The organism is Pseudoxanthomonas composti, from assembly GCF_004122095.1.
Classification (GTDB): Bacteria; Pseudomonadota; Gammaproteobacteria; order Xanthomonadales; family Xanthomonadaceae; genus Pseudoxanthomonas_A; species Pseudoxanthomonas_A composti.
Genome location: NZ_SAWZ01000001.1, coordinates 630448 through 803374 on the forward strand (window position 1 = coordinate 630448; position 172927 = coordinate 803374).

Annotated in this window: 133 protein-coding genes, 1 tRNA gene, 1 rRNA gene and 1 riboswitch (1 of these 136 cut by a window edge); of the genes, 76 read left to right on the top strand and 59 right to left on the bottom strand. The window is 68.3% G+C overall.

The window, feature by feature from the left end; all coding sequences use genetic code 11:
- The 3 genes from EPA99_RS02615 to EPA99_RS02625 form a co-directional block, all read left to right on the top strand.
- Window positions 1-167, top strand: partial view of a hypothetical protein gene (locus EPA99_RS02615; RefSeq protein ID WP_129469617.1) — the 3' portion only. The gene continues 94 nt to the left of window position 1, outside the view; the window shows 167 of its 261 coding nt (coding positions 95-261); its start codon lies off the left edge, out of view; its stop codon occupies window positions 165-167.
- Window positions 168-216: 49 nt separating this feature from the next.
- Window positions 217-2118, top strand: coding sequence for an ATP-binding cassette domain-containing protein (locus EPA99_RS02620; protein WP_129469618.1), 1902 nt, complete (start codon window positions 217-219; stop codon window positions 2116-2118).
- A gap of 215 nt (window positions 2119-2333) precedes the next feature.
- Entirely contained in the window at window positions 2334-3164 is an 831-nt protein-coding gene (locus EPA99_RS02625; protein ID WP_129469619.1) for an aldo/keto reductase, read from the top strand.
- Window positions 3165-3264: 100 nt separating this feature from the next.
- Here EPA99_RS02625 and ppc read toward each other — a convergent pair whose 3' ends face one another.
- A complete protein-coding gene (ppc, locus tag EPA99_RS02630; RefSeq protein WP_129469620.1) occupies window positions 3265-5997 on the bottom strand; it encodes a phosphoenolpyruvate carboxylase in 2733 nt (910 codons plus the stop codon).
- A 100-nt stretch (window positions 5998-6097) separates the two neighbouring features.
- Window positions 6098-6189, top strand: a riboswitch (S-adenosyl-L-homocysteine riboswitch).
- A 37-nt stretch (window positions 6190-6226) separates the two neighbouring features.
- On the opposite strand from ppc, the gene ahcY reads away from it, so the two are divergent.
- Complete coding sequence (ahcY, locus tag EPA99_RS02635) at window positions 6227-7669, top strand: adenosylhomocysteinase (protein WP_129469621.1); 1443 nt, start codon at window positions 6227-6229, stop codon at window positions 7667-7669.
- Between the two features lie 163 nt (window positions 7670-7832).
- Here the strand turns inward: ahcY and EPA99_RS02640 are convergent, their stop codons facing one another.
- Both EPA99_RS02640 and EPA99_RS02645 read right to left on the bottom strand, forming a co-directional pair.
- Complete coding sequence (locus EPA99_RS02640) at window positions 7833-8402, bottom strand: DUF3228 family protein (RefSeq protein WP_129469622.1); 570 nt, start codon at window positions 8400-8402, stop codon at window positions 7833-7835.
- Window positions 8399-9319 carry a M14 family metallopeptidase gene (locus tag EPA99_RS02645; protein WP_129469623.1) on the bottom strand — a complete coding sequence of 307 codons (921 nt, stop codon included), beginning with the start codon at window positions 9317-9319 and terminating at the stop codon, window positions 8399-8401. Before EPA99_RS02645 ends, EPA99_RS02640 begins: the two co-directional genes overlap by 4 nt.
- A 386-nt stretch (window positions 9320-9705) precedes the next feature.
- Here EPA99_RS02645 and metF point away from each other — a divergent pair, with 386 nt between their 5' ends.
- Window positions 9706-10530, top strand: a complete 825-nt coding sequence (gene metF / locus EPA99_RS02650) for a methylenetetrahydrofolate reductase [NAD(P)H] (protein ID WP_129469624.1) — start codon at window positions 9706-9708, stop codon at window positions 10528-10530.
- Window positions 10531-10580: 50 nt separating this feature from the next.
- Window positions 10581-11168 carry a hypothetical protein gene (locus EPA99_RS02655; RefSeq protein ID WP_241688230.1) on the top strand — a complete coding sequence of 196 codons (588 nt, stop codon included), beginning with the start codon at window positions 10581-10583 and terminating at the stop codon, window positions 11166-11168.
- A 9-nt stretch (window positions 11169-11177) separates the two neighbouring features.
- Here the strand turns inward: EPA99_RS02655 and EPA99_RS02660 are convergent, their stop codons facing one another.
- The 5 genes from EPA99_RS02660 to EPA99_RS02680 all read right to left on the bottom strand — a co-directional run bounded on the left by EPA99_RS02660 (window position 11178) and on the right by EPA99_RS02680 (window position 16467).
- Window positions 11178-12521 (bottom strand): sensor histidine kinase, encoded by a 1344-nt coding sequence (locus EPA99_RS02660; RefSeq protein ID WP_129469625.1) that lies wholly within the window; start codon window positions 12519-12521, stop codon window positions 11178-11180.
- Window positions 12514-13191 carry a response regulator transcription factor gene (locus EPA99_RS02665; protein WP_129469626.1) on the bottom strand — a complete coding sequence of 226 codons (678 nt, stop codon included), beginning with the start codon at window positions 13189-13191 and terminating at the stop codon, window positions 12514-12516. The genes EPA99_RS02660 and EPA99_RS02665 overlap by 8 nt, the downstream gene beginning before the upstream one ends.
- Before the next feature lie 143 nt (window positions 13192-13334).
- Complete coding sequence (gene rimK / locus EPA99_RS02670; protein WP_129469627.1) at window positions 13335-14276, bottom strand: 30S ribosomal protein S6--L-glutamate ligase; 942 nt, start codon at window positions 14274-14276, stop codon at window positions 13335-13337.
- A gap of 65 nt (window positions 14277-14341) precedes the next feature.
- Window positions 14342-14415 (bottom strand) — tRNA-Gly (locus EPA99_RS02675).
- A gap of 264 nt (window positions 14416-14679) precedes the next feature.
- Window positions 14680-16467 (bottom strand): autotransporter outer membrane beta-barrel domain-containing protein, encoded by a 1788-nt coding sequence (locus EPA99_RS02680; RefSeq protein ID WP_206733681.1) that lies wholly within the window; start codon window positions 16465-16467, stop codon window positions 14680-14682.
- Window positions 16468-16684: 217 nt separating this feature from the next.
- Between EPA99_RS02680 and thiS the strand changes: the two genes are divergently transcribed.
- From thiS to EPA99_RS02700, 4 genes are all read left to right on the top strand, one after another.
- Complete coding sequence (thiS, locus tag EPA99_RS02685) at window positions 16685-16885, top strand: sulfur carrier protein ThiS (protein WP_129469629.1); 201 nt, start codon at window positions 16685-16687, stop codon at window positions 16883-16885.
- Window positions 16886-17079: 194 nt separating this feature from the next.
- The gene (trmB, locus tag EPA99_RS02690) at window positions 17080-17838 is read left to right on the top strand and encodes a tRNA (guanosine(46)-N7)-methyltransferase TrmB (RefSeq protein ID WP_129469630.1); all 759 of its coding nucleotides are present in this window, start codon (window positions 17080-17082) and stop codon (window positions 17836-17838) included.
- Between the two features lie 141 nt (window positions 17839-17979).
- Window positions 17980-19836: an SLC13 family permease gene (locus tag EPA99_RS02695; protein ID WP_129469631.1), complete on the top strand. Its 1857-nt coding sequence runs from the start codon at window positions 17980-17982 to the stop codon at window positions 19834-19836.
- On the top strand, window positions 19833-20213 hold the full coding sequence (locus EPA99_RS02700) for an ACT domain-containing protein (RefSeq protein WP_129469632.1): 381 nt from the start codon (window positions 19833-19835) through the stop codon (window positions 20211-20213). The genes EPA99_RS02695 and EPA99_RS02700 overlap by 4 nt, the downstream gene beginning before the upstream one ends.
- Before the next feature lie 51 nt (window positions 20214-20264).
- On the opposite strand, the gene EPA99_RS02705 is transcribed toward EPA99_RS02700, so the two are convergent.
- Window positions 20265-20588, bottom strand: coding sequence for a Rieske (2Fe-2S) protein (locus EPA99_RS02705; protein ID WP_129469633.1), 324 nt, complete (start codon window positions 20586-20588; stop codon window positions 20265-20267).
- A 93-nt stretch (window positions 20589-20681) separates the two neighbouring features.
- Between EPA99_RS02705 and EPA99_RS02710 the strand changes: the two genes are divergently transcribed.
- From EPA99_RS02710 to EPA99_RS02725, 4 genes are all read left to right on the top strand, one after another.
- Window positions 20682-20978 carry a hypothetical protein gene (locus EPA99_RS02710; protein ID WP_129469634.1) on the top strand — a complete coding sequence of 99 codons (297 nt, stop codon included), beginning with the start codon at window positions 20682-20684 and terminating at the stop codon, window positions 20976-20978.
- Window positions 20979-21062: 84 nt separating this feature from the next.
- Window positions 21063-21773 carry a fumarylacetoacetate hydrolase family protein gene (locus EPA99_RS02715; RefSeq protein WP_129469635.1) on the top strand — a complete coding sequence of 237 codons (711 nt, stop codon included), beginning with the start codon at window positions 21063-21065 and terminating at the stop codon, window positions 21771-21773.
- A gap of 189 nt (window positions 21774-21962) precedes the next feature.
- Window positions 21963-22403, top strand: a complete 441-nt coding sequence (mscL, locus tag EPA99_RS02720; RefSeq protein WP_164978532.1) for a large-conductance mechanosensitive channel protein MscL — start codon at window positions 21963-21965, stop codon at window positions 22401-22403.
- Window positions 22404-22528: 125 nt separating this feature from the next.
- Window positions 22529-23959 carry a M28 family peptidase gene (locus tag EPA99_RS02725; RefSeq protein ID WP_129469636.1) on the top strand — a complete coding sequence of 477 codons (1431 nt, stop codon included), beginning with the start codon at window positions 22529-22531 and terminating at the stop codon, window positions 23957-23959.
- A 494-nt stretch (window positions 23960-24453) separates the two neighbouring features.
- Here the strand turns inward: EPA99_RS02725 and EPA99_RS02730 are convergent, their stop codons facing one another.
- The 8 genes from EPA99_RS02730 to EPA99_RS02765 form a co-directional block, all read right to left on the bottom strand.
- Window positions 24454-25311 carry a TrmH family RNA methyltransferase gene (locus EPA99_RS02730; RefSeq protein WP_129469637.1) on the bottom strand — a complete coding sequence of 286 codons (858 nt, stop codon included), beginning with the start codon at window positions 25309-25311 and terminating at the stop codon, window positions 24454-24456.
- Entirely contained in the window at window positions 25312-26742 is a 1431-nt protein-coding gene (locus EPA99_RS02735; protein ID WP_425479152.1) for an alanine/glycine:cation symporter family protein, read from the bottom strand. It abuts the gene before it with no gap.
- A gap of 342 nt (window positions 26743-27084) precedes the next feature.
- A complete protein-coding gene (locus EPA99_RS02740; RefSeq protein WP_129469639.1) occupies window positions 27085-29760 on the bottom strand; it encodes a M1 family metallopeptidase in 2676 nt (891 codons plus the stop codon).
- Between the two features lie 314 nt (window positions 29761-30074).
- On the bottom strand, window positions 30075-33200 hold the full coding sequence (locus EPA99_RS02745; RefSeq protein WP_129469640.1) for an efflux RND transporter permease subunit: 3126 nt from the start codon (window positions 33198-33200) through the stop codon (window positions 30075-30077).
- On the bottom strand, window positions 33197-34279 hold the full coding sequence (locus EPA99_RS02750; protein ID WP_129469641.1) for an efflux RND transporter periplasmic adaptor subunit: 1083 nt from the start codon (window positions 34277-34279) through the stop codon (window positions 33197-33199). The genes EPA99_RS02745 and EPA99_RS02750 overlap by 4 nt, the downstream gene beginning before the upstream one ends.
- A 350-nt stretch (window positions 34280-34629) precedes the next feature.
- Window positions 34630-36609 (bottom strand): sulfate adenylyltransferase subunit CysN, encoded by a 1980-nt coding sequence (gene cysN, locus EPA99_RS02755; protein WP_129469642.1) that lies wholly within the window; start codon window positions 36607-36609, stop codon window positions 34630-34632.
- A complete protein-coding gene (gene cysD / locus EPA99_RS02760; protein WP_129469775.1) occupies window positions 36609-37547 on the bottom strand; it encodes a sulfate adenylyltransferase subunit CysD in 939 nt (312 codons plus the stop codon). The genes cysN and cysD overlap by 1 nt, the downstream gene beginning before the upstream one ends.
- An 80-nt stretch (window positions 37548-37627) precedes the next feature.
- On the bottom strand, window positions 37628-38380 hold the full coding sequence (locus EPA99_RS02765; RefSeq protein ID WP_129469643.1) for a sulfite exporter TauE/SafE family protein: 753 nt from the start codon (window positions 38378-38380) through the stop codon (window positions 37628-37630).
- A 171-nt stretch (window positions 38381-38551) separates the two neighbouring features.
- Between EPA99_RS02765 and EPA99_RS02770 the strand changes: the two genes are divergently transcribed.
- The 3 genes from EPA99_RS02770 to EPA99_RS02780 all read left to right on the top strand — a co-directional run bounded on the left by EPA99_RS02770 (window position 38552) and on the right by EPA99_RS02780 (window position 43006).
- Window positions 38552-40399 carry an assimilatory sulfite reductase (NADPH) flavoprotein subunit gene (locus tag EPA99_RS02770; RefSeq protein WP_129469644.1) on the top strand — a complete coding sequence of 616 codons (1848 nt, stop codon included), beginning with the start codon at window positions 38552-38554 and terminating at the stop codon, window positions 40397-40399.
- A 175-nt stretch (window positions 40400-40574) separates the two neighbouring features.
- The gene (cysI, locus tag EPA99_RS02775; RefSeq protein ID WP_129469645.1) at window positions 40575-42290 is read left to right on the top strand and encodes an assimilatory sulfite reductase (NADPH) hemoprotein subunit; all 1716 of its coding nucleotides are present in this window, start codon (window positions 40575-40577) and stop codon (window positions 42288-42290) included.
- Complete coding sequence (locus EPA99_RS02780) at window positions 42287-43006, top strand: phosphoadenylyl-sulfate reductase (RefSeq protein ID WP_129469646.1); 720 nt, start codon at window positions 42287-42289, stop codon at window positions 43004-43006. The genes cysI and EPA99_RS02780 overlap by 4 nt, the downstream gene beginning before the upstream one ends.
- 612 nt (window positions 43007-43618) lie before the next feature.
- Here EPA99_RS02780 and EPA99_RS02785 read toward each other — a convergent pair.
- Window positions 43619-44005, bottom strand: a complete 387-nt coding sequence (locus tag EPA99_RS02785; protein ID WP_129469647.1) for a hypothetical protein — start codon at window positions 44003-44005, stop codon at window positions 43619-43621.
- A 375-nt stretch (window positions 44006-44380) separates the two neighbouring features.
- Here EPA99_RS02785 and EPA99_RS02790 point away from each other — a divergent pair, with 375 nt between their 5' ends.
- The 5 genes from EPA99_RS02790 (at window position 44381) to EPA99_RS02810 (ending at window position 51314) form a co-directional block, all read left to right on the top strand.
- Window positions 44381-45493: a helix-turn-helix transcriptional regulator gene (locus EPA99_RS02790; RefSeq protein ID WP_129469648.1), complete on the top strand. Its 1113-nt coding sequence runs from the start codon at window positions 44381-44383 to the stop codon at window positions 45491-45493.
- A gap of 93 nt (window positions 45494-45586) precedes the next feature.
- Window positions 45587-46765 carry a helix-turn-helix transcriptional regulator gene (locus tag EPA99_RS02795; protein WP_164978533.1) on the top strand — a complete coding sequence of 393 codons (1179 nt, stop codon included), beginning with the start codon at window positions 45587-45589 and terminating at the stop codon, window positions 46763-46765.
- A gap of 47 nt (window positions 46766-46812) precedes the next feature.
- Entirely contained in the window at window positions 46813-48072 is a 1260-nt protein-coding gene (locus EPA99_RS02800) for an MFS transporter (protein WP_164978534.1), read from the top strand.
- A 141-nt stretch (window positions 48073-48213) separates the two neighbouring features.
- Entirely contained in the window at window positions 48214-49605 is a 1392-nt protein-coding gene (locus tag EPA99_RS02805) for an APC family permease (protein WP_129469651.1), read from the top strand.
- Window positions 49606-49682: 77 nt separating this feature from the next.
- Window positions 49683-51314: an AMP-binding protein gene (locus EPA99_RS02810; protein WP_129469652.1), complete on the top strand. Its 1632-nt coding sequence runs from the start codon at window positions 49683-49685 to the stop codon at window positions 51312-51314.
- 174 nt (window positions 51315-51488) lie between these two features.
- Here EPA99_RS02810 and EPA99_RS02815 read toward each other — a convergent pair whose 3' ends face one another.
- The 5 genes from EPA99_RS02815 to EPA99_RS02835 form a co-directional block, all read right to left on the bottom strand.
- Window positions 51489-51866, bottom strand: coding sequence for a hypothetical protein (locus EPA99_RS02815; protein ID WP_129469653.1), 378 nt, complete (start codon window positions 51864-51866; stop codon window positions 51489-51491).
- 82 nt (window positions 51867-51948) lie between these two features.
- Entirely contained in the window at window positions 51949-52347 is a 399-nt protein-coding gene (locus tag EPA99_RS02820) for a copper chaperone PCu(A)C (RefSeq protein ID WP_241688251.1), read from the bottom strand.
- 79 nt (window positions 52348-52426) lie between these two features.
- Window positions 52427-53878: a PepSY-associated TM helix domain-containing protein gene (locus tag EPA99_RS02825; protein ID WP_129469655.1), complete on the bottom strand. Its 1452-nt coding sequence runs from the start codon at window positions 53876-53878 to the stop codon at window positions 52427-52429.
- Window positions 53879-53930: 52 nt separating this feature from the next.
- Window positions 53931-56042, bottom strand: coding sequence for a TonB-dependent copper receptor (locus tag EPA99_RS02830; RefSeq protein WP_129469656.1), 2112 nt, complete (start codon window positions 56040-56042; stop codon window positions 53931-53933).
- Between the two features lie 58 nt (window positions 56043-56100).
- Window positions 56101-56571 (bottom strand): DUF2946 family protein, encoded by a 471-nt coding sequence (locus tag EPA99_RS02835; RefSeq protein WP_241688231.1) that lies wholly within the window; start codon window positions 56569-56571, stop codon window positions 56101-56103.
- 167 nt (window positions 56572-56738) lie between these two features.
- On the opposite strand from EPA99_RS02835, the gene EPA99_RS19050 reads away from it, so the two are divergent.
- Window positions 56739-58700, top strand: coding sequence for a methyl-accepting chemotaxis protein (locus tag EPA99_RS19050; RefSeq protein WP_129469657.1), 1962 nt, complete (start codon window positions 56739-56741; stop codon window positions 58698-58700).
- Between the two features lie 68 nt (window positions 58701-58768).
- Here the strand turns inward: EPA99_RS19050 and EPA99_RS02845 are convergent, their stop codons facing one another.
- Window positions 58769-59101: a DUF3175 domain-containing protein gene (locus EPA99_RS02845; protein ID WP_129469658.1), complete on the bottom strand. Its 333-nt coding sequence runs from the start codon at window positions 59099-59101 to the stop codon at window positions 58769-58771.
- A 455-nt stretch (window positions 59102-59556) separates the two neighbouring features.
- Between EPA99_RS02845 and EPA99_RS02850 the strand changes: the two genes are divergently transcribed.
- Window positions 59557-60816, top strand: coding sequence for a GAF domain-containing sensor histidine kinase (locus tag EPA99_RS02850; protein WP_425479148.1), 1260 nt, complete (start codon window positions 59557-59559; stop codon window positions 60814-60816).
- 15 nt (window positions 60817-60831) lie between these two features.
- Here the strand turns inward: EPA99_RS02850 and EPA99_RS02855 are convergent, their stop codons facing one another.
- Both EPA99_RS02855 and EPA99_RS02860 read right to left on the bottom strand, forming a co-directional pair.
- Window positions 60832-61188: a TfoX/Sxy family protein gene (locus EPA99_RS02855; protein WP_129469660.1), complete on the bottom strand. Its 357-nt coding sequence runs from the start codon at window positions 61186-61188 to the stop codon at window positions 60832-60834.
- A gap of 10 nt (window positions 61189-61198) precedes the next feature.
- Complete coding sequence (locus EPA99_RS02860) at window positions 61199-62182, bottom strand: LysR family transcriptional regulator (RefSeq protein WP_129469661.1); 984 nt, start codon at window positions 62180-62182, stop codon at window positions 61199-61201.
- A gap of 290 nt (window positions 62183-62472) precedes the next feature.
- On the opposite strand from EPA99_RS02860, the gene cysG reads away from it, so the two are divergent.
- Together cysG and cysK are read left to right on the top strand one after the other, a co-directional pair.
- Window positions 62473-63927, top strand: coding sequence for a siroheme synthase CysG (gene cysG, locus EPA99_RS02865; RefSeq protein ID WP_129469777.1), 1455 nt, complete (start codon window positions 62473-62475; stop codon window positions 63925-63927).
- A 45-nt stretch (window positions 63928-63972) separates the two neighbouring features.
- Window positions 63973-64932, top strand: a complete 960-nt coding sequence (cysK, locus tag EPA99_RS02870) for a cysteine synthase A (protein WP_129469662.1) — start codon at window positions 63973-63975, stop codon at window positions 64930-64932.
- Window positions 64933-65001: 69 nt separating this feature from the next.
- Here the strand turns inward: cysK and EPA99_RS02875 are convergent, their stop codons facing one another.
- Together EPA99_RS02875 and EPA99_RS02880 are read right to left on the bottom strand one after the other, a co-directional pair.
- Entirely contained in the window at window positions 65002-65445 is a 444-nt protein-coding gene (locus EPA99_RS02875) for a hypothetical protein (RefSeq protein WP_129469663.1), read from the bottom strand.
- An 88-nt stretch (window positions 65446-65533) separates the two neighbouring features.
- Entirely contained in the window at window positions 65534-67117 is a 1584-nt protein-coding gene (locus EPA99_RS02880; RefSeq protein ID WP_129469778.1) for an adenosine deaminase family protein, read from the bottom strand.
- A 164-nt stretch (window positions 67118-67281) separates the two neighbouring features.
- On the opposite strand from EPA99_RS02880, the gene EPA99_RS02885 reads away from it, so the two are divergent.
- The 4 genes from EPA99_RS02885 to dgcA all read left to right on the top strand — a co-directional run bounded on the left by EPA99_RS02885 (window position 67282) and on the right by dgcA (window position 71203).
- Window positions 67282-67776: a methyltransferase family protein gene (locus tag EPA99_RS02885; RefSeq protein WP_129469664.1), complete on the top strand. Its 495-nt coding sequence runs from the start codon at window positions 67282-67284 to the stop codon at window positions 67774-67776.
- A gap of 260 nt (window positions 67777-68036) precedes the next feature.
- A complete protein-coding gene (locus tag EPA99_RS02890) occupies window positions 68037-69155 on the top strand; it encodes a serine hydrolase domain-containing protein (protein WP_164978536.1) in 1119 nt (372 codons plus the stop codon).
- Window positions 69156-69185: 30 nt separating this feature from the next.
- Complete coding sequence (locus EPA99_RS02895) at window positions 69186-70214, top strand: N-acetyltransferase DgcN family protein (RefSeq protein ID WP_241688233.1); 1029 nt, start codon at window positions 69186-69188, stop codon at window positions 70212-70214.
- Between the two features lie 2 nt (window positions 70215-70216).
- Window positions 70217-71203, top strand: a complete 987-nt coding sequence (gene dgcA / locus EPA99_RS02900) for an N-acetyl-D-Glu racemase DgcA (RefSeq protein ID WP_129469666.1) — start codon at window positions 70217-70219, stop codon at window positions 71201-71203.
- A 91-nt stretch (window positions 71204-71294) separates the two neighbouring features.
- Here the strand turns inward: dgcA and EPA99_RS02905 are convergent, their stop codons facing one another.
- The gene (locus EPA99_RS02905; protein WP_206733669.1) at window positions 71295-72815 is read right to left on the bottom strand and encodes an aminotransferase-like domain-containing protein; all 1521 of its coding nucleotides are present in this window, start codon (window positions 72813-72815) and stop codon (window positions 71295-71297) included.
- Window positions 72816-72877: 62 nt separating this feature from the next.
- On the opposite strand from EPA99_RS02905, the gene EPA99_RS02910 reads away from it, so the two are divergent.
- The 5 genes from EPA99_RS02910 to EPA99_RS02935 all read left to right on the top strand — a co-directional run bounded on the left by EPA99_RS02910 (window position 72878) and on the right by EPA99_RS02935 (window position 76798).
- Window positions 72878-73663 carry an arylamine N-acetyltransferase family protein gene (locus tag EPA99_RS02910; protein ID WP_129469667.1) on the top strand — a complete coding sequence of 262 codons (786 nt, stop codon included), beginning with the start codon at window positions 72878-72880 and terminating at the stop codon, window positions 73661-73663.
- 425 nt (window positions 73664-74088) lie between these two features.
- Window positions 74089-74814, top strand: coding sequence for an IclR family transcriptional regulator (locus EPA99_RS02920; RefSeq protein WP_241688234.1), 726 nt, complete (start codon window positions 74089-74091; stop codon window positions 74812-74814).
- An 82-nt stretch (window positions 74815-74896) separates the two neighbouring features.
- A complete protein-coding gene (locus EPA99_RS02925; RefSeq protein ID WP_129469668.1) occupies window positions 74897-75301 on the top strand; it encodes a GlcG/HbpS family heme-binding protein in 405 nt (134 codons plus the stop codon).
- Window positions 75298-76503 (top strand): MFS transporter, encoded by a 1206-nt coding sequence (locus EPA99_RS02930; RefSeq protein WP_129469669.1) that lies wholly within the window; start codon window positions 75298-75300, stop codon window positions 76501-76503. Before EPA99_RS02925 ends, EPA99_RS02930 begins: the two co-directional genes overlap by 4 nt.
- 1 nt (window position 76504) lies before the next feature.
- On the top strand, window positions 76505-76798 hold the full coding sequence (locus EPA99_RS02935) for a putative quinol monooxygenase (protein WP_164978537.1): 294 nt from the start codon (window positions 76505-76507) through the stop codon (window positions 76796-76798).
- Window positions 76799-77173: 375 nt separating this feature from the next.
- On the opposite strand, the gene EPA99_RS02940 is transcribed toward EPA99_RS02935, so the two are convergent.
- The 6 genes from EPA99_RS02940 to EPA99_RS02965 all read right to left on the bottom strand — a co-directional run bounded on the left by EPA99_RS02940 (window position 77174) and on the right by EPA99_RS02965 (window position 84681).
- Entirely contained in the window at window positions 77174-78178 is a 1005-nt protein-coding gene (locus EPA99_RS02940) for a class I fructose-bisphosphate aldolase (protein WP_129469671.1), read from the bottom strand.
- Between the two features lie 95 nt (window positions 78179-78273).
- Entirely contained in the window at window positions 78274-79602 is a 1329-nt protein-coding gene (locus EPA99_RS02945) for an HD domain-containing phosphohydrolase (RefSeq protein WP_129469672.1), read from the bottom strand.
- Between the two features lie 113 nt (window positions 79603-79715).
- Complete coding sequence (gene pyk / locus EPA99_RS02950; RefSeq protein WP_129469673.1) at window positions 79716-81185, bottom strand: pyruvate kinase; 1470 nt, start codon at window positions 81183-81185, stop codon at window positions 79716-79718.
- A 224-nt stretch (window positions 81186-81409) separates the two neighbouring features.
- Window positions 81410-82063, bottom strand: coding sequence for an HAD-IA family hydrolase (locus EPA99_RS02955; RefSeq protein WP_129469674.1), 654 nt, complete (start codon window positions 82061-82063; stop codon window positions 81410-81412).
- 97 nt (window positions 82064-82160) lie between these two features.
- Complete coding sequence (locus tag EPA99_RS02960; RefSeq protein WP_129469675.1) at window positions 82161-83333, bottom strand: phosphoglycerate kinase; 1173 nt, start codon at window positions 83331-83333, stop codon at window positions 82161-82163.
- Between the two features lie 382 nt (window positions 83334-83715).
- The gene (locus EPA99_RS02965; protein ID WP_129469676.1) at window positions 83716-84681 is read right to left on the bottom strand and encodes a helix-turn-helix transcriptional regulator; all 966 of its coding nucleotides are present in this window, start codon (window positions 84679-84681) and stop codon (window positions 83716-83718) included.
- 99 nt (window positions 84682-84780) lie between these two features.
- On the opposite strand from EPA99_RS02965, the gene EPA99_RS18800 reads away from it, so the two are divergent.
- From EPA99_RS18800 to EPA99_RS02980, 3 genes are all read left to right on the top strand, one after another.
- Window positions 84781-85476 carry a hypothetical protein gene (locus tag EPA99_RS18800; RefSeq protein ID WP_206733670.1) on the top strand — a complete coding sequence of 232 codons (696 nt, stop codon included), beginning with the start codon at window positions 84781-84783 and terminating at the stop codon, window positions 85474-85476.
- Window positions 85477-85771: 295 nt separating this feature from the next.
- A complete protein-coding gene (locus tag EPA99_RS02975) occupies window positions 85772-86515 on the top strand; it encodes a DUF481 domain-containing protein (protein ID WP_425479154.1) in 744 nt (247 codons plus the stop codon).
- Window positions 86516-86615: 100 nt separating this feature from the next.
- A complete protein-coding gene (locus tag EPA99_RS02980; RefSeq protein WP_129469678.1) occupies window positions 86616-87353 on the top strand; it encodes a DUF481 domain-containing protein in 738 nt (245 codons plus the stop codon).
- Window positions 87354-87697: 344 nt separating this feature from the next.
- Here the strand turns inward: EPA99_RS02980 and hemC are convergent, their stop codons facing one another.
- The 6 genes from hemC to EPA99_RS03010 form a co-directional block, all read right to left on the bottom strand.
- Window positions 87698-88618 carry a hydroxymethylbilane synthase gene (hemC, locus tag EPA99_RS02985; protein WP_129469679.1) on the bottom strand — a complete coding sequence of 307 codons (921 nt, stop codon included), beginning with the start codon at window positions 88616-88618 and terminating at the stop codon, window positions 87698-87700.
- Between the two features lie 38 nt (window positions 88619-88656).
- On the bottom strand, window positions 88657-89391 hold the full coding sequence (locus EPA99_RS02990) for a LytR/AlgR family response regulator transcription factor (protein WP_129469680.1): 735 nt from the start codon (window positions 89389-89391) through the stop codon (window positions 88657-88659).
- A gap of 101 nt (window positions 89392-89492) precedes the next feature.
- Window positions 89493-90167, bottom strand: a complete 675-nt coding sequence (locus EPA99_RS02995; RefSeq protein WP_129469681.1) for an alpha/beta hydrolase — start codon at window positions 90165-90167, stop codon at window positions 89493-89495.
- A 42-nt stretch (window positions 90168-90209) separates the two neighbouring features.
- A complete protein-coding gene (locus EPA99_RS03000) occupies window positions 90210-90401 on the bottom strand; it encodes a rubredoxin (protein WP_129469682.1) in 192 nt (63 codons plus the stop codon).
- Between the two features lie 427 nt (window positions 90402-90828).
- Window positions 90829-92088, bottom strand: coding sequence for a dipeptidase (locus EPA99_RS03005; RefSeq protein WP_129469683.1), 1260 nt, complete (start codon window positions 92086-92088; stop codon window positions 90829-90831).
- Between the two features lie 130 nt (window positions 92089-92218).
- The gene (locus EPA99_RS03010; protein ID WP_129469684.1) at window positions 92219-95422 is read right to left on the bottom strand and encodes a TonB-dependent receptor; all 3204 of its coding nucleotides are present in this window, start codon (window positions 95420-95422) and stop codon (window positions 92219-92221) included.
- A gap of 379 nt (window positions 95423-95801) precedes the next feature.
- On the opposite strand from EPA99_RS03010, the gene hemL reads away from it, so the two are divergent.
- A complete protein-coding gene (hemL, locus tag EPA99_RS03015; RefSeq protein ID WP_129469685.1) occupies window positions 95802-97097 on the top strand; it encodes a glutamate-1-semialdehyde 2,1-aminomutase in 1296 nt (431 codons plus the stop codon).
- A 218-nt stretch (window positions 97098-97315) separates the two neighbouring features.
- A complete protein-coding gene (locus tag EPA99_RS03020; protein WP_129469686.1) occupies window positions 97316-100063 on the top strand; it encodes a winged helix-turn-helix domain-containing protein in 2748 nt (915 codons plus the stop codon).
- 432 nt (window positions 100064-100495) lie between these two features.
- On the opposite strand, the gene azu is transcribed toward EPA99_RS03020, so the two are convergent.
- The 6 genes from azu to EPA99_RS03050 all read right to left on the bottom strand — a co-directional run bounded on the left by azu (window position 100496) and on the right by EPA99_RS03050 (window position 107835).
- Window positions 100496-100927 carry an azurin gene (gene azu / locus EPA99_RS03025; RefSeq protein WP_277751638.1) on the bottom strand — a complete coding sequence of 144 codons (432 nt, stop codon included), beginning with the start codon at window positions 100925-100927 and terminating at the stop codon, window positions 100496-100498.
- A gap of 68 nt (window positions 100928-100995) precedes the next feature.
- Window positions 100996-102204, bottom strand: a complete 1209-nt coding sequence (locus tag EPA99_RS03030; RefSeq protein WP_129469687.1) for a pyridoxal phosphate-dependent aminotransferase — start codon at window positions 102202-102204, stop codon at window positions 100996-100998.
- Between the two features lie 27 nt (window positions 102205-102231).
- Window positions 102232-102735: a RidA family protein gene (locus tag EPA99_RS03035; protein WP_129469688.1), complete on the bottom strand. Its 504-nt coding sequence runs from the start codon at window positions 102733-102735 to the stop codon at window positions 102232-102234.
- Window positions 102736-102801: 66 nt separating this feature from the next.
- Entirely contained in the window at window positions 102802-103272 is a 471-nt protein-coding gene (locus tag EPA99_RS03040) for a c-type cytochrome (protein WP_129469689.1), read from the bottom strand.
- Window positions 103269-104879, bottom strand: coding sequence for a flavin monoamine oxidase family protein (locus EPA99_RS03045; RefSeq protein ID WP_129469690.1), 1611 nt, complete (start codon window positions 104877-104879; stop codon window positions 103269-103271). Before EPA99_RS03045 ends, EPA99_RS03040 begins: the two co-directional genes overlap by 4 nt.
- A 226-nt stretch (window positions 104880-105105) precedes the next feature.
- On the bottom strand, window positions 105106-107835 hold the full coding sequence (locus EPA99_RS03050) for a TonB-dependent receptor plug domain-containing protein (RefSeq protein WP_129469691.1): 2730 nt from the start codon (window positions 107833-107835) through the stop codon (window positions 105106-105108).
- A gap of 1052 nt (window positions 107836-108887) precedes the next feature.
- Between EPA99_RS03050 and EPA99_RS18635 the strand changes: the two genes are divergently transcribed.
- Window positions 108888-109034 carry a hypothetical protein gene (locus EPA99_RS18635; protein WP_164978538.1) on the top strand — a complete coding sequence of 49 codons (147 nt, stop codon included), beginning with the start codon at window positions 108888-108890 and terminating at the stop codon, window positions 109032-109034.
- On the opposite strand, the gene EPA99_RS03055 is transcribed toward EPA99_RS18635, so the two are convergent.
- The 5 genes from EPA99_RS03055 to EPA99_RS03075 all read right to left on the bottom strand — a co-directional run bounded on the left by EPA99_RS03055 (window position 109019) and on the right by EPA99_RS03075 (window position 112718).
- Entirely contained in the window at window positions 109019-110242 is a 1224-nt protein-coding gene (locus EPA99_RS03055; protein ID WP_129469692.1) for an acetylornithine transaminase, read from the bottom strand. The two genes, EPA99_RS18635 and EPA99_RS03055, sit on opposite strands and share 16 nt — an antisense overlap.
- 93 nt (window positions 110243-110335) lie before the next feature.
- Window positions 110336-110770: a VOC family protein gene (locus EPA99_RS03060; protein ID WP_129469693.1), complete on the bottom strand. Its 435-nt coding sequence runs from the start codon at window positions 110768-110770 to the stop codon at window positions 110336-110338.
- A 95-nt stretch (window positions 110771-110865) separates the two neighbouring features.
- Complete coding sequence (locus EPA99_RS03065; protein ID WP_129469694.1) at window positions 110866-111684, bottom strand: SDR family oxidoreductase; 819 nt, start codon at window positions 111682-111684, stop codon at window positions 110866-110868.
- 45 nt (window positions 111685-111729) lie between these two features.
- Complete coding sequence (locus EPA99_RS03070; RefSeq protein WP_129469695.1) at window positions 111730-112020, bottom strand: hypothetical protein; 291 nt, start codon at window positions 112018-112020, stop codon at window positions 111730-111732.
- A gap of 41 nt (window positions 112021-112061) precedes the next feature.
- On the bottom strand, window positions 112062-112718 hold the full coding sequence (locus EPA99_RS03075; RefSeq protein WP_129469783.1) for a protein kinase family protein: 657 nt from the start codon (window positions 112716-112718) through the stop codon (window positions 112062-112064).
- An 87-nt stretch (window positions 112719-112805) separates the two neighbouring features.
- On the opposite strand from EPA99_RS03075, the gene EPA99_RS03080 reads away from it, so the two are divergent.
- Window positions 112806-114800, top strand: a complete 1995-nt coding sequence (locus EPA99_RS03080) for a bifunctional DedA family/phosphatase PAP2 family protein (RefSeq protein ID WP_129469696.1) — start codon at window positions 112806-112808, stop codon at window positions 114798-114800.
- 72 nt (window positions 114801-114872) lie between these two features.
- Here EPA99_RS03080 and EPA99_RS03085 read toward each other — a convergent pair whose 3' ends face one another.
- Together EPA99_RS03085 and mpl are read right to left on the bottom strand one after the other, a co-directional pair.
- Entirely contained in the window at window positions 114873-115451 is a 579-nt protein-coding gene (locus EPA99_RS03085; protein WP_129469697.1) for an LON peptidase substrate-binding domain-containing protein, read from the bottom strand.
- 93 nt (window positions 115452-115544) lie between these two features.
- Window positions 115545-116909, bottom strand: a complete 1365-nt coding sequence (gene mpl / locus EPA99_RS03090) for a UDP-N-acetylmuramate:L-alanyl-gamma-D-glutamyl-meso-diaminopimelate ligase (RefSeq protein ID WP_129469698.1) — start codon at window positions 116907-116909, stop codon at window positions 115545-115547.
- Window positions 116910-117270: 361 nt separating this feature from the next.
- On the opposite strand from mpl, the gene EPA99_RS03095 reads away from it, so the two are divergent.
- Both EPA99_RS03095 and EPA99_RS03100 read left to right on the top strand, forming a co-directional pair.
- Entirely contained in the window at window positions 117271-122619 is a 5349-nt protein-coding gene (locus EPA99_RS03095) for a GLUG motif-containing protein (RefSeq protein ID WP_129469699.1), read from the top strand.
- A 1-nt stretch (window position 122620) separates the two neighbouring features.
- Window positions 122621-124276: a ShlB/FhaC/HecB family hemolysin secretion/activation protein gene (locus tag EPA99_RS03100; RefSeq protein WP_129469700.1), complete on the top strand. Its 1656-nt coding sequence runs from the start codon at window positions 122621-122623 to the stop codon at window positions 124274-124276.
- Window positions 124277-124538: 262 nt separating this feature from the next.
- Here the strand turns inward: EPA99_RS03100 and EPA99_RS03105 are convergent, their stop codons facing one another.
- Window positions 124539-125102: an adenylate kinase gene (locus EPA99_RS03105; RefSeq protein WP_129469701.1), complete on the bottom strand. Its 564-nt coding sequence runs from the start codon at window positions 125100-125102 to the stop codon at window positions 124539-124541.
- A gap of 134 nt (window positions 125103-125236) precedes the next feature.
- Here EPA99_RS03105 and EPA99_RS03110 point away from each other — a divergent pair, with 134 nt between their 5' ends.
- Window positions 125237-126493 carry a 6-phosphofructokinase gene (locus EPA99_RS03110; protein WP_129469702.1) on the top strand — a complete coding sequence of 419 codons (1257 nt, stop codon included), beginning with the start codon at window positions 125237-125239 and terminating at the stop codon, window positions 126491-126493.
- A 156-nt stretch (window positions 126494-126649) separates the two neighbouring features.
- Here EPA99_RS03110 and EPA99_RS03115 read toward each other — a convergent pair whose 3' ends face one another.
- A complete protein-coding gene (locus EPA99_RS03115; RefSeq protein WP_164978539.1) occupies window positions 126650-127168 on the bottom strand; it encodes a hypothetical protein in 519 nt (172 codons plus the stop codon).
- A 450-nt stretch (window positions 127169-127618) separates the two neighbouring features.
- Here EPA99_RS03115 and EPA99_RS03120 point away from each other — a divergent pair, with 450 nt between their 5' ends.
- Together EPA99_RS03120 and ppa are read left to right on the top strand one after the other, a co-directional pair.
- On the top strand, window positions 127619-129661 hold the full coding sequence (locus EPA99_RS03120; RefSeq protein WP_129469703.1) for a sodium-translocating pyrophosphatase: 2043 nt from the start codon (window positions 127619-127621) through the stop codon (window positions 129659-129661).
- Between the two features lie 108 nt (window positions 129662-129769).
- A complete protein-coding gene (gene ppa, locus EPA99_RS03125; RefSeq protein WP_129469704.1) occupies window positions 129770-130303 on the top strand; it encodes an inorganic diphosphatase in 534 nt (177 codons plus the stop codon).
- Between the two features lie 517 nt (window positions 130304-130820).
- Here the strand turns inward: ppa and EPA99_RS03130 are convergent.
- A complete protein-coding gene (locus EPA99_RS03130) occupies window positions 130821-131513 on the bottom strand; it encodes an ion channel (RefSeq protein WP_129469705.1) in 693 nt (230 codons plus the stop codon).
- A 157-nt stretch (window positions 131514-131670) separates the two neighbouring features.
- On the opposite strand from EPA99_RS03130, the gene EPA99_RS03135 reads away from it, so the two are divergent.
- The 4 genes from EPA99_RS03135 (at window position 131671) to EPA99_RS03150 (ending at window position 140132) form a co-directional block, all read left to right on the top strand.
- Window positions 131671-132780, top strand: a complete 1110-nt coding sequence (locus EPA99_RS03135; RefSeq protein WP_129469706.1) for an HDOD domain-containing protein — start codon at window positions 131671-131673, stop codon at window positions 132778-132780.
- A 352-nt stretch (window positions 132781-133132) separates the two neighbouring features.
- The gene (locus EPA99_RS03140; RefSeq protein WP_241688235.1) at window positions 133133-136126 is read left to right on the top strand and encodes a TonB-dependent receptor; all 2994 of its coding nucleotides are present in this window, start codon (window positions 133133-133135) and stop codon (window positions 136124-136126) included.
- Window positions 136127-136393: 267 nt separating this feature from the next.
- On the top strand, window positions 136394-138334 hold the full coding sequence (locus tag EPA99_RS03145; protein WP_241688236.1) for an alpha/beta hydrolase family protein: 1941 nt from the start codon (window positions 136394-136396) through the stop codon (window positions 138332-138334).
- A 217-nt stretch (window positions 138335-138551) separates the two neighbouring features.
- Complete coding sequence (locus tag EPA99_RS03150) at window positions 138552-140132, top strand: BCCT family transporter (RefSeq protein WP_129469708.1); 1581 nt, start codon at window positions 138552-138554, stop codon at window positions 140130-140132.
- Here the strand turns inward: EPA99_RS03150 and EPA99_RS03155 are convergent.
- The gene (locus EPA99_RS03155; RefSeq protein ID WP_129469709.1) at window positions 140114-141874 is read right to left on the bottom strand and encodes a methyl-accepting chemotaxis protein; all 1761 of its coding nucleotides are present in this window, start codon (window positions 141872-141874) and stop codon (window positions 140114-140116) included. The genes EPA99_RS03150 and EPA99_RS03155 overlap by 19 nt on opposite strands.
- A gap of 929 nt (window positions 141875-142803) precedes the next feature.
- Here EPA99_RS03155 and ilvC point away from each other — a divergent pair.
- The 25 genes from ilvC to EPA99_RS03280 all read left to right on the top strand — a co-directional run bounded on the left by ilvC (window position 142804) and on the right by EPA99_RS03280 (window position 172096).
- Window positions 142804-143814 (top strand): ketol-acid reductoisomerase, encoded by a 1011-nt coding sequence (gene ilvC / locus EPA99_RS03160; protein ID WP_129469710.1) that lies wholly within the window; start codon window positions 142804-142806, stop codon window positions 143812-143814.
- Complete coding sequence (gene ilvG, locus EPA99_RS03165) at window positions 143811-145535, top strand: acetolactate synthase 2 catalytic subunit (protein ID WP_129469711.1); 1725 nt, start codon at window positions 143811-143813, stop codon at window positions 145533-145535. The genes ilvC and ilvG overlap by 4 nt, the downstream gene beginning before the upstream one ends.
- Window positions 145519-145773, top strand: a complete 255-nt coding sequence (locus tag EPA99_RS03170; RefSeq protein ID WP_129469712.1) for an ACT domain-containing protein — start codon at window positions 145519-145521, stop codon at window positions 145771-145773. Before ilvG ends, EPA99_RS03170 begins: the two co-directional genes overlap by 17 nt.
- Window positions 145774-145830: 57 nt before the next feature.
- Window positions 145831-146262, top strand: coding sequence for a hypothetical protein (locus tag EPA99_RS03175; protein ID WP_129469713.1), 432 nt, complete (start codon window positions 145831-145833; stop codon window positions 146260-146262).
- Window positions 146259-147824 carry a 2-isopropylmalate synthase gene (locus EPA99_RS03180; protein WP_129469714.1) on the top strand — a complete coding sequence of 522 codons (1566 nt, stop codon included), beginning with the start codon at window positions 146259-146261 and terminating at the stop codon, window positions 147822-147824. The genes EPA99_RS03175 and EPA99_RS03180 overlap by 4 nt, the downstream gene beginning before the upstream one ends.
- A 4-nt stretch (window positions 147825-147828) precedes the next feature.
- Entirely contained in the window at window positions 147829-148632 is an 804-nt protein-coding gene (locus tag EPA99_RS03185; protein WP_129469715.1) for a class I SAM-dependent methyltransferase, read from the top strand.
- Window positions 148629-150059 (top strand): 3-isopropylmalate dehydratase large subunit, encoded by a 1431-nt coding sequence (gene leuC, locus EPA99_RS03190; protein WP_129469716.1) that lies wholly within the window; start codon window positions 148629-148631, stop codon window positions 150057-150059. The genes EPA99_RS03185 and leuC overlap by 4 nt, the downstream gene beginning before the upstream one ends.
- On the top strand, window positions 150059-150256 hold the full coding sequence (locus tag EPA99_RS03195) for a hypothetical protein (protein ID WP_129469717.1): 198 nt from the start codon (window positions 150059-150061) through the stop codon (window positions 150254-150256). Before leuC ends, EPA99_RS03195 begins: the two co-directional genes overlap by 1 nt.
- Window positions 150256-150837, top strand: a complete 582-nt coding sequence (gene leuD, locus EPA99_RS03200; protein ID WP_129469718.1) for a 3-isopropylmalate dehydratase small subunit — start codon at window positions 150256-150258, stop codon at window positions 150835-150837. The genes EPA99_RS03195 and leuD overlap by 1 nt, the downstream gene beginning before the upstream one ends.
- The gene (gene leuB / locus EPA99_RS03205; RefSeq protein WP_129469719.1) at window positions 150827-151897 is read left to right on the top strand and encodes a 3-isopropylmalate dehydrogenase; all 1071 of its coding nucleotides are present in this window, start codon (window positions 150827-150829) and stop codon (window positions 151895-151897) included. Before leuD ends, leuB begins: the two co-directional genes overlap by 11 nt.
- 167 nt (window positions 151898-152064) lie before the next feature.
- Complete coding sequence (locus EPA99_RS03210; protein WP_129469720.1) at window positions 152065-154146, top strand: PhoX family protein; 2082 nt, start codon at window positions 152065-152067, stop codon at window positions 154144-154146.
- Between the two features lie 85 nt (window positions 154147-154231).
- Window positions 154232-154549 (top strand): hypothetical protein, encoded by a 318-nt coding sequence (locus EPA99_RS03215; protein ID WP_129469721.1) that lies wholly within the window; start codon window positions 154232-154234, stop codon window positions 154547-154549.
- Between the two features lie 61 nt (window positions 154550-154610).
- A complete protein-coding gene (locus EPA99_RS03220; protein ID WP_129469722.1) occupies window positions 154611-155099 on the top strand; it encodes a GNAT family N-acetyltransferase in 489 nt (162 codons plus the stop codon).
- A gap of 213 nt (window positions 155100-155312) precedes the next feature.
- Window positions 155313-155981, top strand: a complete 669-nt coding sequence (locus EPA99_RS03225; protein WP_129469723.1) for a TetR/AcrR family transcriptional regulator — start codon at window positions 155313-155315, stop codon at window positions 155979-155981.
- Between the two features lie 144 nt (window positions 155982-156125).
- Entirely contained in the window at window positions 156126-156782 is a 657-nt protein-coding gene (locus EPA99_RS03230; protein WP_129469724.1) for a protein-L-isoaspartate O-methyltransferase family protein, read from the top strand.
- 22 nt (window positions 156783-156804) lie between these two features.
- Window positions 156805-158241: a TolC family outer membrane protein gene (locus EPA99_RS03235; protein WP_129469725.1), complete on the top strand. Its 1437-nt coding sequence runs from the start codon at window positions 156805-156807 to the stop codon at window positions 158239-158241.
- A 178-nt stretch (window positions 158242-158419) separates the two neighbouring features.
- Entirely contained in the window at window positions 158420-160045 is a 1626-nt protein-coding gene (locus tag EPA99_RS03240; protein ID WP_164978546.1) for a TldD/PmbA family protein, read from the top strand.
- A gap of 1035 nt (window positions 160046-161080) precedes the next feature.
- On the top strand, window positions 161081-162715 hold the full coding sequence (locus EPA99_RS03245; RefSeq protein WP_164978540.1) for a TldD/PmbA family protein: 1635 nt from the start codon (window positions 161081-161083) through the stop codon (window positions 162713-162715).
- Window positions 162716-162735: 20 nt separating this feature from the next.
- Complete coding sequence (locus EPA99_RS03250; protein WP_129469726.1) at window positions 162736-164070, top strand: TldD/PmbA family protein; 1335 nt, start codon at window positions 162736-162738, stop codon at window positions 164068-164070.
- 132 nt (window positions 164071-164202) lie between these two features.
- Window positions 164203-164919, top strand: coding sequence for a DUF4159 domain-containing protein (locus tag EPA99_RS03255; protein ID WP_241688237.1), 717 nt, complete (start codon window positions 164203-164205; stop codon window positions 164917-164919).
- A gap of 58 nt (window positions 164920-164977) precedes the next feature.
- Window positions 164978-165970, top strand: coding sequence for an AAA family ATPase (locus EPA99_RS03260; protein WP_129469727.1), 993 nt, complete (start codon window positions 164978-164980; stop codon window positions 165968-165970).
- 16 nt (window positions 165971-165986) lie between these two features.
- Window positions 165987-166886, top strand: coding sequence for a DUF58 domain-containing protein (locus tag EPA99_RS03265; protein WP_129469728.1), 900 nt, complete (start codon window positions 165987-165989; stop codon window positions 166884-166886).
- Between the two features lie 61 nt (window positions 166887-166947).
- Window positions 166948-168111 (top strand): BatA domain-containing protein, encoded by a 1164-nt coding sequence (locus tag EPA99_RS03270; RefSeq protein WP_129469729.1) that lies wholly within the window; start codon window positions 166948-166950, stop codon window positions 168109-168111.
- A complete protein-coding gene (locus tag EPA99_RS03275; RefSeq protein ID WP_129469730.1) occupies window positions 168108-170321 on the top strand; it encodes a hypothetical protein in 2214 nt (737 codons plus the stop codon). Before EPA99_RS03270 ends, EPA99_RS03275 begins: the two co-directional genes overlap by 4 nt.
- Window positions 170318-172096 carry a carboxypeptidase regulatory-like domain-containing protein gene (locus EPA99_RS03280; RefSeq protein ID WP_129469731.1) on the top strand — a complete coding sequence of 593 codons (1779 nt, stop codon included), beginning with the start codon at window positions 170318-170320 and terminating at the stop codon, window positions 172094-172096. The genes EPA99_RS03275 and EPA99_RS03280 overlap by 4 nt, the downstream gene beginning before the upstream one ends.
- Window positions 172097-172837: 741 nt before the next feature.
- Here EPA99_RS03280 and rrf read toward each other — a convergent pair.
- A 5S ribosomal RNA gene (gene rrf / locus EPA99_RS03285) occupies window positions 172838-172927 on the bottom strand; the annotation flags it as partial.

Sequence of the window (172927 nt, forward strand, 5' to 3'; positions counted from 1 at the left end):
AGACCACCTTGCAGCTGGCCCTGGTGTGGCTGCTGCCGGTGCTGGGGGCGGTGCTGTGCCTGGCTTTCGCCGCCTCTGTGGCCAGCGAGGAAGCCCGCACCCGCCAGCGCGATCGTCCCGAAGCGCCGGGCGATGAATTCCGCACGCCTGGCGATTCGGCCCCCTGACAGCCAACGCGGCGCCCGGCCGACGCGGCCGGCCGGCTACAATGGCCGCATGTCTCTCCTCCAGATCCAGCGCGTCGACTACAGCGTCGGCGGACCGCTGCTGCTCGAACACGTCGATCTTTCGATCGAATCCAACGAACGCGTGTGCATCGTCGGCCGCAACGGCGCCGGCAAGTCCACCCTGATGAAGCTGATCGCCGGCGAGCTGCAGGCCGACGACGGCGAGATCCGCGTGCAATCGGGCATCGTCATCGCGCGCATGGCCCAGGAAGTGCCGCCGGACACCAGCGGCAGCATCTTCGACGTGGTCGCCCAGGGGCTGGGCGCGCTGGGCAAGCTGCTGGCCGATTACCACCATGCGCTCAACGCTGGCGACATGGACGCCATGGGCCGTGCGCAGAGCGAGATCGAAGCCAACCACGCCTGGGACCTGGACCGACGCGTGCAGGCCACGCTGGACCGGCTGGAACTGGATGGCGAGTCGGATTTCGCCGGCCTGTCCGGCGGCATGAAGCGCCGGGTGCTGCTGGCCCAGGCGCTGGTGCGCAAGCCGGACATCCTGCTGCTGGACGAGCCGACCAACCACCTGGACATCGAGGCCATCGACTGGCTCGAAGGGTTCCTCAAGTCCTTCGAAGGCAGCCTGATCTTCGTCACCCACGACCGCAGCTTCCTGCGCAACCTGGCCACGCGCATCGTCGAGATCGACCGCGGCCAGGTCACCAGCTGGCCGGGCGACTACGACAACTACCTGCGCCGGCGCGAGGAGCGCCTGCATGCGCAGGCGCAGGAGAATGCGCGCTTCGACAAGCTGCTGGCACAGGAAGAAGTGTGGATTCGGCAGGGCATCAAGGCCCGGCGCACCCGCAACGAAGGCCGCGTCACCGCGCTCAAGGCTATGCGCCGCGAGCGCGCCGCGCGCCGCGAGCTGACCGGCAACGTGCGCATGGAGACCTCCAATGCACAGGCCTCTGGCAAGAAGGTCATCAGTGCCGAGCACATCACGCAGGCCTACGCCGGGCGCACCCTGCTGGACGATGTCAGCGTCAACATCATGCGCGGCGACCGCGTCGGCATCATCGGCCCCAACGGGTCGGGCAAGTCGACCCTGCTGAAGATCCTGCTGGGCGAGTTGGTGCCGCAGCAGGGCACGGTGGAGCTGGGCACCAGTCTGCAGATCGCCTATTTCGACCAGCACCGCAGCCAGCTGGACGAGTCGCGCAACGCGCTGGAGAACGTCGCCCAGGGCACGGACTTCGTGGAGATCAACGGCAGCCGCAAGCACATCATCGGCTACCTGCAGGATTTCCTGTTCTCGCCCGAACGCGCGCGCGCGCCGATCACGCGCCTGTCCGGCGGCGAGCGCAACCGCCTGCTGTTGGCCAAGCTGTTCGCCCAGCCCTCCAACCTGCTGGTGATGGACGAACCGACCAACGACCTGGACGTGGAGACGCTGGAGCTGCTGGAAGAGCTGCTGGCCGACTACAAGGGCACGCTGCTGCTGGTCAGCCACGACCGCGACTTCATCGACAACGTGGTCACCAGCACCCTGGTGCTGGAAGGCGAGGGCCGCGTGGGCGACTACGTGGGCGGCTACAACGACTGGCTGCGCCAGCGCCCGCGCGGCAAGGCCGGCTTCGACAGCCAGGCCCGGCAGACCGACCGTACCGTGACCGAACAGGTCATCGCTGCCAACTCCGCGGCGGCGGCGGCCCCGCCCGCGGCGGCTGCAAAGAAGAAGCTCAGCTTCAAGGACCAGCGCGAGCTGGAACAGCTGCCGGGCAGGATCGAGCAGCTGGAGACCGACATCGCCAAGCGCACCGCGGCGATGGGCGAGCCGGCCTTCTTCCAGCAGGACGCCGCGGCGATCGTGGCGGCCAACGAAGCGCTGGCGGCGTTGAACGTGCAGCTGGAGGCGGCCTACGCCCGCTGGAGCGAGCTGGACGGCTGATCCTCGGCCAGGCCGCCACGGGACCTCGCCACGCGCGCGTCCCGCGGCGCTTCGAGCGCCTGGACAGGCTCGCTGCCCGGCCAACGGCATCGCGCCAGGCCTGGCCCATGCGCGCAACATTGTGTTGCAGCCGCACCCGTGGCGTTTGGCGCGATCCGAACGCGTCAGGGCGTAGGCTGCCTGCCTGTTTTCCTGTCGCACCGAGGACCTACCGCATGTCATCCATTCCTACCCTTCCCCTCCTCGACGGCCGTCGCATCCCGCAGTTCGGGCTGGGCGTCTGGCAGACCCCGGCGGAGGAAACCGCGCGCGTGGTCGGCGAGGCCTTCAAGCTGGGCTATCGACACATCGATACCGCCGCGATCTACCAGAACGAGGAAGGCGTCGGCCGCGCCATCGCCGAGTCGGGCCTGGCGCGCGATGAGCTGTTCATCACCACCAAGCTGTGGAACGCCGACCAGGGCCACGACAGCACGCTCAAGGCGCTGGACCGCAGCCTGTCCAAGCTGCAGCTGGACTACGTGGACCTGTACCTGATCCACTGGCCCTGCCCGGAAGACGGCAAGTTCGTCGACACCTGGAAGGCGATGATCCAGGCCCAGGCCGAGGGCAAGGTGCGCAGCATCGGCGTGTCCAACTTCCGCGTCGCCGACATCGAGCACCTGCTGGCCGAGACCGGGGTGATGCCGGTGGTCAACCAGATCGAGCTGCACCCGCTGCTGCAGCAGTCCGCGCTGCGCGACTACCACCACCAGCACGGCATCCTCACCGAATCCTGGAGCCCGCTGGCGCAGGGCGGCGACCTGCTCAAGGACCCCGGCCTGCAGGCCATCGGCCAGGCCCACGGCAAGAGCGCCGCCCAGGTCATCCTGCGCTGGCACGTGCAGCTGGGCCTGGTGGTGTTCCCCAAATCGGTGACGCCCGCGCGCATCAAGGAAAACGCCGAGATCTTCGACTTCGAACTCAGCGCCGAGGAGATGGCGCAGATCGGCAAGCTCGACGCCGGCACGCGGCTGGGGCCGGATCCTTCGACGCTACGCATTTGAGGGCGAGGAACGAGTGGAGAGGAACGAGGAACGAGTGGGCTGCCAGGATCCGTAGGCTCTCACTCGTTTCTCGTTCCTCGCTTCTCGTTTCTCGCCCCACTCACCCCGTATTCTGCACGCCCTGCGACACCCCGTTCACGCTGGCCACGAGCGCCCGCAGCAGCGCATCGTCCTCGCGTTCGGCGGCGCGCCAACGCTTGAGCAGGTCCACCTGCAGCAGGCTCATCGGGTCGATGTAGGGGTTGCGCAGGCGGATGGACAGCGCCAGGCGCTGGTCGTGCTGCAGCAGGGTCTCATTTCCCGACAGGGCCAGCAGCCAGCGTTGGGTTAGGGCGTGCTCGGCCTGGATGCGCGGAAAGAACCGCGCGTGCAGGTCCGGGCCGGCCAGCTGCGAGAACAGCTCGGCGATGTCCAGGTCGCCCTTGGCCAGCACCATGGCGATGTCGTCCCAGAAGGTGCGCACGAACGGCCAGTCCCGGCCCATCTCGCGCACCGCCTCGATGCCGAAGGCGTCCACCGCCGCGGCCAGGCCACTGCCCACGCCGTACCAACCCGGGATGGTCGAGCGCGCCTGGCTCCAGGCGAACACCCACGGGATGGCGCGCAGGTTGCTCAGCGCCGCGTCCTGCCCCAGGCGACGCGAGGGCCGCGAGCCCAGGGTCATGCGTTCGATCACGTCGATCGGCGTGGCCGCGCGGAAGTAGTCCATGAAGCCATCGGCGCCGACGAAATCCAGGTAGGCGCGGTTGCTGGCCTTGGACACGGTCTCCATGATCCGGCGCCACTGCGCCTCGCGCGGCTCGGCCGGGCGCGGGCGGATGCTGGAGACCATCACCGCCCCCAGCGACTGCTCCAGCGAGCGCACCGCCAGCGCGCGGATGCCGTACTTGCGGTGGATCACCTCGCCCTGCTCGGTCACGCGCAGGCGGCCGTCCACGCTGCCGCGCGGCGAGGCATCGACCGCGCGCGTGGTCTTGGTGCCGCCGCGACTGATCGAGCCGCCGCGGCCATGGAAGAAGGTCAGCTTGATGCCGAGCTGCTGGGCCGCCTCCAGCAGTTCCACCTGGCCGCGCTGCAGGCCCCAGCGCGAGGCGGTGGTGCCACCATCCTTGCCGCTGTCCGAATAGCCCAGCATCACCATCTGGGTATCGCCACGCGCGGCCAGGTGCTGGCGGTAGACCGGATCGGCGGCCAGGTCGCGCAGCACCTCCGGCCCGTGGCGCAGGTCATCGACCGTCTCGAACAGCGGGGCGATGTCCAGCGGCACCTGGCCCTTCTCGTCCACCAGGCCGCCCCGGCGCGCCAGGGCGAGCACGGTCAGCACGTCGGCACGGCTGTGGGCCATGGAGATGATGTAGCTGCCCAGCGCGTCGGCACCGTGGCGCGCGCGCGCATCGGCCAGCGCGGCGAACACCGCATCCAGGCGCGCATTGACCTCCTCCTCCGAGCTGGGCAGGACCTGCTCGCCCGAGGCATAGGGCTGCAGTGCGCTGGCGCGTTCGGCCGCCTCCTGCTGCGCCGGCTCGGCCTGGCCCAGCGCCTGGGCCACGGCGCCCGCATGCACGCTCGACTCCTGGCGCACGTCCAGCCGCGCCAGGTGGAAGCCGAAGGTGCGCAGGCGCCACAGCAGGCGCCGCACCGCGAACCAGCCCGCGTGCTGGCCCTTGTTGGCCGCCAGGCTGTCCAGGATCAGCTGCAGGTCCTGGGCGAACTCCTCCGGCGATGCGTAGCTGCCCGGCGCGTCCTCCAGCGTGGCGCGCAGGCGCGCGCGCATCAGGTCGTTGAGCAGGCGGTAGGGCATGTCGCCATGGCGCGGGCGCGAACGCTTGGCCGCTTCGGGCAGCTCGGCCTGGTACTGCTGCAGGCGCGCCAGCAAGGCATCGCTGACGCTCACCAGCGTGGTGGACTGGCTGAGCAGGCTGGCCAGCTGCCACAGCTCCTTGAGGTAGCGCTCCAGCACCGCGCGACGTTGCGCGTCCAGGGTGGCCTTGATGGTGCTGGCATCGACATTGGGGTTGCCGTCCATGTCCCCGCCCACCCAGGTGCCGAAGCGCAGCACGCGCGGCAGCTCCGGTGCGCTGCCGTAGACCTCCACGAAGGCGTGCTCGAGCGACTCGTAGAACACCGGCACCACGCGGTAGAGCACCTCGGTGAGATAGAAGCCCACGTGCTCGCGCTCGTCGGCCACGGTCGGGCGCACCGGCGAGGAATCAGCGGTCTGCCAGGCCGCGGTCAGCGCCATCCTGAAGCGCGCCGCGTCGGTAGCCGCCTCGCCCGGCGTGCGCCCGCCGTCCAGGCCATTGACTAGGCTGGCGACCATCATGTGTTCCTTCTCCAGCAACGCGCGCCGCACCGCTTCGGTCGGATGCGCGGTGAACACCGGCTCCAGGTCAATGCGCGAGAGCCACTGGGTCGCCTCGTCCAGTCCCACGCCCTGCTCCTTGAGCTTGAGCAGGCTGGCCTGCAGGCCTTCGGGCTGGGGCGCATCGCCCTGGCGCTGGTAGTCGCGACGGCGGCGGATGCGGTGGACCCGCTCGGCGATGTTGACCACCTGGAAGTAGGCGCTGAAGGCGCGGATCAGCGCCTCGGCCTCTTCCGGCGGCATCCCCGCCAGGGTCCGCGCCAGGTTTTCGGTGGTCTGGCCCTGCTGCCGGCGGGCGATGGCGGCGGTGCGGATCGTCTCGATCTGCGCCAGGAAGGTCTCGGACACCTGCTCGGCCAGCATGTCGCCGACCAGCGCGCCCAGCCGGCGCACGTCGTCGCGCAGCGGCAGGTCCGGGGTGGCGAATTCAGAGATCGGCGAAGATGCCGACACAGTTGCAGATGAACTCATCTTCAGCGCCACACTTTGCCGTTTGCGAGGGGACGCCAAGCCTACTGCAAAGGCAGGCGTGTTCATCGCTCGACTTTGGTGGCGGCGATATACTGCGCGCTTCGCCGAGGGGCGCTGCGACCCGAACCGTGCCATGGCATGGGTGCCGGGCCAGGCTCGGCGATGTCTTCTTCGCAACGGCGCCCGGCAACCGCGAGCTTCCACGCCCGCCCTTGACCGGAGCATCCGCATGAATGCGCAACTGAAAACCTTCTCCACCGAAGGCGACTACAAAGTCGCCGACATCTCCCTGGCCGACTGGGGCCGCAAAGAGCTGGACATCGCCGAGCACGAGATGCCCGGCCTGATGTCGATCCGCCGCAAGTACCAGGCCTCCGCGCCGCTCAAGGGCGTGCGCGTGACCGGCTCGCTGCACATGACCATCCAGACCGCAGTGCTGATCGAGACGCTGAAGGACATCGGCGCCGACGTGCGCTGGGCCTCGTGCAACATCTTCTCCACCCAGGACCACGCCGCCGCCGCGATTGCCGCCAGCGGCACGCCGGTGTTCGCCTGGAAGGGCGAGACGCTGGAGGAGTACTGGGACTGCACACTGGACGCACTGACCTTCACCCTGCCCGACGGCACCCTGACCGGCCCGGAGCTGGTGGTGGACGACGGCGGCGATGTCACCCTGCTGATTCACAAGGGCTACGAGCTGGAAAACGGCAGCAAGTGGGTCGATGAGCCGGCCAGCTCGCACGAGGAAGGCGTGATCAAGGCCCTGCTCAAGCGCGTGGCCGTCGAGCGCCCCGGCTACTGGACGCGCGTGGTCGCCGACTGGAAGGGCGTGTCCGAGGAGACCACCACCGGCGTGCACCGCCTTTACCAGATCGCCGAGGCCGGCAAGCTGCTGGTGCCGGCGATCAACGTCAACGACTCGGTCACCAAGTCCAAGTTCGACAACCTCTACGGCTGCCGCGAGTCGCTGGCCGATGGCCTCAAGCGCGCCATGGACGTGATGCTGGCCGGCAAGGTCGCGGTGGTCTGCGGCTACGGCGATGTCGGCAAGGGTTCGGCGCATTCGCTGCGCGCCTATGGCGCCCGCGTGATCGTCACCGAGATCGACCCGATCTGCGCGCTGCAGGCGGCGATGGAGGGCTTTGAGGTCAACACCGTCGAGGACAGCCTGGGCCAGGCCGACATCTACGTCACCACCACCGGCAACAAGGACATCATCACCCTTGACCACATGAAGGCCATGAAGGACCAGGCCATCGTGTGCAACATCGGCCACTTCGACAACGAGATCCAGGTCGATGCGCTGTATGCCTCCGGCGCCGAGCGCATCAACATCAAGCCGCAGGTGGACAAGTTCGTGTTCCCCAACGGCAACGCGATCTTCCTGCTGGCCGAAGGCCGCCTGGTCAACCTCGGCTGCGCCACCGGCCACCCGAGCTTCGTGATGTCCAACTCCTTCGCCAACCAGACCCTGGCGCAGATCGACCTGTGGGCCAACAAGGACGTCTACGAGAAGACCGTCTATCGCCTGCCTAAGCAGCTGGACGAAGAGGTCGCCCGCCTGCACCTGGAGAAGATCGGCGTGAAGCTGACCAAGCTCACCACCCAGCAGGCCGATTACCTGGGCGTGCCGGTGGAAGGCCCGTACAAGCCGGACCACTACCGCTACTGATCGATCGGCAGTTCATCGCCATGCTGCAAGGAAACGGGCGCCGAAGGGCGCCCGTTTCTTTTCATGTCCTGCATTCGCGCAAACCTGTCAGTCCATACACTGCCGACAGCGCTGGCGGACAAGGGCATCATGAGTAACGCCCAGAGCGTGAGGCGCACGCGTTTTACGGCCGCCAGTTGGCGTTGGCGTCCCAGAAAGCCACCGCGCGTCGATACGCCTGCCGATCCAGCGCCACGCCCGAGCCGCCCTCCTCCACGCCCAGCGCGTTACGCAGCATGGTGATGGGCGCCATCGGGATTTCCTCGGGCTCGGCGGTGTACAGACAGCCCACCACGCCCCAGTCGGCCTCGATGGGCTCACCCTCTTTTTCCAGCTGCGCGCGGCTGTAGAGGATGGGCAGCAGGTAGTTGGCCACCGGCGCCTGCACGCCTTCGAACCAGCGCACCAGCACCGGCAGCTCGGCCGAACTGCGCGCCTCGTAGGCCGAGCGCAGCTGCTGGCGGTTGTCCGCGGTGATCGGCACGGTCAGGCAGCGCGTGGTGGTCCAGTTGCGGTGCACGTGCAACTTGCAGAACGGCGCGTAGCCATCGAGCACCTTCAACGGCGCGTGCTCGTTGAGGTGGCGTTCGAACTGTTCGGCCGTGCAGTCCTGGATGGTGTTACCGCGCGGCGTGCGCGGGAACAGGCGCGTGCGCGCGAAGGGCGTCAGCACGATCGAGGGTTGCTGGCTCATCCGTGGGCCAGGGCATAGTCGAGGGCCGCGCACACCGCCGCCACCTGCGCATCGTTGCACTGCTGCGGCGTGGCCCTGGGGCTGTCCGGATAGACCTCGGTCGTGGTCACGAAGCGTGACGCGGTGATCCCCGCGCACAGGCCCAGGCGCTTGACCGGATACTCGATCACTCCCGGAGCGACCACGGGCGAGCCGATGATCATCCCGTCCGCATCGGCCGGGGCGATGTGCGTCACCTCGGCCACGGCGGCGATGATGGCCTGCTGGAAGGCTGGCTGCGGGTTCTCGCTGTCGTCCACCAGATAGAAGCCATCGGGAATGCCATCGGGCTCGAACGGCTTGCCGTCGCGCGCACACAGCGCCGGGCGGAACTCGGACTCGTCGCTGTCGGTGGTTTCGTGCAGGTCGACATGCACCAGGCAGCGCTGGCGCAGCGGCTCGGTCAGCGCCCACAGCGCCGCCGATTCGCCCGCCGGGCTGTCCGCGCGGAAGGATCGGTTGGGATCGATGGCATCGGGATTCCAGCGATGGATGCGCTCGTAGCCCCACGGACTCACGCACGGCACCACCAGCAGGTTCACGCGCCCAGCGTAGTCCAGCGCGCGGGTGTGAAGGAACTGCAGCGCACCATGCACCCCGCTGGTCTCGTAGCCATGCACGCCGCCGGTCACCAGCGCGGTGGGCAGCGCGTCATCCCAGCCGCGGCTGCGCAGCGCATGCAGCGGATACCGCTCCTGCCCGTAGCTCAGCAGCCCGTACTGGCTGACATCGAAGTGCGCGCGCAGGCGATCGATCTCGCTCACCACCTGGTCCGCATAGCTGCGCTGGCGCGTCTGCCGCGCCAGCCACTGCGCCTTTTCCTGCACGCCCCAGGGCTGGCCGGGGGTACCGATGGGATAGAAGGGTTCCAGCGTCATCTGCTCACCTAGCGCGAGTCTTGAAAGGACACATTCTAAGAACCCGTCCACGACCTGTCGCAAACGTAGTCGGATGGCGTGCGTGCGGTGCAAACCCTCGGAGGATGTTCTTTTGTGGGAGCTGCTCTTGAGGGCTGCTTTTGGGAGCTGCTTTTTTGGGGGAGCGGCTTTAGCCGCGAAGAGGCTTTACCGGGAAAGCCCCTTCGCGGCTAAAGCCGCCCCCACAAGAATCGCTCCCATGTTGGCGAGCACGACCGAAAACCCGCCATCCACACATTCGCCGCCATCAACTTCGCTCGGGCCGGACCACTCGATGGCAGACGCATCCATATGCATCCATCGCGATGAAGCGATAGAATGCATCGCCAGCCACCGCCCAAGCCGTCATGACGTCCATCAGTTTCGAGTTCTATCCGCCCAAGACCGATGAGCAGCGCGCGCAGTTGGACCGTGCCGCGGACAAGCTGAAGAAGTACGCGCCGGAGTACGTGTCTTGCACCTTCGGCGCGGGCGGCTCCACGCTGAGCTACACCTCCGAGACCGTGCGCCATCTCAAGCAGCACCACGGTTTCGAGGCCGCCCCGCACCTGTCCTGCGTGGGCGGCAGCCGCGAGGAAATCCGCGAGCTGCTCAAGCTGTACCGCGCCATCGGCTGCCGGCGCATCGTCGCCCTGCGCGGCGACCTGCCCTCGGGCATGGGCCACCCCGGCGACCTGCGCTATGCCTCGGAGCTGATCAGCTTCATCCGCGCCGAGCACGGCGACGCCTTCCACCTGGAAGTGGGCGCCTACCCCGAGACCCATCCGCAGGCCAGCGACGCGCTCAGCGACTTGAAGCACTTCAAGGCCAAGGTCGATGCCGGGGCCAATGCCGCCATCACCCAGTACTTCTACAACCCCGATGCCTATTTCGGCTTCGTCGATGCGGTGCGCAAGCTGGGCGTGGAGATCCCGATCGTCCCCGGCATCATGCCGATCTCCAACTTCAGCCAGCTGCGGCGTTTTTCCGAGCAGTGCGGCGCGGAGATTCCGCGCTGGATCGCCAAGCGCATGACCGCCTACGGGGACGACGCCGCGGCCATCCGCGACTTCGGCGCCGACGTGGTGGCGCAGCTGTGCCAGCGGCTGATCGAAGGCGGCGCGCCGTCGCTGCACTTCTACACGCTCAACCTGGCCAAGCCGACCCAGCTGGTGCTCTCGCGCCTGGGTTGAACCGGATCGCCATGACGCGCGGCGGCACGCGGCTGCGCTAGGCTGCGCCCATGCGATTGCTCGTGTCGGCCGCCCTGCTCGGCGCTCCCCTGCTCATGCCTGCGTGCGCCGATGCGCAGACCGCGGGCGTGCAGCGCTGCATCACGCCCTCGGGGCAGACGGTGTACTCGGACAAGCGCTGCGAGGACCTCGGCGCGGTACAGCGCGTGCCGGACACCACGCGCCCGGACGCGCAGGCCGGGTCCTACTATCGCCGCGGCTGCTCGCGCACGCTCAGCGACCTGGTCTACCAGATCACCGCCGCCATCGATGCCCGGGACGTGAACCGGTTGGCGGGCCTGTACCTGTGGAACGGGGTCTCCGATGCCAGCGCCAACCGCATCCTGGACCGCATGGAGGCCATTGTGGAGCGGCCGCTGGTGGATATCCGCCCCATGCACCCGGCACCACCGCCGTTGACCAACCCCGATGGCAGCATCGCCGATGCCAACACCGATGGTTACTACCCACAGACCGCGCCGCCCGGCACGCGCCCGATCGGGCTGCGGCTGGAGCAGACCCTGCGCAACGGCAGCACGCCGGCCTCCACCGTGCTGGGGCTGCGCCGCAGCTACAACTGCTTCTGGATCACGCTCTAGCGCAGGGCCCTAGGGGCTGGCGGGATGGAACCGCAAGGTGGCCACCACCCCGCGCTCGACCCCAGGCCGCACGCCCACCTGCCAGCCATACAGCTCGCACAGGCGGCTGACGATGGACAGGCCGATGCCGCCGCCCTGCGAATGCCCGGCGTGGGTGCCGCGGTAGCCGCGCTGGAACAGCTTGGCCGCGTCCTCCTCGCTCAGTCCGGGGCCGGAATCGACCACCTCCACCGCATCGTCCAGCAGGCGCACCACCACCTTGCCTTCCTGCGTGTACTTGACCGCGTTGCCGATCAGATTGCCCAGCGCCACCGACAGCGCTGAATCGGGCGCATCGATCACCAGCCCGCGCTCGCCCTCCAGCACCAGCTCCAGTGGCTTGCCGCCGATCTGGGCGCGGTGCGAATCCAGCAGCTGCTCGGCGACCTTGGCCACATCGCTGGTGCCCTGCCCGCGCTCGTTGCGCGACAGCAGCAGCAGGGCGCCGATCAGGTCCGAGCACTGCTGCTCGGCACGCTGGATGCGCAGCAGGCGCTGGTGCACCTTTTCGTCCAGGTTGGGCCGGGTCAGCAGCAGCTCGGTGGCGCCGCGGATGACCGCCAGCGGCGTGCGCAGCTCGTGGCTGACGTCGGCATTGAACTCGCGGTCGCGCTGGACCACGTCGGTCAGGCGCATGGAATAGTCGTCCAGCGCCTTGGCCAGCTCACCGACCTCGTCCTCCGGGAACATCGGCGCCAGCTGCGTCGGGTTGCTGGAGCCGCGATAGGCACGCAGGCGCCCGGCCAGGTCCGACACCGGCCGCATCACCCGCGAGGCCGCCCACCAGCCCACCAGCAGCGACACCAGCGTGAACACCACCACCGTGGTGTAGACCGTGCGCTTGAACTGCACCTCGCCGCGTGCGACCTGGCTCATGTCATAGGCGATGTAGAACCACGCGTTGGGCGTCTTGCGCACGCCCAGCTTGTAGGAATACGGCTCCCCGTTATCGTCCACGCCGGACAGAGGATGGATGCCGTCTTCCAGCGCATACCAGTCCGGGCGTTCCTGCCGCAGCCGCTCGAAGTTCTCCGGCACGTACAGGAAGGCGCGCATCTGCTGGACCTGCACGTCCAGGTTGCCCTTGCCCGCGGTGGCCACATAGCTACGCCAGGACGCGTCGAGGTTCTTGTTCATCACATCCTCGACCAGCTGGCTCTCCACGCGCTGGCGCGCGGCGATCGAGGCATAAGCGAACAGTACCGTCAGGCACACGCCCAACAGTGCGAAGGAGGCGATGATGCGGGTCCGCAGGCGACGGCGGAAGCGTCGCCCCTTGGAAGACGCCCGCTGCGCGGGCGCCGCTTCAGGCATCGGGTGCGGCGATCCGGTAACCGATGCCGTGACGGGTCTGGATCAGCGGATTGCCGAAGGGCTTGTCCACCACCGAGCGCAGGCCATGGATGTGCACGCGCAGGGAATCCGAATCGGGCAGCTCCTCGCCCCACACCCGCGTCTCCAGCTCCTGGCGGGTGACCACGGCCGGGGCGGCCTCCATCAGCGCCTGGAGGATCTTCAGCGCGGTCGGGTTGAGCTGCAGCAGCTTGCCTTCGCGACGGACCTCGAGCGTATCCAGGTTGTATTCCAGATCGCCGACCTCCAGCACCCGCGTCTGCACGCCCTTGCCGCGACGCGACAGCGCGTTGAGGCGCACTTCCACTTCCTGCAGGGCGAACGGCTTGATCAGGTAGTCGTCGGCACCGGAATCGAAGCCGGCCAGCTTGTTGTCCAGGCTGTCGCGCGCGGTCAGCATCAGCACCGGCGTCTGCTTGCGCGCCTCGTTGCGCAGCTTGCGGCAGACTTCCAGACCGTCCATGCCGGGCAGGTTGAGATCAAGCACGATGGCATCGAAGTCGTGCACCACCGCCAGATGCAGGCCGGTCACGCCGTCGGCGGCGAAGTCCACGGTATGCCCGCGATCCTCGAGGTAGTCGCCAAGGTTGGCGGCGATGTCGCTGTTGTCTTCGATGACGAGAATTCGCATGAGGCTCCGATGACTTGCTTCATGCATCGGTCGCGCCTTGCGCGCAACGCCCGATGCCGGGATGGGAGGACGCTGGAATGACCCTGCATCTCGCAAGACGGCGGGGCATTCCAAGCCACTCCCCCCATGATGCCGGTCACAGCTTAACGGCAGGATTCTGGCACATGGTCGTGTGAATTCTTGCGAAGGCGCCTTGCGGCCGCGCCGGGCGCTGGGACCTTGGAAAGCAGCAGCGACATCATCGCATCGGCCACGTTGACCCCCGACACCGCCTCCACCCCCTCCAGCCCCGGGGTCGAATTGACTTCCAGCACCAGCGGGCCGCGGGAGGCACGGATCAGGTCCACCCCGGCAATGCCCAGGCCCAGCTGCCGGGCCGAGCGCACGGCCACGGCCTCCTCCTCTTCGGTCACCTGGCAGGGCGCGGCGGTGCCGCCGCGGTGCAGGTTGGAGCGGAAATCGCCCTCCGGCGCGGTCCGACGCATGGCCGCGACCACCCGGTCGCCGACCACCAGGCAGCGGATGTCCGAGCCCTGGGCTTCGCCGATGAACTCCTGGATCAGGAAGTTGGCGTAGAGCCCACGCAGCGCCTCCACCGCCCCGCGTGAGGCCGCCGGCTTCTCGGTCAGCAGCACGCCCGCCCCCTGCGCGCCTTCGGTTAGCTTGATTACGTGCGGGGTCGGCCCCAGCAGCGACAGCAGGTCGCTGGTGTCGTCGGGGTTGTCGCCAAACACCGTCACCGGCAGACCGATCCCGGCCGCGGCCAGCAGCTGGTGTGCGTGCAGCTTGTCGCGGGCGCGCAGGATCGCCTCGGACGGGTTCGGCGTGTAGGCCCCCATCAGCTCGAACTGGCGCAGCACCGCGGTGCCGTAGCGCGTGATCGAGGCGCCGATGCGCGGGATCACCGCATCGAAGCCGCTCAGCGGGCGGCCGCGGTAGTGCAGGGCGAAGCCGGTATTGTCGATGCGCATGTAGCAGCGCAGCGGGTCCAGCACGCGCACGGTCATGCCGCGGGCCCGTCCCGCCTCGACCAGGCGACGCGTGGAGTACAGCTTGCTGTTGCGCGAGAGGATGGCCAGCTTCATGCAGACGGGACCGCAGGTCCGGGGTGGCCGAAAGCGGCCATTGGACATCGGCCGTATGACAGGAATGGAGCGGGTGAAGGGAATCGAACCCTCGTCAGTAGCTTGGGAAGCTACAGCTCTACCATTGAGCTACACCCGCGAAGCTCGCGCAGTCTATGCGCCGGGCCGGTGGTTGCGCAAGAAAGCGGGGCGGCCAACTAGAGCATGCCGCGCTCGGCCGGTGCATCGCGCGCCGAGTAGACCGCCCGCATCATGAGATTCGAATAGCGGAAGGGGCCTCGCCCCCGACGCACCTCAACCGAAGCGCCGGGGCCGAGACTCCTCCCGCGACGCACATGCAACTCACTGGCTTGCAATACAGCCGCCCTGCCCGGCTGCAGCCGGGCAAGGATGGATCAGCCGCTCAGAAGCTGCCGCCAAAGTTCACGAACAGCGAGGTGTCGTGCGCACGCGACTGGCCGCTGGTGGTGGCGATGCCCAGGTTGCTGTCCAGGCCCCAGGCCTTGACCCGCGCGCCCAGCACCACCGAGGCGTAGTTGCGGTCGAAGTCGATGCCCGGCACGGCGTACTCGCCCAGCTCGGACATGGTCTGCAGCCACGCGGTGGCTTCCTGGTTCTTCTTGAACTCGTGGTCGTAGGTGGCCTGCAGGTACGGCTTGACCGCGCCGGCATCGATGCTGGCCTTCCAGCCAATGCGGCCGACCATCGACTCGACGTCGCGGTCGCTGAAGCCCAGCGCGCTGGAGTTGGGGTTGCTCTCGGTGTAGCCATCCAGCTTGACCTTCTGCCAGATCGCCGCGGCCACCGGGCCGTGCCTGAAGCTGCCCTGGCCGAACTCGTAGCCGCCCTGCAGTGCCGCGGTCAGGTTGCTGCCGTCCGGCGAGCCGGTGTGCTCGATGGTGGCCGGGCCAAGGTTGACCTTGCGGGTGACGTCGTAGCTCAGCCAGCTGTAGCTGACCTGGGCATTGATCCAGGCCTGCTCGCCATACCAGCCCGCGAATCCGCCCAGGGTGGAATCGTCCTGGCTGTAGTCGCCGCCGCGGTTGCCGAAGTCGGCGTCGGTGCGACCAAAGCCGCCAAAGCCGCCGAACACCCAGTCGCCCTGCGACCAGTCCACGCCGAACAGGCCGGCCGGGGCCAGGCCGTCGTACAGGTCGCCGTGCTGGTAGCGCTGCATGTCGCCACGCAGGTTGCCCCACCAGCGCACGCCTTCGGCGTCCGGGCGGCCATCGACGTGCCAGGCGACCTGGTCGGCGCGCGAGCGGCCGACCATCTGCGCCGAATGGGTCAGGATCTGCTGGGTGCGCGGCCCCTCCAGGATCGACAAGGTGTACTGCGCCAGCAGCTCGTGGGTGCGACCGGTGGGGTGCACGCCATCGGCGAAGACATAGGTGTCGGCCGCATCGGGGCTGACGTAGCTGGTCGGGTTGCAGGTCAGCGACTGCGCGGTGATCTGCGGCTGGCAGGCGGTGCCGCTAACGTTGGTGAAGCCATAGGTCCCCGGATTGGCCACCACTTCCTGCAGCAGGTGGAAGGTATCGACCGGGATCACCCGCAGCCCGGCGCTCTGCAGGCCGGAGAACAGCGCGGTGTTGTAGGCCGTGGCCAGGGCGGTGCCCTGGGCCATCGCCGCCGCGCCACCGGCGCGGAAGCGCGGGGTGATGCCGACGTCGGGCAGGTTGCTGACCATCACGTAGCGCGCGCCAGCGTTCTGCAGGCTGGCGACGATGCCCACTTCGGCAGCCACGGCACTGCCGATGGTGGTCTGCACCGGCGCACCGGCGGCGATGGCGAACAGGTCGTTGGCCCCGCCCCACACCGAGTACAGCGCATTCGGGTCGGCCTTGCCGCCGTTGGCCGCCAGGTAGTTGCTCGTCTGGGTGGCCAGCGAGGGCGCCACGCCCAGGGCGCTGGGATTGGCCACGCCGACACGGGCGTTGCCGGCGGCATAGTTGTCGCCCACCTGGCCATTGCCGTTGGCGGCGGCGTTGGTACCGTAGTAGTCGGCCACGTACTGCGCCCACACCCAGTCCGGGTTGGTGGTGAACTGGCCGGTCACCGCCTGCACCGAGGCCGGCAGCAGCGGACGGTAATAACCGGCGTCGGTGAGGCTGTCGCCGAAGAACACGGTGCGGCTGAAGGTGGACTGCGCCGTGGCCGAACCGGCGGCCAGGGACAGCGCCAGGCTCAGGGCCGACAGGGCGAAACGCGAGGGACGTTGCATGGTGACTCCAGGAGGAAGACAGAAAGCGGAGACAAGGCCGTGGCCTCGGGAACATTGACCCGGGCGACGGTGGAACCAGCCATACGCAGCCGGACGGTGGATATGGTTTCACCCGCGCCGGGGCGGGCTCACGCTGCGCTGCATCATGACGGATCGTGGATGCGCCGTGTCGCAGGATGCGGCCATGGACATCACACTCAACGGCGAATCCCGGACCCTGCCCGGCCCCTGCACCGTGGCCGAACTGCTCGCCCAGGAGCACATCGCCGGGCACCGCGTCGCGGTGGAGGTCAACGGTGAGGTGGTGACCGAAGCGCAGTGCGCCTCGCGCGCCCTCGCTCCAGGCGATGAAGTCGAGGTCATCCACGCCCTGGGGGGTCCGTAGCACGGTGTCGAGCGTGCCGCCTGGGCACCGCTTTGGGTGATAATCCTGTTCATGGCATCCCCCGCACCACAAGGCCCGCTGCACCGCGCGGGCGCACCCGCATCGTCCTGCCCGTTTCGTGGCGCTTTCCCTTTCTGGTCGTCACCGGCCCCCGGCCTCCCTGGCCAGGCAGGTATGGCCCACGGGTGTGTCCAATGACCGACCCCTTCTCCAGCCCCGGCGCCAAGACGCCGCCCAAGCCCTTCACCGTCACCGAAGGGCGCCGCGAGATCCGCAGCTTCGTCCTGCGCCAGGGCCGCTTTACCGAAGCCCAGCAACGCGCCTTCGACGTGCAGTGGCCCAAGTTTGGACTGGACTACAGCGGCCAGCCGCGCGACTTCGATGCGGTCTTCGGCCGCACCGCGCCGCTGGTGCTGGAGATCGGCACGGGTAATGGCGAAGCCCTGTGCCATGCCGCCCGGCAGGATCCCGCGCGCAACTACATCGGGATCGAAGTCCATGCCCCGGGCGTGGGCCGGCTGCTCAATGCGCTCGATAGCGAGGGCAGCGCGCATGTGCGCGTCTACCACCACGATGCGGTGGAAGTGCTGCGCAACGAGGTCGCCGATGGTGCGTTGGACGAGGTCCGCATCTACTTCCCCGACCCCTGGCACAAGAAGCGCCACAACAAGCGACGCCTGATCCAGCCGGACTTCGCCGCCCTGCTGGTGCGCAAGCTGCGCCCCGGTGGCCGCCTGCACTGCGCCACCGACTGGGAGGCCTACGCCGAGCACATGTGGGACGTGCTGGATGCCACGCCCGGCCTGCGCAACCGCGCCGGTGCGCGCGGCAGCGTGCCGCGTCCGGACTGGCGTCCGCAGACCCATTTCGAGACCCGCGGGCAGAAGCTGGGCCATGGGGTGTGGGATCTGCTGTATGACAAGACGGGATTGGGGAGTAGGGATTCGGGATGAAAAGCGAGTACACCGCCCTGAGGACGGCGCGTTTCGATGACGGCTCAGCGCGGCGGGCAGCACTGAAGGCCGCTGTCGGCTGATCCCCAATCCCGAATCCCGAATCCCGACTTCCGAATCCCGAATCCCCAATCCCGCCCCATGGACTCCGCCCTCACGCTGACCAACGACATGAAGCTCGTGCTCGGGCTGGTCGGCTTCACCATGGCGATGTTCCTGTTCGAGCGCATCCGCGCCGACGTGGTGGCGATGATCGTGCTGGTGGCCCTGGGCATCACCGGGCTGATCGCGCCGGAGGAGATCTTCGGCGGCTTCTCTGGCAACGCGGTGATGAGCATCATCGCCACCACCATCCTCGGCGCCGGCCTGGACCGCACCGGTGCGCTGAACCGCCTGGCGTTCTGGCTGCTGCGGCGCGGCCACGGCATCGAGCAGCGCCTGCTGCTGATGACCACCGGCATCGCCGGCCTCAACTCGTCCTTCATGCAGAACCCGTCGGTCATGGCGTTGTACATGCCGGTGGCCTCGCGCCTGGCCTCGCGCAGCGGCCTGACCCTGCCGCGGCTGCTGCTGCCCATCGCCTCGGCCATCGTGATGGGTGGCGCGCTGACCATGGTCGGCAACTCGCCGCTGATCCTGCTCAACGACCTGTTGATCTCGGCCAACAACAACCTGCCTTCGGGCATGGCCACGCTGGAGCCGCTGCGGATGTTCGCGCCGCTGCCGGTGGGCGTGGCGCTGCTGATCGCCTCGCTGCTGTACTTCCGCTACTACGGCAGCAAGGCGCTCAAGCAGGAGACCGAGACCAGCACCGCGCCGGCGCGCACCGAGAGCTACTTCGCCAACACCTACGGCATCGAGGGCGAGGTCTACGAGCTGACCGTCACCGCCGACAGCCCGCTGGTGGGCATGTCCATGGGCGATGCCGAGAGCCTGCACGATGCGCCGCTGATCCTGGCGCTGCAGACCGGCAACGACACCCGGCTGGCGCCGCCGGCGGACATGCGCATCTGGGTGGGCAGCGTGCTCGGGGTAATGGGCAAGCGCCCGGACGTGCAGGACTTCGCGCAGAACCGCTTCCTCAAGCTGTCCTCGCGCCTGCGTCGCTTCGGCGACCTGTTCAACCCCAGCCGCGCCGGCATCTCCGAAGCCGTGGTGCCGCCGACCTCCGGCTTCATCGGCAAGACCGCCGCCGAGCTGCGCCTGCGCCAGCAGTCGGGCATCAGCCTGCTGGCGATCAACCGCGACAAGAAGGTGATGCGCGAGGACGTGCGCAAGGTGTCGCTGCGCGCCGGGGACATGCTGGTGTTCCACAGCATCTGGCAGGACCTGGCCCAGGCCGCCAAGGGCCGCGATTTCGTGGTCGTCACCGACTATCCCAAGGGCGAGCAGCGCCCGCACAAGTTCAAGGTGGCGATGGGCATCTTCGCCGCCACGATCGTCATTGCCCTGACCTCGCGCCTGCCCGTGGCCCTGACCCTGTGGACCGGGGTGGCGGGCATGCTGGTCACCGGCGTGCTGCGCATGGACGAGGCCTATGCCTCGATCAGCTGGAAGACGGTGTTCATGATGGCCGGGCTGATTCCGCTGGGCTGGGCCATGGACAGCAGCGGCGCGGCGGCGTGGGTGGCAGGGCACACGGTGGAACAGTTGCCCGAAGGCATTCCGGTGTGGGTGCTGCAGATCGCCCTGGCGCTGCTGACGACCGGCTTTTCGCTGGTGATCAGCCATGTCGGCGCCACCATCGTCACCGTGCCCATCGCCATCAACCTGGCGCTGGCCGCCGGTGGCAACCCCACAGCGTTCGCGCTGATCGTGGCGCTGTCGGCCTCCAACAACCTGATGACCGCCTCCAACCCGGTCATCTCCATGGTGGTCGGCCCGGCCAACTACACCTCCAAGCAGCTCTGGCGCGTGGGCGGGCCGATGTCGCTGATCTATACGCTGGTGGTGGTGGCCAGCGTCAACCTGATGTTCTGGCTGGAGGCGCGCTTTTGAGCCTGAGCCTGCGACTCGTCCAGGGCGATTACGCCATCGCCCGGCTCGCGGCCGATGCGGCGTTTCCCGGCTGGCTGCCTGCGCACGGCTTCTGTTCGGTCACCCGCAGCAGCGATGAGCTGTCGGTGGTCTGCCTGCAGGAGGCGGTGCCGGCCGAGGTCCGCAGCGACGGCGGGTGGCGGATGCTCAGCCTGCTCGGGCCGTTTGCCTTCGATATGACCGGCATCCTGCTGCAGGTGCTGGCACCGCTGGCGGCGGCGGACATCGGCATCTTCGCCCTGTCCACCTTCGATACCGACCATGTCCTGGTCAAGGCGGTGCACCTGGACGCAGCGATCGCCGCGCTGCGCGCGCACGGGCATCACGTGCAGGCCTGAGCGGTGGCCGGGATGGGACTGGCATCCTCGACGAACGCGAGTGCCTCGATCTCAGACCAGCACGACCTCGCCATCGCGCACTTCCACCGCCACCGCCAGCAGCGTTTGGCCGCGGCACGGACCGCCGGTGCATGCGCCATCGTCCAGCCGGAACGTGGCGCCATGCACGGCGCACACCAGTTGCTGGTCGCGCGTGAGCAGGAACTGGCCGGGCGCGTAGTCCATGCGCCGACCGGCGTGCGGACACACGTTCATCCACGCCTGGACCTCACCGTCGCGGCGGAACAGAATCAGCGATTCGACATCACCGCCAAGGTTGCATTCGACTTCCACGGGCTGTTGCTCAGGCAATGAATCCAGGGCGATCAACGGCATAGGGTTTAACGAAGTCCTCACACAGTCACAGAGTTGTCATCGGATACTGCGCGCACCGATCACCCCGGCATCTTCACACGAGCTCCCCCTGCCATGGTCAATCGTCCTTTCTCCGGCCGCGCGTTCCGCTTCGATTTCACCCGCCTGCGTGCGGTGACCTCGCCGCGCAAGCCGCGCAATCCGCTGCTGCGCGTAGCCTGTGGCCTGGTCGGCGTGGCATTGCTGGCGGTGATGGTGTTCTTCGGCTTGTTTGTGGGTGCGGCGATGATCGCCGGCGGCATGGTGTTCAAGCTGATGAGCCAGCGCGGCAAGCCCGCCGCTGCGCGCCAGCGTGTGGTGGAAGGCGAGTACCACGTGGTGCGCAAGCCCGTGCTGCCGATGGGCTCCTGAGCACACCCTCGATGACTTACCGCCATGCCCGCCCGCGGCATGGCGCGTAAACTGGCCTGCGATTCCCCCCAGGACGCAACGCCGATGACCGATCTAGTTCCTCCACCCCAGCCGGTGCGCATTCCTGTGCGCGGCGGTGGCACGTTCCCCGTGCGTCGGGTGTATTGCGTAGGCCGCAACTTCGCCGACCACGCCCGCGAGATGGGCGCCAGCGCCCCTGCATCCAAGGCCGACCGCGGCCAGCCCACCTTCTTTCACAAGCCGGCCGATGCGCTGGTGGTCGGCGGCGGCGATGTGCCGTACCCGCCTGGAACCTCCGATCTGCATCACGAGGTGGAACTGGTGGTCGCGCTTGGCCAGGATGCCCCCGCAGGCGAACTGCCGCGCGAGGCGGCGATGCCGCTGGTGCTGGCCTACGGCATTGGCCTGGACCTGACGCGCCGCGACCTGCAGGCAGCGGCCAAGGCCAAGGGCCTGCCGTGGGATACGGCCAAGGGTTTCGATCATTCCGCGCCGGTCAGCGAGCTGGTGCCAGCTTCGGACCTGGGCACGCCGCTAAAGCAGCTCACGCTGACGCTGAAGGTCAATGATGCGCAGCGCCAGCACGGCGCGCTGACCGACCTGATCTGGGACGTGCCGGACATCCTGCACGAGCTGTCCAAGCTGTATGCGCTGAAGGCGGGTGACCTGATCTACATGGGCACACCGGCGGGCGTGGCCGCGCTGCAGCGGGGCGATCGTTTCCTGGCCTCGCTGGATGGCGTGGTGCAGCTGCAGGGCACCATCAGCGGCTGAGGCTTAGCGCGAGTAACCTGTTTCTGCTGCAGCGTAGCCGGATGCAGGTTGCCCATGTGGAAGCAGAGCAGTTCGAAGTTGGTCGGCAGCTACACACGGTCGCCGGGCTCATCCGCGTTTGACGTTCGCCTGCGTAGCGTATGCACTGCGACCTGCGCACCATTCCCCGTAAATCAGAAGGAACCTCACATGGGCATGATCTCCGAGTTCAAGAAGTTCGCCATGCGCGGCAACGTCATCGATCTGGCCGTGGGTGTGGTGATCGGCGCGGCCTTCGGCAAGATCGTCACCTCGCTGGTGGCCGACATCATCATGCCGCCGATCGGGCTGCTGATTGGCAACGTGGATTTTTCGGACCTGGCCATCACCTTGCGCGAGGCGAGCGTGGATGCGTCAGGCGCCGAGGTCCCGGCCGTGGTGATCGCCTATGGCAACTTTATCAACGTGGTCATCCAGTTTCTGATCGTGGCGTTCGCGATCTTCATGCTGGTGCGTGCCATCAATCGCCTGGCACCGAAGAAGGAAGAAGAAGCCAAGGGTCCGTCGGAGGATGTGCTGCTGCTGCGCGAGATCCGCGACACCTTGAAGGCCAACAAGGCCGAGACCGGCAGCAGCCTGCCGCCGGCCTGAATCAGGGCCACCGGCGATGCGACGCCGGACATGCGACATGTCGCACGGGCATGACCTCTGCAAGGGGTCATGGGCGCGGCGGGCTGATACGCTCGCCGTTCCCCTCGCTTTGATGGACGCCCTGCATGCATCGCCTTGCCCTCGCGCTTTCCACCGTGCTGTTCGCCACCGCTTCTGCCGGCGCGGCCGAGACCCGGATCCCGGACAAGGCGATCGCGCAAGCCACGATGCTGCGCGAGCAGGCCTTGGCTGACGACACCGGCTGGAAGGTCACCGAGTCGCTGACCACCGAGGTCGGCCCCCGCATCGCCGGCAGCGAGGCCGATGCCCGCGCCGTGGCCTGGGCGCGGGCCAAGTTCAAGGCGCTGGGCTTTGACAAGGTTTACACCGAGCCGGTGCAGTTCCCGAAGTGGGAACGCCGCAGCGAATCGGCCCAGGTGCTGGGCGAGCATGCGCAGCCGCTGACCATCACCGCGTTGGGCGGGAGCCCGGGCGGCACGGTGGAAGGCGAAGTCGTGCGCTTTCCGACGCTGGAGGCCCTGCAGGCCGCACCAGCCGGATCGCTGGCCGGCAAGATCGCCTTCGTCGACTACCAGATGACCAAGGCCCGCGATGGCAGCGATTACCGCAACGGCGGCGCGGTGCGCAGCAAGGCGCCGTCGGAGGCCATTCGCAAGGGCGCGGTGGGCTTTGTCATGCGCTCGGCCGGGACCGACTCACACCGCGTGCCGCATACCGGGATCACGCGCTTCGATGAGGGGCTCACGCCGATTCCCGCCGCTGCGCTGTCGGTGCCCGATGCCAACCAGCTCGCACGCCTGACCGCACTGGGCAGCACCCGCCTGCGGCTGCGCCTGGACTGCGGTTGGGACGGCAAGGCGACCTCCTACAACGTGATTGGTGAGATCACCGGGCGCAGTCTGCCCAAGGAAGTGGTGGTGATCGGCGGGCACCTGGATTCGTGGGATCTGGGCACCGGGGCGATCGACGACGGCGCCGGGGTGGGCATCACCATGGCCGCTGGACACCTGATCGGCCAGCTCAAGCAGGCGCCCAAGCGCACCATCCGGGTGGTGGCCTTCGCCAACGAGGAGCAAGGCCTGTACGGCGGGCAAGCGTATGCGCAGGCACATGGCCGCAATGCCGCGGACATGAAGCTGCACCAGATCGGCGCGGAGAGCGACTTCGGCGCCGGCCGCATCTACGCCTTCAACACCGGCTCGGCCAACCCGGCCGGCTCGCGCGCGGCCACCGCACAGATCGCCAAGGTGCTCGAGCCGCTGGGCATCAGCTACACGCCCTCGCAGGATGGCGCCGGGCTGGAAGGCCCGGGCCCTGACATCGGCCCCATTGCCGCCAAGGGCGCGGCATGGGCCGGGCTGTCGCAGGACGGCACCGACTACTTCGACCTGCACCACACCGCCGACGACACGCTGGACAAGATCGATCCCAAGGCGCTGGCGCAGAACGTGGCGGCGTACACGGTGTTCGCCTATCTGGCCGCCGAGGCCGATGGCGACTTCGGCAGCGCGTACGCGCCAAAGGCTGCGGAGTGATGAGGCCTTGTTGTCCGCTTCAATGGAGTAGCGGCAAAGCATTCTGTGGGAGCGGCTTCCGTCGCGAAGGGCTTTCACGGTAAGGCTTCTTCGCGGCTGATGGCCCTAGGCCACCTAGAGCCGCTTCCACAGGGGAACAGGCATTGGCACGGTTCTCGGCGCCTGCAGAAGCGGAAGCGCTTCGATCCGAAGCCGGTGGGCCTGACGCGCGCGGCAGCGGCCCGGCGGGCGGTGGCTGCGGCCAGCGAGGCAGGAAGCCGAGCGCGCGAGTCAGGGCAGGATGCCCTGACCGAGCGAGAAGCGGCGACCGCCCGCCGGGTCGCTGCCCAACCGAAGCGGCGATGCGCCCGGCTGTCTTCGAATCAAGGCAAAAAAACCCACAAGCCTGCCCGGCAGTGACATGCATCCACAGCGGGGGTCACTGACCAAACCTTCGATCACCGCCTACAAAACGCAGCAAGGTGGGTTGCCCTGAACCCGCAACCGCTCTCGCCTCAGCGACCGCGCCATCGCGACAGGAAGACCGCGGTGGCGGCAGAGACGTTGAGGCTTTCCACCGCGCCGGTACCGGGAATGGACAGCCGCAGATCGCAGGCCTCAGCCAGGGCCGGGGCCATCCCCTCGCCTTCGGCACCCATGACGTAGATCAAGCGCTGCGGCAGGCTCGTGGCGAACAGGTCCTGGCCATCGCGCACGACGGTCGCCGCCAGGGTGAAGCCGGCCGCGTGCAACTGCGCCACGGCGTTGTCGTCGGCACCCAGGCGCACCAGCGGGACCGCTTCGGCGCCGCCCTCGGCCACGCGTGCGGCCGCGCCGGAGAGCGCGAGCTGGGACTGCTTGGGCAGCAGGATCGCCGAGACGCCGAAATGCGCGGCCGAGCGCAGGATCGCGCCGAAGTTGTGCGGGTTGCCCACACCATCCAGCCACAGCGCCAGCTGCGGGCCGGCGGGCAGTGCCTGCAGCCAGTCCGACAGGCGCTGCGGCTCGACCCGCAGCACCTCGGCCACCACGCCCTCGTGGTGCTCGCTGCCGGCGAGCTTCTGCAGGTCGGCGTCTTCCACCACGCGATAGCCCACGCGCTGCTTCACGCACCAGGCCAGCAGCGGCTTGAGCGCAGTCAGGCGCGACTCGGTCAGGTACAGCTTGCGGATCGCTTCGGGCCGGGCCTTGAACACCGCATGCACGGCGTTGAGGCCGTACAGGCGTTGCTCGCTGCCGCGCCGGTTGGGCGGTGCGGGCGCAGCAGCGCCTTCATCGGCCGGGGACGCCTGCGAGGCGTGCGAAGGACGCGCGCCATACGGCGAGGGCGGACGCCCGTCGCGCGGCGGACGCGATTTCCAGGGACCGCTCATTCAGGGCTGCTTCCAGATTTCGGCGTTGCGGATGCCCAGCGCATCCGGGTCGAAGGTCGGGTCCTTGCCTGCCTTCTTCTGCGTCTCGTAATCGCGCAGGGCCAGCATCGCCGGCTTCTGCAGGATCAGGATGGCGATAATGTTGAGCCAGGCCATGATGCCTACGCCCAGGTCGCCCAGCGTCCAGGCCATCTTGGCGTCGTGGAAGGCGCCGAAGATCACCATGCCGACGATGCCAAGCCGCAGCAGCAGCAGCGTCCAGGGACGGCGCTTGTCGCCATTGAAGTAGGCCAGGTTGGTCTCGGCCATGTAGTAATAGGCCATGATGGTGGTGAAGGCGAAGAAGAACAGCGCCGTGGCCACGAAACCCGCACCCCAGCCCGGCAGCACAGACTCCACCGCGGCCTGCGCATAACCCGGGCCTTCGGCCACGCCGGCCAGCCCGGAGTACAGCGCGGCGCCATCGGCGGCGAACACGTTGTAGTTGCCGGTGGCCAGGATGAGGAAGGCCGTGGCGGTGCAGATCATCATCGTGTCGAAGTAGATGGCGAAGGCCTGCACATAGCCCTGCTTGGCCGGATGCGAGACCTCGGCGGCGGCCGCGGCGTGCGGGCCGGTGCCCTGGCCGGCCTCGTTGGCATAGATGCCGCGCTTGACGCCCCACTCCACCGCCAGGCCCATCATCGCGCCGAAGGCGGCATGCGCGCCGAAGGCGCTCTTGAAGATCAGCACGAACATGTCCGGCACGCGCTCGTGGTTGATGGCCATCACCACCACCGCCATCAGGATGTAGCCCAGCGCCATGAACGGCACCACGATCTCGGCGAAGTTGGCGATGCGCTTGACGCCGCCGAAGATGATCACCGCCAGCACCAGCGCCACGGCGATACCGATGCACAGCTTCAGGCCGTCCACCGCAGGCATGCCCAGCAGCTGCCCTTCCAGGCTGCCGCACAGGTTGGTGGCGCGGCAGGCGTTGATGGCGCTGTCGGCGATCGCGTTGGCCTGCACGCCCGGCATCAGGAAGCCGGTGGCGATGATGGTGGCCACGGCGAAGGCCAGCGCGTACCACTTCAGGCCCATGGCCTTCTCGATGTAGTACGCCGGACCGCCGCGATAGCGGCCCTCGGCGTCCTTGACCTTGTAGATCTGCGCCAGGGTGGACTCGACGTAAGAGGTGGATGCGCCGAGGAAGCCCATGACCCACATCCAGAAGATCGCGCCCGGCCCGCCGAAGGCGATGGCCGTGGCGATGCCGGCGATGTTGCCGATGCCGATGCGGCCGGCCATGGACATGGCCAGGGCCTGGAAGGAAGACACGCCGGCATCGGATTTCTGCCCGCCCACGGTCAGGCGGAACATCTCGACCAACCCACGGACCTGCATGAACCGGGTGCGGAAGGAAAAATACAGGCCGGCGCCCAGGCACATGAAGATCAGCGCCTTGCTCCAGATGATGCTGTTGAGTGCGGTAACGAGCTGTTCCACGGCGGGGGTCTCTCCGTCGGTCGTTGGCGATTGGGAAGCACGCGACGACGCCGCGGCATCCCGATTGTCCACGATTCGGCCGCGCGTGTATGCGGGCAGGAGCTAACCCAGGCGACCTGTCCGTGCCGCGACCAAGGCGAGTGCACATTGCCCTGTGGGAGCGGCGACAGGGCAGCTGCGCGAAGCGCCGCCGGTCATCCAGTATCGCGCCTGCGCAATTAAGAACACCGTGGGCGCTGCCGCCCACGGTGTCCGGTTCCGCCAAGACCGCTGGTGCTGCCGAGATCAGCGCCCGATCGGCGCGTCCTGCTGCTTGGCCTTCAGCGCCGCGCACAGGCGGATGCCCTCGCCGGTCTGGGCCAGGCCGCGGTCGGCGCCGCTGAGCTGGGCCAGGCGCGGCTTGAAGAACGCATCCAGACGGTCGGCCTCTTCCACGCTGCAACCGCCGGAGGCGGCCAGCGCCGGCAGGCGGCCGCCGGTGAAGGCGCCGGTGCGCTTGACGATGGCATCGAAGTTGCTGGTGAACCACACCCACATCGAGGCGTGGGTGCTGGCGTTGGCGTGGCCAGGCATCAGCACGTTGCTCATCTCGCCGACCTTGATCGCGTCGGTCAGGGCCAGGTCGCGCGCCTGCTGCAGCAGCACGCCGTCGGTGGTCGCGCCAATGGCCGAGATCATCGCATTGCGCTGCGAGGCGTCGCCATTGGTCTTGATCGCGGCGATCAGGGCATCCACGGCCGGCTTTCCGCGCGTCTGCACCGCCACCGACAGCGCATCGTCCAGCAGGTCCGGGTTGGCCGCGGCGAAGTTCAGCGCGCCGCCACCAGCCAGCACCGCATCGCCCTGCGCCAGCAGCGCATTGCGCACCTCAGGCACACCCAGGGTGTCGCCCAGGAAGCCGGCCAGGGTGGAGCGCAGGATCACCGCGTCCGGGGACTCGCCCTCGCGACGCTGGTACCCCAGCGCCTGCAGCTTGGGCAGGAAGGCCTTGCTGGCCGCCGCGCGCAGCGCATCGCGCTGGACCTCGGTGGTGGCCAGGTGGCGCCAGATCCAGCCCACCCGCCCGATCAGGGCGGTGGACACGTCGGGCAGCTCGGACGCCGACAGCGCCTGCATCGCGGTCAGCACGTCGTTGACGTCGGCATCGCCACGGCGGAAGGCCGCGTCGATGGCATCGGCATAGGCCAGCTGCTCGCCGTCATCCAGCGCCGCCACGTGCTTGCCCAGGGCCAGCAGCTGTTGCTGCGGCAAGCTGAATCGGTAGTAGCCCGCGCCCTTGGCGTTGGGGAACACCCACGGCTTGCGCGCCGCATCGGCCAGCACGATCCGGCCCTCGCTGCCGGTGACCAGCTCGCAGGCGGTCTTGCTGCCCTTGCGTGCCTCGTACTTCACGCACACCGGGATGCCCCAGGTCTGGGCGGCATCGCCCTTGGAGCCCAGTGGCAGGTAGCGCTGCTGCCTGACCTTGAGCACCGTCTCGCCACCCTCGCGGGCCAGCTCGGTCTGCAGGTAGGGCACGCCCGGCTGGTTGAGGAAGCTGCGGAAGGCGTTCTTGAAGGTCTCGTCCTTGCCCGCGGCCTTGGCGATGGCACCGACCAGGTCGTCGGCCGTGGCGTTGGCGAACTTGTGCGAGGCGATGTAGTCGCGCATGCCGGCCTGGAAGGTCTCCTCGCCGACAAAGGCCTCGAACATGCCCAGCACCGCCGCGCCCTTCTGGTAGGTGATGCCGTCGAAGGCGGTTTCGATGTCGCCGTTGCCGGTGATGGGCTGGCGCATCTTGCGGGCGCTGACCAGCGCATCGTTGTCCATCGCGTGCTGGGCGCCGCTGATGCGATCCAGGTCGGCGTGGTACTCGGGGTGGAACTTCATCGTCACCTTCTGCTGCATCCAGGTGGCGAAGGACTCGTTGAGCCACAGGTCGTCCCACCAGGCCATGGTGACGATGTCGCCGGTCCACATGTGCGCCAGCTCATGGGCGGTGACGTTGAACGAACCGCGCACGTTGCGCGCCGGTGAATTCTTGTCCAGCAGCAGCAGCCAGTCGCGGAAGGTCACAAAGCCCGGGTTCTCCATCGCGCCGGCGGAGAAATCCGGCGCGGCCACCAGATCCAGCTTGTCGAAGGGATAGCCGAAGGCGTAGTAGTCCTCAAGGAAATGGATCATCTGCGGGGTCTGCGCCAAGGCGCGCTCCATGCGCGCGCCCTGGCCCTTGGCGGCCACGCCGCGCAACTTGGTGGCCTGCGGGCGATGCGCGCCGGCGGCGATGTCCGGGCCGGCGACCACGTCCCACGGGCCGATGCCATAGGCCAGCAGATAGGTCGGCAGCGGCAGGGTGGTGGCGAAGGTCGTGGTCTTCCAGCCCTTGCCGGCCGGCTTGGTGCCGGTCTCGGCGGTGTTGGCCAGGGCCTTGTCGCCCTCGGGCACGGTGATGCTCAGATCGTAGGGCGTCTTGAAGATCGGCTCGTCGAAGCCCGGGAACGCGTAGCGCGCGCTCACCGGCTCCATCTGCGTGATCGCATAATTCTCGCCCTGGTACTTGACCTGGTACAGGCCCTGCAGCTGCTGGTTGAACGGCGCGGTGTAGCTGATGTCCAGGGTCAGCTGCTGCGGCGAGAGCTCGCGGCCGAAATCGATGCGCACCACGCCGGCCTGCTCATCGGCGCTCACGTAGCGGGCGATGGCGCGCTTGCCCTTGGCATCGGTCACGAACGTGCGCGAGACCTTCAGCTCCTTGCCGTGCAGCCAGACGTGATCCGAAGCCTCCTTCAGGTCCACCTTGATCTGCGCCCGGCCAGTGAAGGTCGGCTGGTCCGGATCGACCTTCAGCGACAGCGTGTAATGCGTCGGCGTGGCCCAGCCCGGCAGGTGGCCGGTGGGCACGTCATCCTTGGACGCGGCGAAGGCAGCGCTGCTGCACAGCGCCAGGGCAGAAAACAGCAGGGAACGGGCCGGAAGACGCATCGGGTGTCCTTGGAACGGGAAACCGGGTACTTCAGCACAGGGCGGTGCTGGGCGGCATGTGACGAAAGTGACAGGAACGAGTGATGAGGAACGAGGAACGAGTGAAAAAACGGGGCTGCCGCATTTCGCCTTGACTCGTTTCTCGTTCCTCTCAACTCGTTCCTCGCCTCAAGCGTGCCCCCCACCGACGGGGTGCTGCGCGGCATGTGATGAAAGTGAAAGGAACGACTGAAGAGGAACGAGGAAAGAGTGGAAAAACGGGGTTACGCCTTCGCTCTCACTCGTTTCTCGTTCCTCTCAACTCGTTCCTCGCCTCAAGCGTGCCCACCCACCGACGGCGTCTGCGCATCCAGCGCCTTCAGCTCATTGGCCACCGACTCGGGCGACTTGGTGTACGGGGCGATCAGGGTGTAGAAGGCCGGCACCACGTACAGCGACAGCAGCGTGGACAGCGAGACGCCGAAGATCACCACGACACCGATCGTGGCGCGGCTGGCCGAGCCGGGGCCGCCGGCCAGCACCAGCGGCACGGCGCCGACCACCGTGGCAATGGAGGTCATGAGGATCGGGCGCAGGCGCACGCTGGCCGATTCGACGATGGCCTGGTGCACGCTGCGGCCTTCATCGCGCAGCTGGTTGGCGAACTCCACGATGAGGATGCCGTTTTTGGCCGCCAGGCCTACCAGCATTACGATGCCGATCTGGCTGAACAGGTTGAGCGTACCGCCGGTGGCCCACAGCCCGACCAGCGCGCCCAGCACCGCCAGCGGCACGGTCAGCATGATCACCAGCGGGTGGGCGAAGCTTTCGAACTGCGCGGCCAGCACCAGGTACACCACCAACAGCGCCATGCCGAAGGTCAGCAGCACCGCGGCGCCGGACTTCTGGTACTCGCGCGACTCGCCCTTCCAGTCCACCTGCGCGTAGTCAGGCAGCTCTTCGCGCGCGACCTGTTCCACCCAGGCGATGGCATCGCCCAGGGCGTAGCCCGGCGCCAGGCCAGCGCTGATGGTCACCGCGCGCAGGCGATTGAAGCGGTTGAGGGTGCCGGCCTCGGCCACCTCGGTCAGCTCCACCAGGTTGGACAGCGGGATCAGCTGGCCGCTGCTGGAACGCACGCGGATCGATTCCAGGTCCGCCGGCGAGGTGCGTCCCTCGCGGCCGGCCTGCACCATCACGTCGTATTCCTCGCCATTGTCGACGAAGGTGGTCGCGCGCACCGAGCCCATCAAGGTCTCCAGCGCGCCACCGATCTCGGTCACCGACACGCCCAGGTCCGCCGCACGCTGGCGGTTGATGTTGACCCGCATCTGCGGCCGGGTTTCCTTGTAGTCCGAATCCGGGCCGACGATGCCGGGGTTGGATTCCATGCGCTTGAGCACCGCATCGCGCCACTGCGCCAGCTCGCCGTAATCCGGCCCGCCCAGCACCAGCTGGAACGGCTGGCCGCGCGAGCGCACCAATCCACCCTGCACCTGCGTGCGGGCGCGCACGCCGGTCAGCACGCCCAGCTTGCGCTGGATCTCGGCGGCCACCTCGGTGGTGGGGCGTTCGCGCTTGTCCCAGTCCTGCAGGAACACGCTGACCCGGCCGGTGTGCATTTCCTCGCTGGCACCGAAGCTGCCGGGCACGCGCGGGTTGGCGCGCGCGATCGGCTTGCCCTCGCCCACCATCGGCATCACCAGCTTCTCCAGCTGGTGCATCTGCGCCACGGTGTAGTCGTAGCCGGCGCCTTCGGGACCATCGATCATGATCTGGAAGCTGCCGCGGTCCTCGGCGGGCGCCAGCTCAGCGGGAATGCACTTGATCAACACAGCGCTTGCGCCCAGGGCGGCCAGCAGCAGCAGCGCGAAGATCCAGGTCTTGCCGACGCTGCGCTCCAGCGAGCGCCCATAGGCGGCACTGACGCGCTCCATGCGCGTGTTGAACCAGTGGTGGAAGCCGCGCGACTTGCCGGCGCCGTGGGCCTTGAGCAGCTTGGAGGACATCATCGGCGTGAGCGTCAGCGCCACGAAGGCCGAGATGGCCACCGCCGCGGCCAGGGCCACGGCCAGCTCGCGGAACAGGCGCCCCGTGCTGCCTTCCAGGAAGCCGACCGGCAGGAACACCGCCACCAGCACCGCGGTGGTGGCGATCACCGCGAAGGCCACCTGGGACGTGCCGCGCTGGGCGGCCACCAGCGCCGGTTCGCCCAGGTCGATGCGGCGTTGCACGTTTTCCACCACCACGATGGCGTCGTCCACCACCAGGCCGATGGCCAGGATCAAGGCCAGCAGGGTCAGCAGGTTGATCGAGAAGCCGAAGGCGTACATGGCGATGAAGGCGGCGATCAGGCATACCGGGACGGTCACCGCCGGGATCAGCGCGGCGCGGAAGCTGCCGAGGAAGATCCAGATCACCACCAGCACCAGGATCACCGCCTCGATCAGGGTGTGGTAGACGCGCTCGATGGAGGCATCGATGAAGGTGGTGGTGTCGAAGGCGACGAAGATGTTCGTGCCGGCCGGCAGGTTCTTCTGGATCTCTGCGGCCTCGGCACGCGCCACGCGGGCCACGTCCAGGGCGTTGGCGGTGGAGTTGCGCACGATGCCCAGGCCCACGTTGGGCACGCCGTTGCTCTGGAAATAGGCGCGGCGCTCGGCCGAGCCCAGCTCCACCTGGGCCACATCGCCCAGGCGCACCACGTAGCCGTCCGGGCCCTTGCCCAGCGGGATGCGGGCGAAGTCCTCGGGCTTGAGGTAGGTGCGCTCCACGCGCAGGGTGAAGTCGCGCTGGGCCGATTCGATGCTGCCGGCCGGCAGTTCCACGTTTTCCCGATTCAGTGAGTTGCGCACGTCGGTCACGGTGAAGCCGCGCGCGGCCAGCTGGTCGCGGTCCAGCCAGATGCGCATGGCATAGCGCTGGCGTCCGCCGATGCGCACCTGCGCCACGCCGTCCAGGCTGGAGAAGCGGTCCACCACGTAGCGCTCGGCGTAGTCGGACAGCTGCAGGGTGTCCATCACCGAGGAGCTCATGTTGAGCCACAGGATCGGGTCGGCATCGGCCTCCACCTTGGAGATCTGCGGCGGGCGCGCCTGGTCGGGCATGCGGTCGGACACCCGGCTGACCGCATCACGCACGTCGTTGGCCGCGGCCTCCACGTCGCGGCGCGGCGCGAACTCGATGCTGATCTCCGAGCCGCCGTTGCGGCTGCGCGCCTCGATGGTCTCGATGCCCTCGATGCCCGCCAGCGCGTCCTCCAGCACCTGGGTGATGCGGCTTTCCACCACCGCCGCCGAGGCGCCGGTGTATTCGACCTGCACCGAGACGATGGGCGGATCGATCGCCGGCAGCTCGCGCAAGGTCAGGCGGGTGAAGGACATCACGCCCAGCACTACCAGCAGCAGGCTCATGACCACGGCCAGCACCGGGCGCGTGATGGACAGGTCGGAGAGCTTCACTTGGGCTGGCCCGCGCTGGCGGCGGCCGGTGTGCCCGGTGCCGGCAGGCTACCGTCGCGCACCTTCAGGCCCGCGCGCAGCTTGCCCACACCATCGACGACGATGCGCTCGCCCACCACGACGCCTTCCAGGATCTCGGCCTTGCCGTCATGGCGCTCGCCCACGCGCACGTCGGCGCGCTCGACGGTGTCATCGTCCTTGACCCGGTAGACGAAGGACTCGCGACCGACCTGGACCACGGCGATCTCCGGCACCACCAGCGCCTGCCGCGCCGGCTGGTACAGCCGCACGTCCATCAGCATGCCGGGCTTGAGCTGGCGGTCGCCGTTGTCGAAGCTGGCGCGCACGGTGATGGCGCGGGTGGCCTCGTCCACGCGCGCATCCACGGCCGAGACCGTGCCATCGAAATCCTCGCCCGGCCAGGCGGCCACCGTGCCGGAGACCTGGCGCCCCAGCTGCACCTGCGCCAGCTGCGCCTCGGGCACCTGGAAGTCCACGAATACGCTGGAGATATCGTCCAGCGTGGCGATGACCGTCTGCGAGGTCACCAGCGTGCCGGGGCTGACCTGGCGGATGCCCAGCACGCCGGAGAACGGCGCGCGCACCTGGCGGTCGCTGATGGCCGCGCGCATCTGCGCCACGCGCGCCTGCGCGCCGTCACGAATCGCCCGCTGGGTATCGATGGTGGACTTGGCCACCAGCTGCTGGGCCACCAGCTGCTGCTGGCGGCGATACAGCTGGTCGGCTTCGACGAAGCTGGCCTCGGCGCCCAGCAGGGCCGCATCCTGGGCATTGCCGCGCAGGGTCAGCAACAGCTGGCCGGCGCGCACTTCATCGCCGCTTTCGAAATGAACGCGCTCGACCACATCGCTGACCGCGGCGGTCAGGGCCACCGATTCGCGTGCGCGCACCGTGGCGATGGACTGCACCGTGGAATTCCATGAACTCAGCGACAGCGTCTGGATCGTCACCGGCACCGGTGCGGACGGCGGGGCCTTGGGGGCCTCCTTCTGACAGGCTGACAGGCATGCGAAGACGGCGAACAGGCCGGCCACACTGGCACGGGAACGCAAGGACATGCAGGGGGTTCCACCACGGATCGGGATCACCGTGAGTGTAACGAGCGCGAGCGCGATTGGTTGACCCACGCGCCGCTTTTTCAAGCATGACCTACGACACGTGCCGTTTGCGGAGACCGCGCTCGCCGTTTCAGGCGATACCGTTCGGCGCGCCTGGACAGCCACGCATGGGCGCGCGATCGAGACATCTGAACAATCTGTCCCCGCGCGATCAAGCTCACTGCGTGTCGCTCCGTGGGAGCGACTCCGGGTGGCCTAGGGCCATTAGCCGCGAAGGGGCCTTACTGGTAACGCCCCTTCGCGGCTGAAGCCGCTCCCACAGGGCTTCGGACGGCTGGTCGAGCTTGCCTTTAGGCCTGCTCCAGATACTCCAGCACCTGCGCAGCCAGGACCTCGGCGCTGTCGCTGCCGCCCTGCAGGTGCAGCTCCGGCGCCTCCGGCCGCTCATAGGGCGAGTCGATGCCGGTGAAGTTGGGAATCCTGCCGGCGCGCGCCTTGGCGTACAGGCCCTTGACGTCGCGTGCCTCGGCGATGGCCAGCGGGGTATCGACGAAGACCTCGATGAATTCGCCCGGCGCGAAGCGCTCGCGCGCCATCTGCCGCTCGGCGCGGAACGGGGAGATGAAGCTGACCAGGACGATCAGGCCGGCATCGGCCATCAGCCGCGCCACCTCGGCCACGCGGCGGATGTTCTCCACGCGATCTTCGTCGGTGAAGCCCAGGTCCCGGTTCAGGCCGTGGCGCACGTTGTCGCCATCGAGGATGAAGGTGTGATGGCCCAGGGCATGCAGGCGCTTTTCCACCAGGTTGGCGATGGCCGACTTGCCGGCGCCGGACAGCCCGGTGAACCACAGCACGCGCGGGGTCTGGCCCTTGATGCGCGCGCGCGCGGCCTTGTCCACGTCCAGGTGCTGCCAGTGCACGTTGCCGGCGCGGCGCAGGGCGAAATCCAGCGTGCCGGCGCCCACGGTGGCATTGCTCTGCCGGTCGATGAGGATGAAGCCACCCAGCGCGCGGTTCTCGGCATAGGGCGCAAAGGCGATGGGCTCGTCCAGCGCCAGGTTGCACACGCCCACCTCGTTGAGCTGCAGGCGCTTGGCCGCCAAGGGCTCCTGCGTATTCACGTCCACCCGGTGCTTGATCTCGCTGACGCTGGCCGACACGGTGCGCGCGCCCAGCTTGAGCCAGTACGGGCGACCGGGGAGCAGCGCGGCATCGTCCATCCACAGCACGTGCGCGGCGAACTGGTCGGCCACCTCCGGCGGATCGCCGGCTGCGGCGATGACATCGCCCCGGCTGATGTCCACCTCCTCGGCCAGGGTCAGCGTCACCGCCTGCCCGGCGCGGGCGCGGTCGATGGCGCCATCCACGCCCAGCACCTGCGCCACCGTGGAGCGGCGGCCGGACGGCAGCACCACCACCGGGTCGCCGGGGCGCACCTCGCCGGCGGCAATCGTGCCGGCAAAGCCGCGGAAATTCTGGTGCGGGCGGTTGACGTACTGCACCGGCAGACGCAGGCCCGCCTGGGACTGGGCGTCGTCCAGCGTGATCGATTCCAGGTGTTCCAGCAGCGCCGGGCCGTCGTACCACGGCGTGCGCGTCGACCGCGCCGAGAGGTTGTCGCCCTCCAGCGCCGACAGCGGGATGCACTGCACGTGGGCGATGCCCAGCTGCGCGGCCAGCGCGCGGTAGCCGGTGACGATGTCCTCGAACAGCTTCTGGTTGAAGTCCACCAGGTCCATCTTGTTCACCGCCAGCACCACGTGGCCGATGCCCAGCAGCGAGACGATGTAGCTGTGGCGGCGGGTCTGGGTCATCAGGCCCTTGCGCGCATCCACCAGCACCACCGCCGCGTCGGCGGTGGACGCGCCGGTGGCCATGTTGCGGGTGTACTGCTCATGGCCCGGGCAGTCGGCGACGATGAACTTGCGCTGGTCGGTATCGAAGTAGCGGTAGGCCACGTCGATGGTGATGCCCTGCTCGCGCTCGGCCGCCAGGCCATCGAGCAGCAGCGCGTAGTCGATGTTCTCGCCCTGGGTGCCGTGGCGGCGGCTGTCCGACCGCAGGGCGGCCAGCTGGTCGTCGAACAGGCGCTTGCTGTCGTACAGCAGCCGGCCGATCAGCGTGCTCTTGCCATCGTCCACGCTGCCGCAGGTGATGAAGCGCAGCAGCGGTTTGGATTCGTGCAGGTGGAGGTAGGTTTTGACGGCTTGGCCGTCGGGATTGGGGATTGGCGATTGGGGATGGCCAACAGCGCCGCCTTCCGAGGTTGTCTCCGCAAAGCCCGGCTTCTGCCAATCCCCAATCCCCAATCCCGAATCCCGCCCCATCAGAAATACCCCTCCAGCTTCTTCTTCTCCATCGACGCGCCCGGCTCGTGGTCGATCACCCGGCCCTGGCGCTCGGAGGAGGTGGCCACCAGCATCTCGGCGATGATCTTCTCCAGCGAATCGGCACTGGATTCGATCGCGCCGGTCAGCGGATAGCAGCCCAGGGTGCGGAAGCGCACCGATCTGAGCTGCGGCACCTCGCCCTGGCGCAGCGGCAGGCGCTCGTCGTCGACCATGATCAGCGCGCCCTCGCGCTCCACCACCGGGCGCGGGGCGGCGAAGTACAGCGGCACCACCGGGATGCGCTCGCGGTAGATGTACAGCCAGATATCCAGCTCGGTCCAGTTGGACAAAGGGAATGCACGCACGCTCTCGCCCGGGTGGACGCGGGCGTTGTAGAGGTTCCACAGCTCCGGGCGCTGGTTCTTCGGGTCCCAGCGGTGCCTGGCGTTGCGGAAGGAGAACATGCGCTCCTTGGCGCGGGACTTTTCCTCGTCGCGCCGCGCCCCGCCGATGGCCGCATCGAATCGGTACTTGTCCAGCGCCTGCTTCAGGCTCTGGGTCTTCATCACGTCGGTATGCACCGTGGCGCCGTGGCTGATCGGGCCGATGTCCTGCGCCACGCCGTCGGGGTTGATGTGCACGCGCAGGTCCACCCCGGTCTCGGCCGCGCGGCGGTCGCGGAAGGCGATCATCTCGCGGAACTTCCAGCGCGTGTCCACGTGCAGCAGCGGGATCGGCGGCACCGCCGGGGCGAAGGCCTTGAGCAGCAGGTGCAGCAGCACCGAGGAATCCTTGCCCACCGAATACAGCATCACCGGGTTGCGGAACTCGGCCGCCACCTCGCGCAGCAGGTGGATGCTCTCGGCCTCCAGCCGGTCCAGGTGCGACAGCGGCATCCAAGTCGGGGCGGAGGCGATCGAACCGGAGCTGGACATCGGGCGGGAACGGACCTGGTCGAAGGCGCTCATGGTAGCCCCCGCCCGATGCGGGGCCGCGGCATGGAGGGAAGACATGCTCAGAGGACTCCGAAATGTCGCAGCAGCGTGCGGCCGCTGAGAACGATGACCAGCAGGCCGACGGCGGCCAGCATCGGCCGCGGGCGCACGTAGCGGACCAGCCAGGCGCCGACCGGCGCGGCCAGCACGCCACCGATGGCCAGCCCGGCGATGAGCTGCCAGTGGCTCAGCCCCAGCGTCAGCAGGAACACCACCGAGGCGGTGAGGGTGACGAAGAATTCCACCGCGTTGACCGTGCCCACCGTCAGCCGCAGGTCGTTGCCGCGCGCCAGCAGGTTGCTGGCCACCACCGGGCCCCAGCCGCCGCCGCCCAGCGCATCGACCAGTGCGCCGAAGAAGCCCAGCGGCCGCAGGTGCGAGGCGACCACGCGCGGGCGGTACTCGCGCAAGGCGCGCACCACGATCCACACGCCCATCAGCAGCAGATAGCCGGCGATCCACGGCTTCATCAGCTCACCGGGCAGGCTGGCCAGCAGGTAGGCCCCGATGCCGGCACCAACGACACCCGGCAGCAGCAGCGGGCGGAACAGCATCCGGTCGATGTTGCCGAAAGCGTGGTGCGAGGCCGCCGAGGCGCCGGTGGTGAAGCATTCGGCCGCGTGCACGGTGGCGCTGGTGACCGCCGGCGGCACGCCCACGCCCAGCAGCAGGCTGGAGGCGGTGATGCCGTAGGCCATGCCCAGGGCGCCATCGACCAGCTGGGCGCCGAAGCCGATGGCAACGTAGGTCAGCAGATCGGCGGGCAGATCCATGCAGGGCGGGTTCGGTGGGGGGCGAGGGCTGAGAGCGGGCCAGAGTATTCATGCCGCCCCGCGCAGGGCGGAAATGCGCGGAAAGCATAAGCGCATAACCGTTGATCCTTTCCGCGCTTGCGCCGGCCCCCCTAGCCTGCAAGCCCTGCCGCTTTGCCCGCTCACCTGTTCATGTCCAGCAGCGCCCAGCCCGCACCGCCCTTGCCCTTGTCGACCGAGCAGGCCGATGCCCTGCAGCGCCTGACCCGCGACCTGGATGCGGCCCGCCTGTGGTGGCTGTCCGGCTATGCCGCCGGCCTGGCGCAGGGCCAGCCGGTGCCGGCCGTGGCCGCCATCGCCGCAGGCACCGCGCCGCCTTCGCCAGTCCCGGACCAGCGCGCCACCGTGCTCTACGGCAGCCAGACCGGCAACGCCCGGCGCGCGGCCGAGGCGCTGGTCGCGCAGTTGGAAGCGGCCGGCCTGTCCGTGCGCCTGCAGCGTGCCGACGCCTACCAGACCCGCGAGCTGGCCAGCGAACGCCTGTTGTACGTGGTGATCAGCACCCAGGGCGAAGGCGACCCGCCGGATGACGCCATCGGCTTCACCGAGTTCCTGGGCAGCCGCCGGGCGCCCAAGCTGCCGGAGCTGAAGTTCGCGGTGCTCGGCCTGGGTGATTCCAGCTACGCCGAGTTCTGCGGCATCTCCAAGCGCATCGATGCGCGCCTGGCCGAGCTGGGCGCCACCCGCCTGCTGCCGGCCGGCGAGGCCGACCTGGACATCGACACGGTGGCCGTGCCCTGGCGCGCGCAGGCGCTGGAGCATGCCAAGGGGTTGCTGCAGGCGCCCGCGGCCAGCAGCGCCACGGTCACGCCGCTGCGCCCGGCCGTCGCCACGCCGGTGTATTCGCACAGCGCGCCCTTCCACGCCGAAGTGCTGGCCAACCAGCCCATCGCCGGGCGCGACTTCAAGGGGCCGGCCTTCGGCCGCCACGGCGCGCCGGACAAGCAGGTGCGTCACCTGGAGTTTTCGCTGGAAGGCAGCGGGTTGAGCTATGAGCCCGGCGACGCGCTGGGCATCGTCCACCGCAATCCAGAGGCGCTGGTCGAACCGTTGCTGGAAGCCCTCCGGCTGGACGGCGATGCCGCCCATCGCCTGGACGGCAGCGAACGCAGCCTGCGCGAATGGCTGTCCGGCCACCGCGAACTGACCAAGCTCTCGCGCCCGTTCCTGGCCGCCCACGCCAGGCTGGCCGGCGCAGGCGAACTGAACGCCCTGCTCGCGCCGGGCAATGCCGACCTGTCCGCGCTGCTGGGCAGCCATCAGCTGATCGACGTGCTGCGCCGCTGGCCGGCGCCATGGCCCGTGGCCGACCTGCTGGCGGTGCTGCGTCCGCTGGCCCCGCGCCTGTACTCCATCGCCTCCAGCCGCAAGCGCGTGGGCGAGGAAGTCCACCTGACCGTGGACGTGCTGAACTACCACGCCCATGGCCATGCCCACAGCGGCTCGGCCAGCGGCTTCCTGGCGTCGTTAGGCGAAGGCGACCGCGTGGCGGTGTACGTGGAGCCCAACGAGCGCTTCCGCGTGCCGGTCGACGGCACGCGCGACATCCTCATGATCGGCCCCGGCACCGGCGTGGCGCCGTTCCGCGCCTTCACCCAGGAGCGTGCCGAGACCGGCGCGGCCGGCCGCAACTGGCTGTTCTTCGGCGCCCAGCACTTCAACAGCGGCTTCCTGTACCAGACCGAATGGCAGGATGCGCTCAAGCGCGGCGAGCTGCACCGGCTGGACCTGGCGTTCTCGCGCGACCAGGCCGACAAGGTCTACGTGCAGCACAAGCTGCGCGAGCGCGGCCGCGAGGTCTACGACTGGCTGCAATCCGGCGCGCACCTCTATGTGTGCGGCTCCATCGCCATGGGCAAGGACGTGCACGCCGCGCTGGCCGACATCGTCGCCACCCACGGCGCGCTCAAGCCCGAGGACGCGCGCGCCTACCTGACCACCTTGCAGACGGAGGGGCGGTATGCGCGGGATGTTTATTGAGGCAGGAACGAGTGGAGAGGAACGAGGAACGAGAGAGGACCAATTGCAAACCGCCTTTCTTTCTCGCGCTTCGCCACGTGATCCCTGACGCCGTTCACTCGTTTCTCGTTCTTCCGCACTCGTTCCTGCCTACCCAACACTCGTTCCTCGTTCCTCTCCACTCGTTCCTAGCCCCATGACCCATTCCGTCGAAGACATCAAAGCCGACAGCCGCCGCCTGCGTGGCAGCCTGCTGGAGAGCCTGGCCGACCCGGTGACCGGGGCGCTGCGCGAGGACGACCAGACGCTGATCAAGTATCACGGCAGCTACCAGCAGGACGACCGCGACGTGCGCGACGAGCGCCGGCGCCAGAAGCTGGAGCCGGCCTACCAGTTCATGATCCGCACGCGCACGCCCGGCGGCGTGGTCACCCCCGAGCAATGGCTGAAGCTGGACACCATCGCCACCCGCTATGGCAATCACTCCCTGCGGGTCACCACGCGCCAGGCCTTCCAGTTCCACGGCGTGATCAAGCGCGAACTGAAGGCGACCATGCAGGCGATCAACGCCGCGCTCATCGACACCCTGGCCGCCTGCGGCGATGTGAACCGCAACGTCCAGGTTGCGGCCAACCCGCTGCTGTCGCAGGCCCACGCCACACTGTACGCCGATGCCGCGGCCACCTCCGAACACCTGCTGCCCAACACCCGCGCCTATTACGAGATCTGGCTGGACGAGCAGCAGGTGGCCGGTGCCGGCGAGGAAGTCGAGCCGATCTACGGCGAGCGCTACCTGCCGCGCAAGTTCAAGATCGGCTTCGCGCTGCCGCCGACCAACGATGTGGACGTGTTCGCCAACGACCTGGGCTTCATCGGCATCACCGATGGCCAGGGCAGCATCCTCGGCTACAACGTCACCCTCGGCGGCGGCATGGGCGCCAGCCATGGCGATGCCGAGACCTGGCCGCGCGTAGCCAACGTGGCCGGCTTCATTCCGCGCGAGAAGCTGCTCGATGTGGCCACTGCGGTGGTCACCACCCAGCGCGACTTCGGCAACCGCGCCGTGCGCAAGCGCGCGCGCTTCAAGTACACCATCGACGACAAGGGCCTGGACTTCATCAAGGCGCAGATCGAGCAACGCGCCGGCATCGCCTTCCAGCCCGCGCGCCCGTTCGTCTTCGACCACAACGGCGACCGCTTCGGCTGGACCCAGGGCAGCGATGGCCGCTGGCATCTGACCCTGTCCATCTCCGCCGGCCGCATCGCCGATATCGACCAGGCCACGCACCTGACCGGGCTGCGCGAGATCGCCGCGGCCCTGCAGAACGCGGGCGTGGGCGAGTTCCGCATGACCTCCAACCAGAACCTGGTCATCTCCAACCTCGGTCCCGCGCAGAAGGACGCCGTGCAGGCGCTGGTGGCGCGCCACGGCCTGGACGCCGGCAACGCCCTGCCCAGCGCGCTGGCGCGCAAGGCCATGGCCTGCGTGGCGCTGCCCACCTGCGGCCTGGCCATGGCCGAGGCCGAGCGCTATCTGCCCGACTTCACCAGCAAGCTGCAGCCGCTGCTGGAGAAGCATGCCCTGACCCAGGCGCCGATCGTGCTGCGCATTTCCGGCTGCCCCAACGGCTGCTCGCGCCCGTACCTGGCCGAGATCGCCCTGGTCGGCAAGGCCCCGGGCCGCTACAACCTGATGCTCGGCGGCGACCACCGCGGCCAGCGGCTCAACACCCTGTACCGCGAAAACATCACCGAGGCGGAGATCCTCGAGGCGCTGGACCCGCTGCTGGGCCGCTACGCCAGCGAGCGCCACGTCGATGAGGGCTTCGGCGATTTCCTGCACCGCGCCGGCGCCATTGACCTGCCGCCGTATCCCACCCATCGCGCCATCCCCGTGGAACTGTACGCATGACCGCCCTGCCCGCCTCCGCGCAGTCCCATGCCCTCGACCTGAAGGCGATCAACGCCGAGCTGGAACGCCGCGACGCCGCCGGGCGCGTGGCCTGGGCCCTGCAGCACGGGCCGGGCGTGGCCGCCCTGTCCTCCAGCTTCGGCGCGCAGTCTGCCGTGGCCCTGCACCTGCTGACGCAGCAGCGGCCGGACATCCCGGTGATCCTGATCGACACCGGCTACCTGTTCCCGGAGACCTACCGCTTCGCCGACGCACTGACCGAACGCCTGAAGCTCAACCTCAAGGTCTATCGCCCACAGGTCAGCCGCGCCTGGATGGAGGCCCGCCACGGCCGCCTGTGGGAACAGGGCGTGGAGGGCATCGAGCAGTACAACGACCTGCGCAAGGTTGAGCCGATGCGGCGTGCGCTGAACGAGCTGCAAGTCGGCACCTGGTTCACCGGCCTGCGCCGCAGCCAGGCCAGCAGCCGCGCGCACACGCCGATCCTGCAGCTGCGCGAGGGGCGCTGGAAGATCAGCCCGCTGGCCGACTGGTCCGACCGCGACGTCTGGGTCTACCTCAAGCAGCACGGGCTGCCCTACCACCCGCTGTGGGAGGAAGGCTACGTCTCCATCGGCGATGTCCACACCACCCGTCGCTGGGAGCCGGGCATGCGCGAGGAGGACACCCGCTTCTTCGGCCTCAAGCGCGAGTGCGGGATTCACGAGAATCTCTGAGGGGCACCGCTCTCATGATCGGAGCCGGTGGACAAGGCCACGGCTTTTTGATTCGCGCCTGAGGCGCAAGCGCCCGGCATCGTCTGCTAACGGACACCCTTTGACGCCGGGAGCCCCTCTCTCTGTGGAGGACAATCGGGAATCTCCGCGCCACAGCAAAAATCGAAATCGCTGGCCCCGGCGATGTTGCGCTGGTGACAGCGTGGAGAGATATAGCAACCGTTGGCCAGCCTGAAGGTCTTCGACGCACCGCATCCAGGCGCCGGACTTACCGTGCTCATGCCTGGTGTCGTAGGACGATAGGAAGGGCTCGTTCCGAGCGAATACTGGTTGCTTGCCCCCCGCTCCATCGCGGCAGACAGCTCCTCCGGAGGAGGAAGCAGGATGGAGAGAGTCTCACAGGCTGCCAGCACGAAACATGCCAGCAGGCCAAGCGCAAGGCAGTTGGCGGCTCCGGCGCGCCGACGGAGCTTCGCTCTTGTTCTTGATCTCATTCTTCGTCCCCAGTTGAGCGGCTCATCGTTTCTCATGCAGCCCGCCACTCGTGATGTCGCTCGATTGAACGAAGCATTCAGTCGTTCAATCGATATCCCTCCGCGAGACCACGAGAGGCTACTCAACGACCCTGTAGTACTTGCCTTCGGGGTCGGATGCCTTCAGACAATTCAGCAAAATCCTGCGAGTTTCTTCAGCCCCTTGGCTGGTACCTGAAGAAAACGAGTCCCCCAAACCGGCCAGTATGCCAACCGCCGCACCGATGCCAGCCGATTTGTTCAAGGACGCACCAAATCCAGCATTTTTGAACATACTGCCCATCTGCAAGCCAGCAGCAGCCCCGGAAAGCGCGCCGCCTCCCACGCCAGTAATCGTCTTGAGCTGGGCCTCCTGTGCCGCGGTCACCTGACGGTTCACCGCGACCTGGCGGCACACCGGAAGAACTTCCTGATATTTGCCATTACCTACCGCGTCGACCGGAACGACCGCGGGTTGATACTCCATCGCACCGAGCTTGCTTCCACTCACGAGATTCCCGTAAGTCGATGCGCACCCCGAAAGGAGCGCCACAGAAGCAGCGAGAGCGGGAAGAATGGTTCCACGTCGAAGACCAAGCATGTTTTCCCCTTGAACGGATCTGCAGGAATGAAATCCGTAGGCGTCATGCTCGGCCGCACACGTCCTGGCGTCCTCCCCCATTTGAGGGTGATCTGGCGCCTACGCGAAGCGGGCTGTCCTGAGCACTGGGCGTGGCAATGACAGCAAAGGCTGCTCGCCTGACCCCGCGCTGCCCGCACCCAGTGAGCATCAGGCGCTACTTGCCGTATATTTTTTTCAACCAAGACAAGCACTAGATCCCATCCACGCCGAAACTCCACCATGCCCGGCCGATCATCTAAGCATCGTCTGCTGCATTACCTCTACGGGTCATTGACCGAGCCCGATGCGCACCGGCAGTTCGTGCGCCAGCTGACGGCGGCCTTCAAGTCATCGCTGGTGGCAGTCCAAAGAGATGCCCGCGAACATAAGCACCACCCACTCCTCCATTTCGATAGCGAAGGCAACCCTTTCGAAGCGATCACCAAGGCCGCCGCTGCCGCGCCCTTCGTCAATCCATGGTTCGCAGCGAGCGCGGCCATCAAACTGGTCAGGCACGGGACCGGGCATGACGAAGGGTTGCTGACGCCCGCCCAGTTGCAGAGGACGGACTTCTATCATCATGTCCTGAGGCCCTTCGACGTCTTCCACTCCTTTGGAATCCTCGTCTCGGTCGAGCCGGAGGGCCTCAATGTGTTGAGCCTGAGCCGGTCCAGGTCCGCCGGCCACTACACCGAACGCGAGTGCAGGCTCGCCGATTCGCTTCTTCCGCATATCCGCAACGTGCACGCGCTGCAGAAGCAATTGAACGCATCGACGGTGCTGGAGGCAGCGAGCCTGCCCCATGCCCTGTGGCTGCTGGACCGTACAGGCGCGGTGGTCTTCCACAACGAGGCGGCCGAGCGACTCGCGCTGCGCGCCGATAGCGGGATCAGCATGGCCAAGGGTAGGCTCGCTGCGATGTCCTCGCGTGACCGCGCCGACCTGGCCGCTGCGATTGCCGCGACGAATCAGGGGACTGCGTCTGCGTCGCCGCTGGTCGTGCACGACCAGCGCGGTTCGCCGTGGGCCGTCGTCGAGGCCAGGCCGGTCGCGCCTCACGTCTTCCAGTCCTGGCTGATCAGCCGACCTGTGGTGACTGTCGTCAGCGCCCGGCTGTTGGCGCCCAGCCGCGCGCACCTGGAAGGCCTGCTCGTCCGGCTCTATGGGCTGACCCAGGCCGAGGCCAGGGCGGCCGTGGCCCTGCACGCATGCGAGACGATCGCCGCCGCGGCCAGGCAACTCAGCCGACATGAAGAAACCCTCCGCAGCCAGCTCAAGGCCGTCTTCGCCAAGACGGAAGCCAATAGCCAGGCCCGGCTGCTGCGCCTGCTCGACCGCCTCTGCGATAGCTGAGTTTCACCCGATCGGGTGATGCGTCGAACCGGCCGGGCGAACAATCGTGATGCCCATCGCAATGTTCGTCCACCCAGCGGACGAGGGGGTTCCGTGACCTGCAAGACCGCGTCCGCAGCGCCGGCGCCTGATCGGCTGATCGAACAGCTCTACGGGACGTTCTCCGATGACCTCCGCATGGAGGGCTGCCTGCGATTGATGACGCAGGTCTTCGGCAATCGCCTGACCGGAATCCACCGCGACGATCTGACGGCGGGTCATGCCAGCTACCCGGCGATGGTCTCCGACGAGCTCGATGCCGGCGCGCTGCACACGCTGGCCCGCGACTACGAGCGCAAGGCGCCGGTCAACAACCTGTGGAGCCACCGCAGCGGCCCTGGCTACATTCGCCAGGGCTATCAGTACGGCGAGGCGGTGGTTAGCGATGCCGAACTCCTGGCGTCCCCCTACTACAGCCAATACCTCAAGCCCGCCGACATTCGCTACGGCATGGGCATCTGCCTGGATCACCAGGGGCCGTCCCGTTTCACGGTGATGTCGTTCAACCGTCCGCCACGCCGGGGTCCCTTTGGCGAGCGCGACCTGGCGATGGTCCGGCATCTGCGGCCGCACCTGGTCAAGCTCTACGCGATCCATCGTCGCCTTGCGCGCCTGGAAGGAGAACTCGACACGTTACGCAGCACGTTTGATCGCGTTCCGGTCGGCATGTTGCTGATGGATCCGGACGGGCGATTGCTCGACTGCAACGCGGCCGCAGAGCGGCTTCTCCAGGAAAGCCCGGATGTCCTGCGCACGCCGGACGGAACGCTGCGGTTTCGCTCGTCCAGAGCGCAGGCCCAGCTAAAGGCCGCCATGGCACGGCGCGAAGACGACCTGGCGAGTCCCGCCGCGCTGGCGATGCTGATCCCCTCGCAGCGTGGGCAACCGGGCCAGGACCTGGTCCTGCACCTGTGTCCGCTTCCACCGTCGGCCCCCGACCTGTTGACCGTGGGAGGTCGCACCCTCGGCCTGCTGTACGCGCTGGACGATGCGGGTAGTTCGAAGGTCGGTCTGCAAGTCCTCCAGGCCACCCTGGGGCTGACCCGGATGGAGGCGCGCGTGTGCATGGCGCTCAGGACGCATCGAGACATGGAGGAAGTTGCCCAGGTCCTGGGCGTTGCGATCAGCACGGTGCGGTCGCATCTCAAGCACGCCTTTGCAAAGACCGGGACCAGCCGCCAATCCGAGTTGGTCTTGCTGGTGGAACGGCTGCTCTCGCTCGCACCCCGATGAGGCCGGGCAGGCGCGATCATGCCCATGCACGGATCGTGCTTCCGGCGTTGCTGACCGCTTACACGCTGGCCTTCATCGACCGCCAGCTCATCAGCTTGCTGGTGCAACCGATCAAGCACGATCTCGACCTGAGCGACACGCAGTTCGGGCTGCTGGCCGGATTCGCGTTCGCGCTGTTCTACGTCGGCGTCGGCCTGCTGATGGGTCATGCCAGCGACCGGGTGAATCGTCGCAACCTGATCCTGCTCGGCATGGCGCTGTGGGTGTCTGCCACGGCCGCGACGGCATGGGCATCGGGGTTCTGGACGCTGGCGCTCACCCGCGCACTGGTGGCCATCGGCGAGGCCACGCTCAACCCCGCAGCGCTCTCCATGCTGGCCGACGCCTTCCCTGCGCACCAGCGTGCACGTGCGGTCGGCGCATACAGCACGGGGGCCTTCATCGGCGCAGGCCTGGCCCTGATCCTGGGCGGCGCGCTGATGCATGCGACCCAACAGACAGCCTGGATCGAACTTCCCCTGCTGGGTGGCTTTCGACCATGGCAGGCCGCATTCCTGCTGGCGGCATTGCCAGGGCTGGTTGCGTTGCCGCTGATGTGGTGCGTGTCGGAACCAGGCAGGGCCGCGCAGCGGACCTGCGCGCCCCAACATGCGTCGGCCGAGCGCCCCGACGGGAAGGATCGCCGCCTTGTCCTGGCCTGCGTCATCGGCGGGTTTGCTTTGCTGGCCATGACCTCCTACGGCACGATGGTGTGGCTCCCGGCAGCCTTCATTCGCACCTGGGGATGGACCACGGCCGAGGCGGGGCTGACCTACGGCCTGCTGCTGCTGAGTTTCGGCATCGCCGGCATGCTGGCCGCTGGTTGGATCACCGACCGCAGCACCAGCCGCGGCCATCGGCAGGCGGCGCTTGCGCTATCCTGCACCTGCGGATGGCTGCTGCTCCCCGGCGCGGTCGGACTGATGCTGGCGCGCTCGGCCGCGATGGCGGTGGCGGCAGCAGCGGTCATTACCTTGCTGGTGGGCATGGTGGTCTCGCTCACGTCCACCACCGTTCTGGCCATCGCCCCTGCGCGTTCGCGCGGCAAGCTCATCGCGATCACCATGCTGGCCGTCAACCTGGTGGGGCTGGGCTTGGGCCCTGCGGCGGTGGCGGTGTTCACCGATGGCCTCTTCGCCGATGAAGGCAAGGTGCACCTTTCCATCGGGCTTCTGATCGTTCTGTCGGCCGTCGGTGGCACGGCCGCGCTCGGCGTAGCGGTCAGCCGGGGCGGTGAGCAGAGGCGCCCTCTGCGCGCGCCGAGTTGAGCCCTGTCGCTTCAGGACGCCAACGCGTCCCCAGGGTTGCCTGCCCGGCCACTGGCCCGGCACCTGACGATGCGCTAGAACTGTCGCACCCGGCCCCGGAGGGAGGCTGGCCCCGCCACACGCCCAAGGCCTCCCACCGCCATGACCGAGCACGCCTGCGATTCCGCCGACCAGGAACTGGCCCGCCTGGGCTACCGCCCCGAACTGCGCCGCAGGCTCGGCCTGGGCGATCTGCTGGTCTACGGCCTGGTGGCGATGGTGCCGACCGCGCCGTTCGCCATCTTTGGCGCGGTGTTCGACGTCAGCCACGGCATGGTGCCGCTGGTGTACCTGGTGGGCTTCGGGGCGATGCTGTTCACCGCGCTGAGCTACCAGCAGATGGCGCAGGCCTTTCCGGTGGCCGGCTCGGTCTATGCATATGTCGGCCGCGGCCTGCACGAGGGCGCCGGCTTCCTGGCCGGCTGGGCGATCCTGCTGGACTACCTGCTGGTCCCCACCCTGCTCTATGTGATCGGCGCCAACGCCATGGCCAGCGTCGCGCCTGGCATCCCGCAGCATGCCTGGATCGTGTTCTTCGTGGCGCTGAACACCGCGGTGAATCTGCGCGGCGTGGAGAACACCGCGCGCGCCAACCTGGTGTTCCTGGGCGTGCAGTTGCTGGTGCTGGCCGTCTTTGCGGTGCTGGCGGCGCTGGCGATCCAGCGCGGCGACCACGGCGCGCACTGGAGCCTGCGCCCGCTGTTCGACCCGGCTGCGTTCTCGCTGCCGATGCTGTTCGGCGCACTGTCGATGGCGGTGCTGTCCTTCCTGGGCTTCGATGCCATCTCCACCCTGACCGAGGAGAGCCGCGGCGGCGCGCGCACGGTCGGCCGCGCCACGCTGGTCTCGCTGGCGCTGGTGGCCGCGCTGTTCCTGCTGCAGACCTGGCTGGCGGCGCTGCTGCTGCCCGAGCTGCGCCGCTTTCCCGACGAGGCCGCCGCCAACAACGCTTTCTTCGAAGTCGGGCGACGCGTGGCCGGGCCGTGGATGCAGACGGTGATCGCGCTGACCGTGGCCATCGGTGCGGCGCTGGCCAATGCGCTGGTGGCGCAGGCATCGACCTCGCGGCTGCTGTTCGCGATGGCGCGCGACGGGCAGCTGCCGCGGTTCCTGCGCCAGGTGCATGCGGGCAGCGGCGTGCCGCGCCGGGCGATCCTGCTGGTGGCCGGCCTGAGCCTGTCGCTGGGGCTGCTGTTCCTGGGCAAGATCGCGCTGCTGGCCACGGTGTGCAGCTTTGGCGCGCTGGTCTCCTTCGTCCTGCTGCACGTGGCGGTGGCCTGGCATTTCCGGCGCTCCGGGCGTTGGCTGGTGCATGGCGTGGTGCCGGTGATCGGCGCACTGATCCTGCTGTACGTGCTCTACAACACCGACCGCCTGGCGCGGATCGGCGGACTGGCCTGGCTGGCAGCCGGCGTGGTGGTGGCGCTGGTCCTGCGCCAGCGCGGGCGTGCGCTGCGGCTGGCCGTGGACGAGGCCTCGCCGCCGGGGTCCTGAAGGCGCTGCGGCGCAACGTCGGGCCGGTATCGCAACGCGCTAGAGTTGGGCCTCTCGCGCACCTCACGACGTCCTGCATGCAACAGCCGATCCGAGACTACTTCGAATACGTCCGCACGCTCGATGCCACACCAGCGCCGGGCCCGCTCAATGCCTGGCAGCGCTGTGTCGGCGCGCACCTGGGACAGCAGCGCGAGGCGCTATGCTGGATCGACCTGCAGCGCGTGGTGCGCCGCTACAGCTTCGAGCAACTGGACACCTGGACCGCGCAGTTCGCGCAGTTGCTGACCGCACGCGGCATCGGCGCGGGCGAGGTGGTGGCCGGGCTGCTGCCTCGGCGGCTGGAGCTGCTGATCGTCGTGCTCGGCACCTGGCGCGCCGGCGCGGTGTACCAGCCGCTATTCACCGCCTTCGGACCCAAGGCGCTGGAGCATCGCTTGACCACCAGCGCCGCCCGGTTGGTCGTGGCCTCCGGCGACCAACGCCCCAAGCTCGATGAGGTCCAGGGCGGGCCACCCGTGCTGACCCTGGAAAGCGGCAACGACGAAGACTTCTGGGCCGCGCTGGAGGGCCTTCCCACCTCGTTCCCGCCGGTGCCGCGGGAGCGCGAGGACCCGTGCATGATCATGTTCACCTCCGGCACCACCGGCGCGGCCAAGGGCCTGCTGGTGCCGCTGCACGCGCTGGATGCCATCGCCACCTACATGCGCGATGCGGTGGACGTGCGCGAGGACGACGTGCTGTGGAACATCGCCGATCCCGGCTGGGCCTATGGCCTGTACTACGGCATTGCCGGGCCATTGGCGCTGGGCCACTCGGTGACCTTTCACGAAGGTCCGTTTACCGTGGAAAGCTGCTACCGCACCATCGCCGAGCTGGGCGTGAGCAACCTGATGGGCGCGCCCACCGCCTACCGCATGCTGATGGCCGCCGGCGATGCGGCCGCCGCACCGGTGAAGGGGCGGCTGCGCGCGGTCAGCAGCGCCGGCGAGCCGCTGAACCCGGAAGTGATCCGCTGGTTCGAGCGTGCGTTGGACACGGTGATCCACGATCACTACGGCCAGACCGAGACCGGTATGACCCTGTGCAACCACCACGCGCTGGCCCACCCCGTGCAGCCCGGCAGCGCCGGTTTTCCCTTGCCTGGCTATCGGCTGGAAGTGCTGGACGAGGCCGGACAGCCGCAGCCGGTCGGCGTGCCCGGCATGCTGGCGGTGCACGTGGCCGACTCCCCTGCGCTGTTCTTCCGCGGCTACTGGAAGGCCGAGCAGCAACCGTTCCGGGACGGCTGGTACCTGACCGGCGACACGGTGGAACGCAACGCCGATGGCAGCATCGCCTTTGTCGGCCGGAGCGATGACGTGATCACCTCGGCGGGCTACCGCATCGGTCCGTTCGACGTGGAGAGTTGCCTGCTGGAACACGAGGACGTGATCGAGGCGGCGGTGGTCGGCAAGCCCGACCCGGAACGGTTCGAGCTGGTCAAGGCCTATGTCGTATTGCGCAAGGAGGCCGTGGCCGACGATGCACTGGCGCAGGCGCTATCGCTGCACGTCAAGCGGCGCCTGTCCGCGCATGCCTATCCGCGCGAGATCGCCTTCGTCGACGCCTTGCCGAAGACACCCAGCGGCAAGATCCAGCGCTTCCTGCTGCGCAACCAGGCCAAGGCCGAGGCCGAGGCCAACCCGCCTCCCGTGCCGGCCGCCTGAGCGGCTCGCAGCGCGTCAACGGGAGCTGCATCTGTGTGGATAGTCTGTGGGAGCGGCTTCCGCCGCGAAGGGGCTCTCCCGGGAAAGCCTCTTCGCGGCGGAAGCCGCTCCCACAAAAGCGCTCGCGCGGCCGCACTTCACTAGCGCGTTTCAAGGATCGCGCCTGCACCGCGCTCAGGGGCCAGCATGCTCCGGGACCACAGGCGGCAGGGTGACGCCGACGGCATCGGTCTGGACACGCGCGCCGCAGCTCATGCATTTGCGGTAATGGCCGCCATCGCGGGCGGTGCGCAGGCGCGAGAGCAGGCCACCGCACTCGCAGCGCTGCTCGCGCCCCTGCGTCCAACGATAGAGATGCCAGCTGACCGAACACGCCCATACGAAGGCAGTCAGCAGCGCGACCAGGCCGATGCCGGCAGCCAGGTAGAAACTCACCCGCGGGCCGATCAGCTCGCCGCTGCGGCTGACGATCTCGGACAGCACGATGCCACCCAGCGCGATCGCCGCTGGCGGCAGGTACATGGTCAGCACCATCTTGGAGACCCGCTTCATGCCATGCCTCACCGCCGAGCCCTTGGTCGCGATCAGCTTGTGGGGCGCAGGATCACGGCCATGTGAGCGGCCCCTGGCGCCCTCAGCCGGCGGGGCGCACCGCCACCTGGATCGTGCGGGGCGGCGCTTGCTCGAACCGCAGCGTCAGCGGCACCGTCTCTCCCGCCTGCACCGCCGGCTTGGCATCGAACAGCATCAGGTGGTTGGCCCCTGGGGCGAAGCGCACGCGCTCACCGGGTGGCAGGGTCACCCCTTCCGGCAGCGCGCGCATGCGCATCACCCCGCCCTCGTGACTGACCTGGTGCATCTCGATGCGGCCGAAGCGCGGGCTGGTGATCGCCCTCAGCCGATCGGGCCGGTCGCCGTGCTGCGTGAGCGTCAGGTAGCCGGCCAGCACCGGCGAGGGCGAGGCGCGGATCCAGGCATCGGTCACTTCGACCCCGGCCGATGAGGGCGGCGCGCCGCTACAGGCGCTCAACACAAGGGTCAACAACGACAGCCTCACCAGATTCGTCACACACATCGCTTCGTCCTCCCGAAGGTTCATCATGATCCCGTGCCTACTGCGTGGCCCGCGCATTGTCGCCTAGCCACCAGCGGTCCAGCGCGGCGATCAGCAGCAGCGATGCGCCCACCAGCGGGAACAGCAGGCCGCCGATCAGCAGCAGGCCGAATATCACCCGCAACGTGCCGCGCTCGACCGGCATCGGCGGCACCCCCAGGCCACGCTGCGGGCGCCGCTTCCACCACATCACCGCCCCGCTCACGCACAGCAGCACGATGCCCGCGCACGCCAGCAGCAGGACGAGCTGGTTGGCAGTGCCGTATTCCTGCCCGAGATGCACGTTGATGCCCCACTCCAGCGCGCGCCCAGCCGGGCCGTAGGCGTCATAGCCCACATCCAGCAGCACCTGGCCGCTGTACTGGTCCAGGTGCACGACCCGCTGCGCATGCAGGTCGGACGGATAGACCGAGGCGGTGTACACACCGTGCGCGCCCCTCGGCAGGGACACGCTGTAGCCGGGCGCTACGCCCAGCGCGTCGAATCGCGCGATCGCCGCATTCAGGCCCATCGCATCGTGCGCCTGGCCCTGGATGTCGGCCATACCACGCATGTCATGGCCGGCATGCCCGGCATGCGGATCGGGCAGCGTGGAGGCAGGCAGCTGCGCCTGGCGCAGGGACCAGGCTGGGGTGGTGGTCTGGCCCAGGCGCTGGGTGGACATCGGCACCTCCACGCGCACACCGCGCGGATAGCCAAAATCATGGCCATTGACCCACTGGTTGACCTTGGCGCCCCAGAGCACCGACCACGGCATTCCCGTCAGCGCCAGGAACAGCAGCACACCGCCGACCAGCACGCCGGTCACCGCATGCAGGTCGCGCCAGAACAGACGCTGGGGCGGACGCCCGCGCACCCAGAGCACCCCACCCAGGTCGCCGCGCCCCAACTGGCCCGCGGGCACCTGCGCGGGGTGCGCGACCCGCGCCCGCGGCCACCACAGGTACACGCCGGTGAGCACCAGGAGGATCGCCCAGCCAGCGGCCAGCTCGATCACCCCGCTGGCGATGGGGCCGAACAGGTCCAGGCTGTGCAAGCGGCGGATCACGCCGGCCAGCGTGCCGCGATCGGGCAGCTGTCCAAGCACCGCGCCGGTATAGGGATCGACATAGACCACCTCGTGCCGCGCATCGGGCGTCATCACCGCCACCTCCACGCTGGCATCGTCGGTGGCTGGCGTGGTGTAGCGGAACACCTGGCCTGGCTGCGCGCGCGAGGCCGCCTCCAGCAGCTGCTGCGGTCGCAGGCGCTCGCGCCCGATGTCCACGACCTTGAGGCGATGGTGGAAGGCCCGGTCCAAGGGCGTCTTGTAGAGATAGGCCGCCCCGGTCAGCGCCAGCCAGGCGATGACCGGCAGCACCAGCAGGCCGGCGTAGAAATGCCAGCGCCACACCGCGCGGTAGAAGCGCAGTCGGTGTCGCGGCGCGGTGGACGGGGTCGGTGTGTTCATGGCCGCTCCTGCGCCCGCGCCCGCGACATCCGGTCGCGGGCGCTTGCTGGGGTCAATAGACGACATTGAGCTTCAACCAGGCCGTGCGGCCGGGCTCGTGGATGCGCACCGGGTCGGCCGGATAGCCGAAGTCCGCACTGCCGGCCAGGTTGAGATGCTCGGCGTAGTCGCGGTCGAACAGGTTGTCCACGCCAGCGGTCAGTCGCCACGCCTCGCTGATGCGATACCCGGCGTTAAGCGCGAAGGTGGCAAAGCCTGCCGTGGGCCCGAGATCGCGGCCGGTCACGTTGCCCTGCATTGGTGCGACCCGCGATTGCGCGCTCACCGCGCGCAGCAGGGCGCCGGCCGACCAGCGGCGGCCTTCCCAGCCGGCGCTCAGCCTGGCTTCCAGCGGCGGCATCTGCGGCAAGGGCGTGCCATCGCTGCGGTTCTCGCCCCAGGCCCAGGCCAGGGTGCTGCCGAGCTTCCAGCCTGAGGCCGGCCGCAGCTCCACGCCGGCTTCGGCGCCGTGAATGTCGGCATCGACATTGGTCAGCGTGGACGACAGTCCCATCATGCCGCCGGCGCCGTAGGCGAACAGCAGGTAGTCCTCGATGCGGCCGACGTAGGCCGACACCCACGCATCCAGGCGCTCGCCCTTGTACTGCGCGCCGAGGTCCAGCTGCGTGGTCCTCTCCGGCCGTGCGGCGGAGAATGCGTTGACCGTGCCCATCGGCCCGCGGTCGGCGGAAAACAGTTCCCAGTAATCGGGCATGCGTTCGGCATGGCCGATGCCCGCATACCAGGTCAATGGCAGGGTAGAAAGATCCTGCTCGTAACGCGCAAAGCCCGATCCCAGCGTGTGCCGGCGGGTCACGCCGTAGGTGGGGTTGGGCATGTCGCTGCCCATGGCCATGGCCATGCCGTCGCCCATGCCCATGGGCTCGCCCATCGACATGCCGCTGATGCTCGCGCGCCGGTCCTGGGCCGCGGCGCGGTCCAGGCGTGCGCCCAGGATCACGCGCTGGCCCGCGCCCGGATGCAGGGTCAGTTCGGCGAACAGCCCCTGGTTGTCCAGATCCGCATCGCTGGCCCAGGCCGCGTACGGTCCCAGGTTGGAGGCGCTGCGGCTGCGATGGCGGCTGTCCTGCCAGTCCGCGCCCGCGGTCAAGGCCAGATGCGTCCATGCCCACTCCAGCGCCAGGCGGCCGCCGCTGGTGCGGCGATCGACGTTGGCGGCCATCGGCATCGGCATGGCCGAATCGGCGTTGGGCGTGCGCAGCGTGTAGTTGTCCATGACGTGGTCGGCGTGGTTGTCGTAGACACTGGCCTTGATGGATTCCCACGCACCGGGCAGGTCGGTTTTTTCGAAACGCGCGCCCAGGCTGGTGCGGCGGAACTGCGCACCGTCCATGCCACGTCCCGCATAACGCGCCAGGCCATCGCCCAGGCCAGCATTGAGCTCCACGACGGTGTGGGCGTCCGGGGTCCAGCCGAGTGCGGCGTCGGTGTTCCACTTGCGCCATTTCGAGGGCACCACGTTGCCGGCGCCATCGCGGTAATCGTCGGCCTCGGAACGGTTGGCGCTCACGCGCGCATAGCCGAGCGTGTTGCCGGCGGTGGCTTCCAGGGTCTGGTCGTTGCGGTTGTTGGAGCCGGCCAGCACGCTGGCCCGTGCCTCGACGCCGGGCTGCTCGAAGTGCGGTGTCTGCCGCTCGAAGCGGACGGTGCCGGCCGAGGCGCCCGGCCCCCACAGCACGGTCTGCGGGCCCTTGACGATGGTCAGCCGGTCGTAGGTCTCCGGGGCGATATAGCTCAGCGGGTTGTCCATGCGCGCCGGGCAGGCACCGGGCATGGCGCCATCGTTGCTGAGCACGTTCAGGCGCGAGCCGAACATGCCGCGCAGCACCGGGTCGCCATTGGTGCCGCCGTTGCGGATGGCGGAAAAGCCGGGGACGGTCTTGAGGTAGTCGGCGCCATCGCTGGCCGGCACCGGCTGCCGCGGCAACCGCGGATCGGTGCTCCAGGTCAGCGGTGTCACGGGGGCGGCGGTGACCAGCACCGCATCGAGGGTGCGGGCGCCATCGACGGCTTCATCGGCCACGGCGAACGACGCCGGCAGCGCGCATGCGCAGCCAAGCGCCAGCCTCGACGGCAGCGTCGAGACGAAGGAAAACACAGGCATTGGAAAACACTCCGGAAAGGCACGGGCGACGCCCGCACCCTTCAGGCACGCGCGCCGGTCAGCAAAGCGATGTGGGGCCTATGGCCAGCGGCGGCCCACGCGCGCCCAGGTGGCCGTGCCAGGCCTGGCCGGTGCGGCCCACCACCTGGACCAGGCGCGGCGCGGGCGCGCGCAACAAGGGCAGGACCAGCAGCGCGAACACCAGCCAGGGCAGCAGTCGCGCGGCCAACAGGCAGTAGTCGCACTCCACCCCCATCCGGTGACCGGCGTGCGGATCCTGCGCTGGCGCTGCCGCCGGTGATGCGGCCGTCGCCGGCGGCTCGGCCGCTGCCGCCATCGCCGCGTGATGATGGTGGTGCATCCCTTCCATCGACCCATCGGCTGGCGATGGGGCCCCGAGCGCGGACGAAGCTGCCGGCAGCACCCCATAAGCCTGCCAGCGACTGATCAACGGCCCGACGATCACCAGCAGCGTGGCCAACACGGCCAGCGCGGCAAACACGGAGAAGGGGCGGTGGCGAGTGCTCACCGGCCAAGTGTAGGCGCTCGGGCCTTCGAGGTCGAAACCGCAGGGTCCCGATCACACGATCTCCACCACGGTGAACGGTGTCCGGCCGGTCAATCAAGATTCCCCGGGCCTTGCCGATACCGCGGCACAAGCCGGATCACACCAGCACCCACCAGTCAGGATTCGCGATGTCCCAAACCCGCAGCCGTACGCATTCCCGTTGGTGGCCCTTCTCCCGGCGCCGCGACCTTCAGTCCCAGCTGACCGCGGTCAACCGGGTCATGGCGGTGATCGAGTTCGACCTGGAGGGCCGCATCCTCCACGCCAACGAGAACTTCCTGTCCATCATGGGCTACCGGCTGGAAGAGGTTCGCGGCCAGCATCACGGCATGTTCGTGCCGCCCGCAGAGCGCGCCAGCGAGGACTATCGACAGTTCTGGGAAGTCCTGCGCCGGGGCGAGTTCAACGCCGGGCGCTACCGCCGCCTGGGCAAGGACGGCCGCGAGGTGTGGATCAATGCCTCCTACAACCCGCTGCTGGACAGCGCCGGCAAACCCTACAAGGTGGTCAAGTACGCCACCGACATCAGCCACCAGATGCGCCAGACCGCAGAGTTCGAGGGCCGCATCGATGCCATCGACAAGGTGATGGCGACGGTCGAGTTCTCGCTGGATGGCACCATCCTCGAGGCCAACCAGAATTTCCTCGACGCCATGGGCTACCGGCTGGAGGAGGTCCGCGGCAAGCACCACAGCCTGTTCGTGGACCAGGCCACCCGCGGCTCGGAGGAATACCGGCGCTTCTGGCAGAAGCTGGGCCGCGGCGAGTTCGATGCCGGCCGCTACCAGCGCGTGGGCAAGCACCACCGCCAGGTGTGGATCCAGGCCTCCTACAACCCGGTGTTCGATGCGTCCGGCCAGCCGTACAAGGTCATCAAGTACGCCACCGACATCACCCAGCAGGTGGTGACCGCCGCCGATGCGCAGGGCCGCATCACTGCCATCGACAAGGTGATGGCGGTGATCGAGTTCTCAATGGATGGCCACATCGTCGGCGCCAACGAAAACTTCCTGCAGACCATGGGCTATCGCCTGGAGGAGATCCGCGGCAAGCATCACGGCATCTTCGTCGATGCCGCCTATCGCACTTCCGAGGAATACAAGCAGTTCTGGAACAAGCTGGGCAGCGGCGCCTTCGATGTGGGCCGCTACCGCCGCCTGGGCAAGCATGGGCGAGAGGTCTGGATCCAGGCGTCCTACAACCCGATCCTGGATATCGCCGGCCGGCCGTTCAAGGTGGTCAAGTACGCCACCGACGTCACCGAGCAGGTGCGCTCGGCGCAGGAGATGCGCAACCTGGTGGCCCAGGCCACCGAGATCGCGCAGAACGTGCAGGCCGCCGCCCGCGACATCGCCTCCAGCAACCAGGACCTGGCCGAGCGTACGGTGTCGCAGTCCAACTTCGTGCGCCAGACCTCAGGATCCATCGAGGAACTGGCCGGTACGGTGCGCAGCAACTCCCAGCATGCCGAGGACGCCCGGCGCATGGCCAGCGATTCGGCCGCTGTAGCCCGTCGCGGGGCGCAGGTCATCTCCGATGTCGTCACCACCACCGCTGGCATCCGCGACGGCAACGATCGCATCGGCCAGATCATCGAGGTCATCGACGGCATCGCCTTCCAGACCAACCTGCTGGCGCTCAACGCCGCGGTCGAAGCCGCACGCGCCGGCGAGCAAGGGCGCGGCTTCGCCGTAGTAGCGCAAGAGGTGCGCCACCTGGCCCAGCGCTGCGGTGTGTCGGCAAAGGAGATCCGCGACCTGATCAGCAATACCGCCGGTCAGGTCAACGATGGCGCACGTCTGGCCGAGCACGCCGGCAGCGTCATGCAGGAAGTGGTCAGGGCGGTGCTGCAGGTCACCGCCACGGTGGAACAGATCGCCGCAGCCAGCGAGCAGCAGGCCGATGGGGTGCAGAGCGCAAGCCAAGCCCTGCACGCCATCGATAGGCAGACCCAGCAGGACGCACGGCTGGTCGAGGAGATCGCAGGTTCCGCCCGCGCGCTGGAAGAGCAGGCCGATGCGCTGTTTTCGCTTGTGGCCGGCCCGCAAGCGGAAACCCAGACTCCGGCCACCTCTTCGCGCGCGGCCTGAGCCTGGCACACACCCGACGGCCACGCCGCGCGTGGCCTTTCTGCCATCTCAGTCCATCGCCCGCAGGTTCAGGGCGAGCCTTTCTCGCCCTTGCGCGGCTTGTCGAACAGCACGCGCAGTTCCTCCTTGGCTTCTTCCAGCACCTTCAGCTGGCGAGCCGGCAGATTGCGCCCGGAGCGATTGATGTAGAACACCAGCATGGACATGGCCGAACGATACGGCGTGGTCCGCTTCTTGTGCGTGCGCTCGGCAGTGCGCTTGAGTAACCGGGCGATGGAGGCCGGATCCTCGTTCTGGAAGACATCGTCATCGCTGTCTTCGATTTCCTGGCGCTTCTCGTCGGCTTTGGACCATTGATCCGTGGATTGCTGCTGCAGCTGGGCAGGTGCGAACTGTGCCATCGTGGCCTCCTGTTGGACGTCTTTCGCGTCATTGGTTCGTAATGCCGTTTACGGCGTTCCTCTACGACCTTTCCGATCTGCGCGTGCCGTATGGCAGCGCTCGCCTCCTTGTTGGATCAGATGACCAACATTTATCAAAATAAATGTGCACGGGTAAATACCTCGCATCCATCACATGAATTATTTTCACTGCATCCACGCATTCACTCCGCTTAATAGCGGCGATTAACTGGGCAGGCATCCGCCAATCAGACTTTCGTCGTATCGATAAAAAATCGCGGGCGATCGGCAAAGCATGATCGCCGCGATTTCCACGAAAACGTTTTCTTGCGCAGATGCGGCTTGCAGGCTCGCAACACACCTCCTGCGATCGAATCGCTTCGCAGGGGACACGGGTGGAGACAGGGCCGTGAACCGCCCACCCCAGACCCGCCCGATGCATCCACACGCGCCGCATGCAGCGGGGGCGTCAGAATCGAACTTCCATCACACCACGCGCCGCCGCCCCAAGGCCTCTCATGACCCTTCCTGGACCTGACGCGGCCCTGTGCCATCCTCCGCGCGGCTTCGCCGAAGCGCTGCGTCTGGAGACCTTGCGCAGCTATCACATCCTGGATACCCCGCAGGAAGCCGCGTTCGACGACCTGACCCGCATCGCCGCGCACGTCTGCCAGGCGCCGATCGCCCTGGTCAGCCTGGTTGACCGCGACCGCCAATGGTTCAAGAGCGTGCAGGGCCTGGACGAGCGACAGACGCCGATCGAGCAGTCGGTGTGCGCGCACGCCATCCTCCAGGACGGTCTGTTCGTGGTGGAAGACACGCTGCAGGACGCGCGATTCGCCGACAACCCGCTGGTCACCGGCCACCCGCATATGCGGTTCTATGCCGGCGCCCTGCTCAAGACGCCAGACGGCATGCCCCTGGGAACGGTGTGCGTGCTGGACACCCGGCCGCGCAAGCTCGAAGCCGCCCAGGCGGAGACCTTGCTGGCCCTGGCGCGACAGGCCATGACCCAGATGGAGCTGCGCCGACTGCTGGCGCAGGAGCAGGAGGCCAGCCACTACCGTGCGCGATTGATGGCCATCGCCGGACACGACCTGAAGACGCCGCTGCGCGCGGCCGCCTATGCGGTGGAAAAGCTGCAGCGCAGCGCCAGCGACGTGCAACGGCCCATCCTGGAAAGCGCGCGCGAGCACCTGCGCCAGATCGGGCAGGAGTTCCAGGAACTGGCGACGATGGCCGCGGCAGGCGCCGCGCAAGCCCGTCCCAGCCTTGAGCCGCTGCCGCTGGCCGAAGTCCTGGAGCCGGTCCTGTCCAACTGGCGGCGCCTGGCCGCATCCAAGGGGCTGCAGCTGCGTTCCGTGCCCACCTCCCTGGTGGTGTGCAGCCACCGCGCCCTGCTGTCCACGCTGCTGGGCAACCTGGTGGGCAACGCGGTCAAGTACACCGAACACGGCCGGGTGCTGGTCGGCTGTCGCCGACGCGGCGACCGGGTGATCGTGGAGGTCATCGACACCGGCATCGGCCTGGACGAGGACGATGCCAGCAAGGTGTTCAACGCCTTTCGCCAGGCCGACCCGCGCAGCGAGGGACTGGGTGTGGGTCTGTGGATCGTGCACAGCACGGCGCAGACCCTGGAGTGCCCGGTGCAGGTGCGGTCCCGCAAGGGCGTAGGCAGCCGCTTCAGCGTCAGCCTGACCCTGGCCCCGGCGTAGGACCCGGCGGGGCGCTCAACGCGGCTTTGCGGCCGCGCTCGCCTTGCCGGTCTTGCGCGGCCTGGGCTTGGGCAGCGGCAGCGCTGCAGCGGTGGCCCGCAGCAGCCGCGACAACACGTCGGATTGCTCGACCGGGTCGATCAGCAGGTGCGGCCTGGCACCGGGAAACGGGGCGCCCATGGCCTGCTCGGGTTCCAGCAGTGCGTGACCGGCTTCGGTGGACTTGACGAACAGCTGGTTGTCGCAGACCAGCGCCACCACCTTGCCATCCAGGTACAGCGCATACTCGCCGAACATCTTGCGCCAGCTCAGCGCCGCGTCCAGGCGGGCCTGGCCCGCGATTTCCTCGATGAAGGAGGGGTCGGCCGCCATCGGCGTGCCTTCAGTTGGTGATGGTCTGGGTCAGCGATTCCCAGGTTGGCGGCAGCGGCCAGTCGGCGTCCTGGTTGCCGTCCATCACCCGCCGCAGGTCGCGCTTGTCCACCTGTGGGGCCAGGGCATGCACCAGGTCCAGCGCATAGTCGCGCAGTACGCGCTCGCGCGGCAGCACCGCCCAGGCGATGCACTCCTTGATCTCCGCTGGCGCCACCCAGGCGCGCAGGTCGCCATCGCTGGCGTTGATCGCCATCTCCGCCAGCAGGCCCACGCCCATGCCGGCGCGCACATAGGTCTTGATCAGATCCGCATCCAGCGCGGTCATGGCGATATGCGGCTCCAGCCCGCTCTCGGCGAAGGCACGCTGCAGCGAAGAGCCCGGGCGGGTGGAGGACTCGTAGCTCACCAGCGGATAGGCGGCCAGCGTGGCCAGGTCCGGGGCGCGCCGCTGCTGGTCCAGCGCGTGATCGCGCGGCACCACCACCAGCCGGCGCCAGCGATACAGCGGGATCGCCAGCCCGCCCTGCGGGGTGTCGCCGGAGGTGCTGATGACGGCCATGTCGGCATCGCCCTGACCCAGCAGATCCAGCGCGTCGCGCTCACCGGCGTGCTGCAGGTGCACGCTGACCTGCGGATAGGCCTGCTTGATCTGCGCCACCGCCGGCGGCAGCACGAAGCGCGATTGCGTGTGGGTGGTGGCCAGGATCAGCTGGCCGTGCGCCTCGCGCCGCTGGTTGGCGGCGAAGGTGCGGATATTGTTGGCCTCGGCCAGCACGATGCGCGCCCGCTCGATCACCTCGGCCCCGGCCGGCGTGACCGACTCCAGGCTGCGCCCGCGGCGCACGAACAGCAGGAAGCCCAGCTCGTCCTCCAACTGCTTGAGCTGCTTGGACAGCCCAGGTTGGGTGGCGTGCACACGCTGGGCGGCCACAGTGATGTTGAACTCCGCATCGGCGATGGCCACCAGGTAGCGCAGCTGGGTCAGGGTCATGCGGGCAATCCCGGCGATGAAGCGTTCAAGGTATCCGTGCACGCGCTGGCCCGACCACGCCCCGCCGCGGCACGGCGGCGCACCGTGGATGCGTTGCGCCCCGCAGGCGCCAGGGATGTGATGAAAGGTCGAGCGCACACGACAGATGGCCTGCGACTGTAAGCCACCGACCGTCACCAGCATATAACCGAAAGTAATCTGCAGTATCCGATCCACCATTTCCGGGGTGATGGACGCGCCGGTTAGCGTCGGTCCTCTGTCTTTACACCGCTTCCCTCGTGACCGCATCGTTGCCCCCTGCCGCCCTGTTCCCCCTGTTCGCGGACCTGCGCGGGCGGGCCGTGCGCGTGGTGGGCGGCGGCGCGGTGGCCGAGCGCAAGATCGAGGCCCTGCTGCACGCCGGCGCCCTGCCCCGCGTGGGCGCGCCGGCCCTGAGCCCGCGCCTGGCGCAGTGGGTCGCCCAGGGTCGTATCGCATGGGATTCCGGCAGCTTCACCCCGGCCTGGCTGGACGAGGTGTGGCTGGTGATCGCCGCCACCGACGAGGCCAGCGTCAATCGCGCGGTCGCCGCCCAGGCCGAAGCGCGCCGGCTGCTGGCCAACGTGGTGGACGATGCCGAGCTGTCCAGCTTCCAGGTGCCGGCCATCGTCGAACGCGGCGAACTGCAGATCGCCATTTCCAGCGGCGGCCACGCGCCGATGGTTGCGCGCCACCTGCGCCGCCAGTTGGAAACCCTGCTGGACGAGTCCTGGGGTTCGCTGGTGGCCCTGCTCGGCCGCCAGCGCGCGCGCATCCGGGCGCGTTTTCCGGACATGGGCCAGCGCCGCCGCTTCTTCGAACACCTGCTTGCCGGTGCGGTGCCGCGCCTGCTGCGCCAGCGCCAGGACGCGGCGGCCGAGACCGAACTGCAGCGCGCCTTGGCCACCGCGGCAGAGGCGCCGTTGGCTGGCACGGTGACGCTGGTGGGCGCCGGCCCGGGCGATGCGGGCCTGCTGACCCTCAATGCGCTGCGCGCGATGAACCAGGCCGATGTGATCCTGCACGATCGCCTGGTCAGCGCCGAGGTGCTGGCCATGGCCCGGCGCGATGCGACCCGCATCGAGGTCGGCAAGTCCGCAAAGGGCCATAGCACGCGGCAGGAGGACATCCATGCGCTGATGCTGGAGCACGCCCGCGCCGGCAAGCGCGTGGTGCGGCTCAAGGGCGGCGACCCATTCGTGTTCGGCCGCGGTGGTGAGGAACTGGAAGTGCTCAAGGCCCATGGCATCGCCTTCGAGGTGGTGCCGGGCATCACCGCCGCGCTGGCCTGCGCGGCCTACGCCGGCGTCCCGCTCACCCACCGCGACCACGCCCAGGCGGTACGCCTGGTGACCGCGCACTGCAAGGACTCCATGGACACCCTGGACTGGCAGGCGCTGGCGCAGGAACGGCAGACGCTTGCCGTGTACATGGGCGTGGCCGGGCTGGAAACCTTCCGCGACCGGCTGCTCGCGCACGGCCGCGCCGCCGCCACGCCCTTCGCCCTGGTCGAGAACGGCTCGCAGCGCGAGCAGCGCGTCATCACCGGGACGTTGGCGGACCTGGCCGAGACCGCGCGCCTGTTCGAGGTCGCCTCGCCCGCGCTGCTGATCCTGGGCGAAGTGGCCGCCCTGGCGCATCCCCTGCACTGGCACGGCGCTCCCCCATTGAGTGCCCCGACACAAGCCCGCAACACCCACGCGCCTACCTTGTCGCGCGCGGCCTGATCCCCACTCACCTATCCCGCGGTTCGCAACGGAGACCTTCGCACCATGGCCCTCTACGACAACATCCTGGACACCATCGGCAATACGCCGATCGTCAAGCTGAGCCGCCTGGCGCCGGCGCACACCACCGTCTATGCCAAGGTCGAGTCGTTCAACCCGGGCGGCTCGGTCAAGGACCGCCTGGCGCTGGCGATCATCCTGGACGCCGAGGCCAAGGGCCTGCTCAAGCCGGGCGACACGGTGGTGGAGGCGACCTCCGGCAACACCGGCGTGGCCCTGGCCATGGTCTGCGCCGCGCGCGGCTACAAGTTCGTGGCGACCATGGTGGAGACCTTCTCCATCGAGCGCCGCAAGCTGATGCGCGCCTATGGCGCCAAGGTGATCCTGACCCCGGCCGCCGAGCGCGGCAGCGGCATGGTGCGCAAGGCCAAGGAGCTGGCCGAACAGCACGGCTGGTTCCTGGCCAGCCAGTTCGCCAACCCGGCCAACCCCGCCTATCACCGCAACACCACCGCTCCGGAAATCCTGCGCGACTTCGCCGGCAAGCGCCTGGACTTCTTCGTCAGCGGCTGGGGCACCGGCGGCACCCTCACCGGCGTGGGCGAAGTCCTGAAGCTGGCGCGCCCGGAGACCAAGATCATCGCCACCGAACCGGCCGGCGCGGCCCTGCTCAAGGGCGAGGAGTGGAAGCCGCACAAGATCCAGGGCTGGACCCCGGACTTCGTGCCCGAGGTGCTCAACCGCGAGGTCTACGACGAGCTGTATACCGTGGACGATACGCGCGCCATCGCCACCTCCCAGCGCCTGGCCGCCGAGGAAGGCATCTTCGTGGGCATCTCCGCCGGCGCCACCCTGGCCACCGCGCTGGAGGTGGCGGAAAAAGCCGTGCCCGGCTCGGTGATCCTGGCGATGCTGCCCGATACCGGCGAGCGCTACTTCTCCACGCCGCTATTCGCCGAGGTCAACGAAGGCAGCGACGACGAATGGCTGGCCGGCCTGCCCTGATCGGTTTTGCACCGCTGCATACGACATCGGCGCCCTGGTGGCGCCGATGTCGTTCGAGACGGATGTGATTCAAGACCCCAGCCAGGCCAGCGATTTGAAGCCGGGTCGTAGCGCGTCCTCCTTCAGCTTTTCACCGATATCGTCGCCCACCGAGATATCGAAGCCATTGAGGCGCCACTTCGGGCCGATATCCGACATGTTGAACTCCAGTCGCGCAGCGCTTTCCGTCGTGACCAAGAGGTAGACCTGACGGGTGTAGTGCGCACCATAGAGCTCCTCAAGGATCAGGTCGTGGGCTCTCACCTCGCCCAGCCTCATGGCTTTCAGTCGCGCCCTGAGCAACTCGTTGCTTTCGCTAACATTCGACCTGCTTTGATCGAATAGAAAATCGACAGCTTCCGGGGTCTTGCCCGAGCTGAGAAGCTCAAAGAACCTCTCCGGGATCTCATTGGGCGATTTGGCCTGCACCGTTCCACACAGCAGCAGGCATCCCAGTAACCAGACAGCTTTCATCCGAACCTCCATATTCGTTGAAGAAGGACCTCGCCCAGAGGTTACGTCAAGTACATCGGTTGTTGTCCATTCCGGCCAATGACGCGACTCAGCGCGAACGCGAACCCGATCCACCACGCCGCGCCCGCGCGTCCTGTGCATGCAGCGCCAGGGTCTCCAGCTCGAACGACGCCAGATCCCGTTCCAGCTGCCATTGCAGCTGCGCCTTCTCGCTGTTCTGGATCAGATTGGCGCAGGCCGCGTCTGGGTCGGTAAGCGGCCTGGAAAGCGCTGCCGCACAGCTGCCCACCGGCGTGCGGCCATCGCCCTTCCACAGGCTCTGGCCGGGGATGAAGGCATAGGTCAGGCCATTGCGCACGATCTGCTTGAGCGTGGGGTAATCCAGCTGTTGCTCCTGGACCGCGCGCAGGTACTCCTGCGTCATGTCGCTGCGCGAGACGCCCTCATCGTCGGTGGACAGCACCACCGGGACGCCAGCCTGCAGATACATGTGCAGCGGATGGTCCGCGCCTTTCACGCCTAGGATCCCATCGTTGCTGCTGAGGTTGATCTCAACCGCGACCCCATCGCGGGCCATGGCCTGCAGCAGGGCATAGGGCGCATCTTCGTAGCCGATGTCCACGCCATGGCCGATGCGGCGCGCGCCGGCAGCGACCGCCTCGCGGATGTGGAAGCGCAGCGCCTCCGGCGGCACCAGCCCCAGGGTGAGTTCGCCGGCATGCAGGGCCAGCGGCACCTGCCGATAGCGCTGGGACAGCGTTCGGAACATCGCCATGTGCAGGCGGTAATCGGCCAGCGCCACCGGGTGATCTTCCGGCGCGACGATGTTCACCCCGGCCACGCGCCGCGGATCGGCGTCGGCCAGCGCGTAGCCCATCAGCATCTGCCCGAACACCGCCGCCGGGGGCAGCACGCGCAGCACATAGGGCATGTAGCGGTAGCGTACCTGGCAGGCCGCACTGGCCGCGGCGGTCTCGCAGCGCAGCAGCGTGCGCACCTTGGCATCGAGCTGGGCGAACTCATCGCGCGCCTGCGCCACCAGGCCCGGCAGCTGCGCTTCCAGCGGCGCCAGGTTGGCCTGCAGGTCCTGGCCCTGCCAAGGCTGCTCGGCCGCCAACTTCGCCAGCACGCCGGACTGGGTCGGGTTGGTCATCAATTCAACGTAGGACACGCGGTCGCGCGCGGCCTGTTCCAGGGTGGCGGCGACCTGTTCGGCCTTGCGCGGATTCAGGGCGTCGAAACGCGCGAAGGTCCTGAAAAACTGGTCGTGCCCGGAGGCAGCGCCTTGCCCGGGCTGGTAGTTGCGCATGGACAGTGCATCAACCGTGGCTGCGTACAAGGCGGCATCGCGGGCGGCCAGGCCGCGCGCAGGCACGCGCTCGGCATCGCAGGGCCCGGCCGAGATGGCGTGGTCGTCGCTGCGCGCCACGCACAGCCCGTCCTCGGCCGCCCAGCGCAGGAAATCCTCGGCATAGATGCTGCCGCCCAGGTGGTTGTGCAGATCGGCGCCCTTGGGCATGGCCTGCAGCAAGGCGCGCAGCTGCGGCGTGCGCGTGCGGGCCTGGTCCATCAGTGCCGCCACCTGCGCCTGCCGCGGTGCGTCGGCCGCAGGCCGTGCGGCGGCGGCCGTCGCGTGCAAGGCCAGCGCCAGCGCCAGCCAGTACGCGCACATGCGCGCGCCCTGGATTCTTTTCACAATCGCCCCCTTGATCGTGCGTCATGTCGCCACCGTCGGGCGACGTCCCCCGCGGACGACCCGGATGGCCGGCTCGATCGCGCGCTAAGATGGATCGTTATCGAGTCATCATGCAGCAGGAAGTCGTGTCGGAAAACAGGATGTCCACCGAGGTTGCACGCAAGGGCGGCAAGGTCCCCTTGCTGGTCCGCACCACCTCGCCCACGCACTTCGCGCTGGCCCTGCTGGCGGCGCTGGGCCTGCAACGCATCGCGCCGATCCCGTTGCCCGCGCAGGATTCGCAGCAGACCATCCAGGTCATCGGCGGCCTGCTCGCCGAGCTGGGCCTGGCCGCGGCGGTGGTGTGTTTCGTGTTGTTCGCCTGGCGCAGGACCACATTCATCCCGGAAGGCACGCCCTCGCGCCTGGTGATCCAGGGGCCGTACCGGGTCAGCCGCAATCCCATGTACGTCAGCCTGGTCCTGAGCTATGTCGGCCTGGCCGGCGTCCTGCTGCTGCCCTGGGCCCTGGTGCTGCTGCCCCTGCCGCTGCTGGCGCTGCAACGCGTGCTGATCCCCTTCGAGGAAGCGCGCCTGCGGGCAGAGTTCGGCCGCGACTACGAGCGCTACTGCCAACGCGTCCGCCGCTGGCTCTGAGTCCGCTGGGGTGGATGGCGCTCCACCACCCTCGATCCGCGACACCTCCACCCACGTAGGGTGGATGGCGCTTTCCCATCCACCATCGCCAGCTCGAAATCCAAAGGTTGCAACTGCGACCACGCCGCCAAGTGTGCAGGCCCCGCCAACTCATGCTTAGGATGTAGGGCGCCTTGCCAAAGCCCGCGCACCGACCCTGACCCTCGAGATCGCCGATGCCCTCGCCTCCGCGCCTTTCCACACCTCAGCTTCCACCTCTTTTGCGCTGGTGCACCCTGCTGTGCCTGTGCCTGGCTGCCCTGCCCGCGGCAGCCCTGGACACCAGCGCCCTGCAGGCGCAGCTGGAAACCCTGCGCGCGGCCGCGCATGCCCCAGGCGCCTCGGCCGCGATCATGGTCAAGGGCGAGCTGGTCTATAGCGCCGGCGTGGGGCTGGCCGACGTGGAAAACCAGGTCCCGATGACCGGGGCCAGCGTGCACAACATCGGCTCGGTCTCCAAGGTGCTGGCCGTGGTGGGCCTGATGCAGCTGGTGGAGCAGGACAAGCTCAAGCTGGATGCGCAGATCCAGGCCTATGCACCGTGGTTTCCCCGCAAGCAGGCACCGATCACCGTGCGCCAGATCCTCACCCACACTTCGGGCATCCGTCATTACAAGGACGGCGAGTTCGGCGAGGGCGATGTGCTGATGTACCGGCAGTGGAACGACATCCAGGCCGCCTCGCAACGCTGGAAGGACGATCCGCTGCTGTTCGACCCGGGCCGCTACTGGAACTATTCCTCCTACGCCACCAACCTGCTGCAGGCGGCGATGGAGCAGGCCAGCGGCCGGCCGCTGGAAGACTACCTGCGCGCGCAGGTGTGGCAGCCGGCCGGCATGACCAGCACCCAGTTCGACATTCCCGCCCGCATCGTGCCGCGCCGCGCCCATGCCTACGAGTACGACAAGGCCACCGGCGCACTGACCAACACGCCGCAGGAAAACGTCAGCTACAAGTTCGTCGGCGGCGGGGTCATCGCCAGCGACGAGGACATGGTGCGCTTCGGTCATGCGCTCAATGCGGGCAAGCTGCTGGGCAAGCGCGCCATCGCCGAGATGTACCGGCCGCAGCTGAAGCCGGACATCGAAGCGTTCCCGAATCCGGACGGCAGCCCGGCACGCAAGCCGCCTGTGCAGGCGCTGATCTGGCGCGTGCAGACCGATGGCGCCGGCCGCCGCTACATGGCGCACAGCGGCAGCGTCAAAGGCACCTATTCCTACCTGGCCAACTACGACCAGCAGGACGTGGTGGTCGCACTGCACGTCAACGCGCAAGGCGGCGAGCCCGACCTGAAAGGCACGGCCGAGGCGCTGGCGGCCTCGGTGCTTGCCGGCCTCTGAACCCTCCCCCCCGGCTTTAGCGAATCCCACATGCTCCAGGACACCTCCACGCGCGTGCTGACGCTGCGCAAGCCCTACCTGCTGTTCCTCGGCGAGGAGACGCTGCCGGTCAAGGCCAAGACCGCCTACGGCCTGCGCGACTGGGTGCCCGAGGCCTGCCTCGGCCAGATCCGCATGCCCGAGGGCACCGTGGACCTGGGCTTGCCGGCGATGACACCGGCGCAGGCTGCCGCAGCTGGCGCCGGCTCGCTGGTGATCGGCGTGACCCCGCGCGGCGGGCACATCCACCCGGGCTGGCACCGCCTGTTGCTGGACGCCGTGGACGCCGGGCTGGACATCGTCAGCGGCCTGCACACGCCCCTGCACGCCGTGCCTGGCCTGGCCCAAGCGGCGGCCCGCGCCGGCGTCGCGCTGGTGGATGTGCGTAGGCCGCCGGACGACCTGCCACGGGCCACCGGCATCAAGCGCAGCGGCAAGCGCGCCCTGACCGTGGGTACCGACTGCGCACTGGGCAAGAAGTACACGGCGCTGGCGGTGACCCGGGCGCTGCAGGCCGCCGGCGTGGCGGCGGACTTTCGCGCCACCGGGCAGACCGGGCTGATGATCGCCGGGCAAGGCATCGCCATCGATGCGGTCGTGGCCGACTTCATCGCCGGTGCCGCCGAGTGCCTGTCGCCCGACAACGCCGCGGACCACTGGGACGTCATCGAAGGCCAGGGCGCGCTGTTCCATCCCGCCTTCGCTGGCGTCACCCTGGGCTTGCTGCACGGCTCCCAGCCCGACGCGCTGATCCTGTGCCACGACGCCACGCGTACCCACGTGATGAGCTGGCCGGACTATCCCCTGCCCTCGCTCACCGACGCGGCGCGCCTGTACGAGCAAACCGCGCGCCTGACCAACCCGGCCGCGCGGGTGGTGGCCGTCAGCCTCAATACCTCGTCCCTGGACGAGCACGCCGCCGCACGCGCCCTGCAGACGGCCAGCGCCGAGCTTGGCGTGCCGGCCTTCGACCCGCTGCGCAGCCGGCTGGACGGCGTGGTCGCCGCACTGCTGGCGTGAGCATGCCGCTGCGCACGCTGCGGATTCGCACTCATGCCTGGCCGCTGAAGGAACCCTTCGCCATCGCCCGCGGCGTGCGCGACAGCGCGCGCGTGGTGATCGTCGAGCTGCGGCAAGGCCAGGCCATCGGCCGCGGCGAGGCGGGCGGGGTGGCGTATCACGGCGAAACAGCCGAGACGATGCTGGCCCAGCTCGAGGCGGTGCGTGCGGCGGTGGAGGCCGGCTGCCAGCGCGATGCGCTGCTGGCGCTGCTGCCCGCAGGCGGAGCGCGCCATGCGCTGGATGCGGCGCTGTGGGATCTGGAAGCCAAGCGGGCCTGTACACCGGCCTGGCAGCTTGCCGGCATCGCACGCTGGGCACCGCTCGCCTCGGCGGTGACCATCGGCATCCGGGATGAGGCCGCCTACGAGACGGCCGCGCGCCAATGCGCCGACTTTCCCTGGCTCAAGATCAAGGTCGGCGCCGGCGATCCGGTCCCGGCCATCGCCGCCGTGCGCCGCGGCGCCCCGCAGGCGCGCCTGATCGTGGACGCCAACCAGGCCTGGACGGTGGACGCGCTGGAGCGCCATGCCGCCGCGCTGGCGCCGTTGCGGATCGATCTGCTGGAACAACCCGTGCCCGCCGGGCAGGACGCGGCGCTGGAACACCTCGACAGCCCGATCCCGCTGTGCGCGGACGAAGCCTTCTGCACGCTCGCCGATCTGCCGCAGATCGCGCGCCGCTACCAGTTCGTCAACATCAAGCTGGACAAGACCGGCGGCCTGACCAGCGCCCTTGAACTGGCCGACGCCGCGCGCGCAGCCGGCCTGCGGCTGATGGTGGGTTGCATGCTGGGCGGTTCGATCTCGATCGCACCGGCGACCCTGCTGGCGCAGCAATGCGAGATCTGCGATCTGGATGGCCCCTGGCTGCAGGCGCAGGACTGGCCGCACGGGGTGACCTATCGCAATGGGCTGATGCAGCTGCCCACGCCCGCGCTGTGGGGATAGCACGGCCAATCCACCCACCTTGCCTTCTCCCGCGCGGAAGAAGGTGCCCAACGCGCGGATGAGGGCCGATGGCCGTGCGCGGCGATGGGCCTCATGGCGAATCGGCCGAGCCCACCGACCAGCCCTGGCCCGAACGCGGCTGCGCTGGCCCGCGCGTTGCCAGCTGCTGGCACAGTTCGCCGATCCGCCCCACGGCGCCCAACAGACGCGGCGTGGGCGCGTTCGCACAGTTCAACCGCAGGTAGTTCAGCAAATCCGCGCGCGGGGAGAACAGCGGACCGGGGCTGACGCCGATGCCCAACGCCAGTGCAAGGCCATGCACCTCCCGCGCGTCGATCTGGCGCGGCAGTTCCACCCACAACAGGAAGCCGGCGCGCGGCGCTGAGACACGGGTTCCTTCGGGGAAACTCGCCTGGACCTGTGCGGTGACAGCCCGCAGCGCCTCGGCGATGCGTGACTTCAGACGCCGCAGATGACGGTCGTAGTCGCCGCTGGCCAGCACCTCGGCCGCTGCAGCCTCGAGCAGCGGTGCACCTGCCCAGTCCGCCGCCTGGCGCGCCTGCAGCACTTGCGCCTGGTAACGCCCGGCGGCGATCCAGCCGATGCGCCACCCAGGCGCCAGCGTCTTGGACAGCGAGCTGCAATACAGGACGTTGCCGCTGCGATCGAAGGCCTTGCAGGCGGGCGGGCGCTGGTTCTTGCCGGCCAGGTCGCCGTATACGTCGTCCTCGATCAACGGGATGCCCGTGCGTGCGAGCAGGGCCACCAGTGCTCGCTTGCGCGCGATCGGCATGCTGGCACCGAGCGGGTTCTGCACCGTGGGCGAGGCCAGCACGGCCGCAGGCCGGTGACGTTCGATGGCCTCGGCGAGCGGCGCCAGCAGTAAGCCCTCTGCCGGATCGGTGGGGATTTCCAGCGCCCTCAGGCCCAGGTCCTCCAGCAGCAGAAGTGTGCCGAAGTAGGCCGGGCGCTCGATCGCCACCACATTCCCCGGCCGGCACACCGCACGCAGGGCCAGGCGCAGCGCCTGGGTCGCGCCGGCGACGACGACGAGTTCGTCCGGGCCGAAGCGGGCGCCCCACTGCGCCGCCCGCGCCGCGATCTGGCCGCGCAGCTCGGCTCGGCCCGGCGGCAGGCTGTAGCCTTGCCCATGCGCTTCCAGCCGGCGCCCCGCGGCCAGCAGCGACCGCTGCAGGGCCGCCGTGGGCAGCCAGGCCGGATCCGGCAGCGCGGCTCCCAAGGGCACCAGACGGGCATCGGCGTTGCTGAACAGCGAGCGCGCCACAGCCGACATCGTCACAGGGACCGGACGCTGTGATGGGCGGGAGGACGGTGCGCCCCGGCTCGTGGTCACTTGCCGGACGAAGTAGCCCGAGCGCGGACGTGCGACGATCAGGCCCTGCGCCTCCAGCGAGCGCAGCGCCTCCAGCGCCGTCGGCAGGCTGACCTGCTCGCGCTCGGCCAGCTTGCGCGCCGAGATCACCCGCTCGCCGGGACGCAGCGCGCCCGAAGCCAGGGTCTGACGCAACATCTCGGCGATGCGTCGGTAGTGCGGCAAGGTTAGGCGTGAGGATGGGTCGGCGATTACCATCTGTGCAGTCACGTCTTTCATGGATCTGACCATACAGAGGATCCCTTGCTTCGCCCATCGTGAGACTCCCGACAGGAGCCATCATGTACGCGAGCAACTTCGATCTCCCCAGCTATTTCCAACGCATCGGCTACGCCGGCCAAGCCAGGGCCGATACCGCCACGCTGCATGCGCTCATGCGCCACCAGTTGTTCTCGGTGCCATTCGAGAACCTGGACGTGCAAGCCGGAAGAATCGTCTCGCTGGTACCGGAAGACATTGCCGAGAAGCTGCTGCGGCAGGGCCGTGGCGGCTACTGCTACGAGGTCAACGGGCTGTTTGCCATGGCCTTGTCGGCTGTGGGCATCCCTTACCGCTTCGTCGCCGCGCGGCCGATGTTCTATCCGGCGCGCCGACCGCGCACCCATATGGCGTTGATCGCAGAGGTCGAAGACCGACGCTGGCTATGCGACCTGGGTTTCGGCAGCTATGGCATCCGCGCACCGATGGACCTGGACCTGCTCGACATCGACATCGTGCAGGACGGCGATGTCTTCCGCCTCAGCCACGATCCATGCGGCGAATACGTGCTGCAAGCGAAGGTGGGGGGCCACTGGACCAAGCAGTTCGGCTTCGACCTCTGGCCGCAGGAGTGGGTGGACTTCATGCCGGCCAACCATCTCAATTCCACCCATCCCGAGGCGATCTTCGTGCAGAAGCTGCTGATGGTCCGGCATCGTCCGGATGGACGTGTCATCCTTCTTGGCGACACGCTCACGAACGTGACGAACGGGCACTCCGAAAAGCGGACATTGACCAGGGAGGAAGTCACGCAGGTGCTGGAAACGCACTTTGGCCTGTCGTTCTTGCGTGCAGGGATGAAGGTGTAAGCGAGGCGAGCGGGCATCGGAACGCCGAGGTTAGGCAGTGGGTTTCCGCGGGCACCGGCCACCGTGGCGGCGCCAGTGTCGGGCCAGTGCTCTGCGGTGCTGGCCAGGCAGATCCGGCGCGACCCGCTTGGCCAGAACATCGAGCAACACACGGACTCTTGCGGGAACCTGTGGACCAGGGCCCACCAAGACCGCATGGATCTCGTCCACCGCACCAGCGTCGCAAGGCGCCAGCAAGGTGAGCGCTCTGCCAGGTGCTGACAGGCCCAAGGTCCATGCATGGCGCGACGCGAGAAACCCGGTGCCAGAGTTCGTGCATGTCGAACAAACCTCTCACGCACTGCCTGCGGACCGGCATATGCTGGCCTGTGCGGGACTGGCGAGCATCGCCTCCTCGAACAGGTAGAGATCAGCCCGTCTTCGACATGTCGACAATCGACGAGAACCGACGCATCCAATCGGTCGAGCGCGCGATGGCCTTGCTGGAAGCCATCGCGGCCGCGGGCGGGCAGGCGCGCCTTGTAGATCTGTCGGGGCAGCTGGCCTTGAGCAAAAGCACGCTGCACGGCTTGCTCAACACGTTGGCGGCGATGGGCTACGTGTCGCGCCACGGTACCCGCTACGCCCTTGGATTACGACTTCGCGAGATCGCACAGCCGCTGAGCGATGCCGATGCGTTGCTGCGTACCGCGTGTGCCCCCGCATTGCAGGAACTGGCGCGGCGCAGCGCCGAGACCTGCTACCTGGCCGTGCCCTGCGGCACGCGCGAATACCTCTACATTGATGCCGTGGAAGGCCGTCGCAACCTGCGCATGGGCAGCCCGCGCGGGCGCCGCGAGGGGTTGACCACCTCGGCCATCGGCAAGCTGTTCCTCGCCCACGATCCGGGCCTGGTGCGCAGCCTGCGACGGGCAGGAATGCTGCCGGCCACCCTGGAAGCGGAGCTGCGCACCATCGACAAGGCCGGCTATGCGCTGGACCTGGAAGAAGCCGAGCCCGGCCTGAACTGTCTGGCACTGCCAGTGCGATTCGAAGGCCGCGTTATGGCCGCGCTCGGTGTTGCCGGGCCTGCGCATCGTCTGCGCAAATCCGTCCTGTGCAGCCTCGCCACCACCTGCATGCGGGAATTGTTCGGCATGCTCAAACTTTAGCGGCCGTTCGGCTGCGGCACCTTCCCGGGTCGATCGCACGCCGGGATCATGCAAGCCCCAGCAACTGAAAAGGGGTTTCGGGATGCCTTCTTCCCTGAGCGAATCCACAGTCCAGCAGATCATCGAGCGCGCTCGTACGCTCGCGAGTGAACAGCATTTTGCCATCAACGTCGCCGTCGTCGACGAGGCCGGCCTGTTGCGCGGCTTCCTGCGGCAGGACGACGCCGTCGCCGGTGCGATCGACGTTGCGATCAAGAAGGCGCGCACGGCCGCCTTGTTCCGCACCGACAGCCTGGAGCTGGGCGCGACGGCGCACCCAGGCGGTGCGATCTACACACTGGAGGCGACCAATGGCGGCCTCATCAGCTTTGGTGGCGGCGTGGTGCTGCGCGACGCACGGGCCCAAGCGATCGGCGCCGTCGGCGTGGCCGGCGCCACGGTCGAAGCGGATCAGGCCATTGCCTTGCGAGCCGCAGGCCGCGCATGAGCCCGGCGCATCGCACTCATCCCGGCGTCTGGGCGCTGGCGGTCACGGCGTTCGCCATCGGCGTGGCCGAGTTCATCGTGGTCGGCATCCTGCCGGCCGTTGCCGACGACCTGGACGTGCCATTGGCGCGCGCCGGTCGGCTGGTCGGGTTCTATGCGCTGGCGCTGGCGCTGGGCACGCCCATCGTCGTGCTGGCCCTGGCGCGACTGCCACGCAAGCCGCTGCTGTTGGCGCTGGTAGCGGTATTCCTGATCGGCAACCTGCTGTCGGCGCTGTCCGCAAGCTACGAACTGCTGCTGACGGGGCGCATCCTGACGGCGCTGGCCCACGGCAGCTTCTTCGCCATCGGCTCCACCGTCGCGGCGCGGCTCGCGCCCGAGGGCCGGGCCGGCAGCGCCATCGCGGCGATGTTCGCCGGCTTGACCCTGGCGATGGTGATCGGCGTGCCGCTGGGTAGCCTTGTCGGCAACGCGCTGGGTTGGCGCCTTCCGTTCTTCGCGGTGGCGGCACTGGCGGCATTGGCCTGGCTGGCGACGGCGCAGTGGGTGCCGACGCTGCCGACACCGGCGGCCGGACCGGCAGGCGCGCAGTTGGCGTCGCTGACCCGCGTGCCGATCCTGGCGATGATGAGCATCACCGTGCTCGGCTTTGGCGCCAGCTTTGCCGCCTTTACCTTCATCATGCCGATCCTGACCAAGATCACCGGCTTCTCCACGCAGACGGCCAGCCTGCTCCTGGTGGTGTTCGGCGTCGCTACCCTGGTCGGCAATCTCGCCGGCGGGCGCTGGGCGTCCAGCCTGGGGTGGACGTTAGCGCTGCGGCGCATGCTGGCCGGACTGCTGGTGGTGCTGCTGGCCTTGGCCGTGGCACTGCCGTGGCAGTGGGCGATGGTGCCGCTGTTACTCGCCTGGGGCCTGCTCGCCTTCGGCCTGTCGCCGGGTTGCCAAGCCGGCATGCTTGAGACGGCCCAGCACTGGATACCGCGCGCGGTGGATTTCGCCTCGGCGCTGAACATCTCGGCCTTCAATCTCGGCATCGCCCTGGGGCAGACGCTGGGCAGCGGCCTGGTCGCACGAGAACAGTTGGCGATGACGCCCTGGGCCGGCGCGGCGCTGGCGCTGCTGGCGCAGGCGCCGCTGTGGTGGCTGGCGCGCAGGCATGCGCACCGTGCGGGCGAGATCGCGCGACCGCCGGCGGGCTGACATGCTGGCTGTTAACCTGATCGTGATGCTGCAAGCCTCGGAAGGACGCACCAAGGAACTGCACGACAGCCTGCGGACCTTGCGTGAGGCCAGTCTGCTGGAGCCGGGATGCCTGGACTATCGGATCGCCCAAGGACGCCGCTCGCCCCACCGCTTCTTCCTGCTGGAGCGCTGGGCCGACGCGCAGGCCCTGTCCCGGCACGAGCGAACGCAGCACTTCCTGGATGGTGTGGCACGCGTGCAGGCGTGCTGCGATTGCGTGGACGTGCAGCCGATACTGTGGCTGCTGGAATGACGATGCGACAGGGAAACGACGATCCCGGATCTGCTTCCGCACCATCCAGCCACTGCTTGGCCCCATGGACCAGGCGCCGCGCGTCCCGCCGTGTTTCGATGCGGATCGTCGGTCATGACAACACATCCGCGTCATATGGCTGGCGAGAACACAATGTCGGCGTGATCGTCAGACAGCGCAACGGCGCCCGGTCAAGTCCCTAGCGAACATCCAAGCGCTCAGTAAATCCACCAAAGCGCGCTCTGCAGACTGCAGCGCGGCGCACCTTGCGTTTCGATCGTCAGCCAGATGCAGATGGACTCGACTGTGCCGCAAGCGCGCCGAGTTCGTCACCCGCGACTGTTTTCGGCGGCGTGAGAAGTGAGCGAATCTCGCTCAGCCTTCCCACTTGCCCTGCGCGGCCAAGCCGTTGGCCTTGGCGCGCTCGAACACCAGCGCCTGGGCCTTGGCGACATTGCCCTTCAGGTCCTTGGACCACAGCTGCAGCGCGGCCTGCTGCATCGCGCGACCGTAGGAGAAGCTCAGCGGCCAGGGCAGGTTGCCCACGCGATTCATCGCGTCCAGGTGCGCGGTGGCGTCCTCGTCGGACTGACCGCCGGACAGGAACACGATTCCCGGCAGGATCGCCGGCACGGTGCTCTTCAGGCACATGATGGTCGACTCGGCCACCTCCTCCACATCGGCGTCTTCGTCGCAGTCCTTGCCCGGCAGCACCATGGACGCCTTGAGGATGGTGCCTTCCAGCAGCACGCCCTGCTCGTGCAGCGCGCCGAACAGCGAGCGCAGCGTGGCTTCTGTGACCTCATAGCAGGTCTGGATGTCGTGGTCGCCGTCCATGAGCACCTCCGGCTCCACCATCGGCACCAGGCCCTGCTCCTGGCACAGCGCGGCGTAGCGCGCCAGCGCGTGGGCATTGGCCTCGATGCAGGTGCCGGAGGGAATGTCCTCGGCGATGTTGATGACCGCGCGCCACTTGGCAAAGCGCGCGCCCAGCTTGTAGTACTCCTTCAGCCGATCGCGCAGGCCGTCCAGGCCTTCGGTGACCAGCTCGCCCGGGCAGCCGGCCAGGGCGGTGGTGCCCTTGTCGACCTTGATGCCGGGAATGATGCCCTGCTTGGCCAGGTAGTTGGCGAACGGCGTGCCGTCCTTGGTGGACTGGCGCAGGGTCTCGTCGAACAGGATCGCGCCGGAGATGTGCTGGCTCAGCCTGGGCGTGGTCAGCAGCAGCTCGCGGTAGGCGCGGCGGTTCTCCTCGGTGTTCTCGATGCCGACGCTGGCAAAGCGCTTGCCGATGGTGGCGGTCGATTCGTCGATGGCGATGATGCCCTTGCCGGGAGCGACCATGGCCTGTGCGGTTTCGGCCAGCTGTTCGATGCTCATGCGCGTCCAGTCATACGGAAAATCGGGGACGCCAGTATAGCCCCCGCCCCCGTTCGCCCCGCGCACGCCCCGGCTTCAGCCACACCGGATGCGGCTCAGGCCGCGTCCACGGCGGCCGGATCGATGTCGATCCGCAGGGCGTTGAGCAAGCCGCTCCAGTACGCCGGGTCGCGGGCATGTTCGCGCACGGACAGCTCCACGTGGCGGCGCAGGCCGGGCAGGCGCCAGGACATCTCCCGCACCACCAGGTACAACTCGGACACGATCTCCCGGTCGCCCGCCAGCGCGCTGCGTTGGTGGCCCAGCGCGGTCATCGCGCCGGAATCGTGCAAGGCCATTTCGAACTGCACCGACTGCAGTCGCAGGCGCGCGGCCAGGCGGCGCTCGCTGTCGCTCAGGCTGGACAGACTCTCCAGCAGGGCCGCCTCCTTGCGCGCGCGCTGCAGGCCCTGCAGCACATCGTCGGCGATCCTCTCAAGCTTGGGCAGATCCACCTCGATCCGCACCTGACGCATGTCCACCCGCAGACGCTCGCTCGCAAGCGCCATCGCATCGCGCGGGAATTGGCCCGGGATCAGACGCAAGGCCAGCTGCGCGCGCAGCGCGGCATGGCCTTCGCTGATGAGGATGCCGGCCAGCATGTCGGCGGTGAGCAGCAGACGCCCCAGCGGGGAGATGCGGTGCTCGATCAGTCCTCCGGGAAAGCCGGTGCCATCCAGGCGCTCGTGATGCTCGCGGATGGCCAGGATGGCCTGATCTGCGTACACGCCGGCATCGCGCAGCAGCGCGGCGCTGACGATGGGATGCACACAGGTGCTGCGCCACTGCTCGAAGCTGAGCTTGCGGGTGTCGCCCTTGAGCGTGGGATCCAGGTAAAGCTCGCCCAGGTCGCGCATCAGCCCGGCCTGCAGCGCATCGAGCATGATGTTCTCGGCCTTGCCCTGCATCGCCGCCAGCGCGGCGGCGGCCATGCCGGTGGCCAGCGCGTAGCGCATGGCGGGGCGATCATTGACCGACAGCGTGCAGAGCATGGTCCCGGGCGCACCAGCGAAACGCACGCGGCCGAACAGGGCCAGGACCTGCTGCGCATTGCGACCGATCAGGCGCGCCAGTGGCTCGCATTCGGCCAGCAGCGCGCGTGCAGCGTCGGCCAGCTCCAGTGCGGTCAGGCCATCGCGAAAGGCCAGCGTCGATTCCAGCGGCTGCGCAAGCCGCCGCGCCAGCAGTCGCTCGCGGATCTCGGCGGTAACCGGCTGGCCCTGCGTCCACAGCACGCGGCCCTTGTCGTCGCGGATGTCCTCGCTGGCCACCAGGTCGCGCACCGGCGCCGCATCGATGAACTGATCGACACAGTGAATGTTGGGCCGCTGCGCGAGCGCCGACGCTTCTTGTTCCAGCCCATCCACCCTGGCCTCCGCCCCCATCGCCGCGCTCCTGACACCACCTCACAAACCGCGCCCCTCAAGCCGGAGCGCGGCGTCTCGTGTCAGTAACGGCGGGAACGACGGAAACTTGAATCAGGGCAGCGGGTTGCCCGTCACAGTTCGCCAAGCCCGCTGGCGCGACCGTCGGGACCAACCTCCAGCAGGCGCAGGGTATTGGTGGCGCCGTGGGTTTCCATGTGCTCGCCGCTGGTGAACACCACCTTGTCGCCGGCCTCCAGGAAATTGGTCTGCACCAGCAGATGGATCGAGGCGCGCGCGGCCTCGCGTGGGACCATGCCGCGGCTGTCGAAAGCGATGGGGTACACGCCCCGCATCATCGCCATGCGGCGACGAGCGCCGTCGTGGCGCGAGAACGCGTACACCGGCACCGAGGAACGGAAGCGCGACAGGAAGCCCGCGGTGCCGCCGGACTCGGTCAGCGCCACCACCCCGCCCAGGCCGATGTGCTCGGACAGGAACATGGTGGCCATGGCGATGGCATGGTCGGCGCGCTGCAGGTTGCGCTGGGCCGCCTCGAAATCGGTGTCCATCTCGAAGGAGCGCTCGGCGCCCACGCAGATGCGGGCCATCGCCTCCACCGCGCGCACCGGATAGGTGCCGGCGGCGGTCTCGGCCGAGAGCATCACCGCATCGGTGCCGTCGATGACCGCATTGGCCACGTCCATGACCTCGGCGCGGGTCGGCAGCGGGCTTTCCACCATCGACTGCAGCATCTGGGTGGCGGTGATGACCACTTTGTTCTGCTCGATCGACTCGCGGATGATCTGCTTCTGCAGGCCCGGCAGTTCGGCATCGCCGATCTCCACGCCCAGGTCGCCACGAGCGACCATGACCACGTCGCTGGCGCCGACGATTTCCTTGAGGTTCTCGATGGCCTCGGTACGCTCGATCTTGGACACCAGGAAGGCGTCGCTGCCGTGCTTGCGGGCGATGCTGCGCGCCTCTTCCATGTCCGCGGCATTGCGGCAGAAGGACACGGCGATGAAATCCACGCCGATGTCGGCGGCAATGGCGATCAGCTCGCGGTCGCGGTCGCTCAGCGCGCCCAGCGACAGGCCGCCACCCTGCTTGTTCAGGCCCTTGCGGTCGGACAGCACGCCGTCGTTGAGCACCTCGGTGACGATGCGCTCGCCTTCCACCGCGGTGACACGCAGCTGCATCATGCCGTCGTCCAGCAACAGCACGTCGCCGGCCTCCACGTCGCCGGGCAGGCCCAGATAGCTGACACCGACCTGCTGGGTGTCGCCGGCCGGGGCGCTGGTGCTGGCGATCAGGTCGAAGCGATCGCCGGTCTTGAGCTGCACCTTGCCTGTGGCAAAGCGCTCGATGCGGATCTTCGGACCCGGCAGATCGGCCAGGATGCCGACCTCCACGCCCAGCTTGGCGGCAGCGGCGCGCACGGCCTCGGCGCGGTCGCGCTGGCCCTGCGGGTCGCCGTGCGAGAAGTTCAGGCGAACCACGTTGACGCCAGCCTGCAGGATCGCCTCGAGGACGCCGGGGGCGTCGGTGGCCGGTCCCAGGGTGGCGAGGATTTTGGTGCGGCGCTGGCGTGTCTTGGTCATGGTCTTCCCTCCGAAGGCGCGCAACCTAGCACAGCTGTCCCAGGGCGCTAGTCGCTCGCCCGTCAAGGCCGCGTGCACGTCGCGCAGCGGCGAAAAAACTTCCGGAAAATACGGGGTTACGTGCAGCGGCCAGGGACGCGGCCGGTATCACAGTGGTATCGCTTTGGTCTCGCCGAACCCCGGATTTCCTGCTGCGACGCGGCGAAAGTGGTCTTGCAGCGGTCTTACGCCAGCCCGGCGATCAGTTCGCGTAGTGCGGTAGGCGAATCGACCGTGTGGCTTGCCCCTGCCTCGGTCAGTTCCTCCACGTCGCCAAAACCCCACAGCACGCCGATGCTGCGCATGCCGTGCTGGGCGGCACCTTCGATGTCCATGCGCCGGTCGCCGATCATCACGCAGTCCTCGACCCGCAGCTGCAGGCGGGCCAGCGCCTCGGCGATCAGGTCGACCTTGAAGCGCCGGCTGCCGTCGTCGCTGGCGCCGATGATCTGTTCGAAGCACTCGCCGAACGGCAGGCCCGCCAAGATCTGCCGCGCCGAGCGCTCGTTCTTGGAGGTCACCACCGCCAGCCGATGACCGGCGTGCTTCAAGGCCGCGATCAGCTCGGGAATCTGCGGATAGACCGTCAGCTCCTGCCAGCCCAGGGTGTCATAGCGCTGGCGATACAGCGCCAGCGCCTGCGCGACCTGCTCGGGCGATTCGAACACAGCCTGGAAACTGTCGCGCATGGGCGGACCGATCCAGGACCGCAGCGCGCCCGCCGCGGGCACGGGCTGCTGCATCGAGGCGAACACGTGCTGGATGCCGTTGACGATGCCGGGCTCGGAATCGATCAGCGTGCCGTCCAGGTCGAAGAACAAAACGGGGAGGGGGGACATGTTGGCTCCTTGAACAACGAAAAAGCCCGGTCCGGCACGCGTCATGCGTGCCGAACCGGGCTTGCGGGATGCCACGCGTCGGGCGCGGCCGATTGCATCAACCGCGTGCGTCGAGTGCGGCCACCGCAGGCAGGGTCTTGCCTTCCAGGAACTCCAGGAACGCGCCGCCACCGGTGGAGATGTAGGACACGGACTCGGCGATGCCGTACTTGTCCACCGCCGCCAGGGTGTCGCCGCCACCGGCGATGGAGAACGCCGGCGAGGCCGCGATGGCGCGCGCCAGGGTCTCGGTGCCCTTGCCGAAGGCATCGAACTCGAACACGCCGACCGGGCCGTTCCACACCACCGTGCCGGCCTTGGCGATCAGCGCCGCGTAGGCCTGCGCGGTGTCCGGGCCGATATCCAGGATCAGCTCGTCGGCCTGGACCGCATCGACCGGCCGCACCGTGGCTTCCGCATCGGGCAGGAACTGCTTGGCGACCACCACGTCGGTCGGCAGCGGGATCTCCGCGCCGCGCGCCTTGGCATCGGCCACGATCTTCCTGGCGGTGTCCAGCAGATCCGGCTCGCACAGCGACTTGCCCACGTCGTAGCCGGCTGCGGCAATGAAGGTGTTGGCGATGCCGCCACCGACGATGAGCTGGTCGACCTTGCCCACCAGGTTGGACAGCAGCTCCAGCTTGGTGGAGACCTTGCTGCCGGCGACGATGGCCAGCAGCGGCTTGGCCGGGTTGTCCAGCGCCTTGCCCAGGGCATCCAGCTCGGCCATCAGCAGCGGGCCGCCGGCGGCCACCGGCGCGAACTTGATCACCCCGTGGGTGGAGGCCTGGGCGCGGTGCGCGGTGCCGAAGGCGTCCATGACGAACACATCGCACAGGGCCGCGTACTTCCTGGACAGGGCCTCATCGTCCTTGCCCTCGCCCACGTTCATGCGGCAGTTCTCCAGCAGCACCACCTGGCCGGGTGCGACTTCCACGCCATCGACCCAATCGCGCACCAGCGGCACGTCCTGGCCCAGCAGGGCGGTCAGGCGCTGCGCGACCGGCGCCAGCGAATCCTCCTCGGTCCAGGTGCCTTCCTTCGGGCGACCCAGGTGCGAGGTGACCATCACCGCGGCTCCTTTCTCCAACGCGGCCTTGATGGTGGGCACCGAGGCGAGGATGCGCTGTTCGGAGGTGATCTGGCCCTTGTCGATCGGCACGTTGAGATCCTGGCGGATCAGCACGCGCTTGCCGGCAAGGTCCAGATCGGTCATGCGGAGGATGGACATCGGGGGATTCCGTCACCAAAGGGGTCCCTATTGTCCCGACTGGCCGTCAATGCGGCAAACACGCGGTTCGAGTGGCGTATCGCGCAGGCCTGGTAACGGACTCGCCGGTGGCGTGCCAGGCATGGACCCGGCGACGCGCGCCGGTGGGAGCTCTGCCCTGGACCGCCCACCGATGGCTCTACCGTGAGAGACCCACTGTTGGCTTTACTTCGAGAGACCCACTGTGGGAGCGGCTTCAGCCGCGAAGAGGCCTTCCCGATAAAGCCCCTTCGCGTCTGAAGCCGCTCCCACAAAAGCGCGTAGTGCCGGAACGCGAATAAACACGCAAAGCGGTTCAAAATTGGTCCATCGCCGCCGCACCACGCAGCGGCAATGGCGGCCTTCAGCTGTAGTTGGACAACGCCAGCGACAGCAGCGATTTGGCCTGTTCCCGCAGCGACTTGGGCTCGACGATCTCCGCGTCCGAGCCGTAGTGCAGCACGTCCATCAGCAGTTCGCGCGAGGCGCTGTAGGGGACCTTGAGTTCGTAGCGGCCATCGGACAGGTAGCGGCCCTGCTGCTTGGAGTGCCACTGCTCGTCGGCGACCCAGCGCGCGGCCTTGGCGCTGAAGACGATCGTGGCCCAGCCCTTGGGCTCGCCGGAGAAGATGCCGTAGCTGGAGGCCAGGTGCTGGCTCAGCTCTTCCCGGCCCAGGTCGCTGGCGGCTTCCTCCAGTACGCGCGCATTGCCGATCCGGTCCACGGCGAAGCTGCGCAGCGCCTCGCGGCCGTGGTCCCAGGCGTCCAGGTACCAGTTGTCGCGATAGTGGGTGATGCGCTGGGGCGAGACCACGCGCCGGGTGCGCTCGTCGGTCGAGCGTGCGCGGTATTCGAACGCCAGCTGCTTGCGCTCGATCACCGCACTGGCCACGCAGCGGAAGCTGGCCTCGTCCAGCTTGCGGCCGCGGTGCGGGATCACCCGCACGCGCTCGACCGGCCAGCGATCCCCGCCTGCGTGATCGGCCAGCAGGCCCTCGATGCGCTTCTGCAGCGGCGCCAGCGCACCGGACAGCACCCCGCCGCCGGTGCGCAGCAGCAGCTGCTGAGCCGCAAGCAGCGCGTGCAGTTCATCCGAGCTCAGCCACAGGCCGGGCAGCTCGAACCGATCGCTCTCGCCGGACTGGTAACGGAACCCCGCTTCGCCATCGCCCTCGATCGGCGCCATCAGCGCATCGCGCAGGTAGGCCAGGTCCCGGTAGACCGTGGCGCGCGAGCACCCCAGTTCATCCTGCAGGCGCTTGACCGTCACCGGGTAGCGGGCGGCCTTGAGAATGCGGTGGAGCGCGGTGATGCGTTCGATCTTGTCCATGCCGGCGATTATGGCCGACCGCCGGTGTGCTTGGCGCCAGCACGGCCCCGCTCAGCCCACGGCTGCGACAATGCCGGCCACTTTTTCGTGGAACAGATCATGCGCTTGCGCCTGCTGCCCGGCCTGCTGCTGGCCTCCACCCTGGTCGGGTGTGCCGATCCCGCCCCCGCGCCCGGTGCGCGCACGGCACCGCCAGCCCCGGCCCCGGCCGCGACGGCTCCCCCGGCCGCCGCCGTCGATACCGACACGCCGACGCCCAGCGCCGGGCCGCCCGCCGGCCACGATGCCCAGGCCGCCGCCCGCGTGGCCGCGTCCATGGAGCGCTTCGCCAAGGCGCGCAGCTTCCATGCCGAGATGACCCTGGAAGGCAGCCAGCACGTCGAGCAATCGCTGGATTTCGTCGCCCCGGACCGCTATCGCCTGGTGCTGCCGGCCGGCCCCCAGGTGATCATCGGTTCCACCCTGTACCTGCAGGCGGCCGGTCGCCTGACCAAGGTGCCGGTGGAGCAGGACCTGCTGACCCAATGGCGCGACCCACTGCAGCTGCAGGCCGCGCGCGGCCACCTGTGGGTGCAGCCGCAGGGTCAGGACAGCGTGGACGGCGCCTTGTCCCACAAGTACCAGGTGGTCAGCGGCGATCCGCAGCGGCCGGTGGCCTTCGAGTACTGGATCGACCCGGACGGCCGCCCGCTGCAGCTGCGCCATCGCGGCCAGGGCCAGGCCGGGCCGTACCTGATGACCCTGCGCTACTCGCGGTTGGACGACCCCACGCTGCAGGTCGCGATCCCCGAATGACCTTCCAGACCCGGCGGCGTTGCCTGGTGCATGCGTGTCAGGCATGACAAAAATCCCATGCTGGACAGTCACTTGCCTTGCGACACCCCGGTCGCGGGGCTAGACTGGAAGCGCTTCCACCCTCGCCCGCCGAGCTCTCCCGCCCCCACCGTCCGGTTCCTCGCCCATGCCTGCAGCTGCCCCGTCCGCATTCCTTCACCTGCTGATGTATGCGATGGCACCCGCAACGCCGGTCACCCAGCCCGCCATTCCCGGGACCCAGGTGGCAGTGCAGGCGCCGGCACCGGTCCAGGTCATGCCGGTGCCGCACGGGCCGTGCAACTGCGAGCCCGCCGACAAGACGCCGGTCATGCGCTCGCCCTGGAGCGGCCGCGGTGAACTGGGTTTCGCCTCGGCCACGGGCAACAGCACCACCGAAAGCCTCAACACCAAGGCCGGCCTGACCTACGAGGACAGCGACTGGCTGCACAAGCTGAACATCGCCGGCCTGCGCGCCAGTTCCGAGTACACCCGCGTGGAAGAGGATGGCCGCGTCGTGCGTGGCCGCCAGGAAACCGCCGAGCGCTACACCCTGTCCACCAGCAGCGCGCGCAAGCTGGCCGAGTTCCGCCAGCTGGCCGCGGCCCTGCGTGCGGAAAGCGACGGCTTTGCCAGCTATGACCGCCAGGCGGTCTTCAGCATCGGCTACGGCACGCGCCTGTGGGACTACGAGAAGTTCCAGCTCGATCTGCAGCTGGGCCCGGGCTACAAGTGGGCGCGACACGCCGACGACAAGGCGATCGAGGCCGGCTTCATCGGCCGTGGCTACTTCGACATCAGCTACGCGTTGACCCAGAACACCGAGCTCAGCAACACGCTGCTGATCGAGGCCGGCGCGGAGAACACCTACGGCCAGAACGACTTCGGCGTTTCGGTCTCGATGAACCGCCACCTGGCCCTCAAGGCCGGCTGGCAGGTGCGTCACAACACCCTGGTGGACCCCAACCTCAAGACCACCGACACCTTGACCACGATGAACGTGGTCTACACCCTGCGCTAGGTTCGCCTTCTCCGGCGGTCGTGGCACGCCCCGACGCGGCGGCGTGCCACCACGCGTCCGTATCGCCCCACCATCTTCCATTTCCCAAGAGGAGCACTCCATGCCCCCCAAGTCCTGGCTGCGTCCCGCCGCTACCCTGCTCGCCCTCGCCACTGCCCTGCCCGTCCTGGCACAGGACAATAAGGACCCCGCGCCTGGCGAGTGGACCGGATCGGCCGAACTGGGCCTGGCCATGGCCAAGGGCAACAGCGACAGCACCACCCTGGTCGGCAAGTTCAACACCAAGATGCAGGAAGACAAGTGGCGCTACGCCTTCGGCGGCGCGTTCCAATATGCCGAGGCCGACCAGGAGGAAACCTCGCGTCGCTATGAGCTGTTCACCACGGCTGGCTACAGCATCACCGACCGCAGCTACTGGTTCAGCTCGTTGCGCAACGAGCGCGACCACTACGCGGTCAACGAGTACCAGTGGACCTATTCGCTGGGTTACGGCATCGACACGATCAAGAACGACCGCACCAAGCTGACCTTTGAAGTCGGCCCGGGTTACCGCTGGTCCAAGCTGCAGGACCTGCGGGTGCACGAGAACGAACTGATCGCCCGCGGCTTCATGGATTTCTCCCACCAGTTCACCGATACCACCTCGGTCTACGACCGCCTGCTGGTCGAGTCCGGCTCGGAGAACACCTTCATCAAGAACGAGCTGGGCGTGCAGGTCAGCATGACCCAGGCCTTGGCGCTGAAGGTCGGCCTGGAAGCACGCCACAACACCAACACCCTGCCGGACACCAAGAAGACCGACACCCTGACCACCGCCAACGTGGTCTACGCCTTCTGAGCCTGCGGCAACAGCGCCCCAGTGACCGCTGTGGGAGCCGATTTATCGGCGAAGGGGCTTGCCCGGCAAAGCCCTTCGCGGCCGAAGCCGCTCCCACAAAAGCCAAAGTCAAAGCGAAAACCGGGGTCGAAAACCGGGGTCAGAGTGCAGCTTCCGACTCGGGAGGCGGCTCACTTGCAGCCTTCGCCACAGCCACCTCCGACATCGGGGCGCCGTAGACCAAAGCGTGTTGGAGCTCGCGCGTGCGCTGACTGCGATGCGAGGTCATAGATGAAGCGCACTCCCGACCCCGGCTTCTGCACGCGAGGTGCCAGAGAAAGTGCACTCTGACCCCGGTTTCTGACTCAGGTGTCCGTGAGCTCCGCCAGCAGCGCATCGGCGCCGTTGGCCAGCAGGGCTTCGGCGACCTGGTGGCCGAGATTCTCTGGATTGGCGCCGCCGGCTGCCTGGCTGCGCACCTGGCGGCCATCGGCAGCCGAGCCAACCATGCCCATCAGCTGCAGCGTACCGTCCTGCCACTGCGCCAGGGCGGCGACAGGCACGTGGCAGCTGCCGTGCAGGGCGCGATTCATGGCGCGCTCGGCTTCCACGCAGGCGCGGGTCGGTGCGTGGTCCAGCGCGGCCAGCAGCGCCAGCATCTGCGCATCGTCGCTGCGCGCTTCGATGGCGATCGCGCCCTGTGCCGGCGCCGGCAGCCAGTCCGGCGCGATCAGGCGCTGGCCGATCCTGGCCTCCAGCCCCAGGCGCTGCAGGCCCGCGCAGGCCAGCACGATGCCGTCGTAGTGGCCCGTTTCCAGCCTGGCCAGGCGGGTGTTGATGTTGCCCCGCAGGTCCAGCAGCTGCAGGTCCGGGCGCAGCGCGCGCAGCTGCGCCTGCCGGCGCAGCGAAGAGGTGCCCACGCGCGCGCCCTGCGGCAGCGACTCCAGGGTCGGGTGGCGCAGTGAGATGAAGGCATCGGCGTAGTCGGCCCGCTCCAGGATGGCCGGCAGCGCGAACGGCCCTTCCAGCTCCATCGGCACGTCCTTGCACGAGTGCACCGCGCAATCGGCCTCGCCGCGCAACATGGCGTGCTCCAGCTCCTTCAGGAACAGGCCCTTGCCACCGATCGCCGCCAAGGAGCGGTCCAGCACCTCATCGCCGCGCGTGCTCATCGGCACCAGCGTCACCTCGATGCCCGGATGCACGCGCCGCAGGCCCTGGGCCACGTGCTCGGACTGCCACAGCGCGAGCGGGCTCTTACGGGTGGCGATACGGATGGTCTTCATCCGCATAGTATGAAGCCTGCGCCTGCCGGCAGCGGCTGCTAAAGCCCCTTGACCTGTTCGCGCAGCTGCGACAGGGCGCGACGACTGACCTCCAGCGGCGCACGGCCGTGGCGCAGGATCGCATGCGTATGGCCCTCGCCGTCGCGCCGCAGCTCCACCAGCTCGTGGCGGGCGACCAGGCAGTTGCGATGAATGCGCAGGAAGCGCGGGCCGAACTCATCCTCAAGCGACTTCAGCGATTCCTCGATCAGGTCCTCGCCGCGCGCGTGGTGCACCACCACGTACTTCTCCTCGGCCTGCAGGTAGTGCACGTCCTCGATCGGAATCAGCCGCAGGCTGCCGCGCATGCGGGCGCACAGGTGGCTGCGCGGCGCCTTGGCCTGGCCGCTGACCGGCGCCTGGGTCTCGCGCCCGGCCAGCAGGGTGCGGGCGCGCTCCAGCGCCGAGGCCAGGCGCTCGGGCCGGATCGGCTTCATCAGGTAGTCGATCGCCGCGGCCTCGAAGGCCGACAGCGCGTGCGCGTCGTAGGCGGTGCAGAAGACCACGGCCGGGCGCGGCTCGAAGGCGGCCAGGTGACGCGCGGCCTCCAGCCCATCCATCCCCGGCATGGCGATATCCAGCAGCACTAGGTCCGGCTTGTGCTCGGCGCAGGCCTGCAGGGCCTCCAGCCCGTTGTCGGCCTCGGCCACCAGCTCGGTGCCGGCCTGTTCGGCCAGCAGGCTCCGCAGGCGCTCACGCGCCAGCGGCTCATCGTCGGCGATCACCACCTTCATCGCAGCTCCCTCCCGCGGCCTCGACCGGCACCGTCCGTCGGCCCAAGGTTAACCGCCCCATCGCGCCGGCGTCACCCGCGCCGCCGTGAAGACGCAGGGCCTCAGCCCGCGCTGAAGCGTGCGTCCACCCAGCGGGTCAGGTCGGCGATCTGCTCGGCGCAGACCTGGTGGGCCATGGGATAGCTGTGCCAGTCCACGCTGTAGCCCGCCTGTTGCAGGGCCTGCGCGCTGGCCTGTCCGGCCGCGAACGGCACCACTGGGTCGTGACTGCCATGGGCGGCGAAGACCGGCTGTACCGTGGCCGCCTGCGTGCCATAGCGGGCCAGGCCCGCCGGATCGGGCAGATAGGTCGACAGGGCGATCAGGCCCGCCAGCGGCTGATGGCGGCGCGTGCCCACCGCCAGGGTAATGGCGCCGCCCTGGGAAAAGCCGGCCAGCAGCACCCGCTGCGGCGGCACGCCACGCTCGGCCTCGCGCGCGATCAAGGCCTCCACCTGCTCGACCGAAGCCGCCACGCCCGCCGCGTCGGCGCGCGTGGCGAAGTCCATCCCGGCGATGTCGTACCAGGCGCGCATGCGCATGCCGTTGTTGATCGTGACCGGACGCACCGGCGCATGCGGGAACACGAAGCGCAGCGCCGGCCAGCCCGGGCGCAGCAGCTCCGGCACGATCGGCGCGAAGTCATGGCCATCGGCGCCCAGGCCATGCAGCCACAGCACTGACCAGGTGGGGTTGTGCGCGGTTTCGCGCTCCACGGTCTCCAGCAACGCGCTCATGCGATCTCCATCATTCAAAGGGTGCGGCAGCGCAGACCGGGATCAGTCGAGCTCGACCATCTCGAAATCGTCCTTGGTCACGCCGCAATCCGGGCAGGTCCAGGTCTCCGGCACGTCCTCCCAGCGCGTGCCAGGTGCGATGCCTTCCTCGGGCAAGCCGTCGGCTTCGCGGTAGATGAATCCGCAGACGACGCACATCCAGTTGCGGTAGGCGGAAGCGTCGTGCTCGGGCATCTGATCGTCACTGGAGTCGGGACGCCCATTGTCACACAGCTTCCCGCGTGCCCCGGCGGGCATGTCGCGCAAGTGCGATCACCGGAAAGACGACGTCCAGCGATCAACCAGCGACGTGGCGCGCTGTCTGCGATCCCGCGCACAACCCCGCAGGTGGCGCGGACCTCGGGTAACCGGCGATGCGGGCGATGACACGACTGGCCGGTTGCAGCCTGTGTTCGGCGGATAACGAGGACACGCTGGCGCTGAAGCCGGCACGGCCGGCGTTGGTCGAAGACGCCGTGCCTTACCTGCACTGGGCACCCCTTGCCGGGTCTCCCCCGCTGGCGGGGGCTGCAGCGCCGTCGACGCATCCAGACCGCAGCGCCAGCGACCCAAGCCGGGCCGCTGGCGACTGCGCAATGCGCCTTGGCGCCGATCGCCCGGATTACTCCAACGCAGCCTTGACCGCAGCCGGGTCGGCCAGTGACTGCACCTGCTCGATCAGGCGCACGGTATTGCCGCCGAGGATGGCGCGCACCTGTTCGTCCTTGTAGCCCGCGTCCAGCAGCGCCTGCACCACCTTGGGCAGCGCGGTGATGTCTTCATAGCCGGCCACGCCACCGCCGCCGTCCCAGTCCGCGCCCAGGCCCACATGCTCCCAGCCGGCCACCTTGATGATGTGCAGCAGGTGGCGCATGTAGTCGTCGAAGTTGGCCTTCTTGATCTTGTACTTGGCATCCAGCGCGGCGATCTGCGCCATTGCCTGCTTGCGCGCGTCGGCATCGAGCCCGCGACGGCCACCGAAGGACTGGTAGATCTTGCCCAGCTCGGCCCGATACTCAGGCGTGGCCCCGGTATCGATCAGATAGCCGCCCAGCGAGTTGACCTGGATCACGCCACCGTGGGCGGCCAGCACCTTCAGCCGCTTGTCGTCCAGGTTGCGCGGGTGCGGGTACACGTCCCAGGCGCCGCTGTGCGACAGGATGATCGGGGCCTTGGACAGGGCGATCATCTGGTCGAACACTGCCGGCGAGGCGTGCGAGTGGTCCAGGATGATGCCGAGCTTGTTGGCCTCGATAATCATCTGCCGGCCCTTCTCGGTCAGGCCCTCGCGCGCGGTGACCGCGCCCGGTGCGGTGCCGGCCGAGTCGGCGAAATCGTTGTGGCTGCCGTGCACCAGCGAGAGCATGCGCAGGCCGGCCTTGTAGTAATAGCTCAGCAGCGTGGGGTCGTGCGAGAGCGGGTAGGCGTTCTCCATGCTGATGTAGACCGACTTCTTGCCCTCGGCCTTGATCCGCGCCGCATCGCCGGCCACGGTGGCCAGCTCAAACTTGTCGGGGTTGGCCGCGACCATCTCGCGGATCTCGCCCAGCCGCTTCAGACCGAAGTCCCGCGCCTTGAGCTTGCCCATCTGGTCCAGTGGCCCCTGGCCGGTGTAGACCACCCAGAAACCGCCATCCAGGCCGCCTTCGACCATGCGCGGATAGTCGATCTGGCTGCCGTCGCCCTGGAAGGAATGCCGGTCGGTGATCTTCCACCCCGGCTGGCCGAACAGGGCCGGCGTATCCAGGTGCGTATCCAGGTTGATCGCGCTGGCCTGCAGCGCCCGGGCCTTCTCGGACACCACCACGTCCTTGGCCAGCCCCTGGCCGGACACCCCCACCACGCATGCCGCCAGCGCAGCGGCCAGGAACTTCCTCTTCATACCCACCATCACTCGTTCTCCCGATTGCGTTGTGGAACAAGACGACGCCGCGGATGTGCCGCGGCGTCGTGGTTCCACTTGAAGTATTCCACGTGTCGGCCCCGGTGTCCGGGGCCGATGTTGCAGGTCCTTACCAGTCGTAGCTGACGGTCAGGCGCGCGTAGCGCGGGGTCTGATATGCCACCGGCTGGTTCCACAGCGGGTTCTGCGAACCATCGGGCAATTGCGAGAAAGGATAGATATTGCTCGCAGTCTGCTCGTTGGTAATGTTGAACGCGTCGAAGCGGAAGGCGAGCTTGCCATCGGCGAAGGAAGGCTTGTAGGTCACGCCCAGGTCCAACTGGGCAATCCAGCCCAGGCGGCCACGCGAACCCGGGGGCGACGCCTCACCCTCGCCCGTCGCCGGGTTGTAGCAGAAGCGATATGGGCCGCCGGTGATTGCACTGCTGCCATAACCTGCCGGATCAGTGCCGGTGTAGTTGTCGCCGTAGTAGTTGCCCAGGCAGGGCCGCGGAGAACCGGAGATCAGGCTGAAGTTGGACGAGGCGCCCCACTCCGGCGTGAACTGGTAGTAGCCATACAGTTTCAACTGATGGCGGTGGTCGTTGGACTGATCGCCATTGACGTGCTCCATCAGCGCTGCGTGGTCCCAGCTCTGCGTCGTGGAAACCGCCGCCTGGCCCTGATAACTTCCGAGCGCACCGCCCGTGCGCCAGAGGTCCGACCGCAGCTGACCCTCGGTCGTGCCGTAGCTGTGTGACCACACATAGTTGGCCTTGGCATACCAGGTGCCGTCGAACGGACGCTCGAAGTTGAACTCCAATGCCGAGTAGTTGCGCTTGAAGCGCGGGAACCCGGCCGCTTCGCGGCTGACGGAGACTTCATGGAACTGCCCATCAGTGCCGATCACGCCCCAGGTGTTGGTCTGGCCAGGATTGATCAGCGCAGCACCGGAGACCTTTGACCAATCGATCGTCACGCCTTGCGCGGCTGCAGCCTCGATCAGAGCGGTATTGGAGACGTCATAATTCTGGTCATCAATACCGGCATTCAAGCGACGGTGCGTCCCACGCACGCCGAAGACCCAGCCACTCTCCAGCTCCTTGGTGAAACCCAAGATGATCTCATCCTGGTTCTCTCCCTCGATGTCCTTGACTACCGCGGTACGAACATCGGCGATGCGGCCGAAGCGCGAGTTCGCCGAAACTGCAGAACCGAGCTGCTGGGAGATGATCGGTGTGCCGTCGGAGTTGATGCCGCTATAGGTAAAGTAAGTGTCGGTACTGATCGCCGGGGTGAACAAACCTACGGGCGACAGCGGCAGGCCGAGGTAGTAGCGGCCAAGGCTGCCATACACCTTCAGACTGGAATCGCCGTTTACGTCCCAGCTGAAGCCCAGGCGCGGCGCCCAGGCATCCTTGACCTCGATATAGGGGTCGCCAAAAGGAGTGTAGTTGGTGAACTCGTCCTTACGCAGGCCGAGGTTGAGCAATAAATTGTCCGTGACTTGCCACTTATCTTCCACGTAGTAGGCACGCTGCTTGGCCTCATAGGAGTACAAGCTGGTGTTGACCGAGCGAACAACGTAGTAGCCCTGCGAGCCGTAAACCGGATCCACAAGGCCAGGACTCGGTGCACCGACGCCACCCGCCTCGTTGGCCGACTGGCTCACCAATCCGCCGGTTGTCAGGCCGTAAGGATCGCGTGTCTGACCGTATGTCCAAGAGTATCCAGGTCCGGGCAGGCTGGTACCGATATTGATGCCTTCAGATTTTTGGTTGTCGATACCGATGCTGGCTGTGTGATCCCCCAGTCGCCACTCCAGATTCAGCCGTAGATTGTCTTTCTCGTAGGCGCGGTCAGAGGCGGAAATCGGATCGCGGACTTGCTGCCTTCCCGCGATCGTTCCGCCTCCCGTGTAGGCTGGATTCTGCGCATCCGGGTTAATCACTGGACCATTGGCCGGATCATAATTGAACGGCGTGACCCGGTCCGGTGTGCGCATCTTTCCGTACAGCGCGGTCACTGTCACCGCGTCACCGAAGTAACCGGTGTACTTGGCAGAGTTCAGTGTGGGACCGGCTTCTTGCGTGGCCTCGTCCGTGTAGTAAGCCAAGCGCTCACGATTCTTGTAGTCGTAGGTATAGATCTGGCCGCCGGTCTCGGACTTGTCACCAGCACTGGTGAACTCTAGAAAATGGTCATCTGTAATGTACCAGTCCAGCTTGGCATACCAGCGTCGCTGGGTGTATTCGTAATCTGTCCAACCACGGTTGAGGCCGACGCCGTTTCGCAACAAATTCGCGCCTGCATCGCGATTGCTTAGAACTCGTACGCCGTCGGACTTGACCTCTTCGCCTGCCAAGAAGAAGAACAGCCTGTCCTGCAGGATTGGCCCGCCCGCATACACACTGTAGGTCGTCTGGTTGGACTCGGCTTCGCTCTGCGGCTGGTATAGCCCATTGGCCGAACGAGCAAAGTTGTACGCGGTATTGTTCGTGGATGCCGTTTGGCTGTCGGGACGCCAGTAGATGTCGCGCGGCTTGGCACGTAGGCCGTTGGGCTCCCAGATCACCGCGGCGCCGAACTTCCATTCATTGGTGCCGCGCTTGCCGATCTGATTGATCACGCCGCCGTTGGAACGACCATATTGCGCGCCGTAGCCACCGGTGAATATTTCCTGCTGGTCGATGGCGCCATACGGAAGCGTCAGTCCGCCCAGGCTCCGACTCGGATCGGTCGTATTGAAGCCATTGAGGTAGTAAGCATTCTCCGAGGCAGCCGATCCACCGAAGCTCGCCAGGGAGCCACCGAGGGGTCCATTGTCGAAGCCGCCGGCGTTGTTGACCACGCCCGGCGCCAGCAGCGCGATGGCTTCGGCGGTGCGGCCCAGCGGCAGCACCGCCAGCTGCTCGGCGGTGATCACGGTGCGCGTATCCACGCTGGTCACGTCGATCGGGCTGACGGCTGAGGCGCTCACCGACACGCCGTCCAGCGTCTGCACGCCGGCACCGGCCGCGGTGCCGGCGGCGAAGGACACATCGGTGGCGGCGCCGACGGTAAGGCTGATGTTCTCCCGGGTCTCGACCACCTGGCCGTCGCGCTTGACGATGACCTTGTAGGTGCCCAGCGGCAGGTTGGTCGCCGAGTAACGGCCACGCGCATCGACCGGGACCTCGCGGCTGAAGCCGCTGTTGTTTTCCAGCAGGACCGTGGTCCCGGCGGTGTCCGCCACGTTACCGACGATGCTGCCGGAGGTGGACTGCGCATAGGCGCCCTGTACTGCAAACGTCAACGCAAGCGCCAGCGCGCTCTTGCGGATCAGTCGATTCATTGAGCTTGTTCCCCGAGGTGTGAAGTAAGACAAGAAGTGCTTGAAACGTCGGTGCAGGCATTGAAGCTGCGATGGGCGACCCCTCGTGAAAGCTACGCGCAAACTCTTCGTCAGCGCCGTGTCATTAACGAGATATTTCGGAATGTGTCATGCCAGGGCAACAAGATGGCCGTTTGAGGCCGAATTACGACGGGTAGGTCCCCGCTACCCGGGTAGTCCGTTCGCACTGAAACTGTCTGGAAGATGCCTGGCAACGCGGAAGTCGCGACAATGGCGCCCCACGATGCGCAAATCGCCCAGGCGGCAGCGAGTCGGTTTTGCACGCAACGATCATCACAGCGCTTGGCACCGCCAAGACGCGCACCACCAGGATCCCGTCATGAACACCTCGCAGTCCCAGGCCTTGTTTTCCCGCGCCCAGCAGCTCATCCCCGGCGGGGTCAACTCGCCGGTGCGGGCGTTCAAGTCGGTGGGCGGCGAGCCGTTCTTCGTCCAGCGCGCCGAGGGCGCCTATCTGTACGACGTCGATGGCAATGGCTATATCGACTATGTCGGCTCCTGGGGGCCGATGATCGCCGGCCACAACCATCCGGCCGTCCGCGAGGCCGTGGCCAGGGCGATCGCCGACGGGCTGTCATTCGGCGCGCCGTGCCCGGCCGAGGTCGCCATGGCCGAGACCATCACCCGCCTGGTCCCGGCCTGCGAGATGGTGCGCATGGTGAACTCCGGCACCGAGGCGACACTGTCCGCCATCCGGCTGGCCCGCGGCGCCACCGGCCGCCAGCGGATCGTCAAGTTCGAAGGCTGCTACCACGGCCACGGCGACTCGTTCCTGGTCAAGGCCGGCAGCGGCATGCTGACCCTGGGCGTGCCCACCTCCCCCGGCGTGCCGGCCGGCCTGAGCGAGCTGACCTCGACCCTGAGCTACAACGACTTCGACGGCGCCACGCAGCTGTTCGAGGAGTTGGGCGGCGAGATCGCCGCGGTGATCATCGAGCCGGTCGTCGGCAACGCCAACTGCATTCCGCCGCGCGCGGGCTATCTCCAGCACTTGCGCGCACTGTGCACGCAGCACGGCGCCTTGCTGATCTTCGACGAGGTGATGACCGGCTTCCGCGTGGCGCTGGGGGGCGCCCAGGCGCACTACGGCATCACTCCGGACCTGACCACCTTCGGCAAGATCATCGGCGGCGGCATGCCGGTCGGCGCCTACGGTGGCCGCCGCGCGCTGATGCAGCAGATCGCCCCGTCCGGCCCGATCTACCAGGCCGGCACCCTCAGCGGCAATCCGGTGGCGATGGCCGCGGGCCTGGCGATGCTGGAGCTGATCCAGGCACCAGGCTTCCACGAACGACTCAGCACCACCACCGCGGCCCTGTGCGCGGGGCTGGAAGCGGCGGCCCGCGATGCCGGTGTGGCCGTCACCACCAACCAGGTCGGGGCGATGTTCGGCCTGTTCTTCACCGACCAGAAGGTGGAGACCTACGCCCAGGCCACGGCCTGCGATATCGGGGCCTTCAACTGCTTCTTCCACGCCATGCTCGAACGCGGGGTGTTCCTGGCGCCGTCGGCCTACGAGGCCGGGTTCGTCTCCAGCGCGCACGACGAGGCGGTGATCGAGCGCACCCTGGCGGCGGCGCGCGAGGCCTTCGTCGAAGTCGCGGGCCGCCGTTGATCGGACCGGACGGCGCCAGACTTAACACCCTCTTTGCATTTGGCGGGCCGCTGAATTAAGTTTGCGTTAGGTGTCCAGGGACGGGCATGGGCGGGGGCCCTGAAACAAGGCAGACACGGAGCGACCGCGCTTTGGCGCGGTCGGGGCTGCCGTTTCACCCGAATTGCCCCTGCAGCACGCGCCAATGGGGATGCCGAACGCCGGGGAAGTCGTCGTCCATGTCCAAAACGGTTGCACTGATCAACCCACGCCTCGCGCTGGCACGGGAGACTCTGGCACCTGCCGACTGGATTCTGGCCAACAAGCTCGAGCCGCCGCAGCTGCACGTGGATGCCGTGCCGCGCGCGGGATTGCTCGACCGGCTCGATGCTGGCCTGACCCTGCCCCTGACCCTGCTGCTGGCCCCGCCGGGCTTCGGCAAGACCACCTTGCTGGCCCAGTGGCAGCAGCGGCTGCGCGAGCACGACCGTGCCAACGTCGCCTGGCTGTCGATGGACGAGGACGACAGCGAGCCCGGCCGATTCCTGTCCTACCTGGCCCTGGCCGTCACCGCGGCCTGCGCCGAGCCCGGCAACGCGCTGGGCGGCGCGCCGCACTGGCGCGAGCTGGACGTAGCCACCACGCTGGGCACGCTGTTGCGCGTGGTCCGCACGGCGGCCAAGCCGCTGGTGCTGATCCTGGACGACTACGACCGCGTGCGCAGCCAGGGCGTGGATGACATCGTGACCCGGCTGGTCGAACACGGCGGCGCGCAGCTGCACGTCCTGGTGGCCACGCGCCGCGCGCCCTCGCTGCCGCTGGCACGCCTGTCCGTGCGCGGTTGCCTGCAACGGCTGGGCGCGCGCGAGCTGGCGCTGTCCGACGCCGAGACCCGGCAGCTGCTCGGCCCCGACCTGCCGCTGGAAGACGCGCACCTGCTGCGCGAGCAGACAGAGGGCTGGCCTGTCGCGCTGCAGTTGGCTGCGCTGTGGATCGCCGGCGATGAGCGCCGGCGCGCCGATGTGGCGCGCTTTTCCGGCCGCTCGGTCGGCCTGGCCGCCTACTTGGCCGAACAAGTGGTCAGCGACCTGGAGCCGGAGCTGCGCGCGTTCCTGCTGGAAACCTCGTGCCTGGAGCGCTTCAACCCGGCCTTGGCCGATGCCGTGCGCCAGCGCCACGACAGCGGCCAGCTGCTGGCGCAGCTGCACCACTTCCAGGGCCTGCTGGTGCCGCTGGACAGCGAGCACGAGTGGTTCCGCTATCACCCCTTGTTCGCCGATTACCTGCATCTGCAGCTGGAACGCGAGCAGCCCCAGCACACCGGCCTGCTGCATGTGCGCGCCGCGCACTGGTATGCCGGCCAGGGCCAGTTGCTCGATGCGGTGCGCCATGCGGTGCGCGCGCAGGACGTGCCGCTGGCCGCGCACTACATCGCCCAGGCCGGCAGCTGGCAGATGCTGCTCAACCACGGCGTGGGCGGGGTGCGCACCCTGCTGCGCCAGTTCGACGCACGCACCATCCGCGACACTCCCGCGCTGAACCTGACCCAGGCCTACCTGCACATGAAGCTGGGCGAGTTCAGCCACGCCCAGGTCCTGCTGGAGCGCTTTCGCGATTTCCCGCCCGAGCTCCGCACGCCGCTGGAGCGCGACTACACGGTGGTCGTGGCGCTGCTGCGCGACCTGCTCGACCAGGTCTGTACCAACCCGCATGGCCTGCCGCAGATCGCTGCCCAGGCCGCGGCGCTGGATGAGGACGACCACGTCGGCCGCGGGACCCTGCTGTGCATCTGCGCGACCACGGCACTGGGCCGCTGCGATTTCCCCACTGCCGAGCGCCACGCCCGCAACGCCGAGACGGCGATGCTGCAGGCCGGCAGCGAGATCGGCGCGGCGTATGCGCTGCTGCACCTGGCGCAGTCGCATTTCTATCGCGGCCAGCTGGACAGGGCCGAACAGGTCTATCGACGCGCACTGGCGGTTTCGTCCCTGCACCAGGGCGCGGACCCGTCGCTGCATGCGGCCTGCGAAGTGCTGCTGGCGCAGGTGCAGTGCGAACGCGGCCGTTATGACGAGGCCGCCGACCTGCTGCAGACCTCGCTGGAGATCCTAGAGCAGCACGATGGCTGGCTGGACACTTTCGCCGCGGCCTATTCCACGGCGCTGGCGCTGGCCCGCCAGCGCGATCGCAGCGGGCGTACCAGCTTCGCCCTGATCGAACATATCGAGACGATCGCGGCCAAGCGCCGCCTGGCGCGCCTGTCCGACCTGGCCGTGGCCTGGCAGCTGGACGTGCTGCTGGACCTGCCCGGCAACGCGGCCTCGGATGCGGCGATCGGCCGCGCTGGCGGGGAAGCGGCCTTTGCCCATGCCCTGGTCAACGGCCATGGCTGGCGCCAGGCGGCGGCCCTGGGCTTCGCGCTGGCGCGCTGGCACGCCACGGCGGGGCGCAGCGGCCAGGCCCTGGCGCTGTTGCACCAGATCGAAACCCTGGCCGAGCGCCAGCAGGACCAGTACCACCTGATCCGCGCCCGCGCCCGCGTGGCCGTGGTGCAGCACCAGCGCGGCGATCTCGATGCGGCGGTCAAGGCGCTGCGCGATGTCCTGGACCACACTGCCGGGCAGCACGCGTGGCAGGTGGTGCTGGAGATCGGCCTGCCGGCCAAGGCGCTGCTGCGTGCGGTGCGACAGCACGACCCGGAGGCGGCCACCGGCACCACGCGCGCACTGACCATCCAGGCGTTGCTGGACAAGCTCTCCGACGAATCGCTGGCCACGCAGCTGTTCAGCGAGCGCGAGCTGGAAGTGCTGGCGCAGCTGGCGCAGGGCCATTCGAACAAGCAGATCGCCCGCGTGCTCTCGCTGTCGGAGAACACGGTGAAGTTCCACCTGAAGAATCTTTACCGCAAGCTGGAAGCCGGCACCCGCGAAGCGGCGCTGGCCGCCGCGTTGCAACGCGGCCTGATCACCGCGCGTGGGGCCAACTGATCAAGGCGCGCGGTTGCTGGCTGTCGATGCACAGCGGTGCGGTGGCCACATCCGCCCGCAACTGCTGAAGTCCGGCCGGTTCGACCCAGCGTCTACGGCCGGTGCGGTCGGCAGGGTCAGCTGATCATCGATGCTCTTCTGTGGGAGCGGCTCCAGGTGGCCTAGGGCCATCAGCCGCGAAGAGGCTTCCCCGGTAAAGCCCCTTCGCGGCTAAAGCCGCTCCCACACCTCGACTCCCACACCTCGACTCCCACATCTCGGTTGCCACACTCGAGCAATGGGATCGCCATGCGGCGATGATGATCCCGTTCTGTGAATGGAAGTTCATTCGCAGAGTGCAGTCAGGCCAACGTCGGAAGAGACACCACGGCCCGCAAGCGCGGCCCACGGCCATGTGGACCAGTCAACCCAGTGCAGGCATGCCGGCAAGCCTCAGCCGTAGGTCAGCGTGCCCTTCATGACCGCCCAGTGGCCGGGGAAGGAGCAGAAGAAGGTATAGGCCTCCCCCTTCTTGAGCTTGCTGACCGGGAATTTCACCGTGGTGGATTCGCCGCCACCGATCACCTTGGTGTGCGCGATCACCCGGGTATCGTCCGCCGGCAGATAACTCTGCGCCAGCGTGGCCTTCATTCCAGCAGTGGCCACGGCCTGGAAGTCGGAGGTCTTGGCCAGCACCCAGTTGTGGCCCATGACATTGGCCGCCAGTTTGCCGCTGTGGGTCAGGGTCAGCGCGACCTCGGTGCAGTCGGCGCCCACGGCCAGGGTCGGCTTGTCGAACTTCATCTGGTCGTTGCCGCTGATGCTCAGCGCGCAGGTCTTGGCCCATGCGCCTGGCGCCAGGAAAACGGCCGCCACCAGGACCAGGGCGGCAGTGAAACGCGAGTACTTCAAAACGAACTCCAGGGTCGGTCTAGGGAAAGGAACGCCAGGCCTCAGGCCAGGTGCAAGCTGCCATCGCGGCGTTCGCTCAGCGCGGCCATCTGCGGCTTTGGCGGCACCGGGCCCAGCTTGCCCGCCGCGACCTGGGCGAAGGCTTGCTTGAAACGCTGCATCTCCTCGGCAGTGCCGATGGTGATGCGCGAGGAGTTGGGCCACACCGGCCAGCTGCGGCCGACATACACGCCCCAGGTCGCCATGTCGGCCATGAAGGCTTTGGCCGGGCGCTTCACATCGACCATGAAGCAATTGCTTTCCGACGTCGTGCAGGTGAAGCCCTTCGACTCGAGGAAGGCGATGGTGTCTTTGCGAATGGCGGTATTGGCGCTGCGACGCTGCGGCACCAGCTGCGGATCGCGCAGGCTGGCCAGTCCGGCCGCCGCGGCGGTCACCGGCAGACTGTTCATGCTGAAGTACTGCAGCTTCTTCAGCAGATCCGGGCGCGCCACGGCGTAGCCCAGGCGAATGCCGGCCATCCCGTAGAGCTTGGAGAACGTGCGCAGGATCACCACGTCCTCGCCCTTGGCCACCATGTCCACCGCGCTCACGGCGCTGTCGGAGAAGTGGATGTAGGCCTCGTCCACCACCAGTACGCTGCCCTTGGGCTTGTGCGCCAGGGCGTAGTCCAGGTCCTTGCGAGTGGTGATCGAGCCGGTGGGGTTGTTCGGGTTGCAGATGTAAATGACGCCCGCCTTGGGATCGGCCGCGCACATGGCCTGCACGTCGTGGCTGAAGTCCTTGCGCAGCGGGATCTTGTGCACCGGCGCCTGCTTGCGTGCCGCCGCGCCCCAGCCCTGCTCGAAGGTGGGATCGGCGGTGACCAGCGAGGCCTCCGGCGAGGTGAAGGCCAGCATCGTGTAGTCCAGCGGCTCGGTCGAACCGGCATACAGCATGATGTTGTCCGGCTTGACGCCCAGCTGGTCGGCCAGCTCCTGTCGCAGCTCCATCTGCAGCTCGATCAGGTAACGACCGCCCTGGGGGGTGATCTCGGCCATGGCCTTGCGTGCGGCCGCCGAGGGGCCCTGCGGCGACTCGTTGGCATTGATCAGCACCGGGCTCAGGCCGGCGCCGACCTGGCCGGCCGCATCCTGCGCGGCCGCGGCCGGAGCCGTGGCCACGCCCAGCAGTGGAGCGCCCACCGTGGCCGCGCCTGCGGCCAGGGCGGAATGACGAAGGAAATCACGACGCGAGATCGAGGCTTTCATGCGGTGCACTCCACGTGCGATGACAGGTCAGGGACGGACGGCGACGACTTCGATCTCGATGCGGTAGGCCGGATTGGCCAGCGCGGCGATCTGGAAGGCCGAGCGCGCCGGCAGGTTCATCTGCTTGGCGTCCTTGCCGAAGAACTTGGTGTAGCTCTTCATGAAACCTGCGAAATCCATCTTGCCGTCGGTCTCCGGGCCACCGACCATGAAGACCTGCATCTTCACCACGTCCTTCATGTCCAGGCCCATGCCCTGCAGCTGCTTCTGGATGTCGCTGAGCACGCTCATCGCCTGCACTTCGGTATCGCCGTAGGCTTCCAGCGAATCCTTCGGCTTGGACGCGTCGACCACGTGCGGGGTCTTGCCGCTGACATACACGGTGGTCTTGCCGGCTGGCACTTCCACCGCCGCGGCGATCGGGAAGTCGCTGCCGGGAATGCCGTGGCGCTTGACCTCGGCCGCCTGCGACAGCAGCGGCAGGCTCAGCGCGGCGCAGGTCATCAGGGCGGCGGCTTTGGACATCTTCATGTAGGTTTACTCCAGTGCTTGGGTGGTGTCGCGTGGGTCTGGCTCGGCGCTGCGGCAGGCGGCGCGTCAGTCGGTGTCGTCGTGGGCGGCCACGTTGACGCCGCGCAGCGCCTTGACGTCCTCAAGGCTCAGCGGATCGCTGTAGCTGTTGCCGAAGTGGGTGCGGACGTAGTCGGCGATCTCGACCACCTGCTTGTCAGTGAGCATGCCACGGAAGCCGGGCATGGCGCCGTTGCCGTCCAGCACCATCATCGCCACGTACGGGCCCGCGGCCAGTTTGGGGTTGTCGGCTAGGGCCGGATACTCGCCGCCGCCCTTGGCCCCCTCGCCCTTGGCCATGTGGCAGCCCTGGCAAATGGTCGTGTAGATCTGGGGGCCGCTGGCGCTGGAGAAGTCCGGGCCTTCGAAGAAGCCGGTCGCATCCGAGGTCTGCGCCTGCACCGGCGCGGTGAGCAGGCCCGGCGCCGCCAGCGCGCCGGCGAGGGACAGCACCGCCAGCCCGCGACGCAGCCAGCGGCGATCGTGTGCAGTATTCATGCGGCACCTCCCGTGGCCATGACCTTCTTGTGCAGCCGGCCGATCATGTCGTGCGCCGAGAGGATGGCGCCCTCCTGCCAGGCCGGGATGTAGGAGATGTGCTCGCCCGCCATGGCGATGCGGCCGTCGATCTGCGTGGCCGCGCCGTAATAGCGCTCGCGCAGCTGCTCGGTCCACTGGCCGAAGCAGCCATGCGTCCACGGCACGCGGTGCCAACCCACCGACACACCGTTGTCGAACTCCTGCTTGTACTGCGGATGGATCTGCGAACCGTACTCGACCGCCTTGCGCACGCGCTCTTCCGGCGTATGCGAGGTGTAGTCGAACGCGTTCAGGCCCCAGATATAGGCGCCCAGCAGCACGCCCTTGCCCGGGCTGTGATAGTCGGTGCTGGGATAGCTGATGGTGGTGATCGGCAGGTTGGTGTAGCTGATACCGCCGTAGATGGCCTCGTCCTCTTCCCAGAAGCGGCGCTTGAACTGCAGGCCGACCTTCACCGAGGCCGCGTAGGGCAGCTTGGTGATGGCCTCGGCCATCTCGGCGCCGACCTTGACCGGGATGCGGCTGAGCACCGAGAACGGAATCGTGCAAACGCACCAGTCGGCCTTGGCGGTCTTGGCCTTGCCGGGGGCGGTGGTGTCCTCGTAGGTGACGGTGACGCCGCGCTCGTCCTGGTCGATCTCGGTCACACGCGCGTTGTACTCGATCACGCCCGGGCCCAGCTCACGCGCGAAGGCCTTGCCGATCTGGTCCATGCCGCCGACCGGCTGGAACATGGTCGTCTGCATCTCGTAGTTGTTGCCGGCGGCCAGGGTGGCCCACAAGCGCGAGCGCAGGATGTCCTCCACGCGCATCGGCTTGGAGTGCTCGGGCTTGCCGGACACGCCGCCGCCCGGATACTTGGCGAAACCGCGGCGCACGCTGCTCTCCTCGCCCATCACGTAGGACAGGTTGCGATCCAGCGCGCCCCAGTTGCGCAGCGATTCCAGCAGGATCTCCTGGTCCTCCTTGGTCACGGCCTTGTCCAGCGCGCCCTGCTTGGTGCTCTTGGCCAGCAGCTCGGAGATATGACCCTTGTAGTCGGCGTCGATCTCGCGGAATCGCTTGGGTTGGCCACCGAAGGCCTCGGTGTTGTGCAGGAAGGCGTTGAAGTTGACCTGGACGAAGGATTCCAGCGGCACCTTGAACTGCTTGCAGTAGGACAGCACCGCGCGGTGGTGGTGCGGGATGCGCCACGGGCCGGGGTTGATGTACAGGTTCTTGTCGAAGCCGCAGTGCTGGGTGGCACCGCCCAGCTCGGTATAGGTATCGCCGCCGTGGATGGACCAGTTGCGGCCGCCGGGGCGTGCGTTGAACTCCAGGATCTTGACCTTGTAGCCGGCCTTGCGCAGCTCGTAGGCGGCGGTCATGCCGGCCAGTCCTGCGCCCAGCACCAGCACCGTGGCCCCCTTGGGGCTGCCTTGCAGTTTGACCGGCCCGGTGTAGCTGGATTCGGCCGCCATGCCCAAGCTGGTCATGGCCTGATACATCATCGCGCCGCCTGCCGACAGGCCGATGCGGCCCAGCAGCTGACGGCGCGTCAGTGCGACACCCGTGTTGTCTTGCATGAAATTCGTCTTCTTCTGGCGAGCCGCCGCCTGTTCCGCGGGCGACGGCTCGAACTGCGTGGTCCGCACCCCGTGGCGCTGTCCTCCCTTCCTCGGAAAGATGCCTCGGGCTGGTCTTCGGTTGCCGGTGAAGTATCCGCCACCGCCCCGCCCGCCGCGCCTGGCGCGAGGGGTGGGTGGGTCGCCGATGGGTAGGGGCGCCCGGTCGGGCGCCCCGGTCAGCCCATCAGAAGCGGTAGGACACCTTGGCGTAGTAACGCGCACCGAAGTAGCCGATCGGGCTGCTGGTCAGGTACTCGTTGTTGCCGTTCTGGTAGTTGGCCACGTCGTAGTTCCACACCGCGGACGGGATCTTGTCCGGGTACTTGTTGAACACGTTGTCGCCGCCCACGCTCAGGGTCCAGCGGTCGTCCGGACGGAAGCTCAGGTCGAAACCAGTGAGCGCCATCGTGCCGATCTCCTGCTTGTAGTAGCGACCGCCATCCAGGGTGACCAAGTCCAGCTGGTCGGCGAACTGCTCATAGCCGGCCAGGCTGGCCACGGTGTACTGCGGCCCATAGATGGACTCGCGCAGGGTCAGGCTGAACTTCTCCCAGTTGAAGGTGGCCGCCAGGTTGACGCGGTAGCGCGGGCTGTTGTGCTCGATGTCCGAGATCGCCGCCGGGGTGAACATCGGGATGCTTTCGAAGCCCGGCGCGCGGCCGGCGCGGGTGACCTCGGTCTTGTTGTAGTTGGCCGCCAGCAGCCAGTCGATCGAACCCCACTCGAACGGGGTCATGTAGTTGGTCACCCAGTCCACGCCGGTGGTCTTGGTGTCCAGCACGTTGCTGAAGAAGCTCAGGTCGATGTTGGCGCGCGCGGTCTGGTCGAAGCTGCCGCCCGGGGCCGAGGGGTCGTTGGCGTCGCTGATGAAGCCGCCCGCCACCAGGGCCGCACCAAGGATCGGGTCGTAGTTGTCATCCGGCACGCCATCGCCGTTGGTATCGGCCGGATCGGGCAGGTCGGCGTTCCAGGTACCGGTGTTGCGGCCGGTACGAGTCGCGGCAGACTGAGCGGTGGAGTAGCTGAAAGAGCCGATGTAGGTGCGGTCCTTGATCTTGATCTGGTAGGCATCCAGGGTCATGGTCAGGTTTTCGAGCGGGCGGAACACCAGGCCCAGCGAGAGGTTCTGGCTGGTCTCCGGCTTCAGGCCGTTGCCGACCGTGGCGCCGGCCAGGGTGGCGGTGGCGCCGGTCGGGCTGACCTGGATGGCCGAGTAGTACTGCTCGCCCATGTTCGGCGCACGGAAGCCGGTGCTGACGGTGCCGCGCAGGGCCAGGGCGTCGGAGAAATCGTAGCGCGTGGTCAACTTGCCCACGGCCTTGTCGCCGAAGTCGCTGTAGTCCTCGTAACGACCTGCCAGATCGACCAGCCACTTGTCGGTCGGGTTGAAGATGGCGTCGGCGAACACGGCGTAGCTATGACGCGAGTAGTCGCCGGTGCCCAGCGGGTTGTAGCCCGGGAAGGACGAGGCGCCGGCGCCGTAGTAGGAGGCCGGCTCGCCCGGCTCGATGCCGTAGCCATCGCGCTTGTACTCCACGCCGGCGTTGAAGGTCATCGGCCGCGCCAGGCCGATCTCGAAATCCTTGGTGACGGCGAAGTCGGTGGTCCACTGGGTCGAATAGAACGTACCGTCGTAGAAGTCGGTCGGCGATGCGCCGGTGTCCTGCCACAGCGAGAAGTTCATCGAGTTGATCGTGTACACGTCCATCTCGTTGCGGCCGTAGCTGGTGGACGCATCCCAGGACCAGTCGCCGAAGTAGCCCTTCAGGCCGGCGGTCAGGTCGTAATCGGTCTCGTCCGACGCCTCGGAAGGATGGAAACCGTAGGGATACTTGTGCTTGACCTCGCCGGTGATCGGGTCGACATAGCCGCCGTCCTGCGAGGGACGACGGTAGTTTTCCTCGGACTCGGCGGTCTTCTTGCCGTAGCTGCCGAAGGCGTAGAACTCCAGGCCATCGCCGAAGTCGTAGCCGGCGTTGAAGGACATGATCTTGCGATGCACTTCTGGCGGGTTGAGCCAGCCGTTCAAGGCAGGGAAGCGCGGGTTCATCAGCGCGCCCTGGTCGTTTTCCAGACGGCTGATCAGATCGCTACGGCCATTGGCCACCGCATAGCTGCGGCAAGCGGCCTGGTCGAGCAGGCAGTTGGCATAGCTGGGATTGGAGAAGCGGAAAACCGACTTGCGGTTTTCGACCTCGGCGCTGAGGCTGACGAAGCCGTTGTCGCCACCCAGGCCCAGGTTGGCGCTCCAGTTGTCGGTGCCGCCACCACCATCGGCAAAACCCGCATAGCCGGCATTGAATTCGCCGCCGTCGCTGTTCTTCTTCAGGATGATGTTGATGACGCCGGCGATGGCGTCAGAACCGTACAGTGCGGCGGCGCCGTCGGTCAGCACTTCGATGTGGTCGATGGCCGACTGCGGGATGTAGGACAGGTCGGTGGCCATTTCGCCATTGGCGGCCACGGCGAAGTTGGAAGTGACGTGGCGGCGCTTGCCGTTGACCAGGATCAGCGTGTGGTTGGCCGTCAGCGAACGCAGGCTGGCGTTGAGGGTCTGGCTGGCCATGTCGCCACCGGTCTGGGTGGCGTTGTAGGAGGGAATCTGATTGGCGATGGCGTTCTGCAGGTCCGGCGCGGCCGAGCGCTTGAGCAGTTCGGGGGTCACCACCTGGATCGGCGCCGGGCTGTCGCTGACGGCCATGTCCATCTTGCGTGTGCCGGTGGAGATCACCGTGACGTTGTCGAGCGTCTTGGCCTCGTCCTTGACGTCATCGGCCGCGTAGGCCTGCCCGGCGGCGCCCGCGGTCAGCAGCAGGGCCAGGGAAGCGGTCCGCAGACCGGAGGCATGACGAATTCCATGTACCGCTGCCGAGACAGCGTTGGAGAGCTGGCAGGACCTGATGGGCTTGCGCATTGACGGAGAACCTCTGATGGCAGGAAAGGCTGGTAGGGGCTGCAAAGAGGTCGGCGCGCATGACACGGCACTCCCGTGTCGACCCATCCCTTGGATCGTGTGCTGCACCGCTCGTGGTCCAAACTAAGGCTTAACAACCACTTCACAGCGCGCTTCCGCGGGTAGGTGGCATCACCCTGGGTAGGGTCGAACAGCACTCAGCAAGGCGCCACGCAACTACCCAGCTCCGCTCGCACGATTACGCTTGCAGCACATGCGCTCACCCCATTGGAGAAGGTTTCATACGCATCGATTTGGACGCATCCGAGGCGAGCAATGCCGGTGCGGGGAGCGGGGCAACGCTCGGTTTGCGTCGATGCGCGTGCGTGCCTGGGTGAGGCGCCTGTTCGTGCATGCGCGGCCACGCGCTTTGTGGACAAGGCCAGCGCACGTACGTGCCGTGTAGCGTCGCAGTGAGCCTCTGATCCGATGCTTGAGGCGGTGGACAAGCTTCGCGTTGTCCACCCTACGGCGGGATTGCGCGGGGTGGACAACGCCGAAGCCTTTTCTACACACCGCATCGCCGTGCGCCGCTGGCGCGGTGGACAAGCTTCGCGTTGTCCACCCTACGGCGGGATTGCGTGGGGCGGACAATGGCGAAGCCTTTTCCGCACACCGCATCGCCACGAGCGCCTGACGCGGTGGACAAGCTTCGCGTTGTCCACCCTACGGTGGGATTGCGTGGGGTGGACAACGGCGAAGCCTTTTCCGCACACCGCATCGCCACGAGCCTGACGCGGTGGACAAGCTTCGCGTTGTCCACCCTACGGCGGGATTGCGCGGGGTGGACAACGGCGAAGCCTTTTCTACACACCGCATCGCCGTGAGCCCCTGGCGCGGTGGACAAGCTTCGCGTTGTCCACCCTGCGGCTGGATTGCGTGGGGTGGACAATGGCGAAGCCTTTTCTACACACCGCATCGCCGTGCACCTCTGGCGTGGTGGACAAGCTTCGCGTTTTCCACCCTACGAAGGGATTGCGTAGGGTGGAAAACGGCGAAGCCTTTTCCACCCGGTGTCCGTCGATGACAAGGCCGAAAACGTGGAAGGCGCGCAGGCCGCGGGCCTGCACGCCTTCCATTTCACCGATGCGGCGACCTTGCGCGAGGCCTTATCGGACTACGGCCTGTTGCGCGCGGGAACCGGTCAGCCCGCCAGGTAGGCCTGCAGCGCGCGGCGCAGGCGCGTCAGCCCCTCGGAGAGCTCTTCATCGCTGATGTTCAGCGCCGGTACGAAGCGCAGCACGTCCGGTCCAGCCTGCAGCAGCAACAGGCCTTCGCGCGCGGCGTGGTCCAGGATGTCCGCGGCCTTGCCCGCGTGGGCCTGGCGCAGGACCGCGCCCAGCATCAGGCCGCGGCCACGCACCTGCGAGAACAGCCCGAACTCGGCATCCAGGGCGGCGATGCCATCGCGCAGCGCCTGCGACTGGCGTTGCACGTTGGCCGCGATCTCCGGCGAGGCCAGCTTGCGCAGGGCCACGCGCGCCACCGCTGCGGCCAGCGGGTTGCCGCCGAAGGTGGTGCCGTGGGCACCGAACTGCATCACCTCGGCGACCTTTGCGCCGACCAGCATGGCCCCGATGGGAAAACCACCGCCCAGCGCCTTGGCCAGGGTGACGATGTCCGGCTGCACCCCGTCGTGCCAGTGCGCGAACAGCTCGCCGGTGCGGCCCATGCCGCTCTGGATCTCGTCCAGCACCAACAGGGCATCGTGGCGGTCGCACAGGGCGCGCACCTGGGCCAGGAAACCCTCGGCCGCCGGCACCACGCCGCCCTCGCCCTGCACCGGCTCCAGCATCACCGCGGCGACATCGCCATGGGCCATGGCCGCTTCCAATTGCGCCAGGTCGTTGAAGTCGACGTAGCGGAAGCCGCCCGGCAGCGGCTCATAGCCTTCCTGATACTTGGGCTGTGCAGTGGCGGTGACCGCCGCCAGCGTGCGCCCGTGGAAGCTGCCGCGGAAGGTGACGATCACGCGCCGCTCGGCGCTGCGCCCCTGCCCGGCCGCCCACTTGCGCACCAGCTTGATCGCCGCCTCGTTGGCTTCGGCGCCGGAGTTGCACAGGAACGCGCGGCTGGCAAAGCGCGAGGCCTCCACCAGCTCCTGCGACAGGCGCAGCGGCGGTTCGCTGTAGAAGACGTTGCTGGTGTGCCACAGCTTGCCGGCCTGTTCGACCAGCGCGGCGGTCAGGTCCGGATCGTGGTGGCCCAGGCCGCACACGGCGATACCGGCGGACAGGTCGATGTACTCGCGTCCCTCGGTGTCCCACAGGCGCGCGCCCTGGCCTCGCTCCAGCACCAGTTCGCGCTGGCGGTACACGCTGAGCGTGTACTGCTTGGCGGAGGCGATGAGGTCGGCGGCGGCAGTCATGGCGTTGCATCCTGTGCGGGAGGGGGTTAAGCCGCGCATTGTCGCCCATCGCTGCGGCCGTGGGGCCATCGGCGCGTCGCGCGCCTGCGCTGCTTACCAGCTGCCGGTGTTGGGCATCGAGGCCCAGGGCTCGGCCGGCGGCAGCGCCGGGCCCTTCTGCAGCAGCTCGATGGAGATGTGGTCGGGGCTGCGCACGAAGGCCATGCGGCCATCGCGCGGCGGACGGTTGATGGTCACGCCCATGCCCTGCAGGTGGGCGCACAGCGCGTAGATGTCCTCGACCTCGAAGGCCAGGTGGCCGAAGTTGCGGGCGCTGCCGTAGTCCTCGACGCTACCATCCTCGGCCGGCCAGTTGTAGGTCAGCTCGATCTCGGCCTGCGGGTTCTCCGGCGCGCCGAAGTACACCAGGGTGAAGCGCCCGGCCTGGCTGTCCTTACGGCGGGTCTCGCTCAGGCCTAAGCCCTGGGTGAAGAACTTCGAGGTCGCGTCCAGGTCGTGGACGCGGAGCATGGCGTGCAGGTATTTCATGGCGGCATTGGTTCCAGGTAGGCGGATCGGGAGGGCTCGGCCGCGCCTGGCGATGGCGGCGGCTCGAGCGTGCGGCGTGCGGACCGTCCTGGCGCTCAGTCCAGGAACAGATCCGGAAGCAGCGGCTGGGTCGGATCGACTGCATAGGACGACAGATCGGTGATGCCGGCCTCGGCCAGGACCTCATCGTCGATGAAGAACCGGCCACAGGTGCTGGCGGCCGGTCGCGTCAGCACGGCATGGGCGGCGTCGGCCATGATCTGGGGCGAGCGCCCGTTGGCCACCGACACGCCCGGAATCATGTTGAGCGCATCGGTGGAGATCAGGGTGCGTGGCCACAGCGCATTGACGCCCACCCCGCGCGGGCCGAACTCGGCCGCCAGCCCCAGCGTCACCAGGCTCATGCCCATCTTGGCCAGGGTGTAACCGGTGTGCGGCCCCCACCACTTCGGGTCCAGAGACGGCGGCGGGCACAGGGTGAGGATGTGTGGGTTGGCGCTGTCCAGCAGATGCGGCAGGCAGGCCTGCGCGCACAGGAAACTGCCGCGCGCGTTGACCTGCTGCATCAGGTCGAAGCGCTTGATCGGCGTGTCCAGGGTGCCGCGCAGCCAGATCGCGCTGGCGTTGTTGACCAGGATGTCGATACCGCCGAAGGCCTCGACGGTGGCGGCCACCGCCGCCCGCACCTGGTCCTCCTCGCGGATGTCGCACTTCAGCGCCAGGCCACGGCCGCCGGCGGCCTCCACCGCGGCCGCGGCGCTATGGATGGTGCCGGGCAGCTTGGGATTGGGCACGGCCGACTTGGCGGCAATGGCCACGTTGGCGCCATCGCGGGCGGCACGCAGGGCGATGGCCAGGCCGATGCCACGCGAGGCACCGGTGATGAAGAGGGTCTTGCCGGCAAGGTGGTTCATGACATGCATCCGATCAGGAAAGAGGGCGACCCATCCGCGCCGGACTCATCGCGCCACGCAGGCATGGGCCTGGCAGAGGGCCTGAGGACGCGGGCCGGACTGGTTGGCCGCCGGGCACTGGGCATTGCGCAGCAGCTTGGCGTTGCGGCCGACGTACCAGCGCTCCATCGCCAACTGGTAGCGCGTGCCGACCACGGCCCAGCCCTGGCAGTTGAGGAAGATCACCGCGCACTGCGCGTCGGTGTCGCAGGCGAACCACTCGGCCTGTGGCCGGGCATCGCGCTTGGGCGCATCGCTCCAGCCGGGCAGCAGGACCAGGCAGGCGGCCAGCACCATCAACACACCTCCGCGCCCAGGCTGGACCCTGCGGCCTGTGCTCATGGCTTGGGCCCTTGTCCCTCGTTGTCCTCCCAGTGCAGCAGGCGCCGGGTGACGAAACGGTAGACCGGTTTGCCGGTGCGGAACCACAGCTCGCGTACCCAGGAGGTGCGCTTGAGCACCCGCCGCTCCACCGGGGTGATGGCCGCCGGACAGTACATGCGCTTGTGCTTGAGCAGATGGCGCAGGTCCTCGCGCGCCAGCAGCCGCATCCAGCGCGAACGCGGATGCCCGCGCACGGCCAGCTGGAAATCGATCACCGCTGGAGTGCCATCCTCCTGCACCAGCCAGTTGGCCTCCTTGGCCAGGTCGTTGTGGGCGATGCCGGCGCGGTGCACGCGCTGTAGCAGACGCCGCGCGCGATGGAAATACGCCACATCGCCACGCGGCGGTTGCAGGTACATCGGCTGGCCCGGCAGGTAGCCGCGCTCCAGGTGGGTGCCGTCCCAGCGCAACAGCGCCGGGGTGTCGGCCAATCCGTCCAGCTGGCGCAGCGCGCGGGCCTCGCGCGCGGCCAGCCAGTTCGCCAGCGGTCGCAGCCAGCGCGGCGAGGCGGTCAAATCGCGCAGCACGAACACGCGCTGCCCATCGTGCACCAGCGCCACGCGCCCGAAGGTGTCGGCCTTCAGTGCCTGCTCGCTGCGGGGGTTCGGGATATCCACCCTGTCATTTTAATGCCGCGCAAGGGGATGGCGGACAGCCCGTCAGGCCCAGGTGCATGAACGCCTCCTATACTCCGGCCGATGGATGCCTGGTTCAACGCCCTGCTCGACTGGATTGCCGCCCACCCGATCGCTGCTGGCATCGCCGTGTTCGCCATCGCCCTGTCCGATTCGCTGATCATCCTGGGCACCATCGTGCCCGCGCTGCCGCTGCTGTTCGCGGTGGGCGTGCTGATCGGCCTGGGGGAGCTCTCCGGCCCCTACGCGGTGGTCAGCGCGGCGCTGGGCGCCTTCGTCGGCGATGCGACCAGCTTCTGGGCCGGTCGTCGCTGGGGCGCGCAGATGCGCAGGATGTGGCCTTTCAGCCGCTTTCCGCAGTTGCTGATCCGCGGCGAGGTGATGTTCCGCCGCAACGCGGTCAAGAGCATCTTCGTGGCGCGCTTCGTCGGCGCGATCCGGCCCTTCGTCCCGGCCGTGGCCGGCATGCTGCACATGCCGCTGCGCCGCTATGCCCCGGCCAGTGCGCTGGCCGCGGTGGCCTGGGCGCTGATCTTCCTCGCCCCGGGCTGGATGCTGGGCCAGGCCTACGACGCGGTCGCCGCCGTCGCCGGACGGCTGAGCATCGTGCTGGGGCTGCTGCTGGTGGCCTTGGCCGCGGTGTGGGCGCTGGTGCTCTACAGCTACCGCTGGTTCGCCGACCACGCCGACAGCCTGTCCACGCGGCTGCTGGCGTGGTCGCACGCCCATCCGGTGCTGGGCCGCTACTCCATCGGTCTGCTCGACCCGATGCGCCGCGAGTCGCCCTCGCTGGTGGTGCTGGCCATCTCGCTGATCGCGCTGGGCTGCGTGTGCTTCTTCTTCATCGGCACGGTGATCAACCACGGCGAGCCGCTGTCCATCGACCTGGCGGTGTACGGCCTGATGCACGGCCTGCGCAATCCGCTGGCCGATGGCCCGCTCTCGGCCATCGCCTCGCTGGGCGATGCGCAGGTGCTGGTCCCGGCCACCGCGGCGGTGATGGCCTACCTGGTCTGGCGCCGCCGCTGGCTGGCGATCGGGCACTGGGTGGCCGCCATCGGCTTCGGCCTGGCCCTGACTGCCCTGCTGGGGGCAGTGGTGGACATCCCCAAGCCGCCGCTGGTGGTGCGCGGCTTCGGCTTTCCTTCGATCACGGTGACCTTCACTACCATCACCTTCGGCTTCTTCGCGGTGATGGTGGCGCGCGGAATGCCCGGGCGCGACCGCATCTGGCCGTACATGGTGGCCGGCGTGGTGGTGGTGCTGGTGGGCTTTGCGCGCATCTACCTGGGCGCGCACTGGCTCAGCGACGTGGTCGGCGGCAGCCTGTTGGGCGGCATGTGGGTGCTGGTGCTGGGCATCGCCTACCGCAGCCGCGCCTACCGGCCGCTGTGGGTCAAGCCACTGGCGTGGATGTTCTACGGGGTGTTCATCGCCGCCGCGCTCTGGCACGTGCCACGCGCGGCCGGCCCCCTGCTGGCGCGCTTCGATGGCCCGGCGGCCAGCGTGGATATCGGTCGCCAGGTCTGGTGGGCCGGCGATTGGCGCACCCTGCCCGGGCGCCGCAACGAGTTCGACGACGCCCACCGCTGGCCGCTGGACGTGCAGGTCGCCGGGCCACTGGCGCCGCTGCAGACGCGCCTGATCAGCGCCGGCTGGCGCGTGCAGCCGCAGGCCGGCTGGCAGGCCGCGCTGAGCCTGCTGGACAACGACGAGAACGGCGCCGACCAGCCGGTGCTTCCGGCCACCGTGGACACCCGCGCCGAGGCGCTGCTGATGCTGCGCGAAGGCCCGCAACCCGGCCAGCGCTACGCCTTGCGCCTGTGGGCCACGCCAATCCGCCTGCAGCCCGGCGATGAGCCGGTATGGATCGGCAGTGCGCAGACGCTGGAGCATCGTAAGCTGCTGGGCCTGATCGGCCTGTGGCGTCCGCTGCCGGAGGCGCAACCGCCGCTGCAGGCGCTGATCGACGCTTCGCAGGGACTGGACCAGGAACTTGCGCCGCATCCGGAAACCGGACTGCCGGTGCTGCGGCTGCGGACCTTGCCCACGCCCTGAGCTACGCCTCGCAGCTTGTCCCCACGGCGCACCGGCACTTCAGAGCGCCGCTCCAGGCGGCCCCTGCGCCGGTCAATCCATCAGCGACAGCAGCCGGTCCAGCCGGGTATGCACATCGTCTTCCTGCAACACCGCCAGGCGCTGCTGGTCGCTGAGCGGCAGCAGTTCGGCCAGGCGCCAGCCGACCCAGGCCGCATTGTCGATCTGCTCGGGCGGCAGCGCCGCCGCATCCTGGCCCATGGCCTCGTAGATCTTCTCCAGCACGGTGGCCATCAGGCCGTGCTCGGCGCGCAGTTCGTCGTCGGCATCCGGCGCGGCCCACGCGATCTCGCCCACCACCAGCCCGTTGTCGCGCACGCGGGTGCGCAGCACGTGGAAACGCCGGCGCCCGCGCACGCGCAGCGCCAGCAGGCCGTCCTCGCCGGTGTCGAAGTCCTCGATGATCGCCTCGGTGCCGTAGGCCGCCGGCATTGCCGGGGCGCCAGCCTCCTGGCCATCCAGGATCAGGCAGATGCCGAACCCGGTGCCGGCGCGCCCGCAGTCGCGCACCAGATCCAGATAGCGGCGCTCGAACACCCGCAGGCCCAGCGCCGCACCGGGCAGCAGCACGGTGTGCAGCGGGAACAATGGCAGGGTGTCGTGGTCGGCCATGGCTCCAGTGTAAGGGGCCAGGAGTGAGTGGGGAGAAGTGAGGAGTGAGAGACAGGCCGTGACCGCCTGCGCTCACTCCTCACTCCTCTACGCTCACTCCTGCTGCAAGGCAGACAAATAGCGGCGCGGGGCGCCATCGAAGCCGCCGTTGGACATAAACACCACGTGGTCTCCCGGGTCGGCGATGTCGGCCAGCGCCGCCAGCAAGGCATCCGTGTCCTGCACGGCATGGGCCTGGCCGCGGACGGCAGCGATCACCTTGCCGGCGTCCCAGGCCAGTTCCGGACGATGCAGGAAGACCACAGCGTCGGCACCATCCAGCGAAGGCGCCAGCGCATCGGCATGCGCCCCGAGCCGCATCGAGTTGCTGCGCGGCTCCATGGCCACAACGATGCGCGCACCCCCGACCTTGGCGCGCAGGCCTTCGAGCGTGGTGGCGATCGCGGTGGGGTGATGGGCGAAATCGTCGTAGACGGTGATGCCGCGCGCCTGGCCGATCACTTCCAGCCGGCGCTTGACGCTGCGAAAGCGCGCCAGCGCCGGGATCGCGGCGGGCAGGTCGACGCCCACCGCATGGGCCGCCGCAAGCGCGGCAAGCCCGTTGAGCACGTTGTGCCGCCCCACCAGCGGCCACTGCACCTGGCCGATTTCCACGCCCTGCCTGAGCACGGCGAAGGCACTGCCGTCGGCGGCGATCAGGCGCGCGCTCCATTCCAGCGACGGGTCGAAGCCGAAGCGTTCCACCGGCGTCCAGCAGCCCATCGCCAGCACCTCATCCAGGCGCGCATCCTCGCCATTGACGATCAGCCGGCCCTGGCCCGGCACGGTGCGCACCAGATGATGGAACTGGCGCTGGATCGCGGCCACGTCCGGGAAGATGTCGGCATGGTCGTACTCCAGGTTGTTGAGGATCGCCACGGTCGGCCGGTAGTGCACGAACTTGCTGCGCTTGTCGAAGAACGCGGTGTCGTACTCGTCGGCCTCCACCACGAACTCGGCGCCCTGCCCCAGCCGCGCCGAGACGCCGAAATCCTCGGCCACGCCACCGATGAGAAAGCCTGGCGCGCGCCCGGCGGCCTGCAGCAGATAGGCCAGGATGGTGGTGGTGGTGGTCTTGCCGTGGGTGCCGGCCACCGCCAGCGTGGTGCGCCCGGGCAGCACGGTCTCGCTCAGCCACTGTGCGCCGGAGGTATAGCGCCGGCCTGCATCGAGCACCGCTTCCACCGCGGCATTGCCGCGCGAGAGCGCATTGCCCACGATCACCTGTTCGCAGTCCGGCGCGATGTGCTCGGGCAGATAGCCCTGCTTGAGCGCGATGCCCAGCCGCTCCAGCTGCGTGGACATCGGCGGATAGATCGCCTGGTCGCTGCCCTCGACGGTGTGACCCAGCTCGCGGGCCAGCGCGGCCACGCCGCCCATGAAGGTCCCGGCGATGCCGAGGATATGCAGTTTGCTCATCGGCCGATTGTCGCCGATCCGCCTGTGCGCGCAAACCGGCGCGGCGGTTTTCGGTTGGCACGTTTGCGTGTCGTGTCGGCGCGCGCCCGATCGCGCAGGCGCCTGCCGATCCCGCCCGCAACGCCCTAGAGCCGGTGAGGACAGTCTTATGTTCAGTCGTCGCTCAAGTTCACACGCCGCGCGCCGCTATGTCGAAAGGGGCATGCCTGTCCCAGGGGAGGACAGGCGTGCATGACACGGGGATCAAGGGAAATCGGATGTCCCATCGGCAGACCAATCGTCCCTTGTCAGCCCGCAGCCGTGGCGCTCCTGATGGGCGGCCAATGCCCGCTGCCCATCTCATTACAGTCAAAGGATCTCGATGAACCGCATCTTCCGTACCGTGTGGAGCCATACGCTCCAGGCCTGGGTTGTGACCAGCGAATTGGGCCAACGGTGCGGTAAACGCGGCAAAGGACAGGCCCTGAGCGTGCTGTTGCTGACACCCCTGGCCGCCGCGGCAGCGGACCTGCCTACCGGCGGCAAGGTGGTCTCCGGCCATGCCGACCTCTCCAGCAACGGCCAGCAGCTCACCATCGACCAGACCAGCGGCAAGCTGGCCATGGACTGGCAGAGCTTCGACATCGGCGCCAACCAGCGCGTGGTGTTCCGCCAGCCCGACAGCCAGGCCATCGCCCTGAACCGGGTCGTGGGCCAGGACGCTTCGCGGATCCTCGGCAATCTGGACGCCAACGGCCGTGTGTTCCTGGTCAACCCCAACGGCATCCTGTTCGGCCAGGGCGCCAGCGTGAATGTTGGCGGGTTGGTCGCCTCGACCCTGGGCATCTCCAACGAGGATTTCCAACAGGGTCGGTATCGCTTCAAGAGCGAGGGCACGCCCCAGTCAGTCATCAACCAGGGCAGCCTGCAGGTGCGCGACGGCGGTGCGGTGGCGCTGCTTGGCGGACAGGTCAGCAACCAGGGTGTGATTGTCGCAACGGGCGGCAGCGTGGCCCTGGCCGCTGGCCAGGGCATGACATTGGACTTCGCGGGCGACGGCCTGCTGAGCGTCAAGGTGGATGAAGCCACCGCTGACGCCCTGGCGGAGAATCGCGAGCTGATCCGCGCCAACGGCGGCCAGGTGCTGCTGACCGCCCGCGCCGGCGACGCCCTGCTCAAGACCGTGGTCAACAACACCGGCGTGATCGAGGCGCAGACCCTGGCAGAGCGTGGCGGCAGGATCGAACTGCTCGGCGGTTTCGATGGCGGCACCGTGCACGTGGCCGGCACCCTGGATGCCAGCGCGCCGAACGCGGGCAACGGCGGCTTTATCGAGACCAGCGGCGCCCACGTCCAGGTGGCCGAGGGCACGCGCATCACCACCCTGGCTGCCCAGGGCCGCAGCGGCACCTGGCTGCTCGACCCGACCGACTTCACCGTCGGCGCCGGCAGCGGCGCCGCGAGCGCGAGCGGCATCGGCGCCAGCACCCTGGCGGCCAACCTGCAGAACGGTAACGTCACACTGCAGACCGTCAGCAGCGGCAGCGAGAGCGGCAACATCAACGTCGATGCAGCGGTGGCCTGGAGCGCCAACACCGTTTTGACGCTGAACGCACACGGCGACATTTTCCTCAACGCGCCTGTGACCGCCACCGGCGCCAGTGCAGGCCTATCGCTCAACTACGGCGGCCATGTCCAGAACGGCAGCGCGAGCGCCGGCAGCGACTATCACGTCAACGCCCCGGCCACCCTCGGCGGCGCCCAGGCCAGCCTGAGCATCAACGGCCAGGCGTACACGCTGATCCACTCCTTGGCTGACGCGGCCACCTATCTCAACAGTCCTGGTGCCTACGCGCTGGCCCAGGACATCGACCTGAGCGGCGTCACCCGCAGCAGCGCCCTGGTGTCCTCCTTCCAGAGCAAGCTGGCCGGCCTGGGCCACAGCATCAACAACCTGACCATCTCCGGCGCCAGCGGCTACGTTGGCCTGTTCGGCACCACCAGCAGCAACAGCCTCGTCCGCGACGTGCACTTGGGCAACGCCTCCATTTCCGGCGGCTATTACGTCGGCGGCCTGGTCGGGTATGGCCAGGGCACGATCAGGAACGTCACCGTCGACGGCACGGTCACCGGAAGCTCCGGCGGCGTCGGAGGATTAGCCGGCTACAACCTGGGCTTGATCGACGGCAGCGCGTTCGCCGGCAGTGTCAACGGGCAAAGCGCGGTCGGCGGCGTGGTGGGCAACAACGTCAGCGGCACGATCCGCAACACCCACAGCACCGGTAGCGTGACCGGCAGTTCCTCCAACACCGGCGGCCTGGTCGGCTACAACGACGGTGGCAGCCTCACCAACACGTATTCCACCAGCAACGTGAGCGGCACCAACTATGTCGGCGGCCTGGCCGGAACCAACCAGAACGCCGGCACGATCAAGAACAGCTATGCCAGCGGCAGCGTGATCGGCACCAGCTACGGGGTCGGCGGGCTGGTCGGCATGAACTACCAGAGCGCCATCGCCAACACCTACGCCACCGGCAGCGTCACCGCACCAACCTCGGTGGGCGGGCTGGTGGGCATCAACAACCCTGGCAGCGCGGCCGTCACCTCCGCCAGCGTCAGCAACAGTTACGCCACTGGGGCGGTCAGCGGCACCAACAATGTCGGTGGGCTGATCGGCGCCAATACGGGCAGCGTCAGCAATGCGTCCTGGGACGTCGGCAGCACCGGCCAGGCCAATGCCATCAGCAACAGCGGCAGCGGCAGCGTCACCAACCTGACCAGCTTCGGTAGCGGCAACCGCTACGGCCACAATACGTACGGCACTCTCGGCACCTGGTCGCTGCTCGCCGGCAGCAGCAACGTCTACGTCGCCAGCGATGGCCTGGGCAATCCCGCCTGGATCATGATCGAAGGCCAGACCCGCCCGTTCCTGGCCAGCGAGTACAGCACCCGCATCGGCAACGCCCACCAGTTGCAGTTGATGGCGTACAACCTGGCGGCCAACTACAGCCTGTCCGCCGACATCGATGCCAGCCAGACCGCCGGCAGCAACGCCAGCGGCATGTGGAGCAGCGCCGGCTTCAGCCCGGTCGGCGACAGCACCGGCGCCTTCACCGGCAGCCTCAAGGGCGCAGACCACACGATCTCCGGGCTGACCATTGCCCGCGGCGGCGCGTCCTACGTCGGCCTGTTCGGCAACACCGGCGCGGGCAGCCAGATCGGCGACCTGGCCCTGACCGGCGCCACCGTCGTGGGCACCGCCTACGTAGGCGGTGTCGCCGGCTTCAATGCCGGCAGCCTCAGCGACATCCGCGTCAACGGCACCATGAGCGGTACCGGCAACTTCGTCGGTGGCCTCACCGGCTACAACGATGCCGGGACGATCGCCGGCGTGCAGACCAGCGGCACCGTGATCGGCAGCGGCGGCCCCTACAGCGGCAACTATGTCGGCGGGCTGATCGGCAGCAATGCTAACGGCACGATTAGCGCCTCGTCCTCGTCGAGCACGGTGTCCGGCGGCAGCAGCGCCGGCGGCCTGGTCGGCAACGACTACCAGGGCACCTACACCGACGCCTTCGCCACCGGCAACGTCAGCAGCACCAGCACGACCACCGGCAACAACATCGGTGGACTGATCGGCAATGCCATCCAGAGCACCCTGCAGAACGTCCACGCCACCGGCAACGTCACCGCGACCACCTCGAGTGCCGGCGGCCTGGTCGGCATGGCCGGCGCCGGCACCATCCAGAACGCGTATGCCAGCGGCAACGTGTCGGGAACCCGGAGCGTGGGCGGCTTGGTCGGACGCAGTTCCGCCGCGATCGACACGGCCTATGCGACCGGCGCGGTGAACGGCACCTCGTCCGAAATCGGCGGGCTAATCGGGACCATGGACCACGGCAGCGTCACGTCGACCCATGCCACCGGCACCGTGTCCGGCGGCCGCTTTGTCGGCGGACTGGTCGGCTACAGCAATACTGGAAGCGTGGGCGCGTCCTACGCCACCGGCAACGTGGCCGGGACCGACTATCTCGGCGGACTGGTGGGCTACAACGAGAGCGGCAGTATCGGCAACGCCTACGCCACCGGCAACGTTTCCGGCGGCATGTATGTCGCCGGACTGGCCGGCTACAACGACGAGGGCACCATCGCCAACACCTACGCCAGCGGCGATGCCACCGGCACGGCGTATGTCGGCGGACTGGTCGGCGTCAACTACAACAATACCGTGCGCAACTCCTACGCCACCGGCAATGTGTCCGGCACCGGCGCGGTCGGCGGCCTGGTCGGCTCCAACTCCAATGGCAGCATCATCGCCAGCTTCTTCGCCACCGACATCGGCGGCAACCCGCGCAACGTGGGACTGAGCGCGGTCGGCAACAGCGGCGGCAGCATCGATGCGACCAGCGGCGGCCGCTCCTGGGCCGCGCTCAACACGCTATCGACCTTCACCGACGCCGGCTGGGCGATCGACGACCAGGGCGGCACCGGGCAGACCTGGCGCCTGTACGAACAGATGGGAACCCCGCTGCTGCGCAGTTTCCTCACCCAGCTTTCGATCACCACCAGCATCTCCGGACAGGACAAGACCTACGACGGCACCGGTGCCAGCGGCGTGATTCCTTCCTACACCGTGGGCGGCCCGTTCGACCCTGGCCTGTTGTTCGGATCTTCGCTGCGCTATGCCACCACGGGCAGCAACGCCGGGAGCTACACCACCGGCGCTGGCAACCTGCGCATCGGTGGCCTGGCCTCTTCGCAGCAGGGCTATGACATCGCCTATACGGTCACCGGCGGCATCACCATCAGCCCCAAGGTCCTGACTGGCGCCATCTCCGCCCAGGGCAAGACCTACGACGGCACCACCAGCGCCACCACGGTTGGCAGCCTGAGCGGCGTGATCGGCAACGATGCCGTGAGCCTGAGCACCAGTGGCACTTTCGCGGACAAGAACGCCGGGAGCGGCAAGACGGTGAATGTCAGCGGCAGCCTCGGCGGCAGCGACGCCGGCAACTACGTGCTGGGCAGCACCAACGCCACCACGACCGCCAACATCACGCCCAAGACCATCACCAGCAACGTGACGGCGCAGGACAAGACCTACGATGGCACCACCGCGGCCATCGTCTCGGGCAGCCTCAATGGCGTGCTCGCCGGTGATGCCGTGGTCCTGGGCACCAGCGGCCGGTTCAGCGACCGGAACGCCGGGGTCGGCAAGACGGTCCAGGTCAGCGGCCGCCTTGAAGGTGCCGATGCCGGGAACTACCAGCTTCAAGCCGAGACCACGGCCACCCTGGCCGATATCGCCCAGGCACCGCTGACGGTCACCGCGCTGGACGCCAGCAAGGCGACCGGCCAGGCGAGCGTGCTGGACCGTTACAGCGTGGCAGGGCTCTTGGCCGGCGACACCGTAGCCGGTGTCCGCCTGAGCAGTTCCGGCGCCGATGCCGCAGCCGCGCCGGGCGACTACGCCATCCTTGCCAGCGATGCGGTCGGCAGTGGCCTGGGCAACTACCTCATCGACTATCGCCCCGGCGTCCTGTCGGTCCAGGGCCAAACCACGACATTGCCCACAGCCGCACTCGTGGCACGGGCGGCGGTGCTTGTGCCGATCCGCGAAAAGCCGTCGCTGGTCGTGCCCGCCCCGCCGCAGGCGGCGACCGCTCCCCTGAGCACCCTGCCAGGCCTGGACATCATCAATCGTGGCATCCGCCTGCCGGAAGGAATTTGAAATGCGTCTGATCCACCCCGTCCTTGGTTGCGCCCTGGCGGTGCTGCCGTTCTCGATCCAGGCCTCGCCGCAGACCGACGCCGGCCAGTCGCTGCAGAGCCTGAATCAGAAACCCTTGAGCCTGCCCGAGCGCCAGACGCTCGAGCTCAACCTGCCTTCTGCGCCAGCCGACGCCAACAGCGCGTCCGGCGCAGGCACGCTGGTCGTTGAGGCCTTCGTCTTCGAGGGCAACGCTGCCCTCCCCGACAGCCAGCTGCAGCCGCTGCTGGCCGACCTGCGCGGACAGCGCGTCACCCTGGCCGCGTTGCAGGCCGGATTGCAGCGCATCACCGACCTGTACCGGGCCCAGGGCTATCCCCTGGCCCGCGCCTATCTGCCCGCGCAAAGCGTCGAGCAGGGCCAGGTGCGCATCGGCATCCTGGAGGGGCGCTATGGAACGGTTCGCGCCGAGAACGCAGCGCAGCTGCGCGGCTTCGCTCTGGCGCCGCTGGCCCAGCTGGAAAGTGGGCAACAGGTGCAGGACCAGCCACTGACCCGCAACCTGCTGCTGTTAAAGGAGCTGCCCGGGCACGACGCCAGGGCCACCCTGCAACCCGGCGCCAGCACCGGCACCTCCGACCTGCTGGTGGACATGCGCACCGGCAACCGCGTCTCCGGCTCGGTGGATGCGGACAACTACGGCAACCGCTATATCGGCCAGTACCGGCTCGGTGGCAGCGTCAACGTGAACAATCCGCTCTCGCTCGGCGACCGCCTCAGCCTGCGGGCCACCGGCAGCGACGAGGACCAGCGCTACGGCCGCATCGCCTACCAGGTGCCGGTCAGTGCCTGGTCCACCCAGCTTGGCGTGGCCTATTCGGAGATGAGCTATGAGCTGGGCAGGAACTTCGCCGACCTCGATGCCCACGGCAATGCCCGCGTGGCCAGCCTGTTCGCCTTGCAGCCGCTGGTGCGTCGGCGCGGGCTGACCCTGGATGCGCAGCTGCAGTTCGATGCCAAGCGCCTGCGCGACATCATCGACGCTTTCAACGATCGCCTGGACAAGCGTTCGCGGGTGGTCACCGCCTCGCTCAACGGCAGCAGCCAGGACGACCTGTGGGGCGGCGGCGTCAGCAGCTTCTCGCTGGCCTGGAGCCATGGCGAGCTGGACATCGCCGGGGCCGCCAAGCGCCTGGAGGACCAGAACACGGCCGGAACCCGCGGCAGCTTCAACAAGCTCACCCCCAGCCTGGTCCGGCTGCAGCGGCTGACCCCGCGTTTCAGTCTCTACAGCCAGTTGCAGGGCCAGTGGGCCGACCGCAACCTGGAAAGTTCGGAGAAGTTCTACCTCGGTGGCGCCTATGGCGTGCGTGCCTATCCGCAGGGCGAGGCCTCGGGCGATCAGGGCTGGTTGACCAACCTGGAACTGCGCTACGCCCTCACCCCGACCTGGCAGCTCGCGACCTTCCTCGATCACGGCCAGGTGCGCGTCAATCGCGACCCCTGGACTGCGGAAGACAACCACCGTGGCCTGTCCGGCACCGGTGTCGGCGCGACCTGGGCGGCCTATGGCTGGCGTGTCAACGCGGTGGCCGCGTGGAAGCTGGGCAACGCCGAGCCCATCAGCGATGCGGACCGCTCGCCGCGGATCTGGGCGCAGGTTTCGCGGTTCTTCTGAGGCGAGGGGCCTTGGACACGTGGGGTGGTGGATGAAGAAGCGTCATCCACCCTACGGAGGCGTGGGGCGCTGGACGCGTGGGGTGGTGGATGAAGGAGCGTCATCCACCCTACGGAGGCGTGGGGCGCTGGACGCGTGGGGTGGTGGATCAAGGATCGTCATCCACCCTACGGCCGGGGATCGAGCGCGAGGCGTCAGGATCCGGAAGCAGACATGGCCGCCCGCATCAGCGGGCGGCGAACCGGTCAGATCGGGCGCTGCCTCAGCGCTTGATCGCCGACAGGATGCGCGTGAGCACTTCGTCCAGCGAGCCCACGCCATCCACGCGCGCCAACGTGCCGCGCTTCTCGTAGAAGCCGATCACCGGGGCCGTCGAATCGGTGTAGACCTGCAGACGCTTGCGCACCGACTCGGGGTTGTCGTCCTCGCGGCCCTCGGCCTTGGCGCGTCCGGCGATGCGCTCGACCAGCAGTTCGCTGGCCACGTCCAGCTGCACCACCGCGTCCAGCGGCTGGCCCAGCTTGGCCAGCAGCTCGTCCAGCGCGCCGGCCTGGGCCAGGTTGCGCGGGTAGCCGTCCAGGATGAAGCCGTTGCGCACGTCCTCGCGCCCCAGGCGCGATTCGAGCATGCCCAGCAGGATGTCGTCGGAGACCAGGTCGCCGCGCGCCATCACTTCCTTGGCCTGCACACCCAGCGGCGTGCCGGCGGCAACTTCGGCGCGCAGCAGGTCGCCGGTGGAGATGTGCGGGATCTGCAGCTTGTCCTTCAGGCGCGTCGCCTGCGTGCCCTTGCCCGACCCGGGCGGTCCCAACAGAACCAATCGCATCAACCTAACTCCTCGAGGAAAATACCGTGCGCGGCCGGCGGCGTTAGACTCCTGGACCACGCCTGCGCTGCACCGCAAGAACCCCAGCTTACCGCATCCAGGCAATGTCCCTATCCCAGGAGCGAACTCCGACCATGGTCCAAGGCACCCTGCTGTATGCCCAGTCCGGCGGCGTCACCGCCGTCATCAATGCCAGCGCCGCCGGCGTCATCGCCGAGGCCCGCGCGCGCAAGGTCAAGGTGCTGGCCGCGCGCAACGGCATCCTCGGCGCGCTGCGCGAGGACCTGATCGACACCTCCCGGGAGTCGGCCGCGGCGATCGCGGCCCTGGCCCACACGCCGGGCGGCGCGTTCGGCTCCTGCCGCTACAAGCTCAAGTCGCTGGACGCGGACCGGGCCAAGTACGAGCGCCTGCTGCAGGTGCTGCAGGCGCACGACGTGCGCTACTTCCTCTACAACGGCGGCAACGATTCGGCCGACACGGCCTGGAAGGTCTCGCAGCTGGCGCAGGCCTTCGGCTACCCGCTGCACTGCATCGGCGTGCCCAAGACCATCGACAACGACCTGGCGGTCACCGACACCTGCCCGGGCTTCGGCTCGGCCGCCAAGTTCACCGCGGTGTCGGTGCGCGAGGCAGCGCTGGACGTGGCGGCGATGGCCGAGACCTCCACCAAGGTGTTCGTCTACGAGGCCATGGGCCGCCACGCGGGCTGGCTGGCCGCCGCGGCCGGCCTGGCCGCGCAATCGCCGGACGATGCGCCGCAGATCATCCTGTTCCCCGAGCGCGCCTACGACGAGGCCGCCTTCCTGGCCCAGGTCGACAAGGTGGTCAAGACGGTCGGCTGGTGCGTGGTGGTGGCCAGCGAGGGCATCCAGACCGCCGATGGCCGCTTCGTCGCCGATGCCGGCGGCGGCACCGATTCCTTCGGTCACACCCAGCTGGGCGGGGTGGCGTCCTACCTGGCGGGCAAGGTCAAGGAAAGCCTGGGTTACAAGGTGCACTGGACCCTGCCCGACTACCTGCAGCGCTCGGCCCGGCACATCGCCTCCAGGACCGACTGGGACCAGGCCCAGGCGGTGGGCAAGGCCGCGGTGCAGTACGCGCTGAAGGGCATGAATGCGGTGATGCCGGCGATCGTGCGCAGCAGCGACGCGCCGTATCGTTGGAAGGTCGAGGCCGTGCCGCTGCACAAGGTCGCCAACCACGAGAAGAAGATGCCGGCCGGGTTCCTGCGCAAGGACGGCTTCGGCATCACCGACAAGGCGCGCCGCTACCTGCAGCCGCTGATTCGTGGCGAGGCGCCACTGCCCTACGGCAACGATGGCCTGCCCAAGTACGTGACGCTGAAAAATGTTCCGGTAAAGAAAAAACTGCCGGCCTGGGAGGGCTGAGCGGCTTGCCGATGGGCGCCCGCCGCGGGCGCGGCTGAGGTCGGGGCTGCGAATGCAGTGGCGGGCCCGGCCGCGCTCCGGCGCTTCGCAATGGCCACGCAGGCAGGCTTGCAGCCTACCGGCGCAACCCGCACCAGCGCGGCGCACCCATGCCGCTCAGCGACAGGCGTTTCCCTGCACCGACATGACGGCCGCGTAGGCCGGCAGGGCCGCCAGCTTGCCGGCTGCGGCCTGTTTCTTGGCATCTTCCAGGTAGATCCGGTTCTGGCCCTGGCCGTCCAGCTTGACCGCCTGCCCGGCCGGCTTGCGCCAGACCTGGACCACCGACTGCAGCTGCGGACAGCTCGCGCTTGGCGTGCGGATGATGTCGTTGAGCTTCCAGCCGTTGGCCTGGCTGGGCTGGGCCTTGGCATAGTCCATGAACACCGCGCGCGGCTGGCACTGCGGGCTGGTACGCACCAGTTGCATCGCATACGGATTGGCCGCATCGCCGGTGAAGCGGCCTTCCAGCCGCGTGCAGGCTTCGGGGATCTGTCGCAGCGTATGCACCGCGCCGTCGGCTTGCGCGGTGCCGACCTCGCGCTTGATTTCCGGCACGGCATCGGCGGCGTGCGCGCCCGCGCTCAGCGCCATGGACAGCCCCAGGGCGTGGAAGATCTTCGAGGAATGAGGCATCGGGTCAGTCTCGTCGGAACCTGGGCCGGGACGGTGCCACGGATGAGCTGAACGGGTCGTGTGAGCTTTGTCGCCAGGTGTTCCCTCGGCCGATGCTTGGCGTTGGTGGATGGAGAAGCGTCATCCACCCTGCGTCGGCATTCGAGAGAAGAGCCTGATCCACGAGTCGGGTGGGCAACGCGAAGCTTGCCCACCAGGATTTTCGGCATCCGGTCGACGGCCTGACGTGCCGATCGACAGCGCGCGCCCGCTCGCAGCGTCCCGCGATGGGAGGCCTGTCCCGGCCGCGTCCTCGGCCCATGGCATGTGCGAATGCACACGCCCATACTCGCCGCGCTCCAGCAACGATCCGTCATGACGTGGCCCCCGCGCCCAGTTGTCGATCCGACGCGCCAGGACTGCATCTGTGAGAACCGCTGCCGGTTCAATCCATCGTCCTTGGGAGGGGTCATGCTGGAACGTCACGGTCTTACGTTGTCCCTGTTGTGCGCGGTTCTCGCCATCGCCTACGGCATCGTGTCCACACGCTGGGTGCTCTCGCGCCCTGCAGGCAACCCGCGCATGCAGGAGATCGCCGCGGCCATCCAGGTCGGCGCGCGCGCCTATCTCAACCGCCAGTACGCCACCATCGCCGTGGCCGGTGCCGTGCTGTTCGTGCTGGTTGGGGCGTTCCTGAGCTGGGCCACAGCGATCGGTTTCCTGCTGGGTGCGGTGCTGTCAGGCGCGGCGGGCTATATCGGCATGAATGTCTCGGTGCGCGCCAACGTGCGCACCGCCGAAGCCGCGCGCAGCGGCATGGGCCCGGCGATGGACGTGGCCTTCAGGGGCGGGGCGATCACCGGCATGCTGGTGGTCGGACTGGGGCTGCTGGGCGTGGCTGGCTACTGGGCCGTGCTCACCCATCACCTCGGGTTCGCCCAGTCCGATGCGCTGCATGCGCTGGTGGGGCTGGCCTTCGGCAGCTCGCTGATCTCGATCTTCGCGCGCCTGGGCGGCGGCATCTTCACCAAGGGCGCCGATGTCGGCGCGGACCTGGTGGGCAAGGTCGAAGCCGGCATCCCCGAGGACGACCCGCGCAACCCGGCGGTGATCGCCGACAACGTGGGCGACAACGTGGGCGACTGCGCCGGCATGGCCGCGGACCTGTTCGAAACCTACGCGGTCACGGTGATCGCCACGATGCTGCTGGGCGGGCTGATGATCGATGAAGCCGGCGCCAATGCGGTGCTGTATCCGCTGGTGCTGGGTGGGGTGTCGATCATCGCCTCGATCATCGGCGCGCTGTTCGTGCGGGTGCGCGAGGGCGGCTCGATCATGGGTGCGCTGTATCGGGGGGTGATCGTCTCGGCGGTGCTGGCGGCCATCGCCTTCTATCCGGTGACCACCATGCTGATGGCGCAGGCGCCGGTGGGCGCAATGGCGCTGTACGGCTGCGCACTGATCGGGCTGGTGCTCACCGGGGCCATCGTCTGGATCACCGAGTACTACACCGGCACCCAGTACAAGCCGGTCCAGCACGTGGCTGCCGCCTCCACCACCGGACACGGCACCAACATCATCGCCGGGCTCGGGGTGTCGATGAAATCCACCGCCATGCCCGTGGTCGCGGTGTGCGCGGCGATCTGGGGCGCCCACGCCCTGGCCGGGTTGTACGGCATCGCCATCGCGGCCACGGCCATGCTGTCCATGGCCGGCATGATCGTGGCGCTGGATGCCTACGGCCCCATCACCGACAACGCCGGCGGCATCGCCGAGATGGCCGAGTTGCCCGCCGAGGTCCGCAACGTCACCGATCCGCTGGACGCGGTGGGCAACACCACCAAGGCGGTGACCAAGGGCTACGCCATCGGCTCGGCGGCGCTGGCCGCGCTGGTGCTGTTCGCCGACTACACCCACAACCTGCAGGCGGCCCACCCCGGGGTGACCTACGCCTTCGACCTGTCCGACCACGAGGTGATCATCGGCCTGCTGGTCGGCGGGCTGATCCCCTATCTGTTCGGCGCCATGGCCATGGAGGCGGTCGGTCGCGCCGCGGGCGCGGTGGTGGAAGAAGTGCGCCGCCAGTTCCGCGACATCCGCGGCATCATGGAAGGCACCGCCAAGCCGGACTACAGCCGCGCGGTGGACCTGCTGACCCGCTCGGCCATCCGCGAGATGATCGTGCCCTCGCTGCTGCCGGTGGCCGTGCCAGTGGTGGTCGGGCTGCTGCTGGGGCCGCGCGCCCTGGGCGGCCTGCTGATCGGCACGATCGTCACCGGTCTGTTCGTGGCCATCTCCATGACCACCGGCGGCGGGGCCTGGGACAACGCCAAGAAGTACATCGAGGACGGCCACCACGGTGGCAAGGGCAGCGAGGCGCACAAGGCCGCGGTCACCGGCGACACGGTGGGCGACCCCTACAAGGACACCGCCGGGCCTGCGATCAACCCGCTGATCAAGATCATCAACATCGTGGCGCTGCTGCTGGTCCCGGTCCTGCCTGGCGGTGTTTGAACCGCGCCGAAGCGCCCCGGCGGCCGCTCGCCGGGGCGCTGCTGCGTCGCACCAGCCGGGTGCGTACAATGGCCGCCCTTACCAACACATCGCATTCGGGAGCAACGCATGGGCCTGGGCCAAGTCCCCACCGGCAAGAATCCGCCGGACGAGATCAACGTCATCATCGAGATCCCCAAGGACTCCGAGCCGGTCAAGTACGAGGTGGACAAGGAGAGCGGCGCGATCTTCGTCGACCGCATCCTGTCCACACCCATGCGCTATCCGTGCAACTACGGCTACGTGCCCAACACCCTGTGCGGCGATGGCGACCCGGCCGACGTGCTGGTGGTGCTGCCGCTGCCGCTGGTGCCCGGCTCGGTGATCCGTTGCCGCCCGGTCGGCGTGCTGAAGATGTCCGACGAAGCCGGCAGCGACGAGAAGCTGCTGGCGGTGCCGGTGGCCAAGATCTTCAACGGCTACGGGCATGTCGAGGACATCACCCAGGTCAGCAGCCACTGGATGGAGCGTATCGGCCACTTCTTCGAGCACTACAAGGACCTGGAGAAGGGCAAGTGGGTCAAACTCGATGGCTGGGGCGGCGCCGACGAGGCCCGCAAGATCCTGATGGATTCGATTGAACGCTACAACGCGCAGGCCTGATCCAAGGTCTCGTGCAATGAAAAGGCGCCCGCCCGGGCGCCTTTTTCATGCCAGCCCGTCGCCACGCCGCTCGATTCGCACCCCGTAGGGTGGATGGCGCTCCTCCATCCACCATCGCAGCGAACCGAACGCAGGCATTACGGCACCCCACGCCCACCTGCCGCGGACGCTTTGGTGGACAAGCTTCGCGTTGTCCACCCTACGTAGGGTGGATGACGCTCTTCCATCCACCATCGCAGCGAACCGAACAACGCAGGCATTACGGCACCCCACGCCCACCTGCCGCGGCCGCCTTGGTGGACAAGCTTCGCGTTGTCCACCCTACGTAGGGTGGATGGCGCTCCTCCATCCACCATCGCAGCGAACGGAACAACGCAGGCATTACGGCACCCCCCGCGCGCCCGCCGCGGCCGCCTTGGTGGACAAGCTTCGCGTTGTCCACCCTACGGAGGGTGGATGGCGCTCTTCCATCCACCGCGGCTGAGTGCACGGCATCCGGCCCACAAGGCCGGCTTCTTCACGCCTGCCCGTCCGAGGCCCCGCCCTGCTTGGTGCGCAGCAGGGTCAGGCCGATCAGCCGCGACACCACCACGGCGATGTACATCACCCCGGCGAACTGGGCCAGCATCACCAGCGCGCGTGCCTGTGGCTGGATCGGCACGATATCGCTCAGGCCCACCCCGGACAGCACCGAGAAGCTCAGGAACAGCAGCTCGACCCAGCTGCGCGGCAGCGCCGGGTTGACCGCGGCGGTGAAGCTGCCCGGGTACCACTGCTGGCAGACTGAAAACGCGAAGGCGAAGCCCCAGGCCAGCAGGGTGAAGGTGGCGCCGGCGGCATAGAGCTCGTCGCTGGTGACGCGGTGGTCTTCCAGCATGTAGGCCATCAGGCTGCCGGCCGTGTAGAAATACAGCGCCGCCTCCATCAGCTGGGCCAGCATCAACAGGTGCGGGATCTCGGCGAAGGTGCCCAGCAGCGAGCCGAGCAAGGCCGGCAAGGCCAGCAGCCAGGCCACCCAGTTGATGGCCGGGCTGCGGTTGACCACCCACAGCGCCAGGGCCAGCACCAGGATGCCGAAGGCGCCGAACAGCGCGCGCCCGTCAGGCGTGTCCTCCATGGCCGGATACAGGAACAGCCCCAGCAGCTGCACCACCAGCAGCAGGGCGGAGGGATGGCGGCGCAGCAGGCGCAGGTAGCGGAAACGGATCATCGGCACGGGGTGGGCGGGCTCGCGGCGGATCATAGCGGGGCCGCAAGAGAGGCTAGGTTCACATTTTTGGCGCGACACATGACCGGCCCGGTCGGGATTGGGTACAGTCGCATCCGGACGCCGCACCAGACGGCGGGGATCTCCCGGGGAAGACATCGTGCGAATTCTGTTTGTTGGGGATGCTGCGTGCTTCCCGGCCGAGCTGATCGAACTGGTCGGCGAAATGGACGATCAATGGCAGGCCAGGGTGGTGGCCGACGGCAGCACTGCGCTGGGAGCCCTGGCCAGCGAGGCGGTGGACATGGTCGTGGTGGCGCCGGAGGTCGGCGACATGCCGGCGGCCACGCTGCTCGGACAAATCCGCACGCTGCGCCCTGAGACCTCGCGCCTGGCGCTGGTGGATGCCAGCCAGCCGCCGGCCAACAAGATCATCGGCCTGGCCCATCGCTTCCTGCCCTACCCGCTGGCGCCGGAGGTGCTGCTGGAGGCCATCGGCAGCCTGGACGAGCTGCGCGAGCTGATCGACAACCCGGAGCTGCGCAGCCGCATCGGCCGCGTGGACCAGCTGCCCTCGCCGCCGCACATCTACCTGAGCCTGGTGCGCGCCCTGGACGATGATGCCGGCGCCAGCGCCGCGGATATCTCCAGGCTGATCAGCGGCGACCCGGCGATCGCGGCCAAGGTGCTGCAGATCTGCAACTCGGCCTTCTTCTCCAACGGCCGCACCATCAGCGACCTGCGTACCGCGGTGACCCGCCTGGGCACCGGTACGCTGCGCGACCTGGTGTTGGCTTCGGAAGTGTTCTCCATGCCGGCTGCGCCAGGCATCGACCGTCACCTGCTGCAGCAGCGCGCGCTGCTGGCCTCGCGCCAGGCCCGCCGCATCCTGCCCGAGTCCAGTGCCGAACTGGGCGCCACCGCCGCCCTGCTGGCCGATATCGGCCTGCTGCTGCCGGGCGTGCGCAATGTCTACGACACCCCCGATGCGCCCGAAGGCGACACCCGCCCGGCCCACACCGAAGCCGGCGCCTACCTGCTGGGCCTGTGGGGACTGCCGATGCCGATCATCGAGGCGGTGGCCTTCCACCGCGAGCCGCAGCGCTCCAGCACGCGCACCTTCTGGGTGACCGGCGCGGTGCACGTGGCCATGTCCCTGGCCAGCAACAGTCCGATCGACGAGGCCTACCTGGCCAAGACCGGCATGCTGGCGCGACTGGAAGGGTGGCGCCAGGACGCCGAAGCCCAGGGCGCCAAAGCCGAAGCCTGAGGCCCCACGCACTTGGCACCGATAAAGCCCCGCCCGCGCAAGCCGGCGGGGCTTTCGCGTTTCTGCCAGCGCCCTTGGCCTGCGCGGGAGCAGTGAATACGCGCGCGGCGTGAGGGATGCGCAGCGGCGGAAAAGCCTCCCTCGCCGCTTGGGTTTCAGCCTGGCGCAGGCGTATGTCATCCGATGACACACATGTCGCGATGCCCGACACGGCGGCAATCGCCTGACGCGCTGCTTCGTTAAGTTCCCGTAATGCCTTCGTCATGTCCGCGTAACCCGCGGCTGATCGAGGCAGCCACCGCGTGCCGCCCTGGCACTTCGTATCAGGTCTGAAGGGGATTTACTCTCAATGATGCAACGCAACCGCTCTCGCCATCTGAAGAAGACGGCACTGGCCCTGCTCCTGGGCGCAAGCCTGGCCCATGGCGCGGCCATGGCCCAGAGCACCTCCGGCGATATCGCAGGCTCGGCGGCGACGGCCGGCGAGACCGTGCAGGTCAAGAGCCTCAACTCCGGCGTGGTCCGCCAGGTCACCGCCGGCGCCGATGGCCGCTTCCGCGTGCCTTCGCTGCCGGCCGGCAGCTACGAGGTCACCGCAGGCGGCACCACGCGCACCGTCACCGTGGTGGCCGGCCAGACCGCTTCGGCCGCCTTCGCCGAGGCCACGGCGCTGGATACGGTGACCGTGCGCGCCTCCGGTCCGAACGCGATTGATGCCACAAGCGTCGAGTCGCGTACCACCTTCACCGCCGACCAGCTCAACACCCTACCGGTGCCGCGCGACATCACCAGCGTCTCGCTGCTGACGCCGGGCACGGTGGCGGCCAGCGGCTACTTCGGCCCGGCCTCCTTCGGCGGCGCCTCGGCCGCGGAGAACAGCTACTACGTCAGCGGCTTCAACGTCACCAACCTCTACGACAGCCTGTCCTTCTCCGAAGTCCCGTTCCAGGCCATCGACCAGCTCGACATCCAGACCGGCGGCTACGGCGCCGAGTACGGCTTCTCCACCGGTGGCGTGACCAGCGTCAACGTCAAGCGCGGCACCAACGAGTGGAAGGGCGGTTTCAGCTGGAGCGGCGAGCCCGACTGGGGCCGCGGCAACCAGGATGCGGACAAGCGCACCGACGGCGCGCTGCTGCGTTCCTACGACAACAACTATCGCAGCAACAACACCTACACCGCCTGGGTGGGTGGCCCGCTGATCCAGGACAAGCTGTTCATCTTCGCCCTCGGCGAGTTCGGCCAGTCCAACAGCACCAGCTACGGTTCGCGCGCGGCGACCGCGGTGCGTGGCAGCAGCGGCACCAGCACGCCGCCGGCGTCGATGTCCACCACCGCCTACGACTACGAGAGCAAGGACCCGTACTGGCTGGTCAAGCTGGACTGGTACCTCAACGACGCCAACCACTTCGAATACACCGGCTTCGACAACAGCCGCCGCTACACCTACGACTATTACGACGCGGCCTATGAGGGCAACGATCCGGCCAAGACCGACTACACCGGCCAGCTGGTCGGCAAGAGCGGCGGACAGACCGATGTCTTCAAGTGGACCAGCTACCTGACCGACAACCTGACCGGGTCGGTCCAGTACGGCCAGATGCGCAATCGCAGTTCGCAGTTCACCGTCAGCCCGGACGGGGTGACCAGCTACTACGACGGCGACATCAATAGCCCGATCGGCGCCTGCCCCTACGTCTACAGCTACATCACCGGCAGCAAGGAAGGTTGCGCGGTGACCAGCAGCGTGGACCTGCTGGGCGGCCGCAACGAGCGCAAATCCACCCGCGTGGATTTCGACTGGCAGCTGGCCGACCATAAGGTCGGCTTCGGCTACAGCGACGAGAAGTGGAAGTCCAAGTCCGGCTCGGCCTACTCGGCCGGCGCCTACTGGTACGTCTACGAGGACGACACCGCCGACCTGTACAACTTCCGCACCGGCGGCGGCGTGGAGATCGGGCAGAAGTCCTGGTACCTGGAGGACAACTGGCAGATCAGCGACAACTTCATGCTCTATGCCGGCGTGCGCAACGACTCGTTCGACAACAAGAACGGCGATGGCGCCAGCTTCGTCAAGCAGGACAACATCTGGCAGCCGCGCCTGGGCTTTGCCTGGGACGTGCTGGGCGATGGCAGCAGCAAGCTGTTCGGTTCGGCCGGCCGCTACTCCCTGCCGATCGCGGCCAACGTGGCCCTGCGCGCGGCCACTGCTTCGTACTACACCATCACCACCTACGCCACCGCAGGCCAGGACCCGACCAACGCCGCGCCGATCGTCACCGGCCAGCTGGGCGAGCCCTACATCGTCAATGGCGAGAACGGCACCACGCCGGATCCGAAGGCCGTTGCGGCCGAGGGCCTCAAGCCCTATACGCAGGACGAGGTAATCCTGGGCTACCAGCAGCAGCTGTCCTCGGACATGGCCTGGCTGGATGGGTGGACCGTCGGCATCAAGGGCACCTTCCGCCGCATCAACAACGTCATCGACGACACCTGCGACACGCGCCAGGTCTACCTGGCCGCGCAGCAGGCCGGCTATGACGTGTCCAGCTGGGGCGACCAGTGGGGCCTGCCTGAAGGCCTGCCGGGTTGCTACCTGTACAACCCCGGCAAGGACATGACCATCACCCTGGACGTGGATGGCAACGGCACGCCGGAGACCATCACCGTCGATGCCGACAAGCTGGGGCCGAAGGCCAAGCGTTACTACAAGGCCGTCACCCTCAGCGCCGACCGCACCGGCGAGAACTGGTACGTCAGCGCCAACTACACCTGGTCCAAGCTCAACGGCAACTACGAGGGCCTGGTCAAGAGCACCAACGGCCAGGATGACACCGGCACAACCTCGGACTTCGACTTCGCCGAGATCATGTACGGCGCCGACGGCTACCTGTTCAACGACCATCGCCACAGCTTCAAGCTCTATGGCGGCTACAAGTTCAACGACGAGTGGTCGATGGGCGCCAACCTGCTGGTGCAGTCCGGCGCCCCAGTCAGCTGCCTGGGCGGTGGCATGGGCACCTTCGGCACCGAGTACGGCTATTCCGGCGTGTTCCACACCTGCAATGTCGGTGCCGACGACATCGCCAAGCTGGGCACCGCCGGCCGCACGCCGTGGACGGCCAGCCTCAGCCCGAACGTGGTCTACAAGCCGCGCTGGCTGGAAGGCCTGAGCGCGCAGCTCTCGGTGATGAACCTGTTCAACAACATCAAGCCGCTGCAGGTCTACGAGACCAAGTTCGGGGTCAGCAGCACCGGCCGCATCACCGACTACTACAACTACCAGGTCGGCAAGTACTACACCGATCCGCGCACGCTGCGCCTGCAGTTGCAGTACGACTGGTAAGCACCGCGTCACGTCCTGCCGCCTCGCGCGGCAGGACGCTTCGCCACCATCGGCCCCGCCCGCGCAAGCTGGCGGGGCTTTCGCGTTATAGGGCACCACCCCCAGCGCTTGGGCCTGAGGCCGGCCAGACGCCCTGAACGCCCCGGCCAGGGCACCGGCTCCGCACCTGCGTGCTCGCGCCCGGCCATCCCCTCAGGACGCCATCTTGTGCGCGCCCTGGGCCTGCTCTACCGTGCGCGTCGGGGAAACACACAATCAGGGGATTGCATGCACGGATGGAAACGCATCGTGCTGGCCGCGCTGGTGGCCGGCGTGACGGGCACTGCCATGGGCACGGACCGGGTTCCGGTCGAGGCCTTCGCCAGGTTCAGCAAGCTGAGCTCACCGCGCCTGTCGCCCGACGGCAAGTATCTCTCGGCCAACGCCGAACTGGGCAACGGCAACTACGCGCTGGCTGTGTACCGGCTTGCGGACATGGTGCAGACCGCGCACCTGAAGTTCCCCAAGTACGAGCTGCCGGTGCAGGTGGTCTGGGTCAGCGACACCCGGCTGGTCATCGCCAAGGGACGCGCCAGCGGCTCGCTGGAAAAGCCGTATGCCAACGGCGAAATCATCGCCACCAACTTCGACGGCACGCAGCAGAAATACATCTACGGCTACGAGCAACGCACGCGCTCGGGCGGGCTGGACCGGGGCTTTGGCCAGATCGTCAGCGTGCCCGAGCAGCGCAACGGGCATTTCTACATGCGCCAGCTCACCTTGAACGCGCGCAGCTCCTCCATCTACGACGTGGACACCGAGACTACCGTCTACAAGCAGGTCGTCCAGCTGGACACCCCCGACCTGGAATTCGTCCTGGACCACGACAGCGTGCCGCGCTTCGCCTACGGCGTGGACCTGGACGACAACACCCTGCTGTTCGGTAACGACGGCAAGGGCAAGTGGAGCCCGGTGTCGTTCGACAGCGTCGGTGGCAAATGGATCCCCATGGCCTTCACGCCGGACAACACTACGACCTACGGCTATTTCTCCCAGCAGGGCGGCCCTGCCCAGTTCGTCAGCAGCGACCTGACCGGCGGCAACCGCAAGGTGCTGGCCGCCGATGCGGCGCATGCAGTGGAGGACACCCAGTGGACCGCCGCGCCCTACCGCCCCTTCGCCGTGCGCACCGGACGCGGCCTGGGGCAGTTCACCTACCTGATGCCCGAATCGCCGGACGCGCAACTGCATCTGGCGCTGTCCAAGGCACTGCCGGGCCGGCGCGTGGATTTCATCGACCAGAGCAAGGACGGGCAGGTCATCCTGCTGCGCGTGGACAGCGACCGCGACCCGGGCGCCTGGTATCTGCTGCGCCGGAGCGAAGGCAAGCTGCGGCACCTGCTGACCGGCCGCGAAGGCATCGACCCGCAACGCATGGGCGAGCGGCGGCCGATGCAGTTCACCACCAGCGACGGGGTCAAGCTGGACACCATCCTCACCCTGCCTCCGGGCGTGACCGAGGCGCGTGGCCTGCCGATGGTGCTGCTGCCCCATGGCGGCCCGCACTACGTCGAGGACGACTGGTTCTTCGACAGCGACGCGCAGTTCCTCGCCAGCCGCGGCTATCTGGTGCTGCAGGTCAATTTTAGAGGCAGCGGCGGTCGTGGCAGCGCGTTCGAGCGCGCCGGCCACCGCCAGTGGGGCACGCGTGTCCAGGATGATCTGATCGAAGGCGTGCGCTGGGCCGTGGATCAGGGCATGGCCGACCCGGCGCGCGTATGCGTGTACGGCGCCAGCTTCGGCGCCTACTCGGCGATGATGGCGCCGATCCGCGCGCCGGGGATGTTCAAGTGCGCCGCCGGGCTCGCCGGGGTCTACGACCTGCAGATGATGAAGGACAAGGGCGACATCCAGCAGAGCGAATCCGGTCGCCGCTATCTACAGCGCGTGCTGGGCAATGATGCCAGCGTGCTGCAGGCCAGCTCGCCCGCGCGCCAGGCGGCCCAGCTGCGCATTCCGGTGCTGCTGGCCCATGGCGAAGAGGACGAGCGCGCGCCGCTGGCCCATGCCAAGGCCATGCGCGCGGCCCTGACTGCCGCCGGCAATGCGCCCGAGTGGCACACCTATGCCAAGGAAGGACACGGCTTCTACAACGAGGACAACAGCATCGATTTCTATCGTGCGCTGGACGCGTTCCTGGCCCGCAACCTGGGTCCAGGCGCGCAGTAGTCCGAAGCTAGGGCGCAGGCCGGCCCGCCGACGACCCCGCCATCCTCAGCCCCGCCCGCGCAAGCTGGCGGGGCTTTTTGCTTGGTCGCACAGGGAGTAAGCCGCTCACGTCGCCACTGCATCGGCATTGCTAGCCTGCGTGCCGATTCGCGGCTGGTACCGGCCGCATCGGCGGTCACGCGCGGGCGCGACCCTCACGACGCTGTAAGGAGGCCGCATGGTCTTTCGTTTCTCCCTCATCCTGATCCTGGCCCTGGTGGCCAGTGCGGGCCTGGCGCCCTCGGCCTTCAATGCGCTGATGCAGCAGGGGCTGGCCTGGGCGGTGCACAGTGCCGGCTGGCTGTACCTGCTGATCGTCTTCATCACCCTGGTCTTCCTGCTGTACCTGTCCTGCAGCCGCTTCGCCGACCTGCGCATCGGCGGCGAGGATGCCGAGCCGCAGTTCTACAACGCCAGCTGGCTGTCGATGCTGTTCGCCGCCGGCATGGGCATCGGCCTGGTGTTCTGGGGCGCGGCCGAGCCGCTGTCGCACTTCGTCAAACCGCCCGAAGGCCTGGAGCCGGGCAGCATGGCCGCCGCCCGCGCTTCGATGCGCTATGCCTTCTTCCACTGGGGCCTGCACCCCTGGGCGATCTATGCGCTGATCGGCCTGGCGATGGCGTGGTTCCAGTTCAACCGCGGCGGGCGCGGGCTGATCAGCGACCTGCTGCAGCCGATCCTGGGCCGCCACCATCGCGGCTGGGCCGGCCATGCGGTCAACATCGCCGCTGTGGTGGCCACCACCATCGGCGTGGCCACCACGCTGGGTTTCGGCACCATCCAGATCGCCGCCGGCGTGGAGCGGGTGCTGGGCATCCAGTCTTCCACCACCCTGCAACTGGCCATCATCGCCATCGCCTTCGCCTTGTACATGACCTCCTCGGCTTCGGGCGTGGAACGCGGCGTCAAATGGCTGTCCAACCTCAATCTCGGCCTGGCGGGCCTGTTGCTGCTGGCGGTGCTGGTGCTGGGGCCGACCGCCTTCATCCTGGATACCTTCACCACCTCGCTGGGGGCCTACCTGAGCCAGCTGGTGAACATGAGCCTGCGCATGTCGCCGTTCTCCGGCGATACCTGGGTGGCCACCTGGACGATCTTCTACTGGGCCTGGTGGATCGCCTGGGCGCCGTTCGTGGGGGCCTTCATCGCGCGCGTGTCCTATGGCCGCCGCATCCGTGAGTTCGTGTTCGGCGTGGTGCTGGCGCCGAGCCTGCTGGGCTTCCTGTGGTTCTCCAGCTTCGGCGGCACGGCACTGTGGCAGGAGCTGTTCGGCAACGCCCACCTGAGCGCTGGCCTGGCCAGCGACGGTTATGAAACCGTGCTGTTCTCGATGTTCGAGCACCTGCCGCTGGGCAAGGCGCTGTCGGCACTGGCCGTGGTGCTGCTATGCATCTTCTTCGTGACCTCGGCCGACTCGGCGGTGCTGGTGCTGGCCAGCATGTCCAGTCCGGAGGCGGGCGACCCGCCGCTGTCGCGCAAGCTGACCTGGGGCGTGGCGATCGCGCTGATCGCCGCGGTCCTGCTGCTGGCCGGCGGACTGCAGGCGCTGCAAAGCATGATCACCGTGGCCGCCCTGCCGTTCGCGGTGCTGATGGCGCTGATCATCATCGGGCTGTACCGCGCGCTGGATGAGGAATCGCGCCTGCAACGCCGGCGTGCCAACCGCGCCCGGCATGCGATCGAGCAATGGATCGCGCGTGAACAGGCCGCCCAGGCAGATCCCGGGCGCCCGGCCCCGCCTCAGGATTCCAGCGTATAGCCGATACGGAAGCCGCCCCAGTGCTGGCCGTCGACGAACACCGGCACTGACAGGTCGAACATGATCTGCCCGGTATCGCGGCGATAGACCTGCAGCTTGTACGGCTCCACGTGCGCGCCCACCGAGCGCCCGACACGGTCGGTGAACATGCGCTTGGTGCGATTGCCCACCAGGTCCTTGGCCTCATCGCCGGTCAGCGGCTGGCTGAAGCGCAGGTTGTGGGTAGGCACGTAGCCTTCGGGGGTGGCGCTGATGGCGAACACGATCCACGGCGCGGCGGTGGAGGCCGGTTCCTGCAGCGCGGGCAGCAGCTCGTCGCAGAGCGCGTCGAAGGGCGTGCTGAACTTGGCCGGCTTGGTGCCGGGGATGGGCGTGTAGTCGGCAGAAAACAGGTCCTCGGCGCTGATCCAGCCGCTGGCGATGGCGTGCTCGAACGCCGCGCCGATCTGGGCGGCCGTCTCGGTGGCCACCGCGCGCACCTGCGCATGACGCGGGTGCCGCATCGGATCGGCCGGTAGCCGGAACAACCCCACGCAATCCTGCAGGTCCTCGATCGCCTGGCCCAGCGCCTCGCTGCGTTCGACCACCTGCGCGGCATGGTCCAGATTGCTGCGGCTCAGGCCGGAGACATCCTCCAGCGCGGTGACCATGGTGCCGATGTCCTGGCCCTGCGCCGAGACGCGGTTGGCCACCGATTCCATGGCGCCGCTGGCGCGCAGCAGCAGCTCGCCGATGCCGCCCAGCACCTGCTCGGTCTGGCGCGCCGAGTCCGCCCCCTGCGCGGCGGCCGCTTTGGTCTGGCCGATGATGTCGCGCACGTCGCGCGCGGCGCCGCCGGCACGCTCGGCCAGGCGGCGGATTTCCTGGGCCACCACCGCAAAGCCCCGGCCCGCCTCGCCCGCGCGGGCGGCCTCGATGCTGGCGTTGATGGACAGGATGTTGGTCTGGAAGGCGACGTTGTCGATCACCTCGATGATGTCGTCGGCGCGCGCCGTGCGTGCTTCCACCTCACGCATCGCCTCGCCCAAGGCATGGGCGGCCTGCACGCCCTGGCGAGCACTGGCATCGGCCTGGCCGGCCACCGCGATGACCTCGCGCAGCTCATCGCCCGCCAGCGTCAGGCTGTCCAGCAGCGCGCGCGTGGTTCCCATCACTGCCTCCAGTGCCCGGACCTGCGACTGCGACTGACGCGAGAGTTCGTCGTTGGTCGACAGCACATGCGGCACCTGGCCGGCGATGTCCACCGCCAGCGCCACGGCTTGCCGGATCGCCTCGGCCAGGCTGCCGAACCCCGCATTCAGCCGGCTGGCCGCCGGCAGCGCCGGCAGTGGTGTGGGCCAGCGGATGTCCAGGTCGCACCCGGCCAGCGGCTCGGCGATGGCCGCCAGCAGGGCATGGGTGCCGTCGTCCTGCTCGGTCGCTGCATCTATTTGCGCCTGGGCCGGTGCCAGGGTGATCCACCAGCCGGCACCGTTGTCGCGGTATCGCACCTGGCCTTCCCGCGCGTTCCACTGCCCCTGTTCTTCGAGCACCCGCAGCGGCAGGCCCCAGATTCGCTCGCAGCTGGCCTGCAACAGGGACGCGTCGGCGCCCAGCACGCGGTGCGCCTCGGCGTTGGCGGCCTGGACCAGGCCCGTGGCGTCCACCCACAGCAGGCCGACCGGCAGATCCGGTAGCTGGCGGTCCTGCGCCAACCCCGCTGGCGTCAAGTGGTGCACGGTGTCGATGTGAACGGCCGACATGGCTCAAATCCCTCCCAGGATCATCGAGAGGGTTAGCGGCACCTGGGCTGGGATCTTCAGGAACGCCGATGCGCAGGCCGGCCACGTCATCCCAGCGTCATGTCCATGACGTTTTCAGCCAGAGGCGGGCCGGAGCGCCCGGGCTTCAACGTTGGATGGATCAGCTGAACGCTTCACGGCCCGGCAATGGATCTGTCACACGACGCCATCGCGCTGACAGTTCGAATAGGCAGCATTGGCATTATTCCAAGGAACACGTCTCTCTCTCCTGCCGCCGGTCCCCGGTGGCTTTTTTTTTGGTTCTTCGCTCAATACCGGTGCTAGGTCCCCTCCCCCGACCAACAGGCAGCGGGTCCAGACAGCACCCGACTACACGAACCCACCAGCAAGCGCGTTGCCCTGTGGGAGCGGCGTCAGCCGCGAAGGGCCTGCTCCTGGAATCCCTCTTCGCGGCTGGCGCCGCTCCCACAGGATGCTTCTGATCACCACGCCCGAATCGCTGCCGCGCGTGTCATGGACCCCCGACGCGATTCTGAAATCCCGCGCAACCCGCATTCATGCAGAGCCAAACTGCTTCCAAACGCGACCGTTGCAGTGGCAACCGTGCAGTGATCATGCGGGTTTGCGCCGCCCGTCGGTCGCAGGGTGCCACGGTGGTTGACAGGCCCGATAGCGCATGTTCTCCTCGCCGCATGATCAGTTCCACGCCACGCACGAAGACCTGCCACGCGATCGACGCGTCGGCGCTCCTCGTACTCGTTCTTATTCCCTCGCCATCACGTGCGGGCCGAACGGGCGTATAAGCAAGACACCCCGGATCGACGAAACCCCGCACTGTGAAGTGCGGGGTTTTTTGCTTCCAGGCCCCAGAAAGTTTCAAAACGCACTTTTCGCCCAACCAACCGACCCCCAGCACAGGAAACGCCAACATGACCACGACCACCGACACCCTTCCCCAGCCCAAGATCGCCGTCGTCGGTTACGGCAGCCAGGGCCGTGCGCACGCCATGAACCTGCGCGACTCGGGGTTCGACGTCGTCGTGGGCCTGCGTGCCGGTGGTCCGACCGAGGGCAAGGCCAAGGCCGACGGCTTCATCGTCAAGACCCCGGCCGAGGCGGTGAAGGACGCCGACCTGGTCGCCGTACTGACCCCGGACATGGTGCAGAAGCAGCTGTATGACGAAGTCCTGGCCGCCAATATGAAACAGGGCGCGGTCCTGCTGTTCGCCCATGGCCTGAACGTTCATTTCGGCATGATCGCCCCGCGCGAGGACCTGGACGTGGTCCTGGTCGCGCCCAAGGGCCCGGGCGCGCTGGTCCGCCGCGAGTACGAGATCGGCCGCGGCGTTCCCTGCATCTATGCGATCTACCAGGACAAGTCTGGCAAGGCCAAGGATTACGCGCTGGCCTACGCCGGCGGCCTGGGCGGCGCCCGCGCCAACCTGATCGAGACCACCTTCAAGGAAGAGACCGAGACCGACCTGTTCGGTGAGCAGGCCGTGCTGTGCGGCGGTGCCTCCTCGCTGGTGCAGGCCGGCTTCGAGACTCTGGTGGAAGCCGGCTACCAGCCGGAAATCGCTTACTACGAAGTCCTGCACGAGCTGAAGCTCATCGTCGACCTGTTCTACGAAGGCGGCATTACCCGCATGCTGGAGTTCATTTCCGAGACCGCGCAGTACGGCGACTACGTCAGCGGCCCGCGCGTGATCGACGCCTCCACCAAGGCGCGCATGAAGGACGTGCTGACCGACATCCAGAACGGCACCTTCACCAAGAACTGGGTGGCCGAGTACGAAGCGGGCCTGCCGAACTACAAGAAGTTCAAGCAGGCCGACCTGGAGCACCCGATCGAGGTGGTCGGCAAGCAGCTGCGCGCCAAGATGGTGTGGCTGGCCGACAACGCGCCCAAGCCCACATCCCAACAGGCCGCAGCCGCATGAACGCCGCCACCGCCACTGCCCCACGCAATGGCGCCCGCTGGATCGCCCACGCCCTGGAACAAGAGGGCGTGGACACGCTGTTCGGCTATCCGGGCGGGACCATCATGCCGTTCTACGACGCTTTGGTGGATTCATCGCTGAAGCACATCCTGGTGCGCCATGAGCAGGGCGCGGCACTGGCCGCCAACGGCTATGCGCGCGCCTCGGGCAAGGTCGGCGTGTGCGTGGCGACCTCCGGCCCTGGCGCTTCTAACCTGGTCACCGGCATCGCCGATGCGATGCTGGACTCGGTGCCGATGGTGTGCCTGACCGGCCAGGTCGCCACGCCGCTGATCGGCACCGATGCCTTCCAGGAGCTGGACGTGTTCGGCATGACCATGCCGATCGTCAAGCACAGCTTCCTGGTGCGCAGCGTGGACGAGCTGCCGCGGGTGTTCGCCGAGGCTTTCCGCATCGCGCGCGAAGGTCGCCCCGGCCCGGTGCTGATCGATCTGCCCAAGGACGTGCAGGTGACCGACGCCTCGCACCTGCCCGACCATGTCCCGGCACCGGTCGATCCGCTGCCGGCGCCGGCCGATGCCGACATCGCCCAGGCGCTGGCTGCCATCGCCAGTGCGGAAAAGCCGGTGGTCTACGGCGGCGGCGGGATCGCCCTGGGCAATGCGGTGGAGGCCTTCCGTCATTTCGTCGAAGCCAGTGGCATCCCGACGGTGCTGACCCTGCGCGGCCTGGGCGCGCTGCCGGCCAACCACGGCAACTACCTGGGCATGCTGGGCATGCATGGCACCCGCGCGGCCAACATGGCGGTGCAGGAATGCGATCTGCTGATCGTGGTCGGTGCGCGCTTCGACGACCGCGCCACCGGCAAGCTGGCCGAGTTCGCCCCGTTCGCGCGCGTCATCCACCTGGATGCCGACGCCTACGAGATCTCCAAGCTGCGCACGGCCGATATCGCCCTGCCCGGCGATATCGCCACCGGTCTGCGCGCGCTGAGCGGCGCGCGCAGCAGCTGTTACGCCTGGAAGGCCAAGTGCGCCTCCAACCGCGAACGCTTCGGCTTCCGCTACGACGCACCGGGCACGGACATCTATGCCCCGGCGCTGCTGAAGCGGCTGAGCGAGGTGGCCCCGGCCGACACCATCGTCACCAGCGATGTCGGCCAGCACCAGATGTGGGTCGCCCAGCACTGCAAGTTCAACGATCCGCGCAATCACCTGACCAGTGGCGCGCTGGGCACGATGGGCTTCGGCCTGCCGGCGGCGATGGGCGCGCAGTTCGCCTGCCCCGATCGCACGGTGGTGCTGGTCAACGGCGATGGCGGCTTCATGATGAACGTGCAGGAGCTGACCACCATCGCCCGTTGCCGGCTGCCGGTGAAGATCGTGCTGCTGGACAACTCCGCGCTGGGCATGGTCCGCCAGTGGCAGGAGCTGTTCTTCGCCGAGCGCTACAGCGAGATCGACCTGTCCGACAACCCGGACTTCGCCGCGCTGGCCAAGGTGTTCGGCATCCCGGCCCGACGCATCGAACTGCGCGAGCAGGTCGATGAGGCCCTGGCCGAGCTGCTGGCCACCCCGGGCCCGGCGCTGCTGCACGTGGCCATCGACATCAAGGCCAACGTCTGGCCGCTGGTGCCGCCCAACCACGCCAACAGCTCGATGCTGGAATCCAACCCGGCCAAGACCCCCACGGAGGCACGCGGCAATGCGCTACCGGCTTGACCTGAAGGTGAAACCGGCCGAGGGCGCGCTGGTGCGGGTGATCGGCATGGTCGAGCGCCGTGGCTTCGCCCCGCGTGCCCTGCACGCCACGCCCGATGCCGACGGCCGCTGGACGCTGCAGATCGAGGTGGACAGCCCGCGCCCGGTGGAAACCCTCTGCCGCCAGCTGGCCAAGGTCTACGACTGCGAGTCGGTCCAGGCCTCGCCGGTCGAGGCGTCGCTGGAGGCTGCGGCGTGAGCACGGCCATTGCCCAGGGCGTCCGGGGGTGGCTTCTCCCACGCCGAATTCGATCCCATGGACCTGCCTGACGTAGGCGCCATGACGGCGGCCGCCGCCGGCGCGTGGACGCGTGGCATCGCCGTCGGCCCGGCGCGCGCGCCTTGCGCATTGCAGCACCGCGCCCACGGCCGCGCCGCGGGCGCCTGGGTGGCAGGTGCGCAGCATGCGCGTGCTGGCGCCATCGTCATCCCGGATCAAGCCGGCATGCGCGAAAATGCCGCCCGCTTCCCCCGGCCGACGCCGCCTCGCGGCGGCGCCCGGGTGATGTCGCAGTGGCGTGTGATCGCACGGCCGCCGCCGCGCCATCCACCACGGCGCCTGATCGCCTGTCCCGACCAGTCCGACGAACACCTTCCGCTTCCTCCCGACTCCACCGTATCCCAGACAACACGCCGCCGCTTCGCTGCCACCAGGACGGCAGTCGCCGTAGAGGAACCCATCGCATGAACACCAACGTCTCCAACGACACCGTACGAATTTTCGACACCACCCTGCGCGATGGCGAGCAGTCCCCGGGCTGCAGCATGTCGCCTCAGCAGAAGCTGGTCATGGCCCGCGGCCTGGCCGAGCTGGGCGTGGACATCATCGAGACCGGCTTCCCGGCCAGCTCCGAGTCCGACCGCCAGGCCATGGCGCTGATCGGCCGCGAAGTGCGAACGCCGACCCTGGCGGTGCTGTCTCGCTGCCTGGCCGGCGACATCGAGATCTCGGCCAAGGCGCTGGAAGCGGCCGCCAAGCCGCGCCTGCACGTGTTCCTGTCCACCAGCCCGCTGCACCGCGAACACAAGCTGCGCATGAGTCCGGAGCAGGTGCTGGAATCGGTGCGCAAGCACGTGAGCCTGGCGCGCGGCTACATCGACGATGTCGAGTTCTCCGCCGAGGACGCCACCCGCACCGAGATCGACTACCTGATCCAGGTCGCACGCACGGCCATCGCCGCCGGCGCCACCACCATCAACCTGCCCGACACCGTGGGCTTCACCACGCCCGAGGAGATCGGCGACATGTTCCGCCGCGTCATCGCCGGGGTGGCCGATGTCGGCGGCGCGGACAAGGTGATCTTCAGCGCGCACTGCCACAACGACCTGGGCCTGGCCGTGGCCAACTCGCTGGCCGCCGCCGAGGCCGGGGCGCGCCAGATCGAGGGCAGCATCAACGGCATCGGCGAGCGCGCCGGCAACTGCGCCATCGAGGAGATCGCCATGGCCTTGAAGGTGCGCAATGCCTTCTACAGCTTCGGCACCAACATCAACACCCCGCGCATCGTGCCGACCTCGCAGCTGCTGCAGCGCCTGATCGGCATGCCGGTCCAGCGCAACAAGGCGGTGGTGGGCACCAACGCCTTCGCGCACGAATCGGGCATCCACCAGCACGGCATGCTGCGCCACCGCGGCACCTACGAAATCATGCGTCCGCAGGACGTGGGCTGGCCGGACACGCAGATGGTGCTGGGCCGCCACAGCGGCCGCGCCGCGGTCGATGCGCGCCTGCGCGCGCTGGGCTACCTGCTGGAGGAAGACGAGCTGAAGCTGGTGTTCGAACAGTTCAAGAACCTGTGCGAGCGCCAGCGCGTGGTCGGCGATGCCGACCTGCAGATGCTGATGCAGGATGCCGCGGCCAGCGACGGCTACCGCCTGGCCTCGATGACCATTTCCGATGTCGGCGGACGCGCCAACGCGTTGGTCGAACTGTCCGACCCGGAAGGCAACCGCGTGGCCGAAACCGCGCAGGGCAATGGTCCGGTCGATGCCCTGTTCGGCGCGCTGTCGGCCGCCACCGGGGTCAAGCTGGAGCTGGACAGCTACCAGGTGCACAGTGTCGGCATCGGCGCCGATGCGCGCGGCGAAGCCAGCCTGAGCGTGCGCCACGAAGGCGTGGAACACGAAGGCACCGGCACCTCCAAGGACATCATCGAGGCCAGCGCGCTGGCCTGGCTGGAGGTGGCCAACCGCCTGCGGCGCCAGCGCGGCACCGGCACGCCGACGCCGCAGGAAGCCGCGGCGGCCTGACTCCATGCACCGCAACACCATCACGCCAGACGCAGGCCAGCAATGGAACGCGGCCGGCTACGCCGCCAACGCCGGCTTCGTGCCGGCGCTGGGCGCGCCGGTGGCCGAGCTGCTGGCCGCGCAGCCCGGTGAGCGCATCCTCGACCTGGGCTGCGGCGATGGCGTGCTGACCGCGCAGCTGCAGGCCAGCGGTGCCACGCTGGTGGGCGTGGACGCCTCGCCGGAGCTGGTCGCCGCCGCGGTCGCGCGCGGTGTCGATGCCCACGTGGTCGACGGCCAGGCCCTGGCCTTCGACGCCGAGTTCGACGCGGTCTTCAGCAATGCCGCCCTGCACTGGATGCGCCAACCCGACGCCGTCATCGACGGCGTACGGCGTGCGCTCATGCCGGGCGGCCGATTCGTCGGCGAGTTCGGCGGGCACGGCAACGTCGCCGCCATCGTCACCGCGCTGCGGGCGGCCTTGCATGCCCATGGTGTCGGTGAGCCGCAGTTCTCCTGGTTCTTCCCCACCGCCGATGCGTACGCGCAGCGACTGCGGGCGCATGGCTTCAGCGTCCAGACCATCGCCCTGGTACCGCGCCCCACCCCCCTGCCCACCGGCATCGGCGGCTGGTTGAAGACCTTTGCCGATCCTTTCCTGGCCGGCCTGGACCAGGCCATGCGCCAGCGCGTGCTGGCCGAGGCCGAAGCCCTGCTGCGCCCGGCCCTGTGCGATGACGCCGGGCGCTGGAGCGCCGACTACGTGCGCCTGCGCTTCAGCGCGCGCCTTTCCACTCACCCGCATTCACTGCAAGGCAACCCGCAATGAGTTCCGCCCCTCGCACCCTGTTCGACAAGCTGTGGGACGCGCACGTCGTGGTCCCGGAGAGCGACACCGCCCCGGCGGTGCTGTATATCGACCTGCACCTGATCCATGAGGTCACCTCGCCGCAGGCGTTCACCGAGCTGGCCAGCCGCGGCATCAGCCCGCGCCGGCCGGACCGCACCAAGGCGACGATGGACCACTCCACGCCCACCCTGCCGGCCGGCCCGGACGGCAAGCTGCCCTACTACACGGCAGCGGCCGAAAAGCAGGTCGAGACCCTGGAGCGCAACTGCGCACGCTACGGGATCGAGCTGTTCGACATGGGCTCGGACCACCGCGGCATCGTGCACGTCATCGCGCCGGAGCAGGGCTTCACCCAGCCGGGCATGACCATCGTTTGCGGCGACAGCCACACCTCCACGCACGGGGCCTTCGGCGCGCTGGCCTTCGGCATCGGCACCAGCGAGGTCGGCCACGTGCTGGCCACCCAGTGCCTGCTGCAGCGCAAGCCCAAGACCATGTCCATCACCGTCGATGGGCCGCTGGCGCCGGGCGTGGGCGCCAAGGACGTGGTGCTGCACATCATCGGCATCATCGGCGTCAACGGCGGCACCGGCCACGTGCTGGAGTTCCGTGGTTCCACCATCGCCGCGATGGACATGGAGCAGCGCATGACCCTGTGCAACATGTCCATCGAGGCCGGCGCGCGCGCCGGCATGGTGGCGCCGGACCAGGTCACCTTCGACTACGTCGCGGCCACCCCGCGCGGGCCCAAGGGCGAGTCCTTCGAGGCCGCCGTGGCCTACTGGAAGACCCTGGCCAGCGAGCCGGGCGCGCGCTTCGACAGCGAGGTCGTCATCAATGCGGGCGATATCCGCCCCACCCTGACCTGGGGCACGCACCCGGGCACGGCCATCGCGGTGGATGCGCCGATCCCGGCGGCCAACGATGCCGCCGCGCAGAAGGGCCTGGACTACATGCGCTTCGGCGCCGGCGACACGCTGGAAGGCAAGGCCGTGGACGTGGTGTTCGTCGGCTCCTGCACCAACGGCCGCCTGCGCGACATGCGCGAGGTCGCCCAGGTGCTGGCCGGTCGCCGTATCGCCCAGGGCGTGCGCATGCTGGTGGTGCCTGGCTCGGAGATCGTCAAGCGCCAGGCCGAGGCCGAGGGCATCGACCAGATCGTGCGCGCCGCCGGCGCCGAATGGCGCGAGCCGGGCTGCTCGATGTGCATCGCCATGAATGGCGACCTGGTTGCACCGGGTCAGCTGGCCGTGTCCACTTCCAACCGCAACTTCGAAGGCCGCCAGGGCCCGGGCTCGCGCACGCTGCTGGCCTCGCCGCTGACCGCGGCCTGGGCCGCAGTGCAGGGCAAGGTCGGCGACGTGCGCGACTTCTTCGATGCCGCTGCGCACAAGGACGTGGCCTGATGACCACGCCGAACGCCCCACAGATCGCCACGGCCGCCGTGTCGGCCACGCTGGCCTTTTCCGCCACCGTGGCCAGCGCGCGCTCCAGGCGCCTGTGCGACACGCCGCTGGCCCCCGCGCTGCAGCCGGCCCCCACGCTGATCCAAGCGCCCGCCACGGGCGCGCCGCAATTCCCGCAATCCGAAGAGGCCGCGTAATGGGCGGATTCACCAGCCTGACCTCGCGCAGCGTCGTGCTGCGCCAGACCAATATCGACACCGACCAGATCATCCCCGCGCGCTTTCTGTCCACCACCGAACGCGCCGGCCTGGGCAAGCACGCCTTCAACGACTGGCGCTGGCAGGCCGAGGGCGTGCCCAACCCGGAGTTCCCCTTCAACCAGCCGCACAATGCCGACCGCGCCATCCTGCTGGCCGGGCGCAACTTCGGTTGCGGCTCCTCGCGCGAGCACGCGCCGTGGGCGCTGACCGACCTGGGCCTGCGCGCGGTGGTCTCCAGCGAGATCGCCGACATCTTCCGCAACAACAGCCTCAAGAACGGCCTGGTGCCGATCGTGCTGGCCGAGGCCGACGTGCAGGCGCTAATGGAGCGCCCGGACGACGCGCTGACCGTGGACGTGGCCGCACGCGAGCTGCGCACGCCCGATGGCCGCGTCTACCCCTTCCCGCTGGACGCCTTCGCCCAGACCTGCCTGATCGAAGGCGTGGACGAGATGGGTTACCTGCTGGCGCGCCAGCCCGAGATCGAACGTTACGAGAGCACCCTGCATGCACGCTGACATTGTCGTCCTGCCTGGCGATGGCATCGGCCCGGAAGTGGCCACCGCCGCCGTCGCCGTCCTGAAGTCCATCGCCCAGCTGTACGACCACGACTTCCAGTTCCAGGAACACGACATCGGGGGTGTCGCCATCGACCGCCACGGCGTGCCGTTGCCGGATGCCACCACCACCGCCTGCCAGCAGGCCGATGCGGTGCTGCTGGGGGCGGTCGGTGGGCCCAAGTGGTCCGACCCCAACGCCAAGGTGCGCCCCGAGCAGGGCCTGCTGGCCATCCGCAAGGCGCTGGGCCTGTTCGCCAACCTGCGTCCGGTGCGCCCGCACGGCGCGGCGCTGGACGCCTCGCCGATCAAGCCGCACCTGCTGGCGGGCGTGGACATCGTGGTGGTCCGCGAGCTCACCGGCGGTATTTACTTTGGCGAGAAGACCCGCACGGCAGAGGCCGCCAGCGACCTGTGCAGCTACTCGGTGGCCGAGATCGAGCGGGTCATGCGCAGCGCCTTCAAGCTGGCCCGCGCACGCCGCGGCAAGGTGACCTCGGTGGACAAGGCCAACGTGCTGGAGACCTCGCGCCTGTGGCGCGACGTGGCCACACGCATCGGCCGCGAGGAGTTCCCCGACGTGGCCCTGGAGCACCAGCTGGTCGATTCGATGGCCATGCACCTGCTGGCCAAGCCGCGCGAGTACGACGTGATCGTCACCGAGAACATGTTCGGCGACATCCTCACCGACGAGGCCTCGATGCTGGCCGGCTCGCTGGGCCTGCTGCCGTCGGCGTCGCTGGGCGAGGAAGGCAAGGTCGGTCTCTACGAGCCGATCCACGGCTCGGCCCCGGACATCGCCGGCAAGGGCATCGCCAACCCCTACGCGACCATCCTGTCGGCGGCCATGCTGCTGCGGCATTCGCTGGGCCTGGAGGAAGAAGCACAGGCCATCGAGCGCGCCGTCGGTGCCGCGCTGGAGGACAAGGCCTTCACCGCCGACCTGGCCCCGCCGGGCAACGCGCTGAGCACGACCCAGGCCACCGAGGCCGTGCTGTCGCGGCTGGGCGTGCCGGCCTGAACCACCACATCGGCCTGTCCGGCACATCGGACAGGCCTGTATGCCGATCCCCGTCGCGCGCCTGGTTGCCGCGCTGTCACGTGGCGTGCATCGGCATGTAAGACCAGCATCAAACACGGGCACTAGCCTGGATCGTCTGACTCCACCCAGCCAGGACGATCCCAGCGATGAGCACGTACAGCCGTGACGGCAAGGTCCGCAACACCAGCGGCAACGAACCTTTCAGCACCATCCTGGAGCGCCAGCTCTCGCGCCGGCGCGTGATGCATGGCGGCCTGACCGCCATGGCCGCGATGATGGCCGGCGGCGCCCTGACCGCCTGCAGCAGCGACAAAGACACGCCCAAGCCCACACCCGGCGCGCCGGCGCCAACGCCTGCGCCCACGCCCGCCCCGGCCCCGTCGCCGCCGACGCTCGGCTTCCAGTCGCTGCCCAATTCGATGACCGATGCGGCCGTGGTGCCGGCCGGCTACGTGGCGCACATCCTGGGCGCCTGGGGCACGCCGCTCAACAGCCTGGCGGCCGAATGGAAGTCCGACGGCACCAACACCTCCACCGATCAGGCCAATGCCACCGGCATGCACCATGACGGCCTCCACTACTTCGCCTTGAACAACAGCTCCAGCGATGGGCTGCTGGCGATCAACTTCGAGTACATCGACCAGGACGCGCTGCATCCCAACGGGGCCACCCTGAGCGCCGGCAAGCGCCCGGTGGAGGAAGTGCGCAAGGAGATCAACGCGCACGGCACAGGCGTCTACCGCGTGCGCCGCAGCGCCGGTCGCTGGAGCATCGTCAAGGACGATGCGCACAACCGCCGCTTCACCTCGGCCACGGTCATGGACCTGGCCGGCCCGGTGGCCGGCAGCCCGTACGCGGTCACCCCGTTCTCGCCCACCGGCCGGCAGACGCGCGGCACCAATAACAACTGCGGCAACGGCTACACGCCCTGGGGCACCTACCTGACCTGCGAGGAAAACTGGGCCGGCTATTTCCGCAACAGCGGCACGCGCAGCGCCGACCAGGATCGGCTGGGCGTGGGCCGCAGCTCCACGCGCTACGGCTGGGACACCGCCGCTGGCGACGCAAGCGAGGTCGATGGCGAATTCGCCCGCTGGAACGTCACCCCCAGCGGCGCCTCGGCGGCCGAGGACTACCGCAACGAAGCCAACACCTTCGGCTATGTAGTGGAGATCGACCCGTACGATCCCACCACGCGCGCGGTCAAGCGCACCGCGCTGGGTCGCTTCGCCCACGAAGGCGCCTGGCCGGGCAACGTCAAGGCCGGCCAGCCGGTGAGCTTCTACAGCGGCGACGATTCGCGCTTCGAGTACGTCTACCGCTTCGTGTCCGAAGCGTTGTGGGACCCGGCCGATGCCGCACCCAGCAATCGCCTGGCGACCGGCGCCAAGTACCTGGACCGCGGCACGCTGTACGTGGCGCGCTTCAACGACGACGGCACCGGCGCCTGGCTGGCACTGCGCGAGGACAGCGTGACCCGCGACGGGCGCACGCTCGGCGCGATCTACGGCAACCTGGCCAACATCATCCTCAACACCCGCGGCGCGGCCGATGCGCTGGGCGCCACGCCGATGGATCGCCCGGAATGGACCACGGTCAATCCGCTCAACGGCGAGATCTACCTGACCCTGACCAACAACAGCCAGCGTACCGCCGCCCAGCTCAACGCCGCCAATCCGCGCGCCAACAACGTCAACGGCCACATCATCCGCTGGGCCGAGGACGCCGGCCGTGACAGCTTCAAGTGGGACATCTTCGTGTTCGGGTCCGACGCCGGCGCGACCGCCGAAACCAACCGCTCGGGCCTGACCGCGCTGAACCAGTTCGCCAGCCCGGACGGCATGACCTTCGATAGCCGCGGCATCCTGTGGTTCCAGACCGACAACGGCATCGACGGCGGCCGCAGCAATGCCGTGGCCCAGAGCACCAACGACCAGATGCTGGCGGTGGTGCCGGCGGCGGTGAAGAACGCCGCCGGCGCCCAGACCGGCATCGATGCCAGCAACCAGGCGCTGCTGCGGCGGTTCTTCGTGGGCCCGAACGAATGCGAGGTCACCGGGGTGACCTTCACCCCGGACAACACCTCGGTGTTCATCAACATCCAGCACCCGGGCAACTGGCCTTACGACACCGATGCCACGCTGGCCGCGCCCAGCGGCGTCCGGGTGCGGCCGCGCTCGTCCACCGTGGTGATCCAGAAGGCCGACGGCGGCGCGATCGGCGTCTGAGCGCGGGCCCGCGCCCGGCTGGCCTTCGCGCCGGCCGGGCGTGGGCGCATGGGTATGATGGACCTACGCCGCACCGACACCCCACATGCGCCCGCCCCGCCGTCACGATGCCCCACCCGCCCCCGCGCCCTGGAAGTTCTGGGCCGGCATGGCGGTCTGTGGCCTGTGCGGGGCGTTCGGCAGTCGCTATGGCGCCGAGCACGGCCAGGCCTATCTGGGCGCGGCCGCCGGCAGCATCCTGGGCGGGTTCGCCTATTACCGCCTGGCCTTCGCGCGCCGGAACAAGCCTGAGCCGGCGCCAGAGCCAGAGCTGCCCGAGCGCAGCGCCACACGCTACCCGCCGCCGGTGCAGCGCCCCCAGGACCACCAGGCGCCGTCCCGGCCGCGGGACGAAGCGCCCTAGCAGGATGGGCATGTCCAGCGCATCGAGGACGCCTGGGTGCGCGCAAGGCGGACCGCAGGGCATGGACACCCTTCGGAGCTATCAGCCGGACGATCTCGCGGCCTGCCTGGGGTTGTTCGATGAGAACCTGCCGGCGTTTTTCGCCGCTGAAGAGCGCTCCGCCTTCGTGCGCTTCCTGACGCGCCATGCGGCCCAATGGAACTACCAGGTCCTGGAGCGTGCCGGGCAGGTCGTGGCCAGCGCCGGCTACGCCCTGGGGCCGGCGGTCGGTGTGGCCAGCCTGTGCTGGGGCATGGTGCATCCCAGGCTGCATCGACAAGGGCTGGGCACGGTCTTGCTCCAGGCCAGGCTGCGGGCCTTGCGCGAAAGGCCGGACATCGCGCAGGTCGTGCTGGATACCAGCCAGCACACCCAGGCCTTCTATGCCCGCTTCGGCTTCGTGGCAACGCGCGTCGTCCCCGGGGGCTATGGGCCGGGCCTGGACAGGTGGGACATGGCGCTGGCGCTGGAAACGCCGCAAGCGCCCGACGAAGCCCGTCCGGAATTGTGAGCGCGCTTGCCATCAGGGCGCAGCGAACGGGGCGCTGGGGGCGCGGGTCACTTTTGGCGCCTGCCGACTATCCTCCTTGGTTGGGCCCATTCAGCCAGGCGAGGCAGCGCGGCTCACAAGATGGAGCGTGCGGAAACGCGCGATTGCCCCGCCGCCTCCCCAGATGGCCCCCGCTCAGCCAAATAGCGAACCGGGTGGTATAGTATTGAGCCTATGAGCGGTCAAGCCATTTCAGCCAATCCTCATCCCGAGGCCAAATCGCCCAGCGGCCCCGGTCGCCCCAAGGATCTGGCCAAGCGTTCGGCCATCCTGGAAGCGGCCAAGACGCTGTTCCTGCGCGACGGTTTCGCCGGCACCAGCATGGACCAGATCGCCGGCGAGGCCGGCGTGTCCAAGCTGACGGTGTACAGCCACTTCGGCGACAAGGAGCACCTGTTCGCCGAGGCCATCCAGTCCAAGTGCCGCGACCTCATGCCGGACGAACTGTTCGAGTTCGACGACCTGCGCGGCTCGCTGCGCCAGCAGCTGGAGCGAATCGCCACGGCCTTCTTCGACATGGTCAGCAGCGAGGAGGCACTGAGCATCCATCGCATGCTCCTGGCCCCGGGCAATGGCGATGAGGGCCTGCGCCGGATCTTCTGGGAAGCCGGCCCGGCGCGCACGCATGCCGCCTTCGGCGCCTTCCTTGCATCGCATGCCGCGGCCGGCGAGCTGGACCTGCCCGATGCCCATATCGCCGCCCAGCAGTTCTTCACCTTGGTCAAGGGCGAGCTGCACTCGCGCCTGATGTGCGGCCTGTGCGAGCCGCTGACCGCCGCCGAGCGCGCCCAGCACCTGCAATCGGCCATCGACATGTTCCTGCGGGCCTATGCGGTCCGTTGAACGCGCCCGCCTCCTGCCGGCTGCTCCGGAGGTCCCGGTGACTTCCGGCACTGCGTGCGGCCAGGGGTGCTTGTCCATCCTGTGCCTGCCGAAGCAGGCTGGCGGCCGCTAGAATTGCAGCCCCACGCGCCCACGAGTTTTCCCATGACGATCAACTATTCCCAAGCCCGCGAGAACATGGTCGAGCAGCAGGTCCGTCCCTGGGACGTGCTGGACCTGCGCGTGCTGAACGTGCTGTCCACCCTGCCGCGCGAAGCTTTCGTGCCGGAACTGCATCGTGCCCTGGCGTACTCGGACATCGAGCTGCCGATCGGGCATGGCCAGAAGATGATGAAGCCGGTGATCGAAGGCCGCACCCTGCAGGCGCTGGACCTCCAGCCCGGCGAGGAAGTGCTGGAGATCGGCACCGGCAGCGGTTTCCTCGCCGCCTGTCTGGGCGCGCTGGGCCGCGAGGTGGTCAGCCTCGAACTGCACCCCGAGCTGGCCGCGCAGGCGCGCGCCGCCCTGGACGCCACCGGCCTTGGCAACAACGTCCGCATCGAGCAGGCCGATGCCCTGAGCTACACCACCGATCGCAAGTTCGATGCGGTGTGCGTGACCGCGGCGGTGGACACCATTCCCGAGCGCTTCCTGGAATGGCTGCGCCCGAGCGGCCGTCTGTTCGTGGTCCGTGGCCGCTCGCCGGTCATGGAAGCGGTGCTGGTGCACAAGGATGTCAACGGCCCGCGCATCGAATCGTTGTTCGAAACCGACATCGCCTACCTCGCAGGCGCCGCGCCGGCGCCGCAATTCGTGTTCTAAGAAAACGCTCAAGGACCCCCAGATGACACCTCGCCTTCTCGCTGCGGCGCTCGCCCTGGCCCTGGCCCCCGCCGCCGGCGCCTCCGACCTGATGCAGACCTATGAAATGGCCCGCAACGGCGACCCGCAGCTGGCCGCGGCCGAGTCCAACCGGCTTGCGCAGAAGGAAGGCGCGGTGCAGGCGCTGGGCGCGCTGCTGCCGCAGGTCAACGGCAGCGCCGGGTTGACCCAGAGCGCGCAGAAGGACACCCGCGACGGCGTCGATGGCGGCTGGTCCAACACCATCTCCCAGCGCACCTACCGCGCCACGCTGACGCAGTCGGTGGTGGACTTCGGGCAATTCGCCACCCTGCGTGGGCAGAAGGCCTTGAGCACCGCGGCCGACTACGACCTGGATTCGGCCAACAACTCGCTGATCGTGCGCACCTCGGCGGCCTACTTCGACGTGCTGGTGGCGATCGAGACCCTGGCCGCGGCCGAGGCCCAGCAGACCGCGCTGCAGAAGCAGTTCGACTTCGCCCAGAAGCGCCTGGACGTGGGTCTGGCGCCGATCACCGACGTGTACGAGGCCCAGGCGCAGTTCGACAGCGCCCGCGCCAACCTGATCACCTCGCGCAACCAGCTCAAGGACGCCTACCAGGCGCTGTACGAGATCACCGGCCAGCAGGTGCAGGACTTGCGCGCGCTGCCGGACGACTTCCGCCCGGAACTGCCCTCCAACCAGGACATCCAGGGCTGGGTGGACACCGCGCTGGCGCAGAACCCCTCGCTGAAGTCGATCGAGTACCAGGTCAAGTCCTCCGAGGCGTCCGTCAGCGCCGCCCGCGCCGGCCATCTGCCCAGCCTGTCGCTCAGCGGTAGCTACGGCCGCACCGCCACCTGGGGCACCCAGGCGGTATTCGATCCCGAGACCCAGGCTGTGCTCGGCCAGAACACCCACGGCGACTCGCGCAGCGTCGGCCTGACGCTGAACATTCCGATCTTCGCCGGCGGCATCACCCAGTCGGCCGTGCGCCAGGCCATCGCCCAGCGCGACTCGGCGCAGGACGGACTGGAGCAGCAGCGCCGCGCCATCATCCGCAACACCCGCAACGCCTACCAGACCCTGGAGGCGGGCATCAGCGAGATCGAGGCCCGTCGCCTGGCCCTGGTCTCGGCACAGGCCGCCTACGATGCCTCGCAGGTCGGCCTGGAGGTCGGTACCCGCACCGTGCTGGACGTGCTGATCAACCAGCAGACCCTGTTCTCGGCACAGCAGTCCTACGCCTTGTCCAAGTACAACTACCTGCAGAACCGCCTGCTGCTGGCCCAGGCTGCGGGCACGCTGACCATCGAGGACCTGCAGAACGTCAACCGCCTGCTGACCGTCTCGGCCGATGCCCGCCTGGCCTCGCCGGGGACCTCGACGCTGACGCGCCCGGTCGCACCGACCGCCGCACCGGCGACGCAGACGCGCTGATCGCAGCGGCGAGGCGTTGACACGGAGGCGGGCCAGCGATGGCCCGCCTCCTTCGTTTCAGCCCGTGGGGATCGCGGCGACGTGACCATGGTCACTTGACCCTTTCCCGCCGCGGCGGCGATGGTCCAAGGCTGGCATGACGCAGCGCGCGGCCATGCATGAACCGGAGATCCTCCGCGTGGACCGCCGCACCTTCCTTGCTGGATCCGGCCTGGCTGCCGCCGGGCTGTTGCTGCCGAACACGCGGCTGATCGCCGCCGAGCAGCTGCTGGCGCCGGCCGATGCGGCACGCAACCGCCGCCTGGCCGATGCCGCACTGACCAGCGCTCGATCCGCCGGCGCCAGCTACTGCGACGTGCGCGTGGGCCGCTACCTGCGGCAGTTCGTGGAAACCCGCGAGGCGCGCGTGGAAAACGTGGTCAACGCCGAATCCATCGGCGTGGGCGTACGGGTGATCGCCGAGGGCGCCTGGGGCTTTGCCGCCACCAATGCCCTGGACAGCGACAGCGTGGCGGCCGCGACCGGCCAGGCCGTGGCGGTGGCCAAGGCCAACGCGCGACTGGCCGGTGCCTCGGTGCAATTGGCGCCGCAACAGGGCGTCGGTGAAGTCCACTGGCGCACGCCGATCAGGCGCAATGCGATGGAAGTGCCGCTGCAGGAGAAGATCGCCCTGCTGATGGACCTCAATGCCGCCGCGCAGAATGCCGGCGCCGACTTCGTGGCCTCGCGCCTGTTCTGCATCAACGAGCAGAAGTACTTCGCCAGCAGCGATGGCTCCTACATCGACCAGGACGTGCACCGGCTGTGGCTGCCCTTCACCGTGACCGCGGTGGACAAGACCAGCGGCAGGTTCCGCACCCGCGACGGCCTGGGCGCGCCGGTGGGCATGGGCTACGAGTACCTGGAGGGCGATGCCTCGCAGAAGTTCCAGCTGCCCGGCGAGGTGACCGCCTACGGCCTGTCCTACGACCCGCGCGAGGACGCGGTGGCCGCGGCCAGGCAGGCGCGCGCCAAGCTCAGCGCGCCGTCGGTCAAGCCGGGCAAGTACGACCTGGTGATCGATCCGAGCAACCTGTTCCTGACCATCCATGAATCGGTGGGCCACCCGCTGGAGCTGGATCGTGTGCTCGGCTACGAGGCCAACTACGCCGGCACCAGTTTCGCCACGCTGGACAAGCGCGGCAGCTTCCGCTGGGGCAGCGAGCAGGTGAACTTCGTCGCCGACAAGACCCGCGCCGGCAGCCTGGGCGCGGTGGGCTACGACGATGAAGGGGTCAAGACCAAGCAGTGGGACCTGGTGCGCGAGGGCATCCTGGTCGACTACCAGGCCACGCGCGACCAGGCGCACATGCTGGGCAAGGCCGCCTCCGACGGCTGCAGCTATGCCGACTCGTGGTCCACCGTGCAGTTCCAGCGCATGCCCAATGTCTCGCTGCAGGCGGGCAAGGCGCCGCTGTCGGTCGAGCAGATGATCGCCGGCGTGGACAAGGGGCTGTACATCCACGGACGCGCCTCGTACTCGATCGACCAGCAGCGCTACAACGCGCAGTTCGGCGGGCAGCTGCTGTTCGAGATCGAGAACGGCAAGGTCGTGCGCCAGGTCGAGGACGGCGCGTACCAGATCCGCACACCCGAGTTCTGGAACTCGGTCAGTGCCGTCTGCGACGCGCGCGATTTCCGCGTCTACGGGTCGTTCTTCGATGGCAAGGGGCAGCCCAGCCAGGTGTCGGCGGTCTCGCACGGCGCGGCGACCACGCGCTTCGATGCGGTCAATGTGATCAGCACTGCACGCTCGCTGGGGTAAGTGCTGCGCGTCTTGCATCCCCGGGGCTGAGTGACGCAATCACGCAAGGGGATGAAAGGCGCTCGGCCAAAGTTCAGGGCGGCCAGGATTTCCCGAGGGCATGTTGCTAGCCGCGAGAAGCCGACTTCGCCAACCTGCCTGGCCCTGAGCCGGGCATGGCTCCTCGGCTCGGTCAGCCATCCATGGCTGACTCGCCGCCGCGGCCATCCATGGCCCGCTTTCCGCCATACCCGACTCAGGACCAGGCCCGAGATCTGATGCATCTGGAGTTCTTCAATTTGAAGGCGGAAAAACTGACGCGTGCAGCAGCGGTCCGGCGGGCGGTAGCTGCGTCAAGCGAGGCAGGAGCCGAGCGCCCGAGTCAGGGCAGGATGCCCTGACCGAGGGAAGAGCGGCTCCCGCCCGCCGGACCGCTGCCCTTCCGAAGCCATGACACAAAGCGCCCCGACGTCACAAAGATCTAGGGAGAGCGAAGAGAACCACTCTTCAAAGTAGAGGTCGGCGAAGTTTGCCTGGCGTGATGCACGATCGCGAAAAGCCGACTTCGCCAACCCGCCTGGCCCTGAGCCGGGCATGGCTCCTCGGCTCGGTCAGCCATCCATGGCTGACTCGCCGCCGCGGGCCATCCCTGGCCCGCTTTCCGCCATACCCGGCTCAGGACCAGGCTCGAAATGTGATGGATCTGGAGTTGTTCAATCCGATGCCGGAAAGAACTGACGGATGCGGCAGCGGTTCTGGGCCGGTCGCCGATCACATGCCTCGCGTCTGCGTTGATCGTCGGCGCAAACAAAAAAGTGGAAGTGCCAAGGACCTTCTTAGCCTACGGGCGGCCGCTACTCTCACTTTTTGCTCGTTCTTTCTTGCAAGCGCAGACGCCCAGAAGGCACGTTCAGGACGCCGCGCCGCAGCACGACCCATGTCGAAAGTCATTTGACGCATCACGACGCACACCGCAAGAATCCAACACCGCGCGTGAGGGGTTCAACGCGCACCGCCAACCACCGCGGCTGACGCGGTTCTTCCGGGAGTATCGCCGTGCTACGACGTGATTTCCTTGCCCTCAGTGGGCTCACCATGGGCGGCTTGGTCGTGCCGGCCTGTTTCGGCAAGGCCATCGCCGCCGAGCAGCTGGTGACCACGATGGACCCCGCGCACAAGAAGCGTCTGGCCGATGCGGCGCTCAACGCCGCGCGCAGCGCCGGTGCGAGCTACTGCGATGTGCGCATCGGCCGCTATCTGCGCCAGTTCGTGATCACCCGCGAGGACAAGGTGCAGAACGTGGTCAACACCGAATCCACCGGTGCGGGCATCCGCGTCATCGTCGGTGGCGCGTGGGGCTTTGCGGCGACCAACGACCTCAGCGATGCCGGCATCGCCAAGGCCGCGCAGCAGGCCGCCGCGATCGCCAAGGCCAACGCCAAGGCGCAGACCGCGCCGGTGCAACTGGCCAAGACGCCGGGCGTGGGCGAAGTGAGCTGGAAAACGCCGATCAAGAAGAACGCGATGGAAGTGCCGGTCAAGGACAAGGCCGACCTGCTGCTAGGCGTCAATGCCGCCGCGCTCAACGCCGGCGCCAGCTTCGTCAATTCCATGCTGTTCCTGGTCAACGAGCAGAAGTATTTCGCCAGCACCGACGGTTCCTACATCGACCAGGACGTGCACCGCATCTGGGCGCCGATGACGGTCACCGCCATCGACAAGGCCAGCGGCAAGTTCCGCACGCGCGAGGGCCTGTCCGCGCCGATGGGTCTGGGCTTCGAATACCTGGACGGCGAGCGCAGCGGCAAGGTGGTCACGCCCAACGGCGTGGTCAACTACGGCCTGTCCTACGACATGAAGGAGGACGCCATCGCCGCGGCCAAGCAGGCGCAGGAAAAGCTCAAGGCACCGTCGGTCAAGCCGGGCAAGTACGACCTGGTGCTGGATCCCTCGCACACCTGGCTGACCATCCACGAATCGGTCGGCCATGCCACCGAACTGGACCGCGTGCTCGGCTACGAGGCCAACTACGCCGGCACCAGCTTCGCCACCCTGGACAAGCTGAAGAGCCGCTTCCAGTACGGCAGCGACAAGGTCAACATCTACGCCGACAAGACCCAGCCCGGCAGCCTGGGCGCGGTGGCCTACGACGATGAAGGCGTGAAGACCAAGCGCTGGGACCTGATCAAGGACGGCGTGCTGGTCGATTACCAGACCATCCGCGACCAGGCCCACATCCTGGGCAAGACCGAATCGGACGGCTGCTGCTACGCCGATTCCTGGAGCACCGTGCAGTTCCAGCGCATGGCCAATGTGTCGCTGGCGCCGAGCAAAATCCCGCTGAGCGTGGCCGAGCTGATCAAGGACGTGGAAAACGGCATCTACATCATCGGCGACGGCTCCTTCTCCATCGACCAGCAGCGCTACAACGCCCAGTTCGGCGGGCAGCTGTTCTACGAGATCAAGAACGGCCAGATCACCCGCATGCTCGAGGACGTGGCCTATCAGATCCGCACGCCGGAGTTCTGGAACGCCTGCACCGCCGTGGCCGATGAGCGCGACTACCGCCTGGGCGGCTCGTTCTTCGACGGCAAGGGCCAGCCCAGCCAGGTCTCGGCGGTCTCGCACGGTTCGTCCACGGCCCGTTTCAACGGCATCAACGTCATCAACACCGCCCGTTCGCTGGGCTGAGCGCGAAGGAGAACAGACCGATGAGCATCTTCACCGAAGCGCAGGCCAAGGCCATCCTGGACAAGGTCATCAAGCTGTCCAAGGCCGACGAATGCACCGCCGGCCTGGGCGGAAGCGTCCAGGGCAACATCCGTTTCGCCCTCAACAACGTCTCCACCAGCGGGATCGTGGACAACACCGAGCTGGTGGTCACCGTGGCCTTCGGCAAGCGCGTGGGCACGGCCAGCATCAACGCCTTCGACGACGCCTCGCTGGAACGCGTGGTGCGTCGTGCCGAGGACCTGGCCCGCCTGGCTCCGGAGAATCCGGAATTCGTGCCGGCCGTGCAGAAACAGACCTATAAGCCAACCCCGACCTTTAGCGAATCCACCGCGGCCATCACCCCGGAGTTCCGCGCCAAGGTGGCCGCCGATTCGATCGGCCCGTGCAAGCAGGACAAGCTGGTCGCGGCCGGCTTCCTCGAGGACGGCCACAGCTTCGAAGCCTTCGCCAACAGCAACGGCAACTTCGGCTACCAGCGCGGTGCCAGCTTCGACTACACCTGCACGGTGCGCACCGAGGACGGTCGTGGCTCGGGCTGGGTGGGCCGCAATCTCAAGGACGCGTCCGACTTCAAGGCCGACGAGGATGTGCGCATCGCCATGCGCAAGGCCAGCGCGTCTTCCGAGGCCAAGGCGCTGGAGCCGGGCAAGTACACCGTGATCCTGGAACCGGCGGCCGCGGCGGGACTGATCAGCTTCATGATGCAGTACTTCGATGCGCGCCAGGCCGACGAAGGCCGCAGCTTCCTGTCCAAGAAGGGCGGCGGCAACAAGCTGGGCGAGCAGGTCTACGACCCGCGCGTGAACATCACCGCCAACCCCTGGGATCCGCGTGCGCCGGTCATGCCCTGGGACAACGAAGGCCTACCGCGCGAGAAGATGCCGATCGTGGAGAACGGCAAGATCGCCAACCTGCAGTACTCGCGCTACTGGGCGCAGAAGAACGGCAAGCGCGCCGTCGGCGACCCCGGCAACCTGCTGATGGCCGGCGGCGACAAGTCCATCGGCGAGTTGGTGCGCACCACCGAGAAGGGCATCCTGGTCACGCGTACCTGGTACATCCGCATGGTCGATCCGCAGACCGTGCTGCTGACCGGCCTGACCCGCGATGGCACCTTCTACATCGAGAACGGCCAGATCAAATACCCAGTGAAGAATTTCCGCTTCAACGAATCGCCGGTGATCATGCTCAACAACATCGACGAGCTCGGACGCCCGGTGCGCGTGGCCGGCGATGAGTCCAGCTTCGTGATGATGATCCCGCCCATGCGCCTGCGCGACTTCACCTTCACCTCGCTCTCGGATGCGGTGTAAGGGCGCACCGGTCAAGCGCGCCCGGGCCGTGGGGTTGCGTCCATGCGCAGCCCCGCGGCCTGCGCTCGCCGCCTGCGTCGCGCCGCGGGCCTGCCGAGCTGATGCGAGGCCGGCCGCTGTGCAGCGTCGTTCTTGAACACCCCTGCGCTGACCCGTGCGCAGTTCCTGAAGCTGCTGGTTGGCAGCGCCGCGGCGCTGTCGCTGCCCGGCCGTGCCAGCGCACAGGCCGCGCGCTACGACTTCTGGTTCACCCGCCTGCGCTACGACTCCGGCGACTGGGACGTGGACGCGCGCATGCCGTCCAACCTGATCACCTCGCTGATCGACTACACCACCCTGCGCGTGGACCCGGTCGAACACGTGCTGCCGCTGGCCGACCCGCGCATGCTGTCCGCCCCGTTCTGCTATCTCGCCGGCCACAAGCTGGTGGAATTCAATCCGCAGGAACGCCGCAACTTCGAGCGCTACGTGCGCAACGGCGGCTTCGTCTTCGTCGACGACTGCAACCACGATATCGACGGGCTCTTCGCCACCTCGTTCGAGGCGCAGATGGCCGCGATCTTCGGCAAGACCGCGCTGCGCAAGCTGCCCAACAGCCATGCCCTCTACCGCAGCTTCTTCAAGTTCCCCGACGGGCCGCCGGCCACCGGGTTCGAGCTCAACGGCTGGGGCGACGACCTGGTGCACGACTATCTGAAAGGCATCGAGATCGACGGCCGCCTTGGCGTGCTCTACAGCAACAAGGACTATGGCTGCGAATGGGACTACGACTGGCGCAACAAGCGCTTCCTGGCCCAGGACAACACCCGCTTCGGCGTCAACATCGTCATGTACGCCCTGACCAGCTGACCCCCACGCCCGCTTCGCGCCGGATCGTGCCGGTGCACCGACTTGCAAAGACGCCCCCATGAATTCGCCCGACACCGCTTCACTGGATCCGCTGCTCGCCCAACTGGGCGAACTTCGCGGCGCCCTCGCCCAGGCCGTGGTCGGCCAGGCCGAGGTGGTCGAGCAGTTGCTCATCGGCTTGCTGGCCGGCGGCCATTGTCTGCTCGAGGGCGCGCCCGGCCTGGGCAAGACCCTGCTGGTGCGCTCGCTCGGCCAGGCGCTGGAGCTGCAGTTTCGCCGCGTGCAGTTCACCCCGGACCTGATGCCCAGCGACATCCTCGGCACCGAGCTGCTGGAAGAAGACCACGGCACCGGGCACCGCCGCTTTCGCTTCCAGCCCGGGCCGATCTTCACCAACCTGCTGCTGGCCGACGAGCTCAACCGCACGCCGCCCAAGACCCAGGCCGCGCTGCTGGAGGCGATGCAGGAGCGCACCGTCAGCTACGCCGGGACCACCTACGCATTACCCGCGCCGTTCTTCGTGCTGGCCACGCAGAACCCGGTCGAACAGGCCGGCACCTACCCGCTGCCGGAGGCGCAGCTGGATCGCTTCCTGCTGCATGTGCGGGTGGACTATCCCAGCGAGGCCGAGGAGCGCGACATCCTGGCGCAGACCACCGGCAACCGCAGTGCCCAGGTGCCCAAGGTCATGGATGCGGCCGCCGTGCAGGCGCTGCAGCAGCACGTGCGTGAGGTGCACGTGGGCGAGGATCTGCTGGCCTGGATCAATCGCCTGGTGCGCGCCAGCCGTCCTGGACCGGAAGCGCTGGCGGAGGTGCGGCAGTGGATCAAGTGGGGCGCGGGCCCGCGCGCCGGGCAGTCGCTGGTGCTGGCCTCCAAGGCGCGCGCGCTGCTGCACGGGCGCCTGGCCGCTACCCGCGAGGATGTGATCGCGCTGGCCGCGCCAGTGATGCGCCATCGCCTGCTGCTGTCCTTCGCCGCCGAGGCCGAACAGAAGACCGGCGAGGACGTGGTCGCCAGCCTGCTGCACAGCGTCCCGTTCAACGCCTGATCGCCACGTACAGGCCATCGACGCCACCGTGACCGAGCTCATCCCCGCCGGTGTCCGTGCCCGCCTGCGAACGCTGCAGCTGCGCTCGCGACGCCTGGCCGGCGCACACGGCAGCGGCCAGCACGCCAGCCGCAGCCGGGGGGCTGGCCTGGAGTTCGCCCAGTACCGGGCCTACGAGCCCGGCGACGAACCACGCCGGGTGGACTGGAAGCTGTACGCGCGCTCGGATCGCTTCTTCGTCCGCGAATCCGAGCGCGAGAGCCCCCTGCGGCTGTGGCTGCTGATCGATGCGACCGCCTCGGCCCAGCAGCAGGACCAGGCGCGTCCCGGCTTCACCCGCCTGGATGCCATCCGCACGCTGGCGGCCTGCGCCACGGATATCGCCCTGCGCCAGGGCGACCAGGTCGGCCTGATGGCCGTGGAAGACGACGCCGTGCGCCTGGCTCCTGCCGGCACCGGACTGCGCCAGCGCGACCGCCTGTGGCTGGGTTTGGGGGCCTTGCATGCTTCGGGCCGTTGGCCGACCGCGCTGGAGCGGCTGCGTCCGGTGTGGGAGCGCAGCATCGCCGGGGACGTGGTGCTGGCCCTGGGCGATTGCTTCGACGACGCGTTCTTGGACCTGCTCGAACGCCTGGCAGCCGCAGGCCGCGAGGTCATGCAGCTGCAGGTGCTCAGCGCCGACGAGCGCGATTTCGACTTCACCGGCGGCCACCTGTTTCGCGACCCTGAGACCGGCCAGGAGCTGCTGGGCGACGGCGCGGCCATGCGCGCGGACTACCTGCAACGTTTCCAGGATGCCCAACGCGAGCGCGAGGCGCGCCTGCGGCAGGCCGGCATCGCCCATGCCACGGCCTGGATGGACGAGCCGGCCGATGCCGGCCTGCGCCGCCTGCTGGCCCCGGGTGCGCGGCCATGATCAGGCCGGCGCCGTGCACAACGCCCTGGCCTGACGTGCCGGCGCGAGCGGGGCGGTCGATATGCCGCTGAGCCTGCTGTTCCCGGCGGGCCTGGCCGCTCTCGGTGCATTGCTGCTGCCCTTGCTGATCCACCTGGCCCGCCGCAGCGAGTACCGGCACACCGATTTTGCCGCGCTGCGCTGGCTGCGGGCGCGCCCGCGTCCGCGCCATCGCATCCGCCTGGACGACTGGCCGCTGCTGCTGCTTCGCCTGGCCCTGCTGGCCCTGCTGGCGCTGCTGCTGGCGCAGCCGGTGCTGCGGCCCGTCCAGTCCGGGCAGGCCGCGAAGGTTCTGCTCGCCCCTGGCGTTCCCCTGACGCGTGCGCGCCTGCCGGGACTGCCCGCCGACGCCGACTGGCGCTGGCTGGCGCCGGGTTTCCCGACGACCGACGGCCCCCTGCCTGGCGCCGCCACGGCCCAGGGCAGCCTGCTGCGTGAGTTCGATGCGATGCTGCCCGCGGCCACCGCGCTGCATGTGATCGTGCCCGAGCGTTGGGGGCCGCTCGATGCGCAGATTCCCCGGCTCTCGCGCAGCGTGCATTGGCATGTCGTGCCGGGCACGGCCTCACCTGTGGCCACGCCCGTCGCGCCCTCGCCGCCACGACTGCTGGCCTTCGCCGACCCGCAGGTACACGCCCTGCGCTACTTCCAGGCGCTGCAGGCCGCCTGGCAGCCGACGAATGCGTCGCTGCAAGTGCGTGCGCCCGACGCCAGCCAGGCCATTCCCGCTGACATCACCGTCGTGGCCTGGCTGTCGGCCAGGCCGCTGCCTGCCGCGCTACAGGCCTGGGCCCGCGCGGGCGGCCACCTGCTGCTGACCGAGCAGGCCCCGCTGCCTGCGGGCGTGTCGTTGCAACCGCGCTGGCGCGATGCCGACGGCCGGCCACTGGTCGCGGGCGCCGCGTTCGGCAGCGGCCAACTGCTGCGCTTCGCACGCACGCTGGATCCACAGTCCATGCCGCAGCTGCTCGATGGCGATCTGCCGGATCGGCTGCGCGCGCTGCTGCAGCCGCCTGTGGCGCCCACGCAGGCATTGGCCGCTGCGCACGTGCCGGTCCGCGGGCCACGCATCGCATCGTCTCCGCCCGCGACCCCGCTCGCGCCCTGGCTGGCTTCGCTGATCGCGTTGGTGTTCCTGCTCGAACGCTGGCTGGCCGGCGCGCGCACGCGCAGAGGCCCGGCATGACGCCGCTTCTTGGCGAGCTCCTGCGCACCGCGCGCCTGCGCCGGCACGCCATCGTGTGGGCCGGCGGGCTTCCCCTGGCTGTGCTGCTGGCCGCCGTTGGCTGGCGCCTGGGCGAATGGGAGGCAGCCGCGGCGATGCTGGCCCTGTCGCTGCTGCTCATCGCCCTGGTTGGCCGGTGGCGCGCGCTCGGCGCGGACCCGCGCTGGCTGGTGCGGCGGCTGGACCAACACCGCGCACTGGAAGACAGCAGCGACCTGCTGCTGGCACCCGCGCAGTCCCTCAGGCCCCTGCAACGGCTGCAACGCGAGCGGGTGCTGCAGCGTCTGCAAGCGGGGGCCTATGAGGTGCGCGAGCCCTGGCCGCGACGTCGGCTGGCCGTCACCGGCGCGTGCGCGCTGTTGCTGGCAGCCGCCGTGCTGTCCTGGCCCGGCAGGATTTCCTCGCCTGCCGCATCCCCCGCGGCCGCCGCGCCGCCTTCCAGCCCGAACACGCCGAGCTTGCAGTCTGCGCAGTTGCGCGCCGCGCCGCCCGCCTATACCGGTCTGGCGCCCTCCACGCTGCCCGCGCTCGACGCGAAGGTGCCCGAAGGCACCGCGCTGTCCTGGACACTGCGCTTCAACGGTCAACCGCGCCGGGTCGAGCTGCACCAGCACGATGGCCGGGTGCTGCCCCTGACGCGTGACGGCCAGACCTGGCAGCTGCGCATCACCCTGCGGCGCTCCACGCTGTACCGCCTCCTCGCCGATGGCATCCCCGTGGACGGGGCCCTGCACCGCCTGGAGGCCGTCGCCGATCGTCCACCGCAGGTGCGCGTGCTGGAACCGGAAAGCAGCCTGGTGCAGTGGTCGCCGCAGGCAGGCCGCTGGCGGCTGCGTTTCGAAGCCAGCGACGACCATGGCGTGGCCACGACGGCGCAACTGCGCCTCACCCTGGCCCAGGGCAGCGGTGAGAACATCACCTTCCGCGAGCATACCGTCACCCTCAGCGGCACCGGCGCGGGCACGGCACGCCGCTTCGAACACGACCTGCAGCCGCAGGCGCTGGGCATGGAGCCAGGCAACGATCTCATCGCGCAGCTGGTGGTCCGCGACACCCGCCAACCGGACCCGCAGGAAGGCCGCAGCAGCAGCGTGATCCTGCGCTGGCCACCGCCGCAGCAAACCCTGGCCAGCGATCTGGAAGGCAGCGTCAAGCAGGCCATGCCCGCCTATTTCCGCAGCCAGCGCCAGATCATCATCGATGCCGAGGCCTTGCTGAAGCAGCGGCCCGGCCTGTCGGCCGACGCATTCGCCAAACGCGCCGACGAGATCGGCGTGGACCAGCGTTTGCTCAGGCTGCGCTATGGCCAATTCCTGGGCGAGGAGACCGAAGGCGCGCCGCAGGCACCTCCCGAGCCCGCCGATGAGCCTGCCCTGCCAGTCGCAGACGATCTGCCGACCGCGGACCTGCCGACGGCGGACATGCCCAGGGCCGCCGCGCCCGCGCCCGAAGATGCGCACGATCACCCGGTTGCCGGCGCGGCGGCCCTGGATGGCCATGGCCACGGCGATGAGCCGACCCAGGCGCGATTCGGCAACCAGGGCGACGTGCTGGCCGAATTCGGCCACACCCACGACCCTGCCGAGGCGGCCACCCTGCTTGACCCGCAGACCCGCGCCACCCTGAAGGCTGCGCTGGACCAGATGTGGCAGTCCGAAGGCGAGCTGCGCCAAGGCCAACCCGAGCGCGCGCTACCGTTCGCCTACAAGGCGCTGGGGCTGATCAAACAGGTGCAGCAGGCCGAGCGCATCTATCTTGCGCGCGTCGGCCCCGAGCTTCCGCCCATCGACCAGAGCCGGCGTATGAGCGGCACCCGCGAAGGGCTCGGCGATCGCCTGCTTGCGCCCGTGCAGCGCACGCCACCGGATCGCCAGGTGCTGGCACTGTGGCAAGCGCTGGGTGGCACGCCCAGCCAGGGCGAGTCCGCCCAGCGCGAGGCGGTCAGCCGCTGGCTGAGCGAAAGGCACGGCGACGACGCAGACACGCTTGATCTGCTCGCGGCCCTGGAAACCCTGCGCGGCAGGCCCGACTGCGGCGACTGCCGGCAACGCCTGCGTGCGCAGCTGTGGCGCTGGCTGCTTCCCCCCACAACGCCGCCGCTGCCCAGGGCCAAGCCCAGCGCCAGTGGCCAGCGCTATCTGGAGGCGCTGCAGCGCCGGAGCGCGCCATGACGGCGAATCTCTTGCTGATGGCCGTGCTCGCCGCCGCCGCCCTCGTGGGCATGTGGCGGCTACGCCATACACGGCCGGCCTGGCGCAGCGCCCTTCTGCTGGCGCTGCAACCACTCTGCGCCGTGCTGCTGTACTTCGCCCTGATGCCGCCTCCTGCACCGGGCACGGCCGGCACTCTGGTGGTGCTCACGGCGGACAGTCGCGTGGTGCCCTCCACCGACGCCGCCAACCCAGTGGTGGCGCTGCCGGAGGCGCCGGTGTCCGAGAAGATCGAGCGCGTGCCGGACCTTGCGACCGCGCTGCGCCGGCATCCGGGCACTCGCGCCTTGCGCGTCATCGGCGCGGGACTGGAGCCGCGCGATCGCGACGCCGTCGCGGGGATGGCCCTGGCCTTCGATGCGCTCCCCGAGACACCGGGCCTGGCCGAGCTGTCCGAGCCTGCGCCGATGGCCGCGGGCGCTCGTTTTCGCGTCAGCGGCCGCGTGGCCGGCATCGCCGATGCGCGCGTGTGGCTCATCGATCCTGCTGGCGAACGCGTCGGCGTGGCGCAGGTGGGTCGGGAGGGACGCTTCTGGCTGGAAGGCAGCAGCCGCGGCGCGGGCGCGGTCGAATTCGAGCTGCGCGTGCTCGACGCAGCGGGCCAGCAGCGGGATTCGGCCGTGGTCCCGGTCCTGGCCATCGAACCGCCAACGCAGCAGGTCCTGTTCCTGGGCGGGGCAGCGCAGCCGGAATGGAAGTACCTGCGGCGCTGGGCCAGCGATGCCGGGCTGGACGCGCGCACGCGCTTCGCGGTGGGTGGTGGCGTGGCGCTGGGCCAGGGCGATGCCCGCCTGGATCGCGTCAGCTTGGACAAGTCGGACCTGGTGGTGATGGACGAGCGCGCGTTGGTGGCACTGGGCAGCGCGCAACGCGCCGCACTGGTGGACGCGGTGGAGCGCGGGCTCGGCCTGCTGATCCGCATCAGCGGCCCACTCGACGGCGCCCAGCAAAAGGCCCTGGCCGCGCTTGGCCTGTCCATGCGCGGCGCGCCCGGCGCCGCCGCGCCCCTCCTGCTGGAAGGCTTCGGCATGGACGCTTGGTCCGGCGCATCGCAGGACCGTGCCGGCACCCACGATGGCGCCGTGCCTGCGAGGGCCCTGGAGCGACTGACCTGGCAGCCGGCGGATGCGGACCTGCCCGTGCTCGCCCGCGACCGCAGCGGCCAGCCCTATGCGTGGTGGCGCCCCCGCGGCGCCGGCCGCATCGCGATCACCACCCTGCTCGACAGCTACAGGCTGGTGCTGGAAGGCGACAGCCCTCGGCACGCCGCCCTGTGGAGCGAGGCCTTGTCCACCCTCATGCGCCCCCACCCCATCGACACCGTCCTGGCCAGCAGTGCGTGGCAAGGCGAGCGCACCACGCTATGTGGGCTCGGCAGCGCGACCCGGTTGCAGGCTACCGAAAGCGACACGACCGAACCGCTCCTGAAGCAGTCGGGCTGCGCCGCCGTGTGGCCTCGCGTATCCGGCTGGTATCGATGGAACAGCGACGATCGGTTGCACGGCGCGCTCTACGTCCGCGCCTGGAGCGAGCGTTCCCCCCTGCATCGCAACGCCACGCGCAGCGCCACATTGGAACTGGTCGGCAGCGGAACCTCGCGCCTCTCTAGCCCTGCCCCACAGCCCGGCAAACGATGGCCGTGGTGGCTGGCCTTCGTCGTGTGCGCCGGCCTCAGCTGGTGGACCGAACGCAGACGAGTCCCACATCCTCCCGGTAGTCATGCACCAAGCGCCTGAAGTTCGCGACAAGCCAGTAAGGCACTCCATCGACCCTTCGGCCTGAGTACCAGCCCGCCGCCCAGCCAGCCCCATGGAAGCAGCTCGAGGCGGCCCCGGGCCATTAGCCGCGAACAGGTCTGCCGGTAACGCCCCTTCGCGGCTGACGCCGCTCCCGCGGAAAGGCTCCCATGGCTTTGCGCGATGTGTGTTTGGCTCGTTTGAGGAACAGGGCGACAAAGACCACGATCCTCTGCGACGAGCCACCGTCAGGCCAATGCTTCGCTTTGACACGCGGGTCGTGTGCGGAAGGCGTGTACCCGCCTCTGTGAGAGCGGCTTCAGCCGCGAAGAGGCTTTCCCGAGAAGCCCCCACCCGTCTGGTATCCAGAGGCCACTCGAGCCGCTTCCGTGGGGGCTCCGGTGGGTTGATATGCCCGTATGCGTTCGCCTCGCCGCGCAACGCCTCACCTCACCGCCGGCTTGCGGGTTGTGGATCGTCAGGCTGCCTCAGCTCGAGGCTCTGATGGTTCCTACCGACGTTCGAAAAGCGCGGAGATGCTTTCTCGCCAGCGCTTTTTCGCAGCTGAGGGCCTAGACCACCTAGCGCAATTTCCGGAAATAGCTCCTGCGGATTGGTGTGGTGGTTGAGCAGCAGGTACTAGGCGGATATCGGCGGAGCACCCGCACTCAACGCTGTGCCACTTTTATTTCGCGCAAAGACAAACCCCCAGCTTTAGGCTGGGGGTTTGCGGGATAAAGACCCTGGCGATGACCTACTCTCGCATGGCTTGAGCCACACTACCATCGGCGCAGCTGCGTTTCACTTCCGAGTTCGGGATGGGATCGGGTG

Bases quoted from the DNA above. Each gene is read 5' to 3' on its own strand.
- EPA99_RS02620 (WP_129469618.1), top strand. From the start codon at position 217: ATGTCTCTCCTCCAGATCCAGCGCGTCGACTACAGCGTCGGCGGACCG.
- EPA99_RS02625 (WP_129469619.1), top strand. From the start codon at position 2,334: ATGTCATCCATTCCTACCCTTCCCCTCCTCGACGGCCGTCGCATCCCG.
- ppc (WP_129469620.1), bottom strand. From the start codon at position 5,997: ATGAGTTCATCTGCAACTGTGTCGGCATCTTCGCCGATCTCTGAATTC.
- ahcY (WP_129469621.1), top strand. From the start codon at position 6,227: ATGAATGCGCAACTGAAAACCTTCTCCACCGAAGGCGACTACAAAGTC.
- EPA99_RS02640 (WP_129469622.1), bottom strand. From the start codon at position 8,402: ATGAGCCAGCAACCCTCGATCGTGCTGACGCCCTTCGCGCGCACGCGC.
- EPA99_RS02645 (WP_129469623.1), bottom strand. From the start codon at position 9,319: ATGACGCTGGAACCCTTCTATCCCATCGGTACCCCCGGCCAGCCCTGG.
- metF (WP_129469624.1), top strand. From the start codon at position 9,706: ATGACGTCCATCAGTTTCGAGTTCTATCCGCCCAAGACCGATGAGCAG.
- EPA99_RS02655 (WP_241688230.1), top strand. From the start codon at position 10,581: ATGCGATTGCTCGTGTCGGCCGCCCTGCTCGGCGCTCCCCTGCTCATG.
- EPA99_RS02660 (WP_129469625.1), bottom strand. From the start codon at position 12,521: ATGCCTGAAGCGGCGCCCGCGCAGCGGGCGTCTTCCAAGGGGCGACGC.
- EPA99_RS02665 (WP_129469626.1), bottom strand. From the start codon at position 13,191: ATGCGAATTCTCGTCATCGAAGACAACAGCGACATCGCCGCCAACCTT.
- rimK (WP_129469627.1), bottom strand. From the start codon at position 14,276: ATGAAGCTGGCCATCCTCTCGCGCAACAGCAAGCTGTACTCCACGCGT.
- thiS (WP_129469629.1), top strand. From the start codon at position 16,685: ATGGACATCACACTCAACGGCGAATCCCGGACCCTGCCCGGCCCCTGC.
- trmB (WP_129469630.1), top strand. From the start codon at position 17,080: ATGACCGACCCCTTCTCCAGCCCCGGCGCCAAGACGCCGCCCAAGCCC.
- EPA99_RS02695 (WP_129469631.1), top strand. From the start codon at position 17,980: ATGGACTCCGCCCTCACGCTGACCAACGACATGAAGCTCGTGCTCGGG.
- EPA99_RS02705 (WP_129469633.1), bottom strand. From the start codon at position 20,588: ATGCCGTTGATCGCCCTGGATTCATTGCCTGAGCAACAGCCCGTGGAA.
- EPA99_RS02710 (WP_129469634.1), top strand. From the start codon at position 20,682: ATGGTCAATCGTCCTTTCTCCGGCCGCGCGTTCCGCTTCGATTTCACC.
- EPA99_RS02715 (WP_129469635.1), top strand. From the start codon at position 21,063: ATGACCGATCTAGTTCCTCCACCCCAGCCGGTGCGCATTCCTGTGCGC.
- mscL (WP_164978532.1), top strand. From the start codon at position 21,963: ATGGGCATGATCTCCGAGTTCAAGAAGTTCGCCATGCGCGGCAACGTC.
- EPA99_RS02725 (WP_129469636.1), top strand. From the start codon at position 22,529: ATGCATCGCCTTGCCCTCGCGCTTTCCACCGTGCTGTTCGCCACCGCT.
- EPA99_RS02730 (WP_129469637.1), bottom strand. From the start codon at position 25,311: ATGAGCGGTCCCTGGAAATCGCGTCCGCCGCGCGACGGGCGTCCGCCC.
- EPA99_RS02735 (WP_425479152.1), bottom strand. From the start codon at position 26,742: ATGTGCCTGGGCGCCGGCCTGTATTTTTCCTTCCGCACCCGGTTCATG.
- EPA99_RS02740 (WP_129469639.1), bottom strand. From the start codon at position 29,760: ATGCGTCTTCCGGCCCGTTCCCTGCTGTTTTCTGCCCTGGCGCTGTGC.
- EPA99_RS02750 (WP_129469641.1), bottom strand. From the start codon at position 34,279: ATGTCCTTGCGTTCCCGTGCCAGTGTGGCCGGCCTGTTCGCCGTCTTC.
- cysN (WP_129469642.1), bottom strand. From the start codon at position 36,609: ATGGGGCGGGATTCGGGATTGGGGATTGGGGATTGGCAGAAGCCGGGC.
- cysD (WP_129469775.1), bottom strand. From the start codon at position 37,547: ATGTCCAGCTCCGGTTCGATCGCCTCCGCCCCGACTTGGATGCCGCTG.
- EPA99_RS02765 (WP_129469643.1), bottom strand. From the start codon at position 38,380: ATGGATCTGCCCGCCGATCTGCTGACCTACGTTGCCATCGGCTTCGGC.
- EPA99_RS02770 (WP_129469644.1), top strand. From the start codon at position 38,552: ATGTCCAGCAGCGCCCAGCCCGCACCGCCCTTGCCCTTGTCGACCGAG.
- cysI (WP_129469645.1), top strand. From the start codon at position 40,575: ATGACCCATTCCGTCGAAGACATCAAAGCCGACAGCCGCCGCCTGCGT.
- EPA99_RS02780 (WP_129469646.1), top strand. From the start codon at position 42,287: ATGACCGCCCTGCCCGCCTCCGCGCAGTCCCATGCCCTCGACCTGAAG.
- EPA99_RS02785 (WP_129469647.1), bottom strand. From the start codon at position 44,005: ATGGAGTATCAACCCGCGGTCGTTCCGGTCGACGCGGTAGGTAATGGC.
- EPA99_RS02790 (WP_129469648.1), top strand. From the start codon at position 44,381: ATGCCCGGCCGATCATCTAAGCATCGTCTGCTGCATTACCTCTACGGG.
- EPA99_RS02805 (WP_129469651.1), top strand. From the start codon at position 48,214: ATGACCGAGCACGCCTGCGATTCCGCCGACCAGGAACTGGCCCGCCTG.
- EPA99_RS02810 (WP_129469652.1), top strand. From the start codon at position 49,683: ATGCAACAGCCGATCCGAGACTACTTCGAATACGTCCGCACGCTCGAT.
- EPA99_RS02815 (WP_129469653.1), bottom strand. From the start codon at position 51,866: ATGAAGCGGGTCTCCAAGATGGTGCTGACCATGTACCTGCCGCCAGCG.
- EPA99_RS02825 (WP_129469655.1), bottom strand. From the start codon at position 53,878: ATGAACACACCGACCCCGTCCACCGCGCCGCGACACCGACTGCGCTTC.
- EPA99_RS02830 (WP_129469656.1), bottom strand. From the start codon at position 56,042: ATGCCTGTGTTTTCCTTCGTCTCGACGCTGCCGTCGAGGCTGGCGCTT.
- EPA99_RS19050 (WP_129469657.1), top strand. From the start codon at position 56,739: ATGTCCCAAACCCGCAGCCGTACGCATTCCCGTTGGTGGCCCTTCTCC.
- EPA99_RS02845 (WP_129469658.1), bottom strand. From the start codon at position 59,101: ATGGCACAGTTCGCACCTGCCCAGCTGCAGCAGCAATCCACGGATCAA.
- EPA99_RS02850 (WP_425479148.1), top strand. From the start codon at position 59,557: ATGCAGCGGGGGCGTCAGAATCGAACTTCCATCACACCACGCGCCGCC.
- EPA99_RS02855 (WP_129469660.1), bottom strand. From the start codon at position 61,188: ATGGCGGCCGACCCCTCCTTCATCGAGGAAATCGCGGGCCAGGCCCGC.
- EPA99_RS02860 (WP_129469661.1), bottom strand. From the start codon at position 62,182: ATGACCCTGACCCAGCTGCGCTACCTGGTGGCCATCGCCGATGCGGAG.
- cysK (WP_129469662.1), top strand. From the start codon at position 63,973: ATGGCCCTCTACGACAACATCCTGGACACCATCGGCAATACGCCGATC.
- EPA99_RS02875 (WP_129469663.1), bottom strand. From the start codon at position 65,445: ATGAAAGCTGTCTGGTTACTGGGATGCCTGCTGCTGTGTGGAACGGTG.
- EPA99_RS02880 (WP_129469778.1), bottom strand. From the start codon at position 67,117: ATGTGCGCGTACTGGCTGGCGCTGGCGCTGGCCTTGCACGCGACGGCC.
- EPA99_RS02885 (WP_129469664.1), top strand. From the start codon at position 67,282: ATGTCCACCGAGGTTGCACGCAAGGGCGGCAAGGTCCCCTTGCTGGTC.
- EPA99_RS02895 (WP_241688233.1), top strand. From the start codon at position 69,186: ATGCTCCAGGACACCTCCACGCGCGTGCTGACGCTGCGCAAGCCCTAC.
- dgcA (WP_129469666.1), top strand. From the start codon at position 70,217: ATGCCGCTGCGCACGCTGCGGATTCGCACTCATGCCTGGCCGCTGAAG.
- EPA99_RS02905 (WP_206733669.1), bottom strand. From the start codon at position 72,815: ATGAAAGACGTGACTGCACAGATGGTAATCGCCGACCCATCCTCACGC.
- EPA99_RS02910 (WP_129469667.1), top strand. From the start codon at position 72,878: ATGTACGCGAGCAACTTCGATCTCCCCAGCTATTTCCAACGCATCGGC.
- EPA99_RS02920 (WP_241688234.1), top strand. From the start codon at position 74,089: ATGTCGACAATCGACGAGAACCGACGCATCCAATCGGTCGAGCGCGCG.
- EPA99_RS02925 (WP_129469668.1), top strand. From the start codon at position 74,897: ATGCCTTCTTCCCTGAGCGAATCCACAGTCCAGCAGATCATCGAGCGC.
- EPA99_RS02930 (WP_129469669.1), top strand. From the start codon at position 75,298: ATGAGCCCGGCGCATCGCACTCATCCCGGCGTCTGGGCGCTGGCGGTC.
- EPA99_RS02935 (WP_164978537.1), top strand. From the start codon at position 76,505: ATGCTGGCTGTTAACCTGATCGTGATGCTGCAAGCCTCGGAAGGACGC.
- EPA99_RS02940 (WP_129469671.1), bottom strand. From the start codon at position 78,178: ATGAGCATCGAACAGCTGGCCGAAACCGCACAGGCCATGGTCGCTCCC.
- EPA99_RS02945 (WP_129469672.1), bottom strand. From the start codon at position 79,602: ATGGGGGCGGAGGCCAGGGTGGATGGGCTGGAACAAGAAGCGTCGGCG.
- pyk (WP_129469673.1), bottom strand. From the start codon at position 81,185: ATGACCAAGACACGCCAGCGCCGCACCAAAATCCTCGCCACCCTGGGA.
- EPA99_RS02955 (WP_129469674.1), bottom strand. From the start codon at position 82,063: ATGTCCCCCCTCCCCGTTTTGTTCTTCGACCTGGACGGCACGCTGATC.
- EPA99_RS02960 (WP_129469675.1), bottom strand. From the start codon at position 83,333: ATGTCCATCCTCCGCATGACCGATCTGGACCTTGCCGGCAAGCGCGTG.
- EPA99_RS02965 (WP_129469676.1), bottom strand. From the start codon at position 84,681: ATGGACAAGATCGAACGCATCACCGCGCTCCACCGCATTCTCAAGGCC.
- EPA99_RS18800 (WP_206733670.1), top strand. From the start codon at position 84,781: ATGCGCTTGCGCCTGCTGCCCGGCCTGCTGCTGGCCTCCACCCTGGTC.
- EPA99_RS02975 (WP_425479154.1), top strand. From the start codon at position 85,772: ATGCCGGTGCCGCACGGGCCGTGCAACTGCGAGCCCGCCGACAAGACG.
- EPA99_RS02980 (WP_129469678.1), top strand. From the start codon at position 86,616: ATGCCCCCCAAGTCCTGGCTGCGTCCCGCCGCTACCCTGCTCGCCCTC.
- hemC (WP_129469679.1), bottom strand. From the start codon at position 88,618: ATGAAGACCATCCGTATCGCCACCCGTAAGAGCCCGCTCGCGCTGTGG.
- EPA99_RS02990 (WP_129469680.1), bottom strand. From the start codon at position 89,391: ATGAAGGTGGTGATCGCCGACGATGAGCCGCTGGCGCGTGAGCGCCTG.
- EPA99_RS02995 (WP_129469681.1), bottom strand. From the start codon at position 90,167: ATGAGCGCGTTGCTGGAGACCGTGGAGCGCGAAACCGCGCACAACCCC.
- EPA99_RS03000 (WP_129469682.1), bottom strand. From the start codon at position 90,401: ATGCCCGAGCACGACGCTTCCGCCTACCGCAACTGGATGTGCGTCGTC.
- EPA99_RS03005 (WP_129469683.1), bottom strand. From the start codon at position 92,088: ATGAAGAGGAAGTTCCTGGCCGCTGCGCTGGCGGCATGCGTGGTGGGG.
- EPA99_RS03010 (WP_129469684.1), bottom strand. From the start codon at position 95,422: ATGAATCGACTGATCCGCAAGAGCGCGCTGGCGCTTGCGTTGACGTTT.
- hemL (WP_129469685.1), top strand. From the start codon at position 95,802: ATGAACACCTCGCAGTCCCAGGCCTTGTTTTCCCGCGCCCAGCAGCTC.
- EPA99_RS03020 (WP_129469686.1), top strand. From the start codon at position 97,316: ATGTCCAAAACGGTTGCACTGATCAACCCACGCCTCGCGCTGGCACGG.
- EPA99_RS03030 (WP_129469687.1), bottom strand. From the start codon at position 102,204: ATGAAAGCCTCGATCTCGCGTCGTGATTTCCTTCGTCATTCCGCCCTG.
- EPA99_RS03035 (WP_129469688.1), bottom strand. From the start codon at position 102,735: ATGAAGATGTCCAAAGCCGCCGCCCTGATGACCTGCGCCGCGCTGAGC.
- EPA99_RS03040 (WP_129469689.1), bottom strand. From the start codon at position 103,272: ATGAATACTGCACACGATCGCCGCTGGCTGCGTCGCGGGCTGGCGGTG.
- EPA99_RS03045 (WP_129469690.1), bottom strand. From the start codon at position 104,879: ATGCAAGACAACACGGGTGTCGCACTGACGCGCCGTCAGCTGCTGGGC.
- EPA99_RS03050 (WP_129469691.1), bottom strand. From the start codon at position 107,835: ATGCGCAAGCCCATCAGGTCCTGCCAGCTCTCCAACGCTGTCTCGGCA.
- EPA99_RS03055 (WP_129469692.1), bottom strand. From the start codon at position 110,242: ATGACTGCCGCCGCCGACCTCATCGCCTCCGCCAAGCAGTACACGCTC.
- EPA99_RS03060 (WP_129469693.1), bottom strand. From the start codon at position 110,770: ATGAAATACCTGCACGCCATGCTCCGCGTCCACGACCTGGACGCGACC.
- EPA99_RS03065 (WP_129469694.1), bottom strand. From the start codon at position 111,684: ATGAACCACCTTGCCGGCAAGACCCTCTTCATCACCGGTGCCTCGCGT.
- EPA99_RS03070 (WP_129469695.1), bottom strand. From the start codon at position 112,020: ATGGTGCTGGCCGCCTGCCTGGTCCTGCTGCCCGGCTGGAGCGATGCG.
- EPA99_RS03080 (WP_129469696.1), top strand. From the start codon at position 112,806: ATGGATGCCTGGTTCAACGCCCTGCTCGACTGGATTGCCGCCCACCCG.
- EPA99_RS03085 (WP_129469697.1), bottom strand. From the start codon at position 115,451: ATGGCCGACCACGACACCCTGCCATTGTTCCCGCTGCACACCGTGCTG.
- mpl (WP_129469698.1), bottom strand. From the start codon at position 116,909: ATGAGCAAACTGCATATCCTCGGCATCGCCGGGACCTTCATGGGCGGC.
- EPA99_RS03095 (WP_129469699.1), top strand. From the start codon at position 117,271: ATGAACCGCATCTTCCGTACCGTGTGGAGCCATACGCTCCAGGCCTGG.
- EPA99_RS03100 (WP_129469700.1), top strand. From the start codon at position 122,621: ATGCGTCTGATCCACCCCGTCCTTGGTTGCGCCCTGGCGGTGCTGCCG.
- EPA99_RS03105 (WP_129469701.1), bottom strand. From the start codon at position 125,102: ATGCGATTGGTTCTGTTGGGACCGCCCGGGTCGGGCAAGGGCACGCAG.
- EPA99_RS03110 (WP_129469702.1), top strand. From the start codon at position 125,237: ATGGTCCAAGGCACCCTGCTGTATGCCCAGTCCGGCGGCGTCACCGCC.
- EPA99_RS03115 (WP_164978539.1), bottom strand. From the start codon at position 127,168: ATGCCTCATTCCTCGAAGATCTTCCACGCCCTGGGGCTGTCCATGGCG.
- EPA99_RS03120 (WP_129469703.1), top strand. From the start codon at position 127,619: ATGCTGGAACGTCACGGTCTTACGTTGTCCCTGTTGTGCGCGGTTCTC.
- ppa (WP_129469704.1), top strand. From the start codon at position 129,770: ATGGGCCTGGGCCAAGTCCCCACCGGCAAGAATCCGCCGGACGAGATC.
- EPA99_RS03130 (WP_129469705.1), bottom strand. From the start codon at position 131,513: ATGATCCGTTTCCGCTACCTGCGCCTGCTGCGCCGCCATCCCTCCGCC.
- EPA99_RS03140 (WP_241688235.1), top strand. From the start codon at position 133,133: ATGCAACGCAACCGCTCTCGCCATCTGAAGAAGACGGCACTGGCCCTG.
- EPA99_RS03145 (WP_241688236.1), top strand. From the start codon at position 136,394: ATGCACGGATGGAAACGCATCGTGCTGGCCGCGCTGGTGGCCGGCGTG.
- EPA99_RS03150 (WP_129469708.1), top strand. From the start codon at position 138,552: ATGGTCTTTCGTTTCTCCCTCATCCTGATCCTGGCCCTGGTGGCCAGT.
- EPA99_RS03155 (WP_129469709.1), bottom strand. From the start codon at position 141,874: ATGTCGGCCGTTCACATCGACACCGTGCACCACTTGACGCCAGCGGGG.
- ilvC (WP_129469710.1), top strand. From the start codon at position 142,804: ATGACCACGACCACCGACACCCTTCCCCAGCCCAAGATCGCCGTCGTC.
- ilvG (WP_129469711.1), top strand. From the start codon at position 143,811: ATGAACGCCGCCACCGCCACTGCCCCACGCAATGGCGCCCGCTGGATC.
- EPA99_RS03170 (WP_129469712.1), top strand. From the start codon at position 145,519: ATGCGCTACCGGCTTGACCTGAAGGTGAAACCGGCCGAGGGCGCGCTG.
- EPA99_RS03175 (WP_129469713.1), top strand. From the start codon at position 145,831: ATGGACCTGCCTGACGTAGGCGCCATGACGGCGGCCGCCGCCGGCGCG.
- EPA99_RS03180 (WP_129469714.1), top strand. From the start codon at position 146,259: ATGAACACCAACGTCTCCAACGACACCGTACGAATTTTCGACACCACC.
- EPA99_RS03185 (WP_129469715.1), top strand. From the start codon at position 147,829: ATGCACCGCAACACCATCACGCCAGACGCAGGCCAGCAATGGAACGCG.
- leuC (WP_129469716.1), top strand. From the start codon at position 148,629: ATGAGTTCCGCCCCTCGCACCCTGTTCGACAAGCTGTGGGACGCGCAC.
- EPA99_RS03195 (WP_129469717.1), top strand. From the start codon at position 150,059: ATGACCACGCCGAACGCCCCACAGATCGCCACGGCCGCCGTGTCGGCC.
- leuD (WP_129469718.1), top strand. From the start codon at position 150,256: ATGGGCGGATTCACCAGCCTGACCTCGCGCAGCGTCGTGCTGCGCCAG.
- leuB (WP_129469719.1), top strand. From the start codon at position 150,827: ATGCACGCTGACATTGTCGTCCTGCCTGGCGATGGCATCGGCCCGGAA.
- EPA99_RS03210 (WP_129469720.1), top strand. From the start codon at position 152,065: ATGAGCACGTACAGCCGTGACGGCAAGGTCCGCAACACCAGCGGCAAC.
- EPA99_RS03215 (WP_129469721.1), top strand. From the start codon at position 154,232: ATGCGCCCGCCCCGCCGTCACGATGCCCCACCCGCCCCCGCGCCCTGG.
- EPA99_RS03220 (WP_129469722.1), top strand. From the start codon at position 154,611: ATGGACACCCTTCGGAGCTATCAGCCGGACGATCTCGCGGCCTGCCTG.
- EPA99_RS03225 (WP_129469723.1), top strand. From the start codon at position 155,313: ATGAGCGGTCAAGCCATTTCAGCCAATCCTCATCCCGAGGCCAAATCG.
- EPA99_RS03230 (WP_129469724.1), top strand. From the start codon at position 156,126: ATGACGATCAACTATTCCCAAGCCCGCGAGAACATGGTCGAGCAGCAG.
- EPA99_RS03235 (WP_129469725.1), top strand. From the start codon at position 156,805: ATGACACCTCGCCTTCTCGCTGCGGCGCTCGCCCTGGCCCTGGCCCCC.
- EPA99_RS03250 (WP_129469726.1), top strand. From the start codon at position 162,736: ATGAGCATCTTCACCGAAGCGCAGGCCAAGGCCATCCTGGACAAGGTC.
- EPA99_RS03260 (WP_129469727.1), top strand. From the start codon at position 164,978: ATGAATTCGCCCGACACCGCTTCACTGGATCCGCTGCTCGCCCAACTG.
- EPA99_RS03270 (WP_129469729.1), top strand. From the start codon at position 166,948: ATGCCGCTGAGCCTGCTGTTCCCGGCGGGCCTGGCCGCTCTCGGTGCA.
- EPA99_RS03275 (WP_129469730.1), top strand. From the start codon at position 168,108: ATGACGCCGCTTCTTGGCGAGCTCCTGCGCACCGCGCGCCTGCGCCGG.
- EPA99_RS03280 (WP_129469731.1), top strand. From the start codon at position 170,318: ATGACGGCGAATCTCTTGCTGATGGCCGTGCTCGCCGCCGCCGCCCTC.